Source organism: Mycoplasma sp. 744 (genome assembly GCF_034863305.1).
GTDB lineage: Bacteria > Bacillota_I > Bacilli_A > Mycoplasmatales > Metamycoplasmataceae > Mycoplasmopsis.
Genome location: NZ_JAYFFF010000001.1, coordinates 57,672 through 272,593, shown reverse-complemented (window position 1 = coordinate 272,593; position 214,922 = coordinate 57,672). Strand labels below are relative to the sequence as shown.

Genomic DNA, 214,922 nt, shown 5'->3' with positions numbered 1-214,922 from the left:
GTTCGGGTTCCGCTGGTTCGGGTTCCGCTGGTTCGGGTTCCGCTGGTTCGGGTTCCGCTGGTTCGGGTTCTGGATTTTTTGTTTCTTCTTTCTCTTTAATATCTTGTGCCACTTCTGCAGTTTCTTTTTGTGGTTCTGGTAATTCTTTTAAATTATTATCTTTATTAGATGAATTACTATCATTAGTTTCAACATTTTTAGTATTAATTGTTGAAATATCGCCTCTTGAAGCAATAATAACATTTAAATTTCTAGCTTTTTCACTGCTATTATCAGTTATAACTTTAGCCGTTACTGCTCCAGCAACACCTAAAATACTAATAGCACCAAAATTAATTAATAGTTTAATTTTTTTAGCTCTAATCATTATGCTCCCTACTTATTAAAACGAAATTCAGTTGGTATATTTTCAATTTCTAAACCATTAGGAAATAATCAAGTTTTAATCTTTTCATTATGAGATTTTAATGCTTCTCTATATGAAGTTCTTTGATTCTCTCCTCCTCCATATATAAGATCATATTCTTCTAGTTGATATTTACCATAAAAGCCTTGATATGTATCTTTTTCACTTCTTAATGCTTGAGTATAAGTAGTTAAAGAAACTCCACTTGCATCAGCTGTAGCAAAATTAATTCCTACGATTTTATTATCAATTGTTCTTAAGCTTGAACCAGAAGCTCCTCCTAGTGGTTGTCAAGAGTTTAAAGAATAACCCAATCCATAATTTGTATATTCATATTTATTGTATGAAGATTGATTATCTTTTATAAAGTTATATTGATAACCTTTATTATTTTCAGCATGAATAAGAGGATTAACAATACTATAATCAAGAATACCAGGCATATCTAAATGATTTCTTATACTTAAGGCTTTATTAAAACCATTGCCATATTCCTTAGTTGATATACGATTAGGTATTTCTTTACCTTTAGCTATATAAAAAGGTTTATTTATTCATAAACTTTGACTATTTTTACCATAATAATCTTCGGTTTCAACATATTTTCTTTCAATGAAATTATCAGTATTTGATAAAGGAAATCCTAAAGCTATTAAATTAATATCTATTTTAGGAATATCGGCTTTAGTTCCGTTAGTCAAAGGTACATTTTTAATTATTTCTTTTTCATCCTCTTTATATGTTGCTTTTAATGATTTAGAAGAAAACGTAAATTTATCTTCTTTTTTTCAATCAGCAAAATTACTCGTTGCAATTTTAGCTAATTCTTGAGCGTTTTGAACTTTTACATCAGCAAAATAATTATTGTCACTAGTGTGTTTAGTGTAAGAATAATTATTCGTTGAATTTTTAAAATTAAATTCCAAAACTGCAAAATCAGCCGATTCTTCTAAAGTGCTTAATTCTGAAGTATTATCTACATAATCTTTAGGACTTGTTTTAAGAAAATCTACACCAGCATAAATTAATTTAACTTGTTCAGGTTTAAATGTAAATTTTTCTGCAGTATAAGCTAAATCATTAACATTCAATCATTGATCTAATGGTGTATTTTCATTAAAATGTGTTAAAGTAATTTGTTTTGTAGTTCCTAAAAAACCTTTATCAATTTGTCTTTTAGCTTGATCATATTCTTTTCTAAATTCTAAATTCAAAGTTTCTCATTGTTTATTAACTTTTGCATTTTTTTCTTGATAAAGTTTAGGTAAATCTTCATTCGTAATTTTATTCATTAAATTTTGATAATAAGCTACTTTAGTTTGATCATTATCAGTTTCTGCTTTTTGTCTTAAACCTAAATAATGTTTTTTTTCTTGTAATAATCGTTCAATGGGTTCATCATATACATCATTAATTTCTTTTCACTTAGCTTCACCTTTATCAACAACAGCTTTAAATTTGACATATTTTTCATATTCTAATTCTTGATCTATAAAATTAGTAAAGCGATCATTAGTATTTGCATTAGTTTTTAAATCTTTCAAAAAGGCAGCAGCAACGTGTGCGTTAGTAGCTAGATATCATTTAGTAGGATAATTATTTTCATCTAATTCATAATCTAAAATTCAGGCAGTACCTTTATATAATTGATAAGCATTACTTGGATTAATTTTTTCAATTAAATCATTAGAATTAGAAAATTCGATAGCAAAAGATTCTAATGCAACTTTTTTATAAAGTTCATTAGGTAAATATCTTGGTAAACCTCTATTATTAGGTTGAGAATTTCAATAAGCTGCTTTTGTAGAATTTCTTATAGGATTCAAAAATAAATAGTCATTGCTAGTTTTAAATGAAAAATTTCTTAAAATTGAGCTTTGATAATCAGGTAAATTCAATTGTTTTGCTTTTTCATTATATTGATCAATCTGTAATTGATCATTCAAAGAAGGAACATTATAATTGTCTTTAATAAAATCATTAACAGTCTTAAAATCACCATTTAAATCACTAAGAGCTTTAATGTAAGCCTCTAAATCTATTTTGCTTTTTTCATTGGGGCTTAAACTATTATAACTTTGATAATCTGTATCTACTAATTCTGGTTTTCCAGGAATTCTTGCATTAACTGTATTAGTGTTATTAGGTAAAAAATTTGGCCCTGAAGGTTGTACTTCTACTTTATCACCTTCTTTTGCCAAAGCGTTATCATAATCTTTATTTTTTTCTTTTGAAATATCTTTATTTTTTGAATCTGATGGTTTTGTATTTACATCGTCAAATTTTTTTTCTTTAATATTTTCTTCATCATTAACACAAGCAGTAAGTAAAGGAGTTAAAACAAAAATGCTTGAAGCATTAAGAGTTAATAGTAATTTAAATTTTCTTTTCATTTTATTCCTTTCAACAATAATATAATTACATTATATTAATTGAGATAATTTAATTATATGTAATTCAAAAAAAAAAAAAAAAAAAAAACGACTTTATTATTTTGTATTTAGGTCGTTTTTTTAATAATTTATTATTAAAAGTAATTATTTATTCATTTGTTGAGCCACTTCTGCAGCAAAATCAGTAACTACTTTTTCAATTCCTTCGCCTACTGTATATCTAACAGCATCTAATAATTGCGAATTTTGAGTACTTAATAATTTTTCAATAGTTAATGAATCATCAATCATAAAAGCTTGCTTTTCTAAAACAAATTCTGCAAGTTTTTTATCTAATGAACCTTGGAGAATTTTTTCTTGAATATTTACTGGTTTGTTTTCAAAGCCAGCTGGTTTGACAAATTCTGCTTTTAAAATTTCAATTCTTTCTGCAGGAACTTGATTTACAAATACATATTCTGGTTTCATAGCTGCAGCATGCATTGCAACATTTCTAGCCAATTCTTCATTTTGACCTTTGATTTTAACTAAAGCACCAATTTGCCCGTTAATATGTGCAAAAGCACCTAAAACTTCATTTTCATTAGCAGTTAATGAAACAAATCTTCTAAATGAAATTTTTTCTCCAATGGTTGCTGTTAAATTATCAATAAATTCATTTAATGTAACACCATTAATAACTACTTTATTTAAATCTTCATTGTTATTAACTTGTGATTCTAATAAAGCATTTGCAACAGTTTGAACAGCTGTTTTGAATTGTTCATTTTTAGCCACAAAATCAGTTTCACAGTTTATTTCTACTAAAACAGCTCTTTTAGCATTTTTCGCAATAGTTAAAGAACCTTCAGCTGAAACTCTATCAGCTTTTTTAGCTGCTTTAATTTTGCCATTACTTTTTAATCAAATAATAGCTTTTTCAACATCTCAATTTGATTCTTCTAATGATTTCTTAACATCAATCATTCCACCGTTAGTTCTTTCACGAACTTCTTTAATTAAAGCTAATTTATCAATTGCCATAATTATTCTCCTTTAGTAGTTTCTGCTTCTTTTTTTACAAAAACTTTACGGTTTGAATCTTTTTTTTCTGTTTCGAATTTTGGTAAAACAATAGCTTCATCACCTTGATAAGCAAATTTAGCTTTTCCACCTCTTGCTGTAGCAATAGCATCAGCTAAAATTGTAATAATTACATTAATACTTTTTGCTGAATCATCATTTGCCGGAATACCAAAATCAACTAAATCAGGATCTGTATTTGAATCAAGTAATCCAATAACTTTAACACCTTTTTTTCTTGCTTCTTTAACAGCAATTTCATCTTCATTTGGATCAGCAATAATCATAAAATTAGTAGGTCCTTGCATTTTTTTAATACCATCTAAATTTGTATGTAATTTAGCAAGTTTTTTTTCTAATTCTAAAACTTCTTTTTTAGTTCTATTTGGAAAGCCTTCTAATTTCATTTGTTCTAATTCTTCCATTGTTTTAATTCTTTTTGAAATAGTTTGGAAATTAGTAAAAGTACCACCTAATCATCTTTCTGAAACGTAAAAACTGTTAGTTCTTATAGCATTTTCTTTAATTGATTCTTTTGCTTGTTTTTTTGTTCCAACAAAAATAAAGCTAGTTCTTGGGTTAGCAGCAAATTTATTTAACAATTTATAAATAAATTCTAAACGTTTAAGAGTAGAATTTGTATCAATAATGTGAATACCACGTTTTGATTGACTATTTGGCAATAAAAATTCTTTCATTTTAGGATTTCATTGACTAGTTTTGTGGCCAAAATAAGTTCCAGCCTCTAATAATTTATCTCTAGAAATAATAAGTTTTTTTTCTTCTGGTTTTGAAACTTTTTGAGTTTCATCTTTGATTTGTTCTGTCATTTTTTTAATTCCTTTAGTTTGTTATTTCTCGCTACAATTTCGAACATCTAGCACTTTATTTTCTTTTTTAATAAAGCACACCCAAATGAATTCATTGTAGTGGTTTTAATATAATTTGTACAAATGTGAATTTTTATAAAAATTCTTTTTTATTTTAACAAAAATAAAATTAAAAGTGCAATAAAATTTATAATAAACAAACAAAAAAGATAATCATTTTTTTATTTAATAAAAATGTGAATTTAAAAAAATAAATAAGGAGAATAAAATATGGCTTTTAAAAAGAAATTAGCTTGAACATTAGGATTAGGTTTGACTGTAACTGGAGTTTCTTTAGGAATTGCTTTTGCTACTTATTTAGTTTTAAATAAAGAAAATGATTCATTTTATGTTAATTTACCTATTTCTAATAATGGACAAAATATTCATATTGAAAACGAAAGTGACAATTATGATGTTTATGAAGAAGATTTTTTAAAAATTAAATTAGACGAGAAATATTTATTAAATGAACAAACTAAAAATCTCATTTCTAGTTTAAATAAAGATCCAAACAATTGATTAAAAGAAGAATATTTTTCTTATGAACAAGATAAAAATATTATCGTTTATACTGATCCTATTAATGGTTTAAAATTTAAAGATCACTCTTATGGTGAATTTGACAATTCTAATAAGCAACAAAAAGAAAAACGTTTTTTACTTGAAGAATATGGTTTAGCTTTATTAGCTAATCATTTCTACGCTAAAATGACTTTTGGACCAGAAATAGCTCATTTAAATGAAATCAATGTTAATGATTTGCGTTTTACAGACATTAATGCTAATGGTTTGTATATAACTAATATTGAAAATATTTATTTAAACGGTTCTTTTGTTGCAGAAAAAGGTTTTACCATAGATCAAAAAGTTAAATATTTAATGCCTATTTTATTTCATGAATATATGCATCATTGAGTTAATTCATATGTTACTAATTTAGATTTTAATAATTCTTTTATTAAAGCAACTTATCGCACTGATGAAAACCCTATAGGAACATATGGTTATTATTACAAAGAATTTTATGATAATTTTGCTTATTTATTGCATTTTCAAGATAAAGAAGAAAATCTTAACATTTCAAATGAAATTAATTTTAATCAAAAATCAGATAATGTTTATTTTGTTGGTAATATTTTTAATACTAAAAATCTTTTTGAATTAGGAAATACTAACGATAATGAACGTTATCAATATTTACTTGATGCACTTAAAGATATAGCCGAATATCATCCTGAAAAAAAAGTTACTTTTAAACGTAATAATATAAATAATCGTTTTATTAATTCAGAATATTATCCAAGTATTTTACCTTACTATTATTCAATTGTAGAATTAATACCAAGAGAATGATTAAAATTTGCCTTTACCCCATATTATAGCGCTAGTGATTATAATAATGTTAATTTTAATAATCTAACGCAGGCTAATAAAAAATATCAAACTATTCAAAACTACTGATTAACTGGTTATAAAGAAAACAATAGTAATTCAATTATTTATACTAATAATTCTTATGTTTTAGATTGAGCAAGAACAGTTAATAATGGCATTTATTTATCTAATTCCAATAGTCGCAATAATCGTTTTAACAATCGTAATAGTAATATTCAAAATTTTGAAAATAATGTTTGACCTTATCAATTAACTCAAAGACAAAATGGAGAAATAGTTAATCAAACACCTGTCTATAAATTGTTTTATAAGCTTTTTTTAGATTCAATGGGATTTAATAAAAAAATTGTACAAATAAGATCAAAAATTAATGCTCAAGTTAATCAAATTCATGATATTAAAATTGATACAAGTGCTAATACTATTAATCAAATTTCTTTATCAGGTTATTTAAATTCATTAGATTATAACGCTATAGTTTTAGAACAAAATAATCAACAAACAATTGTGCCGATTAAATATACTCCATTTATGCGTTTTAATGCTTTTAATAAGGTAATTAATAATGAAAATTATAAAGAAATTGATATATTAAAACCAAGTGATATTTATGAAAATTTAAACAATTATGTCGCTTATACTAGCGAATATTTCGATAGTAGTAAATTAACTAAAGCTAATATTAGTTTCTGAAAAGATGCTAATAAAAATGGTATAATTGATACGGGTGAATTAGAAAGTAATTTTAAAGAAAATCCTTTATCAGAAAGACCATTAATTACTTCTAATGCCAAAGAATTTTACTTAAATTTACATAATTTTGCTTGGAAAACTATCATTCCTATTTTTAACAATATTAATGAACAATATACTTTACAACTAAATAATATTTTTTACAATATAAAAGAGAAAAATGAATTATAAAAATTCCCCAATTGTTGGCTCACTAATTACTGTACAAGCATATAAATATAATGGCACACTATATCGACAATGAAACGACGTTAAGGTTTTAAAAAATACTCCTAAACAAATCATTTTAGTTTTGTATAAAAATAAAGTTAATGAACTAAATAAAAAAGATTGATATTATAAAGAACCTGTAATTTGATTTTTGCCTAAAAATGAAATGCACAATGCTTTAATATTGTTAAAAAATAAAAATTATGTATATGTAAATATTGCTTCCACACCTATTTTTGAGGATCAAACTTTAAAATTTATTGACTTAGATATTGATATTAAAAAATATCCTGATAAACCTTTATCAATTGTTGATCAAGAAGATTTAGCTATTAATTCAATAAAATGAAAATATCCTAAAAAACTAATGAATAAAATTCTTAATTCAGTAAGTAATGTAGTTAATAAAAATATAAAAAATCAACATTATTACAACGAAAAAATTGTTGATTATTACATAGATATAGCTAAAAAAAATTATGCTATTAAGTGAGACTTTCGTAATAATAAAAAAACTAAATAATTTTATTAAAAAGCATTTAAAATGCTTTTTTTTATTATGAATTATAAAACATAAATTATCCTGAGTTTACAAGTTTGTAAAAATAAAAACACCTATTAAATAAACTAGTAGTTTAAATAAAGATGTTTTTGTTTTTATATTATTTTTTAATTATTTGCGTGTTAATAATATAAGGAGAAAATATAATATTTTCAAATTTAGAATATTGTTTTTTATTATCTAAAGTATGAAAATATTTTTTAATTATTTTTTCAATACGAAATTCTTCTAGATTTTCAAAATCTTTAAATAAGAAAAATCTTAAAGTATAAAAACTGTCATAATAAGCATCATTTTCAGGAATTGCATCTGAAGGACCCAAATGCATTGATAAAGAATTCAAAATTAATTTTTTTTGTTCTTTATTAATGTTCAATGAAGTTAGACCATATTGTTGAGCATCATCAATAGATAAAACTAAAAAATGAGTATATTTATTATTATTTATAAATTCAATAAATTTATTGCTTCAAATTGTTAAATCAATTTTATCATTTTCAGAAAAATTATTATTTTTAATCTCTGCTATTATTTGTTTTAAATTGTCAATTGTTCCAATTTCGCCATTATAAAATTTTTCTTTTAAATCACTATTTTTTTTATCTTTAGCAATAATTGTTGGTGCAATAATTTCTATAACATTATTTAAATTAGTATTTTTAACATCAAATTCAATGTTATTTTTATTTCAATTTAATTCTCATGGTTTTAAATCTACATAAAAATCTTCTAAATTGCCATTATTAAATAATTCATTAATCTTAATATCAGAATAATTTAAATATTGTTTATATGATAATTGAATATTTTCAATTTTAGTATTTCATATTTTAGGAACCAGCAATCACAATCTTTTTGTTTTTATTTTTTCATTATTTGACTGTGATAAAGTATTAAAATTAATATCAATATTAATGTTATTTTCTGCAGGTTTGAAAATTATATTTTCAATCATTTTATGATCATTAATATTAGTTTTAAAAATAATTTTTAAAAATTGATAATCATCAAGCGAATTATTTTCTAAATTCATTCAAGACTTATTTTGATATTTATCAATTATATAATTAATAAATCACGAATCGTTTTTATTTAAAATTATTCTATTATTAATTAAATCATTTATTGTATATAAATTTATAATATTGTCTAAATTATTTGGTTCATTTAAATTTTCTACAAATAACTTAAAAATAGGATTGAAATCAGAATTTTTGCTTATTTCATCTTTTTTAAAAATAATATCTCTATTAATAATATTATTTTTATTTTTTATTTCATTATATTGAGTTGTACAACTGGTTAATACAGTTACAGTTGATGTTAACGACAATAAATATCAAAAAATTTTTTTAAATTTATTCATAATTTTTTAAATAAGTCACAGCAAAAAATTGATTTGGATTAACTACGTAATGATTTCCAGGCAAAAAGGTATTAATTTCATATACAAAATCAGAATCTTCATCATTATTTTGATAATTTAATATTAAGATATTAGAATTTCTATCGTCAACGTAAGAAACAACTTCTTCATTACCATTTTTATCAATTTTTTTAAGTGTTAGAGCATGATGACTCATTCCCAATTCTTCATCTAATAAATAATCATCTCTGTATTCTTCTGAATAATCTAATGAATAATTTTTATTTTTAGCTTTTAAAGGAGGTATTTTATTAAATGAAAGAGAAATTTTTATTTTTTCTCCTTTTTTCATTTTTATTTTTTTATTTGATTTTATATCTTGTAAATCTTTTATGCCTGTGCCATTATGTATAAAATATTGATTATTATTAATAATTTCTAACATTTTTTCAAAATCAGGCATACCTGCTCCTGTTTTTAATTCTAATCCATTTTTTTTGAATTCTTTTTCTCCTACATTATTTTTTTGGGAAGCTCCTGTTACTAAAATAGATTTAAACAAAATAGGTTTTACGAAATTTGAGTGTAAATTAATAATTTTTTCCTGCCTTAAAAATAAAGAATACAATCCTGATATAATTGGAGCAGAAAAACTTGTGCCGGAAATAGGATTTTGTGTAAATAATTTATAGTCAGTTCCAGGTGCTACTATTAATGGTGAATTAGTAAATTCATTTTCTTTTTTAATTTTATATTGACTTGTTTTATTTAAAATTCATTTATTATTATCTAATAAAACAGCATTCCCAACAACTATAGAATTTTTTTCTAATTTATAATCTGGTATAAATTGTCCAATATTACCATAATTGCCAGAAGAAAAAATATGTAATATGTGATTATAGTAAAAAGTATCCTCTAAATATTTAATTAATGGTTTTGAAATTTTAGAAACAAGTCCTAAACGATAACTATGATTAATAACTTTTACATTGTTTTTTAATATAAAATAAATTGAATTAAATCATCCAATAAACATAATTTCTCTGCGTAAATCATCTTGAGTTATTAAACTATTAATTAATTTTTTATTTTTTGAATTAGTAGGTCATTTAACATTTCCCTCAAAATTATAAAAAGAAGAAAAATATATATCACTTCTTGGAGCAACGCCATATTTACTTGCTAAAATTGTAGCTACAGTCATTGCATGAATATCGGTTTCATTTGAAGTGCTATAATTAAAAATATTAGGATAATCATTTATATCGAAATTATTGTGTTGAATAATATTATTATCTGAAAAAATATCATGTTCTGTATCAAGATTTCCAGTTGTTTCTATTATCCCTACTTTGAAATAATTTTCATTTTTTAAATTCTTTTTATTTAAATAATTATTAAATTCATCACTTTTTAAATAATCAAATATATTTATTGCTTTTAAAAATTTATTTAATGATTCTTCTTTAATTTTGGTATTTTTATCATATTTTCTTTTATTCTTAGTTGCAATTATATTGTTATTTGAATCACTATTCTCAATGTTAACATTTCTAATTAATGATAAATTTTTAACTTTAGAATCATTAACTATTTTATTCAAAAAAAATATTTCATTTTTAGAGAATGGAATATAAGAATTTATTCAGATTCTAAAAGAAGTTTTAAAAGGAATTAATTCTAAATTTAGATTTGGATAAAGATTTTTAATATATTTTATAAATTCATTATTTATAGTTAAAATTTTATTAAAATCTAAATCATTAATATTTAAATTACTTTTTAATTTTATTAGTGCAAAACTAACATTATTCATACTATTAGGATAATTTATTTGTATTTTTCCATCTTTACTTTTTAAATTTATTTCTTCTAATATTATTTTTTCATCAATTTCATATCCATTAATATTTTTATTGTTTTTTATTTTTGAATTATCTGTATTGGCTGATATAACGGTTATAAATGGTAAAAACAACAATGTAGAAAATATAGTAGGACATAAAAATAATTTTCAAAATTTCTTTTTTTTCATATTTTAATTATCCTAAATTAAATAATTAAAGATTATTAAAACATAATAAATTTTTTAAAAAAATGAAATTTATTATTTTTTTTCATATTTTATTTTAACTTTAACATTTAGTAATTTAAATACTGATATGAAAATATTATGACAAAACTTTATTAATTATTTATATATTTATTATGTGTTTATAAAAAAAATTAATAATTAATTCAATAAAAATAGAATACTAAAAAATAAATGAATGCAATTTTTAATTAATAAATAAAATTGTCAAAGAATGAAAAATAAATATTATTACAATTAAAAAATTGAAAATTATTTATTATAGTTAATTAATTATTAAACAAAAGTTTTACAATAATAAAAAACTAAATAATCTTTAAAAGTACTTAGAATACTTTTTTATTTATTAATAACATCATCAACTCTTTAACTTATAATATAATTTAATGTAACTATTTTTAGTCAATAAAAGGAATTTATGAATACAATTAATTATCATCAAAAAAGCATTAAAATTGCTTTAGAAAAAAATGAATGGAAAAATTTACAAAGTAAAATACTTTTGGAAAATTTACAAAAACAACAAAAAGCTACGCCACAACAATTATTAAAACAAAGTATTGATAATGTTATTCAAAATCAAATTGATAAATTAAAAGAAGAAATTGAAAAAGAAACCAATAGTAAAAATATTTACAATCCTGTACCACCAACTGTAAATATTTTTAAAGGTAATGAAAATGAGTTAGAATTTGAATTAATTTTTTGCTACTATAAATTAGAAGAATTAGTTAATTTAAAACACAAAGATCTAACAAATGAATTTTTTTATCAAGAAATAGATTTAAATAAAATGAATCAAGCTTTCGAACATTTTATTAATAATTACCCAATTTTTAAAGATATTAATAGTGGTAAAGTAGAAAAAAATGATTTAGTTGAAATAACTTATCAAACTACTAAAGCTGAAAAAATAATTACTCCTTGAACCACAATTCAATTAGAAGCTAAGAAAAAAAATGATAGTTTTAATATTAATGAACTACTAATAGACAAAGAATACGGTCAAACTTTTGAAGTTAACGATCCAACTAATGTTCATTGAATTATTAAAATAAATAATGGACAAAGAAAAGAATATACACAAATTACCAACGAAAATATTAAATTAGTAAAAATAAAAGAAATCAAAAATATTGATGATTTAAAAAAACGTTTAATACAAGATTATTCTATGGATCATGCTAGTTCACAATTATTGAGATACTACAAACATATTATTTTTGAAATTGGCAAAGTTAATATTGTTAAATTTAGCAATTCTAATTTAGAATATGAAATGACCAATTTAATTAAGAAAAATCAACATTTAATTCCTAATCATCTTTTAAATAAAACCTTAGCTGAATTAACTAATGAAAATAATCCTCAATTGAAACATTTTTTAATTCAAGTTGAAAATAATGCTAAATTTGCTTTATTAACTAGATTAATTGAATTTTTAATTACTCGTACATATCAAATTACAATAAGTGAAGAAGAAGCAAAAATCGCTTATGAACATATTATGGCAACTAATATTAGCGATCATGTTTTAACAGTTAATGATATGGCTAATGTATTACATACTCAAAAAATTGCTTTAGTTTTGGCTAAATATAATAATCCTCAAATTTACGACAAAATTAGCCAAGATTTAAAACTAACAATTTAGAAAGGAATAAATGTTAGAAGTTAGATCATTAAGTAAAATTTTTAGTGATAAAAAACTTTTTGAAAACGTTAATTTAAAATTTACCACTGGTAATACATATGGTATTATCGGTGCTAATGGAGCAGGAAAGAGTACTTTTTTAAAAATTATTTCCAATCAAATTGAACCTACTAGTGGGCAAATTTTAATAGAAAAAAATTGTCGACTAAGTGTTTTAAGTCAAGATCATAATGCTTATGATGATTTAATTGTTACTGATGTTGTTATAATGGGTAATACTGATTTGCATCAAATTAAAGAAGAAAAAGATGCTATTTATAATAATCCTAATGCTACAATGGAAGATTATACAAGAGCTAGTGAATTAGAAGAAAAATATGGTGAATTAGGTGGTTGAACCGCAGAAAACGATGCGCAAGAATTATTATCTGGTTTAGCTATTCCTAAAGATAAATGAAATGAAAAAATGGCTAATTTAACAGCTAACCAAAAAATTAAGGTTTTATTAGCTAAAGCACTTTTTGGTAATCCAGATATTTTAATAATGGATGAACCAACTAACCATTTAGATTTAAGAGCTATCAAATGATTAGAAAATTTTTTAGCAGATTATCCTAATGTTGTTATTGTTGTCAGTCATGATAGTGATTTTTTAGATAATATTTGTACTCATATTGTAGATATTGATTACAATGAAGCTAAAATTTACACAGGTAATTATAGCTTTTGAAAACAAAGTAGTGAATTAGCTAGAGAATTAATGAAACAATCAAATGCTAAAAAAGAACTGCAAATTGAAAAATTAAAAGAATTTATTGCTCGTTTTTCTGCCAATGCTTCTAAATCTAAACAAGCAACAAGTAGAAAAAAATCTTTAGAAAAAATTACTTTAGATGAAATTAAACCTTCAAATCGTAAATATCCTTATATTAATTGAGATATCAATCGTGAACCTGGAAAAGATATTTTAGAAGTAGAAAATTTAACTTACATTGATGAAAATGGAAAAACTTTGTTTGCTAATTTAAACTTTACTTTAAGTAAAGGCGAAAAAATGGTTGTTATTGGTGAAGATGATATTGCTAAAACTAAATTACTAGAATGTTTAATTGGTAAAATTAAACCTAGTTCTGGAACTATAAAATGAGGCCAAACAATTAAACATACTTATTATCCTAACGATAACAAAGAATTTTTTACTGAAGATATTACTATTATTGAATGAATAAGTAAATGACCATTATTAAATCAAGAAGAAGCTAATAAAGATGTTAGTGATCAAAGAATGCGTGGTTTTTTAGGTAGAATGTTATTTTCTAATGATGCTGTTTTTAAAAAGGTTAATGTAACAAGCGGTGGAGAAAAAGCACGATTAATGTTTTCAAGAATGATGTTATTAGAAGCTAATTTTCTTCTTTTAGATCAACCACTTGATCATTTAGATACAGAAAGTATTGATAGTGTTATTGAGGGATTAAAAAAATATCGTAGTGGCGCTATTTTTACAACCTATAACCGTGCTTTAGTAAATCAAGTAGCTAATGTTATTTTAGAAATTGCTCCTGATAAAAGTTTTATTTATCATGGCACATTAGATGAATACGAACAAATAATGAATTATTAAAAAATAAAATGATCAATTTTATTTTTTTTAATAAAAATTTATCTTTTTTAACTTTTGCATTAAAATATTAAAGGTTTAAACAAAAAGGGGGTTAAATATGAAAAAACAACCTATTATATTTAGCGATGTAGATGGTACTATTTATACCAGAGACGCATATGTATCTAATTTTAATTTAGATATTATTAAAAGAGATGATATAAGCTTTAATATTGCTACTGGCAATCCAATATGTCCAAGAATGTTAAAGTTAGCCAAATTAACTAATGCTGATTATGTAATTGGTTCTTCTGGTGTGCAAATTTATGATTTTAAAAATGCCAAATTTATAAAAGAAAAATATTTAGATAAAGAAACAGTTAAAACTATTTTTAAAATTTTTAAAGATTTAAACGTTTCAGCTGCTGCATGATCTAGCGAAATTTTTTATATTTTTAGAGAAGAAGATAAAGAATTTTTAAACAAAATTTATTTTAGAAGCGAAACTTTTGATCAATTTACATATGTAACTGGTCAAGAAACTGAATTAAAAAATGTTGCTAAAATAGAAGTATATTTTGAAGGTACTTCCAATGTTGATCAATTAATGCAACTTTTAGAACCTCTTGATTGCAAAATTATTAAAACACATATGAATATTGAAATTTTACCTTATGGATCTTCAAAAGGTAGAGCAATTGTTTGAATGATTGATCATGTTTATGATGAAAATGTTACAGAAGATGATATTATGGTCATAGGCGATAGCGAAAATGATTTTTCAATGTTTAAACGTTTTTATCATTCATATGTTATGGATAATGCAAAAGCAGAAGTAAAAAGCAAGGCAAATAATATTACAAAAGCTGTAACAGAACATGGTTTAGGATATGCTATATTAGATTATTTAGAAAAATTAAATAAAAACAATAAAAATTAAAAATGCTTAAAAGCATTTTTTTATTTAAATTGAAAAATATTATTTTTAATTTAAATAAATTTATTAGTAAAATTTTAATAATACAAAATATGTAATATTTTGACGAGGATAATTATGGCAAGATTTATTGATCAAATAAAAATAACATTACAAGCTGGCAAAGGTGGCGATGGTATGATTTCTTTTAGAAGAGAAGCTCATGTTGATAAAGGCGGCCCCGATGGTGGTGATGGAGGGCGAGGAGGCAATATTTATTTTGTAGGCGATCCTGGTAAAAATACTTTATTATCTCTTTATGGAAATAAAAAAATAGTTGCTCAAGATGGAATAAACGGCGGACCTAAAAATTTATATGGCGCCGCAGGAAAAGATACCTATGTTAAAGTACCCTTAGGTACAATTGTTTATCAAAATGAAAAAATTATTGCTGATATTATTGAAGCTAAAGAATATTTGGTTGCTAAAGGCGGTCAAGGTGGCAGAGGTAATATGAAATTTAAAACAGCCCGCAATACTGCTCCTAGAATAAGCGAAAATGGAAGTAAGGGCGAAAAATACGAAGCAAATATTATTTTAAAAGTGATGTCTGATGTTGGTATAGTAGGCAAACCTAGTGCAGGTAAGAGTACATTATTAAGTGCTTTAAGTAATGCTAAAGCCAAAATAGCTGAATATGAATTTACAACGTTAGTGCCACAATTAGGTTTAGTTAAATATTATGATAATTCTTTTACTATAGCAGATTTGCCTGGTTTAATTAAAGGAGCATCTTTAGGTAAAGGTTTAGGGATTCAATTTTTAAAACATATTGAAAGATGCCGTGTAATAGCACATATTATTGATTTTGGAGATGAATTCAAAGATCCATTAATTGATTATGAAACTATTGTTGAAGAATTAAAAGCTTATAGTTTAAATTTAGAAAAAAAACCACAATTAATTATTGCTAATAAATCTGATTTACCAGCATTTAAAAATAATCTTAAATTATTTAAACATAAATATCCAAATTTACAAGTTATTGAAATTAGCGCAATTGAAAAAAATAATTTAGATCAATTAAAACAAGCATTAATAAAATTATTAGAAGAAAATAAATTAATGCCAGTTGAACAAGAAAATGAAGAAAAAATTATAGAAATTAAATTAGAACCAGATTTTAAAATTTTACATCCGTACCAAGGTTTTTTTGAGATTATTGGTCCAAAAATAAAATTAATTTATGAAAAAAATCCTATTAATACTTATGATAATTTACTTAGATTTAATCAAAAATTAAAAAATTTAGGTGTTTGAGATGAATTATTAAAATTAAATATTGAAACAGGCGATACTGTAAGAATATTTGATTATGAATTTGAATGAGATGGTATTTTTTAATAGTAAAGGGAATTAATAAAATGAAACAAGAAAATAAAACTATTTGATCATTAGAAAAAGTTATAACTAATTACACAGAATATTCAAAAAAACAGGCCAAGGAATTAATAAAAAATAAAGTTGTTAAAGTAGATAATAAAATAGTTACACAAAATGTTGATTTTATTTTAGGAACCAATAAATTAAAAATTAATGATATTAAATATATAACTGATGAATTTATCTACATAGCTTTAAATAAACCTAAAGGTTATATATGTACTCATGATCAAGGTGAAGGAAAATTAGTATATGATTTACTGCCTAAAAACTTACAAAATATTTCTAATCTAAACACTTTCGGACGTTTAGATAAAGATACTACTGGACTTTTAATTATTTCTAACGATGGCAAATTAAATCATAAATTAACATCTCCTAATAAACTTTGCACCAAGTGATATAATGCTATTTTAGATAAAGATATTTCTAGCGCAGAATTATATAAATTTCAAGAAGGAATTATTTTAGCTGATGGAACTATTTGCAAAAGTGCAACTGCCATTTACTCAAGTTCAAAAAATAAGAAAAATGAAGTTTTAGTGGAATTAGCAGAAGGAAAATATCATCAAGTAAGAAGAATGTTTGCAAGTTTAGGATATAAAGTCTTAGAGTTGAATAGAGAAAGATTTGCTAACTATTTTTTAGATAAAAAATTGTCTTTAGGCGAATGTAAATTAATTACTAAAGAAGATTTATTATCAGAAAAAATTACAATAATGTAAAAAAAGAAAACATAATATAAAATTAATATTATGTTTTTTAAATTTAAGTTATTAATTATTTTGACTATAAAATAAAGTAAAAAATTAATATAATATTAATTATATTAATTTCTAAGAGGTAAAGATGATTAACAAAATTAAAGGTACTAGAGATTTAGGCCCAAAAGAAGCTAAATTAATTGAATATATAAGAAGAGAATTTTTAGATAAAACTAAAGCTTATAATTTTAATTGAATAGATACTCCAATCATGGAATATGCTGAACTTTACAAAAGAAGTGTTCAAGGCAGTGAAATAGTTAAAAAAGAAATGTATGAATTTTTAGACAAATCTAATCGTAATATAGCATTAAGACCTGAAGGCACAGCGGGTTTTGTAAGAGCTTTAGTAGAACAAAAGTGACTTAACAATGTAAAAGTGGCTAAATTTGCTTATTTTGGACCAATGTTTCGTTATGAACAACCTCAAAAAGGTAGATATAGACAATTTAATCAAGCAGGAATTGAATTTATTAGTGAATTGAATCCTTACAATGATGCTGAAGTAGTTATTTTAGCAAATGAAATTCTTACAACTTTAAATATTAATTTTAAATTAAAAATTAATTCAATTGGCACTTTAGAAGAAAGAAAAATATATGAACAAGCTTTAAGAGAATATTTATTACCTTTTAAAAATCAATTAAGTTCATTAAGTCAAGAAAGATTATCTAATAATGTTTTAAGAATACTTGATGATAAAATAGATTCTCAAAAGGAATTTGTGCAAAAAGCTCCTAAAATTTTTGATTATTTAAATAATGTTTCTAAAAAATATTTTCAAGAATTTATAACAATTTTAAAAAATAATCATATTAATTTTGAAATTGATTATTCTCTTGTGAGAGGTTTAGATTATTATGATCAAATAGTTTTTGAATTTATTAATATTGCAAAAAATTCAGCAGCTCAATCAACACTTATAGGTGGTGGTAGATATTCTAATTTAATCGCTCAATTAGGTGGACCTAACGTTTCAGCTTGTGGATGAGGTTTTGGAGTAGATCGCTGTGCAGACGTAATTTTAGAACAAAATAACAAAATAAATTTAATGGAAGATTATTTAGACGTATTAATTGCTTCTACTACTGAAGAAAATTTAGCGGCGTTGTTTTCATTAGCAAATGAATTAAGAAAATATAGTATTCGTGTAGAAGTTATTAAAAAAGTTGAAAAAAATAAAAAAATTTTTGATAAAGCAAATAAATTACAAGCTAAATATTTAATTTTCAAAGATAGTTTCGATACTGAAAATATATATGTAGCAAAAGATTTAATTAATAATGACAAAATTAAATTTGCTTATACTGTAGATGGTTATGCTGATTTATTAGAATTTTTAGCAACTAATATTGAAATTTTAGAAAATCTGGAATTAGACGAGGATGATGATGAATAGCAAAAAATATAATAATGCTCAAATTAATAAAAAGCATTTGAAACAAAATATTACTGTACATGGATTTGTTGCTAATAAAAGAAGATTTGGTGAGTTAACTTTTATTGATTTAAGAGATAAAAGTGGAGTGATTCAATGTGTTTTTGATCAGGATATTAAAGTTAATAAGGAAAGCACAATGCAAATTTATGGAGAAGTTGTTTTAAGAAAATCTCCTAATTTAAATATTCCTTCTGGAGAAATAGAAATTAAAGTTAAAAATTATAAAATTTTTTCTCAAGCTAAGGAAGAATTACCTTTTGCGATAAGAGATGACATTGAAGTTAAAGAAGAAACTAGATTAAAGCATCGTTTTTTAGATTTAAGAAGACCCAAAATGCTTCAAAACTTACTTTTAAGAAATAAATTAATACAAACAATTAGAAATTATTTATATGATAAAGAATTTTTAAGTATAGAAACACCTGTTTTAGCAAAAAGTACTCCTGAAGGAGCCAGAGACTATTTAGTAGCCACAAGAAATAAAGCACACTTTTGAGCATTGCCGCAAAGTCCTCAATTATTTAAACAATTATTAATGATTAGTGGAATTGAAAAATATTATCAATTTGCTAAATGTTTTAGAGATGAAGACGGTAGAAAAGATCGTCAACCAGAATTTGTTCAATTAGATATGGAAGTTGCTTTTACTAATGTTGAAGATTTCCAAAATCTCATAGAAGATATGTTTTATAACGTCTTTAAAACTCTAAATATAGATATAAAACCTAATAATTGATTACGTTATGATTATTTTGAAGCAATTAAAAATTATGGTACAGATAAACCTGATTTTAGATATGGTTATTTACTTCAAGATATTGATGAATTTTGTTTAAATACTGACTTTAATATTATTAAAAATGCGCAAGCAAAAAGAATGCTTTTTGTTGATAATATTATTAATAAAAAAGACTTTAAAGATTTAGAGGAAATTGCTCTAAAAAATAAAGCTAATATACTTTTTTATTTTACTGTCGAAAATAAAGAAATAGTACATTCTAATTTTGCTAATAAGGTAAAAGAAGAAGTTTTTAAATTAATCGAATTAAATGATTATAAAAGTGGTTCATATTTTATTGTTGCTAACACTTTTAAAAATGCTTCACAAGCTTTAGGAGCTGTTAGAATAGCCTTAAATGACAAATTTAAATATGCAAAGGAAAATGAATATCATTTTTCATGAATAATTAATTGACCTATGTTTGAATATGATCATGAAAATCAAACTTGAACAGCAGCGCATCATCCTTTTACTCAATTTGATCATTCTTTAGATGAATTGGATAAAATTAAAATGGAAGACATTAAAGCTAAATCATATGACTTAGTTTTAAACGGATTTGAATTAGGTTCTGGTTCTGCTAGAATTTTTGATAAAACTACTCAAGAGAAAATGTTTAATTTAATTGGCATGACTAAAGACAAACAAGAAAGCAAATTTGGTTGATTTTTAAAAGCTTTTGAATATGGAGTTCCTCCTCATTGCGGAATTGGATTAGGTATTGAAAGATTGCTTATGATTTTAACAAAAAGTGAATCAATAAGAGATGTAATTGCTTTTCCTAAAAATGCTAAAGGACAAGATATGTTAATGGATGCACCAAGTTTAGTAGAAAATGAGCAATTAAATGATTTATATTTAGAAATTAAAAAATAATAAAAACTACCTTTAAGGTAGTTTTTATTATTTGGTGCCCAAGACAGGACTTGAACCTGCACGGGTTGCCCCACTAGATCCTTAGTCTAGCGTGTCTGCCAATTTCACCACTCGGGCATTTTTACATTTATATTTTAACATATAAATGTAAAAATTAAAATTAAACATAAGCAATAATTATACTAATAATTAATAAAAAAATACCTACAAAAAGACAAATTCCAAATGCTAAATCATTTACTTCTACAGATTTTTGTTTTTCTAATTTTGCAATTTTTTCTTCTAGTTGTTTAATTTTTATTTTGCTGTTAATTTCATTTGAATGTTTTCTTTTTTCTTCTTCTAAGTCAAATTTATATACTTGTAATTTACGATTTTTAGTTTTTTCTTTTGAATTTAAATAAGTGCGATTATATAAAAGCATTGCTAAAATATTAAATACAATAATTGTTGATGAAGCACCTAATAAAGAATCGCTTCATAAAGCTATATGATTATATGAATTAGAAATATTATTGATATTCTTAAAATAAATTCCTAAAGCAATTGCTAAACTTATTAAAAATAAAATAATTTCGAAAATAATTTTTTCTTTAGTAAAAGCTCTTAACAATTTATATCTAAAAGTATTTTTGTTAAACATAAATAAATTATAAATAAAAAGACACTTTTATTTAGTGTCTTTTTATAATTTTAATTTTGAATTTCTTCTACTCATTTTTTTACTTGTTTATTAGTACCATATACATAGTGTTGATTTTCTACTAAGTGATAAGTTGGCACGTTAGGAAATTGTTGTTCATCTAAATAATCTAAATTAAATGATACGTTTTGGAATTTCTCATTTGCATTAGAAATTTTAGGTATTGCTTTAAATAAATTAATTGTGTAAGGATGATAAGGTTTTTTATAAATATTTTCTGTTTTGCCGTGTTCAACAATTTTACCCAGATGCATTATTTGCACGTTATCTGCTATATATTCAATCATAGATAAATCATGAGCAATGAAAATTAAACCTATATTTTTTTTCAAACATAAATCTTTTAATAAATTTACTACTTGAGCTTGAATAGATATGTCTAATGATGCAATAGGTTCATCAGCAACTATAATTTTAGGATCAGTAATTAATGCTCTAGCAATAACTATTCTTTGTAATTGACCACCAGAAAATTCATGAGGATAACGATAAGCAAATTGTTTTAATAAACCAACATCTTCTAAACTTTTATAAATAGTAGTTTTATAAAGTAAATTAGAAATTTTTATTTTAGTTCAAAACTTTAATAATTTTGAATTATAAATTGAATAAACATTTTTTCATGTTTGGTTTTTGTATAAATTTTGATCTTCATTTTCAATTAATTTAGATAAATTGGTTTTAACTCAAGAATTATTTACACCTAATAGCATATAAATATTATTTACATCATAATTTAGATATTTTTTTTCTATTTTAAAAGATTTTAAAGTTTCTTCACGTACTAATAAATCAGATTTATAAGAATTAATAATTGTTTTTGCAGTTCTTTTATCTGTTGCTTTTTCTTTTATAAAATTATTAGCAAATTCAAAATATTTTGTTTTAATTTCCTCAAATTTATTATTACAAAATGTTTGATCATCTACTAATTCTTGGTATTTCATTTTAGCATCTTGTATGTTATCATATAATTTTTTAATTTTTACTTTAAAAGATTTTAAATATTCATTTAAATTATCTTGATAATTATTTTCTGCTTGAAGAAAATTATTTTTAACTTCTTGCAATTTTTCATTATCAAAAAATGGTTGATCTGTTGAATTAGATAAAGTTTTTAAATTTTCTATTTTAGTTAAATAAAGATTTTCTTCTTCTTTTAAACTATTGAATTTGTCCAATGAAAATTGTTTATATTTATCTATAGAAAAATCAAATTCGTTTTCAATAATAGTTCAAATTCTTTTTTTAATATTAGAAACATATTCAATATTTTCTAAATTATTTCTATAAAAATCATGAATGTACTTATCTAAATTTGATACAAGTTCTCTAATTTGTTCATAATTTAAAAATTGAATATCTCTAATAAAAGATTTTAAAATTTTTGCTCTTTTTTTGTATAACAATTCATTTTTAAGATTGTATAAATAAAAATCTAAATCAGTTGTTCCTAAACGCGAAATACTTATTAATGATTTTTCATTTTTAGATTCAATAATAAAATTATTCAAAATTATATTTGCATTTTTGATAAAAGTTTTCTTTTCTTCTAAAAAGTTTTTAAAATCTTTTTTAACTTTTATTAATTCTTTTTTTGCATCCAAAGCAACTTTAGAATATTTTGCTAAAGCCTTAGCTTCTTCATATAATTTTTTATTTTTAATTAAATCTAAATCAACTTTTGAAAGTTCTTTATTTCGATATTCTTTTTGTTTTTTATAATAAAAATTCATTAATTTTTCTGTATTTGCATACATATTATTAATTATTAAACTTTCAATTTGTTGCTTTTCATCTAAATAACTGAAAAAGGCGTTGAAATTATCATCTAATTCCAAATTTTCATTAAATGAGAAATTTTCAAATTTATTTCTTCATTTTTTAAATAAAGGTTCTGCTAAACGATTTACTTCCAATAAATTATCTAATTCTAATTTCATCGCTTCAATTTGAAAATGATATTGAAACGCTTTATTTACTTCTTTTCAATCGCTGAAAATATCTTTAATTTTATTTTTAATAATTTTATTAACCAATAAAGGTTCTTTTAAAATTGAATAAATATTTTGTTGACTATTTAAAGAAGCATGAGGATCTTGAAAGATCATTTGAATATTTTTATGTAAAAATCTATTTAATTTATTTGTTATTTTTTTACCTGAAATAATTTTGTCTTCTAATTTAACAAATCCATTAAAATCATCGTATAGTCTCAATAAAGTTCTACCAACAGTAGTTTTTCCTGAACCTGATTCACCAATTAATCCTACAATTTCTCCTTCATGCACATCAAAAGATACACCATCTACAGCTTTATTAATAAAACCACGATTAACAAAATATTTTTTTAAATTATCAATTGATAAAATAACTTTTTTATTACTATTCATATTCTTTAAATGTTTCCTTAAATAAATTTAAACGTTTTATTAAATCGTCAGAAAGTGTAACTTTAGGAGCTTCAGGATGCAATAATCACGTTGCAGCTGCGTGTGATGAAGTAATTGGAATTAAAGGAGGTTCTTTAACAAAATCTATTTCTAAAGCATATTCATTTCTTGGGGCGAAAGGATCTCCTAATGGTAAATTAGCCATATCAGGAGGAGTACCTTTTATATTATATAATTTTTCATCTTTAGTTTCGGGAATAGCAGAAATAAGAGCTCAAGTGTATGGATGAGCTGGATTAGTAAAAATTTCTTTTTTTGTTCCTTTTTCAACTATTTTACCAGCATACATTACATAAATATAATCACAGAATTTAGCAATTACACTTATATTGTGACTAATAAGAATAATAGATATATTATATTGTTGACGAATATTTTCAAATAATGAAAGTACCGAAGCTTGCACGGTGGGATCTAATGCCGTTGTAGGTTCATCAGCAATAATAATATCTGGTTTTAAAGCAACAACCATTGTTATAACAATTCTTTGTTTCATTCCCCCAGACAAAGTATGAGGATATTGATAGAATATTTGTTCAGCATTTCTTAAACCAAATTGTTTAAGTAAATCAATCAAATATGTTTTTTTAGATATATAACTCTTTTTAGATCATTCAATATTAGTATTTAAAGCATCTAATAATTGTTTACCAATAGTTCTAGTAGGATTAAGCGAAGTTAAAGGATCTTGTGGTATATATCCTATTTTTTTACCTCTAATATATTGTCATTGTGAAGATTTTTTAATTTTAGTTAATTCTAAATCATTAATTTGAATTTTGTCAGCATCAATAATTCCATTATGATTTACATTAATTAAAGTTTTAGAAGTAACTGATTTTCCTGAACCCGATTCACCAACAAGACCAACAATTTGGGCTTTGTAAACATCTAAATCAATTCCTCTAACTATATGAATGCTTTTTTTCTTACCCGTTGGAAAAGAAACATGTAAATTTCTCACTTCTAAAATTTTATTTTTTTCTAATTGTTCAACGCGAATTTTGTCATAAATTCTTTTAGTTTTATTTACTAATTTTGAATTAATTTCATCAGATAAAATATTATTTTCAACAGTGTTAATAATTTGACTATCAGAATTATTTAATGCATTTAATTTAACATTTTCCTTAATTGTTTGATTATTAGATTCTTCTAAATTTAAATCTAAATTATTATTTTGATTAGATGAAATTTTCATTTCATTAAGTTCAATTAAATTTTCTTTATGTAATTTAATTAATAATTCTTGTCTTTCAATTATTTTTAAATTACTTTCATTATGTTTTTTATCAATTTTCATTTTTTTCTGTAATTCGTTTTTTTGAAATAAAATTTGTTCTTCATTTCATTGTTTATTTTTAAGAGCTTGAATTACAGTTTCTAAATAAATGTCCACTAATTGTGAATCATTATTTGTATCTTCTCAAAAATTCCTAATTGAAAATTGAGAGAAATTATTTTCTTTATCTATTATTTTTGTCATTATTTGCTCTTTCTCTTGCTCATTACTCTAGGATCCAATGCATCATGTAAACCTAAAGCAACAAAAGCTAATGTTAATGAAATTGATAAAAGTATTAAAGTAGGTAAAATTAATATTCAAATGTTTTCATTTATTTCTGCAGTAGCATCAATTAACATTTGACCCAAATTAGTATCATTTTGCTCTTTGAAAAATCCTAAAAAAGCTAAAGTGGCAATTCATAAAATTATTCCAGGTATTGTTCTAACAAAAGAATAAGCTAATTTACCAATAACAGCAGGTAGAGCATGAACAAAAACTTGTCTATGTGTTTTTGCTCCGATAGCTTTAGCAGCGTTTATATATTCTTCATTTTTAACAGTTATTATATAAGTTCTTGAAGTACCAACAAATCCTGGTCAACCCACTATTGACAGTGCCATAACTAAAGTTCATTCGTTAGCTCCTAAAATAGTTACAAATATAAGTAATCAAACTAAGGTTGGAGCTGAATTGAATATACCAATTATTCGCATTACTATGGTATCAACTAATTTCCCAGCATTAAAACCTAAATAAGCACCTATTGAAATACCTATAAAGGCTTGAATAATCGCAACTATAAAAGCAATTTTTAAAGCTTTTGAAGTAGCATATCAAGTTCTAGTTCATACATCAAAACCTTGATTAGTTGTACCAAAGAAAATATTAATATCATATGAATTTCATAAATTATTAACTACAGTTTCATTGATTGTTTCTCCGGCATTACGCAATGCTAATAAATCAGAATTCAAAGCATTTAATCTATAAAAATTATAGCCATTGTAAGTAATTATAAATAAACCATTTCTTGGTGTAACTGTAATTTCTTGTAATCCTCGCGGATTTAAATATTCAATAAAATCAGAATTTCTTAAGAAAACATAGGTTCTCAAATATCTATCATTTTCATCAACGACTTTAGAAACTATAGGATTAAATCTTGTAGGTAAACTATTAGTAAAATCTAAATTAGTTACTCTTTGAGCTGGATAAATACCATTTTTTTCACTGAAAATTGGAATTAAAATAGACATCAAAACAACAATTATAAAAATTAAAAGTGAAATAACTACAACAGGATTACTAAAAAATCTTTTTAAAATTTCAACACCTAATTTTTTAGGTTTGCCTGTTATTTGAGCATTTTGCTTAAACTGTGAAGCATCACTAAATTTTAATTTAGAAATTAACTCCTCGGATAAGCGGTATTTAGTATTAAAATCATTTAAATTATTTTGCATTAGTTACTCTCTTTACTTACTAATTGTTTTGATTTTTTTAAAGAATGTATAATTTTTTGTCTTTCAATAAAAGCTTTAATGAATAATGAATAATTCTTTTTAGATTTAGTAGCATATGTAATTTTAGGATCTAATATAACATAAGCTAAATCAATTAAAATTTCTGTAGTTAAACCAATTACAGTAAAGAATAAGGTTGAAAACATTATTACATTAATTTCACCTGTTGAAAAACTATTAACAATAACTTGACTAGTTCCTTTAACATTTCAATATTGTTCAATAACAACTGAACCACTAAGTAAGGCAAGGAATGAACCAAAGAAAATACCAACAAGCGGAATTGAAATATTTCTTAAAACATATTTAAAGAAAATATTTATTGAATTTAATCCTTTAGTTTTAGCAATTAAAACATAATTTGATGTTAAAACAGTAATAACCATATTTCTACTGCTAATTGAATAACCAGCTAAAGAAGTAATAGTTACAACGAAAATTGGAGGTAAATAAGAAACGAAAACTTCATTAAAAGCAAAGTCATTAACATCTTTTACAGTAGGTGAAATGCCTATTTTTAATCCAATTACAATAACTAATGGAGCAAGAATAAAGGAAGGCACAGCCACAAAAAACATGACAAATAATCTTGAAACATTATCAAAAATTTTCCCGCGTTTATATCCTGCGATAATTCCAATTGTAAAACCTGAAACTAAAGACATCAACATTGATGGTGCAGTAATAAAAATAGTAAATTTAAGTGGAATAAAGAAATATTTGAAAAGATCTGTATATTGTTGTGGATCTGGATTGTTTGCTGGATTAATAACGAAACCAAAGTCTCCTTGAAAAACTTTGGTCATATACATTATGTATCTCTCAATAATTGAAAATTTAACAAAGGAATAAGGATCATTAGGATCAAGAAGTCTACCTATTCCCATTTGAATTTGAAAACGATTTAAGATTTCTTCATAACTTTGTCCTCTAGCGCCCCCACCCTGAACTAAAGCTTCGGCTAAAGTTTGCGCAGGGTTATTAGCAAAAGCGCTAATAAGCACAAAAACAAATATTGAGATAACAAAAAGTGCTATTATTGCAAAAAATATTCTTTGAAAAATATATTTAATCATAATATTTACAATTATATTAAAAATTAATTTTTAATTAAGCTTTAACTTTTCAATCTTGATAGAATACATTACCAGTACTTGGTGAAATAGGTACTTCAAAATTTTTGTTTGCTAAAGTTTCTGAAAATACTCTAGATACTGAAATTTCTCATCCTAATGTTTCATAACCATAAGCAACTGTTAATTCATTCAATAATTGTATTAATTCTTCATTAGTTAATTCTTGTACATAACGATATCAAAATATTGCACTAAAAATATAAGGATCTTGAGTTTTTTTAATTTCTTCATCACTTCTACTTACTCTAGATGTTCGACCATCTTTTTCTTCGGTTTTCACCACATAAACATCATCTTTCAATTCAAATTGCATATTTTGTAATTGACCAACTCCTGATGTTCAAATACTTCCATCTACTTTATATAAATCTTTTAATGGAACAGGAAAATTAGGTTCATTTGTTAAAGCATATTTCATTAATTTTTCAGCAGCATGAAACAATCTTGGGAAATTGGTTCTTAAAGTTTGATCATCTTTTTTACTATTAAATCAAGTTAAAATTGGTATTAAAGCACCTGATCATGAAAGTCCATCTATACCAGAACCAATTGATGTTTTATAATCATATTTTCAACGTACTAAACCTTGTAAATTTTTACCTAAGAATAAATAATCATTTCTTGTTGCTTTGTCTTCTTGAGTAGTGTTAGGAACATATACGAATTTAGGTTCTAATCTATCATTTAATGATTTTATAGTTTGAACTAATAATTCAGCTCCGCTGGTTATATTATTTGTAGGATTAACATAAGGTCAAAATAAAGTAAATTCAAATTTTTGATCTTTTAATTCAGGATGTTCTTGATCAAATTTATCAATTAATTTTTTTAATTCTTCTTTTAATTTATCAAAATATACAGATTTTGCTTTATCATCTTGAGTTGCTTTTAATAATTCATTTTGTCTATTTTCTTCCATTGAAAGAGTATATTTAGGTTGTTCTTGAGTACCAAAATTAATTTTTTGATTTTCAGCATTAAATGCATAAAGACTATCTAATTGTAATCTTGCATCTCTTGGTGTTTGATATTGCGATTCTTTTTGATTTTTACCACCAAAATCAGTATCTAATGCTACTATTCCCAAGTAAGCTGTTTGTTGATTACTGCTTTGTACATTTGCAATAAAACTATGATTTATGGCTGCAGTAATAATACTTCTAAAACTTAAACCTGTACCATTATAATAAGTATTTAAATTAGATTTTCCTTTAGCTAATTCTGATCTTTTAACTCCATAATTAATTAATGAATAAGCATCATTAAAAGCAAAGAAATTTTCTCCTCTAGAAGTTACTGGTGCAAATGGAATATTAATTACTAAATAATATGGTTGATTATCATTAAATTGTTGTGAATATCTAATACCAAATTTTTCTGTTGAATTTAAAGCTTCTTGTTTTTGTTGTTCAGTTAATTGTGAATAAGCAATAGAAGTTAATTCTCCTGCGGCATATTGTTGAAATACTCTAGTAGCATAAACATTTCTATCAATTTGACCATTAGCTTGATAATTTTCTCTTAAAATTTGTAAAGTTGTTGGAGCGTTTACTCATTCTTGATCATAATGGAAAGTATTCAATTTATAATCTACTCTTGTTCCATTGAAAACATTAGGATAATATCATCCTGAATAAAGTGTGTTATATCCTGAAACTGCATATCAATAAAAACCAGTTTTATAAACAAAAGAATCTTTATTAATATTTTCAAAAGTTGAAAGTATTTCACCTAAAATTTCAGCTTCAGCTAAATTTTGATCAAATTTATAAATATAATTAAATCCATTTTTTAAAGCAAATTCACCTAAAGCTAAATTTTTATTTTCTAATTCTTTATTAGCATTCTCTTCTTTAAATTTAGTTAAAATTTCTTGAGCTTTTTGATTAATTGATTCAACGTATTGTGTTGGTAATGGTAAAAATGTTGTATCTGATAAAACTGACGATTCAAATCAATCTTTAAAATTAACATTTTCAGAATTTTCAACAGAATTAATTGTAACTGCTTTAGTATTTTCATCTACTTTTAATTCTGATAATACTTTTGAATCAAGAACAGTTAAAAATTCGTCTTTTTTATCAAATTTTCCTGAATCAATACCATAAAAAGCATATAAATATTCATTAGAATATTCACTATTGAGAGTTAAATAATTAGTAGTTTTAGAATATAATTTTGTTCTATATAAATCATCCAATTCTTCAGAACCACCATTATTACGTCTATAAGCAGTATTTAATAATTTAGTAGCAAGTCATGAATTATAATAATCTTCAGCTTGCAAAGTAAAACCAGTATCTTCACCTGAAGAATTTACATATTTAACATTTTCTCTTATAACAAATTGTATTTTTTTAGCATTAAATAAATCTGTTTTAAATTGTTCACTATTAACTGATCTTGGATCGTTTGATATTAAATCTTCTTCAATATGTGAATAAGCTTTTTTAGTTTCTCCTGCTTCATCTTTAAATTCTTTTGTTGGTTTACTTTTTACATCAGCATTATCATTGTCATAAATTTTAATTGAATTATCTTTTAAAGTAATTACTATTGCTCTTGCACCTTCTAATTTGATTTTATTTCAAGTAGGTTCAACAACAAATCTATTTACAACGGTTTTGTTGTCTGTAAACCCAGTAGTTGAAATGATTGTTGGTTGATTTAATGATTGTTTTCTTAATAATGGAGTACTAATATAAGCATCTTCTCTATTATAACTACCATATGTTGAACTTTTTCTAAATAAAAATTCACTTATTGTGTTGGTGGCATTAAAAGAAATTGCTCTCATTTTATTTTCTGTTACAAAATCTTTTTGCTCTCTTACGTTTTTATCATCTGTAGTTCCGCAAGCTGCTGCTAAAACTGTTAAAGGGCTAAGCGACAGGGCGGAACCAGTTAAAAATAACCAAAATTTTCTTCTTTTCATCTTTCTCCTAAACATGTATACGTATAAGAAATAATTAACACATTATTAGTAAAAAAATGAGGGAAAATTAATAATGTCTTAATTATTTAAATTTAAAATAAAACTAAACTAACTGTATGTTAGATTGTTAAATTGATTTTATTAACCTTTTATGTTTTTAATTCTTAATACTTACTAAAATAATTTGTATTATAAATATAGTATTTCTTATAAATTAATTTCAAGTTTATATATAAATAATTATTTAAATGAAATAAATGAGAAGATTTTATTAACCATAATAATCTTCTTGTTAATAATTTGGTTAATAAAATCGCATAAAAAAATACTAGCATCCATTGATGCATTAAACATATTACGATAAATTTTGTTTAACAATGTTTGCATAGTATCCTTTCAATTTAACAAACCAATTATATATAAAATCTAATTTTTAATAATTATTATTTTAAAAAATATTTTTTAAACGTAAATTGATGAAAATATTTAATATTTTTCATACTTGTTTTTGTATTTACAAATGTTTTAGTAAAAAAGATTATAATTTAGTTATATATTAATTATTTATTTTTTTAAAAAGTTTGTTAAAAAGGAGATAATAAATATGTTTTTAATGTATGATATTAATTTTATCGATCCAAACGGAGGAGGTGGTGAATATATTTCTCGTGTAGAAAAATCACCACAAGATAAATTAAAGGATCAATTGTTATATGAAGTTCATGGGGAATTTGTAAATTTAGTTAGTAAAAATGGTAATGCATCAATAAAGGTTTCAAAAAATGAACTTTTACAATTTCTTTATAAACAAGACTCTATAAAATATCATAAAGAAGTTACCAAATACATAACATCTTCAGAATGATGAAGTTTAGAATGAAGATTTAAATATTTTGTTTATGGCATAGTACAATTCAAAAATGTTATCAAGCAAATATCAGATGGATTTGCTAAAATAATAGATGCTATAGAGGGATTTAGTAGTGTTATTGCTTCTGCTTATTCTGACACAATAGGTCAAATACAAACAGGAGAGCCAAGAATTGATTCAGCAATAAAAGTAATTGAAATAGCATTATATATACCAACTTTAATGAAAGAAATAAACTCATTTTTTGGAAGAGATAATAATGAATTAACATCACTTAACGTAAAAACAACCGCTTTAAAAGAATATTTAAAATCAAAAGAAAATATAAATGTCATTATTACTCTAATTTCTGATATGTTTGATGACATAGAAAAACTTCCTTGGTATAAAAAATATTTTAATATAACTAATAATATTTTAAGAGTAACTCTAAGGGATATGAAATACTATGCTAACGAAGCATACAAAAATGCCGAAAGAAAATATTTACAAGAAAAAGAAAAACAGCAAGCTCAAATGTATGAGTCAATATTTTCAGGTGGGTATTAAAATGGAAAATAATAAAGAAAAAATCTCATTAATAAATTCTTTAATGGGTTTTAAAAATAATAATACAAGAAATGTTTTATTACTTGTAATTTGTTGCATTGTTTTATTCTTTTTTCTTAATTGATTTATTTTTGTTATTATAGGTATATCAATAAAATCTTTAAAAAATGATTGAGAAGATAAAATTTTAGCATTGGTAATAAGTTTATCTATTTGTATACCTATTATTACGCTTTCAACATTGGGAATAATATCCAAAACATTTTTTATATTAGCAAATAAAGAAGTAGATGAACTAAAAAGACATCAACTTTATAAAAAAGCATATTTAACTGAGTTAAGATATTTTGGTTATAAATCAGCAATAAAAAAGTCTGAGGAAATTTCAATTTTAAAAAACAATTAAAAATTCTTAAAACATATTTTTCAAATAATTTTGTAATACAAGGAAGCACTTGTATAAACTTGTTTTTTAATTGAAATTATCGTCTAGTTAAAGATATTGATTTAACTAATTCAAAAGAAAATAAAATAAATTTCAATATTTTAAAAAGTAATGAAAATTTAGAATGAATTTTTATTAATGATACTTTTGCAAAAGGCAAAATAAAAGATTTAAATATAGATGTTGAAATAATGTTTAGCAAATTCATTCTGGATAAATATATTGTTAAGAAAAAACATTTAAATCACTATAAATGAAATTGATTTTTAATCTCAAAAATATTACAGTTAATTTTTTATCTACAAAAAAATGAAGCAGATATTTTAAAATTAAAAAATATAATTTACGATATTAATTTCATGATTATCAATTTAAGTAAAAATAAATTAATTAAATTTATATTTGAAATTAATAAAATATCTAAATTAGTTTTAATTAACAATTGTTCAATTTGATATTTCTTTAATAACAGTCATAATAAAGGACTTGTTATAAATCAAAATAATAAAAAAATGTTATTAAATAAATTATGCTCATTATTAAAAGTATATAAAATAGATAATTTCTTAATAACATTATTTTTAGAAATCATATTAAATGATAAATATTTTCAATTAGAAAATGCAATTAAAAATACTTTAGATAATAAAAGTAGAATGATAGAAGAATTTTCAAAAGTTGAAAATATGGAAAAATATAAATGAGACAGTCAATATTTTGAGTTTTCAAAAAGATCTAATAAAACAAAAATACTATTAAAATATGAAAATGAAATAGATAAAACAATAGAGAAAATAATAAACTTGTATAAATCTAATTATAATGATCTTAAAATTAAAAAAATATATTTAGTGCTTCTTTATATAAATTCATTTCTTTTAAAAAGAAAAACAAAAGGAGAAAATGCATAATACTGAAAAAAAATTAGATACTAATGTGATTGAAAAAGTTAACACTTTTTTAAAAAAAATTAATAGTTATCAAAAGACAATAATTATTCTGGTAATATCTTTAATTGCTGCTTTAATATCTATATATGATATTTTTGCAAAAATATGATATATATTAATTCAAATACTAAATAATAGTCCAATAAATTTATTACCGTTAATTATTGTTTTATTCTTTATTAATTTAATTATTTTATTTTTTAGTGTTTTAGGTTTTATTTCGCGTATATATATATTAGTTGCAAATAATGAAAATAATCCAATTAAAAAAAACACGTATTATCAAATAGCTTATAGTTTTGGTTTAAGAAGCAAGACATTTAATAAAATTAAAAAATATTACATAGATTTGCAAAAATAATAAACTAATATTTTATATAAGATTAAAATTTTTAAAATTATATTTACAAAAAATAAAAAAGAATGTTGTACTTTAAGTTATAAAATATTCTTTTTTTGTATTTAAAAAACTTAATTAGCACGTTTATTACTTATTACATTTTATATATATTATTTTTTTGAATTCATCTTTTTCATTGTCGTTGATAATAAAAAGTGTTTTAGAAATAATACTCATTAATGAAAAAAATAAAAAACATAAGAAATAATTCAATTCATGTTTCATTTATGTTTTATTTTCAATTGAATGAAGAACGTATTACGTGACTTTAATAAAATAGAACCAAAAACTAAAATAGCAAAATATAAGCAATAATTAATATAACGATATTTTTAACATTGCTATTTTTAATACATATAAAATTATTAATTATTTCTATTTGTTTTTATTTTTCATCAGTAACTCACAAGAATATTTTTATATTTAATTCTATTTAATAAATATATTTAGTTTGAAATAATAAAAAATATGAAAAAAATATTTTTTCATATTTTTTATTATTTTTTAATTAAATTGAGAAGTGTATAAATTTCAATAATAGCCTTTTGATTCCATTAATTCTTCGTGTGTACCTTTTTCAATAATTTTTCCAGCATTTACTACTAAAATTAAATTTGCATTTCTAATAGTACTTAAACGATGAGCTATAACTATTGAAGTTTTGTTTTTCATAATAGAATTTTGTAGAGCGTTTTGAATAATTTTTTCAGTATTAGAATCAACATTGCTAGTTGCTTCATCTAAAATAAGAATTTTTTTATTACCTAGAATTGCTCTAGCAATAGCTAATAATTGTTTTTCTCCTTGAGATAAATTATTACCATTATTTTCTAAAATAGTATCATAACCATTTTTCAATCTTGCGATAAAACTATCAGCTGCAACCAATTTAATTACTTCTTCAAATTCTTCTTTAGTAGCATTTGGTTTAGCAATTTTTAAATTATTTAAAATAGTGTCATTAAACATAAAAGAATCTTGCAAAACTACCGCCATAATATCTCTTAAATCGTGTTTATTGATTTTTTTTAATTCGATATTATCTATTGTAATTGAGCCTTGATCATATTCATAAAAACGACTTAATAAATTAATAATTGTAGTTTTACCAGCTCCTGTAGGTCCGACAATTGCTATTGTTTGTCCGCTTTTAGCATAAAAAGAGGCGTTTTCTAGTTGATATTTGGATGAGTTTTTATTATATTTAAAACTTACATTATTAAAATTAATTAAACCTTGCGGATTATCTAATTTAATTGTATTTGTTTCTTCTTGAGGAATAATTAAATCAACTAAGCGAAATACTCTAGTTGAAGATGCAAATCCTAATTGCATACTTAAAACCATTGTAATTAAAACTTGAATAGTTCCCATTAATCCGTAAATTAAACTAATTAAAGCTATAACAAAGCCCGAATCTGGCGTTGAATAACTTATACCATAAACTGAAATATTATTATTTTTAAAAATTAAAGCTAATAAAATAGCAGAGATAACAATAAAATTAGAAGCAAAAATAAATCAAGGATCAAAAATTCTTTGAAAAAAATCACCAACAAAAGCATTTTTGTAAATTTTATCTGTAATATTATTAAATTTAATTTGTGCTGGCTCTTGAGCATCAAAAGTTTGAGTAATTTTTGCATTATTTAACATCTCTTCTAAATAAGCATTTAAATCTCCAAAAGCATTTTGTGTACCTATTAAGGCTGGACGAGCTTTTTTAGTCATAAAAACACTTATTGACATTAACAAAACTGCCAGAATTAAAATTATTATAGTTAAAGTGCTACTAATAAAACACATTGCAATAAAAGTGAAAATAATAGAAAAAACATTAGTAAATACTTGTGTTAAAAACCTTGTTATAGCATTTGCACTATTACTAATATCATTAACTAAAGTAGATATTAAATCGCCCGTTTGTTCTTTATCATAAAAAGCAATAGGCATATAAAGTAATTTATTCATTGCTATTTGACGCATTTTTTTAGCGCTTAAATAAGCTATTTTAACAAAAAGTCTATTTTGTAAATATCCAAATATTGCATAAGCTAAATTTAATAATAACATTGCAGTAGATAAAATAATAAATAATTTTAAATTTAAGTCTTTTTGTGCAAAGATTACAGGTTCAAAAACTAAAGTAACAATTTGACCAGTTAATAATGTAGCGCTAATGGTAGATATTGCTGAAAATAAAGCAAAAATAATTCCAATAATTAATAATTTTTTACTAGCAGGATCTAAAAAACCATAAAAACGCTTAAGAATAGTTAACGAAGAAATATTTGCATTTTTTTTAGTTTTTCTTTGCATACAAATTCCTTTCTATTGATCTAATTGATTTTTATAAATGGAATTATATAAATCACATTTCACTATTAAATCATTATGTTTTCCTTGAGCTAAAATATTTCCATCTTGCATAACTAAAATTAAATCACTATCTCTTATTGGTGCAATTTTTTGAGAAACTAATATAGTAGTACAATTGTAATTATTTTTAATATTGTTAATAACTTTTTTAGTAGTTATATTATCTAATGCTGAAGTAGAATCATCTAAAATTAAAATTTTCGGTTCTCTCAATAATGCTCTAGCAATGGATAAACGTTGTTTTTGACCTCCTGATAAATTTTTGCCACCTTGTATAACTGGATGATCTAATTTTTCATCAAATTTGTCAACAAATTCTCACGCATCAGCATTGATTAACGCTTTTTGCATCTCTTTTTCACTTGCATTAGCTTTTGCTCAAAGTAAATTGGATTTAATAGTACCTGTATACATTAATGCTTCTTGATAAACTATTCCAACATTATCATGTATATTTTTTGTTTGTAATTGCATTAATTCTTTATTACCTATTAAAATTGAACCATCATTATAAACATAATTATTTACTAATAAATTAACCAAAGTACTTTTACCTGCACCTGTAGGACCAATTATGCCTAATGTTTGTTTATAATTTAATTTAAAATTAATATCATTTAAAGCATTTTTTTCTGCACTTTCATAATATTTAAAGTTTAAATTTTTAACTTCAATATCATAGTTACTGTCTAAAATTAATCCTTCTTTTCTTAATAAATTATCAACTTTAGTATTAAAAATATTATTAATTCTTGATGCAGATACTTTCGCTCTAAAAAATGAAAATAAAAAACCTACCATCATCATAATACCAAAACTAATATTGTATAAATAATCAATCATGACGTTTAAATTAACTAATGTAGTACTATCTAAGGGATTATTATTAATAGAATTATAAGCAATAGCATATAAAGAAACAATTAAAGAATTAATTAACATAAAAAAAACAGGTTGAGCTGTGGAAAAAATAATCTCACTTTTAAAAGAAATTTTATATCAATTAAGATTTTTTAAGCTAAATTGATCAATGCGTTTGGTTTCTAAATTATAAGTTTTAATAACTCTAATTCCATTAACATTTTCATTTATGTCCTTAGTTAAACTTTCTATGCTTAATTGAGTTTTTTTAAACAAAGGTATAGCTAAATAAGCAATTACACCAATTAAAATGCACAAAGCAGGAATAATTCCCATAATTCCTCAAGCCATATTAGGATCAACTAAAAAAGCTAAAATTGTACTGCCAAGCGCTAAAAAGATTCCTCTTATTAAAGTGGTAGCTCCATTTACTAAAAATTCTCAAAAAATAGCAATGTCATTAGAAACACATGTTATTATAGTTTCACTTTTTAAATCTGCAATATTTTTTAAAGATAAAGTTTGAATTTTTTCAAATAATTTTATTCTTAAATATTTTGAGGTATTTTCTGAAGCATAAATAATAATTAAAACTGCAAAAAAAGTTAAAGTAATATTAATAACAATTAAACAAATAACGGCAATTAATAACCATTTAAATACTACATTATGTTCAGCAGGAGCAAATGATCACAAACCTTTAAAAATTTCAATTGAAATTAATTCATTTTGATTTTGACTAAAAATTAACTTAATAAATTGCGATATTAAATTAGGAAAAAACAAAGTTAAAAATACATTGATTAAAACTATAAATGCACCTAATAAAAATAAATTTTTTAACTTAGTTGGCAACATTTTAATTAAATTTATCATCCAAACCTCCTTTTCAATTTTTGATATTATACTTAAAAAAGCACTAATGTGCTTTTATTTTATATCAACGAGAGTATAAATTAATTCTATACCACCATAATGATCATTAAATAATACTCTTTGACTCTCACTATAATTTAAATTTTCATCTGCAAAACCTTTTGTGTCACTAATATATTTAAATAAACTAAAAAAGTTATTTTTATTATTACTATTTAATAATTTAGGATAAGTATTAATATATCCATAAATTTCTACTGAAGGTGATAAATTTTCTTCTTTGTATAATTCAATATTAATACGAATAATAAAACCTTCTTGAGTTAAAAGAAAAACTCTTAATTCTTGAGCAAAATCATCATTAGCATATTCTTGAATTACATAATCATTAATTTGATTATTTTGTGCTTGATAAAAAGTTTGATAAAGTAATAGATTTTCACTATCTCTTTCGGTTAAAAGAGCACTATTAGCATCATCACCTCGATTATCTTGATCTTGAACAAAAACTAATTTAGAAAAATTAAATAAATAAAATAATCAATTTGTACGGGTAAATTCTTTAATTAATTTTTCATTTGTTTCCAAAATGCTAGCTTTATTAACACCAAAAAAACTATTACGATTAAAATTTAATGAATAAGTTAAATTATTAGCATATCTTAATGCAGTTTTTAATTTAAGTAAATAATTTATATCTAATTTCTTTTGAGATTGAATATATTTTTCTTTAGTTAAATTATCATTTTTATAAATTAGATTTAATAAAGCTTGAATATGCTGATTTTTTAAAAATAAATCAAATTCATTTTCTTTAAGAACAAGTGTTGTATCTGCTTGTACTTGAGTTTTTTTTAAATGGTTAGTACATCCTATAGTAGTAGTAAAAATTAATACAGATGATAAAATAGATCACAAAGTCTTTAATTTATTCATTTTGCTCCCTAATAATAGGCAAAACATAGGCAGGTTCTCCATAACGTTGTTTATCAACTAAATCATTAATAAATTGATTATAACCACTAACATATTTATGCACTTTAGTGTAATGATACACAGATGCAACTAAAGCAGTCGAAATTTGAGGTTTTCTCAAATTTTCAAAATATCAAATATACGGTTCTATTACTAAAGTGCTATTATCACTATTAAAATTATTAACTACTAAACGATAAACAGTTTTATTAGACGTTAAATAATAAACATTTGTATTATTTAATTCATATGATTCTTCACCAAGAATTAAATTTTGTAAATAATTATTAGCAACTTTAAACGTTTTTGAAGCTGATAAATTATTAATTTTATCAATATATTCATTTGTAATTAAATGAGCAAAATCATTTTCAATTTGATTATCATTTAGTTTAACTGCGTCAATAAGTTCTTGAGCAATATATTTATAAAAAACAAAGTTAAATTTATTTAAATTTTGAAAATATCAATATCAATTTTTACTAATTAAAAAGCCAACTTTTTCTTTATAAGTATCTCATTGTTTGTTTAATTCATTTAGTTTGTTATTTTGTTCTAATAAATCATTTTTGACTTGATCTTTTTGAGTTTGTGAAAAAAATGAAGGTAAAAAATCTATTCTAGCTTGCATTTCATTTAACTCTGAAATTTTTTTATTTATTTGTTCAATTTCTACGACCAAATTTTGAGTATTTTGTGCTAAATTTTCAAATTCTTTTTCTATTTTCTTAGTATTATTTTGTTTATTTAAAAATTCTACTTTGACAGTTTCATTATTTTTATAAACAATTTTTAATAATTGCGTTAAAATGTTTTGAGTTTGAATTTCTTCATTAGAACTTATATTATTTAAATGATCTAAATTATGATCGATTAAATTTTCAAAAGTTTGAGCTTCTTGATAATTAACACAAGAAAGAGAAACTAATGGTGAAAACATTAAAAACAAAATACTAGTAATTTTTTTGATCATCTATATAACTCCATATATATTTTTCAATTGTTATATTTTTAGTTTGAAAATTTAAAACTAAATTACTAAAAATTTCAGCATAATTATCACTATCATAAAATGAAAAAAGTTTACTATCATTATTTATTGCTAAATAATTATTAACATCAAAATCATCATCAATAGATTTTAAATAATTAATATTTTTCTCTAAATTTTTTGTTCATTCTTCTTGAAAAATTAATAAAAAATTTTCAATAAAAGTATCTAAATAATTAATATCACTTATTACAAATAAATCAGGAAGTATAATTATATTTTTCTTTTGATTTTCTTCATAACTTAAAAGTAACATTATTTTATTTTGTTCTAGAACTATAAAAAACAATTTTTTATTCAATAATTTATCATGTTCATTTAAATTAAAAGTTTTAGTAATAATTTTGTCAATTGTTTTATTGTTAAATTTAAATAACAAAGTATTATCATTAATTTTTTGTTTTAATAATTCATTAAAATTATCCACTTTATTATTAAAAGATATATCATAATCTTTACCATATGGATTAAAAGCAAAAATTAATTTTTCTAAATTATTTAAATATCAAAATCAATTATTTTTTAAAAATTGTTTTAAATTAGAAATTGATTGATTAGTTTTTTTATTTTGATTTCCTGAATTCGATAAAACTTTAACATCTTGTAAAGGTGCAAAAATTAAAGAAAAATTTAATTCATTAATTAGATTATTATCTATTTGACTCTGAACATCAATAAAATCATTAAACTCACTTTGATTTGGAATAAATTTTTTGGTTAAATCTAAAAGATTATTATCAACAGTATCAATAAATTTGGGTGTAAAATCTCAGTTGTTTCTAAGAATATTTTTTTCCTTATTAATATTAAAACAAGCAACTGAAGTTAATAAAAAAGTTGGCAAAAGATTTAATGTTAAAAAACATTTAATTATTTTTGATAATTTTTTCATAAAAAATTTCTTCTAAAGATTTAGTTTTATTCCCGTTGTATAAAACTTTGCCTAAATGTATTAAAGTTAAAGAATCTACAAATTTATCAATTTCACTTAAAACATGTGAAGAAATAAAAATTGTCGTACCCTTATCATTTAATTTTTTCAATATTCTAAATAAATTAAATCTGGCCGTAGGATCTAAATTAGCTGCTGGTTCATCTAAAATTAATAATTGAGGATCAAACATTAAAGCTTGAATTAATAAAATTTTCTTTTTTTGTCCAGAAGACATATTAAAAGGTTTGACATTTTTTAAATCACTTATTTCAAATTCTTTTAACAAGCTTTCAATTTTTATTGTTGCTTCTTTATTTGTTAAATTATTTAATTTAGCTAATGATAATAAATATTTAAAGGTTGTTAATTCTTTAGGAAAAACAGCATTTTCTGGAACATAACCAAGAAATTTTTTGCTTTTTTCATTATTATTATCTAAATTATTAATAAGAATTTTTCCTTCAAAATTATTATAAGCACCTACAATACTTTTAATTGTTGTAGTTTTTCCTGCACCGTTTTCTCCTATAAAAGCATGAAATTGACCTTTTTTAACTTCAAAATCAACTCCAAAAACACCACTTGAATGTTTATTAGACACATATATCTTTTTAAAATTCTTTACTTCTAAGATATTATCCATTATTTATAATCCTTTTTAGTATATAAGTAAGTGTTAATTAAAGTTAAACTTATTGATAAAATCACTCAAATTGCAACATAACCCATTTTATTGATTACTTGTGTAGATCTTTTTAATTCGTAAATTTGATCAAGCGGTTGAAAAAGATAATTATCATTTTTATTTAATGAATAACGAATAATAATTTTTTTCTCATTATTTTTTTCTCTAACTTCTTGCATAGCACTATATGAAGCAAAACCACCTATATAGTAATTAAAATTATTTATTTTTACTTTAAAAACACTTGGAGTAGATTCTAAATTAACATTATCATTACTTAAAATAATTTCTAATAAAGCTTCATTATTTCGTGCAAAATAAATGTAATAAAGCATTGCTACAGTAAGATAAATTTTTTTCTCTATTTGTGTTTTAATTATTTTATTACTAATACTATTAGTATTAAAAATAGTAACTTGATTATTTTGATAACGATTTAAAAAATTATTTTCATCATTTATTAACAAACTTCAATTAGTTAATAATTGTTTTTTATTAAGACTCTTTTCTAAATTTAGATTTAATTTATTATTTTGTTCTTCTAATCAATCATTTATAAAAGTTGCAAAATTTGAATCTTCTAATATTTCTTTAATATATTTTCATTTAATATTTCCAACTAAATTATCACTTGCTGAAAAAACATATTCATCTTCTGGAAAACTAATAGTAAAGGATTCGGCGTTTTCCCGAGCATAAATAATATCAGTATTGATAATATTTTCAAAAATTGAATCATTTTTTAATAATGCCGGAACAATATATTTTTGATATTGATTTTCATTTTCTCAAATTTTAAATTTTTTTAAATTTGCTTCTTGTAAATCATAATTATATAAATACGAATCTAATTGAGTATAATATAAATATTGCTTTAAATTATTGCTAATATTATTAGTAAATAAGTTTTTATTATTTAAATTAAAAATATCCATCATTTGATAAGGTAATGCTAATCAAGAATAAATACTTAATGGTAAGTTAGAAAAATTGGCTAAATTATTAGTTCGTTCTAAAAATAATTTTTGTTTATCAGTAAAATTATTTTTTTCAAAACCGTTAGGCAGAATATAAAAATTATCTTTTTTATTATTAAGATAAAATGTTTCTAAATTAGCTATATTCCCTGCTAAATTATCTTTATATTCTAAGTTAAGATAATAAGCTAAATTATTAGCTTTAGAAGTGGATTGATTATTTAATAAAATTCCTCCAACAATTAAAGGCATAGCAATAACAAAAGGTATAGTTAAGGCAATTTTAGCATTTAATTTATAAGCTAATAATGATGTAAAAGTACCAAAAATTATAAAAACAAAAAATATAGCAAAAAAACTAATAATTAAATATAAAAATATTATTTCTAAGTTTATTAAAGTTAAAATTAAGTTTAATAACATTATTATTAAACTGTAAATAAGTGCAATAAATATTGCAATTAAAGTTTTAGCTAAATAAATATTTTTTCTCTTGAGTGGTTTACTTAAAGAAAGAATTTCCATTCCTTCTTCTTCTAATTCCTTAAAAATATTGATATATAAAATACCACTATAAAAAATAGTAAAAATTATTTGTATAAATGAATTAACGAAAATAACTAAATTAGTATCTCAGTAATTTTGATTTACTAATGATAAAGTTAAACTTAATGTAAAATTAATAACCAAAAAAACAATAAATGTTATTCAAAGAATCTTTTTAGCTATTAAATTAATAATAAGAAATAAGGCATAATTTTTTAATTGTTTAATCATAAACCTCCTTAAATTTTAAGGAGTAAACCACTTTATAATAAGTTAAATATCTCTAATATTGTTATTTAAAATTATATATTAAATCACAAATAAAAAAAGAAAGTTAACCTTTCTTAATTTTTATCATATTTAGCATTAGTCATTGAACGCATAACATCTTTAATTTGTTTTTCAGAAGCTTTTCTACCCATTTGTAAAAACATAGCACGTATCATTTTTTCTGTAATAGGAGGATTTTCTTTAATTTGTTTTTCAAATTTTTTCTTGGCTACTACAAATGCTACCATAGCACCGGCTATAGCGAAAACTATAGCAGCTGCAATAACTATTCCTATTCATCCACCTAAAGAAATACCATTATTCATCAAATGCTCCTTATTTATACTAAATTATTTATATTTTATTATTCTATCATAAATTTCTAAATTCATATTTTTTATAAATTCAGTTAACAAATCACCAGCAGCTATTAAATCATTAATATCACACACACCTATAGGCGAATGTAAATAACGTTGGGGTAAAGAAATTGTAATAGTCGCTGCTCCACCTTTACTATATTGTAAGGCTGAAGCGTCAGTGCCACCACCCATTGAAATAAACTTGTAATGTTTAATATTAAATTTTTCACCAATATGGCACAAATAATTAGTTAATTTAGGATCAGCCATCATTGCTCCATCCATTATTCTCAACGCAGCACCTAATCCTAATTTAGTTGTTCCTGCTATAACGTCGGGAGTGTCATGAGAAGAAGTAGTATCTAAAGCTATAGCAATATCAGGATTAATTAGTTGAACACTAGTTTTAGCTCCTCTAGTGCCAACTTCTTCTTGAACAGTTGCTACTAAAAATAAATCTACATCTAAGTTTAATTGATTTACTTTATGAGCAATGTATTCTAAAACACATACTCCAGCTCTATTATCCATTGCTTTACCTGCAATTAAATTTTGATTATGAAAATTAATTGTTGGAGCTGTTAAATATATCACATTACCAATTTCTACTTTATTTTCTAAAGCATTCTCTTTACTAAGAAAACCAAAATCAACATATAATTCTTTATTATTGATTGCCTTAGTGCGTTTTTCTGGTTCTAATATATGAATTGAAGTATGTCCAAAAACACCTTCAAAGCGTTCATTTAATGAATTAATTAAAATTGCTTTAGTACCTATTACAACAGTAGGTCAAATTCCTCCTATAGGTTCAACTAAAATATGTCCTGTGGAAGTAATATCTCTAACTAAATAACCTACTTCGTCCATATGAGCAGCAATCATAATTTTAGGAGCATTAATTGAATGAGATTTTTTATGTAAAATCAATGAACCAAAGTTATCATAACTAATTTCAAAATTAGTATTGTGTAAATTTTGAAGCAATTTTTGTGCAACGGGTTTTTCAAAACGAGAAGGAGCTTCCAACTTCATATATTCTAATAATTTTGTTTTAAAAATTTCTTTATTCATTTATTTATCCTTTTGATTTAATTATTAATTAGAAAATCTACTAATGTATCAATTAAAACTCCTTGTGGTTTACCGTTTATATCTGCTGTTCCGGCTATATCACAATGAATAAATGGAATATCTTTAGTAAACTCTTTCAAAAACATTGCAGCTGCATTGGCATCAGATTTAACTGTATTTGAATAATTAATTAAATCAGCTACTAAAGAAGATTTATTTCCTTCATGAAAATCTTCATGAAATGGCATTCTTCAAATTTTTTCTAAATTATTTTCTGCAGCTTGCTTCATTTTTTCTCACAAATTATCTTCAGTAGCATAAATACCACTATAAACATTTCCTAAAGCTACAGTCATAGTTCCTGTTAAAGTAGCTACATCAATTAAAGTTGTAGCATTTAATTTTTCGGCTCCATAGTAAAGACCATCAGCTAAAACTAATCTTCCTTCTGCGTCAGTATCACTAACTTCAACGCTTATTTGTGCCATTGATTGATAAATATTTTCAGGTAAAGAAGCATCTAAAGCTAAACGATTATCAGTAATCATCATTATTGCGCTAACATTTTTTTTAACTTTTAATTGTGCTAAAGTTTTTACAACATATGCAACAATTACCGAACCACTCATATCATATTTCATTCCTTCCATATGATATCCTTTAGTATTAACTCCTCCTGTATCGAAAGTAATTCCTTTACCTACTAAAACTGTTTTTTCTTTTGAATCTTTATCTCCTGTATATTCAATTATAACTACTCTTGGTTCATGTGTAGAACCTTTATTAACCGAAAGAATTAAATTCATATTTAAAGTTTCTAATTCTTTTTTACCTAAAACATTTATTTTTAAATTATTTATTCCACTAAAATCCTCAACAATAAAATTAGCTAATTGTTCGGAATTACAATAGTTTTCAGGCATAATTTGCAAATTGCGAATTAAATTACGATTATTGGCTACTAAAGCAAATTTATTGAATAAATTTAAGTAATTATCATCTTGCATTAAAATTGAAAATTCTTTTTTGGGAGTATTATTTTTCTTCTTATTAAATAATTGAGCGCTATAAAAAATAATTTCTTTTGTGAAAATTTTCAATAATTGTTCAATAGTAATATTTTGATTTAAAAAGGAATATAAATCAAATTGATATTCTCTTTTAGCTGCATTTAAAGTTGTTTTTATTAATTCATTTAAACTATCAAGATCTTGATTATCTTTTGAAATGTAAATATAAGCTAAATTTTGATCTAAAAATTCAGTTATTGAACCATTTTTTAAGTTAATTAGACTATTATTTATAGAATCATTTTCGTATTGAGCCTTTAATAAAATAGTGTTTTCTTTTTGTTTTGTTAAATAAATATTATTTAGCATTATAATTCTCCTTTTTCTTTATAGTTAAGTAACATTGTAATTTCTTCTTTATAAATAGAACCACTTTCAGGAATAGGTGTTTCTAAAATAATTGGAACATTATCAAAATCTTTATCATGAACAAATTTAGCTAATGTTTTTAGTCCAATATGACCTAAATCTATATTTGCATGACGATCTTTATGAGAAGCTAATTCATTTTTAGAATCATTTAAATGAATAACTTTTATTTCTTTTAACAAATCAAAATTAATTAATTCTTTTTTAAAAGTTTCATAATTTTTTAAATCATAACCAGCGTCTCAAATGTGACAAGTGTCTAAACACATTTTTACTCTTGTACTATTTAAACTTTTAATTAAATAACTTAATTGTTCTAAATTAATACCTATTTCGCTTCCTTTCCCCGCCATTGTTTCTATACAAATAATCACATTTTCAGTTCTAGCTATAACAACTTTTAAAACATGAATTAAACAATCTAACGCTTCTTGGGGTTTGAAAGTAGTATATGAGCCAGGATGTAATACTAAATATTTAGCTCCTATATAATTCATTCTTTTGATTTCTTGTACTAAAAATTCAATTGCAAATTTTTGTTTATTTGGATTTGCTGGATTGACAATATAAGGAGCATGAACTACTATATCTTCAGCTTTAATCAAATTTTTATATTTTTTAAAATATTCATCTCTTCCATATTGTTGAATATCAACTCTTTTAGTATTTTGAGGCGCCCCTAAATAAATCATCATACAATTTGCACCATTATTTAAACTAGTTTGACAAGCACCAATTAAATATTCTGACTTTTTAGCAAATGCAACATGTGAACCTAATTTAATCATTTTCGCTCCTTTTTAACTTTTTTAATTATATTTTAAAAGTAAATTAAATATTTAATTTAACTAGGAAAAAAATATAAAAAAATGTTTGTTTAAAAAACTTTTTATTCTATAATGTTAATGTATTTATTATAAATTTATGCCCAGGTGGCGGAATAGGTAGACGCAAGGGACTTAAAATCCCTCGGACGTTAGTCCGTGCTGGTTCAAGTCCAGTTCTGGGTACCATTTGGTTCATTGAACCAAAAAAGCGTCCATAGCTCAGCAGGTAGAGCAAATGGCTTTTAACCATTGGGTCAGAGGTTCGAATCCTCTTGGACGTACCATTTCAAATTTTGTCCTAAAAGTAGTTTTTAACTACTTTTTATTTTATTTTTAAAACAGGTAAAATTTAATATAGATGAAGGTATTATATGAATAAAAAGAAAAAAATTATATTAACATCACTTATGCTAACTACAATCGTGATTATTCCTATTATTAGCGTTCCTTTAGTATATTATGCAAAAATAAAAACTAATAATAAAACATTAGATACAAAGAAAGAAAATACTGATTATCAACCTAATATTATGAAATTTACTTTTAATTTTATTAACATTATGCAGGATAATTTAAAAATTATTTATGAAAAAGAAATTGATATAAATTCTCTTAATAATTATCCAAAATTTAATATTAAATTGAAAGATTTTAACTTATTCGACTTTAAAATAATTAATAATAACCAAATTTTGGATGAGTTAATAGTAGATTTAAATAAAACAATAGAAATAAAAATTATTCCAAATAATTTTGAAACTAAAATAGAAATTATTAATGATAATAAAAAATATAATAATTTATCTATTCTTAGAAATATTTATGATAATAAAATCACTATTGAAAATAAAATTAAAAATTTATTGGATAATAATGATACATTCGAAATTATTGAAGAAAATATTTTTAATAATGTTTTAAAAATTAAACTTAATCAAGAAAAAAAGCAAAATAATAAATTTCTAACATTAAATTATATAAATAAATTCGATAACTCATTATTTTATAAAGAGCAAATACCAATTGAAATAAGCAAAACTAATTTTGATTTTAATTTGAAAAAATCAAATAATAATGAAATTAAAAATAATTTTTTACTTGTCAATCAAAAGAAAGAAATTGTTAATAATATTAATTTAGATCTTTCTAAAAATAATCATGATATAGCTATTTTCCCAAAAGAATATTTAGTAAAAATTAATTCAAATTTAGAGGAATTTAATAATAAAAATATTTATGTAAATTATCAATTTAACAAAGATAATTTAATAGCAGAATTAAATAAAATAATTAATACAAGCCATTATCAATTTCACTTAAGAAAAAATTTTGTATTTGGTGATAATGAAATATTAATAATAATTGAAAAAATAGAAGATAAAAATGAATTAATTAAACAATTAACAAATCAAAAAGAAATCATTGAAATAATAAAAAATAATAACAATATCTTAAATATAGAAGAAATTAATTCTTTTGATATTAGTGAATTTGATTTTTTTGTGGAAAAATCTATTCAAAAACTAAAAGAAATAAAAGAAAATATTTTACAAATTATTGATAAATCTTTTAATTTAGCAAATCAAAATCTTAATCAAGAATTAATTAATTTAAAATTAGAATTAAATAATTTAGAAACAAATAAATATTATATTGAAGATATTAAAGAAGAATATAACTATTTCATAGGTGAAAAAGAAAATTTAAGTAATAAAAATTCCTTTATTAAATTTTATTTATTAAATATTGATAACATATTTAATTTAAAACAAAAAATCAATAATAAAATAAGTAGAACACAAAATTTTATAAAAATAGCACAAGAATTTTTAGATACTTCAAAAAGAAAATCTTTAATGTCTATTAATTTAAAATTAAATTATCCTTTAATAGATGATGTTTATCAAATTGGCCAAGCTCAAGAAATTAATTTAAATATAAATATAAATGAAAAAGAAAAATTATTTAACATACAAGATTTAAAATTATTAATAGAAACAGGAGATTTAGAAATTTTATATAGCTTTGATCGTGCAGGAAATAATTTTACTCAATTAGATAAAAATCAATTTGATTTTACTAATAATCAATTATTGATTCCCTTTAATAAACAGGATAATCAGCAATATGTTATTAGATTAAGAATTAATTATAAAAAACAAAGAATAGCTATAAATGCAATAAATGCAAATGGTACTAATAAATGAACGTGAATTCAAAGAGGAAATGATTTTGATTTAACACCTAACGTAAAGAGTATTATTAAAAATTCAATTGATGATTATTGATTATTTCCCAAAGGGCATAGTATTATTTTAAAAGAAAAAATATTGGATGGTGCTAATCAAACTAATGTGAATTATTTAAATAACTTAATTAAACAACAAAGTAATATGATTTGAAATACTAAAATTTCAGATCAAAATAATTTTAAATATCAAGATGCTTTAAATTTAATGCTATTGAAAGTGTTTATTGATACTAATTTAAATAATAGTAATTTTAATTGAGAAAAAGAAAAAAGTATTTTTACTAAAAATATTACTGAAAATGGTAGTTTTATTTATGAACATCATCTTATTGCTACTAAAGACAGTTCAACAACTAATTTTAAAACTATTGGTGGTAATTTTTTTGAAACAATTTTAGAAAGTAATCTAGCTAAACATTATGATTTCAAAGTTAATGATAAAATTAAATTTATTTTTGAATTAGACAACACTCTTACATGAAATGATAATTTTCCTGCAAACACATTACCACAAGTTATAAGAAACAATAATGGCGATTTTTTATCCACAGCCAAACAATTTAATTGAAGAGGAAAATATCCTTTTTTAGCTACTTATTATGGAAAATTCATTCTAAAAATGTTTGTAAATGATAAATTAATTTGAAATTATTCTACTCACGATAATAATCAAATGCATGTTTTACCTATTTTTGTTTTAGTTAAAGAAAATATTAACGGTAATAAATTTATTAGTGTTTATAATTCATCATCTAGAGTTTCTTTAATATAAAAAAACAATCGTAATTGATTGTTTTTTTATATTAATCTTCATCTTTAGTTTGAATATTACGACGTTTAATAATTTCATCAGCAATATTTTTAGGACATTTTTCATAATGATGGAATTGCATTTGATAAGTTCCTCTACCCGAGGTCATACTACGTAAATCTGTTGAATAACCAAACATTTCACTTAATGGAACTAATGCACGAATAATACTTGCACCATCATTTCTGGTTTCATTTTCTTGTAATTGACCTCTACGACGAGTTAAATCACCCATTACATCACCAAAATAATCTTCTGGTATAACTACTGCTACATCCATAATTGGTTCTAATAAAACTGTTCCTAATTGATCTTTAGCTTTAGTTAATGCTTTAGAAGCAGCTATTTTATAAGCTAATTCAGATGAATCGACATCATGATATGAACCATCGTATAAAGTAGCTTTAATATCAATCATTGGATATCCAGCTAAAATACCGGCTGCCATTTTTTCTTCAAGACCTTTTTGTATTGGTTTAATATATTCTTTTGGAATTTTTCCACCAACAATTTTGTCTACAAATTCAAAACCTTTATCGTGATTAGGTTCAAATTTAATTCAAACATGACCATATTGACCTTTACCACCTGATTGTTTAACGTGTTTACCTTCAACTTCAGCGGTTTTAGTAATTGTTTCACGATATGAAACTTGAGGAGCTCCAACTTTAGCTTTAACATTATGTTCTCTTCTTAAACGATCAACAATAATATCAAGGTGTAATTCACCCATACCAGCTATAATTGTTTGCCCAGTTTCTTCATCTGTATAAGTTCTAAAAGTTGGATCTTCAGCTGCAAGTTTTTGTAAACCTAAAGCTAATTTTTCCATAGCATCTTTTGATTCAGGTTCAAGAGCTTGAGAAATAACTGGTTCAGGGAAGACCATTTTTTCCAATATATAATGAGGAGCTTTTTCACCAACTAAAGTATCTCCAGTAGTAGTAGATTTTAATCCAACAGCTGCATTAATATCTCCAGCATAACATTCATCAATTTCTTGACGACTGTTAGCATGCATTTGAATAATACGTCCAATTCTTTCTTTTACATCTTTAGTTGAATTATATACATAACTTCCTTTTTTAAGCACGCCAGCATAAACACGGAAGAAAGTTAATGAACCAACATAAGGATCAGTCATTATTTTAAATGCTAAAGCAGCAAAATCATGATTATCTGTAGCTGGAACTTCTAATTCCTGACCATTTAATTCAGCCTTAATAGCAGGAACATCAAGTGGAGATGGTAAATAATCTACCACTGCATCAAGCATTTTTTTAACAGCTTTATTTTTAAAGCTAGTACCACAGACTGCTGGGAAAAATTCAGCTGTAATTGTGGCTTTTCTAATTACTGCTTTTAATTCTTCAACAGATGGCTCGTGACCTTCTAAAATTTGCATCATAAATTCATCATCATAAGTAGCAACTGCTTCAATTAATTCTTGACGTTTTTCTTTTGCTAATTCTAATAAATCTGATGGTATTTCAATTTCTTTTGCAATTTCTTCTGGTTTGCCATCATAAATAAATGCTTTCATTTCTACAAGATCTACAACTCCTTCAAAAAAGGCTTCAGAACCTATAGGAATTTGAATAGCAACTGCATTTGCATTTAATCTTTCTTTGACAGATTTAACTGACATGAAAAAGTCTGCTCCTGCTTTATCCATTTTATTTACATAAACAATTCTTGGTACTTTATAATTAGTAGCTTGTCTTCAAACAGTTTCTGTTTGAGGTTCCACACCACTTTGTGCATCTAAAACTGCAACAGCACCATCTAAAACACGTAATGAACGTTCAACTTCGACTGTAAAATCTACGTGTCCTGGAGTATCAATAATATTTATTCTTTTACCATTTCAATAAGCTGTTGTTGCAGCAGAGGTAATGGTAATACCCCTTTCTTGTTCTTGTTCCATTCAATCCATTTGTGAAGCACCATCATGGGTTTCACCAATTTTATGAATTTTACCAGTATGTAATAAAATTCTTTCAGTTGTTGTGGTTTTTCCTGCATCAATGTGAGCCATTATACCAATATTACGATAATCTTTTAATTCATATTCTCTTGCCATAATATCATTTTCCTAATACGGTATTATCACCTAAAGTGAGCAAAAGCACGATTAGCTTCGGCCATTTTGTGTGTATCTTCACGTTTTTTAATAGCTCCACCAGTTTTATTTGATGCGTCAATAATTTCGTTTGCTAAACGTACATCCATAGTTTTTTCATTTCTTAGTCTAGCATATTGAACTAATCATCTTAATGATAAAGTTTGTTTTCTACGAGCAGAAACTTCGGTTGGTACTTGATAATTAGTTCCTCCAATTCTTCTAGTTCTTACTTCTAATTGAGGAGTAACATTTTCCACGGCCAATAAAAATACTTCCATTGGATCTTTTTGAGTTTTTTCTTTTACTATATCAAAAGCTTTATACAAGATTTCTTGAGCAATAGATTTTTTCCCATCTAGCATAATAGTATTAATTAATTTGGTTACTAATACAGAATTAAAAATTGGATCAGCTAAAACTTCTCTTTTAGGGGCACTATTTTTTCTTGACATATTTTTCTCCTAATAATTAATTAATTTTTCTTTTCTTTTTTAGTTCCGTATAATGAACGACCTTGTTTACGATTATTAACACCTGCTAGATCTTGTGTTCCACGTACAATATGATATCTTACACCAGGTAAATCTTTAACTCTTCCACCTCTAATTAAAACTACTGAGTGTTCTTGTAAATTATGTCCTTCTCCTCCAATGTAAGCTGTTACTTCCATTCCATTAGATAATTTAACTCTAGCATATTTACGCATAGCTGAGTTAGGTTTTTTAGGGGTCATTGTAGCAACCCTTGTACATACACCTCTTTTAAAAGGTGCAGATGCCTTATATTGTTTTTTTAATAATGAGTTATATGATAAGTTAAGTACAGGCGCTTTAGATTTTCTCACCTTATCAACTCTACCATTAGTAACTAATTGATTTGTTGTTGGCATTTTTTCCTTTCTAAAATATTGCTTTAATTATTAACATATTATAAAATAATATGCATATTATATAACAACTTTGCCGTGTGTATCAATATTTTTTATAAAAAATACCAATTGCTTGGTATTTTATCTATCACGATAATCACGGTAAACATATCTATCATAATTGTTAGTATAAACATTCGGCATATAACCACGTTTTAAATCTTCCATTAAAACTTGTGTAAAAGTTTTATTTCTATTAAATCTTACATCATAAAGATCTTGATTACGATATTTAATTGTTCCATAATAAATATAAGTTAATACCGAATCTCTTGGATAAAAAGTTTGACTTAACGAACCAGAAGATGCGCTATAACCATTAATCGTTTGAGTGCCTTGTCAAAATTGTGAATTAATGCTATAATCGGCGTTGATTCCGGCAACTCATAAATCATCAAATCTTCCTGTTCTTTTGTTTGCATATTTTTCAAAAAGTTGGCCTCTATATTTATCTTTATATTTTGCTATAGCTTGTTGAAATTGATTATGTAAAATTCCTTCTACTGTTGTTTTAATATGCAATCAATATTGTAAAACTGGAATATTTTCTTTTCTTCCAAATTGTAACAATGAAGCAAAAATTCTTCATAAAGCTTTATAAGCCTCTGATTTTTCTTTTAATTCTTGATAACTAGTTATTTTTGGTAATCTAACTAATTCTTTAAAATATTCTTCAAAAATAGGCCCAAATACTGAAGTTAATAAATCAGTTACTCCAGATCTAATTAAATTTATAGCTGCGCTTATTTCGACATTAACACCATTACCAAATGGATTATCATTATTATTATTTGTCGTATTACTTGAAGAACTTGCAGTATTAGAACCAAATAAGAAACTAAAAATTCCTTTTTCCCTGCTTAAAGGTGTTTTTGAAAATAAAATATTAATTAAACTGGTTAAATCTTTAGAATTAACAGATTGTATTATTTGGTTAAAAATTTTGGTATTATTTAAAATTTTTTCTAAACTAATTTTATTATCATTAGTTTTAATAAATTTTAATGCTCCTCGTATAGCATCATTTTGGATTTTTTGTAAATAGTTATTACCTTTATATTGATTAAGAGTTTTTAAAGATTCAAACACTGCATCGGCTACATTATCAAAAATAAATGTATTAACAATTCCTTTGCTTATATCTCTTGTTACTCTTTGAAATACTAAAATATCACTATCTGATAAATCGAATTCTTTAGCTTTTAATTCCTTTGCTAATATCGTTCCTAAAGCTTGACCTACTTCATCTTTATCAACCAAAATTTCTCTTAATCATTTTTTAACTAAATCTTTTATTTGAGGCGCACTAGTAGAACTAAGTAATTGATTGAAAGCATCAAATCAAGTTTTTTGTTGAGCATATCATTGATTATTATTAACAATTTCATTAATTAAAATATGTAATAATTCTCTTAAATATTTACTTTGTAAAAAGGAAATAATTGTTTCACTAGTTTGACTATCAGTTAAACCTAATTTTAAAATTAAATTTTTTATATTAAAATCTTTAATAAATTTGCCAATTAAATCAGGTTCAGAAGTAATGCCATCAACTATTTTTATTAAATTATCTTTAATAATAGTTTTATTATTATTTAAAGTTGATGTTTTAAGAATAATTTGTACAAATTTATAATCACTAATATTTATAGCTTCCAAAATGTCACTTAATAAATCAGCAAAAATTGATTCAGAAGTTAATAATTTATCAAAATTAGTAATTAATTTAGAAATAATAGGTTGAATAATATTCATATTTCTAAGAATACTTGGTAATTCAGCATGTAAATCATTAATTAATTTTTGATTTGCCGCAGAAGAAGCATTAATACCGTATTTGCTAAGATTATAATTAAATATTCCTGTAATAATTGTTTTAGTTTGAGGAGCTTGTAAAAAAGTAATAATTATATTTTGTATGTCTGTAGTCAATTGAATTTTTCTAGTTTGATTTTGATTATAAACATTTAATAAATCTTTTACTCTTGTTAATTTTTGATATTCTTCTGGCGTTTCTAAAAAGTTAGCGAAAATATGATCAAATAAAACAAAAAATTCATTTGAATCAACAACATAAGAAATTAAATTTTTTAAATCATTTAAATTAAAGAAATTTTGTAATAAAGTTCTTATATTTATGTCTAAAGTTTCTCAAATTAAATCAGCTGCTGCTATTTGAGAATTATTAAAAATATATTTAATAATATTTCTTAAAATAATAACTATTACTCTTCGATTATTCTTAATTCTAGGATTATTAATTAAAGAATTAATAATTTTAAGTATGGTAGCTTCAATTTTTAAATTATCACTAAAATATTTCTCTTTAAAAATTAAAGCAATATTTGCAAAATTAAAATTGTCAAAATTAGTTTTAGCTTCTTTTAATAATGCTTCAAAAAAGGTGTTAATTAAACCAATTTGATCATCTAAATCATTTAAAGAAATAAATAAATTATCAATTACATCGCTTATTTCTTCACGCGTTAAATTTTCATTAATTTGTGGAAATTGTTCTAAAATACCAGAAAGAATTTCACTAATAATAGTATTAAATTTATCATCAACAATAATAGATTTTAATCATTGAGAAAGTTCTTTAACAATGAATTGATTATACGTATCGTCAGCTAAATATTCTTTGAAAAATAGTGGAATTTTTGTAATATCTTCAAATTTTTGTACTTTAGTAAAAAGTAAATTATTTACAAAATGTTCCATTAAATTTTTAATATTTTGATTTTTTAAAATTGAATTAACTAACAATTTAATATCTGCATCTGTTATATGTGCAAATAAAGGATTAATAATGGGTTTTAAAAATTCAGGTACTAAATCTAACAATTGATTTTTATTAAAAGTGTTAGTTATAAATTCAATAATACCAGTATACAATTTACTATCTGTTATGTTAGTTAATAATTTTTTGGTTAAATCAAATGCTGTATTAATATTATCAAAATCATTTTTTAAATCACTTATAGTATCTAAAATAGCGTCAAGCAATTTATCAAAGTGATTTGACGAGAATATTAAAATAAATAAATCTTTTGCTTTTTGCTCACTAATATTGTTATTAGTATTAAATGCTATATCACTAGCTAATTTATCTTTTCAAACTTTAGAAATATCAGAGGTTAAAATATTGGTTAATAACCTTTTTAAAATTACTTTATTTTCTTCTAGGTAATTATTATTTACAAGAATTTTTAAAGCTTTAATCATTTCAATTTCTAAACGATTACTATTATTTACAAATTGTTCTCTTAATGATGTTATAAATTTATTAAAAGTTAAATCATTAGCACCTTGAGATAATAAATGTGTCAGACCTTCAATTAATCTTGTAAAAATTTTTAATTCATCTTCTAATTGATTAATTAATTTAATTAAATTGTTAATTAAATTGGTGAATTCTTGATGATTAATATTATTAACCATACCTTTATATTTACTTAAAAATGTATAAAGAATATTAATTAAATTATTTTTAAAGGTTTCATCAGTTAATAAATCTTTTGCTAAACCTATTAAGGCTTCATTTGCTTTTTTTCTATTTTCTTCTATACCGAATCAAACTTTAAGTAAATTATTAACATTTTTTAATTCCTCAAATCTATTTGTTGAAGATAAAATATCATTAAAGAAATTGTCTAATAAGTTTTTAAAGTTTTGATTATCTAGAATATATTTAATAACTTGTTCTATTGTTTCAAAAGAAATTAAATCTCTATGTTCAATTGGAATTTGCGAAATAATTTTATTTTTAACAAAGTTTCTAATTGTTTCATTTTTAAAAATAAAATTAATTAATTCTTTAAATTTATTGTAAATATCACTTTTACTAATATCTTGTAAAACTATTTTTATTATTTCGAAAAAATTGTTTTTATCTTTAATTAAAGAATATTCAATATTAAATAATTTGTCTAATAAAGTATTGATAAAATTATTTAATTCATCGCTATTAAATAAAATATTTAAAATATTTTTAAATTCATTATCTTCTGAATTAATAGCTAAAACTGGAGCCAAAACTTTTATAATTTCGTTTTTGAAATTAAATAATTTTTCCTCATTAAATAAATTAATAGCTATTTTATTAATGGTTTTTTTATTATTTACATATCTTTTAGTTTCAACAACTACTTTATAAATATCTAAAGCTAATTTTTCTGCAATTTGATTATTATTCAATACTTTAAAAATTTCGGTTTTTCAATCTAAGGAATTACCAAAAACACCATCAACACTTAATTTATGAAAAATGCTATTTAAAATTTCTGTAGCAAAACTATTTTTTTGTAATATTAATTCTGTATTAGTTATAAAATCTGAAGCAGCTTTGTTAAAATCATTTTCATTAATTCCAGTAACAATATTTGTATTATTTTGTAAATATTGATATAAAGAATTAATTATTTTGTTTTTAATTGATTCATTTTTAAGCAAGTCTACAACAAAATTTTGGATTTTACTTGCTAATATTTTATTATTATCTGAATTTTTAAATCATTGTTTAATAAGTGAATCATAATTTTTAAAAGCTTCAATAACATCTAATTCTTTATTTAAAATGCCCTCAGTAAGAAAATTATCAATAATATTTTTAATAGAATTATTAGCAAAAGTAAAATTAATAATTTCTTTAATTAAATTAAATTGAACATAATTTGAAAAATCGCCTAATTTATTATTTAAAATCAATTGTGCAAAATTTTCTATTTTTTTATCATTTAAAATATTAGAAATTAAAGAAGTTAATGATGAATAAATTGTTGATTGTGAAAAATCATTTAATAATATTCTTACAATATCTGAATAATTATTAATTTGAGATAAATTACTTTTTTCAATTTTAGCAAAACGACTCAACAATTCATCTAAAGCTAGTGCTAATTCGTTTCTTTTATAAAAATTTTTTATTATTTCTAAAGCCGTTTTTTTGTTATTAATATTTCCAGTAAGTTCAGCCAATCAGTTTGCTAATGAATCATTAACATAATTTAAATATTTAGAATTGAAAAGATTAATAAGCAATTGCTTTAATAAATTTTGATGTTTAGATACTAATTCTTCTTGAACTAAAATTTTGATTGTACTAATAATTAATTTTTCAATTTCTTTAGCATCTAAAAAGTTTTCTAAATCTTTTAAAAAATCGTTAAAATTAAATTCATCAATATCAGTACTTACTCGTTTTAAGAAAATATTAGTTACATTAGAAACTAATTGAATATTAGTTTCATAAGTTTGAATAAATGAAAGAAAATCTCTTATTAAAGGATCAATTTGTTCTTTATTAATGTTAGATAAAATATTGTCAAATTGAATTAAATAGTTATAAATTATTTTATTTAAAATTGTTTGAAAATCTTTATTAATCAATAAATTAGTTAAAAGCATTGATGTACTTTGACCAATTTTTTCTCGATTATTTTCATCGCTTAATCAAGTTTTAATCAAATCAATCATTTTAATGAATTCATCAGTAGAATTAACTTTAATAATTGTTTTATTAATAAATTGATTTAATAAATCTTTGAAATTATTATCTTTTAAAATAATTAAAATTACTTTAATTAAATCTTCTTTAGTAATATCTAATTTTAATTTTTCTAAAAGCACTTTAATAACTTTATCTTCAATTAATTTATTAAGTTGTTCATTTTGTAAAATTTCTTCAATTAATTTTAAAAGAGTATCATAAAGTGTTGAATGTCCTACGTTTTTTAATTGGGTTCATAGTACATCATAAACACTATTAAAATTTTTAATAGTTTCATATTGAACATTAAATAATTGTTTAATTAAAGATTTAATTAAAATATCGAATTGATTAGAATTTAAAACTGTTGAAACTAACAAATCAATTTCGTCTTTGGTTAATTCATTCTTGGATAAATTTTCTAATGAACTAATAATAATATTTTTGATATCAAATAAACGTTTTTCTTTGAAAGCATTAACAAAAATTTGCGAAATAGTTATTTCATTTTTGCTAAAAGTTTGTGTTTTAACAAAACCTTTATATAAATCTAAAACTAGAACTTCAATAGTAGTATTATTTGCTAAAACTTTTTTAATTTCATCTTCAAAAGTTGTTAATCTACCAAAAGCGCCGTCAATTTTTAACTTATTAATAATTGCTTCCACTACTGAATTAAAAAGAATGCTATTATCAATAATTTGAGAAAAATTATTGTAAAGATCACTCATTAAATTATTAAAATCACTATTATTAATTTCAATAACTAAGGAAGAATTAGTTTGCAAAAAGTTATATAAAGAATTAGAAACAAATTTACTTAAATTTTCATTAGCTAATAAATCACGAGCAAAAGTTTTAATATAAGAAATTAAAACTTTATTATTAGAATCATCATTTAATCAATTTTTAACTACATTATCTAAATAAGAAAAATCACTATCTTGAGGAATATTAAATAGTGCTTTATTAAAGAAATTATTTAGTATATTTTTAAAAGCTTCATTATTAAAAATAAAACTAAAAGTTTCACCTAGAATACCATCACTTATAAATTTTTGTAATAATTCGATTGAAGAAGTCAAATCACCCAATAAATTAATAACGTCTTTATTATTAATAATAGCATCTAATAAACTAACAATTGCTTGATAAAATTCACTTTTAGTTAAATCTTTAGTTAAAAGAAAAATTAAATCACCTAAAGTAGCACTTTTTTGAAGTTCATTTTTGTCAATAGCAAAAATATAATCAATAAATTTATTAATTAAATTATTTAATTCATTACTCGTTATTGTACTAGTTAAAATATCATTTAATTTATTACTTATATTAACATTATTATTAGCTTGTATGTTTTTAAGTAAAAAATTATGCAAAATTTGTTGAACATTTAAAGTTTTAGAATTTAAAATATTTTTAATAATTTGTTTAAATTGTTCTTTAAATGAATCTAAATTATTAGTTAACAATTGTTTAATTACATTAAAATTAACATCTAAAGCATTACCTAAAGTAAATAATTGACTTATTGATTTATTTATATTATCAATAATTAAATTTAAATCTGGTTTTTTAATTGTTTGAGCATCAAAACTATTTAATGTGGCTTGAGCAAGTATTTTTATTATTTCAATATTAGTATTAGTTTTTGCAAAAACATTAATAATTTCTAACAAAAGATTTTTTAAATTTGAATCATTGATATTAATTGTTAGTTCGTATTTATTAAGAATTTTTATTAGAACATTAGTAATAATTTGCTTAAATTCATTATCTTCTAATAAATTATTAACTAATAAATTAATACTATTAACTACACTATCGTAAATATCAGGATGAGTTAAAAGAGAATTTAAAATATCATCAAAACTTTTAGCCTCTGCTATTTCAGGAATGGCATTAAATAAAGCACCAAAAACATTATTTAAAATAATTCTTAAACTTGGATTATGAACAACTTTAAAAATAATTGTTGTTAAATCTTCTTTAGAAATATATTCATTAAATTGTTCTTGATAAATGATATTTACAAATTTGGCAATGATAGATTTGTCTAAATTTAATTGAATAAAATTAGAAATTATTTCAAAAATAATATCTTTAAATTCTTCTCTTTGTATACTATTAGTAAAAAAAGGTAATTTTAAAAATGAATTAAGATAATTAATAATTTTCTCTTCATTTAAAAAAGCAGTTTTAAAGGAATCAATTAAATGAACTAATTTATATTTTTTAGCTCCTGATATTCCATCATTATCTCAATCTGTTTCATAAAAAATTTTAGTTACATCACGAATAAAAGTACTAAAAACTTTATTATCAATCATTCAACTACGTATATAATTGAAATTCTTTTTATTATCTGATAATAAAAAGTTTTTTAATTTTTGTTGAGGATCTAATTTAACATATGACACACTATTTAAAACATTAATTAAAATGTCATCAAATAAACCGCTTATAAAGCGATTATCATCAATTACTCTTTTATAATAATTTTCTAAAGTATAAGTATCGGTAATATTTTTATTTAATTCATCTTTGCTTTTAATAAAACTATCTTGATCATTTGTGAACAATCTTTGGTATGTACTTGTTAAATTTTCATCTAGTTCAATAATTCTTTCATATGATTTCTGATCGCTTGTTAAATAATCACTATTTCAATTAAAACCATTTTGATTTATTTTTAACAAATTATTAGTATTTAAAGTTAATTTAGCAAAAATATCAATTGCCATTTTTTTATAACCATAAATTGAAGGATGTATATCAAAAAGATACGGAGTTAAAATGTTTGCATTGGTTTCTCAATAACTTTGATCATAAGGATTAATATAACTGATATTATTTAAATTAGCAATAAATTGTAATTTTTGATTAACTAAATCAATTGCTATTTTACCTACATTAAAAGGCAATTGTAATTCTTGAATAAAATAATCATTTAATAATTGGTTAATAAAAGCTAAAGGCATAGGATAACCAACAAAAACAATATTAGCTTTAGGATTAATTTCTTTTAAAGTTTTAATTAATTCTAATTGTCTATTTTGTACTCTTTGAAAAATTTGTTCAAAAAGTTTATTTAATAAATTTACAATTTGAGCATAATTATAATTATTAGAAATAATTTGTTGAGCTAAATCAGTAAAAGGCAAATCAGCGAATTGTTCTTTAATTAAATGAATAACATCATTTGCTCCTAAAGTTACAGTTATTAAATTAGCTTCTTTTAAATAAATTAAAGCTTCATTAGCAATTAATTGTAAATCAGGCCCAAATAATTTTTGCAATCTAGTATAAACATTTTCGTTTTGAGAATTAAATTTTTCTTGCAAAATAATATTTCAATATTCTAATGTAGTTGATGTTTTAGATAAATTATGAAATGAAGCTAATTTATTTGCTTGTATTTTTTGTAAAAATAAAGCTAAATATGCAGGATAAGAAATACCTTCAATTTTACCTTCAAAATTTAAACTACCAGGAAAATCATTTGGCAAACTGCCATCTCATCCAGCTGCTATTGAATCTCCTATAGCTACATATTTAATTGTTTCTTCTTTTTTTATTGCGTTTTTAGCTAAAGGTTTAATATAATTATCATCAATAGTGAACATATTGTTAATATGATTTGATGTTGAAGATGAAGTATCAGGCAAAAACGGTAGATTTGTCTCACTAGAATTTTTATTATCATTATTAAAAAGATCTTTATCATTAGTTTCAATAATTTTTTCTTTTGTTGGTATAAAACTTAAACCAATTGATAAAGCTATAGTACCTAACATAGCACCAGCTAAAGAAAGTATTAATTTTTTGTTTATTTTTAACTTCATAATATACTCCTTTATAAACTATGTTTATAAAAATTTATTTTACTAATTATACTATGTATCCTAAAAAATAAATAATTACTGATTTTAAGGATAAAAAATTTTTTTAAATAAATTATTCTAGATAAATTATTTAATTTATAAATTTTATAATTATTGTTGATTATGTGTTAGAAATAAAAACATCTAAAAAAAGTAAAAATCATTATAAATAAGATAAATTAGTTTTATTTTTTTGATTATAATTCAAATTAATTTTAATATATGTTTAAAATAAAAAAAATATTTTATTCATTTATTAACTCTTATAGATTTTTTGATTTAATTACTTGATAAAATTTTAATAATTATAAAAATCAAACTAAACGATAAATTATTAAAAAAATACGACATTATAGTTGTCGTATTTTTAAATTATTCTCAATTTTCAAAATCTTCTTGATCTATAAAATCAGATAAATCTGTTTGCGTTTCTTCATCTTCTAGCAAAATGTTTTCATCAAATTCATCTATATTTTTATCTTTATCATTTTCTTCTAGTACAAATTCGTTTAAAATTGCACTAAGTTCTTCGTCTAAATCAGCATTGTCAGTATTATCATTTGTTTTATTTATTTCTAAACTAGGATCATATTTACCGATGAAATAACTTTTTGGATCTCTTATGTCGTATTTGCTACCTAATTCATATTGAGAATTAGTTCCAGCAGGAATTTTTCTTCCTAAAATAATATTTTCCTTTAATCCTTCTAATCTATCTTGTTTGTTTCCAATTGAAGCATTAACTAAAATTTTAGGAGTTTCTTGATATGAAGCCGCAGCTAAAAACGAATCAGAAAGCAACGGAGTTTGTTTTGCACCTTTAATTTTTACTTCACCAAAAGGAGGTTTCTTACCTTCTAATATTAATCTAGCACTTTCTCTTTGATAAGCAAAAATGTCAATTAATGATCCAGCGTGGAAATTTGAATCTCCTGGCTCAGTAATAATAATTTTTGATAATAATTGTCTAATAATTATTTCAATATATTTATCACTAATAGTAATACCTTGAAGACGATAAAGTCTTTGTATTTCTTTTAATAAATAATTTTGTACTGTTCTTGTGTCAGCGACTTTAAGTAATTCATTTAAAATAATAGGTCCTTCAACAATTTTTTGACCAGGCACTACTTCTTGATTTTCTTTAACTCTTAAACGTCTATCTCTTCTAGTTTCAATAACTTCATGTTGAATATTATTTTGAGCATCAAAATATTTCAAAGTAATTCTTAAATTGTTAGCATTAGGTGCATTATTTAAAGCATTAAAGTTTTCAATTTTTTCTACTGTGGCATATTTATTAGCTATTACAGCTGGTTTACCTCATGGTGAATCATAAACGTCAATTAATTCCATTAATCTACCAAAACCACCAGTAATATCTTCAACACCAGCAACACCACCTGAGTGGAATGTACGCATAGTTAACTGTGTTCCTGGTTCACCTATAGATTGAGCTGCAACAACACCTACAGCCTCTCCTATATTAACTACTCGATTTAATGAAAGATCTTTACCATAACATTTTTTACATACACCATTACGTGTATAGCAAGAAAGTATCGAACGTATTTCAACATGTTCAATCCCAGCATTGACTATTTTTTGTGCTATTTCTGGTGTTATTAATTCATTACCATTAACTAAAATTTCATTTGTTACTGGATGTAAAATTGGTTTATTTGCAAATCTTCCTTCAATTCTTTCTTCTAAACTTTCAATTATAGTATTTGTTTTAGTATCCATTATATTACTTACTACAAAACCATAGTCAGTATAACAATCTGCTTCTTTAACAACTATACTTTGAGCAACATCAACTAAACGACGAGTAAGATATCCTGATTTAGCGGTATTTAAAGCTGTATCTGTTAATCCTTTTCTTGCACCGTGGGTTGATGAATAAAATTCATAAGCGGTTAATCCATCTAAAAATGATGATTTAACAGGAATTTCTACAGTTGAACGAACAACACGCTCGTTTTCTGCATCTGCTTTTAAAATTTTAGTGTTATTATTCATTAATCCACGCATACCAGCTAATTGAACAAAGTTTGACGAACTACCCCGTGCACCTGAAGTAAACATCATAAATAATGGATTATATGGTTTATCTTTAGTTAAAGATTTTAAATCTTTTTCAATTTTGTCTTTAATATCAGTTCATTTATCAATGGTTAATGAATATCTTTCATCATCAGTTATTCAACCTAAATCAAAATATTTTTTTAATTGTGTTATATATTCATCACCTGATTTGATTTTATTTTTAGTATCAGGATGAGTAAGCACATCACTAATTGCTATAGTAGTTCCAGAAATTGTTGAATATTTATAACCTAATTCTTTTAATATATCAAGAATATTTGCTACAGTATTAGTATATTTAAATCATACTTTTTCTAATAATTTAGTATATTCATTAATTGTTCAACCTAAAATTGATAATTTAGGTGAATTTTTGATCTTTTCGTTTATTAATTTAAATTCTTTATTAATGATAGTTTCAAGAATTTGAATATGTGCGCCGCTAATTTTTTGATTATTATAATCTTTTAACTCGCTTAAAGCTTCACTTAATTGATTATGAGAAATTATTTCATTTATATCATTAATTATTTTAGAAATACTTTCAATATTTACAGTAGCTGTATATTCATTGAAAATTTTTCTTACTATTTTGGCAATATCTTTTTTACCCAATGGTAAATTCAATGGTTTTTTTGCAATTTCTTCAACAAAATTAGCACCGTAATCTAATAAATAATGATTAAATTCGTCAACATTTTTTGATGTATGTAAAATTTCTTTTTCGGAAACAACTATTTCTTTACCATCAATTTCTTGAGTTTTAATATCTAAATATTTACCAAAAATAAATTCGAAAGAATTAGGCAAGGCATTATTGAAAATAAACTTACCCACTGTAGAAATTACATATTTTTTATTTTGTGGATAATTCAAATATAACTTATTCAAAGCACTTATAGGTAAAACGACTCTTGAATGAAGATGAACTTTTTTGTTTTCGTATGCAACCATCATATCTTCAAAAGAAGCAAAATATGATCCTGAACCAATTGCATCTTTATTTTCCATTGTTAAATAATACAAACCAAGAATTATATCTTGACCTGGATTAATAATTGGTTCACCATCTTTGGGACCTAAAATATTTTTTGAAGCTAACATTAATTCTCTAGCTTCTCTAACAGCTTCATCACTTATTGGCACGTGTACTGCCATTTGATCACCATCAAAATCAGCATTAAATGGTGTACAAGTTAACGGATGTAATTTGATTGCTTTTCCTCTTATTAATACTGGTTCAAAAGCTTGAATTGATAAACGGTGCAATGTTGGTGCTCTATTTAATAAAACTGGTCTACCTTCAATTGCTTTTTCAACATAAGGTCAAATAATAGGATCAAGATTTTCTACTGCTTTTTTACCTGCTTTAATTGATTTAATTGGATTATTCCCTTTAATCAATTCTTTAATAATTCAAGGTTCAAATAATTTAGCAGCCATTTCTCTAGGTATACCCACTTGATGCATTTTTAATTCTGGTCCAACAACAATTACAGAACGTCCAGAATAATCTACTCTTTTGCCTAGTAAATTTTGACGAAATCTTCCTTTTTTTCCTGTTAAAGCATCAGAAATTGATTTTAAAGGGCGCCCATCTTTAGAAGAAACGGGGGTCGGAGTTTTACGAGCATTATCAATTAATGAATCAACTGCTTCTTGAATCATTCTATATTCGTTTTGTTTAATTAACATTGGCGCATCGTCTTCTTCTCATTTTTTCAAACGATTATTTCTGATAATAATACGACGATATAGTTCATTAATATCACTAGTCGAATGACGTCCACCATCTAATTGAATTAAAGGTCTTAAATCAGCTGGTAAAACAGGCAGATCATAAATTAACATATCTAAAGGATTTTGACCCGATTTAATAAATGAATTAATAACATTTAATCTTTTGTATAATTTTGATCTTTCTTGTATTTTAGTAGTTGAATTATTACTCTCATTAATTTGTACATTAATCAATTTAATTTCTTGATTAATTTTTTCTAATTCTTTTTCTAGATCTAATTTTTTAAGTAAATATTCAATTGCTTTAGACCCTGTGCCTATTTTAGCATCACTATATTCTTCGATTATTTCATTATATTCATAAAAATCAACACCATAATCTTTACCAACTTTTGAAGTTGCAAAAGATTGCAACTCTTCCAAAGTATCAGAAATAGTTTCGAATTTTTCTTCATAATCTTCATCATTAGGATCAAGTTTATTTTTTAATTCATATAAAACTTCTTGATAAACAATGGCAGCATCAGAAATATCAATAATACTATTTTGTTTTAAAGACTCTAAATTACCACTTTCTAAAACTATATGACTTTTATAATAAATTAATTTTTCTAAATCAGCCTTAGATACTGGACGATTAGAATTAGCTACTTTTAAACCTAATAATTTAGCAATAATTGAGTGATCAATTTTGAAAAATCAAAAATGTACTACTGGATTTTCAAGATGAATATGTCCCATTCTGCTACGACGAGAAATTTTAGGTAAAATTACAGGATTGTATTTTTCACACATTGGTGTTTTATTACATACAGTATTTTCATCACTCTTTTTATATTTTGTACCACAAATAGGACATTTATAATCAGTTGTTGGACCAAATATTAATTCATCAAATAAACCTTCTCTTTCAGGTTTATAACTTTTATAATTAATTGTTTCTGGTTTGGTAACTTCTCCATGAGATCAATTACGAACATCTTCTTGAGTTGCTAAAGATAAGGTGATTTTTTCAATAACATTTTTTTTAATTTGAGATTTTTTATCGAATAAATTATTCATCTATATCTCCTTCAATATTTATATTATCTTTATAAAAATCAAATTCATCTGATTTGTCTTCTTCATAAGTTAAATCAAATTTCATTTTCAACCCTTTTAATTCATAACTTAAAACATTAAATGATTCAGGTATTCCTGATTTAGGTAAAGGTTTGTCAGCAGCTAAAGCAGCATAAAGTTTATTTCTACCATTTATATCATCTGATTTATAAGTTAGTATTTCTTGCAACACATTAGTAGCACCATAAGATTCAAGAGCTCAAGTTTCCATTTCACCAAATCTTTGGCCACCATTTTGACTTTTACCACCTAATGGTTGTTGTGTAATTAAAGAATACGGTCCCACAGATCTAGCATGCATTTTATCATCAACCATATGATTTAGTTTAAGCATATACATAACACCTACAGAAACAGGATTATCAAATTTTTCACCTGTAATAGGATCAATTAAATATTGTTTACCTGATTCTGGTAATTTTGCTTCTTTAATAACATTGTAAATTTCTTCTTTTTTTATACCATCAAAAGTAGGTGTGACAAATTTACAATCTAAACTTTTAGCTGCCATTCCTAAATGAATTTCTAAAATTTGACCTATGTTCATCCGTGATGGAACACCTTGAGGATTTAACATTACATCAACTGGAGTACCATCTTCTAAATATGGCATATCTTCTTCAGGTAAAATGATTGAAACAACACCTTTATTTCCGTGACGGCCTGACATTTTATCGCCGACTCTTATTTTACGTTTTACGGCTACTGAAACTTTAACTATTTTATCTACTCCATCTTCAAATTGAGCATTACTATCTCTATTTAATACTTCAACAGCTATAACAGTTCCACCATGCCCATTTTTAACTTTTAATGACGTATCTTTAACATTTGTTAATCTTTGACCTAAAACTGCTGAAAGTAATTTTTCTTCTTGAGAAGGATTATCATCACCTTTTGGAGAAACTCTACCAACTAAAACATCTCCTGGAACAACTTCTGAACCTAATTTAACTATTCCATTTTCATCTAAATGTCTTATTGATGCCTTAGAAACATTAGGTATATCAATAGTTAATTCATCATCGCCGATTCTGCTTGTTCTAAATTGAATAGTATGTTCTTCAATATGAATTGAAGTTAATACATCATCTTTAACTAATCTTTCATTAAGTATGATAGCATCTTCATAGTTATAACCTTTAAAAGTAGTAAATGCAACAACTAAATTTTTACCTAAAGCTAATTCACCATATTTAAAACTTGAACCATCAACTAATAAATCTCCTTTTGATACAGTTTGACCAATTTTTACAATTGGTCTTTGATGAACAACTGTATCTTGGTTTGAACGTTGGAAAATTTTTAAAGAATAAGTATCAATATTACCTTTTGTATTTCTGATTTTAATTTTGCTTCCATCAACATATTCAACAACACCGTCATTTTTTGCAATTATATTAGCTGAAGAATATTTAGCAATTGCTGCTTCAAGACCAGTTGCAACATAAGGAGCTTCTGTTTGTAATAAAGGTACAGCTTGACGTTGCATATTTGAACCCATTAAAGCTCTATTTGCATCGTCATTTTCTAAAAATGGAATACATCCAGCGGCTACAGAAACCATTTGATTAGAAGCAACTTCTATATAATCAATTTGCATTGGATTACCTATTACATATGTGTAATTATGACGCATAGTAATTTGTTCATCAATAATTTTATTGTTTTCATCAACTTTAACTGTTGATTGTGCAATATAAAAATTAATTTCATCAATAGCAGTTAAATATTCTACTTGATCATATAAAACTATTCCATTTTCCACTTTATAATATGGAGTTTGTAAAAATCCATACTCATTAACTTTTGCATAAGTAGCAAAATTTAAAATCAATCCTATATTTGGACCTTCAGGCGTTTCAATAGGACAAATTCTTCCATAATGAGTAGCATGAACGTCACGCACCTCAAATTGTGCAGTATCACGATTAAGACCACCGGGACCTAAAGATGTTATTCTTCTTTCATTAGAAATTTCAGCAAGTGGATTAATTTGATCCATAAATTGTGAAAGTTTTGATGAATTAAAGAAAGTTTTCATTTGATTTGAAACCAATTTATTGTTAGTAACATTTTTAGGAGTAACTTTTTCTGGTTCTTTAGCTCCCATTCTTTCACGCGTTGTTTTTTCTAATCTTGTTAAAACAACATTTAATTGATTTTGAACTAATTCACCAACAGCTACAATTCTTTTATTAGTTAATGAATCAGGATCATCATCATTTCCTATACCATTTAAAAGATTAAAATAATAATTTATAGCTGCAATAATATCAGAAATAATTAAGTGAGTTTCTGTAGATTTTGGATCATTACCAATAACTAAAACTGCTTCTTTACCTCTGTCTAATCATTTACGATTAGGATAAACTAATAAAGAAATCATTTTGGTCATTTTCTTTAAATTTTTTACAGGATTATTACCAGTAACTAATTTACCATAAACAATTTCAGTTTTAATACCTGGTATATCTTTAGTTGCTAAAAAACCATTATCAAAGTTTTTTTGAATTAATAAAGCTAATTTATGATTAATTTCAGTTCCTGGTTCTAATTCCAATATTTGATCTTGATCATTTTTAATAACAAGAAATTGAGCTAAAATAGTATCTGAAATTCTATCAACTAAATTAAGTTTTTTATTTAACATATAACGTCCTGTTTGACTTAAACTATAACGTTTTTTATTAAACAAAATTCCTGGAATTAAATTAGTGACAGATTCTTCAGTAACTCTATCTCCGCGTCTTATAATTGAGAAAAGTTCTTCTTGACAATTTTTAATTTTTGTTTCTAAAGTTTCACCATTATCTGCTAATCTTCTATCACGTTTGATCGTTTCATTCAATTCCGCAGAATTACCAAAAAGATTTATCATATCTTCATTAGATAAACCTAAAGCCATTAAAAATGTTGAAAGTAAAACATTTTTATTTTTATCTATTTTAATTTTAACTGTATCAATATTTTTGGTTGTGACTTTATGAGAAATTTCTAATCATGAACCTATTCTTGGAATAACTTCTAATTTATTAAAAAGATCGTCAGATTGTTTATTACGAACGCCTCTACCAAAATAAGCTCCTGGCGATCTAATAAGTTGACTAACTATAACTTTTTCATTTCCATTTATAATAAAACTGCCACCAGAAGTCATTAGTGGAATTTCTCCAAGAAATACAGTATCAGTTTGTTCAACACCTGTTTCTGTTACTGTTACTTTAAATTTTGCATACAATTTTGCAGCATAATTAATACCTTTTACTCTAGCATCAGCAACAGCATCATACTCTTTGCCTGTTGGCATTTCTAAATAAGCTGAAGAATGAATATATTCAAGAGTTAATTTACCATTAGATGCAATAATTGGATAATGTTCACGTAATGATTCTTCTATTCCAACCTTTTTAAATCATTCGAATGATTCTTTGCTTGTTGCTAAAAAATCAGGAATATTTAAAGTTTGTTTTGTTGTTGAATAATCACGTCTTTCAGTAATTGGTCCAAATTTACGTATCTTATATGATTGCTTTGTTGTATTAAGACTCATTTTTACCCCTTAGAAACAAAATGAAAGTTAATTAATAACTTAGTTTAATTTTTATTATGTTATAATAAAATACCACGTGTAAAAATGTTACCACAAAAAAGATTTTTCGTAAATAAATAAAATTGTTTTTATAAATAAAACAAAAACAGCTAAAGTGCTGTTTTTTAAAATTTTTTTATAATTAAAAATTAATAAAAAAATAGAATTAAATCTATTTTTCTTTTTCAATATCTCTTAAAATTTGATCTATTTTCATGCCAGAACTTATTAATTCATCTAATTCAAAATGAATTTCAGGTACTTTTCTTCAATTTAACGTGTGAGCTAAATTTGTTCTAATAAATCCTTTAGCTCTTTCTAAAGCTTCTAAACCTTTTTTACTTTTAGTACCAAAAGTCACATAAACTTTTAAATGTGATAAATCATTTGATAATTTGCAATCAATTACAGTTGGTTCGACAAGATCTTCATTATTAATTTCATAAGTAATTATTTTTGCTAGAGCTTGTTTAATTTGTTCTTCTTTTCTTAAAAGTGTAATATTATTTTTCATCTTACTCCTTTTATTTTGTTATATTATAATTTTATTATTTTTTACAATTATTAGTTTGAATTAAAAACAAATAATAAAAAATGTTGTTTTAAACAACACTTTTTTATTAAATTATTGATATTTTTCAGGATGCAATTGCATCATTTTTGCAATAAATTCTTTTTTAGGTAATTGACCATATTTGTTCATTAAATCAATACATTCTGTTAATTCGTTCAAGGCTCAATCTACATTTCCAAAACCTTCTACTTTGGTCAAATTTTTTCCTTTTCAATTTTTATAATTATTAAAGAAAGTTTCAATTTGCATTAAAAAGGGTTCAGGTAAATCTTTTAATGTTTGAATGTGATCTAAACGATAATCATCAGCATGTACAGCAATTAATTTAGTGTCAGTTTCGCCTGAATCAATCATTTTCATTGCTCCAATAATTCTTGCATTAAGCATTACTCCTGGAATAAAACTTTCAGAACTATATAATAATACATCTAATTCATCGCCATCTCAATCCAAGGCGTTAGGAATAAAACCATAATTAGCAGGATATTTAAAATCATTTCTTAATATTCTATCAACATGCATTTGTTTATCTTCACGATTATATTCATATTTAATTTGTGAATCTTTAGTAATTTCTATTTTTATTTCTACAATATTATTTTTCATAGTTTAATTATAAAATATTCACTATAAACAATAAATAAAAACTAGCATTAAAGAGCTAGTTTTATTAAATTAATTTGAATTTTCTGTTGTAGTGGTTGTTGTTGTTTCGAATTGACTTAAATCAAATTCAACATAATAATCTTTATCATCAGCTTTTGAATTTGATACATGATGCGTACCTGTTTTAAATCTTAAATAAAGTTTATTATCGATAATTGCTCCATTTAAAAATGAACTTAATCTAGTTTGATTTCTATTATTAACAAAAGTTGGAACAATAGCATTAGCTAATTGTTTATTGTTTTGTAATACAGCAGCATTGTCTTTGAATTTTAGAATCGAATCTTTTTTACCACTGCTAAAACTTGCATTACCTGTAAATAAAATAATTTCTTTAGTTGTATAAGTGTAAGCAAAAGTATAAGGAGTTCTATCTAGTTTTTTAGATTTTTTAATTTCATTTACAGCTTTTTCTAATAGAGCTTTAATAGAACCACCATCTTGTGCTTCTTTGTTTTCTGTTACTTCTAATTGATCTGTTACATTTTCACCAATAGTTAAAAAATCTTTAGTGAAAATAGCATTAAAATAAGCATCAAATAAAGATATTTTTTCTTGTCTAATAGCATCAACTGTTGTTTTTTCTGCTGTTGTTAATAAAGTTGCTTTTTCAATTGCTTGTGTTACTTTAATTTTAGTTTCTGAATCATTGGTGCTAAAAGCAGCTTGAATTTCTTTTGCTTTATCTAAGCTAGTTTTTAATTCTTCAATTAAACTTTGTGCATTTTCTAAATCGCTTTTAACTTTATTATATGCTTGTGCTAAGGCAGTAATTTGTGCATTTAATGATTGAACTGTGGCATCGTTTTTAGTTAATTCTGCTTTTGCTATTATTTCTGCATCTGTTAAGGTTTTTTTGTGTTCATCTAATGAAAATTTGTCTAACAAAATAATATTAGATGCTGTAGTTGTTAGTGAATTTTGTAAATTAGTTTTTGCCTTTTCTAATTCACTTTCAGAAGTTGATGGTCTAATATCTGGTGAAGGAGCTGGATTTTCTTCTGCAGGAGGAGTAGTTGGATTTTCTTCTGCAGGAGGAGTAGTTGGATTTTCTTCTGCAGGAGGATTAGTTGGATTTTCTTTTGCTGGTGGGGTAACAGGTTTGTCGTCCATTTTAGTTGTGTCATTATTGCAAGCTACTGCAAAAATTATTGGTGAAAAAGATGTTGTTGCAAGTGCTAAAGATAATAACAATTTATGTTTTTTCATATACTTCATTTCCTTATAAATAATTTTTCATTAATAAAATATTTTTCTTTTATAAATAAATTTTATTATTTAATAATTAGTTAAATAACAATTGAAATAAAAATATGAAAAAAATTGCAAAAAAATTATTTTTTGCAATTTTAGTTTAAAAATGGCGTCCACAAGAGGAGTTGAACCTCTCACCCCAAGCTTAGGAGGCTTGTGCTCTAACCAGCTGAGCTATATGGACACACATATTATTTATATTTTAAAATAAATTTAAAATAAAATTTTAAAAAAATAAAAAAATGGCGATCACGAGAGGATTCGAACCTCTGACAACAAGCTTAGAAGGCTTGTGCTCTATCCTGCTGAGCTACGCGACCACGATTTACATTATTATTTTAACACTTTAAATAAAAAAATAAAACTTTTTAAAAAAATAATTAAAAAAAACAACATTAAATATAGTATTAATTTAAATTATATATAATTATCTATAACTTATTAATTATTAAAAAAAGGAGTAATTTATGCCAAAATATACCGAACAAGAACAAGTACGTAGAAATAAATTAATCGATTATGAAAAAGAAAACATTATAGCTTTTAAAAAAGCTTATAATCTTGGTGAAATAAGTTATAGTAATGAATTAAATGAACAATTTGAAAATTTAACTAAAGAAGAATTAGAAAATAATAATATCAACAAAAATATTGCTGGAAGATTAATGACAAAGAGAGGGCCTTTTTTAGTTATTCAAGATTACAAAGGTCAAATTCAAGCATATTTTAATAAAAAAGAATTAACACAATATGAAACATTAGTCGATAGATTGGATATTGGTGATATTATCTGAATAAATGGTTTAATGATGAAAACTCATACTAATGCAGTATGTATAAGAATACAAAAAATTGAATTATTAACCAAGGCACTTAAACCTTTACCAGAAAAATATCATGGATTAGTAGACACAGAAGAAAGATACCGTCGTCGTTATGTTGATTTAATAATGAACAAAGAATCTAGAGAAAGATTCATTACAAGAACCAAAGTTGTTCAATGAATAAGAGATTATTTTAATGACTTAGATTATATAGAAGCTGAAACTCCTTTTTTACATGATTATTTATCAGGAGCAGCCGCTAGACCATTTAAAACTCATCATAATTCATTAAATCAAGAATTTGTTTTAAGAATCGCAACAGAAATACCACTTAAAAAATTAGTTGTTGGTGGTTTTGATAGAGTATATGAAATGGGTAGAATTTTTAGAAACGAAGGATATGATACAACACATAATCCTGAATTTACAACAATTGAATTTTACGAAGCCTATTCAAATGTTGAAGGAATGATGAATCGTACTGAAGCGCTTTTTAAATTATTATGCAAAAAATTAGGTAAAAGTATATTTATTAATAATGGTGTAGAAATTGATCTATCTAAACCTTTTAAAAGATTAAATCTTATTGATGCGGTTAACGAAGCTACAGGAGTAGATTTTAGAAACATAGATTTAAAAACTGCTCAAGAAATAGCTAAAAAACACCATGTAAAAATAGAAAAATTCTTTACAATCGGTCATATTATTAATGCTCTATATGAAGAATTAATTGAACATACTTTAATTCAACCAACTTTTGTTTATGGTCATCCAATTGAAATTTCACCTTTAGCTTCTAAAGCAGAAGATCCAAGATATACTGAAAGAGCAGAACTATTTATAAACACTAAAGAATATGCCAATATGTATACTGAATTAAATGATCCAATTGATCAACTTCAAAGATTTGAAGCTCAATTAGAAGAAAAAAATAATGGTAATGATGAAGCGAGCGATATTGATTACGATTTTGTTGATGCTTTAGAATATGGTATGCCTCCAGCTGGCGGATGTGGTATTGGTATTGATCGTTTAATTATGCTTTTAACTGAAACTTCATCAATTAGAGATGTTTTATTATTTCCTACTCTTAGAAGAATTAAAGAAGAAAGATAAAATAAAAAAACAAGATTATTTATATCTTGTTTTTTTTATTATTTAATTTAAATAGCTAATTTTGGATTTGTTTGCCCTAGTTTAAAAATATATGCTGTATAACCAGAAGCTATTAAAGCAATAGCTAATAAGAAATATGATAAAAATCTTCCTTGAGCTAAATCTTCTGGTTTTTTCTCTAAATTATTAACAAGTTCTCTTACTTGAACAAATGTTAAATTAGTGGTTTTGGCAACAGAAATTACTAAGGAAATCATAAGTATAATAACTATTGCACCAATTGAAGCTAAAATAGCATATTTAATATTAACTTTAATTAGTTCAATTAATTTTCATACTAAAATTATATAAACAATAAAGAAAACTAATAAAAACACTATATATAAAGCAAAAGCAATAATTGCATTTGAACCAGCTGCATTATTATTTAATAATGCTTGTACTTCTTCTGTATTATTTACTAATAAATTAAAGAAAGAAGTTAATCATTTAGCATAATAATAACCTACAGTAGCTAAATTAGAAGCTCTAACTGCACTTGTAGCAGATATTTCATCATATAAATCATATTTATAACCGGCATCAATTAAAATTCAAGAAACAATTATAAATGCAATTAAAATAATTAAAGCAATAATAGGTAATAATAAATTAGTTTTAATTAAATCTCTAGCAACAAAAACTTTTTTATTAAAAATGTGTTTTTTATTAACAACAATTGCTTGACTTGAAGGATGGATTAATCTTTTATTTTTAAAATTGATTTTTTTATTATTAGGAATATCATTTCAAAAAGAAATATTTTTTAATTCTTCTGGTAAATTATTTTTATCCATTATTTACTCCTTTATCAGCATTAGAAGTTTTTTCCAATCAAGAGAGAATTTTTATTATTTCCTTTGCAGATAAAGCCTTAAATTCAGCTGGAGTTTCATTATGTTTATTACTTCATTTAATTTGAAAATTACCTTCATTAATAAATTTAACATAATCTGCATCAGTTGCATTTAATTCAATTGTTTCTTTAGTATTTTGGTTTGTAGTTTTTTCTACTAAAATAGTTGGTTTGAATGTTCAATTACTATTGAAAATATCTTTTTTAACATATGGCGTTATAAAATTATCTTTATCATTAGATTCTTGATAAGCATTATAAATTTGTTCTATGTTATAAAGCTTATATTCATTAGCTACTTTATCAAATAATTCAATGTAATATACTAATTCATTTCTATTTTTACTATAAGCAGTTAAAACTTGTACATTATCATATAGATTTTTGTAATCTTTAAGAGCATAATACATAATAATAGCTAATAAACGGGCTATATCTTGCGGTTGAGTTCCAGTATTAGTTATTCAATTTCTTATTTCGTTTCTTATGTTAGATAAAGAAACTTGTTCAACAGGAGTAAGTTGATTTTCTCTTTGTTGTAAATTATATAAATTTGAATATTCTTCACGATACTTTGGATTATTTAAAAATGCTAAGGGGTTTTTAACAAATTCTTCATAAAGCGGAGAATCTTTATCTATAGGTTTTAATAAAGTAGTTGAATCAGTATTTCTGCCTAAAAATTCACTATTTAATTTATCAGCTATAAAAACGGGAGATTGAGCTAATCTCATTCCATGTGTTTGATTATTATTAATTTTTAAGCCATGAGATAAAGCATATTTGAATAAATTATTCACTTTTTCATCTAAAGTATTGCCTTGATTAAAAGCATCTAAATATTTAAGATAAAAATATTGGTAAATTTGATCTTGTGTTTTATAAATTAAATTAAGTGATTTAACATTAATGTTATTATCTTTTTCATCAAATAAATATTTATATCTTGTTAAAAAAGTGTAATTAAATGGAGTATTTTTAAAATAGTAATTAAATACTTCTAAAGCTTCATCAACGCTATTTAATTCAGCTATTTTTTGTCTATTGGCATCTCAATAATTACTATTTAATCTTAAATTTCATAAATATTCTGTACTTGTTACATAAATAGAATTATTTTTGATAATATCAGATATTAATTTTTGAGTATTTGTGGCATTAGGATTATTTATAGCATAATCTTCTATTTTTTTGATTTCAAAGTTTTTGGCATAATCAATTAATTCTCTAGTATTAGAATCAACAGTCAATAAACATGAAGAAGCAATTAGAGGAGAAACAAGTGAAGCAACAGCGCCTAAAGATAAAGCATATTTAGTAATTTTTTTCATAATAGCTCCTATAGAATTGCATTATATGATCAACTTTTGAAACCAGCATAAGAAATGTAAGATCCCATTAAAATAATCACAGTTGAAAAAGCAATTCCTCCAATTGAATAAGAAATTTGTACTCTAGCACTAGAAACATATGCTGTTTCTAAAATAACAAATTCACGGTTGGCTTCAATTATATAATTTGAATTTTTAATTATTATTGAACATAAAATTAAAACTACTATAGCAATAATAACTAAAATAAATCAAAATATTGTTTTAAATTTAATATTTGCTTTATTCATATTTTATCCTTTAATTGTGCTTCCTTGTCTTGAAATAGATGCCATAATACGTTTTCTAAATAATAAGTAGAAACCAAACATAGGCGCTATAGATAAAATTGCTCCAGCAAGTTTTATACTTCTTAAAGTAATTACTTGACCATCCTCTTGTAGTACAGAACCAACATCAAATAATCATAATGATAAAACTTTTAAATCTCCATTTGCAACTAATGAAGGTCATAAGAAGGAATTTCATGAAGCCAAAGCAGTTAAAATTACCACAGTTAAAGTAGTAGGAGAAACCATAGGAACAGCTATTTTAAAGAAATATCTTGCTCCTACAGCTCCATCAACAGTTGCAACTTCTTTTAATCTATTAGGAATAGCTGAAAAAGCGTTTCTATACATTAAAGCTGTAAAAATAGAAGCTATAAAAGGTAAAGCTATAACAGAAATAATCCCTGTAAAATAATTTCTAATATGTGTTACTTCATCTAATAAAATAATTACTCTATATTGTCCTGATAATAATGCCACTTCAGGTAATACTAATAAAGCCATAAATAGACTTCATAAAACGTTTTTAAATTTTCATTTTTTTAACGAAAATGCATAACCAGCAATCATTGTAACAAAAGTTTTAACAACCACTGAAAATAATACATTTGTAAAAGTTAAAAAGAATGCATCAAAGTATTTAGTTGATGAAGAAGCAGTCGTTGCGGCAACTGCAAAGTTTGATCAAGTTCATTCTTGTGGAATTAACGTAAAAGTTGTTTTAAGAGCATCTGCTTGTTCTCTAGGCATTAATGAAACCATAATCATAAAGAAGAAAGGGAATAAAATTATTAATGAAAATAAAGCTAAACCAAATAATTTTAATCCCAAACTAATAATTAAAAGACTAATTTTAGTTTCATGAACCTGTTGAGTAGCAATTTCTCTACTTTTTCTGAGCTTTATATTCGATCATCACTTTTGAATCTTTAATCCGATTTCAAACATTGAATTCTCCTTTATTTAAAGATACTCTTAAAATAGTATTGAACCCACCACGAATAAGTGATGAATAAAACACACCAATAAGGAATAAACATAAAGCAGCCGAACCAGCAAGAGGGAAATTAGCAGCTTTAGTAAATCTATAAACAATAAGCATTAATGATGATGCACCATTAATAATTGCATCATTTGGCACATTGTTAAAAATAGCTAGTGGGAATACTTTTGTACCATTAATAATTCCCATTGTAATTAAAAATTTAGTAGTTGATTTAATTGAAGGTAAAGCAATTGTGAAAAATTGTTTTACACTTCCAATACCATCAATTGAAGCAGAACGATATAAATTTTTATCTACTGAAAGCATAGCGGTAGTTGCAATTAAAATATTAAAAGCCAAACCATTTCAAATACCTTGAGTAACAATAGGTAATAACGCTCTAAATGAGAATTGATCTCCTGATTCTAATCAACCATATGTTCCTAAATTAAATACTTCATTCACAAAACCAACAGGTGAATAAATTTGTGAAAAGAATAAAGCAACTGCAACAGCATTAGTCATATATGGTAAGAAAAAGATTGTTTGTCAAAATCCTCTAGCTGCTTTTCTAATAACATTAGCAATTAAAGAACTTATTAATAAAGAAATTGAAATTACAAATGGTAAAACAATCAAACCATAAATAATTGAATTCCTAAAACCAACAGCAAAAGCAGGGTCATTAAGAACAGATAAAAAGTTATTAAAGGTAAAATAATATCTTTGATTATCATCTAATTGAAAAAAGGCATTTCTAATATTCAAAAATAAAGGAATAATAGTGAAAAAAGTAATAATAATCAAAGTTGGTAATAACATACCTAAAGGTTTATAAAACTCAATCGGTTTATCAATAATAGAACCTGATAATGATTGAGCACGATTTTCACTTTGTTTTTTAGCACTTAGTTTATATAGAAAAGGAAATTTAAAAGCAACTTTTGATCATACTTGGTTACTAAATTTCATATTCTACTCTTCTTTCAGTTAATTCATCGAATAAGTGAAGACGATCTTTAGGCATATCGAAGTAGATAGTATCTCCTACTTTATAATTTAAACGATTATCAATTAAGAAATTAGCTTGGAAACTTTCTTCTACTTTTACAATTAATTTACTTTCTTTACCAAAATTTTCCACCGCTTTAACAATTCCATGGAACATTCCAGTTTCTTGATCTTTTATAATAAAATCTTCAGCTCTTATACCAACTGCAAAAATAGCTTTATCAACATTATTAATTTTTATACCACTTATAGTTTTATCAAAAATTGTTAAAGTATCATTTTTATAAGTTGCTGGGAACATAGCCATTTCAGGCATACCTAAGAAACGAGCAACAAATTTATTTTTTGGTTTTCTATAAAGTTCCATAGGTGTACCAATTTGTTGAACTTTAGACATAGACATACATACAACAATATCACTAATTGACATAGCTTCTTCTTGATCGTGAGTAACAAAAACAGTAGTAATTCCTAATTTTTGTTGAATTTCACGAATTCATTGACGCGTTGAAATACGTAATTTAGCATCTAAGTTAGATAATGGTTCATCCATTAATAAAATTTGTGGTTTTTTAACAATAGCTCTGGCAATAGCAACACGTTGTTGTTGACCACCAGATAATCTAGTAGGTTTTTTTTGTAAAATAGGAAGAATTTCAACTCTTTTAGCCACTTCCATAACTTCTTCATGAATTGCTCTTCTAATAGTTACATTATTTTTTGATCATTGAGCTATTTCTTCTCTTTGTTCCTGAGTTAAATTAGCATCTTTTCTTTGTTTATCACTCAACATTATTTGATCTAAATTATGTTCTTTAGCTAGAGTTTGAAATAAATCTGTGAATTTTTTATAAGCTAAATATACTTGTAATTTATTATTTCTCACCAATTGAGAAGTAAGAGATTTATCTGCTTTTAATTTTTTATATGCTTGTTTAGCTTCTTTTAATTTAATTTTTTTATCTTTTATTTCAGGTTCATATTGAGTAATCACTTTACTTTGATTGTTAAAATATTTATAATAAAGTAAATTTTTCATTAAGCGATTTTCTATTTTTAATAAAGTTAATTTGGTTTTAACAGAAAAATTAGTTTGATCTTCTTTTCTTATTTGAACTAATTTATTTTGTACTTGTTCAATTAATTCTTCTGCTTGTTGAGAATCTAAAGGTTTTATTCTTTTTAACTCATCTATTTCAACATTTATAAATTCTGATTGAGAATAATTTTCTTCTGGTAATAATTCACCTGTATTTTTAAGTAAAACTAATTCTTCATTCAAAAGAATTTTTTTAGATTCATATGATTTTTTAAGACTTTCTAAGCCTTTAAGCACTTCTTTAGAAACAGCAGAAAGAGCAGCTGTATAATGGACTTTATCCATTTTATAATTAGTTTCAGCTTTTTCTAATTCTTCTCTTTGGTTAATTAATTTATTAGTTAATTCTAAAGATGTTTCTTGTGCAATATGCCCATAAACAAATCATAATTTTCTCAATTTAGCAATTTGTTCTTCGCTTACACCTAATGATTTTAAGTAAATATATTTAATTTCATTTGTAGCAGTTTTTCTTTTAAAAATTACTTTATTTTGTCATTCGATATCATTTTTAAGAGGAAATGCTATATTAGCATAAACACTCATATGTGGATAAAGTGCATAATTTTGGAAAACGAAACCTAATTTTCTTCTTTGTGGAGGCAATTTGGTTACATCTTTACCTCTAAAATATACATTTCCACTTGTAATGGTTAATAAACCAGAAATAGCATTTAAAGTTGTAGTTTTACCTGATCCTGACGGACCTAATAAGGTAACTAAGGCTCCTTCTGGAATTTTGAAACTAACATCATCAACAGCTAAAGTTTCTCCAAAATCTATAAAAATATTTTTTAATTCAATAGCTGGATGATTCTTTTTATTTTTCTCATCAGTTAATTTTTCAGTAAGTCTTAAATATTCCTGTTCATCGTTTTCAGTGAACTTAGTATATTTAGATTTTACTAAACTATTAAGTTTTTTAATTATTTTCATTTTTTCCTTTAATTAATTATTAATAAACTTAAATTGAATTAGTTTGTTATTTTATTTTTGATTGTGTAAGTTAATATATTTCTCATATCAACCAGTATTATAGATATTAAGATCAGAATTTTTATCTAATCAAGCAAATACTAACGAAGGTTTTTGTATATAAATTGTTGAATTAACTGCATAAGCATCAAGAAAATTAACATAAAATCCTCTTCTCGCTGCTATTGCTTCATTAAATGCATCAGCTAAATAAGGCACAGTATAGTGTAAAGCTGTTGATTTATTATTTAATGCTCCTTTAATTTCTTGAATTTCAATCAACGGTAAAGTTAAACCAGCATTAATTAATTCAGTAGAATAATTATATTCAAAATTATCTCCGAAAAATACTTCCCCAGTATATCTGCCAAAAGTATCTTTTGATCCTGCTCCTTGGAAAAAGATTTTAATTCTTGTTCCTGCAGGCAAATTATCCATGGCAAATTTTGAAGGTAATTCTGCGTATTGATATTCAAATTCAGTTGATCTATTAGAACCAACACTTTTTTCAGGAGTATCAATTGCAACAATTCTTAAACGATGAATTTCTTGATTTACAAAAGAATCATGAAATTCATTATATAACACTGAATCAGCATCAATATCTTTTGCAACCTTAAAGTTTAAAGTATCTCCATCTGATCAAGAAGTAATTTCAGCGTCAATAGAAATATTTTTTAATTGATTTCAATCAATTTTAATTGGTTTAGCTATTGATTTATTAAATTTAGTATCAATTTTATCTAATAAAGAAAAGTTAATTACAGTATCATAATAATTAGAAGTTTGAGCACCTATAAGTAGAACTCATTTATTATCAACTAATGTATATGTACTTCATTCAATGTTTCTTGTGGTTTGAAGATCTTTATTAGTTTCTGTAGTTCTTTCATTAACATTGACTAATTTATTAGATGAAAGATAATTACCATGATAAACCAATAAATACTTTTTATTATCTGAAGCAGTATAACTATAATATTTATTTTCCACTAAATAATTAGGTACAACATAACTATTGTCCTTTTCTAAACCTTTAATTTTTAATTGAATATTTGCATCTTGAATTGCTTTATTTAATTCTGATTTATTAAAACCACTAATATTAGTTTCGACTCTTGAATTATCAATGTAATGTCCTGCTACTTTTGTTAAAGTATATTTATAATAGTTATCTTCTGAATAAATATTATAAATAGAACTATCAGAATTTTCAGCAAAAGCAATTTGATAATTATGTGTGTGAATCTCGTAATCTTCAGCTTTTACAGAAGAATTATTAGATTTTCCTGGATTAACAATGGTTTCTACTTGTGAATTTTTATATTTTAAATTGTAAGTAACAATAGTAGTACCATTATTAAAAGTGATAATAGCTTGGGAATTAACTTTATCTTTTATTCCTAGCGCTTTATTGATAGGAGTAGATAAGAATTCGCTTCTACCATTTAATCTAAGATTAATATTTTGAATATTTTCTTTATCTTCTTGAACTGGATTATATGTGTATTTATCATTATTATTTTCACATGCTATAAAAGAAGTTAAAGAAAACAAAGGCACTGAAATTATTGAAACAGGTAAAAGTAGTTTTTTAAAATTACTTTTCATTTTGCCTCATTTCATAAATAAACACGATAGCAGAGCTATCATGTTTAATTTTATATATTTTTATATATTTAACAAACTTAATTATTGGAAAATATCTTTAGCTTGTGCAAGAATTTTATCAACAATTTCAGTTTTATATGATCCTGATAAATTACCGCTATTTACTATAGCTTTAGCATAAGAAATAAAAGTACTTTTTAGAGCGTTTCTAAATTCATTAGCTTTTGGGTCTCCAATTTCTGAATATGAAACTCAATTATTTCCGGTTGTGTCAGCTTCAACAACTTTTTTGAAATTATCATGTGTTACTTTTAAATAAGCATTAAAATCTTCAGTGTTTTTAGTTGTAAAATCACTTGAAGGAAATACATATGATCCAGTTGATGAAAGAATATCCATTGGTTTACCAGTTTTTTTATCAAATTTAGGATCTTCTTGTGTACTATTTCTAGCTTTAATATCAAATTCATATACTTTATTTGAAAGTAAGAATTTAACAAATAATCTAGTAGCATTATCTACTTCATCGTTTACATGAACACCCATAAATGAAGGACCTTGTAGATATGAAACTTTTGGATCACTATCTTTTTCTCATTTATTTGCTGTATCAAAAACAAACAATTCGTTTTGGTTTAATACTTGAGTTCCTTTTCTTGTAACTGACTTAATTTTAGAAACTGTATCTTTAGTATAATAAGCTACAAATTCAGCTCCTTCATTTTGTTTACGACTAGAAGTTACAGTACCTAATTTTACAAAATTAGTATCTTCCTTAGCAAGTTTTTCAGCTGCTTCTAAAGAAGCTGCATCAGTGGTAGAAAATAAATATAACCCATATTTGTTATTTTGCGAAGTAATGTTAGAAGATTCTGCAAATTTGTATAATTCATCAAATTTAGCTTTTTCTGTTTCACCATGTACAAAATATGAATATCTATCTTGGTGTGGATCATTTACTAAAGTAGGTGAAATCTCATCAGTTTTATAAATTCCATTTTGTGGATATCTGCTGTAATTTGTTGTGATTTTAAGATATTTTTTACCTTGTTCTTCTTTAAGGAAGAATCTTTCTCTTTTTACTGCAGCGTATTGTTTACCTTCATCTTCAATAACATATTCAGTTGTTGATCTGTTGTCTTGAACAAAGTTGTTTGTATATCCAGCAGTTGAACCAATACCTAAAGCAAATTTATGATTACGTTGATCATTAGAAGTATATTCTCCATCACCTTTAAGTACTACAGCACCAGTTTTAATCGCATCACCAAGAATTTGATAGAATTCTTGCATTTTAGTACCAACTAATGATTCAGTATTTCTAATTGGTGAATAGTCAGCTAAAATGTTACCACCTTCTGTTTTGGTTCTAACAAGCATTTCAGATGTATCGGCACCTACAGCTGAGAAAATTACTGTTTGTAAAAATCCTGCTATATCATCTATACCTAAAATATGAAGTTGTGATTTTGCGTCCACAGCATTTTTAAATAATTTTTTAGCTTTTTGAGCAAAATCTATTAATGGTTTAAATGTTGTGAAGGTTGAATCTTTAATTGTATAACCACTTAAACTTTCAGCATTTTCAACTTTTTCGCCTCAAAGTTGTTTTACAGATTCTCTATCTCCTTGACCAGCTGCTTTAATAGCATCTCATTGAGATAATTCAATTTTTGCACCTAAAGATTCCATTGTTTCAAGAATGTATGATAACACAGGAGAGTTAACACCTTGCACATTTGATGAAACTAAACCAGGAATAACTCATGTACCTTGATTTGAAATATATGATGTTCTTTGGTTAGCAACAGTAAAATTGTGATTAAAATCAGTTAAAGTATTTCTTAAATATTCATCTTCGCTGTCAAAGTTTAGCAACATACCTGATTCTGCTAAATTTGAAGCAACAACTGGATAGTTTAAAATAACACTAACTAATTCTTGTCTATTTTTGTTGCTTACCATGTTTCTAATAGATTCAGCACCTGCATTATATCCACCAGAACCTAAACTTTTTATTTCAACAGTTCTATAGTAACTTAAGAATTTTTCATATTCTTCTTTTTTAGTTTTTTCATCTTCTGTTAAGTCATTTTCTGATTTTTTATTTCAAGCATCAACTTGATTTTTTCAGTTAGTTGCAATAGCATTATATCTATCGATTATTCCTTGCAACGCATTTCATTGAGCACCATCTTGTGAGAAAGTAACTCCGATACGAACGTTTTGAATATCTGGTGAATCATATCTTTTAGCTAATGATTGAGGAGAATTATTAGCATACAATGAATAATTACTAATTGGTTTTTTCTCGTCAATTGGTTTTTTGGTTTCATCAGTACATGCTACAGCCAAGGCAAGTGGCGAAAGCACTCCGGCTAAAGTAGCAACTGCAAACATTGATTTTTTAAATTTATTCATAAAATAATTTACCTTTCGCTTTTTAGAATTTATTTATTCTTTTTAACTTATTTATTAATTATTTCACTAACATTTTATATGTTATTTTTTATTTATAAAAAAGAAAATTAAAAAGAGTGTTTTTAGTCTGCAAAAAAACTTTATTTTTCAGTTTTAATATAAAAATTACTTAAAATATTTATTTAGTAAATAATTAAAAAATATTTATAATTTTTTCAAAAATAGACAAAAAGAAGAAAAAAACATCTTTTTTTTATCTTTTTTCTTCTTTTTGTCTATTTTTACAATTTAAAAAAACAATATTTTGAAAAATAAAACTAAATATTTTCTTTTTCTATGGTTGCAAAAAATTTATGTTCTATTTTTCTTGATCAACTGATTTTATTTTGATCAATTTTGGGTAATTTTTTGGTTATGTAATAGTATGAATAACTTAAAAGAATTAATGAAGCAAATAAAGTATTAAAAATAAACGTTCCAATAATAATTCAATTAGCAGTTTCTTTTACTAAATTACTATTATAAACACCATATGCTATACCTATACCTATGGGAATAATTATTAAAAAAGTTATAAAATTTTCTAATGAAGTTGCTAAAATGGATTTTTCAATATTATTTGTTCCTTGAAAAACTAATAATGAACTAACAGAAAAACAAGTTGCAATAATTCTTAATGTTAAAATTCTTATAAAATTAGCTGTATCTTTAATTAAATTTTCATCTACATTTAATGCTAAAACTCATAAATTACCAGCAGTTATAGCAACAAAAATATAAACTGTCACAGCATAAACAACTGAAACCAAGAGAGTTCATAAATATATTTCTTTACATCTTTGAAAATCTCTTCTAGTGTAATTGTATGACAATAAACTTCTAGCACCATCACTTATACCAAAAATAGAAATTAAAAATAAAGTAATTATTGGTGTTGCTTTAGCTCAATAAAATTGAAAATGAATTGGATCGGCAAAGGATGGTTTAGATAAAACAATATTTATCATTGCAAAAGAAAAAGCTACACCAAAAGATCTAATAAAACCACTTAAACCAAGCAATATAGTAGGTATAAGTAAATCTTTATTAAATTTAAATTTAAATAAAACACCAAGATTCATTTGTAAATGCTTTTGTTTACTTTTTAAATAAGTATAAATTAAACAAGCACTTAAATTAAAAATCCAACCAATAATTGTTGCTAATACTCCGCCTAAAACGCCCATTTTAAAAACTATTATAAAAACAGCATCTAAAGCAATATTTATTAAATTAGCCCCTATACCTATTCACATCACATAAGTATTAAAACCTTCTGCTCTTATAAAATAAGAAAATAATGTTACTAAGCCTTGTAAAATAGTTCCTGCTGCATATACATAAACATATTCGTTAGCTCATTGAATACTTAGTTTGTAAGCTGCGTCATAATAATCTTGTAATCTTAATAAATCTGTTTGTGACATTCCTAAACTTTGAGCTCTATCGATTTCTAAAATCGTTTTTCCAGCAAACAATTGCATTATTCCTGATGTTACAAAAATAAAGGAAAACATTGTAGCTATTAATGATAAAGTAAAAGTAGATCAAAACATTGTCGCTCAAACATTTTTAGTAGCTTTATCTAATTTCTTAGATAAACATTTAGTATAGTAAACTGAAGCTCCAACTGGTATTAAAAAAACTATAGAATTAGAAAAAATAATTAAAGGTTGAAAAGCTGCGTTTGTAGTAGAAACAATTGTGTTAGAAGTTATTCTACCTAATAAATTTAAATGTTTAATCATTCCATTTTCAATGTAAGTTAATTTATTGTAATTATTAAATAGATTTAAATAATCAGAAGTACTTGCTTGGGAAATAGTTAAATAATTAGCAATTTCACCAACTCCATTACTACTTAAAACAGGTTTAGTTTCAGGAACGAATTGCTGTATAAAAACTTGATCAACAAAAGAATATAAACCAATCATTAAAGTTAAAATTAATGATGGTAAAACAACTATTCATATTGCTTTTTTAATTGGCATTTGAGAAAATAATAACTCAGCTCTTGATTCTTTGTTAATAGTTTGTTTCATATAAACTCCTCCTTTCTATGAATAATATAAAAACAAAAGCTTTTTAAGCTTCTGTTAGATGTTAAAACAAATGGTGCCGACAACAGGACTTGAACCTGCGACCCCATCCTTACCATGGATGTGCTCTACCTGCTGAGCTATGACGGCTTAATACCTTTAATATTATAATGTTTTTTTAATTTAAAACTAAATATTATTAAAAATTTATATTCATAAGGTAAAATTTTAAAATAATTGATATTATATTTTATATACTTTAATATGTCTAATTAAAAATATTAATTTTTAATATCCATCATAGAGGTTATTTATGTGAAGATTATTTAAAGAAGTATTTAAATCATTAAGTAAAAATAAAGTAATGGTTATAGGATTAAGTATATTAGTTTTTTTAACTAGTGCAATTTTTACTTTATTAACTAGTGTAAAAAATTCAATGACTAGAAGTTTTGAAAATTATAAAAACTTTTCTAAATTGCACGATATTAATGTTGATTTAAACTTGCCAAATAATGGTTTTGCATTTAATGGAGGTTATTTCATCAATGGAGAAAGTAGTTATGAATTAAACACAAAAGAAAATAATGCAAATTATTCACCTATAGAATATTCTATTGACTTTGAAAAATCTTTTCATAATTCTGCATTTTTAGAATGAAAAAAACAATTAAATCAAACTCAACAAATTGAATTAGATAATATTATAAATTCTTATAAAAATGATTCTATAGGAACTAATACACTAAGTTTTGAAAATATTAATACTGATTTTATTCCAACAAATAATATAAAACACAAAGATTTAGAACAATTTAAAAATTTATATTTTGCAAAAAGCGATTTACAAAATTTTTTTAATAATTCTAATTTTTTAGAGAATATTATTTTAAATATTAATGATATAAATAATCCATATTTTAAAATTGTTAATACCAATTTTAATTTAAATCTCTATGAATTAACAAATAATAATCAATATAAGAAAAAGCAAACAAAGAAAATAATTGATTTAGAATCTTTAATTGTTTTTGATAAAGATTATCAGATTAATGATTTATTAAGATTAACTACTGATAATGCTAATAATATTTTAGCTTCACAAGTAAGTCCTATTTTTATTAATGTTTACACTAATATTGCTACATTAAATTTTTCATTAGGTAATAAATGAATTGATGAACAACAAGCAATTAGAATTGAACCAATTCAAATAATGAAATTACTTGGATTTGATAAAGTAAATAATGATAATTATCTTTATAAAAAAATAGAAAACAAAGATTTATCAAATATTTTAATGATAGCTCCTTTTGATAATTTTGATAGTTCAACTAAATTTAGAAAAGAATTTTTTGCTAAATTATTAATTGATGAAAATAATAATTATGTTAATTCAGATCTCACTTATAAATTTATAACAAATGAAAATTATGGTTTAGATCAAAATTGAATTATTAATCTTAGAAGTAAAAATAATTTTTTAAGAACAAATTATTATATTAGTTATGTTGATAAACTATTATCTTCCCTTCCAAAAAGAATTGTAAAAGAAGATAATAGTATTGAAATTGTTGATGAAAAAATATATGCAAAAGATTTATGAACTGGATCTTATAAAACATTTATTGAAAATCTTGGTTCTTCTGAAATAACAAATAGAAATTTAATATGAGATGATATTGAAATTTTTTCTTATTGAACTAAAAAAAGAACTGAAACAGGATTTAAATATATATATGAAAATAATCAATGAAAATTACAAAATAAACCAATTTTTGAACGTGAAACAATTGCACAATTAAATCCTAATTTTGATTTTTTAGATTTAAATTTTGTTAAGTTATTTACAAACGATAAAAGAACTTTACCAATTACTAATGAAAATAGAAATAAATATTTTATTGAACAAATAAATTCAATGAATATAAAAGAAATTGAAAAATATAATAATCCTTATTTAAAAGATGATTTATTAAATAATGATATAGAATTTTATAATTCGATTAGCCAACAAAATGTTAAAGATAAAAAATTCGAAATAATTCAAAACAACTCTTTAAAATTTACTAGAAATAGTATCGTTGATAAAATAGAAAAGCTTGTTGGAAAAGATAATATTGGTTTAAGAAGAACAATAACCGTTGATGCTGTAGACAATGACGGCGCAAAGAATGTTTATCATTTTATAAATGCAGGAGATGATAAAAGGGAAATTGAAGGTATAGAACTTAATGTTGGTAAACTTTACAATGAATTATTTAATTCAACTGCATTAAATAATTTCCCAACTCATTTAAATATTTTTAACACATTTCAAGTTCCACCAATTGTGGCAGCTAAATTAATTTTAGAAATTCAACAAAATCAATATGTTAATAAAAATTATATTGAAACAGTTATTGATTATGTAAATATTTATGATAACAATATTTATACTGGAGAAATTTCTAATTTAACTAACAAAAAAATTGTTTGATTAAATAAATATCAACAAAATCAAAATCAAATAAAAAAACACGATGATTTGCCAAATTATAAAGAATTAAATTTAGCAATATATGAAGTAGATAAAAAATTCTTTTTGGTTAAAGAAATAATAGAAAACAATCAAATTAAATATTATTCTCTTTATCCTAATCAAGATTGAGAAAAAGGCGTTTCAATAAATTATCTAAATAAATGATTTGAGGACAATAATCTTACAATAGCAACAAAATATATAAGAACTGAAGATACAGGTTGAGTTAAATATTCAAATGATAAAGCATATATCCCACTTGCATTTGTTTCAATTAAAAATGAATTAAATCAATTAGTATTAAAAAACAATAGTATTGAACCATTAGTAAAAGAGGGTGAAAAAATTATTGTAGATTTAGATATTGTTAAAAAAGGTTATATTAAATCTAATATTATTTATAAAATTATTCCTCTTTTAGAAACAGCATTGGATGATGTAAATTTAGCTTCTGTATTAACTACAGGAAAAATATATTCTAAAACAATAAATGATTTTTTAACTAAAATAATTTTTTATTTGACGAATCATAATAGCGGAGATCTTTTAAATATTTTAATTAATGATTTTATTGATGCTATAAAAAAAGAAATTTCAACAATAAAAACCTTAGAAAAACAAAAAGAATATTTAGCACAACAAATTGATAATTTATTCTTATTATTCAATAAATTAAATAATTCAAAAAGCAATCAAAATTATAATTATGGCAAAATATTTGTAAATTACATAAATGATCCTGTAAAGTTTTTTGATTTTATTCAAGAAATAATTAATTCAATAGATACTAAAAATTTTGCTAAACAGTTATTAAATTGATATCAAGAAAATATAAAAAGTGAAACACAAGAAATTTTTAGCTTAAATAGAATATTAAATCTTTTAATACCTAATATTAAAGCCAAAAATTTACAAATAGCATTATTAAATTTAATTGATAATTTAAATTTTGAAAATTTATTAGCTAATAATACTAATTCTTTAATAAATACATTTTTAACTAATTACAATTGAAATTCAAATCTTTATTCGATAATAAACAAATTAAAAATTAATAATAGTTTTGATAATTTTAAAAACGGTTTAAAAAATATTATTAATTACTTTGATTTCTTTTATTTCATTGAACAATTTAATACTAATTTTAAATTAATAAATTCTAATAATGATAATAAATTTAATATCTTATATCTAGATAAAGCCAAATTAATAACTTTAAGTATAGAAAGTTTATTTCATGCAATAGGATCTGATAAAGGTTTTAAAGAAAATATTATTACTTTTTTAAATTTATCAGGCAAAACTACATCTTTTAATTATGATAATCAAACTGTATGAATTCCGGCTAAAGATGATGAAAAAATATCTTTTTATGATTTATTATCTCTTTTAAACCAAGATGATAAAAGTAACAATGTTACTAACAAAAATGAAAATCAAATAAATAGTTCAACACGAAATTTAATATTAGAATTTTTATCATTAAAAAATAATTTAACAAAAAATAATTTAGATACTATTGAATTTAGAAAATTAACGGTTAAAGAACAAAATTTATTAAACTTTTATTTAAATATAAATTCTGATTTTAATAAAACTTATATTGTCGATAAAATAGATAAGATAATTTTATTCCTTAATCAAGCTATTGGTGGAGTTAATTTTATAACTGATACTAAATTAAAAACTGGAGCAGATTTATTAAATGACGCTAAAAATTTCTATTCGGGAAATTCATTTAGATTATTATTAAAATCAATTATTGATAATTTAATACCAACAAAACAAATAAATCAATACAGCATTGCTAACCAAGCTTTTAATTTATTTACTCCTTATTTAAAAATGTATCAATTAGAAAATGTGACTTTTGAAGAAACAAATAAATTTGTTAAAGATTTTATTGAATTCGCTATTTCTAATGAAATTTTAGCTTTAAGTAAACAAGAAGATAACAACACAAATATACCTTTTAATAATTCTACAAATTATTCTATAAATAAATTTATTAATCAACCACTATCCATTGATATTTTTGAATTGAATATAAATAATGAATTTAAAAATTTAGCAGTTAAGCAATTAATTGATATTAATCCTAAATTTAAAAATTTTGTTTTAACTCACCAATTAGAATTGATTTTACAATTAGGTTATTTTGCTCAAAGTGTTAAATATAGTTCTATAGATGTAAATAATCCTAAAACTAGTGCATATTATATTTTGATTAATAATTTTATTGAAAATTATTTACAAACAAGTGAATTTTTTGATATTAGATTTATTGCTGTTAATTTAGCAAATCAAATTAATACATATTTGCCTACAGATATAATTGGTATTTCTTCAACATTATTAAATCCTGTCTTAAGATTACTTTTTCCAGAAATAGCATTATCTTATTTAGTTTCTCAAACACAAACTAGTATTAATGATAATAATCAAATAAATGGCAATTTAGCTTATTTAGTTTTAAACAAAATAACAAATTTAGAAATTTTAGGTCAAAAAAATTCACCTACTAATACTTTACTTTATGAAGAATTATCACAACATTTAAATAAAGAGTTCAATCAAATACAATCATTTAAAGAAGACAATGGTGAAAATATTACAATTGATTTTAGTTGATTTGAACACACTAAAAATTTAAATACTAAACCTATTTTTGGAATTGACGTTTTACAAATTCAATATGATGTTTTAAACAAAATTTTTGAAGAAATTAATACTGATTATGTCGCTTTTCAGTTGCCAAAATATTTCTTATCTAAAGTGAATTTTGCTTTCTTAGCAAATAATAATAAAAAAATTTATAACGGAACAATTCCTACAGATATATTATTACCAAATTGAATCGGTGTTACTAAAGATTTTACAGCTAATATTCCTGAAGAATATTTAATTAACATAAACGGATTAAAATTTATTATCATCGGTGAAGAAACTACAGTTGATTATATGTATCCTGTTATAGATGAAAATAATTTACAAGTTGATACTAAACATCAAGCGCTAGTATATGTTAATAATCTTGGTTTTGATAGAGTCAAAGCTGCATATGCAGGCAATGTAGTTAAAGATAATTTGTTAGTAAAAGTTCCCGAAAATTCAAACATTAAAGAATTAAAAAATGAAATAAAAACAATTGTTGACAATTCAATTGTAAATGCTAATAATATAGAAAGAGTTTTTCTTAATAATGAAACTGATTTAATTAATCCTGAAAGAGCTTTAAGAATAAATACTATTACTAACATTATAAAAATCATTTCTGTTTCTACAACAGCTTTAGTTTTATTATTTAGTTTCTTAGTGATTGTTTCAATTATTTTCATTATTCAAAGATATATTAACAGTAAAAATAAAGTTTTAGGTATTTTAATAGCCCAAGGATACACTCGAACTCAAATAGCTTTATCACTATCTGTTTTTGCAATTACTACTGCAATAATTGGAGGGGCTATTGGATATGCCATAGGTAATAGAATGCAGTTTTTAGTTTTAGAAACATTTTCTGGTTATTGAACCTTACCAAAAAACACATTATTATTTAATCCTATAGCTGCTGTTTTAACAATCGTTACACCGTGTTTCATCATGGCAACTATTATCTACATAATTACCTTAATTTCATTAAGAATTAAACCATTAACTTTAATAAATGGTTCTCAATTTTTACCTACAAAAAAATTATTTTATTGATATAGTGCTAAAATATCAAAATTTAATATTAAAACACGTTTTTCTTTTATTTTAAGTTACATTGGAATTTGAAAATTATTATCCTTTGTTATTAGTGTAATTTTAGTAACTACTTCTGCTTTATTCGGAGTTTCGAATAGAGGAGTATTTAATAACACTATAAATTTAACTTACAATAACAGAAATTACAAATATAAATTAAATTTACAAACTCCTACTATTGAAGCTGGTTTATATAAAACATTTAATGGTTCTAATTTGAAAAATTTACTTTATACACCATTAGGATCTGCTTCAGAAATTCAACAGGAATTATGAAATTATCTTGCACCTGGTTATTCACCAATTGTTAATGCAGACAATAAAAATGGTAATCCTACTATTTTAGATCCTCATGTTATTACTCAATTTAGTTTAGATTTAACATTGGCTAGTGGTGTATCAATTAATCCATGAGATATTTCATATAATTCTTTACCAGATACGCAAAAATCAAAAATTGATTCTTCAAGAAAAATAGTAGGTAATTTACTAGAAGAAACACAAAATAACAAAATAATTGATAAAAACAAATATATTTTTATTAATAATCCTAATAAAAATGATGAATTATTATATGTGAATGAAAATAATCATTCTGAAATTAAAAATTATTTTAAATTTACTAATTTATTTAATGATAATAATGGTCATTTTGTTTATATGCAATGAAACGGTAAAGAATATAATGCAATAACTTTAACCACAGATTTAAGAAATGAATATCGTGAATTCTTAGTAGAAGCATATAAAGAATTGCAAAATAAAATTGATCAAGAAACATTAAATTCTAATTTAATCAAAACTGAACCAACTATTAATGACTATTTTATTAGTTTTAGTGGAGTTTATTTTGATAAAAACATGGACGAAACTTTTACATATATTCAAACTAATAAAGGATATATTAACGGTTATAATTTAAATTCAAAATATGTTAAACTAACTGATAGTTCTAATAATGATTTATTTGACCGTTTAAAACAATATAATAAAGAAAATGTTTATCCTTTAATAATAAACGAAGTTGTTGCAAAGAAAAATAAATGAAAAGAAGGCCAAATAATTGATTTAGAAATTCAAAATCATACTAATCGTTATTTAGATAAAATTCTTGATAATAAAAGAGAATTAACCTATCAATTTGAAATAGTTGGTATTAACTCTACTTTTATAAATGAAGAAATGATTACTAGTCAATCAATAGCAAACAACTTAACAGGATTAAAAGATATTGTTCCTAGCGAATTAAATAATTTTGTCCCTTTTAATGGTATTTTAACTAATTCAAATACACCAAAACAAATTATTAATTCTACTTCACTTTATTCTCCAAGTAATTATTGATCAATTCTAACTTCATTTAATACTACTGATAATGATGCTTCAGCTATGTATAAAAGTATTTTTGATCCTCACGGTGGTTTATTTGTAACCAATTTACAAAAAAATAATTTTTCTCTGCAAGAAGCTCAAGAAAAATTAATTAATTTCTTAGAACCAAATATTGAAAATAATAATAAAGACGTTGATAATATATTTGAAGCAAATTTAACAAATGCTAAAGATATTGTTAATAGATTTGCTAATATTTATGATAATACTTTATATTCATTATTAGCTTCAAATTTAGATGCTAAAGATATAGAAGTTAGTTTTGTTAGCAAAATCGGACAAACAGTTAATGATGTTACTACAGGTATTATTTGAATAACAATTTTAATATCATTAACTATTCTTGTTATTATTTCAACAATCATTATTAATGAAAATAAAAAGAATATTGCCATTTGATCTATTCTTGGATATTCAGAAAAAGAAAAAATAAGAATGTTTTTCTCAATATTTATTCCATTTATTATTCTTGCAATCTTAATTTCCATACCTGCTGTTTTATTACTTATATACTTGTTCAATATATTTATGTTGCAAGCTGGTTCAATTGCTCTAATGATATCTCTAAAATTCTCGTATTTAGCTATTGTTTCATTAACATTCTTTATTATTTTCTTAATAACTACATTTTTAACATGATATTCAATCGGAAAAATAAAAGCTATTCAATTATTGAAAGGTTAAAATGAAAAAAATAAAAAAAACTGTTAAAACAAATACTTCAAATTATAAGCTTTTAAATATTCCGGCAAATTTAAAAAAATATAAAATAAATTCAAGTAACGTTTGTGATTTTTTAGACAAAATAGACCAAGAAAAACGTAATATTATTGTTTCAAAAAAAATTGCTAAATTTCTAAATTTAAGTGGTAATAAAAAACACAAAACAAATAAAAAAAATAATAGAGCTAAATTAAAAAATAAACCTGATAACATAATTGAAATTAAAAATGTTACAAAATATTATGTAACAGGACAATTAGTTAATAAAGTTTTAGATAATGTTTCATTAGATATTAAAAAAGGTGAGTTAATTCTTATTTTTGGTGTTTCAGGAGGCGGTAAATCAACTCTTTTGAACCTTATTTCTGGTCTTGATCGTCCTAATAGTGGAGATATTATAGCTTGCAATAAAAATTTACCATTTTTACCCAATTATAAACTAACACTTTTTAGAAGAGATCATGTAAGTTTTATTTTTCAAAGTTATAATTTATTAGATAATTTAAATGCTTACGATAATGCTGAAACAGGAGCTTATTTACAAAAAGATCAAAGAAAAAAAGTTGATATTACTAAATTATTCGAAGAATTTGAATTAAAGGATCAAATGAATAAATTTCCTTCACAGATGTCTGGTGGTCAACAACAAAGAGTATCCATTATTAGAGCTCTAGCTAAAAATGCAGATATTGTTTTTGCTGACGAACCCACTGGAGCATTGGATCCCTCTACTACTAATATTGTTTTAAATACTTTATATAATATAAATAAAAATAATAAAACTACAGTTATTATGGTTAGTCATGATTCTAAGATTAAACCCATGGCTAACAGAATAATAACAATTGCTAATGGTAAAATAGAAAATATTCATGTTAATGAAAATCCTTTGCATCCAAAAGATTTCTACATTCATACAAAATAGTTTAATTAAAAATATAAAAAAACTGATTTTAAAAGTTCTCTTTAATAACAACTTTAAAATAATCAGTTTTTTTATTTTGCATTTTATAGCTATTAAAAAGTAGTATTTAAATCTTCTAACATTTCAATATATTTATAAGGATAACTTTTTAAATGCATAAATATTCAAATTTTAATTAACTTTTTAATTTGAAATTCATTAGAATCATTTTTATTTATTTTTTTCAAAATGTTTAATTGAATAAATAATCCTATTAAAAATATTAAACTAGTAAAACCAAAAATAATAAATAAAATTAAAAAACTAATAATAATAGGAAATTGATTAATTACAGAAGGATTATCGTTTTTTCTAATTAAAATTACTAAAGAAAATATAACTATTGCTCATGAAGCAAAAGTTAAAAATAAAGTGGAAGAAATTACTGTGAAAATACGTAATCTAAAATTTTCATTATTAATTTTAAATACTTTATTTCAAGCAATTATTTTTTCTTCTAAACTATATTTTTTTTTAATCATAAGTTACTCCTTTTAAATTTTTTGTTCATATTATAAATTCTTTATAAACTTTTTCTAAATTAAGTTTATTATTAATTTTATAATTTTTCTTTCTGGCAACATTACTAAAAAAATTATGACAATCTATATCATCTATTTCTTTGTTTTCTATTATTTCATTTCAATAATTAAATACTTTTTCAGGATAAAATTTTATTAATATTTTTAAGAAATGAAAGGCTAAAAAACTATTGGGAAAAATTTTTGATTCAATGGATCCTATCATTAATAATTTAATGGCTGCTTCCTGGTTTTCAAATTTAGGTAATAAAATACCTGGTGTGTCTAAAAAATACATATTATTTACACTAACTCATTTTTTTACTCTAGTTACACCAGGATAATTAGCTACTTTTAGTGTTTTTTTATTTGATATTAAATTAATCAATGTACTTTTACCAGCATTAGGAATCCCTAGAACAAAAACTCTTATTTTTGATAAAATAAATCCTTTATTAATATCTTTGAGTTTTTTTTCTTTTGTCATTTTGTTAATTGAATTAATTATAGTATTTTTATGTTTATTATTTCTTAAATCTAATCAAAGTAATGTTTCGTTTTGAAAACGCTTTTTGATTAATTCTTTTTTGTTATTATCCATTAAATCGCTTTTAGTTATTATAAATAAACGTTTTTTGTTCGAAGCTATTTTGTCAAAATCTTCATTATAAGAACTTATCGGACATCTAGCATCTAAAATTATTATCATCAAATCAACTAAATTAGATATTTCTTTGATTTCTTTCATTGCTTTAGCCATATGTCCAGGATATCAGTTAATTAAAATTTCATTATCTTGCATTATTTTTTTCCAATTCCAAATTAAGGTTTATTTTTTCTTTTTCTAAAGATAATATTTGCTGATCTTTTTCGTTTATAATCTTTTTAAATTTAACAGATAAATTTTCGTTTTCTTTTATTAAATCTAATGAAAATTTTATTAATTCATCAATAAAAATTTCTACTTCATCTATTTGATATCCATTGATTTCAAAATTAAATTTTTTCTTTTCTAATAATTTATTTAATTCTTTACGCATTTATTTCACCTTTTGTTGATAAATTTCATTTAAAATTATTCCATTAGCAATTGCTACATTTAAACTTTCAAAATTTATAGGTATATAAATAATATAATCAGCAAGAGAATATATTTTTTTATCAATTCCTTTGCCTTCATTACCTAAAACTAAAATTATTTTTTCTATATTTTTATAATTAATTTTGTTATAGGATATACTATTTTTACTTAAAGAAGATATTACAATTTGATAACCTTGTGATTTTAAATTAGTTAATATTTCATAATCATTATTTGCAACATTGAAATAATTAATATGAAAAAAGGCTCCTTGAGTAGATCTTATAATTTTGGAATTATATATATTAATATTAGTAAATAAAGTAGTGAAATTATAAGCCAACATGGTTCTAATAATAGTGCCCACATTACCAGGATCTTGTACATTATTTAAAAATACTATTTGGTTAGTTAAATTAAAATTTTTAGGTTTTTCACAAAGCGCAATGACACCTTCAGGATTTTTTAAATCTGTTATTTTTTTAAAAACATTGTCACTAATTTTAATAGCTTCTGGAAAATGATTTTTATTTTCTAATTCAAATATTTTTTTTACTATTTTTAATTTTAGTGCTTCTTCTACAAGATGATAATTTTCAACTAAAAAATATTCTGATTTTTTTGAGTTTTTTATTTTTATTAAATTTTTAATTGTAGGATTTTGAACACTAGTAATTTTATTATTTATCTTGTTTGGCATATTCTTTAAGAAAATCTTTCCCTTTTTGTACTTCATATAAACTTAAATTCTTAAAATCTAATTGTCTCATAATTTCATAACCTACAATTGCTACAGTATTTGCTAAATTAATGGAACGCATATTTGAAATCATAGGTATTCTCAAACAGTTAGATAAATTTTTAATTAAAATCTCTTTGTCAATTCCTGTAGATTCTTTGCCAAACATTATTCAAATTTCTTTTTTTGTTTTTAATTCGTTTTTATAATCCACATCACAATATGTTTTTTTACCATAGCGAGTTAAATAATAAATTCTTTTTTTACCATATATTTTTTTAAATTCTTCATAAGATGAATGAATTTCATGCGGTATATCACTTAACAATCTTCCAGCAGCAGGTCTTGATAAAAATTTTGGCTCTAAATCAAAACCAATTGGTTTGATAATATGTAATTTAGCGCCTAATGCATAACATGTACGTATAATATTACCTGTATTAGGTGATATTTCAGGTTCAAATAAAACAATATTTAACATAATTATTCCTTATAAACGTTATTATTAATATTATAATTAAGATATATTAATGCTTGCAAATTTATCGTATAATTATTAAATAAAATTAATCAATTTTGAATTGGGGTAAAAATGAAGACAATGTTAGACATTACTTTAGAATTTGTTAAAACTAATTGTGCTAATTATGAATATGTTACTTTTGAAGAAATATTTAATGTAGTTGAAAAAGAATTAAAAGCAAAATGAGAATTAGAAGTAGAAGAAAAAGAAACTACTTATGAAAATATTAGATTTAATAAAGTAGGAGAATTATATCGTTTATTGACCGTTGATTCACGTTTTGTTAGAAATGTCGATGGACTTTGAACAATAAAATTAGGTTTTAAATAAAATTAGAATTTAATATTTACTGAAATATTAAATTCTAATTTTTAATTTTTCTTTTTAGATAAAAAATCTAATAATAAATCAGCATTTTTGTTTTCAAATAATATTTTGAAAATATTGAATAAGAATGGTAAATCAATTTTTTTATTTCTTAATTTATCATAAAAAATTAAAGCATTTCTATAACCTTCAACTGTTGTTTTATTTTCTTCTAAAGCTTGTTGTATACCTTTTTGATAAATTTTAATGCCGAAAGAATAATTGCGACTTTTTTCAGATGTACAAGTTAAAAAAGTATCTCCAATTGAGGCAAAATTTATACCTATATCTTTTTTTGATTTTCCAAAAAGAAATTCTCTCAACAAAAACATTTCTTTAATTGCAACTGTCAATAATGCGGCTAAAGTATTTCTACTATCACTAATATTACTTAAAATACCCATACCTATTGCATAAACGTTTTTTAGTGAGGCAAATAATTGTGCTCCATTTTCATCTTGATTAGTTACAACTGAAAAATAATTATTATTAAATAATTCACTTACTTTTTTTAAATAATTATTTTTCTTGCCTACAACATTAACCATTGTAAATTCATTATTAAAAACTTCTATTGCAAAAGAAGGTCCTACTAAAGTACAAAAATTTTTTAAATTTTCTCCAAATTCATTAGTTAGTGTTTGAGAATAAAAGCTTCTAGTTTTGGAATCAATACCTTTTGCTACATTTATAATATTAATTTTTCTTTTTTTAATTATTTCTTTAATTTTTGGAATAACATTGTTAAAAGCTTCAGAAGGTACAGCCAAAATCAAAAATTCACTATTTTTTAAAGCTTTTTTTAAATCATTTGTTGCTCAAATATTTTCTTCATTATTAAATTTTTTATTCAAAAAATATTTTTTATTCATTCCATTATTTATATCATCAATTTCACTTTGATTTATTCCTCACATTTTTATATTGTGATTATTATAAGCCAAAACTGAAGCTAAGGCACTAGCAAAAGCTCCCGTACCAATAAATGTAATTTTACTCATTTTTACCTCTGTTATTTGAAATTGGTTTTAAAGCTGAAAAATTAAATTGCATTATGCAATGATAACGATAAATTTTTAAAGCTGTTTTTTCATTTTTAAAGGCTGTTTTTAAAGAAACTATCATTAAAATAAAACTTATTATTGTTCAAATAATCAAAAATAAAATTAAACTGGCTAAAAAAGTTAAAATAATTAAAATTACATATTTAGAATTATTGTCTAAACTTTGATCAAATTTATTTACTATATGTGGAGCAACAAAAAACATCAACGCCACAATTATTTGCATAATAAAGAAAATAATTTTAGTTGTTATTAATTTTTTATAATTATTATCTTTAAAATTAGCTTTTTTATAAGTATTTAGCATTTCATAAAAATCATATTCATAAATGTGATTAATATACATTAGTCCTCTTTATATTTTTCTAATAATGAAAAAAGTTTTAAAATAAGATCTAAATCTAATTGTTGTATTCTTACATTAGAATTTAGTTTCAATTCTTGAAAAGCTTTTTGAATTGTATTTTCTTTATATTTTTGTTTCAAAGAATAATTTAATTTTTTTCTTCTAGCAAAAAAGCAAAGTTTAAAAAAATCTTTTAAAGTTTCATAATTATCATTTTTAATTTGTTTAAATTTAAATTCTACTATTGCTGAATCTACTTTTGGAGAAGGATTAAAAGCATTTTTATTTATTAAAAAATGTTTTTTAATATTTGCAACGTATTGAGCAGTAATTGTTAATTTAGAATAATTGATTGTATTGTGTTTTGCCACTAAACGATCAGCTACTTCTTTTTGCATCATTATTATTGCTCTTTTAAATAAATGTCTGTATTCAAATATTTTAAGCAAAATTTCGCTAGTTATATTGTAAGGAATATTACCTACAATTTCATAATCATTAAATGGGGTTAAATCTATTTTTAAAAAATCACCTTTAATCAAGTGTTTTTCTTGAAGAATTTGATTTGTTAATAAATAATCAATCATTTGATTATCAATTTCAAAAGCTTTAAATTCTGTACATTCTTTTACCAAAAATTTACTTAATGCTCCTAATCCAGGACCAATTTCTAAAATTTTTTTATTTTTACTTTCTACTAGATCAATAATTCTTTGAATAATTTTTTTATCAATTAAAAAATTTTGCCCAAATTTTTTCTTTGCCTGTATATTATTTTTTTCTAGAAACATTTAAATTAAATAATTCCTTAGCATTTTTTACAATTTGATCTGCAAATTTTTCTACTGACATTTGTTTAATACCAGCAATATAAGTTGTAATATAAATAACGTAATTTGAATAATTCATTTGACCTCTTTTTTGTGCTGGACTTAAATAAGGAGCGTCTGTTTCTGTAAGAATTCTTTCAACTGGCAATCAATTCAAAACTTCTAAACTATCTTTATTATTTTTATAAGTTATCACACCACTAAAACTAAAATAACAACCTAAATTGTAAAATTTTTTAGCTCATTCTAAATTCCCACTGTAAGTATGAATCATAAATTTAACATCTGAATATTTTTTTATTATTTCATATAAATCTTCATAAGCATCACGCATATGAATAACTACTGGTAAATTATATTTTTTAGCTAATTCTACTTGAGCAATAAATGATTCTTTTTGAATTGCTTTAGGAATATCTCAATGATAATCCAATCCAATTTCTCCAATTGCTACAATATTATTGTCTAATTGTTTTTCTAATTCAAGAGCATCGTTTTTACCAGTAACTTCAGTAGGATGCACACCTATAACTGCAAAGGTATAATCATACTTTTGACAAATTTTTTTGACTTCCTCATTTTCTTTTAAAGAACATCCGGTTACAAGCATAACTCCTACACCTTTATTTTTAGCTTTTTCAATTACATCAAAATTATTTTGATAATATTCTTTTACCGGATGCGTATGAGCATCAACATATTTAATTCCCATTCTTTCCTTTCTTATTTGCCTAAACAAAAATTTTTAAACATTTCATCTAATAAATCTTCATTATCTGCCCTTCCAGTTATATCTGCTAAATTAGCTCAAGCTCTTCTTAAATCAATAATTACTAAATCAGAATCTAAATTATTTTCTAAAGTTTTTAAAGCTTCTAAAATATTCTCATAAGCTTGATATATTAATGCTAATTGTCTTGTATTATTAAAATATAAATCGTTATCGTACAATGATTCTAAATTATATAAATTGCTTAATTTATTTTCTAAAGCTTCTATATCATTATTTAAAGCACTAATATAAATAGCTTCAAAATTATTATCCAAACTACACATTAGATCTTTTTTATTTATTATTTTAAGAAGTTTTTTGTTATGTTTTTGAGCTAAATGTTCTATTTTATTATCAAATTCATTAAAAGATTGTGTCGGGTCTAAAACATGCAGTATCAAATCTGCTTCTTTAATAGTTTCAAATGTTTTATCAATACCTATATTTTCAATTTTACCGGTAGTTTTTCTTAATCCTGCAGTGTCAATTAATTTAAACAAAACACCATTAATTTGATAACTTGCTTCGATAATATCTCTAGTAGTTCCTGCTTCATCTGTTACTATAGCTCTTTCTTGACCTAGTAAACAATTTAAAATTGAAGATTTACCAACATTGGGTTTTCCTAAAATTGCCACTTTTATACCTTCAAAAATCATTCTACTATTTTGACTAGCTTGAATAATTTTTTCTAATTGTTTTTTAAAATCATATAAATTACTTTTTAAATTATCTCCTAATGCGTTTTCAACATCATCATATTCAGGATAATCAATATTAACTTCTATTGCACCAATTAAATAAACTAATTTATTAATTAAATTTTGAATTAACAAAGAAGTTTTCCCATCAAATTTTTTGATTGCTAATTCTGTTTGTTTTAATGTTTTTGCATGAATTAAATCATTAATTGCTTCAGCTTTAATCAAATCCATTTTCCCATTTAAAAAAGCTCTTCTACTAAATTCTCCTGGCTGAGCTAATCTTGCACCGTTAGCTAAAATTAATTCTAAAATTTTGTTAGTAATAATAATTCCGCCATGACAATTAATTTCTACAGTGTTTTCTCCTGTGAAAGTATTTGTACCAATAAATCAAGCAATTAAAACTTCGTCAATTATGAAATTGTCATTAAAATTATCTATTATATTACCATAAGTAATTTCACGATTATTTCCTACTTTGCCAGTAAAAATTTTTTTGACAATTTCAACACTGTCATTACCACTAATTCTTATGATAGAAATGGCTTGATTGATTTTGCCTCCTGAACTTATAGCTGCTATTGTGTCATTAATCATAATCTAATTATATTATTTAATGTAAGGATAATTTATATTTATAATATTATTATGATAAAAATTTTGTTAGCAGGAACTCCTGAATTTGCCGTTCCTATCTTTGAAGAATTAATTAAAAATTTTAATGTAGTAGCAATTGTTTCTCAACCAGATCGTTTAATTAATCGTCATGGTGAAAATGAAGAAACTCCCACTAAAAAATTAGCTAAAAAATATAATATTAAATGTTTTCAACCAGAAAAAATATCTCAAATTAAAGAAGAATTAGAAAAACTTGATTATGATTATTTAATTACAGCTGCATTTGGACAATACATACCTACTAATATTTTAAATATTGCTAAAAAATTAAATTTAAATGTACATGGTTCACTTTTACCTAAATATCGTGGTGCAGCTCCTATTCAATATTCACTTTTAAACGGTGATAAAGAAACTGGTATTAGTTTAATGGAAATGATTAAAGAAATGGATGCTGGAGATATTTTTGCTACTTTAACTTATAAAATAGATGAATTAGACACAAGCGATACTTTATTTACTAAATTAAGTAAACTTACTGCAAATAAAATAGTAGAGTGAGTTAAAGACTTAGACAATAATAAATTCACTAGAATAAAACAAGATGATTCTCTTGTTACATTATCACCTAAATTGAATAAAAAAGATGGCGAATTAAAATTAACTTATTCAAGAGAAAAGGCATTGAACATTATTAAAGCTTTTTCTTCTAATCCTGGAGCTTATATATTTATAGATAATAAAAGAGTAAAAATTTTTAATGCTGTTTTAAACACTAAAATAAAAAATGCTTGATCAATTGAATTTACGGATGGTCCGTTATACATAATTGATTATCAATTCGAAAGTAAAAAAAGAGTTATTTTACATTAATAAAATTTAAAAATGCTTTGTTTCTCTACTACAAAGCATTTTTAATAATTTATTTTATAATAATTTTAGTATTTAAATGATATGGAGATCATATAATTTCTTTCTCATTTTCTAAAAAATAATAATTAAAATCTTTTTTAATAATTTTATAGTTTTTAATATCATGTATATGTATATCAGTTAGTAAAAAATATTTAATTGCACTATAAGGATAACGATACTCATCATTTCGTATAAATCCAGCTCTATAGATTATATCTACATTTGTTATGATTTTATTAATAATGATTTCTTTAGTAGTTTTATTAATTTCTATTGAATGAATACCATATTCTTTTTCTTCATTTAATCTTATTGCCAATAAAGCATCTACTGGCTTAAAATTGTTTGCTAGATAGTTTTTAAACTCTTCATATCAAGGAATGAGTGTATCATTATTTGTTCAATAATACCTATTTATTCATTCAATATGTTCATTTATTTCATATCTATTTATTAATAAGCCTTCATTTAATTTTTTTTCAATTGATTGATATTCTGTATCATTAAAATTTTGAGTGCGAAAAGTGGGGGTGGTAAAACCTTTAATTTTTTCATTAGTTGTATTTTCTATTTTAAAATTTAAGTTATTTTTATTTCAAGGTAAATTTCAAAAATCAAAAATAGCTTTATAATCAAAATTAGAATTATTTTTTCATATTAAATCATTATTAGTTTCAGGAATTTCGCTAAATGTTTTATATCTATTTTTTTCTAATGTAATACTATCAATATTTATGTTTCATAATTTAGGCACGAAAAGTCAAAAACGTTTGTATGAGAAATTAGCGTTATTTTCTAACTCATTTATTTTAATATTAATTTTCATATTATTTTCAACAGGAGTATATAACACTTCACTAATTAATTGATTAAAATTAACATTACTTTTTAAAATAATTTCTATTAAATCGTATTCATATCTATCTACCTTACCAATATATGATTTTAATTTGTTATTTTCACTTAAATACTTTATAAATAAAGAATTTTCTTTATCCAAAGTACCATCATTTATTCCATTTTCAAAATCAATTAACTCAAAAATTCTTATATTTTCTTTATTATTTTGTTCGATATCAAAATTTTCAATATAAATATTAAACGGTGGAGAAGAATATTCATCACGTGAATAATGTATTAATTTATTCTCATTTATTTTTGAAAAATTTTTTTTATCAAAATTTTCATGTTGACAACTAAAAGTTGCTAAAGGTATAAATGAAATTATAGGGGTTAAGAATTTTAATACTATTTTTTTCATATTTAAATTATATTTTTTTATTTAATTAATAAAATTAATTAATAGTATTTAAATTTAAAATATGAAAAAAATCTAAACTTTCTTATATTTTTTTATTTTATTTATTAATATATTAGTATTTTTATTTACTTTAAAATATTCACAATCAAAAACCAATAAACTAAAAAACAAAATAAATAATTTATTAGATTTTTATTTTTTTGTTTTGTTAATAATTTATTAAGCAAATATTTTTAAAATTTTTAGCACTTTTTAGTTCTTACTGCTAATAATATGCTAAAATAATTTACAAACAAAAAAAATATTTTTAATAAACAATAAAAAATGAGAGGAAAAATATGGCAAAAGAAATCATTTTAGGTATTGACTTAGGAACAACTAATTCTGTTGTTTCAGTAGTAGAAAATAATAAACCTATTGTATTAGAAAATTTAAATGGCAAAAGAACAACTCCTTCTGTTGTTAGTTTCAAAAATGGAGAAACTATAGTTGGAGAAAATGCAAAAAAACAAATTGAAACTAACCCAGATACTATAGCTTCTATTAAAAGATTAATTGGAACAAATAAAACTGTTAGAGCTAATAATAAAGATTATAAACCTGAAGAAATATCAGCTATTATTCTTGAACACCTTAAAAAATATGCTGAACAAAAAATAGGAAAAAGTGTTTCAAAAGCTGTTATTACCGTACCTGCTTATTTTGATAATTCTCAACGTGAAGCAACTAAAATTGCTGGAAAAATAGCGGGATTAGAAGTTTTAAGAATTATTAATGAACCAACAGCCGCTGCATTAGCTTTTGGTTTAGATAAAACTGATAAAGAAAAGAAAGTGTTAGTATTTGACCTTGGTGGTGGTACATTTGATGTTTCAATCTTAGAACTAGCTGGTGGTACATTTGAGGTATTATCAACATCTGGAGATAATCATTTAGGTGGAGATGACTGAGATTTAAAAATCGTTCAATGATTAATTGAAAAAATTAAAAATGACTATCAAATCGATGTAAAAAATGACAAAATGGCTATGGCTCGTCTTAAAGAGGCTGCAGAAAAAGCTAAAATTGATCTTTCTTCTTCAGTTACAGCTAATATTTCACTTCCTTTCTTATTATTTAAAGATGGGCAACCAATTAATGTAGAAGCTGAACTTAAAAGAAGTGAATTTGAAAAAATGACAGCTGATTTATTAGAAAGATGTAGAAAACCAATTGAAACAGCTTTAAAAGATGCTAAATTAACTACTAACGAAATTGATGATGTTTTAATGGTTGGTGGATCAACAAGAATGCCTGCAGTACAAGAATTAGTTGAAAAAATGACTAATAAAAAACCAAATCATTCAGTTAATCCTGATGAAGTTGTTGCATTAGGAGCTGCAATTCAAGGTGCTGTTTTAGCTGGTGATATTAATGACATACTTTTAGTTGATGTTACACCTTTAACTTTAGGTATTGAAACTGCTGGTGGTATTGCTACACCATTAATTCAAAGAAATACTAGAATTCCAATTACAAAAAGTCAAATATTTACAACTTATGCAGATAATCAAACTGAAGTTACTATTAAAGTTGTTCAAGGTGAAAGACCTTTAGCTTCAGAAAATAAATTATTGGGATTATTTAATTTAGAAGGTATCGAACCTGCTCCAAGAGGAATTCCACAAATTGAAGTAAGTTTTAGAATTGACGCTAATGGTATTACCACTGTTACAGCAAAAGATGTAAAAAGCAATAAAGAACAAAGTATCACTATTCAAAATTCAACCAAATTAAGCGATGAAGAAATTGATAAAATGATAAAAGAAGCTGAAGAAAACAGAGAAGCAGATGCCAAAAAAACAGCTGATATTGAAACTTTAGTTAAAGCTGAATCTTTAGTTGCCAGATTAGAAAGTTCATTAAATGAAAATAAAGATAAATTAGATGAAGCTAAATTAAAAGAAGCACAAACTGAAATTGATAAATTTAATGAATTAATCAAAAATAAAGATTATGATAAATTAAGAGAAGAATTAGAAAAAATTGAAAAAATTTATGCAGAATTTGCTAAATATGCTCAAGAACAAAATTCTCAACAAGAATCAACAACAAATGATACAAATGCTAATTTTACAGAAGAAGAAATCAAATAATTAAAAAAGCAGATTCAATAATCTGTTTTTTTAATTTAAAAATATTTTTAAGTTCCGTGAGTATGAAAAGACAAAATAATTGCACATAAAACTATGCCAAGTAAAAATACAAAAATAACTATTTTAAAAATTTTCTTATCATGATGAGAATGATAAAATTCAGGCACAAATTCTACTATTGCAGTAAAAAGAAAAATTCCAGCTACAATTGCTTGCATTAAAGCAATAATTTTAGGTGAAGAATTAATAAAAGATCCAAAATATATTCCGATTAACATCAAAGGAATAAATATTAAAATTGAAGCTAAAGTTATTCATGCCGCTCTTCATTTTTTTATACCCATTTCTAATTGTCTATAATAAAAAATTAAAATTTCTGGAATGATATGAAGTATAAAACTTATAATAAAAGCAATATTTAAAGCACCAAATTGTTTAGTACTATTATCTATAAAATTTGTTAAACTATAACCAATTAATAATCCCGCAGGAATTCTATGAGTTAATAATAGCAACAAAGCTAAAAATTTAGGGGCTGAAGTTGTTTTTTTACTTTTATTTTTTAAATCAATGTGATGATCAGGTGCATAATCATGAATTGTATGAGTGTGTACATCATTATCATGTTCTAAATCATGAGAATGAATAAATAATTGTGCTTGAGAATTATTTTTAATTAAACGTGAGGAACTAATTTTTCTTACTAATTCTCTTAGTCCAAAAGCTATTAGTAAACCTATTATCAATCCAATACCAACCAGTAAAATATTTCAACCATAAATTTGTCATGTAGTTTGTTCTAAAATTTTAGAACTACTTATTTCAATTGCTTCTCTTAAAAACCCAAATAAAGCTAAACAAATAAAAAAACCAGTTGAAAAAGCATATAACAAAACTGTTGTTTTTTTGCTTAATTGATTTTTTTTAAAAATCGGTAAAATAAAAATAATTATCGTTGGTAATCCAAGAATAATAAGTGCAGAAATTAAAACTAAATAAAATTTAGCTAATAAAATTTCTTTGTCAGCATCCCAATCTAACAAATTGCCATGTGCATTTTTTAAAAGTTCAATAAAATTATTCATAAATTATTCTATATTTAATTCAATATTGTGAAATACTTCTTGAACATCATCATCATCTTCTAATAAATCAATAAATTCACTTAATTTTTGAGTTTTTTCTGCATCAAAACTAACTGTTGAATTAGGTAAATAAGTAACTTCACATTGTAAAAAATCACTTATATTTAGAGCATCTTCTAACGCAATTTTACATTGAGTAAAATTTTCTGGTAAAGTTGTAATAACATAACTTTCTTCAGTAATTTCTATATCTTCGGCTCCATTATCTAATGCTACCAATGTTAAATTTTCCTCATCAATATTATTTTTATTTATTTCTAAAATTCCTTTATGATCAAATTGAAAAGGAATTTGTCCTGTTTTGCCTAAAATTGCATTTTGTCTATTAAAATACATTGTCATTTGTGATTTAGTTCTATTCATATTATCACTTAAAGTTTTAATTAAAAATGTTGCTCCGCCAGTGATTGTAGCATTAAATAATGTTTCAACAAAATTCGAACCTTCTTTACTTTCTCCTTTAGCTTTTGCTAATGCTCTTTCAATATTTGCCTTAGGCATATTTTTACTTTTAGCTTTAGAAATAGCAAGTTTTAAAGATGGATTAGTATCAGGATCAGCTCCAGCTGGTAGAGTAGCAGCAACATAGATTTCTTTAAATAATTTTTGGAATATTTTTCCACGAGCAGCATCTTGTGCGCCTTTGCGATGTTTTATATTAGCTCATTTTGAATGTCCGGCCATATTAATCTCCTTAAAAATATATAAATATATTTTTTATATTCTAAATTTTATAACATATTAAAACTAATTTCTAAATATTATTTTTTTCTAAAAAAGCAATTTTTTTATTTTTATAATCTTCTTCATCAACAGCCAGTATTTTTAATTCTCTTAATTTAATAGCTTTATAAAAGTTAGAATTAGAATTATTTAAATTAAATAAATTATTTCTTAATTGCTCATAAATCTTGACTGGTGACATTAATAAATTTCATCTATTTTCACTCAAATTAACTAAATCCTCTAAAATTGATTCATCACTATCAAAATTAGGAAAATTATTTAAGTAAGCATAATTAGTTTTCTTAAATCTTTTTTGATTTTCTTTTATAGAATTAAAATAATCTATATCGTTTCATTCTTTAAATAATTCGTTTTCATAGCAAACTTGAAAATTAATTTCGTTATTTTTATTTAATAAATTAAAAATATTTTCTTTATTATTTTTTACCGTTTCTTCTATAAATCATAAATAGAATTTATGTTTATAATCAGGATATAAATTAATTATTTTTTTGGCTATCAACATATAATTTTCTAATAAAATTTCTATTTTTTTTAATGAAAAATTATCTCTTTTTTTAGCTCAAATATAGATAAATTCTTTTTTATTTTCATCTTTAGCAATAAAAGAAAATGTAGATTTCAATAATATTGTTTCTTTTTGATTATTTTTAATTTCTTCATGAGTTAAAATAACTCTATTTTTCATAATTTCATAATTTTGCTTAATCAAATATTCTTCTATTAAATTTTTAATAAATTTATGATATTTATTTTCTTGCATACGTAAAAAAGTTTGTTCCATTTTTATTTTAACATTTAAAGCATTTGTTAAAGAAAAATATACTTCAGGATTATCTAATACTTTTAACAATAAATTTAAACTGTTATTTTTAGATAAGAATAACAATAAATTTTCTTCGAATTTTTTATATTCCATTTTTTCCTTTATTTTTTAATTTAAAAATATTTTTTTGTCAAAATCAACGTTTTTTAGCTTTAACTAATTTATTAATTAAATTAGCTAAATCATTATTATAAATAGATGAAAGACTATGTCCAACACCAATAATATTAGCATTAAGATTTATTTTTTTATAATAAGCAAGTAAATTTTTTGAATTAATTACATTATCATTTTCGCTAACAATTGGTACTATCAAATTTTTTTTATTTATATATTGTTTTTCTAAAATATCTAAATATTTAGAATTAAATATTGTTTTATTTAACATTGGTATTCAATATTTAATTTTTTGAGCTTTTTCTTTATTTCATTGAGAAATCATTTTATTTTTATATTTTTCTTTTATAAATAAATTTTCAAACATATTTTTGCTTGAAAGGAATTTACTAGATAAATTAATATTTATATTTTTTTCTAAAAAAGGATGAATAGTATTAAACATTACAATTTTTTTAATATTTTTAAACTTATTTATACCCATAGCAACACCACCACTCATTGAATGGGCAAAAATGATAATATTTTTAGATTTAAGTTTATTTAAAATGTTATTAGTTATTTTTATTCAAATATTTAAATCAATATTTTCTAAATTTAGAGTTTTATAATAATGACTTCCTGGTAAATTAATAGCTAAAATATTATAGTTATTAATTAATTTGTCTAAATTCTGAATAAAATCTATTGAGGATTTAATTCCATGTAAAAAAACTAAAGTAGTATTACTTTTTTTGTCAAGAAAATATATTGGAATTTGCATATTTAAGGTTTCAAAATAATTGATTTTATACATATTTAATATTATAAATCCCTTCATTATAATATAATAACAATAAGAAGTTATTTCAATTTAATTTCTTGGTTTTTTATTTTGCAATTACCAATAAAATAAACAAGAAAGGATGTCTTATGATAAAAGAAAATAATAATCATACTTTTGATAAGAATGAAGAAGAACATTCGCAGCAACATGATTTTGATAATGCTTCAATGTATGATATTTTTACTAATGAACCAGATTCACCAGTAAAAAAGGTGATTAAGAAAAAAAATACTCAATATAGATATACAAAATTATCTAATTTCGTGCTTAGGTTTTCGCGTTTTTATGCACCTATGCCTATCCAAAAAATTGTTTTATGAACTGCTTTATTTTCTGTAATATACGGAATTGTTGGTATCTTTTTTGTTAAAAATCCAGGTATTTATAACTTCGGTTTAGCTGCTTTTGGACAAGCAATTTCCAAATTAACTAATGTTTTATTAAGAAATAATCCGCAAATTACTATTGCTATTTATAATGTTATTGATCAAGCATTATTCTGAATTTTATACTTAGTACTAAGTTTTCCTATATTTTGATTTGGTTTTAAAAAAGTCGGAAAAATATACACAATGCTTACATTAGAATTTTTAGTAATTAGTAGTTTAGTTTCTTTTGCTATTGGACAAATTCCAGGAATATCTAATTTTAATATTTTTGGTGATTTTACTGCTAATACTATTAGTCAAGAAGCTAGAATTTTAATACAAGATAATTTATGAGGAAATGGACAATTAGGAAGTGGTAAAGAAGGAATTTGATCATTAATTCCCTTATCATGAAATAATGGTGGAGCTATCGTAGCCCAAATCCTTTTTGCAGTTATTTATGGTGGAATGTTAGCATTTTTCTTTGCTATTATTGCTATTATGGGTGGCGCTGCAGGTGTTACTGGCATAATAGGCGAATATATGTCAACTGTTAAACATAAAAATTTTGGTACCATTAATTCATACATTAATATTATTATTATGGTTATTTCAGTGTTAATAGGTACATTTATTGCCGGAAGTTTAGTTTTAAATGATTTAGTAAATTTAGAAACTAATTATCCTAATATTTATAACCAACTAAGTCAAGCCGATAAATTAGGTATTAAAGAAATGACAAGTGTTAACTGACAAACTTCACTTTATTTTTCACCTAATATGATTTCTACTTTTATTTGTAATTTTGTTTTTGCACAAGTATTAAATAGATTGTTTCCAAGATACAAGGTTGTGCAATTCAAAATATTTTCACCTCATATGAGTGCTATTAGAAAAGCAATTGTGGAAGACAAAAAAACTATTAATAGTTTTACAATAAGCAAAGGAATTGGTGGATATTCTGGAAATGAAATGAAAGTTCTCACTGCTATAACATTGTATAAACAAGTACCACGTTTAATTAAATTAGTTAGACATATTGATCAAAATGCTCTAATTACTATTAATCATATTGCTTCAGTGGATGGTAATTTATATATTCCTGACAATAAATTTTAAATCAGTTTTAAAACTGATTTTTTTAAACTTTTTTAAATTTAATTTATGATATAATCGCTATATAAATATTTAAATTCTTTAAATATTTAATCATTTATTTTTTTTGAAAAGGAGCTAACAAAATGAGCACTTCAGAATATAACGCATCTAGTATAAGAGTTTTAAAAGGTTTAGAAGCTGTAAGAGTTAGACCAGGAATGTATATAGGAACTACAGGTATTAAAGGATTACATCATTTAATCTGAGAAATAGTTGATAATTCTGTTGATGAATGCATGGCTGGTTTTGCAAATGAAATTAATATTACTTTAACAAAAGATAATTATGTTATTGTTGAAGATAATGGAAGAGGAATTCCTGTTGCCATTCATCCTGAAACTAATATTTCTACAGTTGAAACAGTTCTAACTGTTTTACATGCTGGAGGTAAATTTGACTCTGAAACTTATAAAGTTTCTGGTGGTTTACATGGAGTTGGTGCCTCAGTAGTTAATGCTTTAAGTGATGAATTTGAAGTATGAGTTAAAAGAGATGCAAAACTACATTATGCTCATTTTGCTAATGGCGGTCAAATTATTCAACCTTTGACCATTTTAAAAGATATTGAACAAAATGATACTGGAACTAAAATTAAATTCCATCCTGATTTTACAGTTATGGATAAAAACGATTTTGATTATGATGCTATTGTTGATCATGCAAAACAAATTGCTTACTTGAATAAAGGGCTTAATATTATTGTCAATGATGAGAAAACAAATAGAACTAATCAATTTTGTTTTGCTGGTGGTATAGTAGATTATGTAAAAGAATTAAATAAAGGACAAAAATTAATTCATCAAAATATTATTTACGCCGAAGGCGAATATTCACATGGCCAAGATGCTCCTGTACAAGTAGAAGTAGCTTTACAGTATAATGAAAAAATTATTGGCAATGTAGTTTCTTATGCCAATAATATAATCACCATTGAAGGCGGTACTCATGAAAGAGGATTTTACGATTCGTTAGTAAGATTAATTAACAATTATGGAATTGATGCACATCTAATAAAAAAAGAAGAAGATAAAATAAATGCAGAGGATGCAAAAGAAGGTGTAGTAGCTATAATTTCCATTAAACATACTGATCCTATTTTTGAAGGTCAAACAAAAGGTAAATTAGGAAATAAAGATGCAAGAATTGCTGTAAATAAAGTTTTTTCAGATGCTTTTGAAAGATTTTTAAAAGAAAATCCTATTGAAGCTAAAAATATTGTTATAAAAGCGTTAAACGCTAAAAAATCTCGTTTAGCTGGACAAATGGCTAGAGAAGCAGCAAGAAAAAAAACAATTTTTGAAGGTGGATCATTGCCTGGCAAATTAGCTGATTGTACTTCAAAAAATGCTGAAATTAGTGAACTTTATATAGTTGAGGGTAATTCTGCTGGTGGATCAGCTAAAATGGGAAGAGATAGACTAACTCAAGCTATCTTACCATTGAGAGGTAAAGTAATTAATGCTGAAAAGAATCAAGCAAGCAAAGTATTTGCTAATGAAGAAATTCAATCACTTATTACCGCTTTAGGTACTGGCATAGGTGAAGACTTTAACATAAACAAATTAAGATATCATAAAGTTATTATAATGACTGATGCTGACGTAGATGGTGCTCATATTAGAACTTTATTATTAACTTTCTTTTATCGTTACTTTAGAGAATTAATTGAATATGGATTTATTTATATTGCTCAACCTCCTTTATATAAAATACAACAAAATAAAAATATTTATTATGCTTATAATGATGAACAAAAAGAACAAATAATGCAAGAATTGAATCCTAATTTAAAAATAAATATACAACGTTATAAAGGATTGGGCGAAATGGATCCTGATCAATTGTGAGAAACTACTATGGATCCTAACACAAGATTAATGTTGCAAGTACAAATAGAAGACGCTGCTAGAGCTGATTGAATATTCACCACTTTAATGGGAGATGATGTAGCTCCTAGAAAAGAATTTATTGAAGAAAATGCTAAATATGTGAAAAATATTGATATTTAAAAAATCAAGTTAATCTTGATTTTTTATTTTATAAATTTTTTACTTACATATTTTGAACTAAATAAATATAATAATGATCCTCAATCTAAATTAAATTCAATGATATCTCCTACTTTATAGTCAATCGAACTATTTGTAGCATTTAAAATCATTAAATCGCTTGATCCTCCTAGAATTTCTAAATTGGAATCAATTGGGTACATATCATCAAAAGAAGTATCTAGTTTGCCAATTGCTAATAATAATCTCTTTATAATACCTTTGTCTTCAAAAACAGGTTTATGTCCAAAAGCATCAATACCTGCTTCTCCTTTAGGTAAAGAAGATTTAATATCTACTTCAACAACACTCGCTTGGCATTTAAAAGCATCTCGATACATGCCTTTTATAGTTTGACGATATTTATCTTCTGTTCCAAAAATCATTGCAAAGCCCATTCTTAAAAAATTTACTTCTTCAGGCATTGTATTTTCTCATACCATGTGTAAACTCAAACTATTGCCACCTGAAATATGAGTTAATTTTAAGTTATAAGTTGTTTCAATGTCTTTTTTAATTTGAACAAATTCTTGCATTTTTTCTACTGAAGGTATTCTAGCACCATAACAGCCAAAATTACATCCTATACCTATTAATTGCACTCCTTTTAATTGAATTATTTCATTTACTGTTTCATGAACTTGATTAGTTAGAATTCCTTCTCTTCTATCACCTAAATCAATCATTAAAATAATTTGATGTACTTTTTTGTTATTTTTAATTACGTAATCACTAATTGCTTTAATTACATTAATATCACCATTAAGTGATGAATCACACAATTCAACTAATTGTGGAATTTCTTCAATTTGTGGTATTCTTAATAATTGTTTGTGCCCTTTTATATCTTGATAATTTGCTATATTTTCTAATCTAGAATCGCCAAAATATTCAATGCCACACTCAGCAAAAATTTCCACCATTCTGCGATTTCCAACAAAACCTTTAGTAACAGCTAAAACATTAATATTTTTTTCTTTACATATTTCTATTGCACGTTTAATATTAGTTTTAAATTTATTTTCATCAATAACAATTCTTGGAAAACTACTCATTTTTACACCTCTAAGATTATTATATTTCTTTTATAATTACTAATTTGAAAAACTTTTTTTAATTTTTAGAATTTTAAAATAAAAAAAATAAGTAATATTTTATATTACTTATTCAAAAAAGATGAAATTTGTATTATTTAGTTTGTTTTTTACGAGCTAAATAAACCACTATAGCAATAATCATTGCAACAACAGCTGCTGTAGAAATGGCAGAAACAGCAATTAAAATAGTTTTTCATTTATCAGTTGTAGCATCACTAGCAGATGAATTATTTTGAGAATTATTTTCTACTAATTTATCTAATGCTTTTGATAAATGTTCATTAAATACTTGAGCTTTCGGATCTTCTTCAGTTATTAAATATTCATTTAAACCTTTAGCGGCTAATAATTTATTAACTTCATCAGCTATTTCTTTTCTAAGAGCAGCTGGATTACTTCCTGCTTCTTTTAAAACTTGAATTTCTTTATTTAAGAAGCTAAATGATTCAACATAATATTGATTTAATAATTCACTTACAGAAGGATGCGCTTGACTAACTGCTTCTTGTTTCATTTTTTTAACTTGTTCTGAATCAGTTTCATTTATTTTATTAATTTCTTCTAATTTTGTTTTTTTGGCTTGAACTGCAGTTTGATAGATTTGTTGTGCTTTTGATTTTAAATGAGTTTGTAATTCAGTAGTTGCGTTATTTAAAAATTTTGATAATCAATTAACTGAAGTTAATTCAAAGGCTAATTCATCAACTAGTTGACGAAGATTTTCAATTTGATAAATTGCTAAAATATGTTCCTTGGCTTCATATTGTTTGCCAATTTCTTCTACTAAATAATTTTGTCTTTCAAGCATTTTTTGCAAATAATTTGCTGATAATCATCTTGTAGGAATTTCATATTTATTTTTAATGTCAGTTAAAACGTTAGTTATACTGCTTAATACAGCAACAAAAATTTTACTTGCATTTTGTTGATCTTTAACAATGTAATCACGCAATTCTTGAACTTTTTTATCTCAATTAGCTTGTTTTTTATTTCATTCAACTAATTTAGCATCATTAGTTCTTTTTAAAAAATCACTGTGTTGTTTAACAACGTCAATATAATTAGCTAATAATTCAGAAGGAGCAAAATTTTTACCATTTAATTGTGGTTGAACTTGTTCCACAAATTTAACTGAATCTGGAAATGATTTTAATAATTCATCTATTTGCGTTAAATATTGTTCTTGAGTAGTAAAGGTAGCTAAAGTTTGATTAATTATATTAAATAGTTGAAAAGCTGTAGGATATTGATTACTATTAACTAGTTGTTTTAATAATGAATAATATTTAGATAAAGCGGCTTTACGTCGATCTAATCACTCTTTACCTCAATTATTTATATTTGGATATTTATTGGTTAAATCTGTAATTTTTTTATCAAAAGATTCCACAAGTTGTTTTTGTTGAGCCTCAAAATCTCTGCCTTCTAAAAAATATTTAACAATTTCTAAATTTTGTTCAGAAGTAGTAGCAGAAATAGTAGTTAAAGGAACAGCAACAACAGATGCACCTGTTAATAAAGCAAATGCTGAACCAACTAATTTACTTTTTTTCATATAGATTTTCCTTTAATTTATATACGTATATAATTATAAAATTTGATATTAATATATTTTATGAAAATATTTGATTTATATTTTTATCGTTTACTTTAAATTATTTAATTTGGAATATATTAATATAATTAAATTATATGTTTTTTTTGTTTTTTTTTTTTTTTTTTTATCATAGAAAATAAATACTTTTTTTAGAAAAATAAAGTATTAAATATATTTTTCAAAAAACAGCAAAAAGTTAATTTTTCAGCATTTTTTTATATAAAAAATAACTTTTTGAATTTAAAAAAAATATTATAAAATTAATTTATAAAGGAGGCCAAATGTTAAAAGAAATTACAACTCAAGAATATAAAGAACAATTTAGCAAAACAGAAGGTGTATATGTACTAGTTTTTCACGCTGTGTGATGTCCTCCATGCAAAATGTTTAAAATCACTTTAGATGAATTAGTTGCTAAAAATAATATTCCTGTTTTTAGAGTGGATGTTGATCAAAATCAAGATTTAGCAAAAGAATTTAATGTAACTTCAATGCCAACTTGATTTATTTTTAAAGACGGAAAAATGGTACAACCTGGTTTAGGTTATTTACCTTATCCTGCTTTTGTAAAACACGTTGAAAAACATTTATAAATCCGTATAAACGGATTTTTTATTTACTAATTTATTATTTTATATAATAACTATATGAATATTGTTAGTGATAATCGACGTGGTTTACATAATTATAAAATTATTGATAAATATGAATGTGGCATAGTTTTACAAGGATGAGAGGCTAAAAGCGCAAGGGCTAAAACAGTTAATTTAACTAATTCTTATTGTTTTTTTAGAAAAAATGAATTATTTCTTTATAATGCTAATTTTAAAAGTTATATGTTACAAAAAAACGATGAAAATAGAGAAAGAAAATTATTATTACATAAAAATGAATTAATAAGACTAAATAGTAAATTAAATCGTTTAAATAGTTCTACAATCATTCCTGTTAAACTTTATTTTAATAATAAAAATATTGTTAAACTCGAAATAGCTTTAGTAATAGGATTGACTAAAAAAGATAAAAGAGAAGAAATAAAACAAAAAGATCAAGAAAAATATATGCAAAAAATAAAAAATTATTTAAATTAAAAAATTCCTAAAATAACTATTAAACAGTTAAAAAGGAATTTTTTATATAAATAAACTATAGAATAAATCAAAGGAAATAGTAGCTAAAATTATAAAAATAGTTAATGATAATAAAGTTAAAATAACAATGTAAATATTATATTTAATATAATTTTTCTTCTTATTGTTGTTATTTTCTAAATTTAAATTTTTATTTTTTATATAACTTATTCAATCTGAATGAACATGTTTTTGAAAAAAATGTAAATAAAGAATAAAAGTAATTAGAATACCAATAATAATCAGTAAAATAATACCCAATAAAACATAAAAAGATTGATTATGTATATAAACTAGATTATCTTTTTGCGCAAAAACTGCAGAATATAATTTAGTATAATGCATAATAATATAATAACACAAAGGAGATAATTTGACAACTACGATTTGAAATCTTATTATAGTAATAATGTTAATATTATTACTAATAGCTATTACATTTTTTGTTGTTATTTTTTTATTAAATAAAAGAAAAACAAAAAAAATGGAATTAAAAGACAATGAAAAGATTAAAAATATTGAAATAAATTTAATTGATAATATTAGTAAAACTATTGATAACAGATTTAATCAGTTATTGAAAGATAATGAAACTGATTTGGCAAAAAAACAATTAGAATTAATTAAAGAATTTCATAGAAATCAAAAAGATTTAGAAATTAATTTAAAAAATAATTTCAATTCTTTTGAAGAAGAACTAAGAAAAAATATTCTTTCAAACGAAAATTCTGTTTTTAAAGTACTTAAAAAAGATTTAAACGATTCTTTTAATGAAATTAAAAATAATCAAAAAGAAAACTTAGACACAATAAGACAAGAAGTAACAAATAAATTAGCAAATAATATTAATGAAAATATAAAAAATGAATTTTCACAAACAGTAGAAAAAATAAATGAAGTTAATAAAAATATATCGATATTAGAAGAAGTAAAAAACGAAATAAAAGACATCAATGATATTTTTAAAAATAATAAAAGCATTGGTGTCGTTGGTGAAAAATTATTAAATGATATTATAAGTGATCATTATGGCGAAGATGATAGTATTGATGGAATGTTTAAAACTCAATATAAAATTAAAGATAATTTAATTGTTGATTTGGCTATTTTTACACATAATGCTGACAATAAAAAAATTATTATTCCTGTTGATTCTAAATTCCAAGCTTCAACTTATTTAAATTATTTAAAAAATCCTAATGATAAAAATTTGAAAGAATTTACTAATCAATTAGATCAAAGAATAAAGGAAATAGAAAAATATATAACTGATGAGTCAGTAATCAAAAAGGCTTTAATGTTTATTCCTAGTGAAGCTATTTATATTTTTATGATTTCTAACGATATAACTAGAAAATTAATGGAAAAAAATCCACAAATTTTATTTGTTTCTCCTACAACTATTTTTTGATATATTGATCAAATTAAAAGTCTTATAAGACAAAGCAAAAGCGAAGATGCTTTTGAAAAAGTAAAAAAATATTTAAATAACGTTTATATTTCATATAACAATATGGCTGATAATATTAGTAAATTAATAAAACAACATAATGATAATAAAAAAATATTAATGGATATTGTTACTATATTTAATAAATCTTACAAACAACTGACAATAACTGCTAAAGCAATGGATGCTGATAAAACTAAAAAAGATATTAGTAAACAATTGGAAACTATTACACTTTTCGAGGAAAAAATTGATTAATTGAAATAAAAAACAGATATATTTAAACTTAATTTAAGTTATTTAAAAATAACTTTTAGATATTAGTTTATATATCTGTTTTTAAATTTCATCATTTTTAATAATTTTTCCTGAATGTTTAAGAACAAAAACTTTCGTTTCAGTTGGTACTTTAGTTGTTAACATTCTTTCCATTTGAATACCAATATGAAATCAATCTTCTAAAATTTTATAATTATATCGTGGGAAAAAATCAAAATAATTTGCTGGTCCTATATCTGTTAAATAAAAGTTTTTTAATTCTCTTATGTGAGCTAAAGCTAAATAAGCTTCGTGCGATGAACATATAATATATTTATAATCATTTAATAAAATAGAATTACTTATTTTTATTATTGATTCTTTACTTTTAGGATTAAATTCAAGAAAAAATGGTTCTTTTTCAATGCTTAACATTCCTTGAGAAAAACCTTCTTTTTTATAAAATCTTAAACGCTCATTATCATTAATATCATCTAAATAAATAATTTTATTTGTTGAAGCATTTAAATTAGGCGATAATAAAACAACTAATTGTTGAAAAGGTTTAATATAATCCACTTGTAAAGAACTAAAATGATCACTCAAAGTATTAAAGAGTAAAATTTTGACATTTTCGTTTTGTTTTTTTGTAAAAATTTCATTAAACAATTTATTAATTATTAAATTTTGATTGAAAAATATAATAGCAAAAGGCAATTGACTTCTTATTTTAATAAATAATTTTTTTGCTTTATCACGATTTTTATCTACAAAATAACTTAAAACTTTTTTATCTTTTGCTTGAGCTGAATAATTTATTCCTTGCAAAATATCATAAAAATTATTATTATATTCGTTTGATAAAAAAACAACTATAGTATCTGAAAGCGGAGTTTTATTATTTGATTGTGAATTTAAATAAAAATCATAATTAAGATCTTTTAAAGCTTTTTCAACTTTTAATTCAGTTTTTTTGCTTATATAACCGCTATTAAAATAACGACTGACACTGCTAATTGAAACATTTGCTTTTTCTGCCAAAATTTTATAATTAATTTTTTTCATAAACTTATTATAAGTTAAATTATGAAACTTTTTATTTTTTTTCATAAAAATAATAATTATTGTTATAATTTATTTGTTAGTAAAACTATAACCTTGTAATCTGGTCAGGTCAGAAATGAAGCAGCCACATCAAGAAGTATAGTGTTTGCTAACTTTTTATTTTTAACAAAAAAAATCACACAATTTTTGTGTGATTTTTTTGTTAAATTATTAAATTAATTTTCACTAGTAACATTTTTGGTTACTAATTCTTCCATTCTCTCAACAAATCTAAGAGCTTGAACCATTCTATTTTCATTTATACCTTTTTCAGTATAAGTCTTTTTAAGTTCTTCTACAGTTTTAGTAAGATTTTCTAAATTAGATTTATATTTTTCATCAGTATATTTAGCTTTTAATTCTTCTAATTTAGAAGTTAATTTTTCTGCTACTTCTTGACCATTCTTTTTCTCTTGTTCTAAAATTACTTCTTCATATTTATTTTCTAATTGCGAAACTAATTTTCTAGCTTGATCATAAGTATTTCTATAATTATCATTTTCAAGAATAGTATTTACATCAAGATTTTGACTTAAAGTTTGTAATGCTTCTTTATCAGCATTAGTTTTTTCATTAGTTATATTTTGATATTTAGATAAAGTTGGATTAATCATAGTAAGAATATTATTTGTTAAAGCTAAACCATAATCTTTTTTAATTTTGTCATATTTAGTTAAAAATGCTGTAGCTTCTGCAACTTTAAATTCTTCACCTTTAATTTTTTGAGCTTCTTGTTTTAAAGTTTCCAATTGAGATTTATAATCAGTATCACCATCATTTACATTAGCTATGCTAAATAATCTAGTAATATCATTTAAAGCATTTTCAACGGCTTTTTTAACTTCTTCTTGTGTTAATAAAACATTTAAATCAATAGCTGCATGAAAATCAGAATTTTCATTAATGGTTTTTGGATAAATACCTGTTTTAAATCTAAGAACTAATTTACCATCTAAAATACCAGCATCTAAAAATGTACTTAAATTTCCTCTATTACTTAATGGATCAATAGCATTAATCAATTGTGCTCCATTAGGTAATAATTCATCAGCTTTAATATTTAGAATAACGGTATAACTACCATCTCTTCAACTTACTCTGCCTTCGAAAAGAACTATTCTTTTATCTTGATAATTATAAACAAAAGTATATGGTGCTCTTTCTCCTACTTCATATTTTGAATTAGCATCTACTGCTTTTTCAATGGTTGTTTTTAATTTTTTAGCTTTTTCGGTTTCTAATTCTTCGAAACTAAATGAAGTTGCTTTATCTTCAGTATCGCCAATTAAAAAATCACGAGAATTTTTAACTAATATAAATTGTTTATGTAATTCTTTATTATTAGTTTGAATTTTTTCTAAAGTAGTTATTTCAGCTTTTGCTTCTTTTTCTGCATCATTATAAATTGCTTGTAATTGAATTTTACTTGCTGAATTTTCTTTTAAAATATCAAGTAATTTCTTAGAATTAGTTAAATTATTAGTTAAGCTATTTAAAGCATCAGTATTAGTTTTAATTAATGTTGTTGCTTCTTGTATTACAAGATTTAAAGCATTAGTATTTTCATTAATTTTTTCTAAATTAGTTCCTTCAGCTAAAATTGTTTCTGCAGCTGATTTAGTTTCTTTAATTTTATTTAAAACTTCTAAATTAGAAAATTTAGTTAATGATTTTTCTAATTCACTGGTAACTTTAGCTAATTCTTTTTGTAAATTAGTTTTAGCGGTTTCTAAAGCTTTATTTTGTTCACTTGGAGTATTATCTGTTGGATCTTTTGGAGTTTCTGGAGTTGATGGATTAACAGGTTCCTCTGGTTTAATTTGTTCTTCTTTTTTACATGCTATAACTAAAGCAGGTGTAATCAAAGTAGTTGTCAATGTAAGTGGGAGTAAAAATTTTAATTTTTTCATATATTTTATTTACCTTTAATTTATTTTTATTTTGTTGCTTGTGCTAAAGCGTTTAAACGAGTTTGTATATCACTTATTTCTTCTGAATCTATAGTTGCTTTTTGACTTCTAATTCAATTTTTTAATTCTTCCGAAAGATTTTCATATACGCTGTGAGCATTTTTAATTGCTGTTGTAGCTTTATCAGCATCGTTAGTAGTTAAGTGAGTTTTGGAAATATCTACTCATTTTTCTTCATAGCTTCTTTTAATAACAACATTTTCTGAGCCTAAAGCAAAATTATCTAATTTATTAAATTGGCCTTTAACATAGTAAGATAATACTTCATAAACTGACTGAGCTATATTTTTAAAAATTGAAGTGAAGTATTTATGACTTGAAGCAATATCTGCTAGAGCTTGATCTGTATCCACTCCTACTACAACATCTACTGATTGTTGACTTGATACTCATTGTGTTCATAATCCACCAACACCTAAAATAATTCCAGGTTTGTGGTTAATAACAAAATTATTTACTTCACTTTGTTTGTTGTTATCATTTATATTAAACAAAGCATTTGTATATACATTATTATCATTTGCAGCTCAAGTTAATTTTTTAGTTGGATTTTGAGTATTTCAATAATAAACACCTTTCATAAATCCTTCCATATAATCAGTTACGCCCTCAAAAGTTTGGCCACCAAAAGTTGAGTATGTTCTTTTACCTTCTTCTAAATTACTATAATATTCCCCAGCGGCGTATCCAGCCATAAAAGCTGCTGGTTTTGTATCATACAATAAACTAATTACAGAACCTTTTGTTTCTTGTGTATCTGTGGCAAAATCAACAGTTAAAACAACAATTTTTTCATCAATGAATTTTTGTTTATTCTTTTTATAAAATTCTGTAAATGGAGCTTGATTATCAAATCCTACCAAAACAAAAATTTTGGCTCCTGAATTAAGAGCTGCTTCATATTGTTCAGTTAATGTACTTCCTGTTATTTCATAAGCATCATATTTTTCAAAAGGAATATTGTTATATTCAGCAAAACCGATAACTCCTTCTCATCCTGATTGATGAAATGATTTATCATATAAATTACCATCTGGAATTACAGCTATTTTAGGAATATTTGCAACTTCTTCAGCTGTAAGTTTTAAATCATTGTGAAATTCTACTTGATTTATTAATTCTTTAGGCGCTTTAGGATGTGAATTATTACCACATGACACTGTTGCAGCTAAAACTGTAAGAGGACTAATTAAACTAGTACCTAATAATAATTTCTTAATATAATTTTTCATATTATCAACCTTTTATATTTTTAATATGCATATGCAATAATGCATAACATAATTATAATATTTTTAAAGAAAAAAATATTTTAAGTTTTTTTATCTTGCAAAATTACTACAATCTCTACATGTGGTGTTTGTGGAAACATATCAACTGGTATAACTTTTTTAATAACATAATTATTATTAATAAAAATTTTTAAATCCCTTATTAAAGTATGAATATTGCAAGAAACATATCCAATTAATTTAGGTCTTAACAAAATAATTTTTTCAATTAATAAATTAGATAATCCTGATCTAGGTGGATCTACAATTACTTTGTTTATTGGATAATTAAACTGTTTTCAGTTAAATTGTTTTTCTAAATCTCCAGTATAAAAATCAACATTTTTTATGTTATTGATAATTTTATTAATTTTTGCATTTTCAACTGCTTTTTTGACAATTTCAATTCCATATACATATTTAACCAAATTAGATAGATATAAACTTATTGTACCAACACCACAATAAGCATCTAATAAAACATCATCTATTGATAAATTTAAATTATTTTTTAATATTTCATAAAGAGGAACAATTTGATAATCATTTACTTGAAAAAAACTTTCTGGCGATAGAATAAATTGTAAATTATTTATTTTTTGTAAAAAATGTTTTTTCTTATCTTGATAAATAATATCTAAAAAATTATTTTTATTTTTTAATGCAATTAATATCACTTTATGACCAATTAATTCCATAATTTTATTTATATATTCCTCATTCAATTTTTGTTTTACTGAAAATAAAATTTGAAAATGATCATTAAAATTACTTTTATAAATTGTTATATATTCAAAAATATCCTTTTTATTTACTATTTCGTTTAATTTTAATTTAATGATATTAATTAAATTATTAATTTTATTATTGGCTAAAATAAAATTTTGTTCTTTTTGAAATTTATTAGTTTTTTGTAGATGATGTCCAAAAGTAAAAATATTATTTTTTAATTTAACAAAAAATTTTAATTTATTTCTATAATTAAATTTATTATTTGTAGTCACCATTTTTTCAATATTTTCGAAATTTAAGTTTCTTGTAAATAATTCTTTTATCATTTTTTCTTTAAAAATTATTTGATTATCATAATGAATAATATTAAGAGGTGAAGAAGCATTGTTTAGTTTTGATATTCTTATTGGACTATAAGTATGATAATTAATAACTTCTGCTAAGGCATATTTACTATTTACCATATTAATTTTTATATCAACAATTTCATTTTCTAATACATTTTCAATTAAAATAGTTTTATTTAGAAGTTTTATACTACCAAAAAATTCATAACTTAATTTTTCGATTTTAAGATTATAAAATATTTGATTTATTTTAATTTTAGACATAAAAAAAGCACTCCTATAGTGCTTTAATTATATAAAAAATAAATTATTTTTCACATCCACATTTAGCTTCACATGTTTTTTGTTCTTTATTTTCACAAGGACAAGATTTAGTTTCTTTTTTACATGTTTGTTCACATGCGTTTTTGGCTTCGCAAGCGTTTTTGGTTTCGCAAGCGTTTTTGGTTTCGCAAGCGTTTTTGGCTTCGCAAGCGTTTTTGGCTTCGCAAGCGTTTTTGGCTTCGCAAGCGTTTTTGGTTTCGCATGTTTTTTCAGTTTTACAACATTTTTTGCAATTTTCTTTTTCCATTATTCCTCCAAAAAGTTTATTTTTAATTAAATTTTAGCATAAAAATACACTTTTTAATTTTTTAAAACTTTTTTTAACTTTAAAATAAATAAAAAAGGACTTGTTTTTAGTCCTTTTTAAAATATTGGAGATATTTAAAAACATAAAACAAATTTACTCATAAATTTATTTAAATTATTTAAGGGAAGGAGTAATATACTCTTGGAAATCCAACAAAGTTGAATAATCATCTTAACTTAAGATGCATTAAAATAATTATAATACAAAAAAATTATTTATCAATATTTTTTAAAATTTTAAATTCAAAATAAACTGGTATTTTTTTACCGTTAGATTCGATTTCAATTTCCGCTTCTCTTTTTTGATTATTTAAACTTATAATTTTACCAGTTTCGCCTTTAAAAGGGCCTGCTGTAACTTCAACAATATCACCTTCAAAAAATTCATCTTCAAAAATACCTAGTTGAAAATCTCTCATATATTTTTCTTCCTTATTGAAGCTTTTCTTTATTTCTCTTAAAGATACAGGTGTTGGTTTGGCACCTTTTCCTGATGAACCAATTAATCCTGTTACGTATTGAGTATTACGTATTACGAATCAAGCTTTATCAGTCATATCCATATGTATAAAAATATATCCACTATAAATATTTATATATTTAACTTTATATGGTTCACCTTCTTCACGTTTTTTTAATTCTGTTTTAGAAATAGTTGGTTTTTTAAAAATCTTAAAAGGTCCTTCAGTTGTGGCGTTCATATCAAATGATTCTTGAACCTGTTCGCTAACAATTCTATTTTTTAAAGCTTCAACTACTTGATCTTCTTTACCACTAACAGTACTTATCATATATCATGAATATTTTTTTTGTTCCATAATTAACTCCTAATTAAATCCTACAGTATTTCAAATTAAAGTTAATACTGTAGCTACTATTACTACAAAAGCGACAAAAAGACTTGAAAAAATAATAACTTGTAAAAAAGAGGTTCAATTTGTTTTTTTTGATGGTCATCTAACCCGTTTAATTTCTTTAATTAATTTACGAAAAAAGTATTTTTTTTCTTTTTTAGATACATTTTTTAAATTATTTTTCATTATTTTTCCTCTTTGTGCAAAGTATGCAATTTACATTTAGGGCAAAATTTTTTAATTTCAATTCTTTTAAGATTTTGTAAGCTTTTATTGGTTACGTAATTAAAGTTATAACAATTAGCACAACTTAGTTTTACTTTTCTTTTTTGCATATAAAAATTATACCTTGTTTAATTTAAAAAAGCCCATAAAGGACTTTTAATAATTATATATTAAATTTATATTTATCACCATAATAAGCATTTAATTTCTTCAACATTTTTTTACGCCATAAATTTATCTTTTGAGCAGATATATGTTTATTTTTATTTTTCAAATAATTTAAATAAAATAAATCATCTTCATTTAAAAGTTTTTTTAATTTTAAAAAATCTTCTTTCTCAATAGAACTAAAAATATCTTTCAGTGCATCTATATCTTCAATAAAACTAAAATCTTCTATATCATAATCTACACATTTGATGTTTCTTTTTTTAGCATTTCAATATTTAACCTTATTAATTGCATACAGTCTTGAAGTATTATTAAGATATGTTCAAAAATTTGTTTTATTAAGATTAGGATCATAATTTTTTAAAATTTTCTTTAGGTCGAACAAGAAGGAATTATAAATATCAAAAGAATCTATCAAATTTGAATGGTATTTAGATAAAGTAAATTTAATATTATTTTGTAAATCTTTACCATATACATAGTGTATAAGTCTAATTAATTGATCTAATTTTAAAGTATCAAATATATTTTTTAACAGATTATTATCTTTGCTATTTATAGCTAAATTGAATTTTTCAAAAATTTCTAACAATTATTTTCCTTTGTTAATTCATATAATAAAATTCCTGTTGCTACAGAAACATTTAATGATTGAACTTTTCCAAATTGTTTAATGTATATTACTTGATCCGACATTTTTAAAACAGGAAGACTTATTCCTTTTTCTTCGTTGCCAACAATTAATACATTTTTTTTACTGAATTTAATTTTTTCTAAGGAAATTGCTTTTTCAGATAAAGCAGTGGCAAAAATTCAATAATTATGTTCTTTTAATTTTTTAATAACGGCAGAAATATTGGCAACTTTAGCAATTTTTATATCAATAAAACCGCCTGAAGAAATTTTTAAAACAGTTGCCGTAATATCAGCAGAGCGATCTTTAGAAATTATTATATGTTTTATACCAAAAGCATTCGCTGTTCTAATAATTGCACCTAAATTATGTGGATCTTGAATATGATCTAAAATTAAAATATTTGAAGGTTTATCATTAAAAAAAGTATTTATATCATAAATAGGAAAAAATTTTAAAATTGCAATTATCCCTTGATGATTTTCTTTTGTCATATTATCAAGAAATTGTTTGTTTTTTTTCTCTATTTTAATTTTAGTGTGTGAAAGTTTTTGTAGTAATTTAATATTTTCATAACTTATGAAAATTTTTTCAATTTGAAAATTATTATCAATAGCATCAAAAACGCTGTTTCTCCCACACAATATTAATTTTTCCATAAAATACCTTCCGTTTTTTTGTCTTTTGTTTAACTAAATTAAATTAACATCAATTAAAATTTGTCTTAAATTATCAGCTTTGCTATATTCTTTTTGTTCTAAAAATTCCTGTCATTTTTTAAATATTTCAATATGTTTTAAATATTTATTTTTATCTGTTAATTCACTGTGGAATAAATTGAATATCTTAAAGAGAACAATTTTATTTTCAATATCATTTTCCTTATTAATTAATTTAAACAATTCATTAACTAAAAAATTATATTTAGCAAAATCTTGATTATATACCGATAATAAAATATCAGTATATTTTTTATTATTTATTAAATTATCATTATCAATATTAACATCTAATTTATCTACAAAAAATTTAAAAATGAATTTTTTGTATTTATTTTCTATTTGTTGCATATTAGAAATCAATTCATCTGTAATATTAATTGGAGCAGTTATTTTACTATTAAAAAATAATAATTTTAAAATTGCAGGTCCATATTTATTTAAAAAATCTTTTGCTAAAATAACATTACCCAAAGATTTAGACATTTTTACACCTTCTAAATTTATTTGGCCAGTTCTTAATCAATTTTTGCAAAGATTTTTATTATATAATGCTCAATGTTGTATGTTTTCATTTTCATGATGCGGAAAAGTTAAATCCATACCACCACCATGAAAATCTAATTCTTCTTCAGCAAAATGTTTATCTATTAATGCCACGCATTCAGTATGTCAACCTGGACGACCCATGCCAAAAGATGAATTAAACTGGACTCCTATATTAGTTTGTTTTCATAAAGCAAAATCTGCTTCAAATTTTTTTGCTTTATATTTATCTTCAAAAATCATATTACTTAATTTTTGATTAGAGACATTACCATATGCTTTTATATTTTTTTTAACGTCGAACCAAACATTTTGATTTTCATCTAAATACGCGTTTTTTGATATTACTAATTTATTAATATAATTGTCAATCAAAGGTAAATTATCTGTCACTTTTTCTAAATTTGTAATTGTATTAATATTCAAAATATTTAATAATTCAAGATATTTATTAGTAAAAAAATTACTTATTTCTTTTTCGTTTTTATTTTCTTTTATTGCTTTTTCAATAATTTTATCATCTATATCTGTTATATTGTGAATGAATTTGAAATCATAATTTAATTCTCTTGCAGCTTTTAATATTAAATCAAAAGTTAATATCGGCCTTAAATTACCAATATGAACATGATTATAAACTGTTGGTCCACAAACATAAATTTTTAGCATCTTATTATTTTTCATTTTACTCCTAAGAAAATCTAGCAAAAAAATAACGGCTTAATACGTAATGCCATTATTTTTATTAATTAATGGATTAATAATGTTATATGTAAAAAATATTACTATCATATTTACTCAAATTTTTACAGGTGAAAGTATTGTATGAGTAAAAATATAAACAAAAATACTATTAGTTCCTGTTGAATTAGAAAAAGCATCCGCTAAAGATAAAATAGGCACATTAACTAATTCAATAAATGCTGAAAATACTACAATTGGTACAATTATAAAGAAATGACGTGCTTTCATTTTAAATCTGGCAAATCATAAAAAAATAATCATTGCACCAAAACCGGTTATCATCAACATTGTTAAAACAAATCTATTTTTAATAATGCCTGAAGTAATTTGCAAGTCACTTACTTGTGTATAAATTAATCAAATAATTAAAAAGATAATTAGCATTAAAAACAAAGTAGCTATTGTAACGTTAAAATTTAATAATGTCCCTCTAGTTCCTACTATTCTAATTTTTTTTCTTTTTTCACCAAAATTTAATATTTTGTTTAATATTTTTTTTATTTTTTTAGAATCTGGATTAGTTAATTTTAATTTAATTAATTGTTTATTTAAAAGAATAATTTTTGTTTCATAAACAGTATCTCTAAAAGCTCCTCCAAAATAATAACGAAATAGTTTTAAAAATAATCAACCAATAATTCCCGCAATTATTCCATTAGAAGCCGTAGCTAAAGTATATAAAGGATTATAGTTAGTTGGCAAAAATAAAAAACTTATCAAATCACTCAATAAACCAACTAATCCACCAACAATAGGTCCAAAAATAAATCCTGTTATTTTAACAGGTAAACCAATAAAACTAATTTTAAAAGAAGGATAAGAAAAAAATGGCATTATTCCAACTGATATAACAAGAAAAACTACAGATATTGCTATTAAAATACCAACAAAAGAAATTTTTCTAATACTTCATTTTTTAAATAATTTTCCACCTTCTAAATTAAACATTTGGCCCTCTCTTATAATTTATATAAATTATAATACTTAATTATTTAAATAAAAAATAACAAAGTATTTAAACTTTATTATTTAAATTTTTTAAAGATTAAATAGTTAATAATTCTTTTTCTTTATTTTTAGTTAATTGATCAATATGAGCTATTTTTTCATCAGTTAATTTTTGAATTTTATCCAAATAATTTCTTTGAAGATCTTCTGATAATTCTTCATCCGCTTTAATTCTTTTATTAACATTTTGACGAGTATTTCTAATACCAACTTTAGCTGATTCTGTAAATTTATTTAATCCTTTTACTAATTCTTTACGTTTTTCAGTAGTTAAAGGTGCAAAAGTTAATCTAACTTGATTACCTTCATCAGCAACTGACACATTTAAATTTTCAGCTAAAATTACTTTTGAAATTTCTTTATTAATTGAAACATCATAAGGTTTAATTAATAATTGTTGTGCTTCGGGTACGCTTATATTAGCAAGTTCTTCTAAAGAAGTTAAACTATCATAATAATTAATTTTTATACCTTTAACTAATTGTGGGTTTGCTCTTCCAGTAGAAATTTTTGAAAGTTCAAAAACATAATGATCTAAAACTTTCTGTGCTTCCATATCGAATTCATAATTATATAATTCAAATTCCATTATTTAATCACCTCCGTGAATTTAATTTCATTTTTTAATACTTTAACAATTGAATTTTTCTCTAATATATTAAATACTATTAGGTTAATATTATTATCTCTTGCCATGCTTGTAGCGGTTAAATCCATTACCTGTAATTTTTTTTCCAAAATTTCATCATAAGTAATTTTTTCATAATGTTTAGCGTCAGCGTTAGTTCTTGGATCTTTATCATAAATGCCATCCACACCATTTTTACCCATTAAAATTACTTCTGCTTTAATTTCTGAGGCAAATAAGGTTGCCGCAGTATCAGTAGTAAAATATGGTCTACCAGTTCCACCAGCAAAAATTACTACTTCACCTTCTTGCAAATATTTTAATGTTTTTTCATTCACATAATTTTCTGCTACTTTTTGATCTATCATTATTGAAGATTGCACTCTTGCCTTAATACCAACTTTTTCAAAACCGCTTCTTAAGGCTAATCCATTCATAATTGTTGCAAGCATACCTATATAATCAGCTCTATTTCTAGGTATACCATTTCTTTCCGCGCTTACTCCACGTCAAAAATTACCTCCTCCAACTACAATAGCAACTTGCACATTTTCATCAATAACCGTTTTTAATTGTTTTGCTATGTCTTCAACTAATTCATAGTCAATTGCTAAACTTTTATCTTTATTAGCTAAACCTTCACCTGAGAGTTTGACTAAAATTCTTTTATACTTCACATTTTCCCCTATATTGTGTATTTTTTTAAATTATATTTAATTTTAAATATAATAAGCAAAATAATTCAAGTTGTTATAATTTATATTATGAAATTACTAAAAGAAAGAATTATTCCAGCATTAATATTACTTGTTATTTCTTTAGGAATTGTTATACCTCTTTCTATATTTTCGCCCATTTATTATGAAAGTAGAATAATAACTTTAGTTTTTATAAGTTTTATTACTGCAATTTTTAGTTATGAATTTTTTAAAGCAATGCGTTTAAAAAATATTTTTATTTATTTGTTAACTTTATCTTTAGTAGCTAGCATTGTTTTTCCTCTTACTAACTTAATACAAATACATCAGAACAATTTTCAACAACCTTTTGATACACGACAAATTATTATTTTTATACAAAATATTGCGCAAAGTTGAGAAACAATAATTATTATTTTAGCTGTTTCATTAATATTTTTTATTATTGAAAAAATTACTAGAAAATTAACTTTTAATGATTTATTATTAAGAACTTTTTATGTATTATTTACTTCGTATTTATTTTCTATTGTCATGAAATCATTTATGATTTTTCTAGATTTTGATTATAAACTATGATTAATTCCTCTTGCAATTGCAATTAGTTATGATACTGGTGGTTTTTTTGCGGGTAAATATTTAGGCAAAAAAATTATAAAAAAATCTTTTGCTCCTATTATTTCTCCTAATAAAACATGAGAAGGGTTTATCTTTGGATCGCTTATAGCAATTATTATTGCCAGTGTTTTAACTTTTAGTTTAAATCTATTCCAAATGCATAATTATAGTTTAATAAAACAAATTATTTTTGTGTTATTAGCACCATTAATTGCCGCAATAGGAGATTTATATTTTTCTTTAATCAAACGTTTAAATGGTATCAAAGACTATTCAAGAATTCTTCTAGGTCATGGCGGATTTTTAGATCGTTTTGATAGTATTTTGTTTATTTTATTCTTTATTTTTATTATTTTTATGTTTTAAAAGTTAATATTTCTAGAATACTTTTAATAAATTTATTATTTTAAATAATTTAATTAAAAGAAAATTATGTATATTAGTTATGAACAATTCATCAAAAAATTAGAAAAAAATTATTAATAATAAAAAAATTTTATTTATAGATCATTCATTTGAAAAAAATAAGAGATGATCATGATATTAGTAAAAAAGAGGACAATTAGATAATTTATTTAAAAAATATGATTTAATTTTTAAAAATTTAATAAAGATAAAATAATATATTGTTTTATATACTAATTTAAAAAAGAATTTAATCAAATAATATAAATATTTATAAGATAAAAATTAAAAAACCAAAAAGAAAAAACGGTAAATGTAAATAAAATAATAAATGATGATAGCATAAAATTATTAAAAAATATTGCCATCAAAAAGTATAAATTTAAAAAATAAATAAAAAAATACGTTTTGTGATATATTCAAAACGCATAAAAAATTAGAATAATTATTTTAAAAATAAAAATTAAATATTTTTAATAGTTTTTTATTTAATATTTGCTTAATCTAATTTAGTATTAATTATTTTTCTTTTTATTTTTTAAAAATTCAATTACTAAATCGTTGGTAATTTTAGGATTAACTTGGCCATCAGATAATTTCATTACTTGACCTAAAATTTGTTTTATAACTCTTTCAGGTCTTTGATTATAATCATTCAGCATTTCATCTTTGAAACTTTTTAAAATAAATTCATTTATTTTATTTTTATCGCTTATTTGTTTTAAATTATATTTTTCTACTAAATCTTCAATATTTTCCTGATCAAAATTTGGTAATAAAGTAATTAGTTTTTTAAATGATTTTCCTGAAATAATTTCTTGATCTAATAAATTTAAAGCTTGTTCTATATGAATAGTTTTTATATTTAAATCAATTACTTCTTTATTTAAACTATTTGACAATTGAACTATTTCTGCAAAAAATAATTTTGCTAGTTTTTCTCTATCTTTATAATTTATTGAATCAAAATAGTTTGCTAAATTAATATTGTTTATCAAACTATTAATATAAATAGTATTGATATTTTCATTTTTATAGCGTTGCTCTTTAATTCAAGGTAATTCAGGTATAGAAATATTATTAAGAAAATCATTACTCAATTTAATAAACGGAATGTTAGGTTCTGGAAAATATTTATAATCTACTTCACCAGTTTTAGTTCTCATAACAATGTTAGTTTGAGTACCTTCATCAAATCTTTTAGTTTCTTGTAAAATCGGTATATTAGTTAAGATATTTTTAGTTTGCAAATTTATTTCATATTCAATTGCTGTTTTAACATTACTAAATGTATTCATATTTTTTATTTCTACTTTAGTACCAAAACCATTATATCCATGCGGTCTTAGAGAAATATTTAAATCAGCTCTTAAAGAACCATTTTCCATTTTAGCATCTGAAATTCCCAAAGTTAAAGCAATTTTTTTGATCATATTGATATAAGCTATTGCTTCTTCGCTTGATCTTATTACTGGTTTAGTTACTATTTCTATAAGTGGTACTCCTGCTCTATTATAATCTAACTTGGTAGTATTTGCTTCATGGTATTGTCTTGCTGTATCTTCTTCTAAATGAATTCTTTCTATATCTATTGTTTTATTTATTCCATTAATATTTATATTTAATTTACCATTTTTCCCTATCGGTCTATAAAATTGTGTAATTTGATAACCTTTAGGTAAATCAGTATAAAAATAATTTTTTCTATCAAAATGTAACTCATCATCAATTTGCATATTTAACGCTTTGGCTAACATTATGGCAAATTTAACTGCTTGTTTATTAGGTAAGGGTAAAGTTCCAGGATATCCTAAATCAATTTGATTAATCGTTGTATTAGGAACAGCATTAAAATCATTTTTAGAAGGCGAAAACATTTTAGTTTTTGTATTTAATTCTAAATGAATTTCAATTCCAATAATTACTTCAAAATTATTCATAATGTTCCTTATTTCTAATAATAAATTCTTCTATTCATAAAGCATATGATAGTAATTTTTCATCTTTATAAATTTGAGCATCTAAAGCTAAATTAATTGGTAAATTATTAATTTTAGCAAATGGTAATGTAATAGATGGATTACCAGTCAAATTTGATGATGTTAAAATATATTCCATATAATCATAATTTTTTTCTCTATTTTTTATTAACGGCGCATACGAAGCATAGGCAGGATAAATTATTAAATCATATTGAGAATGCAAATTATCAAAATAATTTTTTATTTTTCTACGTGCTTTTTGCGCTTTTATAAATAATTCTTCTTGATTTTTTTGATAAAGAAAAAAACTTCCTAATGTTAATCTTCTTTGAACCATTTTCCCAAAACCTTCTGTTCTTGTATTTGTCATTATTTCTTCTCAACTATTACCATCTTTTCTATTACCAAAAGCAATACCGTTTAAATTAGCTAAATTAGATGATGCTTCAGAATAAGAAATAATTTCATAAGTTGGTTTTATCGCTCTTAAAACATCAATATCAGGATCAACTATTTCAGTTTCTAAATTATCAATATTTTTTAAATCTTTGATAAATTTTTCTCATTTAATTTTTAACTCAAAAGACAAATAATCCACGTTAAAAATGGCAATCTTTTTTGGTTTTGTCTTTTTTATGTTTGATATATCTACATTAACAGTTGTGAAATCTTTTTCATCTTCACCATATAAAATTTGTGAAATCAAAGCAATATCATTAACATTATGCGCAAAATAAGCTACAGTATCTAAAGAAGAAGCATAAGCGAATAATCCATATCTACTTATTGCACCATATGATGGTTTAAAGCCTACTTTGCCACAAAAACTTGCTGGTAATCTTACACTATCACCTGTGTCAGATGCTAAAGCAAAACTTACATTATTTGTTAAAGTTGCTATAGAACCTGATGATGACCCACCAGCTAATCTACTATTATCTAAAGGGTTTTTGATTAAACCATGCGCGCTAAAAGTTCCTGTTCCTCCTAAGGCTAATTCATCACAATTAACTTTAGCAATTGGCAAGGCTCCATTTTGAAGTAATTTTTCTACTGCAGTTGCATTATAAGCAGGATAAAAATTTTCTAAAATTTTGCTTGATGCAGAACTCTTTGCAAAATTAGTTGCATAATTATCTTTAATAGTAAAAACAGCTTCTGTTAATCGATTATTGTTTTTTTCAAATTTTATTTTTTCATGTAATAATGTACTAACTGAATTATTATTATCATTTTGTAATTCTTTATAAGCATTATTTCAGTTACCTTTTTGTTTGAGTTCCATTATTTAACCACCTTTTGAGTTAATATATAATCCTTGTCTTTAGCAAAAGCATTATTTAATATATCTGTTTTTTCAATAGCAAAATTATCAGATGGTATATCTTCTCTTAAAAAATCATGTTTTAGATTTTCATTTATATGTGTTAAAGGTTGAACATTATTTAAATTTAGATTATCGAGTAATTTTAAATTATTTTCAATATTTTCTCACTCTATTAGAATCTGATTTATCACATCTTCGTTAGGTTTTAACATAATAGAACTTACGATTTCAACTAATTTATTTTTGTCAATGTTTTTCATTAGTTTCCTTTCAAGGTACTTTAGAATTAAATTCTTTTTTATTTAAATATTTAAGTTTACCATCTAAATTATGAAAAATTATTGTTTTACAATGTAAATATAATCTATCAGATAATTTACCTGAATATTTTTTATCTCCTAAAATAGGAAAACCAATAGTTTTTAAAGATAATCTTATTTGATGTTTTTTACCCGTTAAAATTTTGGCATATCAAATTTTATTTTTTCTATAAATATATGTTTTAGCTGTAGTTAGATTTTTATCCGAAGTTTCTTTAGCTTCTAAATAATTATTTTTATTATTTCAAATAAATAAATTAATTTCTCTATCTGGTCCATTATAATCTGATTTAAAAGTGTAAATTTTGTCAAAAAAATTAGTTTTTTTATTTAATTCGGCTAAAGAATAATAATTTTTAGCATACAAACATATTCCACTAGTTTCTTTATCTAATCTACCAATATGACTCGGTTTAAATTCATTATTATTTTTATCATTGTAATCTAAATATTTTAATACTTGAAGATCTAAATTATTAGCATCTGAATGCATACTAATACCTTTAGGTTTATCAACTATTAAAATATTGTTATCTTCATAAATAATATTAAAATCAATAGAAATATTTTTAAAGTTGAGTTTTTGTTTATTTTTTATTTCCTCTGGGAAATATATTTCGATAATATCGTTAAAATATATTTTTTGTTTTTCATTATTTGTTCTTTTACCATTAATTTTTACATCTTTTTTTCTTATTATTTTATAAATTAAATTTAACGGATAATTACTAAATATTTCTTTTAAATAATTTAAAAGTTTTTTTTCATCATTATTTAAAGTAACTATATATTTTTTTCAATTAGATTGTTTATTCATTATTTTAAATAATAAAAGTGTACTAAGTACACTTAATTTTTGAAATTATTTTCATTTCTTTGACTGTCAAAAAGATTAAAATCTTCGTGTTCATTTTCGAAACCATCTATATAGTTAAATTCAGTTAATTTAGGTAATTCATTCATAGATTTAATTTTAAAATAATCATAAAATTTATTAGTTACACCATATAAAACAGGATGACCGGGTGTAGGACTTACACCTACTTCTTCAATAACTCCTTTTAATAATAAAGTATTTAATACCTGATCGCTTGCAACACCTCTTATATTATTAATTATTGAACGAGTAACCGGCTGTTTATAAGCAACTATTCCTGCTACTTCTATTGCAGCATTAGAAAGACGATGTTTTTTAACTACTTGTACCATTTTTTGAATATATTCTTTATATGTTTCTCTTGTAGCTAATTTATAAATTTCATTAAATTCAACAACTTTTAACGCAGTTTCTCTAGAGTTGTAAATTTTTATAAAATCATTAATAACTTTTTTTGCTTCCGCTTTATTTTTTAAACCAAATATTTCTCTAATTTGTTCTAAATCCAACCCTTCATCACCTTGCACATACAATAAAGCTTCAATAATATTATTTTTCATAGTTTTCACCTTTTTCAAACGTTATAATGCCAAATTGTTCTTTTTGTGTTAATTTAATAATTTGTCTTCTAGCTAAATCAAGAACAGCCATTAGTGTAATTACAAAATGATTTAAAGAAGGCTGATTAAAAATCATTTCAAAAGTTACATTTTCATTTTCATCAAATAAATTTAATATGTAAGGAATTTGATCTTTAGGTGTTAAGTTGAAATGTTCTAATTTAGTTTTTTTTAACTGATTAGCAAATGATCTTTCGAACATTTTTCTCAAAACTGTAATTAATTTTAATGGATTGCTGTGACCTTCTAATAATGATTTATCATCATCAATTAAAAATTCATCCATATTACTAGATTTTTTTATAAATATTTCTTTTCTAAACCCTTCTTGTTCTCTAAGCGCTTTAGATATTTCTTTAAATTGTTGATATTCATATAAACGAGATAAAATTTCTCTTTTGTCTTCTTCTATTTCTGGTTTTTCTTCTGGAGTATACAAGAGCATTTTAGTTTTTAATGCCAACAAAGTAGCAGCCATAACTAAATAATCTCCAGCAACATCTATTTCGTTTTCTTTCAAATTATCAATTATTCTAAGATATTCTGTGGCTAATTCAGCTAAATCTACTGACATTATATCAATATTTTTATCCTGTACTAAAGCTAGCAACAAATCCATTGGACCATCAAAATTTTCTAATTTGATATCATATTTTTTATCTTGAGTCTCATATAAACTTATTTTAGACATTATTAAATTCATCCTCAATTATTTTTTTTACTTTGTTTGCTAAAGCATCACTGTTCATAGTGATAAAATTATTAGGTTTTAATGGGGATAAAAATTTTACTGTTATATTTAATTTGTGTTTTCTTTTTCTATTTAAAGCATCCCTAGTATCACTAATTGCAACTGGTATGATTGGCAAATATTGATTAATAGCTATTTTAAATGCACCAGATTTAAATTCTCCTAAATTATTTTCTTTTACTCTTGTTCCTTCAGGAAATATAATACCCAGTGTATGATTATTTTTAATAAATGTACCAAAATTGTTTAAAGTTTTTATAGCTTCTCTGAAATTTTGTCTGTCAATAAAAAATGAATCTGTTAATTTAATTGCTGCAGTTGCTATTTTAGATTTTTCTAATTCTTTTTTTGCTAAAAAAGTTGGAATTTTTATAGGCACACCAGTTTCTTCGGTTTGTTTTTCTAAAGCTTTAAGTAATAAAATAGGATCAATATTTGATTTATGATTTGCAACTAAAATTGCTTGACCTTTAGGAACATTTTCATATCCTTTAACTATTAATTTAATACCATACAATCATAAAAATAATTTAACTTTTTTAGTTAATCATGTAATTCTTTGTTGAGGATAGTAATGTTCTGGATATTTTTTATATTTTCTAGCATAAACTCTTATTCTTCATAAGTTAAAAATTAATATAGGAAAAGATAATATAAGTTTCAAAATAAATTTCATTTTATATCTCCTTTTTTTCTACGACAAAAGCTACAATTAAGTTTTTTTCATGACTTATTGAAATAGAAAAATTTTCATGTCATCAATGATTATTTTTACGTTTTATTTCAATTTTATTAAACTGTGAATATGTATTATTTGCTTTAAAAATTGCTTCCTTTATCGCTCAAATTGAAGCAACATAAATAATCTTTATATCAGCAGAAGTTTGCATTTGAATAAAATTTATTTCATTTTTATGCAAAAAGCGTTTAAAAAAATTAAATTCTTTATTTTTAAAACGTTCAATATCTACTAAATCAACTCCAATATTCATATATAGATTAATTTTATATTATTATAAGAATTTACTTAAAAAATAACTTAATAATGAATTTATAAACATTTTGTTTGTCTTTTGTCTTTTTATAAAAAATTGAAGAAAAATATTAATTATAAAATATGTATGAAAAACAGAGGAATGTTATTGGAAACAATATTAAATAATACAATTAATTATTATTTTAAAAACAAACTAGCCATTATAGAAAAAAAGACATTGCCAATTAAATTTAATTCAATTAATAAAAATAAAGATATTATTGGTGGGCATTTATTTGCTAAAAGTACAGTTGATTACACAGGATGTTACAATGGACTATTTGTAGCATTTGAAGCTAAAAGTACTAACAAATTATATTTACCAAAAACCAATATTAAAAAACATCAAATTCAATATCTTGATATCATTAATGCTAATGGAGGCAAATCTTTTTTTATAATATTTTTTTCTAAAATTGAAGAATTTTATTTTATTGAATTTAAGCAAATAAAGGAATATTTGGACAAATCTATTCATTATAAAATAATAAAAAAACAAGGTAAAAAATTAGATCTCATTTATCCTGGGATAATTGATTTTTTACCTTGTTTGTTAGAAAATAATTAAATTAGAAATTTACTATTTCTCTTAAATATTTAGAAGGGGTAAATTTAACAACACGTTTTTCTGGAACTAATATTTTGTCTTTATTTTCAGAAAAAGGATTAATTGTTTCACGACTTCTTCTTACTTTTGTATCAAATGTTCCTAAATCAGAAAGTTGAATTTTTTCTTCTGCTATCAATTGTTCTTTAAGTACAAAAACAAAAGCATCAAAAAATTTATCAGCTTCTTTTGCTGTAACATTCATTTGTTTTGCTACTTCTAATATAAATTCTTTTTTTGTCATATTACCTTTCCTATTTAATAAAGTTAATTAACTTTTATACCTATATTATAGTACTATAGGGAAAAATATTTTTAATTTTTCATTTTTTTAGCAAATATAAAGTTTATGTTTTTATTTAAACTAATTCATTTTTTTTCATAACCGGTCATAATGTTGTCACTACTATAATTTGATTTATGTAAATCAGTTCCATTTGCTATTATTTTTCATCCGTTATTTAAAAAACTGTCTATAGAATAATTATAAAAAAAATCATTGTCAGTTTTTAATTTTAATAAAGAATCTTCATTCATTATTTGTTCATATTGATCTAAAAATAATTTATAAGTCAATCTTCTTTTTTCATGTCTTGCTTTTGGTCAAGGATCACTAAAAGTTAATCAAATAGTTTCTAAATTGCCTTGAAAATAATTTAATAAATTACCAGCATCGCCAACAATAATAAAAAGATTTGTTAGTTTATATTTATCTATTAAATTTAATACTTTAGCCGCAACTGTAGGATATTTTTCAAAACCATAAAATTTTTTGTTCGGATTAATTCTAGCTAATTCTGCTATCATTTCACCTTTTCCCATACCTATTTCTACAATATCAGTTTCATTTAAAATTATTGGAAAATTATCTTTTATTAAATATTTAGAATTTAATAATTTATCTATTGCTTGTTTATCATAACGTAATCTCATAAAAAGATTATATATTTTACAAAATAAAAACTAATTATTTAGCAAATAAAATAAGACATTGCTAAATATAATATATAATTAAGAAATCATATTTAAAGGAGATTTATGAATTTTAATGATATAAATGATTTATTTAATAATTTTGTGAAACAAAATAATTCCGAAAACAAAAAGGATAATATATTAGATAAATATGGAAGAAATTTAACTCTTCTAGCAGAAAATAATGATTTAGACCCTGTTATTAACAGAGACAATGAAATAAGAAGAATGATAAGAATTTTAAGCAGAAAAACAAAAAATAATCCAATTTTAGTGGGAGAACCGGGAGTAGGAAAAACTGCTATTGTTGAAGGATTAGCCAAAAAAATTATTGATGGCCAAGTACCAGAAAATTTAAAAAATAAAAAAGTATATGAATTAGATATCACGAGTTTAATAGCTGGAGCTTCCTATCAAGGAGAATTTGAAAAAAGAATAAAGAATGTATTAAAAGAAATTGAAAATTCTAACGGTAATATTATTTTATTTATTGATGAAATTCATATGCTGATAGGAACGGGTAAAAATTCTGAAGGCGGTATGGATGCAGCAAATATTTTTAAACCATTAATGGCAAGAGGTAAATTGCACTTAATTGGTGCTACAACTTTTGAAGAATATAGAAAATACATAGAAAAAGATAGCGCATTTGAACGTAGACTACAAAAAATTGATATTAATGAACCAACTGTAAATGATAGTATTACTATTCTAAGAGGTTTAAAAGAAAGATTAGAAAATTTTCATAACGTTAAAATTGAAGATAGTGCTCTTATTAAAGCTGTAGAATTAAGTTATCGTTATATAAATGATCGTTTTTTACCTGATAAAGCCATAGATTTAGTTGATGAAGCTGCTGCTACTATTAAAACAGAAATAAATTTTTTACCAGAGGAATTAGACAAAGCTAAACAAAGATTAACAAGTTTGCAAATGGAAAAAATAGCTTTAGAATCTGACAAATATAATTTAGATAAAGAAAAAATTAATGAAATAGAAAAAATAATATCTAATCTAGAATCAAAAATTAAATTACTTACTGATAATTGAAATAAAGAAAAAAAGAGATTGTCTGATATTTCTATTTTAAGAAAAAAACTAGAAAATGCACAACATATGTTGAATATTGCACAAAATGAAAGCAATTATGAAACTGCTTCTAAACTAATGTATGTTGAAATACCTAAATTGGAAAAAGAAATAGAATTAAAAGAAGTAGAAGAAAAAAATGATCCTAACAAACTTATTAAAAATACTGTTACTACAGAGGAAATAACAAATATTGTCTCTAAATGAACAGGGATTCCTTTAAATAAATTATTAGATACTGAGAAAGAAAAATTGCTTAATTTAAATAATGAATTAAAAAAAATAATCATTGGACAAGATGATGCAATAGATAAAATTTATAATTCTATATTACGAGCAAAAGCAAATATCAATGATCCTAATCGTCCTCTGGCATCATTTATGTTTTTAGGTCCGACCGGTGTAGGTAAAACTGAATTAGCTAAACAATTAGCTAATAAAATATTTAATAGTGAAAAAGAAATTATAAGATTAGATATGTCTGAATTTATGGAGAAACATTCAGTTTCAAAAATAATAGGAGCTCCTCCAGGTTATATAGGTTTTGATTACTCAAATACTTTATGTGAAAGAATAAGAAAAAAACCTTATGCCATATTATTATTAGATGAAATAGAAAAGGCTCATAAAGATGTTTTAAATATATTACTTCAAATATTAGATAATGGTGAAATAACTGATTCTAAAGGAAGAAAAATAAATTGTAAAAATTTAATTATTATAATGACAAGTAATTTGGGTTCAGAAGAAATATTAAAGAAAAAATTAAATCAAAATAAAATAAATGAATTTTTAATTAAATACTTAACACCAGAATTTATTAATAGAATTGACGAAATTATTATTTTTAATCAGCTAACTGAAGATAATATTAGAAATATTGTTAAAAATGAATTAACTAAATTGTCTAATCGACTTTCTGAGAAAAAATATTTTTTATCATTTAGTGATAATTTAATAACTTATATATCAAAAAATTCATATACATTTGCATTTGGTGCTAGACCTATAAAAAGATTTATTCAAGACAAAATTGAAACTTTTTTAGCGACGCAAATTATTAAAAATCAAATAAAACTAAATAATAAATATCTTTTGAATCTAAATAATGACAAAATCGAATTAATTAATATTTAATTATTAAATAATTTATAATTATTTTAGAGGACTAATAAATGATAAAAAAAAATATAATGCTCTTTAGTATGTTTAACTGTCAAATTTTGGCTGAAAAAATTTCTCGTAGATTAAATATACCTTTGTCAAAAATACAAAAAACTGTATTTGCTGATGGCGAAATAATGATAGTTAGTGAAGAAGCGGTTAGAGAAAAGGATGTTTTTATTATCTGCAGCACTCATAAACCAGTTAATGATAATTTAGTAGAATTATTGCTTTTTATTGATTCTTTGAAAAGAGCAAGTGCAAAATCAATTAATTTAGTACTTACTTATTATGGCTATGCAAGACAAGATAGAAAAGAACGTGGTAGACAACCCATAGGAGCAAAATTAATTGCCGATTTATTACAAACTGCAGGAGCAAACAAAATTATTGCAGTTGATTTACATAATCCAGCAATACAAGGTTTTTTTAATGTTCCAATCGATGATCTAAAAGGAACATATACTTTAGCAAAGGCTATAATAAAAAGTAAATATGATTTTACTGTAGTATCGCCTGATCATGGTGGAACTACTAGAGCTCGTTCTTTAGCAGAATTAATAGCTAAAACCGTTAAAATTGGCATCATTGATAAAAGGAGAATCGGTCCAGATCAAACAGAAGTAATGGGAGTTATTGGTGAAATAGAAAATAATAATGCAGTTATTATTGACGATATAATCGATACTGGCGGAACAATTATCAAAGCAGCCAAAATTCTTAAAACAAATGGTGCCAAAAAAATAATTATTGCTGCTACTCACGGAGTTTTCACAAATGGTTTTGATATTTTTGAAAATAACGATGATATAGAAAAAGTTATTATTTCAGATTCGATAGATAATTATTGAATGCTAAAAAAATATAAGAAATTGGAAATAGTTAGTTTAGATTATTTATTATCAGAAGTTATTAATTGTCATATATCAGGAGAATCAATAACTAAACTTTATAATACTTTGGCAAAGGATATATCCAATGTTAAATGAAATAACTAATATTGAAAAAATAAAAAAATATATAGATTTAATTCATAAAAGAAATCAACATTTTAATCTTACAGGTTATAAAAACCACAATGAAATTTTAGAAAATGGCATATTAAATTCTATTGAAGCATTAAATTTCATCTGACAATACAGTAAAAAAGAATCTATTAATTTATTAGATATTGGTGCAGGTGCAGGTTTTCCTTCTGTTCCTTTTCTTATATTTTCTGAAAATAATTATAAAAAACATAAAATTAATTTAACAATTTGCGAAAGTTTACAAAAAAGATGTTTATTTCTGGAAGAGACAAAAAAATATCTTGAATTAAATTTCAATATTATAAATAAAAGAGCGGAAGAAATCAAAGATAGGGAAATATTTGATTTTATTACCGCAAGAGCAGTAACTTCAATAAAAAATTTATATTTAATTTCTCATCATCTTCTTAAAATAGGCGGTTATTTCATTATATTAAAAGGCGAAAATTATAAAGATGAATTAAATGAATTTTTATATTTTTTTCCAAAACAAAAAGATAATATTGTTGTTCAACCTTATTCTTCTAGATCTTATCTTATAATAATTAAAAAAAATGAAAAGAGTAGCAATAAATGGCCTCTTAAATGAAAAAATATTATTCAAATGAAACAAAATATAAACTAATATTAGTTTTTTCGTATTTTGTTTCATTTTTTTATTTTTAATATCAATTTGTAATTAATAAATGAAAGGAGTAAGATGGCATATAAAATTAAAACTTTTTCATTTTTATCAAATATACCATCAAAAGAAAAATATAAAATAGTTCAAAATATTTGTAATATTGAAAGAGCTAATAAAGAGTGATACTTACTAAAAAGTAAAACTGATAATATTTATAAAAATATATTATTACAACCAGAAAATAAATTAGATAAAGTTATGAATTGTTTAGAAAATACAAGTAAACTAATAATTGAAAAGGATTTTATCAACAAATATACTCAAAAAGAATGATATGAAGATTATTTTTGCAAAACAGTTTATTATAAACACAAGAACGAAGCTGTAGAGGAATTTCTTTACTATTATCTTAACAATTAATAATAATCATACTGTTAATCAAAATATCATTCAAGTAGAACAAGAAAATTGAACTACTTACAGAAAAAATTCAAGTTATAATGGTTCTAATTATTTATCTACAAATGGATTTGTAAGTATAAGAAGAACATATCAAGATGATAATTTTTTTATAAATGCTACACTTTTTATAAAAAATGAACAAGTTAAAGATATACTAAGTAGTATAAATTTTGAATTAAATGGCAAAATTATAGAATTAAACAAAGAAAATATTGAAGTTTTTGAACAAACATTTGATAGTGGATTTATCGAAGACGCATTTTATGGAAAAATATTTAAAAATAATAAAAGAAATAATAATTTATATAAAATGTTTTCCTTCAATTTAACAAGCGAAATATTAAAAACTAAATTTTCTAATTTTAAAAGTTTTTCAATTATTTTTCAAAATAAAAAACACACAAACGATATTAATTTTATTAGAATTTTTAAAGAAAATTTATCAAAAAAAGACTATAACATCAATATAACTCAAAATAAGAATGTTCAAATAGAAATTCCTTACAAATGAAATTTTTATTTTGATAATACTGATGGAGGTTTATTAAAAGAAAATATATATACTACTTTGAAAGTTAATCCTCAAAAACTTAATTATATTTATCCTACAAACAAAATTGCAGAAACTGAATTAGACCAAACTAATTTATTAACAAATACACCTTTTAATGAAAAATATTCCGTTGCTCAATATAATTATCAGAGTGTCAACTTTTCAACTAATTCTAAAAAATTTGCTAAATATATTCAGTATTATAAACGTTTTTATCCTTTTGTTATAAAGCCACCTAAATATAATCTAATTTTTAATAATCCCTATTTTAAATTTAAAACTGAATTAGAAAATAATACAGAATACAAGCTTTATGAGAAGAACTCTTTTATTGAAAAAAATAAGTGGGAATTTAATAATTTTACTAAATTTGATTATAATAAAAATACTGTTGAACTTTCCGAAACGGCTGATTTTAAAGGGTTAATAATTCCTTTTAATGCTAATAAATTTATCAATACTTTTAATTTAAATTATGACTATTTTGGTAATAATAAAAATAATATTAATATAAAAATAAATCAAAATTATAATATAAATAAACCTTTATTAGATCCTATAGAAGGTCAAATAAAAATTAAAATGACTCAAAATTCTCAAGCAAAAAATAATGTAAATTATAGATATGTAATAAATTTAGAACACACAGAAACTTTTTTAAATGAAGTTATAAACTATAATTCTTTAGAAAGATGATTATATAAAGATGAAAACTAAATGATCTTTAAAAAAGAAAATTTGAATAACTTCTATTTTGGGTGCTTGTGTTGTTGCAATAACTTTACCTATTGCTTTAATTTCAACAAAAAGTAAAATAAAATTAGTGGAAAATTTGAAAGACAAAAATATTGAATTTAATAATGATAAAAGTTTACAATATAATATTTTTCCAGAACTTAATGCATCAGATTATTATAAATATGTAAGAATTGAAGAGGATGGTTATTATTTTGATTCTAATATTATAAGTAGTGTTGCTAAAGACGTTATAAATAAAATAAAAAGTAGCGAAGGAAAAATATATTTTGAAATTGAACAACCACAAGATTATGAAATAAATTTTTATTTTAAATGAATTAGCAATAATAACCAAATACAATATCAAAATTATTATTTTAATATTTATGATATGGTTGATATTTCTAATCTTATGGAATAAAATAAATTATTTTATTTAAAAACTTATACATTCTTTGTATAAGTTTTTAAAGATTTTATAAAAATGATAATTCTGTTAATGTATGAACTAAAATTCCTTGCGGTTCTTCATTTATTTCAGCGGTTCCAGCTATATCACAATGTATATATTCAACATTTTCTGTAAATTCTTTTAAAAACATTGCAGCTGAATTAGATCCACCTAAACCAGATAAATCTGTGTTTTTTAAATCTGCTACTTTAGATTTTTTAATATTTTTTGCAAATGCAACATCAAATGGCATTCTTCAAATTAATTCATTTGCTTGAGTAGACGCTTGTTTAATGTCATTTCAAGCTTTTTCACTTGTTGCTCAAACTCCTGTATAAGTATTTCCTAAAGCTGAAAGAATTGCACCGGTTAATGTAGCAACATCAATTAAACGTGTTGCTTTTAAATTTCTAACTGCATATGTTAATCCATCTGCCATAACTAATCTACCTTCAGCATCGGTATTATTAATTTCGACTGTTTTTCCATTCATTGATTTTCAAACTGAATCTGGTAATGAAGCATCACCATTAATTCTATTATCAGTAATACACATAACAGCAGCAAAATTTGACTTAGGTTTTAATTGCGCAATGGCTTTTAATACTGAAGCTACTATAGCAGCACCAGACATGTCAAATTTCATTCCTAACATATGTCTACCGCCTTTTAATGAATAACCTCCTGAATCAAAGGTAATACCTTTACCAACTAAAACTGTTTTCTTATCGCTTGTAGGATTTCCATTGTATTCAATAATTACAACTCTAGGTTCATATACGCTACCTCTATTAACAGATAATAATAATCCCATTTCTAATTTTGTAATATCGTCTTTATTAAGAACGGTTATTTTTAAATTGTCATATTGTGATAAATCATTTTCAATAATTTCAGCTAAATATTCTGAGGTACAAACATTGGGTGGTGTAATTTGTAAATTTCTAGCAAAATTAGTAGCGTCAGCTAATATTTTTTCTTTGTTAAAACTTTCATATACTTCAGAACTAATTTCTCCAATAATAAATGGTAAAATTTCATATTTTTGTTCCATTTTATTTGTTTTGCTGTTATATAATGAAGCATTAACAAATAGTTCGGCTCTTGTTAAATTTTTTACAATATCAGATATTGAAACTTTGTTGGTTTCAAAAGATTTTAAATCCACTGCATAACTTCTATTTTGAGATTGTATTAATCCTTTAAAAATATCAAATAATTCACTTTGATTTAATTTTTCCTTTTCTCCTAGAAATAAGAATGCTTTATTTTCATTTAAATATTCTGTTACTTGACCTTTGCTTTCTAAAAGAAATTCTGGTTTATTATCTTCGGCAAAAATTGCAGATAATTTTACATTATTAGGTAAATGGTTTAGTATTGCTTTTATCATTATGTCTCCTAAATTTATTTATAAAAGAATTATAATAAATAAGTTTTAACTTTTAAATATAAAAATAATGCTAATGAAGCACTATTTTTATCTTGAATTAAAATAATTCATTTATTAATTTAATTGCATTATTTTTTGCTTTACTGAAAATTTCAAAACCTTGATTATCGAATTTAGCTAAAATTAATTCTTTAACTTTAATATCTTCAATTTGAAGTTTTAATCTATCTTTATTTTGTGCATTTTCATCAATAAATGATTTTACAGAATCTAATGTTAAGCCTGAAGCTAAAGAATGATATTTAATTAAGTTATCAAAATCTTCTTCATTAATTACAACATTATCTTTTACTAATTTAACAACGTGAGAAATAATTAATGAACGTTTAATTTTTACAATTTCTTCTTTTGCTAATAATTCTTCCAGTTGTTCTTCAGTTTGACCAAGCAATTCAAGATATTCGTTAAATTTTACATTTTGTTGTTTTAATAATTGTTTAATTTCGTTTTTTCTTTGATTTACTTCAAAATTAACAACGTTTTTATGAATAGCTAAATCATTTTTATTTATTAATTCTTCAAATATATTATCTATAAACTTATCTAGTGATAAAAGTAAATTTTGTTTAGTTAAATAAGCATTTAAAACTTTTTTTGCATCTGAAATATTTTTAACTCTTTCACCTAAATTTAATAAATTAATATTTTCATCAGTTAAGTTAATTGCTTCTGGTCTTTTTGCTTCTTTAATTTCAACTTCAAAAGTTGCTAATTGTCCTGCTAATTTAGATACTGGGTATTCATTTGGAAAAGTAACTTTAACTTCTCCTTTTCAACCAACTAATTTATTAGTCAATTGTTCTTCAAAAGTATCAATAAAAGTTTTTGTTCCTAATTTAAGTTGATAATTTTCTGCTTCTCCGCCATCAAAAGCTTCGTCATTGACAAATCCTTTATAATTAATAACAACAGTATCACCAATTTGAGTCTTTTCTTTTTCTTTAAGTGGAACTAATAATGAATTAGCATTTAATTTTTCTTGTATATATTTATCTATTTCTTTAGATGTTAGTTTTTCTTCACTATATTTGCTTTTTAAATCATCTAAAACAATACTATTTAAATCAGCATCAAGAGGATAAACTAAATCTAATTCTGCTTCCATTTCAGTTAATTTAACTATATTAATAGAAGGAACATTAACAGCTCTGTCATTTTCTTTTTTAACTTCTTCAAACAATGATTGATGATTTTTTAAAATATATTTATCTAATGTCTTTTTATATACTTCAAAAAGATTGATATGTTTATCTATAATATGTTTTGGAGCTTTTCCAGGACGATAACCATTTATTTTAATTTTTGATGCCATTTCTTTTTTAGTATTTTCAACTAATGAAGTTCAAATTTCGCCTTCTAATTGAATTTTTCTAGTAATTTCAGCATTTTTTAAATTTACTGTTATATTTTTTTTAGCTGACATTATTCTCCTTAATTTTAATAATTTTTAATATAAAAATAATTAATATAATAATTTTATTATATAAATTTTATTTGTGGTATTTTTTATTGTTAATTATCATAAATGATCTATATATTTGTTCGCTTAACATTATTCTAAAAAGTTGATGTGGAAACGTTAATTTAGAAAAAGAAATTTTAGAAAAATTATTTAAAATTTTTTCATTTACTCCATCAGAACCACCAATAATAAAGGTAAGATTATGATTTAATTTAATTAAATTAGAAAACTCTAATGAATCTATTGATTTCCCATTTAAACTTAACAAATAGGTTTGGCTATTTTGATTAATATGTTGAAGTATTAAATTAGTTTCTCTAAATTTTTTTTCTTCTACATTTTTTATTTGACTTTGTTCTTTAATTTCAATTAATTCTAATTTAGAAAAAATATTAATATTTTTTTCATAATGATAAGCAAGACTTTTAAATTGTTCAGATAACGAACCAACTACTATTAATTTAATTTTTCTCATTTTTTTGTCTTAAAGTTTCTAAGTAAAATAATAACATTTGTATATCTGAAGGATTAATGCCACTTATACGACTTGCCTGACCTATTGTAAGCGGTTTAATTTTAATTAATTTTTGTTTAGCTTCAGTAGCAATATTGTTAATTTTTTCATAATCAATATCTTTAGGTATTTTATAATTTTCTAAACGTTGAGCCTTTTTCGCATCACTTTTTTGTTTTTCAATATAGCCATATAATCTAACCATTATTGTTAACTCTTCACTATATGGAAAATCTTGCAAAATATCTCTATAATCAACTTCTGGGCGTGCTAAAACTTTTAATAAAGTCGGACCATGAAAAATATTGTATTTATTTGCAATTTCACTTTTGCTTGATAAATAATTAGAATTTAATTCTGCAATTTTTTTATCTATTAATTCATATTTTTTTATTATTTCATTATATTCTTGATGTGAAATAGTACCAGCTAACAATGCATAATTAGCTAAGCGAATATCAGCATTATCATTACGTAATAGTAAACGATATTCAGCACGACTAGTTAACATTCTATATGGTTCTTTTGTACCTTTAGTAACTAAATCATCAATTAACACTCCTATATATGCATCATTTCTTAGTAAAATTATTGGTTCTTTATTTTCTAATTTTTGTCCTGCATTAATTCCTGCTATTAAACCTTGTGCTGCGGCTTCTTCATAACCACTAGTACCATTAATTTGACCAGCTGTAAAAAGACCATTAACTAATTTAGTTTCCAGAGTTAAATTTAATTGTAATGGGTCAATAGCATCATACTCAATTGCGTAAGCTCATTTAACAACAACTGCATTTTTTAATCCAGGTATAGATTTAATAATTTTGTTTTGAATATCTATTGGCATAGAAGTAGACAAACCATTAACATAGGTTATTTTACCGTCTGCAGTTTCTGGTTCAAAAAAGATTTGATGTCTTTCTTTTGTTGCAAATTTAACAATTTTATCTTCAATAGATGGACAATATCTTGGTCCAATACCTTCAATTAATCCAGAATACATTGCACTTTTATTTAAATTTTCATTAATTATTTTGTGTGTTTCAGCTGTTGTATGCGTCAAATAACACGCTATTTGTCTAGGTAATTTAACATTAGATCTTCTTGAAAAACTTAAATTAATATCATCTAAAATTTCTTCCGTAACTTCGTCATAATTAATACTACTAGACAAAATTCTAGGAGGAGTTCCTGTTTTTAAACGTTGTAATTTAAAACCTATATTTTTTAAAGATGCACTTAAAGCACTAGTAGTTTTTTGATTATCTGGTCCACTTATTGTTATATCATCTCCTCTTAAAATTCTTGAATCCATATATGTACCAGTAGTCAAAACACAAACTTTTGCTCTTATTATGGTTTCATTTACTTTAACAGCATAAAAATTATTATTTTTATCTACTAAAATATCTGAAACCATTCCTTCTAACAAGTCTAAATGTTCAGTATTATTAACGTGTTCTAAAGCTATTTTAGTATATTTTTCTTTGTCTATTTGTGCTCTCAATGCTCTAACTGCAGGACCTTTTGACTGATTTAAAACTTTTAACTGTATCATTGACAAATCAGCCAAATATCCTTGCATTCCACCCAAAGCATCTATTTCTCTAGTTATAATTCCTTTAGCTGGCCCACCAATTGAAGGATTACATGGCATCATTCCTAATTTATTTTTATCTAAAGAAATTAATAATGTATTGTGATTTTTTTTAGCTAAAACAAATGCTGCTTCTAAACCAGCATGTCCACCGCCAACAACTATAGCATCATAATTTTTATTAACATTCATAATAATAATTTTATTATATAAATATAAATTATGAGTTATAATATTCATAAATGGCGAATGTGGTGAAGTGGTCTAACACAGCGGGTTGTGGTCCCGTCACTCGCGGGTTCGAATCCCGTCATTCGCCCCATTTTTTTATTTTTTTGGTTAAAATTAAACTATGAATATTAATTTTTCTAATATATTAATTAAAAAATCTGTTTTTCTATCAACTTTATTAAAAGTAACTTCCAAAGAAGATATAAATAAAATTTTAAAATATGTAAAAGTTGAACATAAAAAAGCAAATCATATATGTTATGGTTATGTTTTAAAAAATAACATGAATATAACATATGGATTCTCCGATGACGGAGAACCTAAAGGCACAGCAAGTCATAGAATAAGAGATGTAATATTACATAATAAATTAGAAAATGTTTTTCTAATTGTTATTAGATATTTTGGAGGAATAAAACTAGGTGCAGGAGGTTTATCAAGAGCCTACACAAAAGCAAGTGCAATAGCAATTCAAGAGAATAAAAATAATATTATATTGTCTAATTAATTAAAATTAAAACTGTGGATAAATAGAAAAAAAATATAAAAATGTTTATTTTTGTACTTTTTTAAAAGAAAAATTATCTTTTTTATTGAATTGATATTTGTGCATAAGTTTGTGAGTTTTCATACATAAAAATGTTATATGATAAAAAAGTAACATTTTTTTTATTACTTTTTTTAAAATAATTTCACAATTAAAATATTTTAAAAATAGGAGGATTAAAAAATGAAAAATAATTTGTCATTTAACGTATTAAAAATTCAAAGTACAGATAATATAAACGGAGAAGATTTAAAAAATTTAAGACAAATTTATACTCCTATAATTGGTTGTGAAGCTATACTTTTATATGAATATTTAAGAGATTATTTAATTTATTTCGAAAAAAATACTTTTGTTTTAACTTTTGATAATTTAGCTTTATTATTAAATCTTAGTTTAAATGCTTTACACCTTGCTAGACAAAAATTAGAATCATTATCATTAATTTCTACTTTTGAAGATAATGTAAGAGAAATAATAATTTTACAATTAGAAAAACCATTGAACAAAACTTCTTTAAATAAAAATGCTTTAATTAAAAAACAATTGGAAAAAACAATTGGAAAATCAAATTTTCAAATTATTTTTAACGAAAAAACAAGTTCACAAATTGATACGGAAAATTTAAAAGAAATTTCCGCGTCATTTAATGATATTTTTAAAATACATGATAATAAAGATGAAGAAGACGAGTATATATCTAATGATATTATTGATCAATTTATTTCTTCACAAGAAATAAATGTAATTAATGAAGAAGAAAACTTATATGAAAAAATTTTAAAATATGATACTTTTTCATTTTTTGAATATTTATTCAACAAAAATATAAGCACAGTAGAGACTAATTTATTTAATTATTATATTAAAAATAATTATGAAAATAATTCTCTAAATTTAATTTTATTTTATATAAAAAAAATATTTAAAATTTTTGATATTTATAAATTTGAAAATTTTTTAAATCAATTAAAGAAAAAAAATATTATATTTTTTGACGATGTGGAAAATTATATTGATAGATTATTAAAAAAAGAGTTAATTGAAGAATACTACAAAAAAACTCTTTGAAAATCGACTTATATCAATAATTTAGAAACAAAGAAAAATAAATTATTTAACTAAGATGACTAAAAACAACAAAGTATCTGATTTTGTTTTTCAAGAATTAAATAACAATTCAGAATATTATAATGATATTATTTTAAATTTTTTCCACAATGATCCTATTGTTTCTAAATTAATTGAAAAATATAATATAACTAATGCAGAAATATTACAATATACCGGCGAATTAATATCTATTGTCTCTAAAAAAAATAATAATGAACATGATATGTTTAATATACAAATTTTTAGAGACCAAAACAATAATTTAATATTAAAAAAATATCATCAACCTTCCCGTAAATTAATTAGAGAAAAATCGCTAAGATTTACTAGTATTGATAATCCAAATCCTAATTGTTTGAGAAGCAAAATTATTTTTTCTGCAGATAAATATGGAAAAAATAAACAAGACATTGTTAATAATTTAAATTATTACAATAATATATTAGATAATAAAAAAGAAATAAGAGATCTTTTTATTTATTCTAAAAAAAGCAATGGTAAAAGTTATTTATTACAAGCAATTGCTAATTATTTTGCTAGAAGATATAAATTAACTGCATATTTAAAATATGATAATTGAAAACAATTTATTAGTGAATGAATTTTTCAAAAAGAATCAACTAGTGAATTAATAAAAAAATTTGTTGAATTAGATGTTCTAGTAATAGATGATTTAAATTCAATTAAAAATACCTTTCCATTTATTTTAGAATTTATTTGTAATGTATTAAAACAAAGAAAAGAAAAAAACAAATTTACTATTGTTGGATCGTTATTTTCTATTAATGAGATAGAAAAACATTTATCTAAAACTAATTACAAAGATCCTATTTTGCTTTATACTTTTTTTAACATATTAAAAAGAAAAACCATTGAATATGAAATATAAAAAATTACTATAAATTTTATAGTAATTTTTATTCCAATCCATTTTTGTTTTTAAAGATTAATTTTATTGGGCAACCAGTAAAATCCAAAACTTTTCTAATTTCTTTTTCCAAATGTCTTTCATAACTGAAATGCAAAAATTTTTTGTTATTTACAAAAAAAGTAAAAGTAGGTATAACAGAAATTATTTGTTTAACAAAATATATATTTAACCTGCCACCATTATATGGTGGTGCAGGTTGTATAATTTGAGTTTCTCTTATAAAATTAGATAAAATAGAGGCTTTAACATTTCTTGATAAATTTTCCTTTACTTTTAATATCATGGAAATTAACTTATCTAAACGTTGTCCAGTTTTAACTGAAAAAAAGATAATGGGCACTCATGGAACAAAATGAAATTTATTTCTCATATTTTTTTCATATTCATTAATAGTATAAGAATTTTTATCTATCAAGTCTCACTTGTTAACGCCAATAATAATTGGTTTATTATTTTCTAAAGCATATCCAATTATTCTTGAATCAAAATGAGATAATTCCTTTGTTGAATCAATAAGTATAATTGATAAATTTGATTCATCCAAAGATGAAATAGCGCGCATTAGAGCATATTTTTCGACTTCATCTTCTATTTTACTTTTTTTAGTAATTCCGGCCGTATCTATTATTTCAAATAATTCATTATTTATTTTTACTTTAGTTTTAACACTATCACGAGTAGTGCCTGCTATTTCAGAAACTATCGAACGATTATTATTACTCAATTTATTCAATAATGAACTTTTGCCAGCATTAGGTCGTCCTATAATAGCTAATTTGAATAGTTTTTCATCAGAATTTTCTCTTAAATCTAAATAACTTAAGCATTTATCTAATAAATCACCTACTCCATTACCATGTTGCGCAGAAATTTGAAAAATATTTTCTATTCCTAATGAATAAAGTGAATAATTAAAATCATTCATATGTGCTTCCATTTTGTTTGCTGCAATAACGATTGGTTTATTTGATTTTCTTAATTTGCTTACAATCATTAAATCGTCATTAGTTACATCAGCAGTACCATCAATCATGAAAATTATTACATTAGCTTCTTCAATTGCAATTTCTGCTTGGGTTCTTATTTGCTCTTGAAAAGGTTTATTTTCAATTTCAATACCACCAGTATCAATGATTCTAATTTCTTTGCCATTTCAAATTAATTTTTCATATAATCTATCCCTAGTTACTCCTGGACGATCATAAGTAATAGAAACTTTTTTACCTATTAATCTATTAAATAATGTACTTTTGCCTACATTTGGTTTACCAATTATTGCTATAACATTATTCGCCATTTTCAACCTTTTGTTTAACTATATTAATTATTGTTTCAACTACATTTTCAAACGACATATTAGTGCAATCAATTTCTATTGCATCATTAACTTTGTGTAATGGATCTACTTCACGATGAGTATCTTGATAATCTCTAGCTTTAATTTCTTTTAAAACAATATCAAAATTAGTTTCATAACCTAATTCTTTATTTTGTTTAATTCTTCTCTTTGTTCTTTCTTCTGATGAAGCTGTTAAAAAAATTTTTACTTCTGCAAATGGCATAATTCTAAAAGTAGTATCTCTACCATCCATTATATAACCTTTATTAGTTTTAGTAATTGATTGAATAGTATTAACAACAAATTCTCTCACTTTTTTATAAGTTGCTATTTTAGAAGAAGCTTTTGAAATTAAATCTGCTCTAATTGCAGCAGTAATATTTTTATTATCCAAATATATATTTTCTTTATCATCAATAGTAATTTGGTGTTTTAAATTTAAAATATCTAAAAATTCCACTACTTTTTCTTCATTAAGAATATCAACTTCATTTTGTAATAAAAAATAGGCTACAGTTCGATAAAAACTACCAGTATTAACAAAAATATAACCTAATCTTTTAGCCAATTCATTTGAAACAGTTGATTTACCGGCTCCTGAAGGGCCATCAATTGCAATATTAATTTTTCTCATAAAAGCTCCTGAAAGAGAAATAAACAAAATGATGTTATTAAATCTTTAATATATTAATTTTATATTATATATTTAGTTATAATAGTAAAATTTAAAATTAACTTTATTTAAAAAGAAACTACTTAATTTTTTTATTTTCAATAGTTATAATAGTAGTTTCTTCTTTATTATTTTCATTTATAAACTTATCATCTTCAATATAATCATCGTTTTCTAAACAATTTAATTCTTCTAAAACAAAATTTAATTCATCAGAAGAATAATTGATATCTTTAAATTCATTTTTATTTTTCTTGTAAGTTTGATTAATATATTCATCAAGAAGAGTAACAAAAGTTTCTATTTCTTGATTTTCTATATATTTAACTTTTAATTCATTTAAATTTAAATCATTAAATTCAAAATCATGTTTTTTTCAAAATTCTTTTTCATCAATAAAAGAAACGAAAAAATCTCAATTTTCTTGAAATTTTTTATCTTGTTTTAATAAACTCTTATGTAAACTTTTTAAAGTATATTGTTTTTCTTCTTTATCCATTATTTAATTTTTTCTACTTCTTTTATTAAATTTTGATTAGAATCATCATTAAATTCAATTAAAAGATTTGACATTTTTTTAAAATCTCTACTTGAAAAATTAGGCAAAATAATATTAAATGTAATAATATAATCTCCTATTTTTGAACCTTTCTTAATTCCTTTATTTTTTATAACAATTCTATCTTTATCTCTTAAATTATTTTTTAATTTATATTCAAAAGGACCATAAGGTGATGGAATTAAAATAGTATTTTCTTTAATGATATCTAAAAATGAAACAGGTACAGTAGCATATATATTTAACCTATCATTTTTATAAAATTTATGTTCTCTAACTCTAAAAGAAATATACATATTACCAGAAGGAGCTCCGTTTTGTCCTTTTTCTCCAAAACCATCCAGTTTCATTTGATCCCCTGTTAATGTTCCTGGTTGTATATCAAAAGTTACTATTTTAGTTTTTTCTATATAAATATTTCCATAACAATTCGTACACTTTTCTTTAATTATTTTTCCTGTTCCATAGCAGTTGGTACATTGTTGAACTCTTATAGTTTTACCAAATGGAGTATTTAATTCAACATGAATATTACCTGTGCCTGAACATTTATTACAGGTTTGTATTGAATTAGGATTTTGTGCTCCTGTACCATTACATTTAGAACATAATTCATATTTATTAAGCGTTTGCTTAATTTGTTTACCTAAAACTGCAGATAAAAAATCAATAGTCATTTCAACTTCAATATCTTGACCTCTGATAGGACCATGATTTTTTCTATTTTGTCTACTACCGAATGAACTAAAAAAATCACCGAAAATATCACTAAAATTAAAACCACCTGTAAAATTTCCAAAATCCATATTTTGAAAATTAGCTTGACCATCAGCATTACCAAAACGGTCATAATTATTTCTTTTTTCAGGATCGCTTAATACTTCATAAGCAGCATTAAGTTCTTGCATTTTTTGATCACTTGTACCATCTTTTAGTTTGTCTGGATGATATTGCATTGCTAATTTACGATAAGCATTTTTAATTTCTTGTTGTGTAGCATTTTTGTTAACACCTAGAATTTGATAAAGATCTTTTTTTGACATAAATTTATTTTAGCACAAGAAATTTAAAAATGCTAAAATTAAATATTTTCTTTCTATTTTATTTTTGTTATCATAATAATATGAACAATAAAACCACTATTAATGAAAAGAAAAATAAAATTGTTTTAAAAGATAATGATGTTTTTATATCTTCATCAATAATAGATGCTGAAAAATTAAAAATTTATCATAGAGACGAATTAGATTTTTTGTATGATGAACATAAAGAAAAATTGTATCACAGTACTGTTGATATAATTGACCATTCAGATAAACATTTGAAAAATAATAAAAAAAGAATTATATGATCTTCTATTATTTTATGAACTACTGTAAGTGTTTTATTGATTTTAATAATAATTTTAATTTTATTAATTTTTATATTTAATGAAAAAATGTCGGCATTTTAATTTTTAAAAAATAACTTATTAAAAACAAGTTATTTTTTTAATTTTTCTAACGCATTTTTTGCTGCATTTTCTTCTGCTTCTAATTTATTTTTACCTATGCCTACACCATAAGTATTATTATTATGAATTGCTTTTGCTTCAAAATGATCATTATTTATAGAAATAGTTTGATAATTAACAGTTTTTTTAGAAAAACTTTGCATATATTCTTGTAGTTGTGATTTAAAGTCTTTTAAATTTTCAACATTAAATTTATTTACTGTAGGAAATAATGTTTGTTTTAAAAAATTAATTGTTTTTTCCAAACCTTGATCTAAAAAAATGGCTCCAACAAGGGATTCAAAAATATCTGCTCCTACTTTTTCACTTTTTTTAACTTCTATTGACATTTTACCTGATGCAGTAAGTAAAAAATCCAATAATTTTAATTCGTGAGATAATTCATTTAAATTTTTGGTATTTACCATTTTAGAACGTAACAAAGTTAATTTACCTTGTTCTAATTCATTATGATTTTTATATAAAAATACTGAAACAAGAAATTGTAAAATAGAATCTCCAAGAAATTCTAATGTTTGATAGTTTTTAATGTTTTTATTTTTGGCTTGAAATTTAATGTAAGAATTATGAGTTAATGCTTCTTGAAAATAATTAAAATTTTTAATTTCTATATTATATTTTTTTAGAAATTCATTGAATTTATCTTGATTAATCATTTATGTTTAATTCTTTTTTTACATTTTCTAAAATATTATTTTCTAAAGCAATTTTAATTTGATTTAATGCTCCTAAATAAGCTTTGTCATCACTTGAACCATGCGATTTAATTATCACGCCATTAACACCAATTACTCAAGCAGCACCAACATTACGATAATCTAATGTTTCAGCCACATCTTTAAAAGCTCCTTTTAAAAATAAATAACCAATTTTTCTTATAAATTTAGTTTTAATTTTATTTTTTAATAAATCCTTAAAAGATAAAATAGCGCCTTCTAAACTTTTTAAAACTAAATTACCACCATAGCCATCAATCAAAGCAACATCACATGTATAATTTAAAATATCTCTTGTTTCAACAAAACCAAGATAATTAATTTGTTCTTCATTTTTTAATAAATAATTAGCTTCTTTAATTATATCAATGCCTTTATAATCTTCAGTACCTATATTTACTAATGCTATTTTTGGTTCTAAAACATTTAAAATTTTTTTAGCAAATACATTAGCTATTTTTGCTCATTCAACTAAATAGTCTGATTTAGTTTCAATATTAGCACCAACATCTAATAATAAAAATTTTTTGCCTTTTGTAGTAGGCATAACAGGCATAAATGCCGGTCTTGAAACTCCTTGTAATCTTTTTAATTTTAATGTTGCAGCTGATAAATATAAACCTGAGTCTCCAGAAGATAATACCGCATTAACTTCATTATTAGCTAATAAATCAATTGCCATGTTCATTGATGTATTCTCGTGCAAAGCTTTTCTTAAATTTTTTTTATCTTGAGAAACTAAAGAATTATTAACAATTGTCAAATTGTTAGGTAAATTATTATTGTAAAAATTTTTTATTTCTTCTTCATTGCCTAATAAATAAATATGGAAATTATTATTTTGTTCTAAAAAATTTTTAGAAGCTACTAATCCAGCTTTAATGCCATTATCATTACCATTTAAATCAAAAGCTATTTTAAATTTTTTCATTATTCAATTCCTATTAAAAAATGATACGTGGGTTGATTACCATCAACAATTTCTACATCTAAATTAAATTCATTATTAATATATGTTTCTAAAACTTGTGCATCCTCTTCTGTAGCTTCATTACCATAATATATAGTCACAAATTCACTATTTTTAGTTATTGTTTTATTAATTAATTCTTTAGCTGCTTCTAAATAATTGTTTTTTGAGGTTAGAATTTTAGAATTTGCTATTCCTATAAATTCACCTTCTTTAATTTTGACACCATGTAATTTAGTATTTCTAATTGATTGAGTTATTTCCCCACTAATAACATTTTTTATTGCTGAATTAATGGTTTCTAAATTATTTTTAGCACTATCATCTTTATTAAAATTCAAAATAGCATTAAAACCTTGAATTTGACTTTTTGTATTAATTACATAAACTTGTTTATCTTGTATAGTTGTTGCAGCTTGTTGAGCTGTTAAGAAAATGTTAGAGTTATTTGGTAATATAAAAACATTTTTTGCTTTTACTTTATTTATCGCGTCGATAATATCTTTAGCAGAAGGGTTTTGAGTTTGTCCGCTTTCAATAATTGCATCGATTCCTAAACTAATCATTCTTTCAATTATGCCTGATCCTAAATTACATGAAATAATTGCACATTCACTTTCTGAATCATCACTATTATGAACAATATTTTTATTTTTAGATTCAGTTGCTTGTTTGGTCATATTTTCAGACTTGATTTTAACAAATTCTCCAAATTTTTGTCCGTAGTTTAATAAATCACCAGGTTTTAAAGTATGGCCATGAACTTTAACAATTTCATCATCTTGCACAACAACTAATGAATTAGCTTTTTTCTTTAAATTTTTTTCAAAATTATTTTTATCAAATTCATTTTTATTAGTTAATTCTAAAATAAATTCTGTGCAATAACCAAACTCGCCCTCATAAATTTCATTATCGCTAACAAAAGTTTCGATGGAATTATTTTCGCTGGAAATTTCTATTTTTTGTCCATTTAATGCACTATTCATGCCGACTAAAATAGTGTATAAACCTTCACCACCAGAATCAGTTACACCAACTTCTCTTAAAACTTTTAACTTATTTGGTGTATTATCACATGAAACTCTTGCAAATTGCACAACTAATCTAAAAAAATCATTAAAAGAAGTACTTTGATCAATATTTTTTTCTAAATTTTCTGTTATTTCTCTTATCACTGTTAAAATTGTGCCTTCAATTGGTTTAATAACCGATGAATATGCCTTATTAGTAGCTGCTTTAAAAGCTTCTAATAATTCTAAAACACTAACACTTTCTTTATTTTCAAAACCTATTGCAAAACCTTTAAAAATTTGACTTAAGATTACACCAGAATTACCTCTAGCACCAAAAAGCATAGCTTTGGCAATTTTTGAAGAAACTTCAGATAAATTTTTAGTATTTAAATTTGTAATTATTTTTGCCGCAGCTTCTACAGTATAAGACATATTAGTTCCTGTATCTCCATCAGGAACAGGAAAAACATTTAAAGCATCAATTTTATTTTTATTATTATATAAATTATTTGAACCTGATAAAACTAAAGCTGCAAATAACTGACCATCCATATTTTTAATCATTGTTAATTCCTTCTATAAAAATATTTAACTTTCCTAATTTCATTTTATTCATTTTTAGTTTGTAATTTAATAAGGAACTTATTGATGTTAAAATATCTTTACAATTAGCATTTTCTAAAATAATTAAAGAAACAGTAAAATTTCAAACTCCATTATTATATTCGACATTAATATCATTAAAATAATTATATTTGTTCAAATCTTTTTTTATAATTCGTGCAACACCAGGTGTTGAAGATAAAACATCAATGAATAAATCTAATATTTCATTTTGTTTTTGATCCATTAATACTCCTATAATGTCATTTACTAATAATTTAGTAATTATAACATTTTACCAAATAATACTATAATTAAATTAACTAAGGAAATATATGAATAATGTTATTACTCAAGAAGTTATCTTGTTAGAAATAAATGATCTAAGTGCTAATGAAAATGATTGTATTATTAAAGTAATGTCAGAAAATGGTATTTTTAATTTATTAGCCAAAGGCATAAATAAAGCTCATTCTAAAAATCGAGCTAATTTGCTTATAGGTCAATTAATCAACATAGAATATTTTCCTTCTCGTTATTTTCATAGTTTAAGTAAATTAAAAAAAGCCACATTATTAACTACTCTTGATTATAAAAGAAATGATTTATTAGAATTTATTATTAAAATAAGTAATTTTTTAAATGCTTTTACTTTTAATAAAACAACAAAAATTTTTTTTGAATATAAAAATATTATTAATCATATTAGTCAATTATCAAGTACTGAGTTAAATTTTGTAAAAACTTACTTATTAATGCAAGGTTTGTCTGATTTAGGAATTGAACCGATTTTTAATGGTTGTCATATTTGTTCTTCGAGAGAAAAAATTTCTAACTTTGATTTTTATAATGGCGGTTTTGAATGCTATAAACATAATCAAAATGTTTTTTTAAGTAGTAAAATATTAGAACTAATTTATTATTGTAAATTCAACTACGATAAATATATTAAATTAGTAAGTATTGAAATAGATACATTCATTTATCAACATTTATTAACTCATTATGAAAGGCATGGTATTTATTTATCATGAGATCAAAAAGTCAAAATAAAAATTTAATAAATATTTTTGCTTGATTTAAAAAACAAGAAATAACATATAAAATAACTTTCATTTTAACTTCTATTATTATTATTTCTTTATTTGTGGCAGCAATTACAAATTGAATAAATCAAACAAAAGATATTAACAATGCTTTTTTAAATTTAAAATTAGAAACTAAAAATGATCTTTTATCTGAAAAAAATGCAATTTTATTACCTCAAATGATAGCTAGATTTTGATTTAATACAGCAACATTTACTTATTTATCCAACACCTTTGTAGTTGTTGCTTTAATAATGTTTTTAATTTTTAACAAAAACATTTTAATTAAGCAAATGCTTTTTATGTCTAATCAATTTATTACTATTACTTTAATAGTTTTTTGAATCTTAATTTTTCCTGATAGTTTAAAAAATGGTAAATATCAAGATATTGGTTTATTATCTTCTATTTTGGTTCACTTAATAAATCCTTTATTAAGTTTAATTATTTTATTTATTAATAAAAAGAATATGCAAATAAATCAAAAACAAATTTGATTAGCAACAATACCTGTTCTTCTTTTTTATTTTTTTGCTTTAATAACATTTTTTATTGCTTTAGATACTAAAAATTTATTAGAAATAAATATGCAAGTTAATATTAATTTATTTAAACATTTAAATTTATACATATATTCATTTTTAAATTTTGCCCAACCTCTTTTTTATAGTGGTTCTAATTTAGCTTTAATTATTTTTTTAAATATATTAATAGTGATTGTTTTTTTCTTTTTTATTGTTGCTATTGGTTATTTTTGAAAATGAGTTTTTAAAATTTCCTATAAAACACAAAAATTTAAAAATATATAAATGTGTTTTATTTTTTTAATCTAAATCTATAATTTAATTGTAATTATTTTTAATCTAACTTAAGGAGATTTTTTATGATAATAGGTTCATCAAAAATAGCAATTGATGCCATTGAAAAATATGATAATATAATTATTTTTCACCACATTAGACCTGATGGAGATTGTTTAGGTAGTCAAGCTGGATTAGCTGAATTAATTAGACTAAATTTCCCTAACAAAAAAGTTTTTACTCCAGGTAATAATGCTAATGTATTTAATTTTATGAATTATGAATATGATGAAATAGAAACCATTGATTTTAATAATTCTTTAGGTATTGTAGTTGATGCTTCATCTAGCGATAGAATCGAAACAGCACAATTATTAGTAGAGAAAAAAACAACAGCTACTTTAAGAATAGATCATCACCCAAATGGTAGCGATATTGAATATGACTATTTATGAGTTGACGAATATTATGCAGCTGCTGCAGAAATGATCGCTCAAATTGCTTATGATGCAAAATGAAAAGTTAATGCTAAAGCTGCTCGTCACATTTATTTAGGAATTGTTACAGATAGCGGTAGATTTATGTATGCGGAAACTTCAGCTAGAACACACAAATTGACTGCCTTTTTATATGAACAAGCTGAATTAAACCCAGGTTCTATTTATTTAGAATTAAACAAACGTTCAATTAGTGATTTAAAATTTATTGGTGAAATTTTACAAAACTTTAAAAAGGAAGGCCGGGTTTTATATTATTCAGTAACTAATGAAATTTTAGAAAAATTTAATTTTGATAATCTTAAAGCAGCAAGTTTTATTAATGAATTAGCTAATATTGAAAATAATTCATGTTGAGCTTTTTTTATTCAACTTCCTGACGGTAAAGTAAGAGGAAGATTGCGTTCAAATGGTCCTAAAGTTAATAATATAGCTAAACTTTACGGCGGGGGCGGACATGATAATGCTGCTGGTATTACTTTAGATTCTTTTGAACAAATACCACAAGTATTAAAACATTTAAATCAAGCTATTATAGATTGAGAGAATAAATAATGCATATAGGTTCTTGACAAGAAATAACTGAAAAAATTGAAAAATACGATTCAATTGTTATTTTTCATCATATTAGACCTGATGGAGATTGTTTAGGTAGTCAATTTGGTTTAAAAGAATTATTAAAATTAAATTATCCTAGTAAACAAATTTATGCAGTAGGAGATAGTAAAGGTGCTTTTAGTAACTTTATGAAATTTAATTTTGATCAATACCCTAATGAAAACATTTTAAAAAAATCTTTAGCTGTAATAGTTGATGCTAATTTTAAAGAAAGAATTGAAGCAAGAGAACTTTTAGATAAAAATCTTTTTGCTGAAACTATACGTATTGATCATCATCCTAATGAAGATGATTTAGATCAATGTACACGGTGAGTGGAATCATCAAGAATAGCAGCTTGCGAAATGATTGCTGAATTAGCTTTTCAAAATAATTGACAATTTAACCAAAAAGCAGCTAATTATGTTTTTTTAGGATTAGTAACTGATAGCGGAAGATTTTCATTTAATGATGTTTCTGCACGAACTCATGAATTAGCAGCATATTTATATAAGCAAAATCTTGATGCTGAAAAAATTTTTTCAGGATTAGCAGCTACACAATTTTCTGATTTAAAATTGCAATCAATTTTATTAGCAAATTTAAAAACTGTTGGAAAAGTAGCCTATACTACTATTAATTACGCTACTATTCAACAACTTAATAAAAAACCTAATGAATGTGTTAGAGTAAATTCCATAGGTAATATTGTTGGTTTTCCTCTTTGAGTACAATTTTTAGAAGAAGAAGATGGAAGAATAAGAGTGGAATATCGCTCTAATGGTCCAATCGTAAGAAATGTAGCAATTAAATGAGGCGGAGGCGGACATGAAAGAGCTTCTGGCTCAATGTTAACTTCTTTTGATGATATAGATGCTGTAATTAAAGATTGTAACGAAGAAGTGGAAAGATATTTAAAAGAAAAAAATAAAATATAATTATAAATATAATAATTTAGAAAATTTATAGGAGAATTTATGCCTAAATTTAAAAGAATTTTTATGATTGTAACTGATGGACTTGGAATTGGTCCAGATAGAGATCAAAAAAGTTTTGGTGATAAAGGAGCAAACACCATTTTATCTGCTTCTAAATCTGCTCTTTTCCATATTGATACTTGAAAAAAATTAGGAATAGGAAATATTACTACTCTTGATGGTAATTATCATGTTAAAGAACCGAAAGCATATGTTGCCAGAGTACAAGAAGTTTCTAATGCTAAAGATACATTAGCAGGACATTGAGAAATGATGGGAATTAAAACTAATGTTCCTTTCCCAACTTTTGCTGAAAATGGTTTTCCTCTTGATTTAATTGCTGAATTAGAAAAAGCTTTTGATAATAGAAAAATAATAGGAAATAAAGCTGCTTCTGGAACTGCAATTATTGATGAATTGGCAAAAGAACAACAAGAAACAGGAGCTATTATAGTTTATACTTCTAATGATTCTGTATTACAAATTGCCGCACATGAAGAATGAATAGGTTTAGACAACTTATATCGTTATGGTAAATTAGCACGTCAAATTTGTTCTTCTAAACCTGAATGAAATGTAGGAAGAATTATAGTTAGACCATTTATCACAGGAGAAGATGGTAAATATGTAAGAACTTTTAATCGTCATGATTATGCAAATAAACCACCAAAATTAATATTAAATTCTTTAATGGACAATAATATTCCTACTATTAGTGTAGGTAAAATTAATGATATTTATGTTGGGCAGGGAATTTCAAAACATTTTCCTTCGCAAGGTGATGCTGATGGAATGGATATTACTATTAAATTAGCTTCAGATCCTGAAACACAAGGTCTTATATTTACTAATTTAGTTCAATTTGATTCACATTATGGTCATAGAAGAGATGTAGACGGTTATGCATCTAATATAGCAACTTTAGATACTAAATTAGCAAAATTAATTAATGTAATGAATGAAGATGATTTATTAATTATGACTAGTGATCATGGTAATGACCCACTTTATCCTGGTTTTAATCACACTAGAGAATTATTACCTCTAACAATTTTTTCAAAATCATTTAAAAAACCAAGAGTTTTAAATGATGTAAATGGTTTAGGAACAGCTGGAAATATAATCGCTCGTAATTGAGATTTACCAATTGTAACTGAAACAGGTGATGATATTTTTGATCAATTAATTTAATAAAAAGGCATTTATTTCAAATGCCTTTTTATTATTTTGAATTTTTTAAATTAGTTATGTTATTATTTAAATTTTTTAATTCTTCTAAAATTAATTCTTCTGTCGTTGGTTCTTTTACAGTCTGTGTTTCTTCTATTTGTTTAGATTCTTGTGAGGTTTTTTTAAAAAATTTTTCTTTATTTTTTCTTATAACTTCAATTATTATAAATGTTGTTCATAAAGCTATAAAAATAATTATTGCAACAATTAAAAATGATATTAAGGCTGCTAAAAATTTACCAATAAATATACCATTTACTTCTCATTGTTCTAAACCACCTGTATTTAAAACTTTAGCTATAGCTGCCATTATTACATGATTAGCTAAAGAACTTACAACCGCATTAAAAGAAGTACCTAATAATAAACCAATAGCTAACATGAACATGTTGCCACGTTTAACAACATTTCATGCATCTTTTCCTGCTTTTTTAATCATTTTATAATTATGCCATAATTTAAATGTTAAATTAAATAAAAAAAATAGTCCTTAGACTATTAGGAAAACCTTTGGAATAAATGGTAGAGAGTAAGGGGCTCGAACCCATGACCCTCGCCTTGTAAGGGCGATGCTCTCCCAACTGAGCTAACTCTCCATGGCAGTCTGTACGGGGATCGAACCCGTGTATGCATGGATGAAAACCATGTGTGTTAACCTCTTCACCAACAGACCAAATGGCGCCGATTACAAGGATCGAACTTGTGACCAACTGGTTAACAGCCAGCTGCTCTACCGCTGAGCTAAATCGGCATTTTTATAAATAACGTTATTATTATAACTAAAAATAAAAATTATTACAACAAAAAATAATTTTTTTTGACTATTATTCAAATTTAAAAAATAAAAATCTGATTATTTTAAAATATCAAAAATAATCAGATAGGTCTTAAAATAGATATGGAGGAAACGAGGGGAATCGAACCCCCATAGTCAGCATGGCAAGCTGATATTTTGCCATTAAATTACGTTTCCATACTATTAAATGATAGCACAAAAATAATTTTCATCTAATTTTTACTATTTTTTATTTTCACAGCTATATTATTTAATAATATAATTATTATCATATGTGAAGAAAATTTAAAAAAATAATTCATAATTCTTTTAAATTGTCTAATTGAAAAAGAATTTTTATCATAATATTTACTTTGATTGCATCTATTTGTGTAATTACTTTTACAAGTATTTTTTATTTGTCTAAAAATGTTAATAAAAGCATTGAATATAATAAAGGTATACAAGTATTAGTTCAAATTGATAATAATGCAAGTAAAATTTCTCAAAATGATACTAATGATATTATAAGAAATATAAACAATAGATTAACTGGTGGTGTATCATTTAACGGCACTAAAATAGAAGCTAAATCTTTGAATCAAATTGAAATAACCAAAACAGGTGATTTCAACGATAAAGAAAAAGAAATATTTATTAAATCTATCATAGATAAATCTAATTTAATCTTCACTGATACTAATATGATACCTTTATTTGTTAACGGCAAATTTAATTCAAATAAAGAAAATATAGATTATGATAATTTGCAAAAATATATTGTTCCTTCGAAAATTAATAGTGCTAAAACAGAATTTGCTCAAACGGCAAATAATTATGCTATTCGAATTGAATTACAAGATTCAAGTGCACAAATTGCTTGAACAGATGCTACTGATTATATTTCTAAAAATGAGAACAAAACACTTTTGATGTGATTAAACTTAGATAAATTAATTAATTTAGCAAAAAGTGAATTTCCTCAACAATGATTAAATGCTAAAGAAAATCCGTACAATTTTGTTTTTGTAGATGAAAAACCTTTTATAGAAACTGATAATCAAGTTCAAAATAACATACTTAAATTAAAACAATTCAATGCTAAAGAATTTTTAATTAATCAAGAAACTATTTCGCAAGCTTTAAGTGGTTCTTCTTTTTTAATTAACGGTAATTTTAATTCTTTAGAAGCAGAAAAAATAGCTGCTAATATAAATTATGGAACTTCAACATATGAATTAAATTTTTTAACTTCAAATTACATAGATAATACAAATACTTTTGGTTCATTCGAAAATATTTTAATAGCCGGTATTGTCATATTATCTTTAATTATTATTTTTATGCTTATAAATTATGGATTATTAGGCGTTCTCAATACTATATCATTATCCTTATTCATATTTTTAACTTTATTAATGTTTACAATCTTAAGAGGTGAATATTCACCAATAACTATAACATCTCTCATAATAGTTATATCAATAGCATTTAATACTAATATAACCATTTTCGAAAAATTAAAACAAGAAATTTATAATGGTGAAAAATTAAAAAAAGCTATAAAAAAAACATATAGATACTATACCAATTCCATTCTGGATACGAATATTTTAATTTTACTCGTGGCTTTTATTATGTTTTATATTGGTATAAATGATGTGAAGGCTTTTAGTTTAATATTAGTTTTTTCAGCGATTTTAAATATTATAATAATTTTATTTTTAACTAAATTACTTACTCATTTTTTAATCTTTACTGGTTATTTTGATAAAAAATTATGATTATTAGGAATTAATTATAAAAAAATTAATAATATTAATTCTAATACTTTTTATAACAAATATGATTATGAAAAAAATAGTAAATGATATTTCTTAAGCTCCATTTTAATTATTTGTATTGCTTTAATTATTTATGCTTCTATTAGTGGTTATAACAATAATATTTGAGATGGTTTTAATCGTTCATTTAGTTTAAAAACTAACACTAATATAATAATTCAAGGTGATTTAATTAATCCTATTACCAACTTAGAAGCACAAAATATTAAATCATTTTTATTAAATAATCAAGAATCCTTGAAAATAAATAATTTAGATAATTATTTACATATTTTACCAGCTAATTATAACGTCAGTTTATTTAAAATAAGTATTAATATCCCTGAAGATTTAACAAATAATTTAGACAATATTAAAAGCATTATTAATAATCAATTCCCATTATTAAATATCACAAGTTTTATTACAACACCTATAGAAATTAAACGTTTAATAATCAATGCTAGCACAGCTATAGGCATTTGTTCAATAATAATAATTATTTATGCATTAATTAAATTTAAATGAACTTATTCTTTAACTATTATGTTAATTTTAATACACAATATTTTATTAACTTTATCTATTATTGTAATTACTAGAATGATAATTTCTCCTATTATAATTAGTGCATTTTTAGCTATAATAATTCTATCTATTAATCACAGCTTCATGATTTTCAATCATTTAAAAAATAAAATAGATCAATTATATTATCAAGATTTTTTAAATAAAGAACAATTAAAACAATTAATTAATGAAACAATTAAAGAAAATATTAAAAAAATTTCGTTTTCTATATTAATTACTCTTTCTATTATTATTGCTTTACTTGTTGTGCAAGTACAAAATAATTTAATTTTTAATTTAACTTTAATATTAATATCAATAATTATTACTTATTCAACTATTTTTATTATTCCATGAATTTGAATAAAATTAGAAACTAAACGTCAATTAAATATCGAAAAAAGAATAAAAAATAAATATTGAGCTTTACCAGGAGCTGAAGAACAAATTTTTCCTGGGATAAATGATTTTAAAATTTAAAAAAATAATACGTGTAAACGTATTATTTTAAATAAGGATATTATTATGCAAATTTTTACTATAAATAATAAAAAAAATTTTTATAAACCTATTTACTTATTTGGAGCTTTTGAAAGTTTTCATTTGGGTCATCAATCACTATTACAAAAAGCATTTGATCTAAAACAAAATGATACAAAACGTGATATTGTTCTAATTTATATAAAAGATGTTGAAAATTTACCTAAAAATTATCAAAAATTAATTTTTTCTAATGTGGAATACAGAATACAACAATTTGCCAATATGGGAATTCCCTATGCTATTGAATTAAATTTTAAAGAAATATCACATTTTGATGCTACAACTTTTTTCAATAGTATAATCAATACGCAAGACGAATTTACTCTTATAATAGGACCGGATGCTAAATTTGGCAAAAATGGCGAAGGCAATATAGAATGACTAAATACAAACTATCCAAATAATTATTTAATTATCGATGAATTATCATTAAATAATGGTCAAAAAATTTCCACTTCCTTTCTTAAAGAATGTCTTGTTTCTGGAGAAATTGAATTAGTGAATAATTTAAATTCTTATCATTATGGTTTTACTGCTCAAATTAATCAAACAAATAATAATACTTACACTTTAAATTATTCAAATAATATTATTAATATACCTTCAGGAATATATGCTGCTTATCTAGAAATGGGTGAATATACTCATTATGTTATTTTTGCCAAAAATTTACTTAAAAATCAATTGATGAATTTAGATTATAAATTAGATATTACTTCAAAAAATACAGTTACAATTAAACCATTAAAATTAATAAAGACCATTTTTTCTAACGAAAATTTTGAAATAGAAGAAAAAGATTTAGAAGAATGTAAAAAGTTTTTTGTACAAATAAACACTAAAAGTTAATTTTATGTTATTATTACATTATTAATAAATTAAATTTTAGACTTGGTTATAATATTTTAATTATTACTAGGCTAAAACATATTTCTTTAAAAAGGAGAATTATGATTACTAAAGAACAAAAACAAGAATTAGTTAAAAAATATGGTGCTAACGCAAAAGATACTGGTAATACTTTTGTTCAAATTGCTATTTTAACTGCTGAAATTGAAGATTTAAAACCTCATTTTACTAATAATCCAAAGGATTTTCATTCTAAAAGAGGGTTTTTAGCAAAAATTAACAAACGTAGAGTATTATTACAACATTTAAAACACACCAATTTTGAAACTTACCAAAAAGCTTTAAGTGAATTAAATTTAAGAAAATAATAAAAATGTTGCTTCCTAATAAAGCAACATTTTTATTATTTAAAATATTTGTTACATATTGTGAGGAGTAGACAAACCTAAAAGTTTCAAACCATTTTCTAAAGTTATATTAACTGCTTTTACAATAGCTAATAAACTTTCTTCGTTTTCATGACCAATAATTTTGCCACCATTAGAATATCAAGAATTAAATTCCTTAGCTAATTTAATTAGATATTGTGTTAATAAATGTGTTAAATATTTCTCTGCTGATTTTTCAATTATTTCAGGAAATTCTAATATTGTCGAAATCAATTTTTCGTCAGTTTCATTATTAAATTTTACGACTTTTATATCTTTATCTAATTTATTAGCTTTATTTAATAATGAATAAGCACGAGCATTAGCATATTGCACTAAAATTGCCGGATTATCATTGTTTTTACTTGTTGCTATGTTAATATCAAAATCTAATTTAGAATTATAAGTTCTATCTAATAAAATAAATCTAGCACTATCAGTACCTACTAAATCAATAAAATCTCTTAAGAAAAATGATGTTCCTTTTCTTTTTGACATTTTAAATTCTTCACCATTTTTCATTAATCTTACCAGTTGCATTGATAAAACAATCAAATTTTCGCCTTTATAGCCTAAATCTTGCATTGCAGTTTGCATTCTTTTAATATAACCTGAATGATCGGCTCCTCATACATCTAAAAGTATTCCATTGCCTGCTTTAAAATTGTTAGTTCTTTGAAATTTAATATCATGATAAGCAATATCAGGAGTAAAGTAAGTATATTCTCCATTACTTTTAATTATTACTCTATCTTTATCATCTCCGTAATTAGTAGTTTTTAATCAGGTAGCGCCATCTTTTTCATATGTATTAGCTAATCTTGATATTGCATTTTTAATAACTTCACGATCATTTTCATATAATGATTTTTCGCTAAATCAAATTTTTATATCTGCTTTAAATTTAGCAAGATCTTTTTTAATTTCTCCTAAAAATAATTCAATCGATTCTTTTTTTCATAAATCCAAAATTTCATTTTCTAATTTAACATTTTTAAATTTATTTCCATATTTTTTATAAAATTCTTGAGATGCTCAAATAATGTCTTCACCCTTGTATGATTCTTCTGGCATTATATAAGAAGGATCAAAAATTTGTTGATATCTTGCAAATACACTTTCGGCTAATAAATTTATTTGATTACCTGCATCATTTATGTAATATTCTCTTGTTACTTCTCATCCTGAAAATTCAACAATATTAGCTAAAGCAGAACCAATGGCTGCATTTCTTGCGTGTCCAACATGTAAATATCCGGTAGGATTTGCTGAAACATATTCAATATTAATTTTTCCCACTCTATTGCCTTTACCATAATCATTACCTAGTTCTAAAACATTATTTATATTCTCTACTAACAATTCTTGTTCAATAAAAAAATTAATAAACCCTGGCCCTGCTATTTCTATATTCTTAAGATACAATTCTTTTTTCTTTGATTCTAATCTTGAAATAATTTCTTTAGCTAATTCTATAGGATTGTAATTTTTATTCCCCATTGCCATATTTGTTGCTAAATCTGCATAAGATTTAGGTTCAATTAAAAATATCTCCTTTTCTATTTTTAATTCTTCTGCAATAGTTTTTAATTCTTTTAAAAGTTTTTCTTTTATATTGATCATACTTATTTAAAATTATATCTTATTTATTGATTTATAAATAGTTTTACATTTACTAGTGTTATAATATAAATAGAATTTTGCAGGAGATATTATGAAAACATTTAGTGCAACTATTATAGATCCAATTGGTCTTCACGCTCGTCCAACAAGCTTTATAGCATCAGAAGCTTCTAAATTTAAAAGTGATATTGTTATCGTTTTGGATAAAACTGGTAAAGTAGGTAATCTAAAATCAGTAATGATGATACTTTCTATGAACATTAGAAAAAATGATGTTATCACAATTAAAGCTAATGGTGAAGATGAAGAACAAGCAATAAATGAACTTTTAAAGGCGTTTAAGTCTAATAATTTAATTGCTTAATTTGCCTTGTAGAACGGCAAAAATGCTTATTTTTCACTATCTTGTTAAAAAAATATTGTCTAACTTAATAATTTTTTTAGGTATCAGTATGTGTACCTTTATTTTTTTGTATCTTATTTTTCCCAATGAAAAAACTTTTGCTAACAATTTAAAAGATGTTTTATTAAATTTAACGAAAATTAATCAAAATACTATTAATTTCTATTATTATTTTTCTCATAGTTTAATTATTATTACCAGTTCTTTATTAATATCTTTAATTTTAGGCATACCAATTGGCAGTTTAATAGCTTTAAAAAGTAATAGATCCTTTTCAATCTTATTTTCGCTTATTTTATATTTAATTATTGCTTTGCCTATTTTTATTCTTGCTCCTCTATTAATTAAAATAGCAGAAATAAATGATATTCCTGTCTTGTTTTTGAATTGAAATCAATTTGATATTCAGTATGTTATTTATTCTTTATTTTTACCTATTGTTTTACTTATATTACCTTTATTTGTCTTTATTACTATCATTAGTAAAAATACAATAATTAAATTTCAAAAACAACCATTTGTGTTGCAAATGTATGCTCTAGGAATGAATGATATACAAGTATATTTCAAAGTGTTTTTTAAACAAATTTGCGCACAAATATTTTTACAATTTAATAATATTCTTTTATTTATTATTACTTTAAGTATTATTGTTGAAAGAATTTTCCTTATTCCAGGACAATCAACTTTTTTAATTTTTGCTTTTGATAATAAAAATATAAGTTTAATCATGCAATTTATACTTATTAATTTATTGTTAATGCAATTTAATTATTTAATTACTAATTTTTTACATCAATACTTAAATAATAATTTAATAATTAACAAACAGTTTAACTTTTTAAAACAACAAATTATTAATAAATGATTTTTAAGGAGAAACATTGAAAAATAATTTTTTTAAAAAAGATCTTTTCCAATTCGCTAAACAAAAAAGATTGAATATCGAATTAATTCATCAAGAAAAACATAATTCCAAAACTGTTTTAAAAAGATTTTTAAGTAAAAAAATTAATTTAATATTATTGATAATATTGGTGTTATTTATTTTCTTTTTAATTTTTCTTCTTATATTTTATCCTTATCCTTTTAATAAAAATATTCAAAATTCTCAACTTTTCTATAATTTACCAAATTATTTAACACCTCAAATTACTAAAAATTTTGATAATAATGATAGTTTTTATCTTTTAATAAAAAAAATCAATAATTCTGAGATCATTTTAAAAGAAAATACTTTTTTAGACAAAATTCAAATAACATATAATCCTTATAAATTAATAGAATATTTGCAAAATCAAAAATATATTTTTCTTTTTGGCACAAATGATTTAGGCATTGATAGATTGGCTAATTATTTATTTAATTTTGCTTGATCAATTTTTTTAGTTACTATAATAACGCTTATTCAAAGTACTATTGGTATTTTTTTAGGTATTGCATTAGGTTTTTACTTTAATAAAAAATTTTTAAAAATTAGTTATTTTTTACTCAATAGTTTAACTACAATACCCTTAATAATTATTATCATTATTATTTTTAAAATAACTTCTTATAATAATTGAAAAATTATTTTATTTTTAAGTTTATTTGGTTTTGTTGGTTTTTTTAACGTTGCTTATAATCAAACTCAAAATTTAAAAAAAGAAGAATACGTTATTGCCTATAAATCTATAGGATTAACTAATCTTAGAATAATATTTAAATATATATGCCCTAAAGTTATTTTTTATACGTTTAGTATTTGAACAGATAATATAACTTTAAATTTAGTTGTTTTTTCCTCATTAGCTTTTTTTAATATTAAAGATTTTGAATCTTATTTAAATATTGGTAATATTATCAAAAATTTACTTAATGAATTAAATAATATGCCTTATGTTTTGTTTAGCATTATTAATCTAATATTATTTATCTTTATTGTAAAATGATTATCAGTTAATATTTATAGTAGTTATGAATTTATTTTGGAGTATTAAATGAAAATAAGTAAATATCTTTTTCTTAGTAATATAATTATCACACCCTTAATATTACATAGTTGTAATGTTAGACATGTACAAGATAAATATACTTATACAAAATCTTTTAATCATCCAAATGTTAATCTTAATTATCAAAATATTAATAAAGTTAAGCGTGTAGAAACAGATTTTGAATCTTTACTTCATTCGCCTCTAATAAGTTGAAAATTTGATAATAAAGCTAAATATGATAACAATAATCATCAATTTTATGAATCTACAAATAAATATCTTACATTTGGATTAGCAAATAAAATTATAATTAAAACATTTGATAACACTTTTATTTTCGATAGAGACAATGTTAATTATAATAACTTAAATAATTCCAGTGATAATGGGATTATAAGAATAAATTCTAATGACAACCGCAATATTAATTCATTATTTTTTATTGAAAAACTTCATGAGGCACAACAAATAATTTTTGAATTGAAAACTAGTTTTTATGTTAATTCATTAGGTGAAAATACACAAGAAATTATTAAACCAGAAGATTATTGAAATTCATTTGAAAATGATTGAGAAAATTTAATTAATTTACTTAGTGAATATCAAATTAAAGCACCAGAAAAAGATGATTTTTTAAATTCTGTTGTTTTTAATATTAAAAATAACAATGAAAATATTATTAATTTTATTTTAAATGAAATAACAACTAATATGATATTCAATCCACTTAGTAAAAAAGATCTTTCAAATGTTAATAAACTTCTATTTTCTTCTCCATATATACTTAATACTAATACTATAAATCAACAAATTTTTATTAAAAATTCTTTTTATCCAAAAAACGATTTTATTTTCAACAATAGTAATTTAAAAAAAATTATTTTAAATTATAATTCTTTGCCTCTTGATGAAAATACCTTTAATTTTCAACAACACCAATCCTTTAAACAAAATTTAATATCTGAAGTAAATTATGACGATTTTAATAAAAACATTCAAAATGAAATTGATGCAAATCCTTTGATTTACGGATTAACTTTTAATAACCCGAATATTTCTAATTCTTTTGGTAATAAAATATTTATTAATTTTGAAATTAATAAAGAACTAATTGATAAAAAATTTGCGTACATATTTTATGGAAATGCATTATATGATGATTTACATAATGATGATTTTTTTAGTGAAGAAAGAATTGCTTTTAGAAATTTATTTTTCAATATTTTAAATCCTTTTACAATTGTAAATCAGCTAAATAAATCAAATTATTGAATCTCTAAAGTTCCAGAAAATATGCAATTAAAAAAATATTTGACAATTGATTTAAAAGATAATTTAAATTTTAATAATATTATTTTGTGAAAAGAAAATTCATTAATAAAAATATCAGAATTTGATTATAAAAAACATTTGGAAAATAATTTCAATAACTTTTATAATGCTTTCAAAAGTCCTTATTTTAATAAAATTAAATCTAATCTAAATAAATTAATAGATTATTTCTATGATAAATATCATTGAAATAATAATGAAAAAATTAATATTAATATGCCCATTTTTGAAAAAGAAAACTCAAAAATAAAAAAAATATACAAAGATGTAGAAAAAATAATAAATGATATTGATAATAGATTAAATATTAAATTTATTTTTGTTGATCAAAATGATACTAAATATTTTTTAAAATATCAAAATCAAATTAGTTCTAATTATAATTTTGAAATTTTTGCAATTAATTTATTATTTAATCAAAATTATCTAGTTGAATTATTACAACAAATTAAAAAAGGTAAAAACGAGGCGTTAAATCAAAATTTTGTTGAAATTATTCTTAAAATAAAAAACATTATCAACCTAATTGATAAAAACATTTTAAATAAAAAACAATATCTAACAAATATTGACAAAGAAAAAATAATTAGTATCAAATATAAAATTCAAGAAAAATTGAAAGATTTAACTTTAGATGAACAAATAAACACAATAAAGGCATTTGATTTTTATCTTTTAAATCCTTTTAGTACTTCTAATTTTCAACAATTATCACATAGTAATAAACAAATTGTTCAAATACATTTTAACAAACCACTAAATGATTTAGGATATACTCAATATTTTGATATATTAGTTTTATAAGATATCTTTTATCAATAATTCTTTTAAATTTTTATTATTTAATATAAAATATTAAATATTATTGATTAATTTATATTTTTATTAATAATGCAATAAGCGTGTTGGACAGGATGCAGATGAAAGACTGCACTTAGGTAGGTTTTAGCGCTAAAACATATTTATTTATGAAAGGAAAAACATGGCAAAATTAGATTTTAATCGTAGTAAAGACCACGTTAATATTGGTACAATTGGTCACGTTGACCATGGTAAAACTACTTTAACAGCTGCTATTGCTACTGTATTAGCAAAAAAAGGTTTAGCTGAAGCTCGTGACTATGCGTCAATCGATAATGCACCAGAAGAAAAAGCTCGTGGTATAACAATTAATACATCACATATCGAATATGAAACAGAAAAACGTCACTATGCACACGTTGACTGTCCTGGTCACGCCGATTACATTAAAAACATGATTACCGGTGCTGCACAAATGGACGGTGCTATCTTAGTTGTTGCTGCAACTGATGGTCCTATGCCTCAAACACGTGAGCACATTCTTCTTTCAAAACAAGTTGGTGTTCCACGTATGGTTGTTTTCTTAAACAAATGTGATATGGTTGATGATGAAGAAATGCTTGAATTAGTTGAAATGGAAATTAGAGACTTATTAAGCAAATATGGTTTTGATGGAGAAAACGCTCCTATTATCCGTGGTTCAGCAAAATTAGCTGTTGAAGGCGATGCTGCTTATGAAACTAAAATTATGGAATTAATGGATGCAGTTGATTCATACATTGAAACTCCAGTTAAAGAATTTGACAAACCATTCTTAATGGCTGTTGAAGACGTTTTCACAATTACAGGTCGTGGTACAGTTGCTACAGGACGTGTTGAACGTGGAAGATTAACCTTAAACGAAGAAGTTGAAATCGTTGGTTTAAAAGCTACTAAAAAAACTGTTGTTACAGGTATGGAAATGTTCCGTAAAAACCTTAAAGAAGTTCAAGCTGGTGACAATGCTGGTTTATTACTTCGTGGTATTGAAAAATCACAAATTGAACGTGGTCAAGTTATTGCAAAACCAGGCTCAATTATCCCTCACACAGAATTTAAAGCTGCAATTTATGTATTAACCAAAGAAGAAGGTGGACGTCACACTCCATTCTTTAAAAACTATAAACCTCAATTCTACTTCCGTACAACAGACGTTACAGGTGGTGTAGAATTTGAAGCTGGTCGTGAAATGGTTACCCCAGGAGAAAATGTTGACTTAACTGTTAAGTTAATTGCTCCTATTGCTGTTGAAGAAGGTACTAAATTCTCTATCCGTGAAGGTGGACACACCGTTGGTTACGGTAGTGTAACAAGCATTATTAAATAATTTATTTTGTATAATTAAAATAATTATTCATGCATTGGGCAAAATTATTTAAAATCACTATCCTATGATAGTGATTTTTTATATATTTATTTTTATTTTATTTTCATATTAACAACTTGTAATAGTTAAACAAAAACTAAAATTATTTCATTTTTATACCAAAAAGAAAGAAAAAATAAATAAAACTATCAAATTTTTTATCAATAACAATTTTGTACAATTCAATTTTTAGTGAGTATAAAAACATATTTTTATAAATAAAATGAATTATTCAATTGAATAATTTGAATGTTTAAATATCATTTTAAAACTATTTAGATTTCCTATTGCATTTACTTTAACTTTTTAAAGTAATATAATTAATATATATAAAAGGGGAAGTTTTTATATGAAAAAATTCAAAAAGAAAATTAATATACTATTATTTAGCTCTATTTCTACTACACCATTTTTAGTGGCATTAAGTATGAATATTAAAGAAAATAATAGTTTATTAGACAGCGAAATTAAAAAAATAAAAAGTTTAATACCAGAAGCAGAAAATGTAATATTTCATAAAGAAATACAAGATATTAAAAATAAAAAATTGCTTTTAATAGTATTTGATAATTATTATAGTGTATTAGACATAGACTCTAATATAACAATAGAAATAAATAACACTAAAGTTCCTATTCATTTAGTTAATATGAATATTATTTATGGTGGTTTTTTAGGTATTCTTACTGTAAATGAAAATAAATATTTTGATGTTAACAATATAGAAGTATCATATGATGATATAGAAAAAGCATATATTACAATTGATAAAAATCGTGAAAAACCATCAAATAATATAAAAATAAGAAAAAAAAGAAGTAATGATACTAATAATAATTATCCATATATTAATTATGATTATAATGGTGTATTTAAAGTAAGTACAACTGTGCCTTATTCTTGGTGATTTGCTTCAAGAGATAACAAAGAAAAATCAGGATATGTTGATTTGAGTTTTGATATAACTCATTCAGGGGAAAAAGGTTTATGCGAATATGTGGCTTTAAGCCAATTAATGTTATATAATGAAATATTTATTAAATCAGGGATTTTTAGTAAGGAAAAATTTGACTTTTATACAAAAGATAGTGGTCATGACAAAATTTTAGAAAATTCATCTCCTGTTTTTAGATATCATTTATATAATAAACCAGAATCAAGTTTAGCTATGACCTTATTTAATAATGCTGGTAGAAAATTAAATCTAAAAACTGGACAACTTTATGAAACAGCAATAAAGAAATTTATTAATAATAATGATGAAATAAATAAATGAAATTTTAATCATAAATATGGTGGTTATAAAAAAACGTGAGAATATGTAAAAAAAGGAGTACCTACCATATTAGGAGTCGCCCCTATAGAAGGATTTTGACCTAATCACGCTTATATAATGTATGGTTATGATGATAAAACTGATATGTTTCTAGGATCAATGACCTGAGGACAAAAGAGAACTAACTCTGTTTTATATTCATATTATACTAGTGCATGGGGTTCTTATTATTTTAATATTGAATTAAAGAATAAAAAGGATTTAGGCAAAGTAAATAGTGTATTCAAATTTTATGATACATATTTTACAGGAAAGACAATTGATAATTTTATAAAAAGTAGAACAAGCTGGTAATAAATTTATCTTAGATAATAAGAGTTTTTATGAAAACAAATATTTTAAATAGAAAAATAATAATGAGATACATTTCAATATTTACTTGAATTGCTTTAATTATTTCATTAATTTTTCTGCCAATATTTATTTATATTTTAAATGATCAATTAAGGTGAACTACTTATCCATCAATTCAAGAAAAAATAAATTATAGTTTAACTCATTTTTCGAATTGAAATATTTTAAAATTTTTTGTGCCTTTATGAACTGTAATTTTATTTTCCTTTTTACTTTATTTTATAAGCTTAAAAATAGTACATAAAAATAATTCTCTTAATTCTTTATTGGTAATAAGAAATGTTGACTTTATTAACCCTAAATTAAGTAAAAGAAATGATTTAATAATTGCTTCAATAATGTTATTTTTAATGAACTTAGTAATAATTGCATTTGCAAGTTTAATACTTCCTTTTACTTTATATATACACACGGCAGTAACTATACCATTTTTTGTTTTAATGCTTATACACGTATTTTTAAACATGCTTAACTTTATAGCAATTATTAAAGAAAGAAATTAGTTTTGAATAAATAAAATAGAACGCATTAAAACGTGACAATATAAACGGGACACATACTAAAAAAAGTGTCCCGTTTATATTGTCACGTTTAAGATAATAAGTTTTTATATATTTATTTTTGTCTTGTTTTTATTATAATTAATGAAAATGAAAATTAAATATGTTGCAAAAGATTTGACTGATCTAAAAACAATTTCAACTTTTGTTTTAAATAAACTTACTCCAAGTAAAATGGTATTATTATCAGGAGAATTAGGAGCAGGCAAAACAGCTTTAATAAAACAAATAGCTAAAGACCTAAACATAAAAGAAAATATAACTTCTCCAACTTTTAATTACATTAAAATATACAATGGTTTAGTACATATTGATGCTTACAATTTAAACGGTGATTTAAGTGAATTTGAAGATTATTTTGAAGATAATTTAATAGCAATTGAATGAGCAGAAAACATAGATTTATATGTTGATAATTATCTTTATATTAATGTAAAAGTACTAGAAAATAATTCTAGAGAATATATTATTAAAGTAAGGAATTAATATGCATTTATATTTAGATACAGCAAATGATGATTTTGTTTTAGCAATTTTTGATTCAAAATTTAATATTTTAAAACAAATCATTTTACATAATTACCCTAAAAAAGTCAATCTAATAGTTGAATATGTCGAAAAATTTTTAAAGGAATTAAAACTTTCAATAAATGATTTTAAAATTTTTTATTTAAATATTGGCCCTGGTTATTTCACAGGAGTAAGAATAGGTTTAGTTTATTTAAGAACAATAGCTTTACTAACTAATGCTCAAATTAAAACTACAAGTACATTTCAAATATTAAACAAACAATATCCTGAGCAAAAAACTCTAGCTATTAATGCAGCAGGAAATAAATTCTATATTTGAAATGTTCAAGAAATATTTAATTCTTCAAATATTGAAATTAGATTAATCAATGAAAATAAAAATCTTTTATTTAAAATAAAATATGAAGAATTTATTAACAATTTTAGTAAATATTTATCTTTATTTAAAGATAATCCAAATATAATGGATATTGAACCATACTATATTAAAATGCCTCAAATTGGACAAAAAGGAAAATAAATATGAAATTAAAAATAATTAAATTAACTTCCTTAACTACAACCTTATTACCATTAACAATAATTGCTTGCAGTGAAACACAAAGTGATAATGAACGTGCAAATAGTGAAATTGATAAACTTTATAATAATTTTAATAATACTTTGAATTTATTAGAACAAGAATATAAAACAAGTTTTTTTTATAATTTAATTTTTCAAAATATAAAAAATCACATAGCTAGTTTAAGTAAAGAACAAAATATTAAAACCTTAAAAGAAAAAGTTAAAAATTACTCTTATGAAGAAAAAACTAAATATATTAAAGAGTCCTTAGAATATTTAAAAAAGAATAGTTTGATTAAAGAATTTGATGCCTTAAAAGCATTATTAACATTATTGCCTAATAATAGTGAAAATTCAACAACTATTATTTCATTAATAGATACTATTTCTAAATTATTTAAAGAAAAAATAGAAACTATTAATAAATTAGAAAATGATAAAGATTTAACTATAAAATATATTCAAACAATGAATAATTTAATTGATCAATTAAGAGATTTTCTTATAAAAAATAAAGAAATTATTTTAAAAGCTCAAGATATTTTTAGTTCTTTTTTACCTAATTTAAATTTAAATAACTAACCAAATGTGTAAATTTTTATTTTTTTTCACATTTGGTTTTTTATTTATTAGCATAAATAAACATATATTTTATTTTAATTTATAATTTATATAGTCATATACTAACACTTACTAACACTAAAAAATCAAAAATATTAGTATATGAAGTTTAAAAATATTTTTAAACAAGAACAATAAGGAGAATACATGAAAAAAAGAGTTAAAAACTTACTTGCTATAGGTGCTTTAAGTAGTTCTTTAACAATTTTGCCTATAGTAGCTATATCATGTGAAAATGGTGTTTCTAAACACCCATTAGCACCTAGAGATAAAGTTGCTGGCATTCAAACCAGAAGTGAATTTCAAATAACTTCTGAACAATTAGAAAAAGTTCCTCATATTGCTGTTGTAACTGACGGTGGTGTTTTAGAAGATAAATCATTTAACCAATCAAGTTGAGAAGCTATTGTAGATTTAGCAGAACAAAATAAAATTCCTGCTAATAAATATAATGTTTATCAAACTGTAGGAGAAAATTTTGCTGAACAATATGATGCTGCAGTAAATAATGGAGCTCAAATTCTTGTACTTACTGGTTTTCATCATGGAGAAAAATTTGGTTTATGAACCCAAAATGAACGTAACAAACAAAGAATAAAAGACAGCAAAATGATTATTATCGCTATAGACTTTGGTTTTGACTTTAATAATGAAGATTACAAACATATGTCTGATTTAGAAGGATATATTATTTCAATTCAATACAACACTAAAGAAGCAGGTTTTATTGCTGGCCATGCAGTGGCTGATTTCTTAAAAGATAAAAAAGCAGAAGAAAGAACTTTTAGCGCTTTTGGTGGTGGAGCATTCCCTGGTGTAACTGATTTTATCGAAGGTTTTATGAAAGGTATTTATGAATTTAATATTAAAAACCCAGATAAAAAAACTACCATTAAAACTAATAATAATGAAGTTTACTTAGATTCATTCTTCAATCCTAGTGATACTGAAAAACAAACACTTGTTCGTGTTAATTCTATAGATTTAAAACCAACCGTTATTTTACCTGTAGCTGGATTATGAAATCAATTTGTAAGTAGTCAACCATCAGTTCCTTATCTTGTTGGTGTTGATACTGATCAAGCTATTTCAGACCATTCACAATCTTCAAAATATTTCACTTCTATTATCAAAAAAATTGGACAATCATTATATGATGTTGTTGGTGCAATTATTAGTGAAAAAGCTTCATATTTAAATGGTTTTGAATTAGGAGTTAAAAACGCTACTGTTGTAAATGGTGTTAAAGAAGGATGAACCGGTGTTACATCAACTCATTTACAAGGTAATGAAACTGCTTTAGCTAATGCAAGTTTAGAAGAAGCACAAAAAATTTATAATTCTTTAGACGAAGCTACACACAAATGACTAGTTGATAATGTTGTTGAAAAAAATGGTTCAGTAGTTTCAAATGCCAAAGATAGAATTAATCAATTAGCAGCCTTAATTAATAAAACAGTAGAAACCTCTACAAATACTCAATCTTAATTAACTAATGAGTAATTCAAAATACGCAATAGAATTTAAAAATATAACCAAAATATTCCCTGGAATTAAAGCTAACGATAATGTTAGCTTTAACGTTAAAAAAGGGACTATTCATGCTTTGGTAGGCGAAAACGGAGCAGGAAAGAGTACTCTGATGAGTATTCTTTTTGGATTATATGAACCTACATCAGGGGAAATTGCTATAAACGGTAATAATGTTTATTTCAAAAGCCCTAATGATGCTGCTAATTATGGAATAGGAATGGTTCATCAACATTTTAAACTTGTAAAAGTTTATACCAATTTGGATAATATTATCTTAGGTGATGAATTTACTAAAAAAGGTATTTTAGATCGTAAAACTTCTGAAAAGAAAATTAAAGCATTACAAGAAACCTATAATTTATATTTCAATTTAAAACAAAAAAGTGGGCAAGCTACGGTTTCTACACAACAAAAAGTTGAAATAATGAAAATGCTTTATAGAGATAATGAAATTCTAGTTTTTGATGAACCTACCGCTGTTTTAACAGATGAAGAAATCCAAGGATTATTAAAATCTTTTGAAATTTTTAGACAAGCTGGTAAAACAATTATTTTTATTACACACAAATTAAATGAAATTCAGCAAGTTGCTGATTATGCTACTGTTTTAAGACATGGTAAATCAATTAATACTTTTGATATGAAACAAACTTCAATGGACGAATTAGTTAAAGCTATGGTTGGTACTAATATAGTCATGTCAGTTAATGATACTCCTGCCACTAGAGATGAAGTCGTTTTTGAATTACAAAATGTTTCAACTAAAAAACAAGAAAAAAATCTTGATGAACTATCATTAAAAGTTCACAAAGGTGAAATAGTAGCAATTGCTGGTGTTGAAGGAAATGGTCAAAGAGAAATAGAAAAAATAGCATCTGGTCTTATTAAACCTGATAATGGAAAAATTTTATTAAGAAATTCTAATGGAGAATTAATTGATATAACCAATAAAGGTGTAAAAGAAAGATCTAAATTAAATATTTCTTATATCCCTACTGATCGTCATGCACATGGTTTAATTCTTGATTATACAATTAAAGAAAACACTATTTTAAGACGTTTATGAGATAAAAAATTTGTTAAATTAGGAATTATTTCTAATAAAGCTGTTTCTAATCAAGCTGACAAAATTATTAATAAATATGATGTTAGAGGTAGTTTAAATGGTCTAGCATTATCTCGTTCACTTTCTGGAGGTAACCAACAAAAATTTATTGTTGGTAGAGAAATAGAAACACCACATGATTTTATTATAATAATGCAACCTACTCGTGGTTTAGACGTTAAAGCTATTAAAAATATTCATACTGAAATACTTAAAGAAAAAGCTAATGGAAAAGGAATTCTACTTATTTCTTATGAACTTGATGAAGTATTAGCTCTTGCTGATACTATTGCTGTTTTAAATGAAGGTAAAATTGCTGTTTTAAGAGATGCTAAAAAAATTACAAGAAAAGAAATAGGTGATTATATGGCAAATAAGAAAGGAGGTATTAATGAATAGTACATTAAATTCTATCAAACAACAATACAATAATTTATCTAACAAATTAAGTGCATTTATAAGATTGGATAAAAATAAAAGTGCTGCAAGAAAAATTGTTTCTTCCTTTTGAGCTGTATTTTTCGGATTAATGATTTCATTAGTTTTTATTGGTATTAGTTCAAGAAATAATCCATTTTATTTCTTTCAAAAAATGCTTGATCCATTTAAATCAGCAAGAGAAACACAAAAATTTATTGTTTATTTAGTTATTTTTGGTTTTTCTGGATTAGCATCAGCTGTAGGATTTAAGTCTGGTTTATTTAATATTGGTATTAGTGGCCAAATGATGATTTCTTCTACAGTTATTTATTCATTTTTCATCATTCTAAATATAAGAGAACTTTCTATAGGTTTATTATTATTAGGTTTAATTATGTCTGTTGTTGCTGCAGCAATAATAGGTATGATATCCGGATTATTAAAAGCCTTTTTGAATGTGCATGAAGTTATTTCAACAATTTTAATTAACTGAATAGTTGCTAAAGTTAATGGATGATTATTTGTTTACCAAAATTCACCATTTGGTATGGAAAGAGCTGAACATTATATTGATGTTAAATCTGGAAGAGGTATTGTTGCTGGTTCAATAAGATTTGCTGGTAACGATCCTGAACATATGCAATTAATTTTTGGTATTGCATTCTTAATAATATTTTTAGTTCTAGCAATTAGTTTGTTTGTAATTTATAAAAACACTGCAATGGGTTATAAATTAAAAATGTTGGGTCTATCAAAAACTAATGGTGAATATATTGGAGTAAATGAAAAAATTACTACAATATATGTTATGACCTTTTCAGCTTCTTTAGCTGGTGTGGCCGGATTTTTCTACTATGTTTTTAACCAATCATTATTAGGAGCTAGTGATATTGCTCCAATAGCCATTGGATTTGAAGCTATAGCTATAGCTCTACTTGCTCTTAATTCATCAATAGGTGTTATTATTGCTGGATTCTTTTATTCAATTTTATATACAATTAGACCTTCTTTACAAAGTTTCCCATTATATATTAAACCTGATGAATTGCCTATTATTACTTCAATAATTCTTTATTTAGCTGCTATAGCACAAATGTTTTTAAATTTTAAACCTTTAAAATTTACTTACGTTAACATTAATAATATTTCTTCTAGAAAATTCTGATTATTATTAAAATTATTCGCTGCTAAAAAGAAAAAATTAAAATTATTTACTAAATATTCAAAAATTAAAAATAAAGTGGATAAAAATATTAATTACTCTAATTGAGATCAAAATATTCAATTATATAGAGATTCAAAAATTAAATTTTATTCTTTATATCTTCAATGTGCTGAAAAAATAAATTATTTAGAATCTCGCTTAATATTAGTTGACAAATTACAAAAAGTTAAAGCTGATTTATTTTTTGAAAATTTAGTTATTAAAAATCAAATTAGATTTTTGAAAAATTACAAAACTTATCAAAATCCTGCTAATCCTTTTGCTTCGCTTGAATTAATAGAAAAACAAAAGCAAATTAAGGAATTAGAACAAACACTTAATATTTTTAATCAAAACCAAAAAGAATTTAAAGAATTAAAAAATAAACTTTATAAAGAAACAAAACATAATTTACTAGAAAGAAAAAATCAACTTCAAAAATTAACTAAATTATTCACAGAAGATATAAATGAAATTAATTTTACACAAATTAATAGTCAAATATTAGAATTAGAAAATGAAAAAGAATATCTAAAACAAGAAAATATTTTAGATATTCAACCTGAATTATTTAGTGAAAAATTAATTGAACTTAAAGAACAAATTAAGCAATTAAATGAAAATGATAAAGTAGATAATTTTGATGATTTCTTACTAAACTCACTTGAAGAAAACAATGAACAAGATACTAATCAAGAAAATAAGGAATTAAAAAAATTAACTAAATCTTTTGATAAATTATTTGCTGTTGAATTAAATAATTTAATAAAAGAAAAAAATAATAAAATAAATAAATTAAATGAATTACTAATAGTAAATCATAACGTTGATAATCTTTCATTAGAACAAATAGAAGAAGAAATTAATCAAATTAATAACGAATTAGATTCTCTTAATGACTCAAATTATTTTATTAATTCAGAAAATAAATATTATTCATTAGAATTATCTAATTTAAATGAAGAAATCAGCAATTTTGATGATCAAACACAATTAATTAAAGAATTAAAAAATCAATTGAATCTTGAAGGTAAAAATTACTTTAATTCAATTCAAGATCAAGTTCAATTAAAAATTAATGAACTTAAAGATAAAAAAACTGCAAACACTACTTTTTATAAAGAGTTATTAAATAATTATAAAAATAATGAAATAGTTTCATTAAATGAACAATATCAAACAAATATTAAAAATTTAAGATTTATCAAAGTAAAAAGTTTTGATATTAAACAATTTAATAGAAGTGTTCTCACAAGAAAAACACAAATTAAACAATTAGAAAAAGATTATAAAATTAAACAAAATCAAATTTTAAGTCTAAACAAAAGTGAATTATCAAATGAAGAAATACTAGCTTTTTTTGCTGAATTTGCTGAATATAAAAAGAATTATTTAGAAAAATTACGTAGTTTAAATTATGATGCTAAAAAAATTATTAAAATGAATTATCAATCAGAATTAACTACTATTAAATACGAACACAATGAAGCAGTAAAAAATAACAATTTATTTGTTCATAATTCTTTTGTAAAGGAATTATTATGCACTAAAGCTAAAAGCAAGGAGGTAGAATCATGTTAGGTTTTGCAACTGCTTTTAATTGAACTTTATTATTATTTTGTATTTTATCTGTAGCTGCCATATCGGGTATGTTCACTGAAAAATGTGGAATTGTTAATATTGCTATTAATGGAATGATGATTTTTGGTGCATTAGGATATTTATTATTTTCACACAATATGTTAAGAATTTCTAACTCTCAATTTTTAGTAATACCTGGTACGTTAATAGGCATGCTCTTTGGAGGAATTAGTTCAACTTTATTCGCTTTTGCAGCAATTAAACTTAAAAGTTCACAAACCATTTCTGGTTTTGCTTTCAACTTATTAGCTTCGGGAATAGCATTATTATGTTTAAGTTTATTTGGTGAAGCAAAGCAACTAGCAAATAGAATTAATTATTTACAATTTGCTATTGAAAGTCCAGATAGACTTTGAAGAATACCAATTATATCTTTTCCTTTAGTAATAACAGCTTTAATAATCGTTGTAGGTTATATTCTTTTATATAAAACCAATTGAGGTTTAAGATTTAGAAGTATTGGTGAAAATCCACATGCTTCAGATGTTGCTGGTATTAATGTTACTAAATACCAATGACATTCAATACTAATATCTGGTACATTAGCTGGATTAGCTGGAGCCTTTTTTGCTCAAGCAACTACTGAAAGAATAGTGACTTTTGATGGTGATGTTGCTGGTTTAGGTTATTTAGCTCTAGCAATTATGATTATGGGACAATGAAATATTTTACTTATTGCTGGATCAACCTTAATTTTCTCATTATTTTTAGGTATTGCATATGCAGCACCACAAATAAGTCAATCATTACAACAAGTATCAACTATTTTCCAAATTGTACCTTACTTACTTACACTTATTGTTGTTATTTCTATGTCTAAAAGATCTAAAGCTCCTGCAGCTTCAGGAATACCATATAATAAATCAACTAGATAAAATTTATAAATAATTGGGAATAAAATGATTTATTTTGAAAAAGAACAAAATTCTAACGAAAAACAATTAGATGAAATTAAAAACGTAAATGAAGAAATACAAAAAGAAATTAAAATTGAGCCAAAAAAAGAAAAAATAACTCAAATTGAAAATTTCAACATTACTTTACTTATTGTTCTAATAATTTTCTGTTGACCTGCAGGTATTGTCTATGGTATTACTCAAAATAAAAAAGATTCTCTTATTACATTAGGAATTATTTATGGTTTTTTATACTTGGCAACAATAATTTCATTTATTGTAATAGCTATAATTTTATAAAACATTATTTAAAAAAGAGCTTATAAAAAAGCTCTTTTTTAAATTATTTAATTTTTTCTAAATTATTCATATATGGAATTAATTTTTTAGGTATTGTAATAGTACCATCTTCATTTTGATAATTTTCCAATATAGCTGCTATTAATCTATCAATTGCCACTCCTGAAGCATTCATAGTATGAGCATAAGAAATATTTCCATTTTGATCTTTATATCTAATTTTTGCTCTTCTAGCTTGAAAATCTCCCATATAAGAAGCTGAACTAATTTCTCTAAATTTCATTTCTGATGGTAATCAAACTTCTAAATCAATTGTTTTTCTAGCAGAAAAACCTAAATCACCTCTACATAATAATACTTCTCTAAAAGGTAATTCTAATAATTCTAAAGCTAATTTAGCTTGTTTTACTAATTGATTATATTCATTTAAAGCATCTTTTTCACTTGTAATTTTGACTAATTCAACTTTTTTAAATTGGTGTAAACGAATAATGCCTTTTGTATCTTTACCACCACTACCTGCTTCTGATCTAAAACATTGACTAAAACCAGTCAATCTTATTGGCTTAGTTAAATCTATTATTTCATCATTATAATAATTAGTAATAGGTACTTCAGCTGTAGGTATAAGATATAAATTTTCTTTTTCTAAATAAAATAAATCTTCTTTAAATTTTGGTAATTGACCGGTTCCATACATTATATTTTCTTTAACTAAAACCGGTATATCTATTTCTTGATAATTATTATTAATATGCAAATCTAATAAAAAATTTTTTAGAGCTCTTACTAATTGAGAACCTTTGTTTTTGTAAATAACAAATCTTGAACCAGATAATTTACTTGCTCTTTTTATATCTATTAAATCTAATTCTTGTGCTATTTCATAATGTGCTTTAATATTTTTAACTATTAAACCCTTACCTAGATTATCATATGTATTTAAAACTACATTTTGATTATCATCTTCACCTAAAGGAACATCTTCTAAAGGTAAATTAGGTAAATAATCTAAAATGTTTTTTACTTCTAAATCAAGTGATGTAGCTTTTTGTTCTAAAATATTTTGTTCTTTTTTAATTAAACTTAATTCATTTTTAAGTTCATTAAAAGCAACAACATTATTTTTAAATAATGCAATTTTTTTACTTTTTTCACTAATAACAGCTTTTTTTTGTTGAGCTTGAAACATTAATTTTCCACGTTCTTTTGCAATTTGAAATAATCTATTTAATTTTTCATTATCAATTTTTCTAGTTCTATATAATTTTTTAACTAGATCTTCGTTATCTAATAAATATTTTAAATTTAACATAAAATTCCCTTTTTTATTATTTACAAAAAATATACAATATTATTTTACTTATTTTCTTTACAACTTTATAAACTTTATAGATAAAATTGTAATATTTGCTATTAATTAATATATAATATAAAAAGCATTTTAACCTTATTTTACTATAAAATGTTTATAAAATAAATTAGAAAAAAGGAGTGAAAATGAGTTTAAGAACTTATCAACCAAATAAAAGACAACACGCTAAAACTCATGGTTTTAGAGCAAGAATGTCAACAGCTAATGGTAGAAAAATTTTAGCTGCTAGAAGAGCAAAAGGTAGAAAAAGATTAACTGTTTCTGATAAATAAAACAATGAAAAAAATATATCGTTTGCAAAAAAGTTGAGAATTTGACACCATAATTAAAAATAAACAACAGATAATTAATAAATTTTTAATCATCTATTATATGCCAAGCGATTCTTTTAAAATAGGTATAACTGTGCCAAAAAAATTCTGTAATGCCGTTTATAGAAATTATTATAAAAGACAATTAAAAGATATTATTAACTCGTTAAATATATACAATTTAAAATATCATTTTGTATTAATTTTAAGAAAAGAATTTTTGACACAAAATTATCAAATTAAATTAGAAACTACTAGAAAGTTATTTAATAAACTACAAAATGGAAAAGAATAGATCTAAACATTTTGATTATTTTAGTAAAAACAATACTAACAATAATCCAAATAAAACAACTTGAAAACGTGTTTGATTTTGAATTAAAACAATTCTATATGTTTTAATTTTTGGAATTACTTTTACTGGTTGTATACAAACTTGAGTTGTAAAAACTTCCACTTATTCTGGAGCAGGAACAGAATTTTATTTAAATAAAAACGAAATCGCTCCTTCAATAAGAACTATTACAAACGGTGATATTCCTAAGAATGATAAATTTTTAAAAGAAAATGAATTTTATGAAGTCAAACACTTAACAGAAGCTAACTACCTTTTATCTAAATATTCTGACCCAACTACGTTAGAAGAAATACAAAAACAAACAGCAGAAGATAATGGAGAATATGGTAAATATAATTCTTTTTCAAGTGGTATTCAATTTATAGATAAAAATCAACAAAATGATACACAACATGCAATTATCTATAATGAAGAAACTAAAAGATATTTATTTAAAGCTATTTCTTCACAAAATTATAAATCGATTTACCCTAAATTAACAACTATTAAATTTTTAAATCCTGAATATAACTTAAATAACTTTTTTACACTTAATCAAAATGATAAAACATATACTTTGATTACTAATAGTGATACTCCATACACAAAAGAAACATTTAAGTGAGATAAGGATAAAAACAGCTTTTCAACTACTGAAAAATTTGTTTATTCAAAAGCATCGTTATTTGAAGTTGAAAATAATTTTAATAATAAAGCTAATTTAACATTTAATCGTGATGTTTTAGAATTGTTATACAATAAAACATTTGATGAAAATAACAATACATATTATGCTAATGCAATAAAAGATTTTGATATTGAAGGATCAACTATAACTGAAAAATATCAAAATATATTAAACAAAATCATTGATCATAAAGAAAATTTAACTTTAACAGAAGAACAATTTAATGCAATTTTTATGTATAACGAAACCATATTAAAATATTTAAGAGATTTAAATTTTTTAACTGTTGAAGTAAAAGATAAGGTCCATGTCTTAGATTTGAACAACAATTTAGCATTTGACAATAATAATAACCCTGTTTATTTAGATAAGGTAAATCCTTCTAATTACAAAGCTGGTAATTATCTTAATGATATTAATTCATTAGCTTATCAAAACACTATAGAACAAAAACCAATTACCTCATGAGTTGAATCATGAAATTTAGGACCATTTTTCTCTTTATTTGTTTATCCTATTTCATATATTACTTCTTCTATTAGAAATCCTTTGCCAAATGCTTTTGGTTGAACTACTATTTTTGCAATTATTATTGCGGTTGTAGTAACTCGTTTAATTGCTTTAGCTTTTACATGAAAAGCTACTGTAACTCAATCACGTCAAGAAGAGTTAAAACATAAAAAAGCTAAAATTGATGCTAAATATGCTGAATTTAAACATGATAAACAAATGAAAGCAAGACAACAACAAGAAATACAAACATTATATAAAAAACATGGTATTAATCCATTTGACATAATTTTAAGTACTTTTATTTCTTTACCAATTTTTCTTGCTATGTGAAGAGTTATTCAAAGTGTACCATCACTTAAATCAACTACTTGATTAGGTTTTGAATTCTCAGCTACTTCTTGAAGAAATTTAATTTATGAAGGTCAATTCCAATATATTGCTTTATTAATTGTTACTTTAAGTACTCAATTAATTTCACAAATTCTTCCAAGAATACTTAATAGAAGGAAAAACAAACAAAGATTATCTATTGAAGAAGAAAAAGCATTAAAAAAATCTAATAAAACACAAAATATTATGTTAATTGTTTTTACAATTATTAGTGTTTTATTTACTGCCGGAGTTCAAATATATTGAATTTTTAGTAGTTTATGAATGATTATTCAAACATTAATTATTCATTATGTTAGAAAATCTGAGTTTTATCGTAAAAAATATTTAAACAAAGCATTGTAATAAATGTTTTGTTTTTATTTTAATTATGTTACAAATTTTGAATATTTACCTCTGTAAATAATATTTTTTATATAATTTATTTGCTACTTATAAGTAGCAAATAAAGGAAATTATATGTATACTTTTTTTGCTATAAATAGTAATACTCCCGTTTTACGTGAAATTGCTGTTTTTTTAAGTATTTTTGTGTTTATTGTAACTTTATCTTTATCTATTCCTCAACTTATACATTTATTAAAAGTTAAAAAAACACACAAAGATACAAAATTTATTTCATATTGAATATTTTATATTGGATTATTAGGTTGAATGTTGTTTGGTGGATTCAACTCACCAAAAAACGCAGCTTCAGTTTATGCTAATGCGATTTGTTCAATTATTCAATCTGTTGTGTTATATCTTTTATATAAGTATTCTTTTAAAGAACAACATAAAAAAGTTGCACCTTATATTTTAATAAGTACTGTTACTTTTAGTATTATAATAACCATTATCTCGATTTTAGGTTTATATTTAAAAATAAACAATTCACAAGAATGATCTAATAATAAAGATTTTGCAACCTTTTTAGCAAACTTTTTCCCTATGGTTACCTGTTTTGCTTTTTTACCTCAAGTATTGAAAAGTTTTGAAACCAAAAATTTTGGTGGTATGTCAATATACATGGTTTTACTTTTTTGTATAAATAATATAGGATGAATTTTACTTTTTATTGTTTTAGGTTTGATGAGTGGATTTAGTAATTTAGCTACTCCTATAATGTATCAATCTATTTCACTTTTAATTTATGGTATGCAATTACAATTAATGATAAGAATTAAAAAAGGTTTAAATGTATCAAAGTAAACTTAACATTAAAGAAACACAACTAGCAATCCAGAAATTAAAATTTACTTTTATTAAAAATCTAAGTAAAACTCTTAATTTAGTTAGAGTTACTGCTCCACTTTTTGTTAATAGCAACACTAAAATTAATGATGGTTTATCTGGTGAAGAACCAGTTAAATTTAAACCAAAACAAATTACTAATTCTTTAGAAATTGTTCACTCTTTAGCTAAATGAAAAAGAGAAGCATTACATAGATATAATTTTAATATTTATGAGGGTTTATGAACAGATATGAATGCTATTAGACAAATGGAAAATGTTGATTATTTACATTCATATTACGTTGACCAATGAGATTGAGAACTGATAATCAAAAAAGAAGATAGAACAATTGAATTTTTAAAATCAATTGTTAAAAAAATTTATAAAACAATAAGATTTGTCGAACATAAATTAATTTTTGATTTTCCACAATTGAGTAAAAAACTCCCAGAAGAAATAACTTTTATAAGCTCGTATGAACTTTTTAAAAAATATCCTAATATGTCAGCTGAAGAAAGAGAAAATGCTTATAGTAAAGAAGTAAAAGCTTTTTTTGTATACTCTATTGGTTTTTTATTACCAGATAACAAAAAACACTCTGATAGGGCTTTTGATTATGATGATTGAACTTTAAATGGTGATTTAATTGTTTATGATGCTGTAAATGATAAAGCCTTAGAAATATCTTCAATGGGAATAAGAGTAAATGAAAAATCTTTACTTGAACAAGCAAAATTTGCTAATATAAAAGAAAATTATTTGGCTTTATACCATAAAAATATAATAAATAATACATTCCCTTTAACTATTGGAGGTGGTATTGGTCAAAGTCGCTTATCAATGTTTTTATTAGAAAAAAAACACATAGGGGAAGTTCAAGTTGGTATTTGACCAGAAGAAATGATTGAAAAATACAAAAAAGAAGGTGTTATATTACTATAAAAAAATAGAATGATTAAATTCATTCTATTTTTTTATAACTTGATAAACAATATTATTTATTCAAATAGCATCACCTGGATAAATTTTTGATGATCTTCCTTGAGGAATATTATTGTTAATTTTTACATCATTAAATTCTAAAAAATATTTTGCTTGACCACCAGTATCAATTATTTTTGCTTTTTTTAAAAACTGACCTAATGTTATGAAATCTGTTTCAATTATAATTTGATTCATTGTTTAGCCTCTTGTCGGTGAAATTATTTGTTTTGCTTCTTGGTTAGATTTTGAAATAATCAAAATTTTTGAAGGTTTATCATCTATTAATAATACTACTTCATCACTATAAACACTTAGTGATTCTTTTATAAAATTAAAATCCAAATCAAAAGAAACATTTTGTTTTTCACTTTGAAATTCAAAGTTTTTTGTTTTTACTAATGAAGTTCCGATTTCAAGAATTAAAACTGAAATTTTTAATTCATTTTTATTTATTGCTAAACTTATTTTTTTATAACCAGGAGTACTTATAACATAAGCTTTATTCATTAAATCCATAAATACATCTTTTTTAATTTTTAATGTACTTTTAATTTCTTTTGTGTCAAATAAATATTCTAATTTTGGATATGTAACATCTGAAGAATTAGCAGTAATAATTGTATTTTTATATTCAATACCAAATTTAGTACTATTGTAAAATAAATAAGCTTCTTTTGGACAATCATTAGGAATAAGATCTTTTACACTAGATGATAATACTGAAATATCAAATTCGTTTGTAAAAATTTCTTTAGTATCTAATGTATATCTTGCAAGTCTATATTTATCTGTTGCTGTTATTTCAATTTTTGTATCATTAAATGAAAAATTTATACATTTCAAAACATGATCATCTTGTGAAGTTGCAAAAGAAACAGATTGAATTGCTTTTTTAAATTTATGTGTGTCTATTTCTATTTTTTTAATATTAAATAATTCTTCGATACCATTAAAAATTTCAACTTTGTTTGGTGCTAAAGTGTAATTTACATCATCAGTAACTATATTTATACTACCGTTTAAATCATCAATATTAATAATTCCTGAAGTTTTTCTAATTACATTTTTTATTAATGTTGCATTTATTAAAAATATTCCTTCCTCTATAACTTTTATTTTTTGATTATCAACATTAATTGATTTAACAATACTTATAAAACCATTTGTTGCACTTAACGTTATTTTTTCTTTTGTTATTTCAAATAAAATACATCTTAAACCATAAGAACTATTAATAGGATCAGTATATCTACTTACTATGTCAATAGTTTCTTCAAATATCTTTTTTGTTATTGAAATTTGCATTATTCTCCTTAATTTAAGCGATAGATATCATTATTTATTTCTGAAATTGTTTGTTTTAAATTTGGATCTTTACTATTTATTTCTTCATTTATTTTTTTAATTGAATTAATTATTGTTGAATGATCTCTATTTCCAAATATTGAACCAATTTTTTCAAAAGATAATTCCAATTCAGCTTTGATTATATATATAGCTATATTTCTAGCTAAAAGAACTTCTTTTTTTCTATTTTTACCAATTATTTCTTTTTTAGAAATTTTATAATATTTACTTACATACTCAATAATAGTTTCAGGAGTAATATTCTTTTTATTTTTTTGTATAGTTGATAGTATATTTTTAACAGTTATTAATGTATATTTAGAATTTAAATCTTTATCAATAGTTTCTTTATGAAATAAAACTTTTTTTAAAGCTCCTATAATTTTTCTTATATCGCTTGAAAAATTTCTTGTTATAAATTTTATTGCTTCATCATCTCAATTATTATGATTCATTTTTAAATCATCAATTAAAAATTCTGTAACTTTATATAAATCTTTTTGATTTGGTTTTTTAATTTCTATTTGTAAACCTTCTGATAATCTTGTTATTAGTCTATCTTCAAAACTATTACTTAATAATTCTATAGATTTATCAGATGCAACAATAGTTATTTTATTTTCAGTTTTTCTTGTATCTAAAATACTATATATAGAATTTATTGTTTTTCTTTTATTCCCTATTGCTAAACTTTGAAAATCGTCAAAAATTAATAAATCAACTTTGCTTAAAAGATTTTTTATTTCTAATAATTTATTTTGATCATTTTCCTGTAAAATAATTGACATTTCTCTTATAAAAACATTAGGATTAATATATTTAACTGTTTTATTTTTATTCAAAAATTCATTACTTATAGCATTTAATAAATGTGTTTTTCCTAAACCTGATGATCCATATATAAAAATTGGATTAAAATCTGTTCTACCATTAATAATTATTTTAGCCATATTTATTGCTTCATTATTAAAATCAGAAACAACATAATTATTAAATGTTAGTTTTTTTTGTATATTATCGTCAATTTTTATTTCTTTTTCTTTTTTATTTTTTTCTTTTAAAAAATATTTTTTAATATCATTTTTATTTAATATTTTTATTTCTTTTTCAGAACCAAAAATTTCAACAATAATTTTATTAAATAAATTTTTATTTTTTTCTACAACATCTTTTACAGTTTCTATATCATCATTTGTTTCGAGCCATAAAATATTATTTTTTACAATATAAATTTTTAAATTATTAAATATTGTTTTTTTTAATAATTTATCTTCACTATAAAAATTTAATTTTTCTTTTAATAAATTAGAATAGTTATCAATTATTTCTTTTGTAAGTTTATTATTAGACATATATATAATATTATTATGTAGTTAAATAATGTGAATAAAATAATATAATAAACATTTTAAAAACATACTTTTCCACATATTTTTCCACAGTTTAATAACCTATAAATAAGGGATAAAAGTCATTTTTAAATAACAATGTTAATAATAATTTTTTATTGTGTTGAAAACAAGTTTAAAACTAAAAATAAAAAGCTAAATTTTTATTTTTTGAAATAGTAAATATAATTAAATAATGGATAATCAAAATTTATTAGTTAAAAAAGGTATTTTTAAAAAAATTTTAAAAGGTGGACAAGATTTTGAATGAAAATTTTCTTTAGCTCTTTTTAAACCTGAAAATGAAAAAGAAATATTAATTTATATAAAAAATGAAAAAATAAGAATCAATTTTAAATATGAAATTGAATTTAAATATAATCAAGAATGAAAAAGTTTTTCTTTATTAAATTTAAAAGCAATTAATAATGAATTTGAAGAAATAAAAAATATTGTTTTAAAGTCATATAAAGGTGAGGAAAGACTAAAAAAAATAATTGATATATATGGTGAAAATTGGTTTGAAAATTTAGAAAAAAATAATTATTGCAATTTATTATTAACCCCTAAAACAGTTGAAAAAATTAAAGAAATTAAAAATGACACTTTAAAAACATTTTTTATAAAGAATGGTATTAATAATCTTTATAAAAAACTAGAAATTATTTTTGAAAATTTAACTAATAAAACTATAAATGCGAATACAATTTTAGATTTATATAATTTACAAAATAATAATTTAGATTTTTATCAAATTAAAAAATATTTAACAGCTATTTATATAGAAAATAAAGAACTGCCAGAATTTGAAAAATTAATAGAAAGTTTAATTTTTACATTTTTAAACATAAAATTTAATAACAATAATACTTTGATTGATTTAGATTTGATTGAAATAACTTATTTTATAGATAATGAAATTAAAGAAATTTATGAAAATAAATTAAATTTTAATTTAGATATAAATAATATTTTAATCAGAATGTTGAAAGAAAAAAAAATATTTATATTCGAAACTAAAGATAATACTCCTAAAATAACAACAAAAACAATGTTTGAAATTGAAAATACTATTTACAAAAGACTTTTTGAAATTTTAAATAAAAATTCTTTAAAAAAAGATATTCAAGTCGATCATAAAACAAATTGATCAAATGAACAATATCAAGCTTATAAAAATTCATTCATTAATAATATAAATATAATCAGTGGAGCACCGGGTACAGGAAAAACTTTTTTAATAAAAGAAATATATTATTCTTTAATAAATAAATTTAATTTATTAGAAAAAGAGATTCAAATTGTTTCTCTTACAGGAAGAACAATACATAATTTAGTAAATAAAGGTTTACATAATAGTAAAACTATTCATAGTTTTTTAAAGTTTTTTGATTTTGAAGAAAAAAACTTACAAAAAAATATAAAAAGACCTGAAATTAAAGTTTTAATAATTGATGAATTCTCTCTAGTAAATAATTACTTATTTTATTCTTTGTTAAACGCTTGCGTTAATTTAGAAAAAATAATATTAGTTGGCGATAGTAATCAATTACCTAGCATAGGACCTGGTAATATATTTAGTGAATTAATAAATTCACAAATTTTTAATACAACTTATTTATCTACTTTTTTTAGAACAGATAATATAAATATAATTAAACATTTTAGTGCAATACAAAATAATAAATTAGAAGCATTGCCTTCTGAACAGGTAAATTTTTTTGAAAGTGACGAAAACTTAAAATTTTCTAAAATTTTAGAAAAATATATTGAAAAAGTTAATAAATATAATGAAATAAACGTTGCTATTTTAGCTCCTACAAATAGATTAGTTGATGAAATTAATTTATTGATTCAAGATTATAATAAAAATTTATACAAGAGGAATTCTTATGCATTATTTTATAATAAAAAAATAATTTGTATTAATGATAGAGTGATACAAATAGTTAATAATTATGAAAAAGATGTTTATAATGGAGAAATAGGGAATTTTAAAATAATTGATAATAAATATGCTGTAGATTTTGGTTATAAAATTATATTTTATGAGGATAATGAAATAAAAGAAAATTTAAAATTAGCTTATGCAACTACAGTACATAAATTTCAAGGTTCAGAAATAGATTGTGTAATTTTACCTATTTTTAGTGAAAATGAATTTATGTTAACTAAAAGAATGTTATATACTGCAACTTCAAGAGCTATTAAAGAAATAGTTCTAATAGGAGAATACCACACTTATTCGCGAAGTATTTTACATAATAAAAAGGAGAATCATATAACTACAATTTTAGGATTTTTGTTAAAAGGAGAAATAAATGAAAATGATAGTAGGATTGGGTAATCCAGGTAGTAAATATAAAAATACTAGACATAATGTTGGTTTTTTTGTTATAGATAAAATTTTAGAAAAATATAATTTATCTCTTAATAAAGAAAAATTTGAAGGTGAATATGTAATTGTTGATGATTTATTAATTGCTAAACCTTTAACTTTTATGAATAATTCAGGAGAGTTTATATATAATATTTCCAAATTTTACAAAATTAATCCTGCAGATATAATGGTTATACATGATGAAAAAGATTTTGAAATTGGAAATGCACAAATTAAAATAAGTGGTTCTTCAGCTGGTCACAACGGCATAGAAAGTATAATAAAAAAGTTTCCAAACAATGATTTCAAACGCTTGAGAATAGGAATTGGAAGAGATTTTAATATAGCTTTAAAAGATTATGTTTTGCAAAATTTTAAAAAAGAAGAATTAGAAAAATTGCAAAATATTATTGAAATTGCAGCGGGTGCGGCACTTTCTTTTGCATTTAATGATATAAAAATTGTTATGGAAAAATTTAATGTTAATAAAAAGAAATAAAAATATTTTAGTTGCTGTTAGTGGTGGGCCAGATTCTATGTTGCTATTAAATTTATTATTAAAAAAATATAATAATAAAAAAATATACGTAGCCACCATAAATTATAATTTTCGTGACAATTCAAATAAAGATGTTGAAATAGTTAGAGAATTTTGTAACAAAAAAAATATTTCTTTATTTGTTAAAAATATTTTTTATAAAGAAGATTTAAACTATAAAATAGGAAATTTTGAAAATCAAGCAAGAAATGATAGGTACGATTTTTTTAGGAAAATCTATTTTGAAAATAATATAGATTGTTTATTCTTAGCTCACCATAAAGACGATTTTTTAGAAACTTTCACAATTCAAAAAGAATCTAATAGAAAACCATTATTTTATGGAATAAAAACTAAAAGTTTTTACAAAGAAATGTTAATATGTAGACCTTTTATTAAAAAATATTTTAAAAATCAAATAATGCAAATATGTGCTAAGAAGAATATAGATTTTGCTTTGGATTATACAAATTATCAAACAATATTTACAAGAAACATAACAAGAGTTAATTATTTAGACAAATTAGATAAAGAAAAAAATAAATTAATAAAAATAATTAAAAAGAAAAATAAAATAAATATTAAAACACAAAAAAAAATAGACAAAGAATATTTAATTTGAGAAAGAACAAGTTTTGACCAAAATGTTTTTGTTAATTTATTTTTTAAAAAAAATTTAATTTTTAAGTTACTTAATACAAAATTCACAAATTTAAAAATTTCAAGCAAAAAAATAGTATCAATAATTCAATTTATAGAATCACAAAATAGAACAAGTAATTATAAAATTGATAATAAAAATTATTTATATAAAGTTAAAGGTAAATTAATTTTTAACTAATCTTTTAAATTTTTTAAAATTAATTATTGTTTATAATTAATATTAATTATAAAATAAATGATTCAAAGGAGGATTTTGCTTTGAGGAAAAAAAATTCATTATTATTTATGATTTTATTACTTAGTGCAATTATTGCAATAGTAGTATATTTTATTGTTAGACAAAATAATTCTGAAACAATAGTAAACAGAAATATATTTGATGCAGATTTTTATAATGCTATTCAAAGTACTAATGATAATATTTATTTTCAAAATGTTACTGTTGATTGACATTTAGGAACAATAAAATATACACTTGTAGGAGAAGGGCAAATTCCAGTTACAAAAGTTGCTTATGTAGGTCAATTATTTTCTAATTTAATTGGTTCTACAAATAATTCTATAAATGATTGGACATTGATAGGACAAAATCAAAGTGTAGCTGAATTGCTTAATTTGCCAACAACAACATCATACTTTAAAGTTTTAAATATGGCTTCTACTTTAAGTAATGGTACAGTTTCTCAAATTAATTTCACTATTTTACCTTATAAAGAAACATCAATTTGACAAAGTTTATTATTTTCATTACTTCCAACTTTAATATTCTTTGTTTTAATGTGATTACTTTATAGATCAATGATGAAAAAAAGTATGAACATGATGGGTGGTGTAGTAGGAGAAGAAAAAAATCCAGCTCAAAAAATTAAAAGTGATAAAACTTTTAAAGATATAGCTGGTAATAAAGAAGCAATTGAAGAAATAGAAGAAATAGTAGATTATTTAAAAAACCCTAAAAAATATCAAAATGCAGGAGCAAGAATGCCTCATGGAGTACTGTTAGGTGGGCCTCCAGGAACGGGTAAAACATTATTAGCTAAAGCAACAGCAGGCGAAGCTAATGTACCATTTTATTTTATTTCAGCTTCAAATTTTGTTGAAATGTTTGTTGGATTAGGTGCAAAAAGAGTAAGAAGTGTTGTAGAAGAGGCGAGAAAAAATGCCCCAGCAATTATTTTTATAGATGAATTAGATGCAATAGGTAGAACTAGAGGCGCAGGATTGGGTGGCGGACATGATGAACGTGAACAAACACTTAATCAATTATTAGTTGAAATGGACGGAATGAAGGAAAATAATGGTATATTATTTTTCGCCGCAACAAATAGAACAGATGTTTTAGATCCTGCATTAACAAGACCAGGTCGTTTTGATAGAACTATAACTGTAGGTTTACCTGATGTAAAAGAAAGACAAGAAATTTTACAATTACATGCAAAAGGCAAACGTTTAGCACCAAATATTAATTTAGCTCAAGTGGCTAAAAGAACTCCTGGTTTTTCTGGTGCACAATTGGAAAATGTTATAAATGAAGCTTCACTTTTAGCTGTTAGAAACAATAAAGATATTATTCAATTAGATGATATTGATGAAGCAATTGATAGAGTAATGTCTGGACCTGCCAAAAAAAATAGAGTAATTACAAAAGAAGAATTAACTATGATTGCTTATCACGAAGCAGGTCATGCTGTTGTAGGTATTAAAATACCAGGAGGGAATAAAGTACAAAAAATTACTATTATTCCAAGAGGTCAAGCTGGCGGATATAATTTAATGACACCAGAAGAAGAAAAATACAATATGTCTAAAACAGAACTTATAGCTATGATAACAAGTTTTATGGGCGGTAGAGCAGCGGAAAGAATTATTTATGGTGATGATAATGTTTCCACAGGTGCAAGTGATGATATTTCTAAAGCAACTAAAATAGCAAGAAAAATGGTTACTGAATGAGGTATGTCTAATTTAGGACCAATACAATTTGAAAAAGATGAGGGATCACCTTTTTTAGGAAGAGATTATTTAAAATCATCTGGTTTTTCAGCACAAATAGGTCATGAAATAGATATAGAAGTAAGAAAAATAATGTTAGAAGCTGAAAATAAAGCTATGGAAGTTATAAAAGCAAATAAAGAATTGTTAGAACTTATTAAAACAGCTTTATTAGATAAAGAAACAATTGTTGCAGAAGAAATTGAATATATAGCCAAAAATCTAAAATTACCTAAAAAAGAAGAAGAAAAAGAAATAATAAAAAACGACTATACTTTAGATGAATTAATAACAGAATCACAAACTATAATAAATAATATAAGTATAGAAGAAAATAGTAAAAAAACAGAATAATTATAATGATTTTCCAAAGTTATTTATATATAGCTTTTGGATTTATTCATTATCAAATTCTGTTTTTTTATTTATTAAATTAAATTGAAGTTTCATATTTTTTTACATAAGGTTTATTTATAGTATATTGGATAATAGATTTATTTACATTTTTATAAATTTCAGAAGCAACAAATTTTTCATAATCATCTTTTGTGCTTCATCTTTCTATAATCACAAAAGTATGTAAATCTTTCCAAAAACCATCTATTGAAAGATTTAATTCTTGCTTTTTATGTTCATAAATAGCACTTAAAATATTTTGTTGAAATTCTTTTTTCTTTTCTACATTAATTTTTAATTCTTTATATACTACACAAATCATATTTCTCCTATTTAATTCTATTTAAAAATAAATATTTAGATTCTATTTTTTTCAGATTAAATTTAGTAAAATCATTTAATTCTTCTTTTTTAAATGAAGAACAATTTAAAATTTCAGCTACTTCTTGCATTTTTCTAGGCATACAAATTTGTAAAGCGTATGAAACAGTATAAATTCCATTTAATAATCTTATTAAAATTTGTTCTAATTTATCTAATTCATTAGTTAAAGTTCAAGGTTGTGTTTTATCGATATATTTATTTAAATAGTCACTTAAATTGATTGCTTCTTTTAAAGCTTTATCAATCTTATAATTATTCATTAAACTAGTAAATAAAGAATCAAATTCTAATAATTTATTATCTAATTCTTGGTTTAATTTGTCATCTGAATTAATATAAATCATTCCATTAACAAAACTATTATTAACCATTTTAATAGTACGAGAAATCAAATTACCATAATTATTAACTAAATCAGAATTTATTATTTTAATGAGATGTTCTTCACTAAAATTGCCATCTTCACCAAATATTATTTGGCTTGTAAAATAATATTTAATTAACTCATCATGATATTTATTTAATAAATATTCAGGAGCTATAACATTATTTAATGATTTTGACATTTTTCTGCCATTTTTATCTCTTAATAATCCATGACTAATAATATGTGTTGGTTGTTTTAATTGCATAGATTCGAGAAATATTGGTCAGTAAATAAAGTGAAAACGAGCAATTTCTTTTCCTAAAATATGTACTATTTCGTCTCCATTTTTTCAATATTTTAAATAATTTTCATCTGGGTTATCAAGATCATATCCTAAAGCACTTATATAATTAAATAAAGCATCTAATCATACATATAAAGTATGTTCTGGCTCTTCATTAATTGATACTGCTCATTTAACATTTGTTCTAGTTATAGATAAATCATCTAATCCTTCGCTAATAAAATTATTGATTAATTCATTCACAATTTTTTGTGGTTTTAAAAAATTAGGATTATCTTTAATATATTGCATTCATCAATTTTGCATTTTTTTCATATTAAAAAAGTAACTATCTTCACTCATTTTAATTAATTTATGACCTGAAACAGGATGATAATATTCACCATCTTTATAATCAGCTTGATTTTTTGCTAAATACTCTTCATCATTTATTGAATATAAACCTTCATATTTTGCTTTGTATATATAATTATTTTTTAACATTCAAGAAAAAACATTTTTGACTAATTTTTCATGTTTTTTATTAGTTGTTCTAGAAAAAAAATCATATTCTATATTTCAATCTTTTCACATTTGTTTATAGGAAGTAACTAAATTATCTACAAAAATTTTTGGTTCTTGATTAGATTGAGCAGCTTTTGTTGCAATTTTTTGACCATGTTCATCACTACCGGTTAAAAATTTAACGTCATAATCTTGTGTTCTTTTGTAATTGGCTATTGTTCAAGCTAAAATTGTACAATATAAATGGCCTATATGCAAAGGTCCAGATGCATAATAAATAGGAGTTGTGATATAAAAAGTTTTTTTATTCATCATTTTCCTTTCTTTTTATAGGTTTATATAATTTTTTAATTTCATTTCTATATTCATGTAAATCTTTATTATCAGAATCATGTAAATATAAATTAGGTAAAAAATGAATGCCTCAACCAGCTTGATATCTCGCTTCAATTAAAACTAATTTAGGTTTATCATTAATTCTAGGAATAATAAATTGTGTTCTTTTAGGTTCAAAATGGTATTTTCTCATTAAACAAAAACAATCAACTAATCTTTCAACAGGTATTACCATTGTCAAATATCCTTTTTGTTCAATTATTTTTGATGATCCTTGAATAATTTGTTCTAAATTTAATTTTATTTCATGTGTTGCAATTAATTTTTCCTGACTAATTTTCTTTCCCAATTTAATTTTTGAAATAGGATAAAAAGGAGGATTACATACTATTGAATGATATTTATAATCATTTAATTTACTTTTTTTTCTTCAAAAATCATTAAAATCATCATTTATTAGTTTAATTTGATTATTTTTTTTATTTAAATCAATGTTAATTTTTGCTATATCTACTGCTTTTGTTTGTATTTCTAAAGCATCTATTTTTAATTTGTCATCTCTTTCAGATAAAAAAATTGCTAACGCAGCATTATTAGTACCTATTTCTAAAATATTTTTTATTTTTTGATTAATAAAAACAAAATTAGCAAGTAAGATGGTATCAACTGAATAATTAAACATTTCTTTATCTTGGTAAATAAATAAATCTGAATCAAAACCTAAAGAATTTTTTATTAATTTATCTTTATTCATTATTTTTCGTCCTTATCATTTGACATTCAAAAAGAATACCATCTATTTTACCAGTTTTTTTATCCGCTGAACTAATGATTACTTTTACATAATCACCTAATTTTATTTTTCTATTTTGCGATACAAATTCAGTTTTATTATCATTTAATTTATATTCGTTATCACACATATTAGTTATATGAATCATTGCATCAGTTTTGTTTTCAAATTGAACAAATATACCGAATGGCATTAAAGAAATTACTTGTCCAACATGAATTTGACCTATTTTATTTTCTCAGTATTCAGCAAATTTTAAATCATTTGTATTTCTTTCAGTTTCAAGTGCAAATTTTTCAGAATCATTATTTAATTTAGCAATTGAATCTAATTTTTTTAGATATTCATTTTTATCAATATTATTTTGAAACACTATTTCACGTAATGCTCGATGGACAATTAAATCAGGATATCTTCTGATTGGACTAGTAAAATGACAATAAAATTTATTTGCTAAACCAAAATGTCCTATGTTATCTTTTGAATAAATAGCCTTAGACATAGTTCTTAAAAATAATGTTTTAATAAATTCATCGTTTCTTTGTTTTTTAATATTTTCAATAATATTTTGAAAATTAAGTGGAGTAATATTATTTTTATCAATACTATAGTTAATATTTAATTGATCTAAAACATTTTCAAAATATAATATTTTTTCTTCATTAGGTTGATCGTGAATTCTATATAAAAAAGGAATTTTTAAATCTGTTAAATATTCAGCAACTGCTTCATTAGCCTTAACCATAAAATTTTCTATCATTGTTTCAGAAAAGCCTGAATTTTTTATACAAATATCAATTACTTTGCCATTTTCATCAGTTTTTATTATTGGTTCATTAATTTCTAAATCAATATAACCTTGTTCTTTTTTATATTCAGTAAGTATTTTTGATAATTCTATGGCTTCATTTAACATTAAATTAAGTTGTTTATCTTCGAATAATATATTTTTATTTAAATAATCATTAACCTTTTGATATGTTAATCTATATTTAGAATTTATTACTGAAGCAAATATTTTTTTATCTATAGTTTGTCCTGATTTATTAATTTGCATTGATACAGTTAAAGTATATCTATCAACATTAGGATTTAATGAGCAAATACCATTTGATAATTTCTCAGGTAACATAGGTATAACTTTATTTACTAAATAAATTGAAGTGCCTCTTTTAAGTGCTTCATTATCAATAGGATCATTTTCTTTAACATAATATGCTACATCAGCAATATGAACATTTAATTCAAATAAATTGTCATTAATTTTTTTAACACTTATTGCATCGTCAAAATCTTTTGTATTTTCTCCATCAATCGTAACTATTAGTTTATCTCTTAAATCAACTCTATTTTTTAAATCTTTTATATCTATTTCATCATCAATAAGTTGACTATGTAATAAAACTTCTTCAGGAAAAGTATTTGGAACATTATTTTCGTTATTATATGCTTCTACAAAAGCCATAGGGTCTTTTGAGTTTGAAATAATTTTTATTGGTTCAATGATCAAAATATTTTTATTTTTTTTAACTATTTGTGCTTTTATTATATCTTGTTCATTAATTACTAAATTATTTTGTTTAAATTGAAAAGAAAACATTGAATACATCTTATTTATAGGCTCAAAAAGAAATCTATTTTTAGAAAAATTAATTATTCCAGTTAAATATTTTGTTTGAACATTAATAATTTTTTCCACTTTTCCATATTTTTTTTCATCATTAAAATATTGATAAACTGATACTTGTACAGTATCATTTGGTAAAGCATTATTAAAATCATTTTTAGATACAAAAATACTTTCAATAACTTCATTGTTCTCATTAAAAATATCAACAAAAGCAAATTTGCCTTCATTAACATATTTTAATTCTCCAACAACAGTTTTAATATGTTTAATTGGTATATAATTACCTTTACTAGTAATAATTAATTTATTTTCTTTAATTCAATCATTAAGTAATTTAGTTAAATTTTTATTATCTATTATTTTGATATGTGCTTTTTTAGCTAGTTCAATAAAACTAATAGGAGAATATTTAACTATTAATTTGTAAATAGCAATTTTATCTAACATTTTATTTATTATGTCCTTTCGTTGATGATTATAAATAAAAAAACAATAAAGAAAATTTTTCTTTATTGCATCAAGATTCTTAAAGCGATAGTGAATACAATTAAAAAAATTCCACCAATAAGCATTGTATATTTAAGAACTTTTTTAATACCTCTTTCTTTAGAGGTTTTAAACAATTCTAAATCACCAGATTCAACTAATGCACCAGAAAAAGCGTTAGATTCAGGGGACATTAATAATGAAACAATAATAATAACTAAACCTAGTAAGACTAAAATAATAGTTATAGCAGTCATTTATCCTCCTGAATTAATAATATAATTATATATACTATACTAATTATAAATGTATATTAATTTTAATTAAATATTTTATAATTAATAAAATATTATTCATAACTCGGGGGCAAGATGCATAAAAAATTAAAACCAATTGTTATTTTTACTGGACCTTCAGGAGTGGGTAAAGGAACAATTGAAAATTTTTTATTTAAGTATGATGATTTAAGATTAGCATTTTCAGTATCAGCAACAACAAGAAAACCTAGACAAGGTGAAATTGACGGAGTAAATTATTTTTTTATAAGCAAGGATAATTTTAAAGAAAAAATTAATAAAAATGAATTATTAGAATATAGTTTTCATTTTGATAATTTTTATGGCACTCTTTATTCTGAAATTGAAAGAATACATAATGCAAATAATATTCCATTTTTAGAAATTGAAACTCACGGAGCTAAACAAATTTTAGCCATTCCAAATATAGAAAAAAAATACAATATTATAACTTTTTTTGTTTCCCCTCCATCGTTTGAAGATTTAAAAAGCCGTATTTGAAATAGAAATACAGAAACTAACGAAGCTATCGAATCTCGTTTGTTAAAAGCAAGAGAAGAATTAGAAGAAAAAAAATACTTTAAAAATCAAATAATTAATGATATACCAGAACGAGCAGCTTTAGAAATTAGAAATTTAATACTTAAAGAAATTAACGATGCAAACAGCGAAATTAACTAATATAGGAATAAAAAGATTAGAAAATCAAGATTGTATTGATATATTCACTAATAATAATTTTATTTTAATGATTTTATGTGATGGCATGGGTGGGCATTTTGGTGGTTCATTAGCTTCTACAATTACTTTAAATGTTTTTAAGGATGCTTTTTATAAATTGTTTCCTTTAATAATAGAAAAGAATAATTTAATCTCCTGATTGAGTAATACTATTAAAAATGTTAAAAATGAAATGAAAAAAATAGCTAATAATGATGAAGCTAAATTAGATATGGGCACGACTTTAACAGGTGTTTTATTTAATAATGAAGAAAATATTTTTATAGTTTTTAATATCGGTGATTCTAGAATTTACGCACTTAAAAATAATGGTATTTTAGAACAAATTACCAAAGATCATAATATTT

At 23.2% G+C, this 214,922-nt stretch carries 177 protein-coding genes, 11 tRNA genes and 1 other RNA gene (1 of these 189 only partly in view); 75 read left to right on the top strand and 114 right to left on the bottom strand.

Annotated features, from left to right (window positions below; all coding sequences use genetic code 4):
- From VBM87_RS01290 to rpsB, 4 genes are all read right to left on the bottom strand, one after another.
- Window positions 1–367: hypothetical protein (locus tag VBM87_RS01290; RefSeq protein ID WP_323177030.1), on the bottom strand; the 367-nt coding region annotated here is incomplete at its 3' end.
- An 8-nt stretch (window positions 368–375) separates the two neighbouring features.
- Window positions 376–2,799 (bottom strand): Ig-specific serine endopeptidase MIP, encoded by a 2,424-nt coding sequence (gene mip / locus VBM87_RS01285; RefSeq protein WP_323177029.1) that lies wholly within the window; start codon window positions 2,797–2,799, stop codon window positions 376–378.
- Between the two features lie 144 nt (window positions 2,800–2,943).
- A complete protein-coding gene (gene tsf, locus VBM87_RS01280; RefSeq protein ID WP_323177028.1) occupies window positions 2,944–3,822 on the bottom strand; it encodes a translation elongation factor Ts in 879 nt (292 codons plus the stop codon).
- 2 nt (window positions 3,823–3,824) lie between these two features.
- The gene (gene rpsB, locus VBM87_RS01275) at window positions 3,825–4,691 is read right to left on the bottom strand and encodes a 30S ribosomal protein S2 (protein WP_323177027.1); all 867 of its coding nucleotides are present in this window, start codon (window positions 4,689–4,691) and stop codon (window positions 3,825–3,827) included.
- A gap of 270 nt (window positions 4,692–4,961) precedes the next feature.
- Here rpsB and VBM87_RS01270 point away from each other — a divergent pair, with 270 nt between their 5' ends.
- Entirely contained in the window at window positions 4,962–7,052 is a 2,091-nt protein-coding gene (locus tag VBM87_RS01270; protein WP_323177026.1) for an MYPU_1760 family metalloprotease, read from the top strand.
- Window positions 7,042–7,614, top strand: coding sequence for a DUF402 domain-containing protein (locus VBM87_RS01265; RefSeq protein ID WP_257076131.1), 573 nt, complete (start codon window positions 7,042–7,044; stop codon window positions 7,612–7,614). Before VBM87_RS01270 ends, VBM87_RS01265 begins: the two co-directional genes overlap by 11 nt.
- A 139-nt stretch (window positions 7,615–7,753) precedes the next feature.
- Here the strand turns inward: VBM87_RS01265 and VBM87_RS01260 are convergent, their stop codons facing one another.
- Together VBM87_RS01260 and VBM87_RS01255 are read right to left on the bottom strand one after the other, a co-directional pair.
- A complete protein-coding gene (locus VBM87_RS01260; protein WP_257076130.1) occupies window positions 7,754–9,019 on the bottom strand; it encodes a hypothetical protein in 1,266 nt (421 codons plus the stop codon).
- Window positions 9,012–11,057, bottom strand: a complete 2,046-nt coding sequence (locus VBM87_RS01255) for a S8 family serine peptidase (protein ID WP_323177025.1) — start codon at window positions 11,055–11,057, stop codon at window positions 9,012–9,014. The genes VBM87_RS01260 and VBM87_RS01255 overlap by 8 nt, the downstream gene beginning before the upstream one ends.
- A 475-nt stretch (window positions 11,058–11,532) precedes the next feature.
- Between VBM87_RS01255 and VBM87_RS01250 the strand changes: the two genes are divergently transcribed.
- The 7 genes from VBM87_RS01250 (at window position 11,533) to aspS (ending at window position 20,592) form a co-directional block, all read left to right on the top strand.
- Window positions 11,533–12,768 (top strand): trigger factor-related chaperone, encoded by a 1,236-nt coding sequence (locus VBM87_RS01250; RefSeq protein ID WP_323177024.1) that lies wholly within the window; start codon window positions 11,533–11,535, stop codon window positions 12,766–12,768.
- Window positions 12,769–12,778: 10 nt separating this feature from the next.
- Complete coding sequence (locus VBM87_RS01245) at window positions 12,779–14,392, top strand: ABC-F family ATP-binding cassette domain-containing protein (RefSeq protein ID WP_323177023.1); 1,614 nt, start codon at window positions 12,779–12,781, stop codon at window positions 14,390–14,392.
- A gap of 97 nt (window positions 14,393–14,489) precedes the next feature.
- Window positions 14,490–15,311, top strand: coding sequence for an HAD family hydrolase (locus VBM87_RS01240; protein WP_257076124.1), 822 nt, complete (start codon window positions 14,490–14,492; stop codon window positions 15,309–15,311).
- A gap of 114 nt (window positions 15,312–15,425) precedes the next feature.
- A complete protein-coding gene (gene obgE, locus VBM87_RS01235) occupies window positions 15,426–16,691 on the top strand; it encodes a GTPase ObgE (RefSeq protein WP_323177022.1) in 1,266 nt (421 codons plus the stop codon).
- Complete coding sequence (locus VBM87_RS01230) at window positions 16,673–17,455, top strand: pseudouridine synthase (RefSeq protein ID WP_323177021.1); 783 nt, start codon at window positions 16,673–16,675, stop codon at window positions 17,453–17,455. Before obgE ends, VBM87_RS01230 begins: the two co-directional genes overlap by 19 nt.
- Before the next feature lie 124 nt (window positions 17,456–17,579).
- Window positions 17,580–18,893 carry a histidine--tRNA ligase gene (gene hisS / locus VBM87_RS01225; protein WP_323177020.1) on the top strand — a complete coding sequence of 438 codons (1,314 nt, stop codon included), beginning with the start codon at window positions 17,580–17,582 and terminating at the stop codon, window positions 18,891–18,893.
- Window positions 18,886–20,592 carry an aspartate--tRNA ligase gene (gene aspS, locus VBM87_RS01220; protein ID WP_323177019.1) on the top strand — a complete coding sequence of 569 codons (1,707 nt, stop codon included), beginning with the start codon at window positions 18,886–18,888 and terminating at the stop codon, window positions 20,590–20,592. The genes hisS and aspS overlap by 8 nt, the downstream gene beginning before the upstream one ends.
- A gap of 32 nt (window positions 20,593–20,624) precedes the next feature.
- Here the strand turns inward: aspS and VBM87_RS01215 are convergent.
- From VBM87_RS01215 to VBM87_RS01185, 7 genes are all read right to left on the bottom strand, one after another.
- Window positions 20,625–20,709 (bottom strand) — tRNA-Leu (locus VBM87_RS01215).
- Between the two features lie 43 nt (window positions 20,710–20,752).
- Entirely contained in the window at window positions 20,753–21,235 is a 483-nt protein-coding gene (locus VBM87_RS01210; protein WP_323177018.1) for a hypothetical protein, read from the bottom strand.
- A gap of 50 nt (window positions 21,236–21,285) precedes the next feature.
- Window positions 21,286–23,688 (bottom strand): ATP-binding cassette domain-containing protein, encoded by a 2,403-nt coding sequence (locus tag VBM87_RS01205; RefSeq protein ID WP_323177017.1) that lies wholly within the window; start codon window positions 23,686–23,688, stop codon window positions 21,286–21,288.
- Window positions 23,681–25,234 (bottom strand): ABC transporter ATP-binding protein, encoded by a 1,554-nt coding sequence (locus VBM87_RS01200; protein ID WP_323177016.1) that lies wholly within the window; start codon window positions 25,232–25,234, stop codon window positions 23,681–23,683. The genes VBM87_RS01205 and VBM87_RS01200 overlap by 8 nt, the downstream gene beginning before the upstream one ends.
- The gene (locus tag VBM87_RS01195) at window positions 25,234–26,499 is read right to left on the bottom strand and encodes an ABC transporter permease (RefSeq protein WP_323177015.1); all 1,266 of its coding nucleotides are present in this window, start codon (window positions 26,497–26,499) and stop codon (window positions 25,234–25,236) included. The genes VBM87_RS01200 and VBM87_RS01195 overlap by 1 nt, the downstream gene beginning before the upstream one ends.
- Window positions 26,499–27,635, bottom strand: a complete 1,137-nt coding sequence (locus tag VBM87_RS01190) for an ABC transporter permease (RefSeq protein WP_323177014.1) — start codon at window positions 27,633–27,635, stop codon at window positions 26,499–26,501. The genes VBM87_RS01195 and VBM87_RS01190 overlap by 1 nt, the downstream gene beginning before the upstream one ends.
- 34 nt (window positions 27,636–27,669) lie before the next feature.
- Complete coding sequence (locus VBM87_RS01185; RefSeq protein ID WP_323177013.1) at window positions 27,670–30,630, bottom strand: OppA family ABC transporter substrate-binding lipoprotein; 2,961 nt, start codon at window positions 30,628–30,630, stop codon at window positions 27,670–27,672.
- Between the two features lie 604 nt (window positions 30,631–31,234).
- Between VBM87_RS01185 and VBM87_RS01180 the strand changes: the two genes are divergently transcribed.
- Genes VBM87_RS01180 through VBM87_RS01165 form a run of 4 tightly spaced genes read left to right on the top strand, consistent with a single transcriptional unit; the run spans window position 31,235 to window position 33,806 of the window.
- Window positions 31,235–32,050, top strand: a complete 816-nt coding sequence (locus VBM87_RS01180) for a hypothetical protein (RefSeq protein ID WP_323177012.1) — start codon at window positions 31,235–31,237, stop codon at window positions 32,048–32,050.
- Window position 32,051: 1 nt separating this feature from the next.
- Entirely contained in the window at window positions 32,052–32,456 is a 405-nt protein-coding gene (locus VBM87_RS01175; protein ID WP_323177011.1) for a hypothetical protein, read from the top strand.
- Window positions 32,457–32,515: 59 nt separating this feature from the next.
- Entirely contained in the window at window positions 32,516–33,406 is an 891-nt protein-coding gene (locus VBM87_RS01170) for a hypothetical protein (protein WP_323177010.1), read from the top strand.
- Window positions 33,399–33,806, top strand: a complete 408-nt coding sequence (locus tag VBM87_RS01165) for a hypothetical protein (protein WP_323177009.1) — start codon at window positions 33,399–33,401, stop codon at window positions 33,804–33,806. The genes VBM87_RS01170 and VBM87_RS01165 overlap by 8 nt, the downstream gene beginning before the upstream one ends.
- Before the next feature lie 543 nt (window positions 33,807–34,349).
- Here the strand turns inward: VBM87_RS01165 and VBM87_RS01160 are convergent.
- From VBM87_RS01160 to VBM87_RS01110, 11 genes are all read right to left on the bottom strand, one after another.
- Window positions 34,350–36,164, bottom strand: a complete 1,815-nt coding sequence (locus VBM87_RS01160; RefSeq protein ID WP_323177008.1) for an ABC transporter ATP-binding protein — start codon at window positions 36,162–36,164, stop codon at window positions 34,350–34,352.
- A gap of 12 nt (window positions 36,165–36,176) precedes the next feature.
- Window positions 36,177–37,961, bottom strand: coding sequence for an ABC transporter ATP-binding protein (locus VBM87_RS01155; RefSeq protein ID WP_323177007.1), 1,785 nt, complete (start codon window positions 37,959–37,961; stop codon window positions 36,177–36,179).
- 54 nt (window positions 37,962–38,015) lie between these two features.
- Entirely contained in the window at window positions 38,016–38,897 is an 882-nt protein-coding gene (locus VBM87_RS01150) for an aromatic motif membrane protein (RefSeq protein ID WP_323177006.1), read from the bottom strand.
- Window positions 38,890–39,909 (bottom strand): aromatic motif membrane protein, encoded by a 1,020-nt coding sequence (locus VBM87_RS01145; protein ID WP_323177005.1) that lies wholly within the window; start codon window positions 39,907–39,909, stop codon window positions 38,890–38,892. Before VBM87_RS01145 ends, VBM87_RS01150 begins: the two co-directional genes overlap by 8 nt.
- Window positions 39,890–40,879, bottom strand: a complete 990-nt coding sequence (locus VBM87_RS01140) for a hypothetical protein (protein WP_323177004.1) — start codon at window positions 40,877–40,879, stop codon at window positions 39,890–39,892. The genes VBM87_RS01145 and VBM87_RS01140 overlap by 20 nt, the downstream gene beginning before the upstream one ends.
- Window positions 40,854–41,564 (bottom strand): ABC transporter ATP-binding protein, encoded by a 711-nt coding sequence (locus VBM87_RS01135; RefSeq protein ID WP_257076099.1) that lies wholly within the window; start codon window positions 41,562–41,564, stop codon window positions 40,854–40,856. The genes VBM87_RS01140 and VBM87_RS01135 overlap by 26 nt, the downstream gene beginning before the upstream one ends.
- On the bottom strand, window positions 41,564–43,360 hold the full coding sequence (locus VBM87_RS01130) for a hypothetical protein (protein WP_323177003.1): 1,797 nt from the start codon (window positions 43,358–43,360) through the stop codon (window positions 41,564–41,566). Before VBM87_RS01130 ends, VBM87_RS01135 begins: the two co-directional genes overlap by 1 nt.
- A 113-nt stretch (window positions 43,361–43,473) precedes the next feature.
- Window positions 43,474–43,725, bottom strand: a complete 252-nt coding sequence (locus VBM87_RS01125) for a YneF family protein (RefSeq protein ID WP_257076097.1) — start codon at window positions 43,723–43,725, stop codon at window positions 43,474–43,476.
- A 24-nt stretch (window positions 43,726–43,749) separates the two neighbouring features.
- Window positions 43,750–44,835, bottom strand: a complete 1,086-nt coding sequence (locus tag VBM87_RS01120; protein ID WP_323177002.1) for a M42 family peptidase — start codon at window positions 44,833–44,835, stop codon at window positions 43,750–43,752.
- Window positions 44,836–44,852: 17 nt separating this feature from the next.
- Window positions 44,853–46,214, bottom strand: coding sequence for a M17 family metallopeptidase (locus VBM87_RS01115; protein WP_323177001.1), 1,362 nt, complete (start codon window positions 46,212–46,214; stop codon window positions 44,853–44,855).
- Complete coding sequence (locus VBM87_RS01110) at window positions 46,214–47,062, bottom strand: deoxyribonuclease IV (RefSeq protein ID WP_257076091.1); 849 nt, start codon at window positions 47,060–47,062, stop codon at window positions 46,214–46,216. Before VBM87_RS01110 ends, VBM87_RS01115 begins: the two co-directional genes overlap by 1 nt.
- 138 nt (window positions 47,063–47,200) lie before the next feature.
- On the opposite strand from VBM87_RS01110, the gene VBM87_RS01105 reads away from it, so the two are divergent.
- The 3 genes from VBM87_RS01105 (at window position 47,201) to VBM87_RS01095 (ending at window position 50,124) form a co-directional block, all read left to right on the top strand.
- Window positions 47,201–47,287: transfer RNA gene (locus tag VBM87_RS01105), tRNA-Leu, on the top strand.
- Window positions 47,288–47,309: 22 nt separating this feature from the next.
- A tRNA-Lys gene (locus VBM87_RS01100) sits at window positions 47,310–47,385 on the top strand.
- 87 nt (window positions 47,386–47,472) lie between these two features.
- On the top strand, window positions 47,473–50,124 hold the full coding sequence (locus tag VBM87_RS01095) for a hypothetical protein (protein ID WP_323177000.1): 2,652 nt from the start codon (window positions 47,473–47,475) through the stop codon (window positions 50,122–50,124).
- Between the two features lie 31 nt (window positions 50,125–50,155).
- Here VBM87_RS01095 and fusA read toward each other — a convergent pair whose 3' ends face one another.
- The 11 genes from fusA to VBM87_RS01040 all read right to left on the bottom strand — a co-directional run bounded on the left by fusA (window position 50,156) and on the right by VBM87_RS01040 (window position 73,944).
- Window positions 50,156–52,246: an elongation factor G gene (fusA, locus tag VBM87_RS01090; RefSeq protein WP_323176999.1), complete on the bottom strand. Its 2,091-nt coding sequence runs from the start codon at window positions 52,244–52,246 to the stop codon at window positions 50,156–50,158.
- A 23-nt stretch (window positions 52,247–52,269) separates the two neighbouring features.
- Window positions 52,270–52,740 carry a 30S ribosomal protein S7 gene (gene rpsG, locus VBM87_RS01085; protein ID WP_323176998.1) on the bottom strand — a complete coding sequence of 157 codons (471 nt, stop codon included), beginning with the start codon at window positions 52,738–52,740 and terminating at the stop codon, window positions 52,270–52,272.
- Between the two features lie 20 nt (window positions 52,741–52,760).
- Window positions 52,761–53,177: a 30S ribosomal protein S12 gene (rpsL, locus tag VBM87_RS01080; RefSeq protein WP_257076085.1), complete on the bottom strand. Its 417-nt coding sequence runs from the start codon at window positions 53,175–53,177 to the stop codon at window positions 52,761–52,763.
- A gap of 120 nt (window positions 53,178–53,297) precedes the next feature.
- A complete protein-coding gene (locus VBM87_RS01075; protein WP_323176997.1) occupies window positions 53,298–62,549 on the bottom strand; it encodes a hypothetical protein in 9,252 nt (3,083 codons plus the stop codon).
- Between the two features lie 411 nt (window positions 62,550–62,960).
- Window positions 62,961–67,478, bottom strand: coding sequence for a DNA-directed RNA polymerase subunit beta' (locus tag VBM87_RS01070; protein WP_323176996.1), 4,518 nt, complete (start codon window positions 67,476–67,478; stop codon window positions 62,961–62,963).
- Window positions 67,471–71,091 carry a DNA-directed RNA polymerase subunit beta gene (locus VBM87_RS01065; RefSeq protein ID WP_323176995.1) on the bottom strand — a complete coding sequence of 1,207 codons (3,621 nt, stop codon included), beginning with the start codon at window positions 71,089–71,091 and terminating at the stop codon, window positions 67,471–67,473. Before VBM87_RS01065 ends, VBM87_RS01070 begins: the two co-directional genes overlap by 8 nt.
- A 211-nt stretch (window positions 71,092–71,302) precedes the next feature.
- Window positions 71,303–71,644 carry a 30S ribosome-binding factor RbfA gene (gene rbfA, locus VBM87_RS01060; RefSeq protein WP_257076080.1) on the bottom strand — a complete coding sequence of 114 codons (342 nt, stop codon included), beginning with the start codon at window positions 71,642–71,644 and terminating at the stop codon, window positions 71,303–71,305.
- 111 nt (window positions 71,645–71,755) lie between these two features.
- The gene (locus VBM87_RS01055; RefSeq protein ID WP_323176994.1) at window positions 71,756–72,310 is read right to left on the bottom strand and encodes an inorganic diphosphatase; all 555 of its coding nucleotides are present in this window, start codon (window positions 72,308–72,310) and stop codon (window positions 71,756–71,758) included.
- 69 nt (window positions 72,311–72,379) lie between these two features.
- Window positions 72,380–73,579, bottom strand: a complete 1,200-nt coding sequence (locus VBM87_RS01050) for a hypothetical protein (RefSeq protein ID WP_323176993.1) — start codon at window positions 73,577–73,579, stop codon at window positions 72,380–72,382.
- Window positions 73,580–73,731: 152 nt separating this feature from the next.
- Window positions 73,732–73,808: transfer RNA gene (locus VBM87_RS01045), tRNA-Arg, on the bottom strand.
- A gap of 59 nt (window positions 73,809–73,867) precedes the next feature.
- Window positions 73,868–73,944, bottom strand: a tRNA-Arg gene (locus tag VBM87_RS01040).
- 147 nt (window positions 73,945–74,091) lie between these two features.
- On the opposite strand from VBM87_RS01040, the gene lysS reads away from it, so the two are divergent.
- Entirely contained in the window at window positions 74,092–75,564 is a 1,473-nt protein-coding gene (gene lysS / locus VBM87_RS01035) for a lysine--tRNA ligase (protein WP_323176992.1), read from the top strand.
- 47 nt (window positions 75,565–75,611) lie between these two features.
- On the opposite strand, the gene VBM87_RS01030 is transcribed toward lysS, so the two are convergent.
- The 10 genes from VBM87_RS01030 to VBM87_RS00985 form a co-directional block, all read right to left on the bottom strand.
- The gene (locus VBM87_RS01030) at window positions 75,612–76,400 is read right to left on the bottom strand and encodes a hypothetical protein (protein ID WP_323176991.1); all 789 of its coding nucleotides are present in this window, start codon (window positions 76,398–76,400) and stop codon (window positions 75,612–75,614) included.
- Window positions 76,393–77,790, bottom strand: coding sequence for a hypothetical protein (locus VBM87_RS01025; RefSeq protein WP_323176990.1), 1,398 nt, complete (start codon window positions 77,788–77,790; stop codon window positions 76,393–76,395). The genes VBM87_RS01030 and VBM87_RS01025 overlap by 8 nt, the downstream gene beginning before the upstream one ends.
- Before the next feature lie 8 nt (window positions 77,791–77,798).
- Window positions 77,799–78,080 carry a hypothetical protein gene (locus VBM87_RS01020; RefSeq protein ID WP_257076073.1) on the bottom strand — a complete coding sequence of 94 codons (282 nt, stop codon included), beginning with the start codon at window positions 78,078–78,080 and terminating at the stop codon, window positions 77,799–77,801.
- Between the two features lie 3 nt (window positions 78,081–78,083).
- Window positions 78,084–79,067, bottom strand: a complete 984-nt coding sequence (locus tag VBM87_RS01015) for a carbohydrate ABC transporter permease (RefSeq protein ID WP_257076071.1) — start codon at window positions 79,065–79,067, stop codon at window positions 78,084–78,086.
- Window positions 79,006–80,076, bottom strand: a complete 1,071-nt coding sequence (locus VBM87_RS01010) for a carbohydrate ABC transporter permease (RefSeq protein ID WP_257076069.1) — start codon at window positions 80,074–80,076, stop codon at window positions 79,006–79,008. The genes VBM87_RS01015 and VBM87_RS01010 overlap by 62 nt, the downstream gene beginning before the upstream one ends.
- Window positions 80,066–82,150: an ATP-binding cassette domain-containing protein gene (locus VBM87_RS01005; protein WP_323176989.1), complete on the bottom strand. Its 2,085-nt coding sequence runs from the start codon at window positions 82,148–82,150 to the stop codon at window positions 80,066–80,068. The genes VBM87_RS01010 and VBM87_RS01005 overlap by 11 nt, the downstream gene beginning before the upstream one ends.
- A gap of 51 nt (window positions 82,151–82,201) precedes the next feature.
- Window positions 82,202–83,800 carry a hypothetical protein gene (locus tag VBM87_RS01000; protein WP_323176988.1) on the bottom strand — a complete coding sequence of 533 codons (1,599 nt, stop codon included), beginning with the start codon at window positions 83,798–83,800 and terminating at the stop codon, window positions 82,202–82,204.
- Between the two features lie 81 nt (window positions 83,801–83,881).
- Window positions 83,882–86,221, bottom strand: coding sequence for a P68 family surface lipoprotein (locus tag VBM87_RS00995; RefSeq protein WP_323176987.1), 2,340 nt, complete (start codon window positions 86,219–86,221; stop codon window positions 83,882–83,884).
- Between the two features lie 317 nt (window positions 86,222–86,538).
- Complete coding sequence (locus tag VBM87_RS00990) at window positions 86,539–88,302, bottom strand: MATE family efflux transporter (RefSeq protein ID WP_323176986.1); 1,764 nt, start codon at window positions 88,300–88,302, stop codon at window positions 86,539–86,541.
- Between the two features lie 71 nt (window positions 88,303–88,373).
- Window positions 88,374–88,449: transfer RNA gene (locus VBM87_RS00985), tRNA-Thr, on the bottom strand.
- A gap of 163 nt (window positions 88,450–88,612) precedes the next feature.
- Between VBM87_RS00985 and VBM87_RS00980 the strand changes: the two genes are divergently transcribed.
- Both VBM87_RS00980 and VBM87_RS00975 read left to right on the top strand, forming a co-directional pair.
- A complete protein-coding gene (locus VBM87_RS00980) occupies window positions 88,613–96,643 on the top strand; it encodes an ABC transporter permease (protein ID WP_323176985.1) in 8,031 nt (2,676 codons plus the stop codon).
- 1 nt (window position 96,644) lies between these two features.
- Window positions 96,645–97,607, top strand: coding sequence for an ABC transporter ATP-binding protein (locus VBM87_RS00975; protein ID WP_323176984.1), 963 nt, complete (start codon window positions 96,645–96,647; stop codon window positions 97,605–97,607).
- 92 nt (window positions 97,608–97,699) lie between these two features.
- Here VBM87_RS00975 and VBM87_RS00970 read toward each other — a convergent pair whose 3' ends face one another.
- The 5 genes from VBM87_RS00970 to VBM87_RS00950 are packed head-to-tail and all read right to left on the bottom strand — an operon-like array spanning window position 97,700 to window position 100,468.
- A complete protein-coding gene (locus VBM87_RS00970) occupies window positions 97,700–98,128 on the bottom strand; it encodes a hypothetical protein (protein WP_257076058.1) in 429 nt (142 codons plus the stop codon).
- Window positions 98,121–98,969 carry a ribosome biogenesis GTPase YlqF gene (gene ylqF, locus VBM87_RS00965; protein ID WP_323176983.1) on the bottom strand — a complete coding sequence of 283 codons (849 nt, stop codon included), beginning with the start codon at window positions 98,967–98,969 and terminating at the stop codon, window positions 98,121–98,123. Before ylqF ends, VBM87_RS00970 begins: the two co-directional genes overlap by 8 nt.
- Entirely contained in the window at window positions 98,959–99,207 is a 249-nt protein-coding gene (locus tag VBM87_RS00960) for a hypothetical protein (protein ID WP_323176982.1), read from the bottom strand. The genes ylqF and VBM87_RS00960 overlap by 11 nt, the downstream gene beginning before the upstream one ends.
- The gene (locus VBM87_RS00955; RefSeq protein ID WP_323176981.1) at window positions 99,208–99,948 is read right to left on the bottom strand and encodes an RNA methyltransferase; all 741 of its coding nucleotides are present in this window, start codon (window positions 99,946–99,948) and stop codon (window positions 99,208–99,210) included.
- The gene (locus VBM87_RS00950; RefSeq protein WP_323176980.1) at window positions 99,929–100,468 is read right to left on the bottom strand and encodes a tRNA (cytidine(34)-2'-O)-methyltransferase; all 540 of its coding nucleotides are present in this window, start codon (window positions 100,466–100,468) and stop codon (window positions 99,929–99,931) included. The genes VBM87_RS00955 and VBM87_RS00950 overlap by 20 nt, the downstream gene beginning before the upstream one ends.
- Window positions 100,469–100,579: 111 nt before the next feature.
- Here VBM87_RS00950 and rpoE point away from each other — a divergent pair, with 111 nt between their 5' ends.
- Window positions 100,580–100,840, top strand: coding sequence for a DNA-directed RNA polymerase subunit delta (rpoE, locus tag VBM87_RS00945; RefSeq protein WP_323176979.1), 261 nt, complete (start codon window positions 100,580–100,582; stop codon window positions 100,838–100,840).
- Window positions 100,841–100,881: 41 nt separating this feature from the next.
- On the opposite strand, the gene VBM87_RS00940 is transcribed toward rpoE, so the two are convergent.
- Genes VBM87_RS00940 through mnmE form a run of 5 tightly spaced genes read right to left on the bottom strand, consistent with a single transcriptional unit; the run spans window position 100,882 to window position 105,189 of the window.
- Entirely contained in the window at window positions 100,882–101,877 is a 996-nt protein-coding gene (locus VBM87_RS00940; protein WP_323176978.1) for an NAD(P)H-dependent glycerol-3-phosphate dehydrogenase, read from the bottom strand.
- Window positions 101,870–102,286 (bottom strand): hypothetical protein, encoded by a 417-nt coding sequence (locus VBM87_RS00935; RefSeq protein WP_323176977.1) that lies wholly within the window; start codon window positions 102,284–102,286, stop codon window positions 101,870–101,872. The genes VBM87_RS00940 and VBM87_RS00935 overlap by 8 nt, the downstream gene beginning before the upstream one ends.
- Window positions 102,286–103,077 (bottom strand): 16S rRNA (adenine(1518)-N(6)/adenine(1519)-N(6))-dimethyltransferase RsmA, encoded by a 792-nt coding sequence (gene rsmA / locus VBM87_RS00930; protein ID WP_323176976.1) that lies wholly within the window; start codon window positions 103,075–103,077, stop codon window positions 102,286–102,288. Before rsmA ends, VBM87_RS00935 begins: the two co-directional genes overlap by 1 nt.
- Complete coding sequence (locus VBM87_RS00925; RefSeq protein ID WP_323176975.1) at window positions 103,058–103,828, bottom strand: TatD family hydrolase; 771 nt, start codon at window positions 103,826–103,828, stop codon at window positions 103,058–103,060. Before VBM87_RS00925 ends, rsmA begins: the two co-directional genes overlap by 20 nt.
- Window positions 103,829–103,839: 11 nt before the next feature.
- Window positions 103,840–105,189 (bottom strand): tRNA uridine-5-carboxymethylaminomethyl(34) synthesis GTPase MnmE, encoded by a 1,350-nt coding sequence (gene mnmE, locus VBM87_RS00920; RefSeq protein ID WP_323176974.1) that lies wholly within the window; start codon window positions 105,187–105,189, stop codon window positions 103,840–103,842.
- Between the two features lie 51 nt (window positions 105,190–105,240).
- Here mnmE and fmt point away from each other — a divergent pair, with 51 nt between their 5' ends.
- Window positions 105,241–106,083 (top strand): methionyl-tRNA formyltransferase, encoded by an 843-nt coding sequence (gene fmt / locus VBM87_RS00915; protein ID WP_323176973.1) that lies wholly within the window; start codon window positions 105,241–105,243, stop codon window positions 106,081–106,083.
- A gap of 49 nt (window positions 106,084–106,132) precedes the next feature.
- On the opposite strand, the gene VBM87_RS00910 is transcribed toward fmt, so the two are convergent.
- Window positions 106,133–107,386: a hypothetical protein gene (locus VBM87_RS00910; RefSeq protein WP_323176972.1), complete on the bottom strand. Its 1,254-nt coding sequence runs from the start codon at window positions 107,384–107,386 to the stop codon at window positions 106,133–106,135.
- 338 nt (window positions 107,387–107,724) lie between these two features.
- Here VBM87_RS00910 and dnaK point away from each other — a divergent pair, with 338 nt between their 5' ends.
- Window positions 107,725–109,521, top strand: a complete 1,797-nt coding sequence (dnaK, locus tag VBM87_RS00905; RefSeq protein ID WP_323176971.1) for a molecular chaperone DnaK — start codon at window positions 107,725–107,727, stop codon at window positions 109,519–109,521.
- Between the two features lie 47 nt (window positions 109,522–109,568).
- On the opposite strand, the gene VBM87_RS00900 is transcribed toward dnaK, so the two are convergent.
- From VBM87_RS00900 to VBM87_RS00885, 4 genes are all read right to left on the bottom strand, one after another.
- Window positions 109,569–110,606 carry a ZIP family metal transporter gene (locus tag VBM87_RS00900; RefSeq protein ID WP_323176970.1) on the bottom strand — a complete coding sequence of 346 codons (1,038 nt, stop codon included), beginning with the start codon at window positions 110,604–110,606 and terminating at the stop codon, window positions 109,569–109,571.
- Between the two features lie 3 nt (window positions 110,607–110,609).
- Window positions 110,610–111,350 (bottom strand): YebC/PmpR family DNA-binding transcriptional regulator, encoded by a 741-nt coding sequence (locus tag VBM87_RS00895; protein ID WP_323176969.1) that lies wholly within the window; start codon window positions 111,348–111,350, stop codon window positions 110,610–110,612.
- A gap of 70 nt (window positions 111,351–111,420) precedes the next feature.
- Complete coding sequence (locus tag VBM87_RS00890) at window positions 111,421–112,332, bottom strand: HpyAIV family type II restriction enzyme (protein ID WP_323176968.1); 912 nt, start codon at window positions 112,330–112,332, stop codon at window positions 111,421–111,423.
- Window positions 112,322–113,152 (bottom strand): alpha/beta hydrolase, encoded by an 831-nt coding sequence (locus VBM87_RS00885; RefSeq protein WP_323176967.1) that lies wholly within the window; start codon window positions 113,150–113,152, stop codon window positions 112,322–112,324. The genes VBM87_RS00890 and VBM87_RS00885 overlap by 11 nt, the downstream gene beginning before the upstream one ends.
- A gap of 116 nt (window positions 113,153–113,268) precedes the next feature.
- Between VBM87_RS00885 and VBM87_RS00880 the strand changes: the two genes are divergently transcribed.
- Window positions 113,269–114,669, top strand: coding sequence for a DUF2179 domain-containing protein (locus tag VBM87_RS00880; RefSeq protein WP_323176966.1), 1,401 nt, complete (start codon window positions 113,269–113,271; stop codon window positions 114,667–114,669).
- A gap of 122 nt (window positions 114,670–114,791) precedes the next feature.
- Window positions 114,792–116,717 (top strand): DNA topoisomerase (ATP-hydrolyzing) subunit B, encoded by a 1,926-nt coding sequence (gyrB, locus tag VBM87_RS00875; RefSeq protein ID WP_323176965.1) that lies wholly within the window; start codon window positions 114,792–114,794, stop codon window positions 116,715–116,717.
- A gap of 23 nt (window positions 116,718–116,740) precedes the next feature.
- Here the strand turns inward: gyrB and VBM87_RS00870 are convergent, their stop codons facing one another.
- Together VBM87_RS00870 and VBM87_RS00865 are read right to left on the bottom strand one after the other, a co-directional pair.
- Window positions 116,741–117,811 (bottom strand): alanine/ornithine racemase family PLP-dependent enzyme, encoded by a 1,071-nt coding sequence (locus VBM87_RS00870; protein WP_323176964.1) that lies wholly within the window; start codon window positions 117,809–117,811, stop codon window positions 116,741–116,743.
- Window positions 117,812–117,944: 133 nt separating this feature from the next.
- The gene (locus VBM87_RS00865; RefSeq protein WP_323176963.1) at window positions 117,945–119,408 is read right to left on the bottom strand and encodes a hypothetical protein; all 1,464 of its coding nucleotides are present in this window, start codon (window positions 119,406–119,408) and stop codon (window positions 117,945–117,947) included.
- 323 nt (window positions 119,409–119,731) lie between these two features.
- On the opposite strand from VBM87_RS00865, the gene VBM87_RS00860 reads away from it, so the two are divergent.
- Together VBM87_RS00860 and smpB are read left to right on the top strand one after the other, a co-directional pair.
- Window positions 119,732–120,043, top strand: coding sequence for a thioredoxin family protein (locus VBM87_RS00860; RefSeq protein ID WP_257076033.1), 312 nt, complete (start codon window positions 119,732–119,734; stop codon window positions 120,041–120,043).
- Between the two features lie 54 nt (window positions 120,044–120,097).
- Complete coding sequence (gene smpB, locus VBM87_RS00855) at window positions 120,098–120,541, top strand: SsrA-binding protein (RefSeq protein ID WP_323176962.1); 444 nt, start codon at window positions 120,098–120,100, stop codon at window positions 120,539–120,541.
- A 42-nt stretch (window positions 120,542–120,583) separates the two neighbouring features.
- Here smpB and VBM87_RS00850 read toward each other — a convergent pair whose 3' ends face one another.
- Window positions 120,584–120,925, bottom strand: a complete 342-nt coding sequence (locus tag VBM87_RS00850; protein WP_323176961.1) for a hypothetical protein — start codon at window positions 120,923–120,925, stop codon at window positions 120,584–120,586.
- Between the two features lie 28 nt (window positions 120,926–120,953).
- Here VBM87_RS00850 and rmuC point away from each other — a divergent pair, with 28 nt between their 5' ends.
- The gene (gene rmuC, locus VBM87_RS00845; RefSeq protein ID WP_323176960.1) at window positions 120,954–122,288 is read left to right on the top strand and encodes a DNA recombination protein RmuC; all 1,335 of its coding nucleotides are present in this window, start codon (window positions 120,954–120,956) and stop codon (window positions 122,286–122,288) included.
- A gap of 81 nt (window positions 122,289–122,369) precedes the next feature.
- Here the strand turns inward: rmuC and VBM87_RS00840 are convergent, their stop codons facing one another.
- A complete protein-coding gene (locus tag VBM87_RS00840; RefSeq protein WP_323176959.1) occupies window positions 122,370–123,353 on the bottom strand; it encodes a LacI family DNA-binding transcriptional regulator in 984 nt (327 codons plus the stop codon).
- Window positions 123,354–123,425: 72 nt separating this feature from the next.
- On the opposite strand from VBM87_RS00840, the gene ffs reads away from it, so the two are divergent.
- An RNA gene (gene ffs, locus VBM87_RS00835) (signal recognition particle sRNA small type) lies at window positions 123,426–123,512 on the top strand.
- 56 nt (window positions 123,513–123,568) lie between these two features.
- Here ffs and VBM87_RS00830 read toward each other — a convergent pair.
- From VBM87_RS00830 to pyrH, 13 genes are all read right to left on the bottom strand, one after another.
- Window positions 123,569–125,302: a hypothetical protein gene (locus VBM87_RS00830; protein WP_323176958.1), complete on the bottom strand. Its 1,734-nt coding sequence runs from the start codon at window positions 125,300–125,302 to the stop codon at window positions 123,569–123,571.
- A gap of 26 nt (window positions 125,303–125,328) precedes the next feature.
- Entirely contained in the window at window positions 125,329–126,594 is a 1,266-nt protein-coding gene (locus VBM87_RS00825; RefSeq protein ID WP_323176957.1) for a BMP family ABC transporter substrate-binding protein, read from the bottom strand.
- An 80-nt stretch (window positions 126,595–126,674) separates the two neighbouring features.
- Entirely contained in the window at window positions 126,675–127,976 is a 1,302-nt protein-coding gene (gene rlmD / locus VBM87_RS00820) for a 23S rRNA (uracil(1939)-C(5))-methyltransferase RlmD (protein WP_323176956.1), read from the bottom strand.
- Between the two features lie 43 nt (window positions 127,977–128,019).
- Window positions 128,020–128,283 (bottom strand): hypothetical protein, encoded by a 264-nt coding sequence (locus VBM87_RS00815; RefSeq protein WP_323176955.1) that lies wholly within the window; start codon window positions 128,281–128,283, stop codon window positions 128,020–128,022.
- 271 nt (window positions 128,284–128,554) lie between these two features.
- Entirely contained in the window at window positions 128,555–129,160 is a 606-nt protein-coding gene (gene nusG / locus VBM87_RS00810; protein ID WP_257076248.1) for a transcription termination/antitermination protein NusG, read from the bottom strand.
- Between the two features lie 9 nt (window positions 129,161–129,169).
- The gene (gene secE, locus VBM87_RS00805; RefSeq protein ID WP_323176954.1) at window positions 129,170–129,382 is read right to left on the bottom strand and encodes a preprotein translocase subunit SecE; all 213 of its coding nucleotides are present in this window, start codon (window positions 129,380–129,382) and stop codon (window positions 129,170–129,172) included.
- Window positions 129,382–129,531 (bottom strand): 50S ribosomal protein L33, encoded by a 150-nt coding sequence (rpmG, locus tag VBM87_RS00800; protein WP_257076019.1) that lies wholly within the window; start codon window positions 129,529–129,531, stop codon window positions 129,382–129,384. The genes secE and rpmG overlap by 1 nt, the downstream gene beginning before the upstream one ends.
- A gap of 53 nt (window positions 129,532–129,584) precedes the next feature.
- Entirely contained in the window at window positions 129,585–130,184 is a 600-nt protein-coding gene (locus VBM87_RS00795) for a hypothetical protein (RefSeq protein ID WP_257076018.1), read from the bottom strand.
- Window positions 130,178–130,885, bottom strand: a complete 708-nt coding sequence (gene rlmB / locus VBM87_RS00790; RefSeq protein WP_323176953.1) for a 23S rRNA (guanosine(2251)-2'-O)-methyltransferase RlmB — start codon at window positions 130,883–130,885, stop codon at window positions 130,178–130,180. The genes VBM87_RS00795 and rlmB overlap by 7 nt, the downstream gene beginning before the upstream one ends.
- A 33-nt stretch (window positions 130,886–130,918) precedes the next feature.
- Window positions 130,919–132,175 carry a class I tRNA ligase family protein gene (locus tag VBM87_RS00785; protein ID WP_323176952.1) on the bottom strand — a complete coding sequence of 419 codons (1,257 nt, stop codon included), beginning with the start codon at window positions 132,173–132,175 and terminating at the stop codon, window positions 130,919–130,921.
- A gap of 36 nt (window positions 132,176–132,211) precedes the next feature.
- On the bottom strand, window positions 132,212–133,183 hold the full coding sequence (locus VBM87_RS00780; protein ID WP_323176951.1) for an ECF transporter S component: 972 nt from the start codon (window positions 133,181–133,183) through the stop codon (window positions 132,212–132,214).
- 97 nt (window positions 133,184–133,280) lie between these two features.
- Entirely contained in the window at window positions 133,281–133,832 is a 552-nt protein-coding gene (gene frr / locus VBM87_RS00775; RefSeq protein ID WP_323176950.1) for a ribosome recycling factor, read from the bottom strand.
- On the bottom strand, window positions 133,832–134,548 hold the full coding sequence (gene pyrH / locus VBM87_RS00770) for a UMP kinase (RefSeq protein ID WP_257076011.1): 717 nt from the start codon (window positions 134,546–134,548) through the stop codon (window positions 133,832–133,834). The genes frr and pyrH overlap by 1 nt, the downstream gene beginning before the upstream one ends.
- 87 nt (window positions 134,549–134,635) lie before the next feature.
- On the opposite strand from pyrH, the gene VBM87_RS00765 reads away from it, so the two are divergent.
- On the top strand, window positions 134,636–135,553 hold the full coding sequence (locus VBM87_RS00765) for a phosphatidate cytidylyltransferase (protein WP_323176949.1): 918 nt from the start codon (window positions 134,636–134,638) through the stop codon (window positions 135,551–135,553).
- A gap of 554 nt (window positions 135,554–136,107) precedes the next feature.
- Here the strand turns inward: VBM87_RS00765 and gatB are convergent.
- Genes gatB through VBM87_RS00725 form a run of 8 tightly spaced genes read right to left on the bottom strand, consistent with a single transcriptional unit; the run spans window position 136,108 to window position 142,461 of the window.
- The gene (gatB, locus tag VBM87_RS00760) at window positions 136,108–137,532 is read right to left on the bottom strand and encodes an Asp-tRNA(Asn)/Glu-tRNA(Gln) amidotransferase subunit GatB (RefSeq protein WP_323176948.1); all 1,425 of its coding nucleotides are present in this window, start codon (window positions 137,530–137,532) and stop codon (window positions 136,108–136,110) included.
- Window positions 137,525–138,859, bottom strand: coding sequence for an amidase family protein (locus VBM87_RS00755; RefSeq protein ID WP_323176947.1), 1,335 nt, complete (start codon window positions 138,857–138,859; stop codon window positions 137,525–137,527). Before VBM87_RS00755 ends, gatB begins: the two co-directional genes overlap by 8 nt.
- Entirely contained in the window at window positions 138,859–139,161 is a 303-nt protein-coding gene (locus VBM87_RS00750) for a glutamyl-tRNA amidotransferase (RefSeq protein WP_323176946.1), read from the bottom strand. Before VBM87_RS00750 ends, VBM87_RS00755 begins: the two co-directional genes overlap by 1 nt.
- On the bottom strand, window positions 139,139–140,038 hold the full coding sequence (locus tag VBM87_RS00745; protein ID WP_323176945.1) for an RluA family pseudouridine synthase: 900 nt from the start codon (window positions 140,036–140,038) through the stop codon (window positions 139,139–139,141). Before VBM87_RS00745 ends, VBM87_RS00750 begins: the two co-directional genes overlap by 23 nt.
- A gap of 32 nt (window positions 140,039–140,070) precedes the next feature.
- On the bottom strand, window positions 140,071–140,658 hold the full coding sequence (scpB, locus tag VBM87_RS00740; protein ID WP_323176944.1) for an SMC-Scp complex subunit ScpB: 588 nt from the start codon (window positions 140,656–140,658) through the stop codon (window positions 140,071–140,073).
- On the bottom strand, window positions 140,648–141,409 hold the full coding sequence (locus VBM87_RS00735) for a segregation/condensation protein A (protein ID WP_323176943.1): 762 nt from the start codon (window positions 141,407–141,409) through the stop codon (window positions 140,648–140,650). Before VBM87_RS00735 ends, scpB begins: the two co-directional genes overlap by 11 nt.
- The gene (locus VBM87_RS00730) at window positions 141,402–142,145 is read right to left on the bottom strand and encodes a lysophospholipid acyltransferase family protein (RefSeq protein WP_323176942.1); all 744 of its coding nucleotides are present in this window, start codon (window positions 142,143–142,145) and stop codon (window positions 141,402–141,404) included. The genes VBM87_RS00735 and VBM87_RS00730 overlap by 8 nt, the downstream gene beginning before the upstream one ends.
- A 1-nt stretch (window position 142,146) precedes the next feature.
- A complete protein-coding gene (locus tag VBM87_RS00725) occupies window positions 142,147–142,461 on the bottom strand; it encodes a 4'-phosphopantetheinyl transferase superfamily protein (RefSeq protein WP_257075994.1) in 315 nt (104 codons plus the stop codon).
- Between the two features lie 129 nt (window positions 142,462–142,590).
- On the opposite strand from VBM87_RS00725, the gene recU reads away from it, so the two are divergent.
- Window positions 142,591–143,073, top strand: a complete 483-nt coding sequence (recU, locus tag VBM87_RS00720) for a Holliday junction resolvase RecU (RefSeq protein WP_323176941.1) — start codon at window positions 142,591–142,593, stop codon at window positions 143,071–143,073.
- 1 nt (window position 143,074) lies between these two features.
- Here the strand turns inward: recU and VBM87_RS00715 are convergent, their stop codons facing one another.
- Window positions 143,075–143,356, bottom strand: coding sequence for an HU family DNA-binding protein (locus VBM87_RS00715; protein WP_323176940.1), 282 nt, complete (start codon window positions 143,354–143,356; stop codon window positions 143,075–143,077).
- A gap of 71 nt (window positions 143,357–143,427) precedes the next feature.
- Window positions 143,428–144,045 (bottom strand): tRNA (guanosine(46)-N7)-methyltransferase TrmB, encoded by a 618-nt coding sequence (gene trmB, locus VBM87_RS00710; RefSeq protein WP_323176939.1) that lies wholly within the window; start codon window positions 144,043–144,045, stop codon window positions 143,428–143,430.
- A gap of 105 nt (window positions 144,046–144,150) precedes the next feature.
- On the opposite strand from trmB, the gene VBM87_RS00705 reads away from it, so the two are divergent.
- The 6 genes from VBM87_RS00705 to VBM87_RS00680 all read left to right on the top strand — a co-directional run bounded on the left by VBM87_RS00705 (window position 144,151) and on the right by VBM87_RS00680 (window position 150,167).
- Window positions 144,151–146,313, top strand: a complete 2,163-nt coding sequence (locus tag VBM87_RS00705; RefSeq protein WP_323176938.1) for an ATP-dependent Clp protease ATP-binding subunit — start codon at window positions 144,151–144,153, stop codon at window positions 146,311–146,313.
- 38 nt (window positions 146,314–146,351) lie between these two features.
- The gene (locus VBM87_RS00700; protein ID WP_323176937.1) at window positions 146,352–147,338 is read left to right on the top strand and encodes a ribose-phosphate pyrophosphokinase; all 987 of its coding nucleotides are present in this window, start codon (window positions 146,352–146,354) and stop codon (window positions 147,336–147,338) included.
- On the top strand, window positions 147,319–147,993 hold the full coding sequence (gene rsmG, locus VBM87_RS00695) for a 16S rRNA (guanine(527)-N(7))-methyltransferase RsmG (RefSeq protein ID WP_323176936.1): 675 nt from the start codon (window positions 147,319–147,321) through the stop codon (window positions 147,991–147,993). The genes VBM87_RS00700 and rsmG overlap by 20 nt, the downstream gene beginning before the upstream one ends.
- Before the next feature lie 75 nt (window positions 147,994–148,068).
- Window positions 148,069–148,413, top strand: a complete 345-nt coding sequence (locus VBM87_RS00690) for an MG284/MPN403 family protein (protein WP_257075986.1) — start codon at window positions 148,069–148,071, stop codon at window positions 148,411–148,413.
- Window positions 148,397–149,725 carry an MHO_1580 family protein gene (locus VBM87_RS00685; protein ID WP_416349186.1) on the top strand — a complete coding sequence of 443 codons (1,329 nt, stop codon included), beginning with the start codon at window positions 148,397–148,399 and terminating at the stop codon, window positions 149,723–149,725. Before VBM87_RS00690 ends, VBM87_RS00685 begins: the two co-directional genes overlap by 17 nt.
- The gene (locus VBM87_RS00680; protein WP_257075983.1) at window positions 149,715–150,167 is read left to right on the top strand and encodes an MHO_1590 family protein; all 453 of its coding nucleotides are present in this window, start codon (window positions 149,715–149,717) and stop codon (window positions 150,165–150,167) included. Before VBM87_RS00685 ends, VBM87_RS00680 begins: the two co-directional genes overlap by 11 nt.
- 55 nt (window positions 150,168–150,222) lie before the next feature.
- On the opposite strand, the gene VBM87_RS00675 is transcribed toward VBM87_RS00680, so the two are convergent.
- The 4 genes from VBM87_RS00675 to mnmG form a co-directional block, all read right to left on the bottom strand.
- Window positions 150,223–151,590: a M17 family metallopeptidase gene (locus VBM87_RS00675; protein WP_323176934.1), complete on the bottom strand. Its 1,368-nt coding sequence runs from the start codon at window positions 151,588–151,590 to the stop codon at window positions 150,223–150,225.
- 97 nt (window positions 151,591–151,687) lie between these two features.
- Window positions 151,688–153,073 carry a trigger factor gene (tig, locus tag VBM87_RS00670; protein WP_323176933.1) on the bottom strand — a complete coding sequence of 462 codons (1,386 nt, stop codon included), beginning with the start codon at window positions 153,071–153,073 and terminating at the stop codon, window positions 151,688–151,690.
- A 67-nt stretch (window positions 153,074–153,140) separates the two neighbouring features.
- On the bottom strand, window positions 153,141–153,587 hold the full coding sequence (locus VBM87_RS00665; RefSeq protein WP_323176932.1) for a 23S rRNA (pseudouridine(1915)-N(3))-methyltransferase RlmH: 447 nt from the start codon (window positions 153,585–153,587) through the stop codon (window positions 153,141–153,143).
- The gene (gene mnmG / locus VBM87_RS00660; RefSeq protein ID WP_323176931.1) at window positions 153,574–155,415 is read right to left on the bottom strand and encodes a tRNA uridine-5-carboxymethylaminomethyl(34) synthesis enzyme MnmG; all 1,842 of its coding nucleotides are present in this window, start codon (window positions 155,413–155,415) and stop codon (window positions 153,574–153,576) included. The genes VBM87_RS00665 and mnmG overlap by 14 nt, the downstream gene beginning before the upstream one ends.
- Before the next feature lie 53 nt (window positions 155,416–155,468).
- Between mnmG and VBM87_RS00655 the strand changes: the two genes are divergently transcribed.
- The 4 genes from VBM87_RS00655 (at window position 155,469) to VBM87_RS00640 (ending at window position 158,003) form a co-directional block, all read left to right on the top strand.
- Window positions 155,469–155,545, top strand: a tRNA-His gene (locus VBM87_RS00655).
- Window positions 155,546–155,575: 30 nt separating this feature from the next.
- On the top strand, window positions 155,576–155,962 hold the full coding sequence (locus tag VBM87_RS00650) for a YigZ family protein (RefSeq protein ID WP_323176930.1): 387 nt from the start codon (window positions 155,576–155,578) through the stop codon (window positions 155,960–155,962).
- A gap of 222 nt (window positions 155,963–156,184) precedes the next feature.
- The gene (locus tag VBM87_RS00645; RefSeq protein ID WP_323176929.1) at window positions 156,185–157,126 is read left to right on the top strand and encodes a hypothetical protein; all 942 of its coding nucleotides are present in this window, start codon (window positions 156,185–156,187) and stop codon (window positions 157,124–157,126) included.
- A gap of 1 nt (window position 157,127) precedes the next feature.
- A complete protein-coding gene (locus VBM87_RS00640) occupies window positions 157,128–158,003 on the top strand; it encodes a DnaA ATPase domain-containing protein (protein WP_323176928.1) in 876 nt (291 codons plus the stop codon).
- Between the two features lie 28 nt (window positions 158,004–158,031).
- Here the strand turns inward: VBM87_RS00640 and der are convergent, their stop codons facing one another.
- From der to VBM87_RS00620, 4 genes are all read right to left on the bottom strand, one after another.
- Window positions 158,032–159,342, bottom strand: coding sequence for a ribosome biogenesis GTPase Der (der, locus tag VBM87_RS00635; RefSeq protein ID WP_323176927.1), 1,311 nt, complete (start codon window positions 159,340–159,342; stop codon window positions 158,032–158,034).
- Window positions 159,332–160,018, bottom strand: coding sequence for a (d)CMP kinase (gene cmk, locus VBM87_RS00630; protein ID WP_323176926.1), 687 nt, complete (start codon window positions 160,016–160,018; stop codon window positions 159,332–159,334). Before cmk ends, der begins: the two co-directional genes overlap by 11 nt.
- A 118-nt stretch (window positions 160,019–160,136) precedes the next feature.
- A complete protein-coding gene (locus VBM87_RS00625) occupies window positions 160,137–160,556 on the bottom strand; it encodes a hypothetical protein (protein ID WP_323176925.1) in 420 nt (139 codons plus the stop codon).
- Window positions 160,556–161,659, bottom strand: a complete 1,104-nt coding sequence (locus tag VBM87_RS00620) for a DnaJ C-terminal domain-containing protein (protein WP_323176924.1) — start codon at window positions 161,657–161,659, stop codon at window positions 160,556–160,558. The genes VBM87_RS00625 and VBM87_RS00620 overlap by 1 nt, the downstream gene beginning before the upstream one ends.
- An 80-nt stretch (window positions 161,660–161,739) precedes the next feature.
- Here VBM87_RS00620 and VBM87_RS00615 point away from each other — a divergent pair, with 80 nt between their 5' ends.
- Window positions 161,740–162,069, top strand: a complete 330-nt coding sequence (locus VBM87_RS00615) for a hypothetical protein (protein WP_257075970.1) — start codon at window positions 161,740–161,742, stop codon at window positions 162,067–162,069.
- A 29-nt stretch (window positions 162,070–162,098) separates the two neighbouring features.
- Here VBM87_RS00615 and rnc read toward each other — a convergent pair whose 3' ends face one another.
- The 4 genes from rnc to VBM87_RS00595 are packed head-to-tail and all read right to left on the bottom strand — an operon-like array spanning window position 162,099 to window position 165,681.
- Entirely contained in the window at window positions 162,099–162,785 is a 687-nt protein-coding gene (gene rnc / locus VBM87_RS00610) for a ribonuclease III (protein WP_257075968.1), read from the bottom strand.
- Window positions 162,778–163,776, bottom strand: coding sequence for a phosphate acyltransferase PlsX (gene plsX, locus VBM87_RS00605; protein WP_323176923.1), 999 nt, complete (start codon window positions 163,774–163,776; stop codon window positions 162,778–162,780). The genes rnc and plsX overlap by 8 nt, the downstream gene beginning before the upstream one ends.
- Window positions 163,776–165,395, bottom strand: coding sequence for a DAK2 domain-containing protein (locus tag VBM87_RS00600; RefSeq protein ID WP_323176922.1), 1,620 nt, complete (start codon window positions 165,393–165,395; stop codon window positions 163,776–163,778). The genes plsX and VBM87_RS00600 overlap by 1 nt, the downstream gene beginning before the upstream one ends.
- On the bottom strand, window positions 165,388–165,681 hold the full coding sequence (locus tag VBM87_RS00595; RefSeq protein ID WP_257075964.1) for a hypothetical protein: 294 nt from the start codon (window positions 165,679–165,681) through the stop codon (window positions 165,388–165,390). The genes VBM87_RS00600 and VBM87_RS00595 overlap by 8 nt, the downstream gene beginning before the upstream one ends.
- 88 nt (window positions 165,682–165,769) lie before the next feature.
- Between VBM87_RS00595 and recO the strand changes: the two genes are divergently transcribed.
- From recO to VBM87_RS00570, 5 genes are all read left to right on the top strand, one after another.
- Window positions 165,770–166,495: a DNA repair protein RecO gene (gene recO, locus VBM87_RS00590; protein WP_323176921.1), complete on the top strand. Its 726-nt coding sequence runs from the start codon at window positions 165,770–165,772 to the stop codon at window positions 166,493–166,495.
- Window positions 166,465–167,331, top strand: a complete 867-nt coding sequence (locus VBM87_RS00585) for an MAGa3780 family membrane protein (protein ID WP_323176920.1) — start codon at window positions 166,465–166,467, stop codon at window positions 167,329–167,331. The genes recO and VBM87_RS00585 overlap by 31 nt, the downstream gene beginning before the upstream one ends.
- 74 nt (window positions 167,332–167,405) lie before the next feature.
- Window positions 167,406–168,374 carry a bifunctional oligoribonuclease/PAP phosphatase NrnA gene (locus VBM87_RS00580; protein WP_323176919.1) on the top strand — a complete coding sequence of 323 codons (969 nt, stop codon included), beginning with the start codon at window positions 167,406–167,408 and terminating at the stop codon, window positions 168,372–168,374.
- Complete coding sequence (locus VBM87_RS00575) at window positions 168,374–169,354, top strand: bifunctional oligoribonuclease/PAP phosphatase NrnA (protein ID WP_323176918.1); 981 nt, start codon at window positions 168,374–168,376, stop codon at window positions 169,352–169,354. Before VBM87_RS00580 ends, VBM87_RS00575 begins: the two co-directional genes overlap by 1 nt.
- 39 nt (window positions 169,355–169,393) lie before the next feature.
- Window positions 169,394–170,584, top strand: coding sequence for a phosphopentomutase (locus VBM87_RS00570; RefSeq protein WP_323176917.1), 1,191 nt, complete (start codon window positions 169,394–169,396; stop codon window positions 170,582–170,584).
- Window positions 170,585–170,615: 31 nt separating this feature from the next.
- Here the strand turns inward: VBM87_RS00570 and VBM87_RS00565 are convergent, their stop codons facing one another.
- The 5 genes from VBM87_RS00565 to VBM87_RS00545 form a co-directional block, all read right to left on the bottom strand.
- Entirely contained in the window at window positions 170,616–171,062 is a 447-nt protein-coding gene (locus tag VBM87_RS00565) for an MscL family protein (RefSeq protein ID WP_257075954.1), read from the bottom strand.
- A gap of 81 nt (window positions 171,063–171,143) precedes the next feature.
- A tRNA-Val gene (locus VBM87_RS00560) sits at window positions 171,144–171,219 on the bottom strand.
- A 1-nt stretch (window position 171,220) separates the two neighbouring features.
- Window positions 171,221–171,296, bottom strand: a tRNA-Glu gene (locus tag VBM87_RS00555).
- Between the two features lie 3 nt (window positions 171,297–171,299).
- A tRNA-Asn gene (locus tag VBM87_RS00550) sits at window positions 171,300–171,374 on the bottom strand.
- A gap of 148 nt (window positions 171,375–171,522) precedes the next feature.
- Window positions 171,523–171,596, bottom strand: a tRNA-Gly gene (locus tag VBM87_RS00545).
- A 95-nt stretch (window positions 171,597–171,691) separates the two neighbouring features.
- Between VBM87_RS00545 and secDF the strand changes: the two genes are divergently transcribed.
- The 3 genes from secDF to rpsO all read left to right on the top strand — a co-directional run bounded on the left by secDF (window position 171,692) and on the right by rpsO (window position 175,551).
- Entirely contained in the window at window positions 171,692–174,271 is a 2,580-nt protein-coding gene (gene secDF, locus VBM87_RS00540; protein ID WP_323176916.1) for a protein translocase subunit SecDF, read from the top strand.
- 45 nt (window positions 174,272–174,316) lie between these two features.
- Window positions 174,317–175,183: an FAD synthase gene (locus tag VBM87_RS00535; RefSeq protein ID WP_323176915.1), complete on the top strand. Its 867-nt coding sequence runs from the start codon at window positions 174,317–174,319 to the stop codon at window positions 175,181–175,183.
- A gap of 101 nt (window positions 175,184–175,284) precedes the next feature.
- On the top strand, window positions 175,285–175,551 hold the full coding sequence (rpsO, locus tag VBM87_RS00530; protein WP_257075951.1) for a 30S ribosomal protein S15: 267 nt from the start codon (window positions 175,285–175,287) through the stop codon (window positions 175,549–175,551).
- 51 nt (window positions 175,552–175,602) lie between these two features.
- On the opposite strand, the gene argS is transcribed toward rpsO, so the two are convergent.
- Entirely contained in the window at window positions 175,603–177,234 is a 1,632-nt protein-coding gene (argS, locus tag VBM87_RS00525) for an arginine--tRNA ligase (RefSeq protein ID WP_323176914.1), read from the bottom strand.
- 91 nt (window positions 177,235–177,325) lie between these two features.
- On the opposite strand from argS, the gene VBM87_RS00520 reads away from it, so the two are divergent.
- The 15 genes from VBM87_RS00520 to VBM87_RS00450 all read left to right on the top strand — a co-directional run bounded on the left by VBM87_RS00520 (window position 177,326) and on the right by VBM87_RS00450 (window position 194,216).
- Window positions 177,326–177,598 (top strand): HPr family phosphocarrier protein, encoded by a 273-nt coding sequence (locus tag VBM87_RS00520; RefSeq protein ID WP_323176913.1) that lies wholly within the window; start codon window positions 177,326–177,328, stop codon window positions 177,596–177,598.
- Between the two features lie 88 nt (window positions 177,599–177,686).
- On the top strand, window positions 177,687–178,532 hold the full coding sequence (locus VBM87_RS00515) for an ABC transporter permease subunit (protein WP_323176912.1): 846 nt from the start codon (window positions 177,687–177,689) through the stop codon (window positions 178,530–178,532).
- On the top strand, window positions 178,522–179,616 hold the full coding sequence (locus VBM87_RS00510; RefSeq protein ID WP_323176911.1) for an ABC transporter permease subunit: 1,095 nt from the start codon (window positions 178,522–178,524) through the stop codon (window positions 179,614–179,616). Before VBM87_RS00515 ends, VBM87_RS00510 begins: the two co-directional genes overlap by 11 nt.
- Window positions 179,617–181,749: an OppA family ABC transporter substrate-binding lipoprotein gene (locus tag VBM87_RS00505; protein WP_323176910.1), complete on the top strand. Its 2,133-nt coding sequence runs from the start codon at window positions 179,617–179,619 to the stop codon at window positions 181,747–181,749.
- A 178-nt stretch (window positions 181,750–181,927) separates the two neighbouring features.
- Entirely contained in the window at window positions 181,928–183,112 is a 1,185-nt protein-coding gene (gene tuf, locus VBM87_RS00500) for an elongation factor Tu (protein WP_257075945.1), read from the top strand.
- Between the two features lie 388 nt (window positions 183,113–183,500).
- A complete protein-coding gene (locus tag VBM87_RS00495; RefSeq protein ID WP_323176909.1) occupies window positions 183,501–184,781 on the top strand; it encodes a putative cysteine peptidase in 1,281 nt (426 codons plus the stop codon).
- Window positions 184,782–184,810: 29 nt separating this feature from the next.
- Complete coding sequence (locus VBM87_RS00490) at window positions 184,811–185,344, top strand: hypothetical protein (RefSeq protein ID WP_257075942.1); 534 nt, start codon at window positions 184,811–184,813, stop codon at window positions 185,342–185,344.
- A 147-nt stretch (window positions 185,345–185,491) separates the two neighbouring features.
- The gene (gene tsaE, locus VBM87_RS00485; protein ID WP_323176908.1) at window positions 185,492–185,887 is read left to right on the top strand and encodes a tRNA (adenosine(37)-N6)-threonylcarbamoyltransferase complex ATPase subunit type 1 TsaE; all 396 of its coding nucleotides are present in this window, start codon (window positions 185,492–185,494) and stop codon (window positions 185,885–185,887) included.
- Between the two features lies 1 nt (window position 185,888).
- Window positions 185,889–186,452 carry a tRNA (adenosine(37)-N6)-threonylcarbamoyltransferase complex dimerization subunit type 1 TsaB gene (tsaB, locus tag VBM87_RS00480; RefSeq protein WP_323176907.1) on the top strand — a complete coding sequence of 188 codons (564 nt, stop codon included), beginning with the start codon at window positions 185,889–185,891 and terminating at the stop codon, window positions 186,450–186,452.
- 2 nt (window positions 186,453–186,454) lie between these two features.
- Window positions 186,455–187,078, top strand: coding sequence for a hypothetical protein (locus tag VBM87_RS00475; protein WP_323176906.1), 624 nt, complete (start codon window positions 186,455–186,457; stop codon window positions 187,076–187,078).
- Window positions 187,079–187,264: 186 nt separating this feature from the next.
- Entirely contained in the window at window positions 187,265–188,605 is a 1,341-nt protein-coding gene (locus VBM87_RS00470) for a BMP family ABC transporter substrate-binding protein (RefSeq protein WP_323176905.1), read from the top strand.
- Between the two features lie 7 nt (window positions 188,606–188,612).
- On the top strand, window positions 188,613–190,154 hold the full coding sequence (locus VBM87_RS00465) for an ABC transporter ATP-binding protein (RefSeq protein WP_323176904.1): 1,542 nt from the start codon (window positions 188,613–188,615) through the stop codon (window positions 190,152–190,154).
- A complete protein-coding gene (locus VBM87_RS00460) occupies window positions 190,147–192,960 on the top strand; it encodes an ABC transporter permease subunit (RefSeq protein WP_323176903.1) in 2,814 nt (937 codons plus the stop codon). The genes VBM87_RS00465 and VBM87_RS00460 overlap by 8 nt, the downstream gene beginning before the upstream one ends.
- Window positions 192,954–193,895, top strand: a complete 942-nt coding sequence (locus tag VBM87_RS00455) for an ABC transporter permease (protein ID WP_257075934.1) — start codon at window positions 192,954–192,956, stop codon at window positions 193,893–193,895. Before VBM87_RS00460 ends, VBM87_RS00455 begins: the two co-directional genes overlap by 7 nt.
- Window positions 193,896–193,919: 24 nt before the next feature.
- Entirely contained in the window at window positions 193,920–194,216 is a 297-nt protein-coding gene (locus tag VBM87_RS00450) for a hypothetical protein (RefSeq protein WP_323176902.1), read from the top strand.
- 43 nt (window positions 194,217–194,259) lie between these two features.
- Here the strand turns inward: VBM87_RS00450 and serS are convergent, their stop codons facing one another.
- Window positions 194,260–195,531, bottom strand: a complete 1,272-nt coding sequence (serS, locus tag VBM87_RS00445) for a serine--tRNA ligase (RefSeq protein WP_323176901.1) — start codon at window positions 195,529–195,531, stop codon at window positions 194,260–194,262.
- 185 nt (window positions 195,532–195,716) lie between these two features.
- Between serS and rpmH the strand changes: the two genes are divergently transcribed.
- The 5 genes from rpmH to asnA all read left to right on the top strand — a co-directional run bounded on the left by rpmH (window position 195,717) and on the right by asnA (window position 199,988).
- The gene (gene rpmH / locus VBM87_RS00440; RefSeq protein WP_257075931.1) at window positions 195,717–195,863 is read left to right on the top strand and encodes a 50S ribosomal protein L34; all 147 of its coding nucleotides are present in this window, start codon (window positions 195,717–195,719) and stop codon (window positions 195,861–195,863) included.
- A 4-nt stretch (window positions 195,864–195,867) separates the two neighbouring features.
- A complete protein-coding gene (gene rnpA, locus VBM87_RS00435) occupies window positions 195,868–196,197 on the top strand; it encodes a ribonuclease P protein component (RefSeq protein ID WP_323176900.1) in 330 nt (109 codons plus the stop codon).
- Window positions 196,184–198,175 (top strand): membrane protein insertase YidC, encoded by a 1,992-nt coding sequence (gene yidC / locus VBM87_RS00430; protein ID WP_323176899.1) that lies wholly within the window; start codon window positions 196,184–196,186, stop codon window positions 198,173–198,175. Before rnpA ends, yidC begins: the two co-directional genes overlap by 14 nt.
- Window positions 198,176–198,289: 114 nt before the next feature.
- Window positions 198,290–199,021 (top strand): PQ-loop domain-containing transporter, encoded by a 732-nt coding sequence (locus tag VBM87_RS00425; protein ID WP_323176898.1) that lies wholly within the window; start codon window positions 198,290–198,292, stop codon window positions 199,019–199,021.
- On the top strand, window positions 199,008–199,988 hold the full coding sequence (gene asnA / locus VBM87_RS00420) for an aspartate--ammonia ligase (RefSeq protein ID WP_323176897.1): 981 nt from the start codon (window positions 199,008–199,010) through the stop codon (window positions 199,986–199,988). Before VBM87_RS00425 ends, asnA begins: the two co-directional genes overlap by 14 nt.
- 24 nt (window positions 199,989–200,012) lie before the next feature.
- Here the strand turns inward: asnA and VBM87_RS00415 are convergent, their stop codons facing one another.
- Genes VBM87_RS00415 through dnaA form a run of 3 tightly spaced genes read right to left on the bottom strand, consistent with a single transcriptional unit; the run spans window position 200,013 to window position 202,729 of the window.
- Window positions 200,013–200,225 (bottom strand): RNA-binding S4 domain-containing protein, encoded by a 213-nt coding sequence (locus VBM87_RS00415; protein ID WP_257075925.1) that lies wholly within the window; start codon window positions 200,223–200,225, stop codon window positions 200,013–200,015.
- Window positions 200,226–200,228: 3 nt separating this feature from the next.
- Window positions 200,229–201,335: a DNA polymerase III subunit beta gene (locus VBM87_RS00410; RefSeq protein ID WP_323176896.1), complete on the bottom strand. Its 1,107-nt coding sequence runs from the start codon at window positions 201,333–201,335 to the stop codon at window positions 200,229–200,231.
- Between the two features lie 8 nt (window positions 201,336–201,343).
- Complete coding sequence (dnaA, locus tag VBM87_RS00405) at window positions 201,344–202,729, bottom strand: chromosomal replication initiator protein DnaA (protein ID WP_323176895.1); 1,386 nt, start codon at window positions 202,727–202,729, stop codon at window positions 201,344–201,346.
- 232 nt (window positions 202,730–202,961) lie between these two features.
- Here dnaA and VBM87_RS00400 point away from each other — a divergent pair, with 232 nt between their 5' ends.
- The 4 genes from VBM87_RS00400 to ftsH all read left to right on the top strand — a co-directional run bounded on the left by VBM87_RS00400 (window position 202,962) and on the right by ftsH (window position 208,692).
- Window positions 202,962–205,112 (top strand): ATP-dependent DNA helicase, encoded by a 2,151-nt coding sequence (locus VBM87_RS00400; protein ID WP_323176894.1) that lies wholly within the window; start codon window positions 202,962–202,964, stop codon window positions 205,110–205,112.
- Window positions 205,087–205,644, top strand: coding sequence for an aminoacyl-tRNA hydrolase (gene pth / locus VBM87_RS00395; protein WP_323176893.1), 558 nt, complete (start codon window positions 205,087–205,089; stop codon window positions 205,642–205,644). The genes VBM87_RS00400 and pth overlap by 26 nt, the downstream gene beginning before the upstream one ends.
- Complete coding sequence (tilS, locus tag VBM87_RS00390; RefSeq protein ID WP_323176892.1) at window positions 205,625–206,524, top strand: tRNA lysidine(34) synthetase TilS; 900 nt, start codon at window positions 205,625–205,627, stop codon at window positions 206,522–206,524. Before pth ends, tilS begins: the two co-directional genes overlap by 20 nt.
- 80 nt (window positions 206,525–206,604) lie before the next feature.
- Window positions 206,605–208,692 (top strand): ATP-dependent zinc metalloprotease FtsH, encoded by a 2,088-nt coding sequence (ftsH, locus tag VBM87_RS00385; RefSeq protein ID WP_323176891.1) that lies wholly within the window; start codon window positions 206,605–206,607, stop codon window positions 208,690–208,692.
- A 79-nt stretch (window positions 208,693–208,771) separates the two neighbouring features.
- On the opposite strand, the gene VBM87_RS00380 is transcribed toward ftsH, so the two are convergent.
- The 5 genes from VBM87_RS00380 to secG all read right to left on the bottom strand — a co-directional run bounded on the left by VBM87_RS00380 (window position 208,772) and on the right by secG (window position 213,795).
- Complete coding sequence (locus VBM87_RS00380) at window positions 208,772–209,056, bottom strand: putative quinol monooxygenase (protein ID WP_257075917.1); 285 nt, start codon at window positions 209,054–209,056, stop codon at window positions 208,772–208,774.
- Between the two features lie 7 nt (window positions 209,057–209,063).
- Window positions 209,064–210,605, bottom strand: coding sequence for a methionine--tRNA ligase (gene metG, locus VBM87_RS00375; RefSeq protein WP_323176890.1), 1,542 nt, complete (start codon window positions 210,603–210,605; stop codon window positions 209,064–209,066).
- Window positions 210,598–211,383, bottom strand: coding sequence for a tRNA1(Val) (adenine(37)-N6)-methyltransferase (locus VBM87_RS00370; RefSeq protein ID WP_323176889.1), 786 nt, complete (start codon window positions 211,381–211,383; stop codon window positions 210,598–210,600). The genes metG and VBM87_RS00370 overlap by 8 nt, the downstream gene beginning before the upstream one ends.
- Entirely contained in the window at window positions 211,376–213,499 is a 2,124-nt protein-coding gene (rnr, locus tag VBM87_RS00365; RefSeq protein ID WP_323176888.1) for a ribonuclease R, read from the bottom strand. Before rnr ends, VBM87_RS00370 begins: the two co-directional genes overlap by 8 nt.
- Before the next feature lie 62 nt (window positions 213,500–213,561).
- Complete coding sequence (secG, locus tag VBM87_RS00360) at window positions 213,562–213,795, bottom strand: preprotein translocase subunit SecG (protein WP_257075912.1); 234 nt, start codon at window positions 213,793–213,795, stop codon at window positions 213,562–213,564.
- Between the two features lie 114 nt (window positions 213,796–213,909).
- On the opposite strand from secG, the gene gmk reads away from it, so the two are divergent.
- Window positions 213,910–214,515, top strand: coding sequence for a guanylate kinase (gene gmk, locus VBM87_RS00355; protein ID WP_323176887.1), 606 nt, complete (start codon window positions 213,910–213,912; stop codon window positions 214,513–214,515).
- A protein-coding gene (locus VBM87_RS00350; protein ID WP_323176886.1) for a PP2C family protein-serine/threonine phosphatase crosses the window boundary here: on the top strand, window positions 214,493–214,922 show its 5' portion. The gene runs 317 nt beyond the window's last position; only the first 430 of its 747 coding nucleotides appear in the window; its start codon is at window positions 214,493–214,495; the stop codon falls past the right edge of the window. Before gmk ends, VBM87_RS00350 begins: the two co-directional genes overlap by 23 nt.